Genomic DNA, 230,686 nt, shown 5'->3' on the forward strand with positions numbered 1-230,686 from the left:
CTGGGCCAAGCCTGTAAGCGCCGTTCCGTTGATGGAAACTATGGAAAGCGCATCGCCGTCCATATCCGTGTCATTGGTTAGCGGTGTCAGTGCAATCGTATTGTCTTCTGCAACTGTGTAAATATCTGCAACTGCTGTTGGATTATGATTCACGGTTGGTGTAACTGAACTAGAATTATTTCCGGAAACAGGATCATTTTCCAAACCAGAAACAGCTGCTGTATTTGTATAAGAGCCTCCAGCATTAACGGTTGCTACCACTGTAAGGGTCGCACTCGCTCCACTGGCAAGATTTCCTATATTCCATTCTGGCGCTGACCAGCTTCCTGATGAAACTGACGCACTTACAAAAGTATATCCTGACGGAAGATTATCTGTAACTTTTACTCCTGTTGCCGCACTAGGACCAGCATTAGAAGCAGTAATCGTAAAAGTGACATTGCTTCCAACATTTGGAGACATATTGTTTATCGATTTTACAACTGAAAGATTGCTCTGCACTAAAGGCGTAGCAGTAGCCGAATTATTTCCGGCAGTATTGTCAGGATTATTTCCAATAATGCTAGCTGTGTTGGCATAAGATCCTGTCGCATTTACTGTAGCAGTAACCGCTAAAGATGCGCTTGCTCCATTTGCAAGAGATCCTATCGTCCAGTTTGGCGCTGACCAAGTTCCTGCAGAGGGTACAGCACTTACAAAAGTGTATCCTGAAGGAAGCGCATCATTCACTGTTACGCCTGTAGCTTTATATGGACCGTTATTCTTGGCTGTAATAGTAAACACAATATTACTTCCAACACTTGCTGCGGCATTATCTGCCACTTTCGCAATTTGAAGATCGGCAGGGCAAAGTGCAGCATCAAAACTTCTCGTTGTTACTGATGTACCTCCACATGAAGCTGTAACAGAATACTGAACCGAAACAGTACCTTCGCCTGTAAAACTCAAAGTATTTCCAGATAAAGTTCCCGGACCGTTGAGAATAGTCAAAGTTCCGCCTGCTGGAGTTGGATTTAATAGAACCGGATCATCTACACAATATTTTGAATCTGGTCCGCTGCCCGTGGAAACAGGCTGAATTGTAGGATTAGATTCTGCACCGCAGATTTGCACGTTTGCTGTTGCGAAAGTATAGCTTGTTTCATTTGTTGTATTATTTGTTCCATCTCCCATACTTCCGCTGATGCGATGACCTACATAACCAAACTTTGTTTCGCAGCTCTTTACCAGCATTGAAGTGTGTCCTCCAGTTTCAACTGCCAGAATACTATCCGAACCTGTTAAACCTCCGGGACTTGCGGGATTATTAATTGTTCCAGACCCAAGTCCAAGAAGCGAACCATTGCTGTTGCCAAAAGCAAATATCTTATTGTTTGCTGTAAGAACATTCACCGCCGCATATTGCGCATCATGTTCTTGAGGACTAAACCATTTAATGTCATTCATGACAGGTCCCGACGTCGAGTTGTATCTAGGCTGAATCCATGATAGCCTTTGCGAAACTGTCCAATCTCCTAATTGGCCGTTAGCATTTGCACCTAAAGCGTACAAATTGCCGTCTGTAGCTAAAATATAATGTGACCTTGCCGTACCGCTACCTGTCGATCCAATCATTTTTGGCGTAATTCCGCTAGGAAGCGTCATTGGTGCCGCATAATTTTGATTAGCGGCAGCCGTGTTGTTTCCTAAAAATACACTAACGCCCCAAACATAAATCGTACCGTCAGATTTTAATGCCATAAGCCCGTCGTTATTACCTCTACATGCCACAACGTTCGTTAAATAAGGATTTCCAGACTCTGAGGTTCTTACTTTATACCAGCTTGTTGCATTTCCTGCTGCGCCATTTCCTCGTACCGCTGCAGTTTGGGAAATTACCCAAACATCGCCGCTGCAGGTAGTGATTGCAAGTGTCCTATAGGTTGCAAACATCATTTTTACATCTCCTGGGTTTACTCCTGCAGGCAGACCATTTGCATTTCCGCCTATTGTAAGCTTTTGAAAAGTAGCATTGCCAGTTAGGGATGCATCTAATACCATCCCAACTTTAGACCAGGCATACAAGCCATCTGTCGCTAAAAGTATACCTTGAACATTATTAGAAGAAGAGCTTCCTAGTGCTACTTTTAAAGGTACTGCTCCCACCGATAAGGCCGGAAAATTGGTCCTGTTTATTGTTAGCGGAGATAAAACATTTGTTCCTGTATTGGAAATGGTTTCTCCCCAAGTTTGAAATGATCCATCAGAGGTTCTTACCACTGTGGTATGCCAGCTTGAAACAAAGTTGTCGTACTCAATTGTTGCCGCATTATTATTTGATGCAGCACCAAAATTAGACAGATCAGTATTTGAACATCCAGCAACTGGAGTGGCACATTGTGCATTCGATAAGTGGCTGAATATAAAAAATATAAAAAACAAAGCAATTGCTTTTCGTAAATTCAAGCCGCCATTTAAATTAAAGTAGTTTTTTATCATACTTATCGGTTTGTTATTTTATTATTTGAGGAAGATTATAAGTCTGCGCCTGATTGTTGAAATCATAAAAATCAAACATCAGATACGTTTCCCTATCAGCTGTTCCTGTTATTTTGTATTTCAACAATTGGGTGGTATTGCTTAGAATGATTTCCTTCTCTAAAGGTTCAGCTTTCATTGATACTCCAATTCCAGCAATGGACAAGCCTGGCGCTGGCAATTTAGCGGCTGTATTTTCTTTAACAGAAATTTTTACAGGAACTGCAACAATCAGATCTGAATAGCTTTTTCCTCTCACTACCTTCTCAGAAAATGAAATCTTTGAAAAGTCAAAAGCCATTTTAACAGACTCAGCCTTTATGCGAAAGTTCTTAGGCAGCGCGGCATGGTTGCACTCCCCTTCATGCTTTATGGTTTCACGAAAAGTAATATCATATTCTCCAGGTTCGGAAAATGCATAGGCATTAATTTCGCTGCCTCTCAAAGTGAGGTAAATATTTTTCTTGGCATTAGTGATCGTCCAAGCTGCAGATTCATCAATGTCTCCGAAATCAATTTTTTCACCAAAAGAAATTGTCTTGTAGAATTGCTGATGAGAATTGCTGTAATTGTTTTGAGCCGCCGACCTATTCGTGTAAAACAAACAGCAGATCAGCAGGCAGATTAACATTTTTTCTTTTTTGAAAGATGTCAGGTAATTAGTCATGATCGTAAAAAGTTTAGTTAATTAAGCTATTCGCTAATTGGTCGCGAAAATACCATTAAGAACAAGCGTTAAAAACCCGTATGCTTTCATTATAGCGCAAAAACGAAAGCTTTTTTTTCTCACATTTTAAATAACAAACTAAAAAACAGACATTTAAAAAAGACACATTAACAGCAATTCTTTCAAAGAGGAGAAAAGGATATAACTGAATATTCGTACTCTTACTACTGGGATAAAGTTTGCATTAAATGCAAATCGGCTTCTTTGAGATGCCAATTCTCCCGAAAAAACACCATTCGCGCATATTTTAACCTCAAGAAAGAATATTGTATGGAAAGGATTTTGAGAATAATTACAGTATTACTACTTGCTTTCTCTGCCGTTTTATTTTGTAATATTGCATAGCCAAAAATACAGGCTATCTTATCCCAAGCCACTATCAGCTTTTTACCCTTTAATTAATTATATGCACGTTAGATCATTTTTACTATTTCTTTGCGTTTTTATTTTTAGCATCTGCGGTTACTCCCAAAATTCAGAGTACGATAAAGTTTTTGACGAAACCTCTAGAGTTCTCTTAAGCTCTGATCCTAAAAAGGCCCTGAACAATACTGCTTATTTATATAAAATTGCCCAAAATAATACTGAGCGCATTAAAGCCAACATTTTAAGGGCCACTCTTTTGCGCCAATACGGCTTGCGTAATGAAGCTGTTTCAGTACTCAAACAAGCCGACAGCATTGCGAACGCTGATTTGAATTATACCCAATTGGCTAGAATCAATGGCTTTCTATCTACTCTTCATCGAGAATATGAGATTTACAGCTTAGGAAAAGTGTACCTTAACAAAGCGGTTCAGGCAAGCAAAAAGATTAAAGACAAGGCTGAGATGTATAAATTTCTTGGAAATCTTTCACAGGAAATCGCTTATTATGAAATGAATTCTTCGCGCTATCCGAAAGCGATCAAACAGCTGAAAAATGGAAATATGCTCTTTAAAAAAGCCGGACCTTCCATTGACTTAAATTTCCAAACTGCAGTAAACGATGAACTTATCGCTAAAAATTATCTTTCTTTAAAGAATGCCGATTCAGCACTCTTTTATTATAATAGGGCAAAAAGCGGACTTGAAGCATCGCAGTCTTCCGAAAGTCCTCTTAAAGGTTTTATTTTAAATGGATTGGGAAATGTGTATGTTGAAAATGCCAATTTTCAGCAGGCCCTTTTGTACTACAGCAAAGCGGAACGCATTGCAGATCAGTCGAATTTTTTCACCTTGAAACAGGAAGTGTATAACTCTTTGATGGATTTTTACAAAAAAAATAACAATAAGAAATACATCGCCTATAATGAATTGAATCTGAAACTTCATAAGGATGAAGAACAGAGCAGGAAAGCCATTGCAGATGATCTGATCAAAACCCTTCATAAAAATCAAATCAAAAGCCAGACCCAGTACAAAAAAAGCACGATAATCATAACCGCTGCTTTTATTTTAATTGTTCTGCTTACGATTGCTTTTTTCAGCTACAGAAGAAAACAGGACTTCAAAAATTTTGCAAGCAGTATCACCAAAAGTAAAACGGCTAAAAAAGAGAGTACAAAAGAATATATGTCTGAGGCGACCGAAAACAGCATTCTTAACAGTTTGAAAGAATCTGAGACATCACATTTTTACCTCAACAGTGAAATTTCTTTAACTACACTAGCCGCAGAACTTGGCATTAATCACCGCTATCTGTCCTATGTTATCAACAAAAATACTGAAAAAGATTTTGCAGGATACATCAATGAATTAAGAATCAATTACATAGTAGAACGTTTACGTAACGATCCAAACTTTTTGAAATACAAAATCAGCTATCTTGCTGAGCTCTGCGGTTTTTCATCACACAGCAGGTTTACCACTACATTCAAAAAAATCACAGGACACTCACCCGTTGATTTTATAAAAGATCTGGAAAATGGGACTAATGCCTGATTTCGCATTCCCAAATAAAAAAACCGGCCTAAAAAGCTGGCGCAAACCCGCACATTTGAGAACAGGAAATACAGTGAAATAAAGCTACGGGAAACTTAGGTTCGAAACTTATACAGTTTGCCAACACCTTTTCAAATGATTATTGAAAAAAAAAAAAGGACTCAACTTTTCAGCCCCGATTACTTCGCCAGTTCACTTCGCTCGTGTACAGTGGAAATCCTTTTGTGCCGGTGTTCGGCACAAAAAATTGGAACACATAGCGGGAAAAGCCCATACAAAAAAACTAACATTTCATTGCGTATTGGAAATCGCATTTGTCTGCGATCTATTCTACAGCTAAAACATAACTAACTAACTAACTAACTAACTAACTAACTAACTAACTAACTAACTAACTAACTAACTAACTAACTTTTAAATAGTCTATCCATTTAAACAAATTCGCTAACCGAATCAATTTTAGCATCGCCGGCCAAAATCGCAATTAAAAAATCTTTAGAAAGAAAGAAATATCTCACTATAGAAGGTTCAAATCTCTATTAAAAAGCACTGGTTCGAATCCCGTTAGGGCTACTAAAAAAAGCTTCAGATTCCTCTGAAGCTTCTTTTCTTAATTCAGCTGCAATTGGCCTAGCAGATATACCTTCTTTTTCCTAAACTTGAAACACCCAAATAACATTTTAGGCTGCCGCCATAAAAATCAAAATACAGATAGTCCTTTATATCAGGCTCCGCAGAAAAATCCAAAACGCATCACCTCTTCTTCTTCACCACCAGATGCTTCAGAGCGGGATCATTCAAAAGCCTGTCCATCTCTGTGCAGATGATCTCCTGCACATCCCTTTTGATCTGCGCGAAGTTCTGCTGGATCATGCCGTTATCGAGTTTTCTTACAGACGGTATTTCCCTGTATCCTTCCTCCTCTTTGCGCAAAGCTTCATGGTCGTTTACGATTGAAGAATGAAAAGCCTTCAATTCAATCTTGCAGTCCGGATTGTCGGCCACCATCCCCACAAATTCTCCCGAACTCAATGACGAAATCTTAGAAGGCGGAACTGCCAAATCCAGCTGTCTGGAATGGCTGACTGACGTATCGGAACTGTTTATTGACAAGCTCTCCCTATGCTGCATGATCCTGCCGAACCGCTCTGAAAGCTGTTTGGCGGTGTCCCCCGTAACCTGCCCCGAGATGATGTTTCCGGTGATATTCAGGATCACATCGGCCTGTTCGCGCCCATAGTCTTTCCGGAGCTGGCTGAAGTCCTGCACGCCGAGGCAGGTGCTCACCTTGTTGCTTCTGGCCGTAGCTATCAGGCTGTCCATATTGTTGAGATAAATGGTGGGGAACTCATCAAATATGAGGCTCGATTTGAGCTTGCCTTTCTTGTTTACGAGCTTGATCAGGCGGTTGACATACAGCGATAGGACCGCTCCGTAAATCTGCAGCTTCTGCGGATTGTTTCCCATGCAGACGATTTTGGGCTCCTCTGGATTATTAATATCCAAAGTGAAATCATTTCCCGAAAGCACATAGTACAGCTGGGGCGAAGAGAGCCTTGCCATGGCAATCTTTGCCGAGGCGATCTGCCCCTCCAACTGGTCCATCGCACCGTTGAGATAGGCATTGACAAAAGGGTTGATGAGCACCTCGATTTCCTTGTCGGTCCGAAGAATCGTAAAGAGGCTGTCGTAATCGGTCTGCATGAGTTCGATCACGTGCGGCAGGGTGCAGAACTGCCCGCCGCTGTATCTTCTGAGATACCAGATCACGGCAGAAAGGAAATTGATGGGCGACTCCACAAAAAAGTCGCCCTGGCGCTTGATCCATTCGCGGTTGAGTCCCATCAGGATCGTCCTGGCGGACTCCGAAGCGTCGGTGATATCCTCCATGCTCTGCGGGTCCAATGGATTGCAGCGGTGCATGATATTGTCGAAATTGATGAAATAGCACTTGGGCATAACCTTATAAACATGCCTGTATTTTTCAAAGGTATTGTAGACGATCTTGGAAAGGTCATCGTACTTGAAATCATATACAAACATGCTGAAGCCTTTAGCGATGTGCTGGGTGATGACATGGCGGATGACAAAATAGGATTTCCCGGATCCGGGCGTGCCCAGAACCATCAGCCCGCGGAACGGATTGATGATGTTGATCCAGCTGGAGCGCAGCTTGCTTTTCAGAAAATATCTTGCGGGAAGGTTGACAGAATATTCATTCTCCAAAAGCCTTTCCTCCTGCGGAAAGGTCTCGTTCTCGCTGTTGAATACATCCCCTAAAGCCAGTCTGTTTCTGATGAGTCTGGAAAGCAGCGTGCCTCCCGAAAGCACGAGCAGAAATCCCAAAGCCGTAACCGCCATATAGCCCGCCGCGGCCATAACCTTATCAGTAAAAACCAGCGGCAAAAGCCCGCTTGAAAAATACAACACTAATCCAGAAAACATCTTATAAAAAGCAGTCTTAAAGACAAGTTTTTCATTCTTTTTTCCTCTGGCTCCCAAAAGCGAGATCAAAAGAAAACCGAGCGCGGCAAGCTTGGAAATATAAAAATTATCAAACAGACCCGTGCGGCAGACCGATGCCAGAATCTTATCTCCGAAGCCTGCTGTAAGATTCCATAATTTAAATGCTCCATAACAGTAATAGTAGCAGTGCCCGATCAGCAGGATGATGCTGATGAGCCTTGTCATGTCTATTATTTTTCTCAGCGCCTGTTCATTTTCTCCCGTCTGCATGGCTGCACTATTTTAATATGATTGATTTCTTTTTCAGTTCAGATCCGAGCCGCCCCTTTTCTTTTTTCTTCGGGGTTTGCGTTTCAATGCCGCTGGAACATTTTCAGGCTGCCATTCGGGTCTGAAAAGCCCGTCAAGCGTCTTAACGGCAATGCCTTCTAAAGCCTTTTCATAAGCCTTCTCAGAAGCCGTCTGACTCTGTTCCTCATGTCTATCATGTCCCTTCTCAAGCCCCCTGTCAGTTGCTCCGTTCTCTCTTAAAAGGGCACCTTCCCCGCACCTTTCCAAAATCCCTTTGGCGCTATAATTTTTTCCCAAAGCGCTTCCGTTCAGCACGCATCTGGTGACATGATCGACATAAGTGATGCCGTAGAGCTGCCCCTTATCGCTCTTTCGCAGCACAGCATCTATCCCCTGTTTCTGAAGCGCGGCAGCCAGTTTTTTCATATTCCTATTCCGGCTTAAAAAAACAGCATCAACCGCGGTGCGGATCCGCTTCTTTTCAAATGCCTGCCCGCCACTGTTCAGCGCATAGCGCTGCTCCAGAAAAGCAAGGGTGGGCTTCATTGCAAAATCGCTCGCCTTTATAGGAACTCCGGCTGCTTTGCCTCCCTTGTCCAGTATGTGGTACACCAGTCCGCCAGACTTAAAAATCCTTGAGTCCCCGCTTCCCCTATCCGCCGTAATATTGTATAGCTGCAGCACCGCATTGAGCTCCGCCAGAGAAGTGTATTTATAATTCAAAAGCACTGAGTTCAGCACTGCTGACATGGCTTTTTTGGACTCCGTCCTGCCATAACAAACCTTGCCTGCCGCAACGGGCTTTAGAAGTGCCATGCCCTGGTTTTTCCTGCCTTCCGCCCTGACCAGATTGAACTGTTTTTCAATTTCTTTTCTGGCTTTCTCCGACTGGTTCTTTCCGATGTTCTGCATGTCGATCCGCGAGCCGTCCCCCCTGACTTTTATCGAGACCAGATGGATGTGCGGATGCCCTGCATCATCATGGCGGTAGACCAGATAGGGCTGCTCTGCAAAACCAATTTTTTCCATATAGGCATCGGCTATCTTCATAAGCTTTTCGGCGGAATAATTCTCAGAGGGATGGAAGTTCAGCGAGATGTGCACGCTGTTGCGTCTGACGTTGCCGTTCAGGGCATTCTGATGCAGAAGCCTATTGAGTTTCATAGCAGGATTCAAGTCCTTTACAGGAGCCGGATAATTGCCTTCCCCGATGCACTGGGCGGCGCCTTCCTTCACCTTGTTTTCATTGTACCGGAATATGCTCTGCACCGAATGTCCGGTCTTTATGACTGCAACCATCTGCGGGCCATTTTTTCGGTCATTCTTGCAATGGACTCGGTCTTGGCCAATAGCCTTTCACGCTGCGATTCTGTCTCTGAAATCCACTGCCTGAATTCAGCATTATGCTGCATTGCATGGAGCCTTCTGACGCTCTGGTTGAAGTTGTTTCCAAGGGCGGCGAGCTCCTTTCGAAGGCGGATGAACTCGAGCATGAATTCATCCAGCGAAGCATCCCGGTGCTTTACCGTCACAGGCCTGCTGAGAAGGCAGCTTCTGAGGTATTCGCTCATCTGCCTGCATGCGGTTGTCTTGAACCTTCTCTCTAATCCTTCATATTCGGCGGCGGTAAAGCGCACCGCCGCAATGCGCGTTCTGTTTAAAATCTCTTTTCCCATCTTGTTTCCCTTTCATTTCTTCAAACAATCCTCTTTCCATGTTCACTGCCGCGAGTTCCGAGCAACAGGCAGCCAGATTCGTTTGTTTAACAAACGGACATCTGGCAGACTGCAGGAACGTGGCAGTCTTTAGGCTTTCAAAAAAGGAAAACCTAAAAAAAGCCCTTTTTACAGGATCCTGACAGCAAAAGTAGAAAAGGCTATGCAATACATCCCATCCCATCCATATTTTGAACGGGGTGTTTTTACATCTTCTGCCTATCTTTGGAGCAGCAGATTATTAATTTAAAAACTAGGAATTATGCTGACAGAAAATGAAACTGCCCAGCTTTTGGATACTATAATGAGTATTCCTGGCATGAACGAACAGGTGAAGATTGATCTGAAGATTTCACGAAAAAATGTGCTGCTTCTAAGCCATGTAATTGAACGCGGACTGCTGGAAAGCGACGGCAGCCCTTCGGTGCTTTTGCGGCGCACTGCAGAAGAAAACATCAGCGAACTCAGACAGCTTTCTGCAGACTGTTTAAGCAGGGCCGGCCTTACCGAATTCAATGAAAAACTAAGCGCTCTTGGAACAGAAGAAAAACGTTAGAAGAAGAAATAAACAGCCTTTAGCAGGAACCTGCCAAAGGCTGTTTAAGTAGTATAGTGCCATCAATATTTTCCTTTCGAAAACACTCTCCTATTAAATTTTTTTTGACCCTGTATTTTCAGTCCTGCAGGCAATCCCTGCAAAAAATTAGCACAAAAAAAACTCCCTTAAAAAAGGGAGTCCTTAGGCGGCCGGCGGTTGCCTGAAAAGTATAAGGTAATTAACCAAATCATTTGGGACAGAACCTCCAGACGAACCCCGCCGGTCCTCTGTTTTTCTGACTGATTTTATAGTGCCATTACCAGTATAAAGCAAATTTACAGCAATATAAATAGTTATGCCTTACAGGATCTTCCGTCAATTTTACAGTATTCCAAGCCTGTATGGCGAATACAACAGCAAAAAGAATTATAAAAAAAAAAAAGCGCCTACAAGGCGCCTTCATCCAAAAAAGAGTAGTACTTCTCCTCTGTAACGATCAGATGGTCCAGAAGCCTGATCTCCAGCAACTCGCCAGCGGTCTTGATCTTTCTGGTAATCGCTTTGTCTGCCTCTGAAGGAGCGGTCTTTCCTGAGGGATGGTTATGGGAGATAATGATGGCCGCCGCATTGGCTTTAAGCGCAGAGGCAAACAGCAGCCTGATATCCACTACAGTCCCTGCGATGCCTCCCGAGGATGCCTGGTAAAGGCCAAGCACCCTGTTGGACTGGTTGAGCAGCAGGACTTTGAACTGCTCGATGAATTCTATCTTGTCGGGATCCCAGCAGTCCATCAGGATTGCATAGGCGGATTTGGAGGAAGTGATTTTAGGCCTGTCGGTGCTCTTCACTTTTGTTCTATATATCAGGTCTATTTCCGATACGGTTTTCCAGCTGCTGTTTTCTGTTGCTTTCATGGCTTTTACTATTTAAGATTAATAACAGCACCTGCACCGGGCAGAGGAAAGCGAGCGCAGAAAGCAACGCAATAAAGCAGGACGGATGTCCTGCATTTATGGGGGAATTTTTTGCGGCGAACCTGCCTCCTGTGCCCGACCTTTGTGATGGAATTAAACTCAAAGGGCTTCGTGCCGAAAGCGGCTTATGCTGAAAAAATCTGCTGACACTAGCAGGTATTGAACCAATGAAGAGCATAAAAAGCAAGACTAAAAAAAAGTGGAAAAGCAATGGGCTGGCCTTCAAGACAGTGGAGCGAAAGAAAGCAGGAATCCAATCTCATAAAGGCATAAACGCCAAAAACCGCCTTGCCTCATGTGGCGTTTTTATCTAATTTTGCAGCATGAATTACGAAGACATCAGACGCCATTTTGAAAGCAGCCCGCCGCCCAAGGAAGTGAAATGGACCGAATGGGCATACATCTCCGATACGCAGCTTTTCCTGAAGAGCTGCTATATAGGAATCAGGAACTTCAACGGCCCTGCTGACCGCTGTCCGGCATGGTGGCACTTAAAAGAATTTTACATTCTAATGAAAAAAATATCTCCCCCGGCGGCCTCCGCAGAAGAAAACATATTGGAGGGAAGCGCACTAGAGGAAAATGCCCACAGACAGAACGCTGGGGAAACTTCGCATGCCTAAGCCGCTTACCGTCAAGAATGAGTACTGCCGCCTAAAAACGGACTCGATAATAGCCTGCTTACTGCATCTGGAGTATAGCTTTTCTATTTTAAAAATATAATTTGTGATTGTAAATTTCAAAATACAATTAACACGCAACAGACAAATCAAAAAGAAATAAGAAACAGGGCGTGCATTTTCTGCAAGATGATACTTTTTATATTCTTCTATAAGTTCCGGATCATCAATCAGATCGCAGGCATAACATATCCTTTTAACTGCATATCTTCCTTGCTTAAAGTTTGCATTCTATTTTTTTTCCTTTATAAACCAAAACTTTTTTAGTGCCATCTGGCAGCACAACGCTAAAAGTTCTTTCAGATAACATCCCTTTATACTGTCCTCTTCTATTGGAAAGCGTTAATTTTTTCAGCTTATCATTATATGTAAAATCAATTTCTGTATAGGCACCTTTTTCATAATTGTAATTATCAAATTCATCTTCATAAAGGGTAAAGAAACCATCCTTTCCCGGATATACTTTTATTTGAAGATTGTCCCATTTTTTTTCCTTAGCAAACTGCACTTGAGGTCCAATTGGAATAACAGCGCCTTCCTTAACAAACAGCGGTATCATATCCAGCTTTGTTTTTCTGGTAATTTCCTGACCGCCCTGCAGTTTTTCATTTGTCCAGAAATCGTACCAGCCGCTTCCAGCAGGAAGATAAACGATTCTTGATTTTTCTGCTGTAAAATCTATGCTCTGCTTTTGATTCTGGCTTTCTTTTATTTTTTCCGGTGTATATTGGGCCTGAACCACCGGCGCAACCAAAATAGATTTTCCAAACATAAATTCATCTTTAACATCCCAAGTTTTGCTATCAGAGGCAAAATCCATAAACAATGCTCTCATAAAACTGGAATCTTTATGGGTTACTTCCCATGATGCCGAATAAATGTAAGGCAACAGGGAATAACGCAGATTTATAAATTTCTCGATCGCATCATATATCGGTTCCCCTTTCTTTCCAAAATTATAGATCTCACGAGGTATATCTGTACCATGAGAACGCATCATCGGATTAAAAGCTCCAAACTGCAGCCAACGAACATAAAGCTCGCGAAACAAAGGGCTATCCGCTCCTGAAACTTCTCCTTTTTGGTTGTAAGCACCAGCAAAAAAACCTCCAATATCTGAATTCCAATGTGGCATGCCTGTAAGGGTAAAATTAAGTCCCGCCGGAATCTGTGCACGTAGGTTTTCCCAACTAGACTCTACGTCTCCTGTCCATGTATTGGCACCATAACGCTGCTGGCCAGCGAAAGCAGATCTTGTTAGAATGAAAACCCGCTTATCTGAAGTCTCTTTTCGCTGATGATCGTAAACCCCGCCCACAGCCATAAGGGGATAAGCATTTCGCACTTTTCTGAAAGTCCCCAAATATGTTTTGGTATCATAATCTTCCGGCTTTACCCAAAGATGATCTGGTTCTGTGGAATCCATCCACCAGCCGTCAATTCCTGTTGCAAAAAGGCCTTCACTTGCATATTTCCAATAAATGTCTCTTGCCTTTGGGTTGTAGGCGTCATAAACGCGCACTCCTGAAGGATAATCTTTTTTTGGAGGAAAAATTTCGCTGCCCGATTCTGGCCAAGTTAGGAAATCAAACAGCATTCCGTTACTATTCAGCTCATTATAAGGCTTTGTTTTGGGTCCAAATGAAGACCAGATCGAAATAATCATATGGGCATTCAGACCGTGAATTTCATCCACCATCTTTTGAGGCTCAGAAAATTCAGGATTAAGAAACTCCATCGCATTCCACAGATAATTATTCCCCCAATACTGCCAGTCTTGAATTATTCCGTCCAAAGGCACTCCCAGTTCACGGTATTTTTTTACTACACCTACTAATTCATTCTGGCTCTTATAGCGTTCTTTGCTCTGCCAGAAACCATAGGTCCAAAGGGGGAACATGGGCACTGTTCCGGTTAGCTTTCTCATTTGCGAGATTACTCCATCGGCATTTTTACCATACATAAAATAGTAATCTACCCCATCACCCACAAGAGATTCAAAAGATGTCCCATTGGCATTGTCTTTAAATTCTGTCGGAGCATAATTATCCCAAAAAAGGCCATACCCTTTTACCGACTGAAAAAAAGTCACAGCATCTTCTGTATTTCCCTGTTCCAAACGATAATTTTGATTTCTTTGGTTTAAATCTCCCCTCTGATGCTGTCCTAAACCATATATAGGTTCTTCTTTCTCCAAATCAAATGCTTGATATACGGTATAAGAATCGGTATCGGTATCTTTTACAGGTCTAAATTTTGTTCCCTCTTTTTTCTCACGAAGCAAGATCTGGCCTGAACTTGCAAATGAGATTTCTCCACTTGGAAACTGCACCGTAACATTCAGACTTTCGGATTTTAAAACCAATTGGCTGTTTTGGCTTTTTACTGTGAAAGGAGTTGCCGACGGTTTCATGTTTACCGAAAGGCTTTCTTTGGAATAGACTCCCGCTGTTGGATATTTTACAACTCTTACAATGGAAGGAGTGTAAAACTGAATTTCTATTGTATTTCCATCTGCTTGCGTCTTGATTCCCAGATTGTTTTTCTCATATTTCTGGCCGTAGCCGGCCGCACAGAAAAACAGCGGGCAAATTAATAGATAAATAAATTTCATTTGGTTTAAGTTATTTTAATTAGTAAGATTATGCTAAAATACATTCGTTCTTTATTGCTTGAATTCTGGATAAATCATAATCAGTCCTAGAGATTTTAGTTGGTTAGCAGGACACCTCCATTACAAGGAACTTTGATGGGCACTCCAATCTTTGATCTGTATTTAAAATCCATAATTTTTCCATTTAATAATTCATCATCCTGATAATATCTAAGAGTGGTGCCCTCCGAGATCATGGGCAGCTTTAATTTTAGTTCCAAAGGTTCTTTCTGCGCATTAACTCCAGCCATATACCATTTTTTCCCTTTTCTTCTGGCCAGCACAACATATTTGCCTGGATATCCTTCCAGAAAGCGAACTTCATCCCAGACCGTCGGCACTTCCTTCATAAATTTTATGGCCCAGTCTGGAGCGTCGTGCAGATTATTGGGTGCTAAAGCAAAATGCTGCACGCCGCTCTGAAAAAGCACTGAAGTGGCTAAAGCAAATACATCCGAAGTCATTCTTTTTGAGCCTTTATTTGGAATGTTATCGCTATTGTAGAATTTGTTCAAAGCGCTTCCGCCAAAATCCATGCTTCCCACCGCATTTCTGATAAAAGTATGCGTTGCCGCATTTACAGCTTCATTATCACAGCTCTGCTGTCCGAAATGCAGATTCTCGCTTGCCAGAACCGCTTCACTGGAGGCATAGTTCGGATACATGCGCTCCCAGCCTCGAGGCAGGGTGCAGCCGTGGAAAATAACCATTATCCCAAATTCATTGGCATCCGTCAGAATATCTTCATACAGTTTCATGGTCACCTGCTTGTCTCCTCCGAAAAAATCCACTTTAATGCCTTTGATTCCGATGCTTTTCATCCAAGCCATCTCTTTTCTTCTGATGGCCGCATTATCCATTAGTCCTCTCGGGCCTTGCGGAGCATCATTCCAGTACCCGTTTGAATTGTACCATAAATAAAGCCCAACGCCTTTTTTTGCGCCGTATGCCGCTAGTTCTGCTATTTTATCACGGCCAATCTGCACATCCCAAAGCGCATCGATTAAAATGGTTTCATATCCCATCGCCGCGCTGAAATCGATGTACTCCTTCTGCACGGGAAACGTTGTGTTACTATCCATTTTGATGATCCAGCTCCAAGTGCCTTTTGTGTACTGGTATTCTTTGGAAGCTTCATATTTTGGCTTAACCAAGTCAAAAGGAATCGTAGTCTCCACTATCGGAGCAAGCGTTTCTCCAATTGTAATGGTGCGCCATGGCGTTTCTCCCGGAAGCGGAATTCCTGGAGATGTCGTTCCGTTTCCGTTGTTTTCTCCCGGCATCGGAAATCCGATTGAATATAATCCGTTCTCATGTCCGATCAGCCTGCTGGCGCAGTAGCCGCCGTCCACCCCTGTTTCAGAAATCAGCACCCATCCGCTGCTATTTACCTTAAACAGGCATGGAAACGTGTATCCGTTTCCCCAGCCGTTTTTTCCCACTGCATCATCGAGGGCGTATGAAGTCTCATAACTGGGAGCTGTTCTCGCATATCCTGTCATGGGATTGCTTTGCGGGCACAGAAATGTCGCGGTTCCCTTAGGCATCAGAAATCCCGAAGCCTCTTCCTGGACCACGCAGGAAAACGTTTCCTTCTGCGGATACACTTTATATTTGAATGCCAGATTATTATTGCTTACCCTAAAGATTACATCCAAAGCCGGTCTGCCCTCTTTTGTGAACGAAAAAACAGCCTCGTTGGCCGTGTAATGAACATTGCTTTTTTTAATGTTGCGCAGCTGATAGGATTCGTCAATTTTATTTTGGACGCTATTTGCTTGCAAAGCCAGTCCGGAGCTGAAATCTCCCGCATTTGTCTTTAGGCCTAATGGGGATTTTTCTATAAACGTTTTTTCGTTGTAGGTTACGCTATACTGGGGCATTCCGTTATCTGCAGAAACCGATACCGCAAGCTTTCCGTCCGGACTTTTTACCACTGATTGGGCGTTTAGTTTAAAGAAACTTACAAGCAATAAACATATGCTAAATTTTATATTCATAATTATAGAGGTTGGTTAGTCAGTTTATTTTTGATTTCAAGATGATTCTGAACATCTGCTTCTTGTTCATAATCCCTAATTAGGGCTGTTCGGTGCTCCAGCTCTGTAACTTCACAGATGCTAATGTACTCTTTACTTTGAATGCTCAAAAGCAATAATACATTTCCGCCAGCCATAAAATACATTCTGCTCCCCTTTACAGCAACCAAAAACACAATGATACATAAGAGCCTGTCAAATAACACATTTACGCCCCCTGTCCTTTTACATTAAAAGATATTTTTACACCCCAGCATTATCAGCTGCCAATACAACTTGAATGAGCCTCATGCAGTCACCAAAAAATGCAGATTGCCATTTGACTTTTACAGCTTGCCATCGTTTGAAACCCATTTGAAATTTAGCTCGACTGGATATGATAACTTCTAGATCGGGAAAAGCATAAATCACAAAACTGCTAATTATCATATAAACTATTCTTAACCAAAAAACATGAAAAAAAACACAATCGCTTTAGGTCTTTCCGCCGGATTGCTCTTGGCATCGTGCGCTGTTAAAAACTACACCAAAACAAATGACAGTGTGTTTATAGACTTGAAACCAAACGCAGAAAACCAATTAGGCACACTGCGTCTGCAGGTTTTAGGCAATGATCTGATACATGTTGCTGCGTCAGCCAAAGAATCTGTTAAAGATTCGAGCCTGATTATTGTTCCCGGCCAGCAAACTGTTCCCTTCCAGATCAGTCAATTAAAAGACTCCATTAAACTCGCAACCAAGACTTTAAATGTAATGGTTTCGGCAAAAGATGGAGGGATTAAGTTTAAAGATAAAAACGGCAAAATGCTGCTGGCTGAAAAAGCAGGCGGCGGGAGGACTTTTCTTCCTGTAGAGGCTGACCAGACAAAAGGCTATACGGTGCGGCAGATATTTGAATCGCCTAAAGATGAAGCGTTTTATGGGCTGGGACAGCATCAGTCGGATGAATTCAATTACAAAGATAAAAGCGAAGAGCTTTTCCAATACAATACCAAGGTATCGGTTCCTTTTATTGTATCAAATAAAAATTATGGCCTTTTATGGGACAGCTATTCCTTAAGCCGATTTGGAGACAGCCGTCCTTATGAGCAGCTAAACAAGGTTTTCAAATTATATGGAAAAAATGGCGAGCCAGGCTTCTTAACGGGAACCTACATCACGCCAGAGAAGAAAAATGCACCGCTCATCCGTCAAGAGCAGTCTATTTTTTTTGAAGACGTTAAAAGCATTAAAAATCTGCCAGCAGATCTGCCTTTAAAGAATGCTGCTGTTGCTTATGAAGGGGAAATCGAAGCGCCGCAAGACGGAGAATATAAATTTACTTTATATTATTCCGGATATGTAAAAGTCTATCTAGACAATCAATTAGTGGTTCCTGAGCGATGGAGAACAGCTTGGAATCCTAACAGCTACAAATTCTCTATGAATCTGAAAGCAGACAAGCGCACTGCTTTAAGAATAGAATGGAAACCGGACGGTTCAACATCCTATTGCGGATTAAGGGTAAGAACGCCTCAATTGGCTGAGGAAAAAAACAGCCAGGTCTGGTGGAGCGAAATGAACAAAAAAATCGATTACTACTTTATTCATGGCAATTCCATGGACAGCATAATTAAGGGATATAGAACCTTGACGGGAAAATCCCAAATTATGCCCAAATGGGCAATGGGCTATTGGCAGAGCCGCGAGCGATACAAAACCCAAGATGAAATCTTAAGCAATTTAAAAGAATTCAGAACGCGCCAGATTCCAATTGATAATATAGTTTTAGACTGGAATTATTGGGAAGATGATGCATGGGGAAGCCACAAATTTGATCCTAAGCGTTTTCCTGATCCAAAAGCCATGACAGACTCCATCCATTCGATGAATGCCAAAATGATGATCTCCGTCTGGCCTAAATTTTATAAAACTACAGACCACTTTAAAGAATTCGACCAAAATGGATGGATGTATCAGCAGGCCATTAAAGACAATGTACACGACTGGGTTGGCCCAGGTTATGTAGGCTCATTTTATGACGCTTATGCAAGCGGTGCGCGTAAATTGTTTTGGAAGCAGATTTATAAAAATTTGTATCCTATAGGAGTTGATGCATGGTGGATGGATGCTAGTGAACCTAACGTATTGGACTGCACCGATATGGAATATCGCAAAAAATTGCAGGGGCCAACCGCTTTAGGGTCTGCGACGGAATATTTCAACACTTATGCCTTAATGAACGCCGAAGCAATATATGACGGACAAAGGGCTGTAGATCCTAATAAACGTGTATTTCTTTTAACTAGATCAGGTTTCGCTGGACTGCAGCGTTACTCAACAGCAACCTGGAGCGGCGATATTGCAACGAGATGGGAAGATTTGAAAGCGCAGATTTCGGCAGGTCTTAATTTTGCTGCAAGCGGTATTCCGTACTGGACGATGGATATTGGAGGCTTTTGCGTTGAAGACCGCTATGTGGGCGCACAGCAGCAATATGACAAAAGTGGAAATGAAAATTCCGACAGCAAAGAATGGCGCGAATTAAACACACGCTGGCATCAGTTTGGGGTGTTTGCTCCTTTATACCGTTCCCATGGGCAATTTCCTTATCGCGAACCTTGGAACATCGCTCCAGAAGGCCATCCTGCCTACGAATCAATTGTATTTTATGACCGTCTGCGTTACAGACTAATGCCATACATCTATACTATGGCCGGTATGACGCATTTTAACGATTATACCATTATGCGCCCTTTGGTGATGGATTTTCAAAACGATAAAAATGTCGTTAACATCAGCAACCAATTCATGTTTGGGCCATCTTTTATGGTGTGCCCTGTTTACCAATATGGAGCCAGAAAAAGAGAAGTGTATCTTCCTGCTGGCAAAAACTGGTACGATTTTTATACGGGCAAACATCTGTCAGGAGGACAGACTCTACAGGCTGACGCTCCTTATGGACGCATTCCCCTCTTTATTCCTGAAGGTGCTATAGTTCCCGTAGGCCCTGAAATCCAATACACCGATCAGAAACCTGCTGATAATATGGTGCTGTATGTTTATAAAGGCCGCGACGGAAGCTTTACTTTGTATGAAGATGAAGGTATTAACTATAATTATGAAAAAGGACATTATGCCACGATAAGCTTCAATTATGATCAAAAAAACGAAACTTTAACCATTGGCGAGCGCAAAGGAGATTTTAAAGGCATGCTAAAAGACCGAAAATTTAAAATCATCGCTGTCGATCCATCTAGTCCAAAAGCATTCCTTTCTAATGCTTCCGGAAAAGAAATCCAATATAACGGAACGCTTCAAGCCATTAAAATTTAATTATTCTAAAACAATCACGTTGAACACCTGCATTAAGACAACTTAATGCAGGTCTCGATGCAAGTGAGAAAAATATAGATCCATGAAATTAAAAAAATATATCATTTATTTATTGCTGCTGTCTTCAGCAGGCATAATGGCACAAAAGCCCCCAATTTTCTTTCCTAAAGAAAATCTGATGGCAATGGGAATTTATTATTACCCAGAACATTGGAATAAAAAAGACTGGGAAAGAGATATCAGCAACATTTCTAAGATTGGTTTTGAGTTTATCCATATAGCGGAATTCGCTTGGATAGAGATGGAACCCGAAGAAGGAAACTACCAATTTGAATGGCTTGATGAAGTGATAAATCTTGCAGGAAAATACAAATTAAAGGTTATACTAGGCACCCCTACAGCAATTTCGCCTGTCTGGATGGGCATTAAATATCCTGAAATCTATCTGATGGACAGCCATTACCAAAGGGCTGAGCATGGCACAAGAGCACAGCAGTCTTTGAGCAATCCCGTATGGAGAAATTTTTCCAAAAACATCATTAGTAAATTGGCGGCACGCTACGGCCATAATCCAAATGTAATGGGATGGCAGCTCGACAACGAACCGGAAGCCAAAGAAGACTATAGCCCGTCCTCACAAGATGCTTTCCGCAATTGGTTGGAAAGTAAATACCGCACCATAAGCGCTTTGAATACTGCATGGGGAACTGCCTTTTGGAGCCAGACTTACAGCAGTTTTGGTCAGATTAAAATTCCAAATGCAAATCTTGTTGGATGGTGGGGAATCAATCCGCATGCCTTGCTGGACTTTAAACGATATACTGCCGATACGCAGGCCGATTTTTTAGATTTTCAGGCAGACATTATCAGGCCTTTAATTGCTAAAAATCAATTTGTAACAACAAATTATACTGCTACTACTCCATCAGCAGATCCAAGAAGAACAAAAAAACTCGATTTTAATGCTTTTACCAGCTATCCGAATAAAGGAGTTCCTAATATAGGAGAAAAGGGTTTTCGTCTTGGCGATCCAGAGGAACTTTCCTTTGCGCTGAGTTTTTTCAAAACTAAAGACTACATTTCTGGCATAATGGAACTCCAGCCTGGTTTTGTCAACTGGGGAAATGTTAATCCTTTGCTTCAGCCTGGAGCGGTGCGCATGTGGCTTTATCATTGTATGGCTGAAGGAATGTCCTTTGCGTGCTCCTATCGTTACCGCCAAATAAATTATGGCGCTGAACAATACCACAGCGGGATTACCAAACTTGATGGAACCACCCTATCGCAGGGAGGAAAAGATTACCAGCAGACCATGCAGGAAATGAAATCATTGAGAAAAGCTTATAATCCCAAAGCGGTAATGCCTAAAGAAATACAGGCTCGAAAAACTGCCTTATTATGGAATTATGACAATTTATGGAGCATGGGACGCCAAGGGCAGACAAGCCAATGGAATACCCTAGCTTTTTTCCAGAAATATTTGGAAATCGCAAAATCATGCGGCGCGCCGGCAGAAATAATCTACGAAAACGAGCCATTAGATTCTTATAAGGTGGTGATTGCCCCTGCTTATGAGCTGGCAGACGAGAAACTTATCAATAAATGGACAGAGTATGTAAAACAAGGCGGGCATTTAATCTTAACGGTGCGCACCGCTGTTAAGGACAAAAACGGACATTTATTCCAAGGATGGGGAAATCCGATATACGGCCTAATAGATGCCAAAATTGAAGATTTTGACCATCTTCTGCCCTATGCAAAAGGCACAATTCAAGGTTTCGGAAAGGAGTATTACTGGAATAACTGGGCAGATCTAGTAAAAGCCAATAAACCTGAAAATGTGCTTGCTAAATACACTAATCAATTTTACGCAGGTACAGCATCTGCAGTAACCAACAAAATAGGAAAAGGAACTGTTACTTATATTGGCACTGATACAGACGATGCCCAACTTGAAAAAGACGTTCTGCAGCATGTATACAAGCAGGCCGGAATTGCTGTTGAACAATATCCTAAAGGTGTTTACATTAATTGGCGTGACGGTTTTTGGATCGCGGTAAATTATTCTTCAGAAGATTATCAGATAGAAAAAATATCCGGTATAGCAAATATAATAATTGGCGGCAAAACTTTGCCTCCAGGCGGTGTAACAGTTTGGCAGCAATAATTTTTTTAAACAATTACAGCCTTTGAACATCCCTGCAACTCTTGCTGCAGATTTAATGCTAACTATAAATTTAAACCAACCAAAATGAAAAAAAAATTAATCACTTTGCTTTTTACGCTGAGTTTATGCGCAAATGCTAATGTAAAAATACCGCTGCTTTTTAGCGACGGAATGGTCTTACAGCGCAATAAACCCATTTCTGTTTGGGGCTGGGCCGATTCAGGAGAAAAAATTGAAGTCGCTTTTAATAAACAGATCCAAAGAACTAAAGCAGACAAAAACGGAAAATGGCTTTTATACTTAAAGCCTGAAAAGGCAGGCGGTCCTTTTAAAATGGCGATTAAAGGAAAGAACAGCATTACCATTGAGAATGTTCTGGTCGGAGAAGTCTGGATCTGCAGCGGACAGTCTAATATGGAATGGACCGTTGGCCAAGCTCAGAATGCTGATTATGAAATCAGTCAAGCAGATAATCCTTGGATACGACAATTTTTAGTGGACAAAGATTTAAATTCGACACCTAAAGAGGAGCTCAAAGCTGGCAGCTGGAAAGAAAGCAGCAAAAAAAATACGGGCTCCTTTACAGCAGTGGGCTATTTTTTTGCAAAAAAAGTGTACAATGAATTAAAAATCCCAATCGGAATAATAAATGCTTCTTGGGGAGGTACGTGCTCAGAAACCTGGACCAGCAGAGAAGCTTTTGAAAAAAGCCCTGAGTTCAGCAGCATGATTGCCAATCTTCCAAAAGGCACAATGGATTCATTTCTAAAAAATAAACTCGATGCGCTTACAGTAAAAATTGAAGCTCTTCAAAAATCTAAAATAACTTCAAATTCTGAAAGCCAGTACAAAACAGCAAGCTTTGACGATAGCGCATGGCCAGAAATACATACCCCACAATTGTGGAACCAGCAATTAGGCAGTTTAGACGGCACGGTTTGGATGCGCAAGTCTTTTATAATTTCAAAAGAAGATGCCAGTAAAGAAGCTTTACTGGAGCTAGGCAAAATAGATGATGAAGATCTTTCTTATGTAAATGGAATTGAAGTGGGGAAAAATACCCAATGGGACAAAAAAAGAATATACAAAATACCTGCTGGAACGCTTAAAGAAGGCATTAACACGGTTGCAGTGCGAGTAACGGATTACAGCGGAGGGGGCGGCATTTTTGGCGATGATGCTGATCTAAAATTAACTGTAGGCACGACAATTGTGCCACTTGCAGGAAAATGGAAATTTCAGGTTACAGAAATCAAAACAGACCTTTCTCCAAACAGCTATCCCTCTCTTCTTTACAATGCCATGATCAATCCTTTGGTTCCCTATTCTTTTCAGGGTGTGCTTTGGTATCAGGGCGAGGCAAATGCTACACGTGCCGAACAATATAAAAAAGCTTTTCCGTTACTAATCAATGACTGGAGAACAAAATGGAATCAAGGTGATTTTCCTTTCTTTTTTGTACAGCTGTCTTCTTTTAATGAGTTTGGAGGAAACAGCAGTGTTGGCAGTTATTGGGCAGAATTAAGAGAAGCGCAAGCTTTCACCCTTAACAATGTTGCCAATACTGGCATGAGTGTTACTGCAGATATCGGAGATCCAAAAGATATTCATCCAAAAAACAAACAGGACGTTGGATATAGACTGGCTGCCATCGCTTTAAATAAAGTGTATGGCAAAGGAAATGTTTTCAGCGGACCAGCATACAAATCTATGGAAACAAAAGCCGATCAGGTACTCTTAACATTTGACAATGCCGAAAGCGGATTAACGGTTCATGATAAATACCAGTATATAAAAGGATTTGAAATTGCAGGATCCGATCATGTTTTTCATTACGCCAAAGCCCAAATAAAAGGCAGTCAGCTTTTGGTGTGGAGCGATCAGGTAAAAAATCCGCAAGCTGTCCGCTACGGCTGGGCTGACGATGCTAGCGACTGTAATTTGTACAATGCAGAAAATTTCCCTGCTATTCCTTTTCGAACAGATGACTGGAATACCATCTCAAAAGGCATTAAATACAGCTTTGAAAAATAAATATCTTTAATAAGCCAAGTGTATTGCATATTTCAAATTTCACTATCGATTCTAAAAGAAAATAAAATCGATAGTGATTGAAATAATGGCTGTGATTTTACATAAAAACAGTCCTTTTGATACTGCAGCTGCAGATAAATGATTAATTTAGACCGAATGAAAAAACATAAAGCCCTCTTATTATTTCTTGCTGTTTTTGGAATAATTTCGTTCCAGAGCATTCTTGCGCAGTCCAATTATATTTTTCATCAGTTGAAAACCAGCGAAGGGTTTTCGAGCACCAATGTCAAGACATTTCTAAGGGACAGTTACGGTTTTTTATGGATTGGCACTGAAACTGGACTTAATCGATATGATGGTTACGAATTCAAAGTTTACACCACCAACTCCAAAAAGCCCAATAGCTTAATTTCCAACGATATTTTAGGTCTTCAAGAAGATGGCTTGGGCAATATATGGGTCAATTTCGGGCATGATAATGCGATATATAACAGAGATAAGGACTGCTTTATTACAGACATCGCTTTTCTTTTAAACAAGCTGCACATTCATGCAGATAGCAACTGTAAAATTTATGTGGACAAAAAAAAGAATTTATGGGTTTTCAATAAAAAAAATATTTCTTTTTACGACATAAAAAAAAGGCATACTTCCATCTTTACCGGCGTAAGCATTGAAGACCCTTTTTATATTAGCGTAACAGATAATGGCGAGTCCGTATATTGCATTGAAAATTCTCAAAAATGCTGGCAGTTAAACAGTACTACAGGGCATATAAAAAACATTAAACTCCCAGTTTCAAGCAGAAGAAATGGAACTGATGAATGGCATATCGCTTTTCTGGACAGCAACAACGGTTTATGGGTCTATTTCAGCAATAACCCCAATGAAGTTTCTTATCAGGATCATCAAACTAAGAAATGGAGCTCTATAACATTAAAATCCAGTGTAGACAGCGACATTAATTTCGTTAGCAGCATTATCGAAAATAAGCCAGGCGAAATATGGATTGGAACAGACCATAAAGGGCTTTTTATTTTTGACAAATCAAAAAACAGCATAACAAACTGTGTTCAAAACCCAAACAAAGACAATTCTCTGCCATCCAACAATATAACCTGCATGTATCGCGACAACGATAGGACCATCTGGATTGGACACAGCAAAAAAGGGCTCTCTTTTTTTAATGAAAGCTTTAAAAATTTCATCAATTTCAAACACCCGGAATGCTCTGATATTAGCACCATAATGGAGGATCACAACGAAGATCTCTGGATTGCAACAGATGGGAAAGGACTTTTTAAAAAAGATAAAAAATCAGGAAATACTTCTCGAATTCCATTTCCCAAAGCAGCTATCACCTGTTTATTGGAAGATCGCAAAAACCGCATTTGGATCGGCACTTATCAAAATGGGCTGTTTTGCTGGCAAAATGGCGCCATAACCCAATATACCACAAAAAACAGCAAACTAAGCAACAACAATGTCTGGAACTTAAAACAGGACCGTTACGGAAATATCTGGATAGGGTCTATGGGAGGAAAAATACAGCAGCTTCCGTCAGATGCCACTAGTTTTGATTCTGTGATTTCTGTATTTGAAGATCAAGTCTTTGCACTCGATATGTTTTACGATTCAGGCGATGAGCTTCTGCTGGGCACAGGTTACGGGCTTTTCAATATTGATATTACCAATAATAAGAAAGTCGTATCGTATGGCAATAAAAAAGGAACGCAAAAATTCAAGCACTTTCAGATTTCTGCGGTCTACAAAGACAAACGCAATATTTTATGGATTGCCCATAATGATGGACTGAATATCTGGGATCCGAAAAAAGATACCATTTATTACTTCAACAAATCAAATGGCCTTTGCGACAATTCTGTCAGCGGCATATTGGAAGATAACCGCAATAACATCTGGGTTACCACCCCTAATGGACTTTCCATTTTAACTGTAAGTTATGATGCAAATGATAATTTATCCATAAGCAGCAAAAACTATTCGGTTAGGGATGGGCTGATGGATAATTATTTTAACAAACACTCTATACTGCAATTAAGAAACGGTGATATTTTGCTTGGCAATCTGGACGGATACACCATAATCAACCCTAACAAACTGCTAAAAGAAAACAAGCCGGTTTCAAAAATTATTTTTACAGGGCTAACTCTTGGAAATCAGACTATAGAGGTGGATTCTGTCTATAATGGACATAAATTGCTGCAGCATTCAACAGAATTGCTTTCCAAGCTTACTTTAAGGCACGATGACAGGCTTATCACTCTTAAGTTTACGAGCACGGATTTATTAAATGCCGAGAAGGTCAAGTATTTTTACAAGATTGAAGGGTTTAATTCGGAATGGATTCCTATTCAAGACAATAAAATTGCAATTTCTGCCTTACCAGCCGGCAATTACAAGCTTTTGGTAAAAGCGTACGATAATGCTTCGGGTTGGAACGATAATATCAAAATATTGGCATTGAGCGTACTGCCTCCTTTTTATTTAACTATCTGGGCGTATCTTTTTTATGGGCTAACGATAGCAGCCCTAATATGGTATACCGTGCGCAGATCAAAAATCCGCCATCATTTAAAATTGGAAGAACAGCGCGAGAAAATGAATCGTGAGAAGGAATGGCAGATTAACGAAATGAAGCTGAACTTTTTCACCAACATAAGCCATGATCTGAGAACTCCCCTAACCCTTATCATAACGCCTCTGCAAGTGCTCTTGAATGATTCTATGGATGAGGTTATGCGAAAGAAAATAAATGTCATCCATAAAAATGCACAGCAGCTTCTTTCCTTAATTAATTCGCTGCTGGATTTTCGCAAATTAGATGCAGGAATCGTCAGCTTAAACTTAAAGGCATCAGAGTTTGTAAGTTTCGCCGAGGATATCTGCAGTTCGTTTAACGTGTATGCCGCTGAACGCAATATCCAATTATCTTTTGAAAGCGAACTAGACAGCCTGCTTATGGAATTTGACAAGGATAAGATACAAAAAACACTTGCCAATCTGCTTTCGAATGCTTTTAAATATACTGCCGATGGAGGAAAAATTCAGGTACAAATTAGCCGCAACGATACTCAAGTCTGCGTCAAAGTTCTGGACACTGGTCCGGGAATCAACGATAAGGATAAACCGCTCGTATTTGAGAGATTTTATCAAGGAGGACAGAGCCAGAATGAAACAGGCAGCGGTCTTGGACTGCATATTGCAAATGAATACATACAGCTTCATGGTGGCACTATAACTATTGAAGATAATGTTCCGCATGGCTGTGCATTTACCTTTAAAATCCCAATTAGAGAAAGTTCTGAAAAGAATTTGATGCTTAGTCCTGCTACGATTGATATTCCAAACATTGAAGAGGAAAAAACAGAAAGTCCTACTGAACAAGTGGTTCTTTTTGTAGATGACAATAAAGACCTGTGCGAATTTATAGAAGACAACCTAAAAGATGACTTTACGGTGCTGACGGCCCATAATGGACAAGAGGCTATTGAACTGCTGCAAAAAAACAATATTACGGTTATTGTAAGTGATGTAATGATGCCTATAATGGATGGCATTGAGCTTTGCAAATTGGTCAAAACCAATATCTACTGGTCACATATTCCTGTAATTCTCCTAACAGCTCGCACTGCTGAGGAATATCATATTGACGGGCTAAAATATGGAGCGGACGATTATATCACCAAACCATTTAATATCCATATTCTCAAACTTCGAATTAATAAATTTATCGAATGGACCAAAAAGAGCCATGCCGCATTTAAACAAAAAATAGACGTTAATCCGCAGGAGATTACCATTACCTCTCTAGATGAAATTTTTATCGAAAAAGCGATAAAAGCGGTCGAACAGCATATTAGCGATACTGAATTTTCTGTAGAGAATCTAGGAGACACTTTAGGCTTGAGCCGAGGGCATCTGTATAAAAAACTAATGTTTATAACAGGCAAAGGCCCTGCCGAATTCATCCGTACAATCCGATTGAAAAGAGGACGACAGCTTTTGGATAAAAGCCAGCTGCAGGTTTCGCAAATAGCCTACGAAGTTGGATTTAATTCGCCGAAAAGATTCTCAAAATATTTCCGTGAAGAATTTGGTTTATCTCCTTCTGAATATCTAAAACTTCACAAAAAACTATAAAAACAACGCAATAAAAAAGCAGCCTTTAATATCATCATTAAGGCTGTTTTTTTTATTTTCTCAGTCTATATTCGTTTTATTTAAAAATGCTTCAAAAAACTACTATAAACTGCTTAAAAGAATATTTATTTAAAAATATGCTGCGAGAAAAGATACAGATTGTTCGCCCATTCTGTATCATCGTGCGCATTGCCATCTACATGCCATACATGAGGCACTTGATTTGCTTTTAGGCAGCCATGAATGCGCTGGCTCACATTGAAAAGCCAGTCTTTACTGCCGCAAGAAACCCACAATACTTTAAGATCTTTTCTTGCCGCTTTTACCTCTGGCACAAGCTTAAGAGTCGAAAGTCCTCCTACTTCATTTGTATTGGGTGCTGATGAAAAACCTCCAATAAAAGCAAAAGTATCGATATGGGAAAGGCCAATGTTTAGAGATTGCCCGCCTCCCATAGACAAACCTGCTAAAGCTCGCTGCTCTCGATTTCGGTATACAGCATAATTTGATTCAATATACGGAATGATATCCTTCAGCAGATCTTTCTCAAAAGATACTCCATAACTTTTATATCCCATTTCTTTCTCCTTCTCTTGGTCAGGAGTCGGATTTTCAACAGTGACACTTGAGTTGCAGTTGGGAAAAACCACCAGCATTGGCTTGATTTTTCCGTCACGGATTAAATTATCTATAACATCCTGGGCGCGAATCCAATCCGTCCATTGCCCTTTATCTGAATTAAGGCCATGCAGCAGATAAAGCACCGGGTATTTTTTATCAGCTGCATAACCTGCAGGGGTGTAAACTGCCATTTCGCGGCGCGTGCCCAATGTTTTGGAATTGTACTGGACCACAGTAAGTTTTCCCAAAGCCAATTCCGCGTGCTTGTCCCTAAATCCTTGTGGCGGATCTTCAAATGCCGGTTTGTCTTCGGCATTGAATACTATGGGCTGCAGGTTTAATTTTTTATCTGCAGCATTCTCTGTTTGGGAGTGTCCTATAGACCAGCAGAACAAGGCCAGCATCGCAATTAAAAATGGTTTGTTTTTCATTATTTATCTTCTTTATAATAGTTATTTATAATGTGCCAAGCTTTTTTCTTTTCTCCATTTTCAGAGATCAATCCTTTCCTATTATATCCCTTCTGATACACAGGGTGCATTCTTCCCAATGATCTGTAATCATACAATAGCCATGGGCAGACACCTCTTAAATTTGGAATAGTGTTAAACATTTCAATCTGATTTTTATAAACCTGCTCCTGATATTCTTCAGACCAGTAGGCAGCTTGATCTGCAGGAACATTCCTAGTTCCATATAATGCTTCTGCTCCAAATTCAGAAATAAACACAGGTTTATTAGAAAAATCTATTTTCCACTTCACCTCTGAAGGTTTTCCTTGCCAAGGAATATACCAGCCAATATACTCATTAAGAGCAACTAAATCAGAATAATTATAAAGCGGATCCCAGATATGAAATGAATTATTGGCATAACCTTGCGTGTTTATAACATGCGTAACCAATCTTGTAGAATCGATCCCTTTGCATTCTTTTGTTAAATCAATAAGCGCTTTATCTCTATTTGGAGTGCCAGGATATGTTTCGTTCGAAAGGCTCCAGACCACAACTGCACATCGGTTTTTATCTCTTGCAATCATTTCTTGCAGCATATCCTGCATTTTGTGAGGAACCAAACTATCGGAAAACTTAACATTCTGATAGATTGGAAGTTCGCTCCACACCATCAAACCCATTTTTTCAGCTTCTTTAATCATATCCTCATTATGCGGATAGTGGGCCAATCTTACTAAATTGCATCCTAGCTCTTTGGCTGAATTCAGCAATAGCCTATCATCTTCCGATGAAAATGCTCTCGCTTTTTTCATCGGATTTTCTTCATGAATGTTTATGGCCTTAATGAAAATAGGCTTTTTATTAAGCAAAATTTCACTCCCTTTGGTTTCAATGCTCCTAAAGCCAATTTCATCAGCAATGGAATCGGTGTTGCATTCCACAATTACAAGGTATCGTTTAGGATTTTGAGGAGACCATAGCTTGAACTTGGACGAAAATTCAAGCTTTGCATAACCGTTGCTATTGGTCTTTGTCTGATAAACAATATTTAATTCTGGCATTTTAACTATAATTTTTTGGGTCAAATTCTCGCCGTTTAATCGAATCCATCCCAGCACATTGCTCAGACTGCCTTTTTCTAGCTGGATGGAATAATCCTCAATGTATGTTTTTGGGGTTTCAATAATTTTGACCTCGCGAGTAATTCCTCCATAATTCAGCCAGTCATATCCTAAACCGGGAATTCCGTTCTCTAAACGCCTATTGTCTGCTTTTACAATAATGGTATTATCTCCATCCTTTACTTTGTCTGTAATTTCAAATTGGAACGGAGTGAAGCCTCCCTCGTGGCTTCCCAGTTTTTCTTCATTAAAATACACATCGGCGCTATAATTTACTGCTCCAAAGTACAGAAACTGTCTTGAATTTTTCTTTTTAAGAGTAACCGTTTTTTTGTACCAGACAGCACCTTCATAAAAAGCAAGCTCGCATAATTGCGAATTGAAGTCCCCCGGAACATTCAATTCTGGCGCACCGTCAAATGAATATTCAAAAAAATCTGTTTTCTTCTGCGGTTTTGGCTCTATCCAAACTTTCTTCCAGTCGCCAGCAGCTCCCGGATCAGACAGCACTTTCCATTTCCCATTCAAACTTGTTGAGTTTCTAGATGCGCCATTGGCCATTGCTGTTTGGGCATTTGTCGTGCTGGCTAAAAAAACTGCCAATAAAACGTTTATTATCTGAGCTTTGCAGATTTTTTGCAGTCGATCCATTTTCTATTCCATTTTACCGGGTTTATATGTGAAACTGTCAAAATCCGCAAAGGCCTTGGTATTCTTATTTTGGGATGAGGCATACAGTCCAACATATACGCCAGTAAAACCTCCATTTGTCTCAGAGCTTAGATACCAAACATTGATTTTATCCAAAAACTTAAATTCCTTTCCATCCAAAGAATAATAGAAGCTGTAAAAATCCTTATTGCCTTCCACTTTCAAATAAATTGTATCGGCAGGAATTTCCTCTTCGGATGCGGTATGATTCAGTATGCCCATTTTATAACGCAATACTAGTTTGTTTTTGCCTTTTTCTGTTTTTTTCAAAGAAAGGTCGTAATGCGCCTGACTCGAATAGAAAATGGTCATTCCAGCTTCATCTCCACTTTTTGCATTATTCAATGACATCACGGTCGAAGCTGAAAAATCAATGTGTTCCTGTCTGCGTCCTGCAAAGGTTGGCGAATCATTATCGTCTAAAGATACCGAAGTGGCTTTTAATCGCAATGCCCCTTTCTTTTCGGTAAGCGAGTATTGCTGCATGAAAGGATTTCTGAGATAATTCCAATCGACACCGAGCTTCATTTCATCAAAACTCGTAGAAAAATCATGAGGTTTTACAGCCTGTAATGGTAAAGTAGGCACATTCATATCTATATTTACTGTGCCATTGCCATTTATTACGGGCCAAGCATCTGCATCCCATCTTACAGGAGCCAAAAAGGTTTCTCTACCTAAAACATGGTGCAGCAGACTTTGCGGACGGAAAGCCAGAAAGACAATCCACCAAGAACCATTATGCGCCTGAATAAAATCGCCATGCCCAGTCCCTTGAATCGGATTGCTTTGAGCGATTTCATTGATATGGGTCAAAATCGGGTTGGCAGGATTGGACTCGTAAGGTCCGTAAATGTTCCTGCTTCGCGCTATGGTTATTTTATGGCCGTATTCTGTGCCTCCTTCTGAAATAAGCAGATAATACCAGCCGTCTTTTTTATAAATGTGCGGCGCTTCAGGATAACGTCCTCCTGTTCCATTCCACACCGTTTGTCCTTTGGTGAGTTTTTTTCCTGTTTTAATATCAATTTCGCAAATGGTAATGCCATTCTGATTCGATACAAAATAAGATTTGTCCCCTTCGAAATATAAAGAAGGGTCTATACCGCCTTGATCGACAAAAACGGGTTCTGACCATTCTCCTGAAGGATTATCGGTATGCACATAAAAATTTCCTCCGCCCGATACATTGGTCGTGACCATATAAAAACGCCCTTCATGATAACGGATTGTTGGAGCATAAATCCCAGCTGAAGGAGCGCATTTATCTAATTTTAACTGGGAAGGGCGCGTAAGGCAATGTCCAATTTTGGTCCAATTGATTAAATCTTTACTGTGAAAAACGGGAACTCCTGGAAAGTATTCAAAACTGGAAGTGACCAAATAGTAATCGTCTCCTACCCTGCAAACGCTCGGATCTGGATGAAATCCAGAAATGACTGGATTTTTGTATCCTTGCGCATTCAAAAAATGGCAGAATCCAAACATACTGATTAAAAGTATAATTATTCTTTTCATAATTGTAAATTATTGCAATGCTTTATTTTAAATTAAAATCTGCCACACCTCTAATATCAGTAGCCGAAGCTCCAATCATTATTCTGAATTTGCCTGGTTCTGCAATCCATTCTTTTTTAGTGTCGTCGTAATAAGAAAGATCTTTTTTTGTTAAAGTAAAACGCACTGTTTTTTCTTCTCCCGGCTCAAGCGAAATTTTTTCAAATCCTTTTAATTCTTTAGTAGGACGAGGCAGGCTCGATGTTTCGTCATTAACATAAAGCTGCACAACTTCTTTTCCTGCCACTTTTCCTGTGTTTTTTATGGAAACTGTCACCTCTAAAGAGTCGGCAGCTGTAATCGTTTTTGATGAAACAGCCGGCTTTCCGTACTGGAATGTGGTGTAGCTCAATCCATATCCGAAAGGGAAAAGCACAGGGATTTTTTTAGTATCGTACCAGCGGTATCCTACTAAGATGTCTTCTTTATAATAGACATTTTTTCCGTCACCTGGATAACAAAGCTGGTCAAAAGCATGCGCCCCGACGTCTTCCAATTTTTTAGGAAATGAAATCGGAAGTTTTCCTGACGGATTTGCTTCACCCGAAATAATATCGGCCAAAGCATTTCCTGCTTCAGAGCCAAGATACCATCCTTGCACAACGGCTTTTGTTTTGTTAAGCCAAGGCATTAAAACCGCATTCCCGCTTAATAGAACAACCGCAACATTATGATTCACTTTCTGTATTTCTTCAATCAGCTTGTCTTGACCGAACGGCAGGCTCAATGATTTACGGTCTCCGCTTTCACAATCTTGAAAATAATTTTTATTCAGCCCTCCAACAAAAAGCACTATATCAGCCTGGCGGGCAGTTTCAATTGCTGCGTTTTGCAAAGAATCAAGATTTAATTTAGAGGGTTCTTCGGCGCCATAAAGTGGTCTTCCCGAAGCGTATCCCATGCTGTAAACAATATTATTTTCGCCGTATTTATTCTTTAATCCCTGTAAAGGAGAAATTTCATAAGCCGCTTTCAATGACGTAGAACCTCCGCCAACAATCAGGCTTTTCACGGCATTTTCACCTATCACAGCAATTTTTTTATATCTGCCTTGTGGAATAGGCAAAAACTGTTTCTCATTTTTAAGCAGTACAATTCCTTCCTGTGCTATTTTTCGGGCTGCATCGCTATGCTCTGGCGAAACAAAACGGCCATAAGGACGATTGGCGCTCATAGTGGTCCGGAAAATCATTCGGAGAATTCGGCTTGCTTTATCGTCAAGTTTTGACATTTCGTATTTGCCTGATTTAATTCCCTTTAAAAAAGGATCGGCTAAATAATAGCTCGAAAAAGGAAAATGCCCTTGCGTGGTCAATCCGTTTGTATAAGTGCCCATTTCAATATCAAGTCCGCCATTGACCGCTTCATCCGTATTGTGGACACCTCCCCAATCGCTAACCACTACACCATCAAATTTCCAGTCGTTTTTTAAGATTTGGTTGAGCAAGATGTCGTTATGGCAGCAGTGCACTCCCCATATTTTATTGTATGCTCCCATGATAGACCATACGTTTCCTTCCTGAACTGCCGCTTTGAAGGCTGGAAGATAAATCTCATGCAAGGCGCGATCGCTTACATTGACATTAATTTCACCACGAGCAATTTCCTGATTGTTCAGGGCGAAATGTTTCACGCATGCCGCCACTCCATTAGACTGTACGCCTTGCACGTATGGAACTACCAATCGAGAAGCCAAAAAAGGATCTTCGCCCATATATTCAAAATTTCGTCCATTGAGCGGCGTACGGTAAATATTGACGCCAGGCCCCAATAGCATGGTTTTGTTTCGGTATCGAGCTTCTTCTCCTATGGATGTCCCGTAAAGCTGCGCAATCATTGGATTGAATGTTGCCGCAAGACACGTTAAGGCAGGAAAAGCAGTGCAGGAATCATTGGTCCATTGTGCCGAGTTCCATTCATCCCACAATTTTTCATCGCTCACTCCATGCGATCCGTCTGATGACCATACATCTGGTATGCCCAGACGCGGAACTCCCTTAGAGCTGAACTTTGACTGCGCATGGCAGAGCGCCACTTTTTCTTCTACCGTCATTCGCGATAAGGCATCCTTTACACGAACTTCTATTGGCTGGCTTTCATCTAAATAAAGAGCAGATTGCGTCCATCCAAAAAATGGTGAGAGGAAAAAATATAGTAATAGTAAAACAGTGATATATCTTTTTTTCATTATAGTATACTTTCTAATTATTTATGAAATCACGAACAATCCTTCCCTTAATTGAAATAAGCAGAGCATCATTCCATGATATTTCAATTACTTTTCTGGGTTAATTATAATCGCAAAACCGCCTCCAGAAGCCATCTGCACTTTCAGCTTAGCGGCATTTGTAACTTTAATTATTTCGCGCTTATAATCTGTAGGATCTTTTTCGGCATTCAAACCGTCTTTAAAAACTTCTGCTGTAAAGCTTCCTTTTTCAAGGAAAGATAAATCGATTTCTATTTCTCTAGCCGACCAATTGGTTAATCCGCCTACAAACCATGTATTGCCTTTTTTTCTGGCAATGGCCGCATATTGGCCCACTTTTCCATCCAGCGCAACAGTTTCATCAAAAGTGGTTGGAATTTGAGATATAAATGTGGTGCTTTCCTGCTCTTTCATATAAGCTGTTGGACTATCTGCCATCATTTGCAGCGGCGCTTCATAAAGAACATACATTCCCAACTGATGGCTTCTTGTGCCTTGGCTCATGGGCAGCGAATTGCTTGGACGAAAATCTGCTTTTGTAGCATTGCGCATTGCTCCCGGCGTATAATCCATAGGGCCGGCCAGCATTCTTATAAAAGGTATGCTTGCTTCATAATGCGGCATGTCATCATGTGGTGTCCATTTGGCATTTTCCAATCCTTTAACGCCTTCAAAATTCACAATATTAGGGTAGGTTCTTTGAATGCCCGTTGGCTTATACATTCCGTGATAGTCAATAAGAAGTTTGTAAGAAGCCGCTTTATTGGCAATATTATATAGAGAGTTAACCATTTTTTGATCGTCGCGGTCTATGAAATCTATTTTAAAGCCTTTCACTCCCATATTCGAATACTTCGCAAATGCATCGTCTAAAACCTGATTTATCGCATACCATGAAGCCCAAAGAATGATTCCAACATTTTTTTTCTTACCATATTCGATAAGCTCTTTAATGTCCATAGCTGGCGAAATCTTCAAGATATCGGTTTCTTCACTCCATCCCTCATCTATCACCACATATTCAATATTGTTTTTAGAGGCAAAATCAATATAATATTTATAAGTCTGCGTATTGATTCCTGCCTTAAAATCTACTTTCGATATATTCCAATCATTCCACCAGTCCCAAGCAACTTTACCGGGCTTTATCCAGCTCATATCGGAAATTTGTGAAGGCGAAGAAAGTTTTTGAACCATATCATTATTCAAAAGCTCAGTGTCGTTTTCGCTTATTATGACTGCCCTCCAAGGAAAACTTCTGCTGCCATTTGTTTCTGCAATGTAGTTTTCTCTCTCAGAGACCATGTAGTTCATTTTATTATAGCCCCCTAAACGCTCTTTTTTTGGATAACGGGCAAATATTCCCTTCAGGCCATATTGCGCCTCATTATTGCGTGTTAAGAACATCCCAGGATAATCTTGGAGTTCAGCCTCAATAATAGCCGCTTTTTTTCCATTCCCTAAATCAACAAGAAGCGGAGAAATAGCCAATGAATCTTTGACGAATTTAGAAAGCGGAATTTCATCATAAAGCGCTTCAAAAGCAGAAGTGTACATGTCTTTTTCTCTTAAATCGCGAACATAGGGCACAAAAGCTTTATGGTCTTGGCTGAAGTTAAAACTGGCTTCTTCAGATAGTATTGTAATTTTTTTATTCTTATTTGTAAAAAAACGATATGCAACACCATCATTATAGGCTCTTAATATCAGACCAAAATTCCCTTTAAAATTTACAATCAGCTGATTGTATTGGTCGACAACCGTTTTCTTTTTATAAACAGGCGTTTCAAAAATGGTGTTGGAAGCCGAATTTTTAGTGCTTGCAATTTTGGCATTGTTTCCTAAAACCTCTCCGCTGCCCAAGGTTAGTGAAATAGCAGAAGGAGCAACGACTTCTGTATTGTTATGTTTTACAGACCATCGGATTTTGGTGCCGTTTTCTAATTCCATCTCAATCTTTCCGTCGGGAGATTTGAGGTGAAGCACTTGCGCCGATCCGCTTGCTGTTAAAAATATAAAAATAATTGCCTGTAATAAAATCCTGTTCATTTGATGTGTGGTTATTCTAGTTAGTAAATACATGTTTTGGTACGCTTTGAAAAAACTAAAAAAACGTTCGGCTAAGCGTTATCTCTTTTGGAAAACTATTTTTGACATCTCGCTGCACTAATTCATATTGGCAATTTGAATTATAGCTTCGAAGTTTTTTCAACGGGCAAATTTGACAAGAAAAAATAGCTAACTACGGTACGCTTTGTATTAAAAAAGGGCAATAATTGTTGTAATCATCAATATTTTAGACCATATAAAGATGAATTGATTGGATTTCCAAAAAGATCTGCTTCCGCAAATAGACAGTGGCTGAGAAATTAAATATAGGTTCTTGCCCATTGGGTGTAATTGTTCCAAATTTAATTTTAACACATAGAAACATAGATTCAGAAAAGCTTAAAAAAAACGTTTCACTAGTTTAAATGCACATAGTAGCTATGTGAAAGAAATAAATTTCTCTTTTGGAGACTTTAAAAAACATAAAATCTATGTTCCTATGTGTTTAAAATTTTTATACCAACGGGTTAGGTTCTTTTAATTGATCAAGCCTTTTGCTTTAAGCCATCTGCCGCATGCCAGACTCCAATCTGACTCTGTGCCGCCAGATTTGCCAAGTCCGTAGCCATGCCCTCCTTTTTCATAGATATGGAGTTCGCAAGGAATTTTATTTTTCTTTAGCGCTAAAGCATATTCTATACTGTTTTCTACCGGTACAGCATCATCATTCATTGAATGCACTAAAAATGCTGTCGGAGTTTCACTATTGACTTGCAATTCGTTTGAAAAATTATTAACCTGCTCCGCTGATGGTTTTTCACCCAAAAGATTAATTCTCGATCCCATATGTGTGATACCTTCACGCATTGATATTACAGGATATATCAGCAATGAAAAATCTGGACGCGCACTAGTCGCATCTGCATCATCATATACTTTTGCATTAAAATGCGTAGAAAGAGTAGAAGCCAAATGCCCACCGGCTGAAAAACCCATAATGCCAATTTTTTTTGGATCTATTCCCCATTCTTTGGCCCTGCTTCTAACCAAACGGATAGCACGCTGTCCGTCTTGCATAGGACCAACCGATTTATCAGTCATTATTGCAGCATCTGGCAATCTGTATTTTAGTACAAAAGCCGTAATGCCAAGACTATTGAGCCATTGCGCAACCTGTTTTCCCTCATGTCCGATAGCCATTCCAGAATAACCTCCGCCAGGGCAGATAACAACGGCTGTCCCTGTTGCTTTTTCTGCAGGACCAGGATACACATCTAATCTCGGATTCGTAACACGCTGCATCCAGCTATCGTCTGAATTGGTTTCTTTATAATCGGCATTAGCGATTGCGCCTGGCGCTTTCTTATCCCAAAGATTAATGGTTTTACTTTGTCCAAATGTTTTACCTGCTGCCATAAGCATAATAAGCAATGCGATTCTAATTCCTTTTGTTTTCAAAATGCTTTTCATTTTAATTGTCAATATTCTAACTATTTTATTACCCCTGTAAATCCTCCTCTTGGCAGGCACTCAATTTTTAATACGGTGCCTTTTTTTACCTTTATTATCTCAGAAGAAAAAGATTTATCGTCTTTACCGTCTTTTATAAGTTCAAAACTATAAGTTCCTTTCCCAAGGAAATCAAATGTTACAGTTAAAGTCTGAGCCTGATCTTTACCATTTAAGCCTCCAATATACCATTTATCTGCCTTTTTACGGGCGATAATAACTTTTTCTCCGGGATAGCCGTCAATTAATTGAGTATCGTCCCAACTCACCGGCACTTTTTTCAGAAACTCTTTGGCTGGTTCAGGCAACGATCTGTAAGCTGATGGCCTATCGGCAAAATGCTGCAGACCAGACTCAAAAACGACTGCCAAAGCCAGTTCATGACCATAAGAAGTTATATGCGGATGCTGAGAATTGGAAAAAGTAACGGGAGTGTAATCCATCGAGCCTACTACATTTCGAGTAAAAGGGAGCGTGGTATTGTGTACAGCCGCTTTATCTGTAAGTTCAGCCGTATTGTTGTACCATTCTGCTCCATAAACTGCCTCGGTGGACATCAGATTCGGATAGGTTCTTGCCCAGCCTCGAGGAACAGTGGCTCCATGAAAATTTACCATCAGATGATATTTAGCGGCATCCTCTAAAATAGCGATATAATACTGCATCATTTCTTGCTGATCGCCTGCAAAAAAGTCGACTTTAATGCCATACACTCCAATCTTATTTAGCCACGAAAATTCTTTAGCTCTTTTTTCAGCTGTTTGCAAACGATCGTTTGGTGTAGGTTCCATCCAGCTTGTACCAGAATTGTACCATATCATAGGTTTTATAGATTTGCTTTTGGCATAGTTTACCGCATCGATAATACTGCCTCCATTTGCCATTACATCCCATTCCCAGTCAATAAGCACGTATGGCCAGTTCATTTCAACAGCCAAATCGATATAATCCTTCACAATCTGATAATCCTTAGATCCTCGGTTGTTGGCCCAGTAGATCCAAGAAACGGCACCAGGCTTAATCCATTGGATATCTTTCACGCGGCTAGGCACACTTACATCTGTAATAAGAGTAGAAGCCACGATATCAGAAAGTTTTCCAATTACTACGGTATGCCATTGGGAATGCCATGGCTGTTCTGATTGCGCAGCAGAAGGATATGTGATTTGATATTCATCAGCATTTGAAGTGTTCGTTAATCTGGCAGCGCAGTTCTCCTTGCTGATATCAGCTTCAGAAATCAGTGCCCAAACTGGTTGGTCTTGAAGTTTATACAATACTGGAAATCCATATTGCTGTGCCTTATCTGTTGCTGATTCGCCTGTGCTATAAGGAAAAAATCTTTCGTAAGACGGATCGTATGGCTGCATCCATCGGTCCGCTTTTTTCGGCAGGCTGTATGTCGTAGCTTCTCCAGTAATGCTAAGTTTAGAATCGGAAGCATCAGGAAATACATAACGAAAGGCTACTCCGTTGTTATAAACCCTGAATATGATATCTAAAGTCTGATTGTCTGTGTTTTTAAAATGAAATGTTTTTTCGATCGCTGTATTTTCGCAATGCTTGCGCTTGCCACAAATCATCTCGTAGGTATCTTTCACCGAAACAGATTCAGATTGCCCAACAAACAATAGATTCCCCACAAACTGCTGATCCTCTCGTGTGATGCCTAATTTTGATTCCCGCACTACTTCAGAAAGGGTCATTTCGCTTTGGTATAAAACTTTATAAGAAACACCATCAGGCTTGTTTTTATCTGGCAGGTTTAAAATAACCTGCATGCGTCCATCAGGAGAATTGATCTTTTGGGCGTCTATACAGAATGAACATAAAAAAAGGATTAAAAAAAGGCTTTGCCTTGCTGCTGATATCATATTCTTTTAATTATTGAAATGGAACAAAACTTAATTTAAACACATAGAAACATAGATTTTTATTGCTTCTGTTTAAGATTATAGAAAAAGCAAGCTTTAACACATAGTTCTATGTGTATTATTCTAAGTGAAACACCTTTATAGATCTCCTAAAAGCTATGCTTCTATGTGTTAAAAAAGTTTCGTCCAACGGGTTTAATTTGATGTAATAGTAATAGTCTGCGGTTGTAATCCATCTCCAGAAACCGTTACTTTGATTTCTCCTTTCTCGTGCGTGCTTCTAACAATTGCCAGAGCCCTTCCGTGCCAAGCTTTTCGAGTAGGAGATTGATACGGTTCAAAATCCTTTAGATTGGCATTATCGACTGCTTGGATAGTTCCAGGCCCTTGAATTTTAAAAGTAAGGCGTCTATCTGCATTAGGATTCAAAACTCCTTCCCGATCCCTTAGTTCAACTGCAATATAGGACAGATCTTGTCCGTCGGCTTTGATCTCTTTTCGGTCGGCTGCCAACTTAATCTGCACTGCCTCGCCTGCTGTTTTCAGCGTAACGGATTCCTCTTCTTTTTCATTTGCTACACCAACCGCTCTTAAGGTGCCTGATGCATAAGGCACGGTAAAAACAGCTTTAAATTCTTGCTGCTCGCCCGTCTGCTTCTCTCCTAAAAGCTGGCCATTAAGATACAGTCTAACCTTTGGATATTTGGAATACACTTCGACCTCAACATTTTTCCCAGTATATTCAGGCCATGTCCAACTTTCCCATGTAGGATATACCGACCACCAGGTCTGCTTGATTTCCAGAGGTTCAGGTGCCGGCTCACTAACTGCCATATAGAGTTTTTCTTTTTCATTATAAAGCATACTTCTGTAGTGTGCTATAGGTTTTCTCCATCCAATCAAATCTATATCTCCGCAGTAAGCGCCATGCCATGGAAAAAAATCATTTTCCCAATGTTCTCCAGGCACTTCTCCAGAATAATAGCTGCGTCCTATTCCAGATTCTCCCAGATAATCCATGGCTGTCCATACAAAGTCTCCAATGATGTACTTGTTTTTCTGCACTAATTCCCAGTTTTTAAAAGCATCTTTAGGATACGATTCTGTTTGGACTATAATTCTAGAGGGCACTCTTATATGGTCTTGCGGCGCTTTGTCTAAGCTGTAGTTATATCCCGCAACATCGTGCTGAGCCATCAAAGGATCAAATATGTCCCAATTTTTACCGCCATTAACAATAGCCGATGTTATCGGACGGCTTGTATCGATTTTCTTTATTTCTTCAGAAAGCATTTTGGCCGTATTCACTGCATCAGGATCTTCCCTTTCTGGTATTTCATTTCCAATGCTCCACATAAAAATACTCGGATGATTGCGGTCGCGGAGCACCATGGCCTGCAAATCGCGTTTCCACCAGGCATTGAAATAGTTTGAATAGTCATATTTATTTTTCCCAATCTTCCAGCAGTCAAAAGATTCGTCCATAACCAGCAGACCTAATCTGTCGCAAGCGTCTAAAAAGGCTTCTGAAGGTGGATTATGCGATGTTCTTACAGCATTGAATCCGCTGGCTTTTAAAAGCTCCACTTTGCGCTGTTCTGCACGGTCAAAAGCAGCGGCACCCAGAGAACCGTTGTCGTGATGCACGCACCCTCCGTTGAGCTTAATTGTTTTTCCGTTGAGCTGAAATCCATTCTCAACTGTAAATTTAAGAGAGCGGATTCCAAAATCGACAATACTCTCATCAAGGATTTTCTTCTGTTTTGAAACCTTTATTAAAGCTTTATATAAAAAAGGCTGCTGCGGGCTCCAAAGTGCCGGATTGCTAACTTTTATAAGCTGAGTCACGACTTTTTCGCTCTTTGGAGAAAGCGCCACTTTTGTTTCCTGACGCCCCGCGGTATTGGAATTCGGATTTTGGATTAATGCTGTAACGGTAATTTCCTGTAACGATTCGGTTTCATTGATCAGTTTTGTTTCCACACGAACCGTTGCTTTTTTGGCAGAAATCTCGAAAGTACTGATTCCTGTTCCCCATTGCGCTATATGGACTGGATTGGTCTGAATTAGCCAGACATGTCTGTAGATTCCCGATCCGCTATACCAGCGGCTATTCATCTGCTTAGAATTGTCTACACGCACCGCAATCACATTCTGTCCTCCATATTTGAGATACTGAGAAAGATCGTAGCTAAAAGAGGAATATCCGTACGGATAAACCCCAAGCGACTTGCCATTAATAAACACTTCGGAATTCATATAAACCCCTTCAAAATAAATCGCTGTTTTTTGGGTCTTCCAATTCTCTGGCACTGTAAAAGTCTTTCGGTACCAAGCGACTCCTGCGGGAAAATATCCTCCTCCTGCTCCAGTAGGATTCTTTGGATGAACTTTACCTTCAATGCTCCAATCATGAGGCAGATCAAGCTTTCGCCAATCTTTATCATTGAAATTATCGGATGACGCTTTAGTTTCCTCTCCTAAAAAAAATCTCCAATCATCGTCAAAAAGCTGTTTTCTCTTTACGTTTTCCTGTGCATGCAGAGATAAAAAATTTAGAAGCAGCAGGCATAAAAACAGCATGCTTTTCTTTAAATAGTGTATGTGATGCAGAATTGAATTATTCATTTTTGTTATTTGATTTTATGCTGTTCTAAAATAATGCAGCTAAGACGCTACTGCTTTTGGATATATTCTAAAGTAAATCCAAACTCATACGGTCTGCTGCCAGAATTGGTATATTTTTCCATTGTTTTTGCCCCCCAGGAATCATTGCCTCCAACACCATGTATATTTAGATCAATATTTAGGTTTATAAAATCGCGTCTGGCCAGCTGATAGTCATGTCTGGCATTTTCCAAATCTTCTTCTGCATAAGGCCAAGCGCGGAAATTCAGCGGCTGCAATCCCGTTACTTTAATACTGTTTCCGTTTGGAGATTCAAGAGAAAACCAGCGCACATCACTGCGGTTTGCATTATCTTGCGGAGCTGGATACGGAACAATAAAATGTTTCAGATCTTTGTGATATGCTCCTAAAAAAGAAGCTGTTTTTCGGTCTGGATAATTCTCATAAGGGCCTCGGCCATACCAATCTACAGCATTATAATTTTTGGGAATGCGCAGTCTCATTCCAAATTTAGGAATTTGTCCGATAGTATCGTTTAATGGCCTATAAAAAGCTTTTGTGCCTAATTTTCCATCTCCGTTGAGCTGATATTCCAGCATATAATTGGCTCCAATACGGGGAAAATCGACATCAAACTTTACTGTCGCTAAGGTATCTTGTCTGGTTACAGAAACCTTTTTAACCACTCTGTCGGCTGCCGCGTTTTTCCATTTTGAGAACTCTTTTGCATAACCGCTCTGCTTCTGGTTATCGTTTGGCGTTTTCCAGAAATAAGGTTCCAAAGGCCCCACTAACAGCTCCTGATCTTTAATCTTCCAGCTTGTCAAATCACCATTGGTTTTATCGAAAACAAAATTCATAGCATCCGTTTTAAGTTCAATAGCAGCAGGTGTTTCCATTACTTTAACAGTCTTTGCTCCAGAAACGTTGTTTTTCCACTGGTAAGGTTTAATGACAAACTGCTCGCGGGCGATGCAATAGCCTGTTTCTGCCCAAAGTGCGGCGTCTTTTAGCCTTACATAAATATTGAGGCAGATTTCAGAACAGGTTTTCTGTTCGTTCTGAAGATGTGGAAGATCAATAAGAGCAGAAGCGCCTGGCAAAACAGAACCTACGTTCAGAATACCTCTTTGCAAAGATTTTCCTTCGCAGACATATTCATATTCGATATCGAAATTTTGAAGCGGCAGAAAATCAAAACGATTGGTGGCTTTAATGCTTGTTTTCTTTTCATCCTGCATCTGGAAAACGAGAGGCTGATAGACTTTCTGCACCTCATAATAATGCGGATACGGTTTTCGATCAGAAGAAACCAGTCCTCTCATGACAAAATTGCCATCGTTGGGCTTGTCTCCAAAATCTCCGCCATACGCCCAAAATTCACTGTCTTTTAATGTATAATCGTCAGGATGCTGGGTAAGCTTAAACGGAGAACCATCTTTAGCTTTTGGCAGTCCGTGCTCGTCCCATTCCCAGATTGCAGCTCCGCATAGGCTTGGATCTGCATAAATTACATCCCAGTATTCCTGCAGATTGCCTCCAGAATTTCCCATAACATGCGCATACTCGCGCATAATTACGGGTTTGTCTGTGATCCTCTCGCCCAATTTCTTAAAATCCTCGGGATGCAGATAGCTGTCATCATAAAGATCTGATATTTCTCTGTGGGTATCCGAGAAAACCAGACGCGTCTTATCAAGTTTGCGAATGGTATCTGCCATTGCCTTCATATTTTCTCCTTTCCCGCCTTCATTCCCCAATGACCAGAAGATAACGCACGCATGATTTTTGTCTCTTTCAACAAGCGATACTGCACGTTCTATATGAGAAGTTTTCCATAGAGGATCTTCACCCAGCTCTTTATTCCCGAGACCGAAAGCATGGGACTCCTGATTCGCCTCGTCCATTACATAAAAACCGTATTTATCGCAAAGCTCATAAAACAGCGGATCATCGGGATAATGGCTTGTGCGTATCATATTGATATTGGCCTGCTTCATGAGCTCCATGTCTTTCACCATGAGCTGGCGGCTGATATATTTTCCGGTACGCGGATGCATTTCATGACGGTTAATGCCTTTCAATTTCACTGCTTTTCCATTGATGTAAAATACGTCCCCGCGCACTTCAATGCTGCGAACGCCAAAATAGCATTCGGCTCTGTCTACAATCTCATTTTTTTTATTTTTAAGCTCTAGCACAAGCTTGTACAAATCGGGAGTTTCTGCTGACCACAGTTTCGGATTCTCTAGTATGCCGCTAATCGCAAAGGTTCTTTTATCTGATGATGAAACAAATGCTTTTGCCTGAAACTGTTTTTCTATATAATCTCCTGATTTTGAATACCCGCTTATGGCTGCTTCAACTTTCAAACCTGAAACATGCTCCTTATGCCTATTATCCAAACGGACATCGATGGCAACTTCTGCCTTTGAAAAGCTTTTATCCGGAACTGCTTTTACAAAATAATCTCCTATAAAAATTTTAGGTCTTGCAATCAGATCCACATCTCGAAATATCCCGCCCAATCGCCAGATATCCTGATCTTCCATATAACTGCCGTCGCAGTATTTGTAAACCTCTACGGCCAGTTTATTTTCCCCTTTCTCTATATAGGGAGTAATATCGAACTCGGCAGGCGACATAGAGTTTTCGCTAAAACCAACTTTATGTCCGTTTACCCACAGATACATTGCCGACTGGACTCCACCAAAATTAATAAACACCTGTTTATTAAACCAATTATCTGGAACAACGAAACTTGTTGTATAACTCCCTACCGGATTCCTTTCTTTATAAGCTGTAAAATCTTTATCGGGCTCAGCGCTTACTCTTGGAATATCTTTTTTGAAGGGATAGGCGACATTAGTATAAATTGGCGTTCCAAATCCCTGCAATTCCCAACTCCCAGGCACCAGAATAGCATTCCATTTATCTGTAGAAAAATCTTTGGCATAAAATCCAATCGGTCTAGACTGGGGATCAGCAGACCAGTTAAATTTCCACATCCCATTTAGGGACTTAAGCATTGGATTATTTTTTTTCTTCTCGGCAAGAAAACCATAAGCATGGGGTTTTTCCTTATTGATACCATTAACCGCTGGATTCTCCCAGTCATTTACCAGCTGGGCATCTGCAATATTAACCGCAAGAAACACGGCAATGAGAAAGATTTTTTTTATCATGTCAATGGGTTTGAACAATTTTGTATGTTCCTAATTATTAATAACTTTTGGCAGCGCCTTAATACTGTATCTTAAAAACTACCGCTATAGCATTCGGTATAACTTTTGGTTTGGCAATTGCCAGCGAATCATTATTCTGTTTCCATGATATTTTTTCATTGCTTCCCAGCACTTTAATGCTTTTTATTTTTCTGTTTTCTTTTGCTTTGCCAAGAGATTTTACGATTATATCTTCTGAAGGCGCTCCCATAACCGAAACATAAAGCAGATTGCCTTTCTGGTTGAAACGAATGTCTTTCTCAGTTAAGCTGGCCTTACCTTCATTAAAGCCTGCATCTTTTATTGGATTGCTTGTCTCAGCAATCGGCCCTTCTCCAAAAACTTTCCAAGGGCGGGTATCAAAAATACTTTCTTTGTTTACATCCATCCATTTGGCTATCTCTTCAAGAATTGCAATTTCTTTATCATCAATAGAACCATCACCTCGCACTGGAATATTTAACAGCAAGTTTCCATTTTTACTGACAATATCAATAAGCATCTGAACAACCGTTTTGGCTGATTTATATCCGTTGTTGTCATAAATTGCCCTGCTGTAATGCCAGTCGCCAATACAGGTGCAGGTCTGCCAAGCTTCGTTTTGAATCTGGTCGGGCACTCCTCTTTCCACATCCCAAACCATGCATTTTTTCTGTTCTGGAGTCAGCACTTTTCCAAATAAAACTGCTTCCAGCTTGTTATCATGGGCCGCCATGTTGGTATTGTAGTAATGGGCCGCTATTTTCAGGCCTGCATCGCTTACCGGATAAAGCGGAAGTCCCGTATCATCAAAATAAAGAAGTTCTGGTTTATAGGTATTGATTAAATCCATAGTGCGGTTATAAAAGTTTTCGCAATATTCTACAGAAGGAATAGAAGCTCCATTATCCCAGTTCCATTGCCCCCACAAAGAGGTTATGCTTTGCTCGCTTCCAGCGCTTAGCGGATGGTTTTGCGCATATAAAGCCTGAGGATCTAACCCTTCCCACCAAGTGCCAATTCCGTCTTTCTTGGTAAGTTTTCCATCGTAAGGAATTCCAGCATAAGGCCCTTTTTTGTCTGAACGCTGCGAAGTTTCAAACCAAGTCCAAGCATGAGCCGCATGAACGCTTAATCCAAATGGCAATCCCTGTTTTTTAGCCGCCGCAGCCCAGCCTGAAATAATATCTTTTTTAGGACCGACTTTTGTAGAATTCCACGCTTGGTATTTGCTGTTCCATAAATCCAAATTATCATGATGGTTGGCCATAGCAAAAAAATACTGTGCTCCAACTCGTTTATAAAGCGCTACAATTTTTTCGGGATCCCAGTTTTCAGCCTTCCAATCTTTAATAACCTCCTTAAACCCTGCTTTGGATGGGTGTCCATAATGCTCTACATGCCACTTGTACTGCGCTCCGCCTTCATCATACATAAATCGGCCATACCAATCTCCCTGCTCCGGCTGGCATTGCGGTCCCCAATGTGCCCAAATTCCAAACTTAGCATTACGAAACCATTCGGGAGTTTTATACTGTTGGAGAGATTCCCAAGTTGGTTTAAATTTTCCCGAAGCGACTTTTTCAGTGTTTTCTGTAACCGGTGATTGGTATTTTTGCTGTGCCTGTAAAAAACTGGCGCATAGGATACATAAAGCTGTAAATAATTGGTTTCTTTTATTCTTTTTATACATTTTGATTTTTATTTTTTGTTAGCCCTGAACTAACGTGTTTTTAAATTTTTCTTTTCGGCTTTTATTGCAAAAGATTATTGGCTTTCTAATTTACGGCAGATTCTGCTGATACAGGTACATAATCTCTATATGAAAGTCCTAACAGAGATTATTCTACTGTTAGGACTTCTGTCAATTTAATTTATCTGGCTTTTTTAATCATTTTAAATGATTGGAGAAGATTGCCTCCAGTTCCTTCCACTTTTACAATATAGAATCCCGACTGAAGCGTATTTCCCATTGACAGCTGGCTTTGGTCTTTGACTTGGGCAGACTCAACATTTTTTCCGTTAATATCAAAAATTCGCACGTTTATTGGTTCCTTATAATCATTTATTTCAATTTTAAAGCTGCTTGTAAATGGATTTGGAGAACAGATTACAGTAATTTTTTGATCTTGCAGGTTTTCTGCATTAGCACTTAACCTCAAAGTTGCGCTCGATACCGCAGTAAGAGACCATTGCTGGTTATTGCTTGAGCTGAGACTCCACTGGCTTAAATCGGCTCCGTTAGTTGCATTTCCTAAACCATCCAAGTACAATCCGGTCGCTTTATTTTTAAACTTTAAATAGCCCGAACCAGCGTCTTCCTGTATCCATTTCTGCGCTTCACTTCCGCTGTAGTTCCATTGTCCTGCGATTGATGGATTTGCTGTTCTACTCATTCCGTCTATATACAATCCAGTAGCTCTGTTTTTAATCATAACTTCGCTGCCGTTATACTCTAAAGACCATTGCTGAGCACTGCTTCCGCTGTAGTTCCATTGTCCTGCGTTACTTCCATTTGTGGTTCTGCTCATTCCGTCTATCAGCATTCCGGTGCTTCTATTGGAAATGGTATAATAAGATGCGGTTTCAGCAAGATCGTCACCATAAACAAGTCCTCTTCCAACAGTACTCATATATACGCGTCCGTAAATATTCATGTCTCCCATTACGAAGTTTCCATTTCCAGTACCTCCATATTCATGCGCATCATCGTTAACGCGAGTCCAATTGCTGCCTTGGTCTACTGAACGGAAAACTCCCGTAACTCCGCTTACAGTACCCCAGATGTAAATAGTTGGATAAGAAGCGCCAGCCTTCGCTTTACCGATTCCTACTGCTGAAGCATTGCTTACAGCTGTTGAAGGTGTGGTAAAACTAGTTCCTCCATCAACTGACCTTATTAGTCCTCCAGAATTCTTGGCAATCCATAAGTGCCCAGCATACCCAGGAACTGTTCTAATCAGGCTAGATCCCCAAGCTCCAACATTAGAAACCGTATTGAAAGAAGCTCCTCCATCTGTACTTGCTTTTAAATCTCCGTTACTTCCGTTGTAAGCATAAAACTTGTTGTTCGTAACAGCATCAGATACCGGAATTGTATTGAAATTAATTCCTGTTACAGTCGTCCAGCTAGCTCCATTATTGGTAGAACGGTACATAGCACTGGAAGATTCTGGAACATGTAGAATAGTTGCACCGTCATACGAAAGTGCAACCGTTCCGCGTGATCCTGCTAAGTTTGCGGTTGTCTTTGTCCAATCAGTTCCTTGATTGTTGGAATAGTACATATATTCTCCAAGTCTTACAATTTTATTGGTATTTCCTGATGCATAGGCCAATCCAGATGTGGTTCCCATTGCAGGCTTATATTGCGGCGCATATACCGAAACATCAGTATGTTTAAATCCATCATAATCTCCAATGACACTCATTAAAGGTCCGCCTGGAATGCTTATTAAACCTAGTGGAACGCTCTCTTCAAGGCCAATAGCATCAAACTTCCATGAGGTTTTTGATGCATTAAGATCATCACAGGTAAAAATGCCGTTTCCAGATATTACACTGGCCTTATTGGTATTAAACGGATTAAACTTGATATCGCCAGTCCAGTGAATGGATGCTGAAGATCCTGAAATCCAAGTACAGCCATTGTCTAAGACATTGATTCCTGAATTTCCAACCAGATCTCTCCATGATGAACCGCCATCTGTACTTAAAAAGAAACGGTCTGCATAAATTATACTGCCCTGTGCATTAGTGTACTGCGCCATATAAGTATTCATCGAGGAGGCAATCAGACGCTGCGAATTGGAAGGGTCAACATCGATTCCGCCAAAAGGCCCCGAAAAGCCTGATGGCGTAATATTGGTTAGAGCCCCTGCACTGGAAAGCTTCCAAATCTGTCCTGAAGAAGGGTTCCAAGGCCCTTCCTTATCAGCATAAGTGATTAATAAAGCCCTGTTGGAATCTAGCACTGCTCGCTGTGGCATATAATTTACTGTGGCTCCCGAAACGGCATTCCAAGTATTTCCAGCATCTGTACTTTTATAAAGATTGGAAGCTCCAGTTCTGGAAACGCCAGCATAAATAGTCTGGGTGATGCCTCCAGAAACCGATGCAGAATCAAAAATTACAAAACAGATTCCGTTATCATTTGCTGTTGTTGTCACCGGAAATGACGATACCTTAGTCCAAGTCGAACCGCCATTGGTGCTTTTAAACAATCCATCGCGTCTGCTTCCGCAGAAAAGCACATTGGAATTGTTGGGATCTACAGCCAATCGCTCGCCATTAGATCTTCCCATACCGTTTCCATGCGCCTTAAATTGTGAGGTAACTATAGTTTCAGTAAAATTAGCGCCTCTGTCGGTTGATTTTAAAATGGCTGTTTTCTGACCATTAAAATAATCGGTTCCCACCAGCATATATACCACATTATTATTCTGAGGATCGATAGCCAGCGATTCCACTCCCTGATACCCCAACTGGTCTACACTGGTCCAGTCCAACAAAGGTATCCATCTGCTGCTGGATGAATCCCATCGATAGGCTCCCCCCACATCTGTGCGGGCGTATTTTAAATTGGCATCTGTTTTACTTGGAATAATGCCGGTAACAAAACCTGCTCCTCCAATCTGAACATTTTTCCAAACGCTCTGGGCTTGGGAAGCAAAAACTGATAAAATCATTGCATATAATAAGTAAGCTTTTTTCATCTTGATTTGTTTTTAAAAGTTTAAAATATTATCATCCTTACAATCTATTCTCACCCGAACCAATGCTTTTAATTCTTAGCGTTTTAGTACTGATAAGAACTGCCGCACGAGAAATGCGTCATTATACTGCATAATGTAAAAGCAAAAAATTCCTTTTTTCCAGAAATGGCCAATAAATGCCTAATCCTAAAAAACTTTGAAAGAGGGCTATCTTAAAATTTTAGTTAGCCCCTGCTTTAATAGCATCTATCGTGCGTTGATCTTTTACATTAAAATTACTCCTGTCTACAGCTGCTCCTATATCCCACCAAAAAGGTTTAATGCCACGCGCTAATGCTTCTTTGGTTGTAAAGCTTATCCAATAGTCCAGCGAGGCGTTATGCATAGCCAAATCTTTGGGAAGATAAGCAGGATCGCTGCGTCTGTAAGCGCCATATTCCCCCATTATAACCGGTATCCCTTTATCAATAAATTTAGTTTTCATCTTGTTGTAATCAGCAATTATCTCGTCCTCTTCTCCGTATGTAGCATTACGCTCAGGTTCAATGGTCGAATGATGGCCTTTACCCCAGTAGTAAATCAATTTACCCCAGCTCTCATCTTTATTACCGATACAAAACTGTGATGGCGTGTAGTTATGCACCTCAACCATGAGGCGATTTGGCACCTCATCTGTAGGAAGCGTGTTCATCAGATCAAATGTCAATCCAGAATTTGTTTGAGGGCCTTGAACAATGAGAACGCGGTGACTGTTTCTTCCGCCTGTAGAGCGAACAGCTTTAACAAACGTTTGGTGGTATGATGCTAATACTGCCATCTCCTCTGCATTCTTAGCATCAGGTTCGTTAGCGCTGGCGAACATCAGGTGCTCGTCAAAATCACGCATTGCGGTAGCGATTTGTTCCCATAATGCTTTTTGTTTAGCATTTACAGCCTCCTGCTTTGCTTTAGTAATGTTTTTTTCCAGCCATCCACCGTCCCAGTGAATATTAAGCATAACATATATATCGTTACTCACACAATACCCTACGACCTCTTTTACCCTTTTGATCCAATTCTGATCAATATGTGCGGTAGCTTCGTTGTCAAGATGAAAATTCCAGGCACAGGGTATGCGAATAGCGGAGAAACCTAATTGCTTTACAGCTTTTACATATTCCTCTGTGATCACTGGACTACCCCAACCTGTTTCACCACCCGGTGCTTCGAATGTATTCCCAATGTTCCATCCCAGTTTAAATTTGGCAGCCAATTCAACCGCTGTGCTCATCCCTGCAGCATCAGCTGGCTTTGGAGATAAATTATAACTTGGATACAAATTGCCAGTTTGTGTAACTGTTATGCGTCTTGCCTGTCCGTTATCTGCTGTAACAGTCAGCACAGCCGAACGGCTGACTCCGCTGTTATTCGCAGAGGCAGTGAATGTGGTCTTATCCGTCCCTTGAACCCCGCTTAATTTGCTCAACTGCAGCCAAGACGAGGCTGAATTTGTTATGGCCCATTTACTGTTTGCTTCAATTGCAATTGGTTCAGATGTGCCTCCCTCAGGCATAAAAGAAACCGATTCTGCCGAAACTGTCAAATACGGCTCTTCATCTGGATTTTTTGAACAGCTAAATGAAGATGCGCTGATCATAAAGAGCAGCAGCATCTGATATAAGAATTTCTGTTTCATTCAAATTGTTTTAAAGTTTATGATCTGAACTGCAGAAATTATCTCTGTAACTGAATTTCCACAGTTTAGAATCTTTTGTTTTACTAATTCGTGCTAGCTTTATCAAGGATCTTTACTACCCTGATATTATCAACTGCTGCTCGGAAATCTCCAGGCGCCGGAGTGGAGGCATCGTTAATAATAAAAAAGTTGATGCCGCCTGTACCAGAACTGCCAACCAATTGGGTTAAGCTTGCTGCTGAATCGCCTGTTCCTTCTTTATTGTCCTTTTTAGTGCGGAACTCTGTTAAAGGAATCGTTACAGTAGTCCATTTACCTTCTGTAGTAACACCTTTGCCTCCAGTAGTTTTCCAAGGTTCGTATCTCGCCAAATAGGTCCAATTATAATCTTTTACAATAAAAATTGAACTGCCTTTCCAATTTCCTGCAACATTAATTTCGAATTTTAACGCAAACTGACTAAGGTCTAATGCTAAATCATTAGGCTGAATCCAATGCTGGGCCTGCTCAATGTTAATGCATCTTCCGTTTTCCCACCAAGAGCCATTTCCTGCACTCAACGCGCCTGGATTTAAAATAGGATATACGCCTCTACTGTTTGGAAAATCTGGATCATTGTCGCTGGTTGAAGTTCCCCAAGACATGCTGCCTATAGTATCGAAATTGCAAATCATGCCTGTACTGAGATCATTCACATTAAATAATGTCGCAATTTCACCTGATGCTGTAGTAATTTTTAAAGGCCCGCTACTTGCAGCATCTGGCATTACAAAACTGACTGAAGTTCCGTCATCTGAACCTGTAAATTCCTGCACGGACACGCCAGCAAAAATCAGCTCGCGGATCTGAAACAAATTTGTTCCATATACAACCACCTCTTCTCCCGGCAGCGCATTTTCATTTGAAATACGGTCTAGCGCTGGTGGTCCCGCCACTATATCAATATCAAAAACCACTTTTCCTTTTGGCGTAACAAGCTCAATGGTGTTTAAATCATTTTCCGCAACTGATGGAAATGGAATCACTGCCGGCACTTGTACCACTGCGTAGTTATCGGCAAACAACCCCCCGTTAAAATCGACCGCAATACCGTTGAAGGCAATCTTTACCGCATCTTTTAAATGAGATCCTTTTAAGACAACCCACTGTCCCGGAACCAGTTTATTCACCAATGTGTCATTGGGAGCTGCAGCATAATTGCGCACCTCCGTGATAACCGGTCCAGAACCCGAATCTTCATCATTATTGCAGGACGCCAACAAGGCTGCAAAAAACATCATGCCTGCAAAAAGCAAGCGATTAAAACTATTATCTAATATTTTTATCATAACTGTCATTATTTATAGTATGGAACTGACGGTTCATTTAACTTAGGGTTCACCACAACTTCTGTTGTCGGAAGCTGCAGGGTAAAAGTAGCAGAGGTTGCAGGCGATATCGTTCCAATAGGATCGTTTGGCGTTGCAGTTTTCGAATCCTTATCATAATCAAACAGTACTCTCTGCTGGCTGCTTAAAAGTTGCACTGCTTTTTGGGGATTATAATACGAGAGTCTTACCAAATCATACCAATATTGTCCCTCGCAGGCAAATTCTACTCGTCTTTCGTTAAGAATAATATCTTCATTAATCGAGGTAAGAGGATCCACACCTGCGCGTGTTCTCACTTTATTAAAATATAGCAGCGCATCAGCATCACTTGTTGAAACATCATTCCCAAGCACCGCTTCTGCATACACCAGATATACATCTGCAAGTCTCAAAAGGGCATTATGCTCAATAGATCCTAAGTACGACATCGCAGGTGAATTATTGTCGGCTTCATTCCCAATGATATGCTTTTTCATTCCAGGAGAGGTTGCCGTATAACCGCCTCCCGCAGCATTAAGCTCAGGATAATGATCTCCTGGAAGCATAAAACTTGCTTTTCTGCGGACAGAATCCTGCTCTGTATAAGCTAAATACAGATCATAGCTCACGCCTGGAGATCCCCATGCTCCTCCTTTTTGAGGATTAATGTCATTGCTTGGCGAGTAAGTAAGTAAATGGTTGCCGTGCATCCATTCTGTAGTAGCAGACCATTGCAGTGCAAAAAGCGATTCCTGATTGTCGTTAAACTTGGTTTTAAAAAGATCTGCATAACTAGGAAGCAGAGTTAATCCGCTATTTGCGATAACATCTTTGGCATACTTTTTAGCCTGATTCAAATATTCTTGATTGCGGCTTCCTCCAGTCTGGCCTACACCTGCTCTAGTCAGGTAGACCTTGCTTAACATTCCTTTAGCTGACCATGATGTAACTCGGCCTGGCTGATCGGTTTTAGGCAGGTTTTCTGCTGCAAAAGTTAGATCTTCGATTACAAATCTATACACATCCTCTATTTTGTTTTTATTGACTAGAGGGGATTTTATCAGTTTGGTATTATCTTCTATAATTGGCACTTCACCCCAAAGCATGGCCAAATGGTAATAAGCCATTGCACGTATGAATCTTGCTTCGGCTATCGCCGCATTTTTATCTGTGGCCGATACTGATAAAGGTGTTTTCTCATTAATAGCGTTAATAGTCGTATTGCAATGTGCCACTATAATGTAAAGTGCTGCCCAGCCCGTTGTTAAACGTCCGTTGGATCCTGAAAGAGTAAAAGTATTAAGCTGTACCAGATCTGAACCCTGATATTGAAGAATAAGATTCCCACTCAATATGTCTCCTAAAGGCAGGTATGCCGTATTATTCCATTGTGCCCAGATTTTGCCGCCGTATAATGCCGCTGTGGCTAAACGAAGCTCTTCTTTGGTCTGGTAAAAATTTTCTGTGCTTATCTCTGATTGCGATGGACGATCAAGAAAATCGTCTTGGCACCCAACAAGCACTGCTGAAGCCAGCAGGCTTAGAATGATATTTTTATAAATAGCCTTCATAATGTTCTGTTTCATTTTTAGTTAGTTAATCCCAGATTAAGTCCAAATGTAAAAGTTCGGGATTGCGGATAGAAACCATTATCAATTCCCGCCTGCAAAGGATTCCATGAACCTACCTCAGGATCCATTCCCGTATAGCTGGTAATTAAAAAAGGATTGCTGACATTCACATAAAGTCTTAGCGAACTTATATGTATTTTTTTCATCATCTCACTTGGAAAAGAATAGCCTAAAGTCATGTTTCTGCATCTTATAAAAGAGCCATTCTCTACATATCGATCAGAAAAACGGTTGTTTCTGTTGCTGTCATTGTTTTTTAGTCCTACAATTGAAGTCTCAGGATTGGTCACATACACATTATTGACATCTGAAGCTGAACCGTTAGGATCAATTAAGGCTAATACAGCGTGATCTTTTAAAGACTTCAAATAGCCGTTATTGGTAAGCGGGTTGTCTCCATTGATTCTCATTCCATTCACAACCTCACTGCCTTGATTGGCGGTAAAGAAAATATTCAGATCAAAACCTTTGTACGTAAAAGTATTTCCAAGTCCAAACTGAAAATCCGGAACAGGCGAACCTAAAAATGTCTGGTCTTTTTCGGTGATTACGCCATCTCCGTTAAGATCCTTAAATTTAAGATCTCCATACCATACTCCGCCAGAATTGGGAGTAATTGGCAGCACTGTTCCATCTGTATTGGTTGGCAGTGCATGATTTTTAAAATCGTCTGCTGTAGCAAATACACCGTCCACTTTATAACCGTAGAATGCTCCTATTGAACCGCCTACTATAGTTCTAGACACAACATCTCCTCCATAGTATCCTGGAAGGAAAGCTCCATCAGTATTTAATTTCATTACCTTATTTTTATTATGAGATAAAGTAAAATCGGTAGTCCATGTAAAATCTCCACGTTCCATGTTTTTTGAACTCAAATGAAGATCTATACCTCTGTTGCGAACCTGTCCAATATTTACATAAGGAGCATTGATGGCTCCGGGAGAATACCCCACAATAGTTCCCGAATATAGCGGAAGAGGAATCTGCATAAGCAATCCATCAGTCATACGGTTATAAACATCGACAGATAAATTAAGTTTCCATCCAAACAGCGCAGCATCAAGACCTATATTCCCATATTTTGTTTTTTCCCATTCAACCCCTGGATTTGCTATATTGGTAGTCATTTGCGCGTTGCCTGAAAGACCTGTAGATACCGACTCTAAAGTTGACAGATAGGCATTGTTTCTGACATTCTGATTGTTGGTAAGGCCATATCCTGTCCTTAACTTTAATTCATTGACTATTTTAGAGCCTTTTAAGAATTTCTCATTGTTTAATTTCCATGCAAATGCTCCAGAATATGTGGTTACCCAGCGGTTGTCAGGAGCAAATTTTGAAGAGCCGTCAGCACGGATATTTGCGGTAAAGAGGTATTTGTCATCATAGATGAAATTCAAACGTCCGAAGTACGATTCCAGTGCGCTGTCTCCTTTTGTACCGCCATTGGTAGCAGTAGTGATATCTCCGCTTCCGATATTGGTTACATTATTAGAAATGAAATTTCTTCTTCCTGCAGAAACATTTTCAAACTGTGTCAGCTGCGCTTCATGTCCTAAAAGGGCATTGATATTATATTTTTTATTAAAAACCTTTGAGTAAGTGAAAAAACTTCTAAATGTGGTAAAATAGTCTTGATTGTAAGAATAAAAAGCTTCATTGGTCAATTTTTCAGCCAGTCCAAATTTATAGGTTGGGCTAAACCTGTCTTCTGTTTTATACAGAAAATTGCCTGAGATCTCATTACGGAAAGAAAAGTCTTTTGAAAAAGCGATATCTAAATAAAGATTTCCAAAAAACTGATTTCTCTTCGGATTATTTTTATTGATAAGTGCCAATGCATAAGGATTCACACGTTTTGCAATCCATCCTTCGCTGCTTTCTTCCCCTGCAAAACTTCCGTCGGCATTTCTTACGGGAATGTCCGGTGTCTGGCTAAGAGCTTCCTGAATAACGTTGGATCCAGTAGAATTCACATTTTCGTCAATATGAGTCAGCTGCAGGCTTGTTCCTATCTTAAGCCAATTTGTTGTTTTATTATCCAAGTTCAATCGCACTGATGCTCTAGTAAATTCAGACCCCAAGGCTATTCCTTCCTGATTAAAATATGAACCTGATAGCAAATACTGTGTTTTTTCTGAACCTCCGCTTAAAGTAAGGACATGATTTGTGACAGGAGCTTTGCGAAACAATTCTTCCTGCCAATTGGTTCCCTCCCCTAAATAATTCGGATTAGCAAACTCTGGTCTTTCGTCAAAACCCCATACCTCTGCCCTTTGATTAATAAATGTGGCATATTCCCTTAAATTCATAGTCGGATACTGCTTGATTAGCTCTTGAAATCCCGTTGAAACCTCATAAGTAATTTTAGTAGCACCTTCCTTACCTCTTTTTGTAGTAATCACAATTACGCCATTTGTAGCTTGTGAACCATAAATTGCGGTTGCCGAAGCATCTTTCAAGACATCCACCGATTCAATGTCTGAAGGATTTATGGTCGCCAATGGATTTGTGCCGTTCCCGCCATCAAAACTTTGGCCAATGATAACCCCGTCTATTACATACAAAGGTGAGCTGCTACCAAACGAAGACATGCCTCGTATCTGTATGTTTACACCTCCTCCAGGCTGTCCTGAGGTCTGCTGCACAACTACACCGGCAACTTTTCCCTGGAGCGCCTGGTCAAAAGTAACAGGCTGTGTCCTGCGGAGTTCGTCTCCACTGACAGAGGATATGGCTCCTGTAAGATCTTTCCGCTTGGCTTTTCCGTATCCGATTACCACTACTTCGTTTAGCGCTTTTAAATCCTCTTTCAATTTGATTGTGAGCTGCTCATCGGTAATTTTCACCTCCTCCTTGACAAAACCCAGATAGCTAAATACAACAGTTTCACCTATTCTTGCTGTAATGGCAAAACCTCCATCGGCATCTGTTGCTGTTTTCTGATTTGTTCCTTTAAGCTGGACATTCACCCCAAAAAGAGGTTGCCCATCTGTTTCTGATGTGACAGTTCCCTTAATTTTTTTCTGGTCAGAATTTTGGGCTGATGCCAATCCGGCATACAATAGCATCGCTATTATGATGCCTGCATTAAAAAGACTGCAGTTGCGCTTTTTAATGCATCGCATTTTTTTTTCATTCATAATTTGGTTGGTTAGGTATTAGTTAATAAGCTGGTTTGCCTCTTTAGAAAAATCCTTAGAGACAGGGAACAAATTAACAATAAAGACTAGCCAAACTATGGTTCTATTTGTATCAGAAAAAGGGTCTAATTGTAATCATTGCAGAACTTATGATAAAAAAAAGCTGCTATTTATTTTATTAAAATATTTTATATCTTAATTTTTTATGATATTATCAATACAGAATACTAAATCAATGATACCCGAGGAAAGCAGCTCATGCAAAAGAATTCGTAATATGCCCGTTATAAGACATAAGACTGGGTTTAACAGATAAAACGTCAGCAATTCCAAAAACGCAATCTTTAAAAAACTAAACTGCCATTTCAATAATTTTTTTATCTTTGTTGCTAAGATATTTAGCAAATGAGAGAAATTAACATGTCGGATTTATTGTTAAGGTTTCAGGCTGCGAGCAGAAAATATTCTGATGCATCTGCATTCATGCATGCTGCGATCGCACAAAAAGCGGGGCTTTCGGGAACCGACCACAAATACTTAGGGCTTATTCTTCCTTACGAATCTATAACCGCGGGAGAAATTTCAAAACTTACGGGTTTAAGCACAGGTGCCGTAACGGGATTAATAGACCGATTGGAAAAAATGAAGCTTGTGGAAAGGCATTTCACCAAAGAAGACCGAAGAAAAGTCATCATTGTTCCAAATGTCGAAAACAGCATGAAACTTCTCAAGCCGTTTTTTGATGAACTCCAGCAGAAAACTATGGCATTGCTTGCCACTTTTTCAGAAGAGCAGATCAAAACTATAGAAAGCTATTTTATTAAAGCGGCAGCCATAATGGAAGAAACAAAAGATAATTTAAACAAAAAATAACATGGAAGGTCTTACTGCAAATTACCTGACTAGAGCTGAAATATGGCTCTGCATTACCACGCTTATCTACTTTTTAATGAATGGCGCACAGATTTTCGAAACTCTGGTTTTTGTGCCTAAATGGACCGAATCGGCGCCTGAAAATTTTAAGCTTCTGCTTGATGGAAAAGGCTCAAGCCTGAAAGTTTTCTGGATTATATTTCATTCTCTGCATGAAATCGCCTTTATCCTTGCCATTATTTTCTGCTGGAAAATTGACCCTGTCAGAAACTGGCTTTTAGTTTTATTTGCTGCACATTTTGCAGTTAGAGCATGGACGCTCTCCTATTTTGCGCCAAACATCATTGATTTTCAAAAAATAGCAGAAAACCCTTCACTTGCAAAAGATCTTGCAGAGCGAACTTCCCTTTGGCAGACGCTCAATTATATCAGGGTCATTATATTTCTTGTCATTTCCTGCGCATTAATTCCCTTGTGCATTAAATTATTCAGTCTAAGAGCATAACAAAAGGCAGTGTAGATTTACACTGCCTTTTGTTTTATGACTATTTCGGTTCCTTTTTTATCACTGCACTGGTATTTTATAAAAAGCGCAGTTTAGAAAACACTCATGCTTCTAATGCCGCTTATTTTTTGTTTTTGCTTATCGCAAAGGCTGAAAATACATCATTTGTCGCACATAATGCTTCAAATTTATTATTGAGAATTCTTCGCTAAAAGTACATTTACAGCCTTTAATTTTCTGTCCATGCCATCTAAAATGATTTTTTGGCATTGAATATAAACTGCACAGAAAAACAGCATTAGAAAGAAACCTTATTTAATCTCAATAATAAAATTAAAACCACAATGATGAAAAAGCAAATTAAACGATATGCATTTTTACTGCTGATTGTTTATGGAACCAATTACGGACAGACAAAAAAATATCTTGACCCAACCAAACCGATAGAAGAGAGAATTTCCCTTTTGATGAAAGAAATGACATTGGAAGAAAAGGTTGGCCAAATGAATCAGTATAACGGTTCATGGGATGTTACTGGACCTAAACCAGAATCCGGCTCTAATGAAGAAAAATATAATAACTTAAAAAAAGGATGGGTAGGCTCTATGCTAACCGTTCGAGGCGTAAAAGAAGTAAGAGCCGTGCAAAAAATTGCTGTTGAAGAAACCCGTCTTGGAATACCGCTTCTTTTTGGTTTTGATGTCATACACGGCTACAAAACCTTAAGCCCTATTCCGTTGGCGGAAGCTGCCAGCTGGGATTTGGAAGCCATTAAAAATTCGGCTAGCGTAGCCGCTTTGGAAGCTTCTGCATCTGGATTAAATTGGACTTTTGCACCTAATGTAGATATCTCAAATGATGCTAGATGGGGAAGAGTTATGGAAGGCGCCGGTGAAGATCCTTATTTGGGAAGTAAAATTGCCAAAGCAAGAGTTAAAGGTTTTCAAGGCGAGCGTTTTGACCATACTAAAATCATTGCCTGTGCAAAACATTTTGCCGGTTATGGTTTTGTAGAAGCAGGCCGAGATTACAACAGCGTAGATATGAGCAATTCTAAATTGTACAATACGGTGCTGCCTCCTTTTAAAGCGGCAAGCGATGCAGGAATCCGCACTTTTATGAATTCATTTAATACCTTAAACGGAATTCCCGCGACTGGAAATGTTTTTTTACAGAGAGATATTCTAAAAGGCGAATGGGGATTTAAAGGATTCGTGGTTTCTGATTGGGCTTCAATAGCCGAAATGATTACTCACGGCTACGCAGCAGATGGTGCGGATGCGGCTAAAAAAGCGGCTCTCGCAGGTTCTGATATGGATATGGAATCGAATATATATGTTACAGAACTGGCTAAACTGGTAAAAAAGGGATCGGTAAAAGAAAGCGTGATTGATGATGCCGTGCGCAGAATCCTTCGCGTGAAATTTGAACTAGGTCTTTTTGACGACCCATATAAATATTGTGATGAAGCTCGCGAAAAATCAAATATAGGCAGCAAGGCAAACAACGACGATGTTCTGGATATGGCCAAAAAATCGATTGTGCTATTAAAAAACGATAAAAATATTCTGCCTTTAAAAAAGTCAGGCGCTAAAATTGCTTTAATCGGCGCTTTGGCCAATGATAAAAATAGTCCTCTGGGCAGCTGGAGAATTGCCGCAGATGATAATACTGCGGTATCGGTTCTGGAAGGAATGCAGCAATATAAAAACAGCGCATTAGTTTATGAAAAAGGGACTGATGTTGCTACCAACAAACAATCCTTTTTAGACGAAGTAAAAGTCAATACCACTGACTTTTCTGGATTTGAAGCGGCAAAAAAAGCGGCGAAAGAGGCCGAAATTGTGGTAATGGTACTAGGCGAAATAGGTTTTCAAAGCGGTGAAGCGCGCAGCAGAACAGAATTAGGGCTGCCAGGCAATCAGCAGCAACTATTGGAGGAAATTTATAAAGTAAACCCAAATATTGTTTTAGTCTTAAACAACGGACGTCCTTTGTCTATACCTTGGGCGGCAGAACATATTCCTGCTATTGTTGAAGCTTGGCAACTAGGAACACAATCTGGAAATGCGATTGCGCAGGTTTTGTACGGAGACTATAATCCGAGTGGCAAGCTGCCAATGTCTTTTCCAAGAAAAGTAGGCCAATGCCCTATCTATTACAATCTGTACAATACGGGAAGACCTACAGACAAAGACAATAATGTTTTCTGGTCGCACTATTCTGATGTCGAAAAAACTCCTTTATACCCATTCGGTTACGGATTAAGCTATACTTCTTTTGACTATAAAAACCTGAAGATTTCAAAAGCTTCTTTCCAAAAAGGAGAAAAAATAGAAGTTTCTGTTGATGTGACCAATACAGGTAATTTTGATGGGAAAGAAATCGTCCAGCTTTATATAAATGATCCTGTTGCCAGCATTGCAAGACCTGTAAAAGAATTAAAAGGTTTTGAGCTTGTCGAATTAAAAAAGGGAGAAACCAAAACAGTTCAATTCACATTGACAAATAATGAACTTGGATTCTACGACAACAACGGTAAATTTTTAGTTGAATCTGGCCAATTTAATATTATGGTGGGCTGGAATTCTAATAATGGCCTTAACAGTAAATTTGAGCTAAAATAAAATCACAAAAATAAAGCCCAAAAGGATTATTCTGTCTTAACAAGAATCGAATATCTTTTATTTTTTTATATCCTGAGTACGATAATTCCTTAATAAGGTTCATAATCGTACTCAGGATTTTGGCAATAAGACAGATTTGAATAAAAAAAAATAAGTGTTCAAATTAGTTTTATTAATATTGTTACCCATATCCTGAAAAATCCACTTAAATAAACCGGATAATGCATACTGTTACATCTAAATGAAAAAGACAACTTATATCCTTTTATTCTTTTTAAGCATTGCAAACCCGCTGTTTTCGCAAGGCAAATTTGACAGCTACCAGTTTAGGAGCATACAAGAAACTGCATCAAAACGAGCTGTTTCTTCTATCATTCAGGATAAAAATGATTTTATATGGATTGGTACAAGTGGTGCTGGTCTGTATAGATACGATGGCGTAAATTATTTCGGATATAAATACGATAACAAACCCGGCTCGGTAAACAGCAACTTTATTTATTCGACGTTTATCGATTCCAAAAATAATCTTTGGGTGGGCACCGATCAGGGTTTATGCTTATATAACAGAGATTTGGACAACTTTACCCGAATCAATATTGAAGATGCCATAACACAGGGATACACGCAGCCTATTACGATAAAAACAATTATTGAAGACAATAATGGCAATCTATACTTAGGCGCTTACGGTTTTGGATTATTCAAACTTAACATAAAAACTCTAAAAGCTTCTCTGGTGCATTCAAAAGTGCTGGACAAGCCCAATTTTCTGATAAAATCTTCGGTTAAAAACAAACAGGGAATTATTTATTTAGGAACCAGTTACGGACTTTTAGAAATTGACACCAATGGAAAAGCCAAACAGGTTTATAAAGACAAATTTAAACGAGAACCTCTAACTAACGACATTGAAAGTCTTGTTATAGATAAATTTGGATACCTATGGATGGGCACAACCGAAAACGGACTCATAAAAATCAAGCCTGAAACAGATAATTATCAGTTTGAAAACTATGCCATTACCAAAAATAAGATCCTATCAATCGTACAAAGCAGTTTGGGTTACATTGTCTGCGGCACTGAAAATGACGGATTACTGGTTGTGAACTATAAGGGAGAAGTGCTGAAAAAATACCTGCACAGCAAGTACAATAGTGCCAGCTTAAAATCCAATTCGGTTTGGTCCTTGTACGAGGACAGAGAAAAAAGATTGTGGCTAGGATATTTCAATAAGGGACTTGGCGTTTTTGACAAGCCAAATAATAAATTCAATTCTCTTGAATCGCTTGCTAACAATGAAAATTCCCTACAGACAAGTTATGTCACTTCGGTTGCAAAAGACAAAAAAGGAAACCTGCTTATCAGTAACGAAGGAGGCGGACTTGACATATATAACCTTGCCAATAAAAGCTTTATTCATGTAAATAAAACAAATCAAAGTTACTACTCTGGTTTAGATGCTGTCGATATTCAAGTCATTTTTATAGACAGCAGGCAAAACATCTGGCTTGGAAGCTGGGACCGCGGCATCTACTTTTTAAAAAACGGAACTTCCAGATTTGTCAACTATAATACAGCAAATACACCTGGATTAAAATCAAATCGAATTTTTAGTTTTTCAGAAGATTCAAAAGGCAGAATCTGGATCGGAACTTTTATAAAAGGACTGCATTATTTTGATAATAAAAACAACACATTTGTGCATTGCGATTCTGAGCCATTTGTTAAAAACGGTTTAGATAATGCTTTTATCCGTAAAGTTTTTGTGGATTCTGATAATGTTTTGTGGGTCGGCACTATCTTAGGATTATATCAGATCAATATAAAGGACGAGTCTGGATTTAAAGTAACAAAAATGCGAGATGCCATGTTTGGCGGCATTAATAAAAACAATAGCATTCAGATTATTTTATCTATTTATGAATCTAATGATAAAACAATTTGGATAGGAACAGATACTCAAGGGCTGTTTAGCTACAATAAAAAAAACAAGACATTCTCCAATTATGATGATTTTCCTGGATTTGACGAAAAATCAATTCGTGCTATAATTTCAGACAATAATGGCGCTTTATGGCTAAGCGGCGGATCTGGGCTTACAAAACTTGATCTTAAAAACCGAAAAAGCACCAACTTTAATAAAGATGATGGTCTTATTGATAACGATTTTAACAACAATGCTGTTTATAAAGACGGGAACGGAGAACTTTATTTTGGAGGTTATGAAGGAGTAAATTATTTTAATCCAAACGAAATTAAAAAAGCTGAAAAAGCCCCACGCCTTTATTTCAGTGATTTTAAATTATTCAATAAATCAGTAAAGCCAAATGAAGAGGGCTCGCCATTAAGCAAAGTAATTTCGCAGACTAAAGAAATTACACTTAATTACACGCAGTCTGTTTTTACAATCGAATATGTGGGAATCAATTATAATTATTCTAAGAAAAACCAATACGCCTATTATCTCGAAGGTTTTGAAAAAGACTGGAACTATGTAGGAAATAACAGAACAGCAACCTATACCAATCTGGCGCCGGGAAACTATACCTTTAAAGTAAAATCGGCCAACGCGGACGGCACTTGGAGCGGCAATCAATTAGAACTGAAAATAAAAGTGCTTCCTCCGTGGTGGAAAACCATTTGGGCTTATTTAATCTATTCTTCTATTTTAATTTTCCTGATCCTGTATCTTAACAAGATCTATCAAAACCGTTTCAAAGCGAAACAGGCTATCATTCTGGAAAAGGAAAAGAACATTCAATTGGAGAAATTAAACAATAAAAAACTGCAGTTTTTCACCAATATCTCACATGAATTCAGAACTCCTTTAACACTGATTATCAACCCACTAGAAGACATTTTAAAAAGTAAAAAAATATCTCCAGAGATATACAACAAACTAAAAATAGTGCACAAAAGCTCTGATAGGCTCTCTAGACTAATTAATGAGCTTATGGACTTTAATAAATTAGAGTTTAATAAAATTTCGCTTCAAGCCAAGAAAGTTGAAGTTGTATCGTTTACAGAAGCCGTTATAGGCTACTTTTATGAAGAAGCTTCTGCTCGAAACATTGCTGTTAATTTTGAATCGCCTGTAGACGAGCTCGAAGATTGGCTGGATCCCAAAATGCTGGAAAAAATACTGTTTAATATTATTTCGAATGCATTTAAATTTACGCCTGATAATGGTTCGATTCATATTTCCATAAACACATCAGAGACCGAAAATGAATTGATTATCGACGGAAATAAAGTGCCATCATTTTCAATAACCATTGCAGATACAGGTTCGGGAATACGAAAAAAAGATTTAAACAAAATTTTTGACCGTTTTTACCAAGTCAATAATCTCAATAAGGAATACTACGGAAGCACAGGCATTGGCTTGGAGGTTGTAAAGGAATTTGTCGAACTTCATAAAGGAAAAATTGAAGTTGAAAGCCAACTTGGGCAAGGCACAAGCTTTAAAATAACTTTTCCACTAGGAAGCTCGCTATATAAAGGAAGTGAGATTATTGATCAGAAATATAAAATAGAGCACAAAAACGAACTTTTATCTGAACCTGTTCAAAATGAAATAGAATATAATTCTGAGACAGAAACTCAAAAAGCATATACCATTTTAATTGTAGAAGACAATACAGAACTGAGAAACTATTTAAAAGAGGAACTTAGCAAGTCATACAAAGTAATTACAGCAGAAAACGGCCAAAAAGGTTACGATCTTGCTGTACAGAAATTGCCTGATTTAATCATAACCGATGTCATTATGCCAGTCATGGACGGACTTGAACTGTGCAAGAAAATAAAAGGCGATTTAAAAACAAGCCATATTCCTTTATTGATGCTTTCCGCCAAAGCAATGGTGAAAGACCGACTGGAAGGCATCGATTCTGGCGCTGACATGTATTTAAGCAAACCATTTGAACTGGATATTCTAAAATCGAGTCTGGCGCAGCTTATCACTAGCAGACAGATTATGTTTAAGAAATTTTACAGTGGCATCACTAAACAAGGAAAAGAAAAAACAACGTCGCTTGATAATGATTTCATTCAGAAAATTCTACATTTCATTAATGAGAACATCAGCGAACCTGAATTAACTGTCGAACTCCTTTCTTCTAAAATCTTTTTAAGCAGAAGCCAGCTCTATCGAAAAATAAAAACCTTAACAGGTGTTTCTGTCAATGAATTTATCCGAAATGTACGATTAGAAAAAGCAAAACAGCTGATTGAACAAGGCAATAATAATATCAACGAAATAAGCTTCAAAGTTGGTTTTACTTCTCCCTCCTATTTTGCCAAATGCTATAAAATCAAATATGGCCATTTGCCCACTCAGGAAAAAAGAACGAAAGAATAGCAAAATATCCATATTAAACATCAAATGGCAGAGAGCTTCGGTTTAAACCGAAGCTTTTTTTTTGTCAGTGATTTTTTTCAAAATCTAAGCTTTTAATTTTCAACTGAAAATCAGTATATAAAAATTAAACCCTTAATATTTTAAACAAACAATATTTTTTAGGTAAAAAAATTAGCAATATCTCAGCACAGGTAATAATGCATTTAGGGTGTTATTTTACCCATTATAGGGGTTTAGACGTTTTTTTTGCATCATCTGTTGCAGAATATGCATCATCTGTTCTACAATGCAACTCCTCTAGAATCTACTTTCGTTAAGAAATATTTAAGAAAAAGTTCTGCTGTCCAAACTTCTAATAATTATCTGGCAAAAGATCCAATTTTTAAAATGTTTTCTTAAAACTTAACGAATTACTAATTATTTCAATTTAAACTAAACAACCAAACTTTATGCAGAAAAAAACATTGAAAAGACTATTGTGCTTAATAGTATGCTTGTGGGGAAATTTTTTCTTCGCTCAAACTGTTAAAGGTAAAGTAACATCGGGAGGAAACAGTCTTCCAGGCGTTAGTGTAATAGTACAGGGAACCAAAAATGGAACAGTCACGGATTTTGACGGTACATTCGTATTGAATAATATTGAACCAAAAGCAATGCTGCTTTTCACTTATATAGGATACAAAAATTTAATCCTTGAAGCTAAACCGAATATGCAGGTGGTGATGGTGAGCGACCTCGAAAAACTAAACGAAGTGGTGGTTATCGGATACGGGACATCAAAAAGAAAAGACATAAATGGTGCAGTATCTTCTATTAAAGCTTCTGAAATTCAGGATAAGCCTTTTATTTCCATTGATCAGGCTCTTGTGGGTAAAGCCGCAGGTGTGAATGTTACGCAGAACTCCGGTACTCCAGGTGGGGGAATCTCGGTTCAGATTCGAGGAATTACCTCTATTAACGGGAATGAGCCTTTATATGTGATCGACGGAACACCTGTTTTTGCAGACAAGAACAATGATTCCTTTTCGTTTAGCGCTCTAGGCGGAGGAAACGGACAGACTAAAAATTCTGCTTTGTCTGGATTGAATATTTCAGATATAGAAACAATCGATATCTTAAAAGACGCTTCTGCAACAGCGATATATGGATCAAGCGGTGCAAATGGAGTGGTTTTGATTACTACTAAAAAAGGAAAAAAGGGAAAATCTAAATTTACATACGAAACCTACTTAGGGACACAACAAATAAACAATACGGTTGATGTTTTAAACCTGCCCCAATATGCGGCTTATCAGGCAAAAATCTACAAGTTAAATGGTGAGCCTGTTCCTTATCAGTATCAAAAACCTAATTTGCTTGGAAATGGTACAAATTGGCAAGATGAACTTTTCAGAACGGCAACCATGTACAATCACCAGCTTTCTTTCTCTGGAGAAAAAGATGGAACACGCTTTTACACTTCTTTAAATTATTTTGATCAGGAAGGTATTGTTTTAAACTCAGATTTCAACAGATTAGCAATGCGTTTAAATGTAGATTCTAATATAAAATCTTGGCTTAAAATTGGTAACAATCTGTCGATAAGCAAATCATCTCAGCAAGTGGTAAGAAATGATGACAGAGGAGGATTGGTTATGAATGCCTTAAGACAGTCTCCTGAGTTACCAGTTAGAGCTGCAGATGGTTCTTATGCGGGACCAACATCTGGTTTGGGATCATCGGCAAATGAAGCCACTAACCCGATTGCCTTATCTGAATACAATAATGCCACTACAGAAAGATTCAAAATCAATGGAAATCTATTTGCTGATTTTACTATTTTAAAAGGATTGGTTTTCCGATCAGAATTAGGATACGATTTGAATTTCTCAAAAAACAGCACTTTTGTGCCTAAATATACTTTAGGAAACGTAACTGAACTTTTAAATAAATCGTTCAAACAGCAAGATCAGAGCTATTACTGGAATATCAAAAACTATTTGACATATAACAAAACGCTAAACGAGAAACATAATTTTACTTTTTTACTAGGCCAGGAAGCACAGGAAAGCTATTATGAATATTTAAGCGGTTACAGAACAGGCGATTTCCTAAATAAAGATTTCACCAATCTTAATATCGGTGATATTGCCACTGCCCTAAACGGAAACGGTTCTGGACGCTGGTCTATGACATCGTATATTTCAAGATTAAATTACAGTTTTTCTGACCGATACTCTTTTTCTGCTTCCTTAAGAGCAGATGCTTCGTCTAACTTTGGACCAAACCACAAATGGGGATATTTTCCTTCATTTTCAGGAGGATGGACAGTGAGCAACGAAAAATTCTTTGAGCCTTTGTCAAAAAGCATCAATTATCTGAAATTAAAAGCTGGATACGGTCTTGTAGGAAATCAAAACATTCCGGCAAACAGATACCAAACTATTTTATCGCTACTAGCATCGCCATTTGGTGGGGTTTCGCCAACGATCGATAATTTAGGAAATCCAGACATAAAATGGGAATCTCTTAAATCTTTCAATACTGGTTTTGAACTGGCAATGCTTAACAACAGAGTAAAATTAGATTTTGATTATTACATTAAAAATTCTTCAGATTTCTTGACCAAACAAATCAACGATGAATCCAATCAAAGTGCGCTTAATTATTATTTGAATACAGGTGAAATTGTAACCAAAGGGATTGAGCTCACTTTAAATACAAGAAATATCGTTACAGAAAATTTTAACTGGGATACAACGATCATTTTTTCAAAATACAATAATGAATTGACTCGTTTTCAAGGTCAGGGCAAATCATTGTTGGGAAAAGTGCAGTTTGATTTATACAATGTTACCAGAACTACCGAAGGACAGCCAGTAGGACAATTTTATGGCTATGTAACAGATGGCTTGTTTAAAAATGCCGCAGAACTGGCAGCTGGACCAATTCAAGAAGCAGGAACAGGCGTGGGAGACATTCGATTTAAAGATCTTAATGGTGACGGAAAAATAGACAGTAAAGACCAGACAGCCATAGGAGATGCCATTCCTGATTTTACCTACGCTATTACGAATAACCTGAGATACAAAAACTTCAATTTTTCGGTTTCTTTAACAGGAAGCCAAGGCAACAAGATCTACAACTTTACGCGCCATTATATTGATGGCATTTATCCTGGTTTTGGAGACCGATTTGGAAACGTAAGCACACAGGCCATGCAGGCTTTTGAACCTGGAGTGAATGAAAATACCGATGTTCCTAGAATTACGCTTAATGATCCAAATGGCAATGGAAGAATTTCGAACAGATTTGTTGAAGACGGTTCTTATTTAAGAATCCAGAATGTTTCTTTAAGCTACGATCTGACAAATAAGATTTTCGACAATTCCATTATATCTAAAGTAAGATTGTATGCAAACGTTCAAAACTTGTACACGTTTACAAAATATACCGGATTTGATCCAGCTCTTGGAAACCTAGACCAGAATATAACACTGAGCGGTATAGACTTAGGGCGTTATCCTGTGCCAAGAATAACTTCTATAGGGGTAAATTTAGAATTCTAAGCTTTATAAAAACACATCCAACTTAATGACTTGCAGTTATTAACATAAAAATATAGTTATGAAAAAACTTTTTAAACTTTTTTTGATGGGAATGCTTATACCATTGCTGTCTTTATTTTCCTGCTCAGATGAGTTTTTGAATGCACCATCTGAAAATCAATTAACGCCAAGCGATCTGCCTGAAGGCGTTACCGCTTTTGACGGAATCGCCGAGAGCTTGTACTTTAAGCCTTGGTTTGCCTTTAACGACAAATTCCTTATTGCCGTAGGAGATATGTACGCTGGAAACGCTTTTACCTTTGATGGTGCTTATGCACAGTTTAAAGATGCTCAGGTAACATCTCAAAATCCGATTCTTACAGAAGGATATGTAGCCTTGTTTTCGGTTATCGACCAGTCTAATAACTTAATGAGTCTGGTTGAAGCCAGAAAAAACGAACTTCCTGAGGCTTCTTATAAAAATGCTATTGCCATATCAAGATTCATGAGGGCTAATGCCTATTTCTATTTGGTTAGAACTTTCGGAGCCGTGCCTATCATTAATAAAGCGGGATCGGCAGCACAGCCAAAAAGAAATCTTGTTGAAGATGTTTACAAATTCATCAAGCAGGATTTAGAATACGCGGCAGAAAATTTACCGGAAAAAGGATTAAAGAAAGGTTACGTGACTAAATATGCCGCAATGGGAATTTTAGCCAAAGTGCATCTGACTTTAAATGAATATGCTGAATGTGCTGCTTTAACCCAGAAAATTATCGGAAATCAGTATACTTTAATTCAAGAATACGGAAATCTGTTTAGCAGTCCAGAAAATAATAACAGTGCAGAAAGCATGTTTGCTCTTCAATGGAAAGCTATTGCTACAGAATGGGGAACGCAAAACACCAATCAGGCGTATATTGTTCCAGGAGGCACAGGAATTACAGGCGGTGGTGACGGATGGGGAGTTTACCTTCCTTCTATTTCTCTGCAAAATGGATTTGAGCCAAAAGATATCAGAAAGAAAAGCACGATCATGACGGATGGCGATTTTTACCCTGAATTATTAAAAAGTCAAGGCGGTTTTACCTATAAAAAAATATACTCTTCTACGGCGGCTAATTTTAGAAAATATATAGTAGGATCTGCTGCAGAAAGAAACGATGTGTTCTTTATGAGAACTTCTCAAAACACGATTATTTTAAGATATTCCGATATTTTATTGATGAATTCTGAGGCAATTATGGCTGGAGCACCTTCCACTACTTCAGCAGCGGCTTTAAGTTCTTTTAACGAAGTAAGAAAAAGAGCAGGATTGCCAATTAAAACAGTACTTACAAGAGATGAGCTTTTTAATGAAAGAAGAATTGAATTTGCTTTGGAAGGCCAATATTTCTTCGATTTAAAACGCCGCGGTCTGGCTGAAGCAACTGCGATTATCTCGCAACAGGAAGTAGGCTTTTATTCTGATGATGCCAGAACAGAACTGGTTTCAAGAAAAATAACGCCTGGCAGCAATTATTTTGAACTTCCATTGCCTCAGTCTGCCATAGATACCAATCCATCATTATTAGAAGCTCCGGTTCCTTTTAACTTTAATAACTAAACTATGATCAATACAATAAAATATAGCATTCTACTACTTTTTGCGCTGGTTTCTTTTACAGCCTGCCAGAATGATGATGCAACTAGCGCAAACATAGATGCAATGGTTGCCGAACCGGGAGATTTACTAAATCAGGCCTTTCCAAACAATAAAGTAAGAGTTGAAGGAGAAGGTTTAACGGGACTAAAAAAGATTACACTCGATAATACTATTAATATTGCTTTTAATCCTAATTACAATTCAGACAAATCGTTTATTTTCACTATTCCTTTTGATGAAAAACTAGGAAGCAGATTTGGAGTACAGCCTATTACCTTTACAACGGCGTCGGGTTCTGTGACTAAAAACATCGAGATTTTACAGCCTGTTCCAACAATTACCAAAACCACTCCTGCCGTTGCAACTCCAGGATTTCCGTTAGAAATTGAAGGCACTTGGTTTTATAATATTTCCTCAATTACCCTAGCAGGAAAAGCGGTAAGTTATACAGTAAAATCGTCTTCTTCAATTATTATCGGTTTACCTGCAAATGCAGTTTCTGGATCAGAACTTGCCATTACTACACCTGGAGGAACAGCAAAAAAGACAATTGATTTTGCAACAATTATTCTAGTATCTGATTTTGACGGAAATGGTCTTAGAAAAGATTGGACATCTTATGGCGATGTAGAAAGCTTTAATACTAGTACTTCTGGCGGGCCAACAGGAAATTACACCACACTGGTTTGGGCCGGTTCTATTGCCAATGGCTACAACGGCAGCAGTGGCGGCGGAGGAGCTAGTTTCTTAAGCGCTTCTAATACAGACGCCACAAAAGCTTATATTGATATTGACGTAAGTGCAAATGTTGTGGGTGCACAATTTGCAATCCAGTTAAATACTATTGACGGAGTAAATTATGGCTATAATTTTAAAATTACAGATGTAAACTGGACTACAAAAACTATATCAATTGCTGATTTTAAAGACAATTACGGTTTTGGATCAAATACAGCTGCAAATTTAAATCCATCTAAAATCAACGAAATTAAAGTTGGAATTGCTCAGGGTGATACCCCTAACCCTAGCGCCATTAAATTTGACAATATAAAAATACGTTACCAATAATCTGAAATTTAATTTAAAGAGGCTGTGACCTAAAAACAGCCTCTTATATTAAATCGAAAAAACAATCATAAACAAGAATATTCTTTTCAAAAAGAATGTCCATAATACAAACAGTATGAAAAGTAAATTTTTATTAATGCTGGCCAGCCTCGTCTTTTTTTTAAATGCATGCTCGAAAGACGATAACGAAACTGTTGAAACTCTAGAAACGCCAGTTGCCAATGCTCCAAAAGATGTAAATGATCATGGTTTTAAAGCAAAGTGGAATTATGTTTCCTATTCTAAAAGTTATCTTTTAGATGTTTCTACCGACGAAAATTTCACCTCTATTCTGCCAAATTATAATGCAAAAACTGTAACTGACTTAAACGAAGTCGTAGTAGGTTTAACTGGAGGAACGCAATATTATTACAGAGTGAGAGCTAAAAACGAAACTCAGATTTCAGATTATTCAAATGTAATTAGTGTTGTTACAACAGGCTCAAGCGGTATTCCTGAAGATCCCACTTTTTTAAAGGTAAAAGTAAATAAACTAGCCAATCCGTTTTTTGTTGGTATGGCGATAAAGGCTTCACAATTGATAAACGGAAGTCCTTATGATGTTATTTTGAAAAATGAATTCAGCAGCATTTCTGCTGAATACGAAATGAAAATGGATCAGATCTCAACTGCAAGCGGTGTTTACAACTGGACTGTAGCCGATAAAATTGTGGCTTACGGAAATGCCAATAACATCAATGTGCACGGCCATGCTTTGGTTTGGCATAATGCAGTGCCGCAGTGGCTAAAAGATTTTTCTGGCACAAATGCCGAATTTGCTGCAGAAGTAAAAAAATACATTACAGATGTAGTAACACATTATGCAGGCAAAGTTAAATCTTGGGATGTGGTTAACGAAGCTGTAGATGACAGTGGTGCCATGAGAAATACTATTTTCTTGCAGCGAATGGGGCCTAATTATGTGAAAGACTGTTTTCAATGGGCTAGAAATGCCGCAATTGCTGCTGGTGATGCTTCTTTATTATTATTCTATAATGATTACGCTACCTCAACTAATACAGCAAAACAAGACAAGGTTTTTAGTTTACTGGATGATCTAAAAGCTGCTAAAGTTGTTGACGGTGTAGGTTTTCAAATGCACAATACCTATTTAAGCCCAACTAAAGCACAAATAGAAGCAGATCTTAACAAAGCAGTAGCAAAAGGCTTAAAAATTCATGTTTCGGAATTGGATATACAAGTAAACCAGTTTAATGATATTTCGACTTTTACAAATGAAAGAAGATTGGCTCAAAAAGCAAAATATAAAGAGATGGTGCAACTCTATAATGCTCTTCCAGCGGCAAATAAATACGCTTTGACAATTTGGGGAATGAGAGATAATGAATCATGGATTCCGTTCAGCACTGAACTGAATCACCCTGGCAATGACTGGCCTTTATTGTACGATTCTAATTTTGCGGTTAAAAGCTCGCACACCGGATTTTTAGAAGGTTTAGATTAAAGCAAAACAAATTTGAATTAGATCGGCAGACATCTGCCAAAAAAAACACCACTCCGTTATGAGTGGTGTTTTTTATTAGCAACAATATGAAAAACGGCAGAGTTATTATAGCGCTCTTTTATAGGCCGAAACTTGATCTACCCACATGATTGCAGTTGTAAACAAATTTATTTTATCAGGATTTATAAAACTGGAGTCATTTGACCCGATATTCATATTTAAAACAATATTATGCTTTTTGAAATTATTCAAATTTAGTTTTGATACGCTGCTGTTTGCGTAAATTGCAACAATAGTGTCATCAATTTTTATTGTTATGGTTATCACATTATCTTTCATTCTTATAAAACATTCATATAAATGCCATCCATTGTTTCCATCAATATTAAAACTTCCAGGATATTGCCTTTCTGCCAGATTTCCCAATTGATTTACCCCTACAGCTGTCCCGTAAAAAAGATTAGAGGCAAATCGGGAAGCATTTGGAGCAAAAGAATAGCCTTCCATAATATCAATTTCGCCATGTGTAGGCCATCCATTTTCTTGAACTGTCCAGAAGGCCGGCCATGCGCCATATGTTTGCGTAAATGACTTATAATTGGCCCCATCCATTGCCAACAATTTTATCGTGGCAGACAATCTGTATTCGGTATTATTTTCAGGCGTGTACTCATAAAGCGACTTCACAAGTCCTGACTGGTATTTGGTTGCGCTGAGCTTAGTTGTTTTAATTTCTAGGCATCCTTTTCCGTCTCTAGATTGCACTGAAGGCACCGAACTTTTGTAATCGCAATATTTAGAATTATAGTCGGTACGTTGCACTTTTGTCCACTTTGAAAGCGAAATATCTGTCTCAAAAGTGTCTTCAAATTGTTTTATCCAATCAGATCCTGCGGTTTTATTAGTCTTCGTGTTTACATTTATCTCATCCTGTTTTTTCTCTGTGCCTGAATTTTCAAAACAAGAAGAAAATCCAACAGCACATGTTAGCATTAAGGCAACCTGACTTAATTTTTTCATGAAATGTTCTTTAGTTATTATTTAGTTTCTATTAAGGACTAAAAGTAACTTTATATAAAAAAACAGAATGCCACATTTGAGGCAGTTAATGCCATATATGTTGTATTTTCACTGTTGTGTGAGATACAGCTTGCAATAAGAATAATTTTACTCCAAATGATATCCGATTACATTCTTATTTAAAGTTGGCACTATCAATAGCTTTTTTTCTGCGATATATTCAATATCTGCGGCAGCAATCTTTTCTTTTCCCAAATCAATAATGAGTTTTTTATTTTCTTTTGAATCAATGCAAAACACTTGTCCCTGCCATGCTCCAGACACTATTAACCCGTTACCCATCACTGGAGATACCTAAATTATCAATTCCATTAAAAAACTTCATAAGCCTTACCTGTCGATTTATTAACCACAAAAGCAGTTCGGCTTTTAATATTCAACACTAAAACTTCATCTTTTCTGGATAATAATCCAAGAAAGGGATTACTTTTGTGCCACAAAACCTAAATCATATAAAAATATCCATAGAGCTAACAATCTTTTTAAATCCTCCATAATATTTGTAAAATTGCATTTTAGTTTAATGGCTTGAGCAACTTGAGTTTTATAATTTTTGCATCAATCCCCAACAGGACATCTAAACCAAATTTGCAAAGCCATGGAAAGACAGACACTACATATAGAAAGCCAATTTCTTCAAATCATCCAAAAATGATGTTGTAATTTGTCCCGTCGAGGTCACAAAGCCAAATGGCGCCAATTGAAGACAATTGGCGCCATTTTTTTATTTAACCCTTATCAATAAATGAGTTTGACTCGTTTTTGCTTTATTTTCTTCATAAATAAACAAACTTCAGAAAAACATTATTTATATGAAAAACAAGATAAATTTAAATTTTAGCGTTCGATAACTTAACAGGATTCGAACACCAAGAACAGAGCTGAAATTAAGTTTTACATTTTCAAAATTTGATAATTTCCTGTCTTCCCTTATCAATCTTTTTCAAGAAAAAAAGCCAGCAGTCTAAAACACGCTGCCGGCTTTAAAAATAATCATAATTTTAAAAAAATCTTTTCTCTCTTCTTACATCTTTTCAATACTAGGAGGGATCAATTTATACATCACGGGCGTTACAATTCGTGATAATATTGTAGAACTGATTAAACCGCCAATTAACACAATTGCCAATGGTGCGATCAAAGGATTTGAGTTTAATGCAATCGGAATTAAACCACAAATTGCAGTAATTGAAGTCAGTACTACAGGCAGAAAACGCGTTTCTCCTGCAATTGAAATAGCTTCATCGATCGAATGTCCTTCCTGCCTTAACTGATTGGTGAAATCTACCAGCAGCAAAGAATTCTTTACCTGAATTCCCGAAAGACCTATAAAACCGATTATAGCAACCAAAGACATAGGGCTTCCATTAAGAAGCAACAATAAAACACCGCCTAAAATCCCCAGCGGTATGATAGATAATACAATAATAATTCCTTTAAAAGTTTTAAACTGCAGCAGTAAAACTGCAACAAACAAAAAGGTACTCAAAATAATTACTGCCAAAAAGTTACCACCCAGCGCATCGCCTTCCGATTCTTTCTCACCCGATAATTTGTAATAATATCCTTTTGGCATTTTCAATTGATCCAGTTTTGGAACAATGTGCGTCAATAAATCATTGGCATAATACCCTTTTGCTGATAAAGCGCTTACTTTTGAAAAGCGTGATTTATTAAAATGATTAATTGCAGTTGGAGAAGTTTCAAACGAAATTTCAGCAATCTGGTTCAGTGCAATCGGTATGCCCTGAAGGTTATTTACATACAGGTTTTTCAAAGCATCAAGGTTCGAAAATTTATCTCGGGGCAATGTCAGTGTAACATTTCTGGCATCTCCCCTATCATCTATATAATCGCCGACCGTTAATCCTGCTACCGAAAGACGGATTACCTTATCTACATCGCTTGTCAGTACTCCCAATGTTCTGGCTTTTTCTTTATTGATTTTAACTTTAAGATCTGTTTTATACGTATTCAGTTCATTGTTAATATACACCGTGCCTTCTTGATTTCTAAGAATAGTTTCTACCTGTGAAGAAAGCTTACGTAACACTTCCTGATCTTCACCAAATAATCTTACGACAATATTAGCTTCTAAAGGTGTTCCTTGTTCAAAATCTTTTACCTCCACTTTTGCATAAGGCATCGTTTTAAATTTATTTCGAAGTTCTTCAATCAAAGCTGTTTTCTCTGATGGTTTAGCTTCATCTTCGAGCTGGACAAAAATCTGTGCAAAATCTGGTTTTCTATCCTGCGGATGCACATTATAATAAATCTGCGGATTTCCTTTACCAACATTTGAAGTGTAATACACAATTTCTTTATGATTTTTAAGCTCTGCTTCTACAATTTTGGTCACACGGTCACTTTCTGTAATATTGGCCTGTAGCGGCATTTTTATATTGATAAGGAACATTGGTTTTTCTGAAGTTGGGAATAATTTAAAACCCGTTACTTTAAACAATCCAAAAGCTGTGATGCTCAAAACTATAGAAATAGCAATAGTAGTTCTCGGATATTTTAAGGCTTTAGGCATAATATCACGGTACGCTCTGGTCAGGAATTTTTGCAGATACTGTAGAAAAATATTCCCTCCCGCATGATCGTGCGTTTTTAAAAATCGGCTTCCTAAAAACGGCACCAAAGTCAAAGCGACAATCATCGATGCTAGTACACTGGTAATAACTGCCATTGGAAGACTTCTGATAAATTCTCCCGAGACATCCGGCAGGAAAGTCAGCGGTAGAAACGCAATAATAAGTGTTGCTGTACAGCCTACTACGGCAATTCCAATTTGTTTGGTTCCTTTAAGAACTGCATCCATTTTAGAATGTCCTTCTCGCAGCCATCGCTCTATGTTTTCGACTACCACAATACTGTCATCCACCAATAATCCCAACGCTACTACCAGACCTACGATACTTAACTGATTTAAAGAAAAGCCAAAAGCATTCATTGCAATTAATCCTAATGCGAGGGATAATGGAATAGAAATCATCACAATTCCCGAAGCTCTTAAGCCTAATGGAAGCAACGTAACGATTACCAAAACAATGGCAAGGGTAAAATCAAAACCTAAATGTCCCAAACGCTGCGATACCATATTCGCCTGATCGAAGTTTTTTACTAATTTGATGTTTGACGGTAATTCTTTAGAAAATTCATCAACAATTGGCAGGAATTCTTTCTGCACATCTGTAATGTTTACATTATCTTTCATACCAGCTGTAACCAGTACACATCGGTGTCCGTTAATGCGGGTAATATGATCGACAACCTGCGACTTGTAGCCTACTTCGGCTACATCTTTCATATAGATTATTTTACCGTTAGCATTGTAGATTACTGTATTGGATACATCGTCCGCATTTTTAAATTTACCACTGGTTTTTACATTAAATACTTTACTGCCTAAATCAATGCTTCCTCCTGGAATATCGGCCGCTTCGCTCTGCAGGCTTGCCATGACTACATTTAACGGAATTTTTAATTGGGCCAACTTTTCCAGCTGTAAATCAATACGAATTTCCTGCTCGGGAATTCCAGCATATTTTACATCTTTCAGATTGGTAATTTTCTCAATTTTAGATTTAAGTTTATCCGCTTCATCACGAAGTTTTTTGTCTGATGCATTTTCTGAAACCAACGCTATCTGAAGGATTTTCACATCAGAAGAAGCAATTTTTTCGGTTTTTATCTGATAAATATCTTTTGGAAGTTCGCTGTTTTTAAGAGCATTCATTTCCGTAGAAATCTCCTGATATTTATTATCAACATCTACTCCGTATTTAAATTTTACCTGAAAAGCTGCAACACCGTCTTCTACTGTGGTTAATATTTTTTCGATGTTTTCGAGTCCGTAAATTTTATTCTCGATTGGTTTTACAACCTGCTCCTCCATATCCTTTGGACTTGTCCCGGGATAGATTACCGTAATTAAATATTGCGGTGGATGCGTTGAAGGATCTTCCGCTCTAGGCATGGTAAACAGCGTAAGATACCCCACCACAGCAATCAGCAGAAATATAATCAGCGTAAACTGATAATTTTTAACAGCAAAGTTTGTTATTTTCATGATACTGATTATTTAATGATCTTGATAGTTGATTGTTCGTTGAGATAAGCACTGTTGGAGATCACAATCTGATCTGTTTTCTGAAGACCTTCTTTTATGAATACTTTATTGTTCTCAAATTTATTAATGGTCACCGGTTGGCGTTTTACTTTGTTGTTTTCCACAATAAAAACAAACGCTTTGTTTCCGTCAGCTTCAATAAGCGAATTGTACGGAATGATGATGAAATCTTCTGATTGTTCTGCCTTTATTTCGGCTTTTCCAAACATTCCCACCGCTGGTTTACTTTTTTTAAGGCTCATTTTTAATTCGACTTGAAAGGAGCCCAATGCCGCATCTGCCGCCTGCGATTTTCTAAAAATAAAGGCATCGAATTTTTCATCAGGATAACCGTCAAGCGTTACAGTGGCTTTCTGCCCTACTTTTACCGCGGCCCATTCTTTGTCTGTCAATCCCACTTTTAGCAGATAATTATTGTTTTGGCTGGTTTCATTTATAGCCAGAATTGGCGATCCTGCGCCAACTACTTCTCCTTCGTTTGCTATTTTTTTCGAAACAAAACCATCTGCAGCAGCATAAATTTTAGAATAACGTGCATTAAAAGCCACTGCATCTTTCTGCTTTTTAGCAATGTCAAGACCCGTTTTGGTATTCTGAAGCTGTTCTAATGTATACACACTGTCTTTGTACAAATTACTAGCTCGTTTATAATCACGCTCGTACTTTTTTAGATTTAAATCTGTTTGGTTCAATCCTGCATTAATCTCTGTTTCGTCTAATGATGCCAGAAGCTGGCCTTTCTTAAAAAACTGGCCTTCTTCAACATAAATACGACTGATGATCCCTCCTATTTTAAATCCGTAATTGGCCTGATTTTCTGTTGTTACTAAACCTGATGCGCTTATGGTATTGTTAAGAGCAAAAGATTCGACCGGAGCTGTTTTAATAGGGATAACATCTGTGCTTTCAAAGGGCGAATTTTCCTTTTTTTCTTCTTTACAGGCGTAAAAAAGCGTTAAAGCAAGCAATAAACCCAACCCTTTTTTGGAGACTGCGATATGTTTTTTTAGATATTTGTGAATCGTTAATTTCATGTTTTTTGTTTTTAGTTAAAAGTAAAAGTGGCGTTGGCTCTTTCTAATTCTGCAAAAGCAATCCAGGAGTTATAAAGCGAAATATTAGTGTTAAGCTGCGCATTCACCCATTGGTTCTGTGCATCAAGCAGTTCTATATAAATCGCCTGACCTTCTTTATACAACTTAGTAATGTCGTCATTGTACTTTTTGGCCGACTGTTTTTGATTTTTATCAGCATAAAATTGCTCTAAAGCCGATTTTAGATTGTTCTGTGAAACCTGAAACTGAAGCAGTAACTGCTGTTTTACATTATCAGTTTGTGAAATGATTTTTTTACTGTCTTCTTCAACTTGTTTCAGCTTCCATTTGTTTTTGTTTCCCGAAAAAATATTCCACTCCAGCCCCACTCCGGCAAAATAATAGCGTGAGTTTTTATCTGCTTCAAAATCAAAATCCTGAATTCCGAAATCGGCAAAGCCATTTACTTTTGGCAGCCAGTATGAGCTGGTCAACTTGCTTACATTCTCGTTTATTTCTTTTGCCTGAGTGAGCTTTTGTAACTCTTCTCTATTTTGGGTATTTTCTGAAAGTACTTCTATTGGGGGTACTTCACTCTCATCAGTTTCTATTGCGGCATCAAGTTTTTGATTCAATAAAAAATTAAAATACGATCTGGCATTATTGCTGGTTTGTCTGGCGGTTTCTAAATTGGCCTGAATGCGGATTACCTCATTATCGCTTCGTAAAACGGCAGTCCGGTTTATTTTTTCATTTCTAAATAAAGCCTGATTTACCCTTTGATTTTCTTTTACCAAAGCCAGGGCATCTTCATAAATCTTAATTCCTTCAACCGACTGCAGGTATTTGTAATAGGCAATTTTAATTTCCTTTACTAACTCTCTTTGGTAGATTTCGAGTTCTATTTTTTGAAGCGTCGTCTGCTGGGTTTTTATTCTTTTGTTATAAATAATTTCAAAATTCAGAAGCGGCATCGTGGTATGAATTTTAGCATCATAAAAATTATCCGGATTTATCAAGACCGACTGATTTTCTAACATTGGAAAAGCGTTAGAATTGGTAATCTGATTTAAAGTACTATATACCGGATTCAGCATATCTCCAATCGGAATATCGATTGTCCTTCCGCCTTCTGCCTTGGTGTAACTTCCGTTTAGGGAAACTGTTGGATAAAATAAAGCTCGTGCTTCTTTTAAGGCATACATGCTTTTATTAATGTCAAAATTATGCTGTCTGATTACTTCGTTATTTTTTAAACCGGTCTGTATATAAGTTTCCAGCTTGTTCTGTGCATACCCTAAATATCCTAGACAGAGTATTGCAAAAGTTAGTTTAATTTTCATTTATTGTACGTTGTTTATTATTTGAACGTTGTTCATTTTTTTAGGCAAAAAAATTTTTAAAGCTTTTCTATCATTTTTAAATATTCATTATATCCGTCATACAAAATGGTATCGGGATTCGTAAAATTTACATTTTTAATTCTCTGGTGAATTTCCAGACAGCACATACCATGTACCAAACTCCAAACCATAAATGCCAACGGCTCTACACTATGGCCTTTAAAATAACCTTTGTTAATACATTCTTCAATAGTTTTTTTAACTAATCCAAATGCTGTACATCCTTCGTCCCAATCTTCATTCTCGGAGTCTTTCAGGAATTCTATTGGAGCTTTTAGATTAAACATCAAATCATACATTTCAGAATTTTCGATGGCAAATTTGATATAGGAAAATCCCAATTTCTTTAATCTTTCCTTCGGATCTTCTATAGTATATAACTCCATAAAATAACTATCTAATTCCTGAAAACCTATTGTATGAAGATCATGGAGAATATCATTTTTATCTTTAAAATAAACATAAACAGTACCTACACTGTAGTTAATTTCTTCAGCAATGTTTCTTATGGTAGTATGTTCAATTCCTTTTTCAACAAAAAGCTTTTTAGCACCTTTTAATATCAGGGCTTTTAAAGCTTCTTTTTCTTTTGCTTTTCTATCAATTGTACTCATACTTATTTTATTCAAGGCTTACTAAGGACAAAGATATAAAATAAAATGAACGCTGTTCATTTTTTATTCAGTTAAATATTTTTATACAAATTAAGATTGCAATCTGGCCGTAATACCTTTATGATTCAATAACTTGTAAGCTAACTTTGGTAAAAATCTATTTAACAGATAAATCGCTTTTGTATCGCCAACACGAATAGTGTACGTATTGTTTTTTAATCCTTTTATTAAAGCATCAATTAGCACATCTGGTGTTATCGATTTACCTTCCATTCCCTCAGACATATTTGTTTTTACCAACGGCGGCAATAATTCAAATATTTTTATTCTGCTTCCAATTATCTGTAAATGATCTCGTAATGCTTCTGTATAAAAACGTACCGCAGCTTTTGATGCTGAATAAGTTGGTACAAGATTAGACGGCGTGTAACTCAATATCGATGATGTATTGATAATAGCTGCTTCTTTTCTGCTTTTAAGCATATCCAGAAAAAGATCATTTAAGAGAATAACTCCTAAGTAGTTAGTATTAATTTCTATGGCAGCTTTTTCAAAATGTTTTGAATTACTGAAACCTAAATTATCCTGGCCATTCATAATTCCGGCATTGTTATAAAGTATATCGATACCACCCATTTCATTAATTTGATTGTACAAAGCAACCGCGGCTTCCTGGCTGGACGCATCACTTTTAATGGTCGTAATGGATGGATACATTTTTTTGGCAAGATCTAATTTTTTCTGATCTCTTCCTGTAATAATTACTTTAGCGCCTTCTGTAATGAATTGTTTTGCAGCCTCTAATCCGATTCCGGCAGAGCCACCTGTAATCAAAATTGTCTTACCTTTTAATTCCATAATTTTTCTATTTAGTTTATTATCCCTATATTTGCTTGCAAAATGCAAGTGCAAATATAAATATATTTACTTGCAAAAAGCAAGTGATTTTAAATTTATTTTATGAAAACTCAAAAAAAGAGATCAGACTGCCCAGTAAGTTTTTCACTTGAAGCCTTTGGTGACAAGTGGTCGCTGTTGATTGTGAGAGATTTAATGCTTAAAAAAAAATGTACCTATGGCGAATTGGCAAAATCTGATGAGAAGATCGCAACTAACATTTTGGCTGCTCGACTGCTTTCATTAGAAGAAAACGGAATTATTCAGAAACTGGAGCATCCCGACAGTAAAGCCAAAGTACTATATCAATTGACACAGAAAGGAATGGATTTAATTCCAATAATTGTTGAAATTAATCTTTGGGCAGAAAAGTATACCGACATTCCTGAAAAAAGAAAGGAATTGCTGGCACAAATGAATGCTGATAAGGAAGGATTTATTAAAAATGCTTTTAAAGAACTTGAATCAAATCGATAGTATATATTACATAGCTACTACTTTTTTTGCCACAATAAATTTGGGCTGGAATGTGCATGACAAAACACGCCCTCGCAGGTGTAGAACTGCCTCCAATTTTGTTACACAAGCTAAGGCGGTTTTAATAAAAGAGGTTAGCGATTTGTTTTTTGAAGCTGCATTTTCCTTCAATCCCCAACGGGACATCTAAACCAAATTCATTAAGCCACTGGGAGACAAGTGACTACATATAATAAGCCAATTTCTTCAAATCATCCAAAAAAAATGTTGAAATTTGTCCCGTCGGGGTCACTCAGCCAGATGGCGCCAATTGAAGACAATTGGCGCCATTTTTTCATTTACACTAATAAATACGGTGGCTTTGAGTCATTTTTGCTTTTATTTTCTTTCTCTAAAATAATAGAAAAATTGCTTCAGCGTGTATATTTAGATGAAAAATAATACAAATAGTTAATTTATCATTCGATAACTTAACAGGATTCGAACCCCCAGAATATTATAGAAATTGACTCTATATAATCTCCAAATTGCTTTCAATTACTATTTAATGACAAATAATGAAATCTGATTTCAAAACGTATTTAAGTATATTATTGCTATATTTGCTTAAGAGCCTGCCAGCGATGCCATTCCGATTAAAAAAGCTGGCCGAACAGTCAAAACCAATATGTCATTTACTCCAGATGTCCAATATACTCAAAAACCATATAGCCAAATTTGCACAGGTATCAGACAATGACTTTGAGCAAATCAAAAAATTCTTCGACATAAAACAAACGTGTAAAAAAGAGAACCTGCTAAAGGAGGGACAGATCTGCCGTCATCATTATTTTGTTTTGGACGGCCTGCTTAGAAAGTTTTATATTAACGAGAAAGGTACCGAACAAACCACGGAATTTGCCATAGAAACATGGTGGCTTACCGATAACTTTGCCTACGAGAACCAGCTCGCGACAGAATTTTATATTCAGGCAGTAGAGAAATCAACATTGCTTTACATCACTTTGGAGAAGCAGCAGAAGCTGCTGGAAGAGTTTCCGGTAATGGAGCGCTATTTCCGTTTTGTCTACCAGAGGGCTTATGCAGCCGCACAGAAACGCATCAAATTTCTTTTCTCGTTCTCTAAGGAAGAGTTTTATTTCCAGGCAGTCAGAAACCACCCCGAATTCATCCAGCGTGTTCCCCAATACCTCATCGCTTCCTATCTAGGATTCACGCCCGAATACTTGAGCGAAATACGCAAAAGGCTTCTTTCTTAAACCAGTTTAAGTTTTTTCCTTTCCCTATTATTGAATTTTGCATTGAACAATTTTAAAAGAATAATACAATGCAAAAACGACTTAACATTAAGCAGGCCGCTCCGGATGCACTAAAAGCGATGATAGGACTTGAAAGCTACCTTTCAAAAATTTCCATATCCAAGACAGCCAAAGAACTCATAAAGATACGTGCCTCGCAGATCAACGGCTGTGCCTACTGCATCAACATCCACACTCAGGACGCCGTTAAAAACGGCGAGTCAAACCAGCGCATTTTTCTCTTGAGTGCTTGGAGAGAAGCTGGGGACATTTTTACAGAAGAGGAAAAAGTGGTGCTCGCGGTAACTGAAGAGATAACATTAATTCATGAGAACGGATTAACGGATGAAACCTATACAAAGGCCTTACAGTATTTCAGTGAAAGCCAGATAGCAGATATAATAACGGCCGTCATAACAATCAATCTTTGGAACAGGGTTGTTCTCAGTACCCATCTCCGAATAGGAGAAAGTCTTGCATAACTTGCAAAAAACTAGTTTAATTACGATGCATCCAAAAGTTTAGAATTATAATTAAATTTGAAGACAATAAGCCCGATTTGTTTCGGGCTTATTGCTTTTACGAAAAAACTCATTTAAAAGCACCAATTAGGATAGAAATGCTCCAGTGGAACAACAATCAAATAATTCATACAGCCAAAGAAAGACAATCCTGCCTTAACTTAAACAATCTTTTAAAATCCTGCATAAATTTTGTAAATTTATATATCAGTTTAATGCGATGGATCAATTGAGTTTTTACAATTTTTGCATCAATCCTACTCAGGACATCCGAACCAATTTTTTAACGCCAATGAAAGACAGACATTACATATAGAAAGCCAATCTCTTCAAATCATCCAAAAATGATGTTGAAATTTGTCCTGTCCCCGTCCCCCAACAGGACAAAATAAACCACTTACTAAAGCCACATAAACAACTGATTATCTTTACATTAATTACAAAATATAAAAAAGTAAAAAATGGAATTTAATCAAAATCATACTGGAAAAATCACACCTGAAAAAGCACTAAAAATGTTAACTGACGAAGGAATGGATGTTACTCTTGCACAAACAGCCGAAATATTGTCATTTCTTAGGTTAATAGCTGGAATTAGCGTTAAAAAAATCTTAGAAGATCCGGAAACTAATAAAATTACAAAAGAAGAAGAAGCTTTACATGAAAATCTCGAAAATAAAAACAAGAAAATAAAGCTAAAGAGTCCATATAAAAAGATAACCTATTGTAAAACCTGCAATTTTTTGAATAATAATTTCTAAAAAATCTAAAAATCATTTAATCCTAAAAAAAATAAAAAACGCCTTACCTCTATTTGGGTAAAGCGTTAAAAAAATTGCTAAAGAAAAAACTTTATTCTAAAGAAATTCTGCCTGCTGCGTCCCTTTTCTTCTGGTCAATTACCTTCGCATATATCTGCGTTGTCTTAACGTTCTTATGACCAAGCATTTTAGATATGGTAAAAATATCAGTTCCAGCCGTCAGCTGTAATGTAGCATAAGTATGCCTGAAACAGTGAAAGGTAATATGCTTATTGATGCCTGACAATGCCACCCATACAGGAAGCGTACGGTCAACATCCCATTTGTTCAAATCTTTAAATACCTTCTCATTTTCTCTCCGTCTCTTGCCAAGCAATTCGAAAGCTTCATCGGAGATCGGTATGGACGCAGTGCCTTCCGTTTTCTTTTGCCTGAAAATAATATAGTGCCCGTCATTCTCAACATGTTGCAATTCTAACCAGGTCAGCTTGGCAATATCGGAATACCTCACGCCTGTAAGAACAGAAAACATAGAAATTCTTCTTACAATCAATTTCGGGCAGGGAGTTTCAAACAGCCTTCGGGTTTCCTCGAGAGTCAAAAAATTACGTTGGGATTCCATTTCCTTTATTGATCCTATCTTTGCATTGATATCTGTTTTAAGCTTATCCTCTCTATAGGCTGCTTTTAGAGTAGTTTTAATCTTGTTATAATAAGAGAGAGCAGTGTTACGCGACAGCTGCTTCTTATTCTTCCTTAAACTTTTAGCTTTCAAAAGATAATCTCTGTAATCTTCAATTAGAGTAACTGTGACCTCTTTAAATGATAAATCCCTCCCTTTTAAAAAAGTCTCAAAATGAACAATAGCACAGGCCCAGATTGATAAATTGTTACCAACCTTTTTATTCCCTAAATTTTTATAATACTGCAGAAAAGATTCATTTCCGACTGCCTGAATTACCAGCTGCTCTTTTTCAAATGCGGAATAAATTTCACTTTTGTTGATTTCATTCTGTCTACGCGCGCGAATAAGCTCCGCCGTATGTAGACTTTCTGTATTGGCTATTTTCTGGTACTGGTCAGCTGGTTTTTGATATACGTAGATTTTTAAAAACTCGCGTCTGGTATAATCGTTAATTGCCGAATTCCATACGGGAGGATAAAAATCTAAATAAAGAGACATCCTCCCCTGAGAAATAGCTTTTTTTCTAAGTGTTACGATACTTTTACTCATGGCTCTCAATGTTAAATAATTCATCTAAATCTCTCTTGGCAATATAGACAAACTTGCCATAATTAAATTTCAAAATCCCTTTTCTCTTCAGTATACCATATAAAGCAGAAGGGGAAACCTTAAATTTTATATGCGCTTCGGACATTGTATAGCAGTTTTTAATTCCTGGAAATTTTCTTGCTGCTTCTTTGTCTGTACTGCTTTGATGCAGATTTTCTTTAAACTGAGCGATATCTGACTGCTCGATAAAAGTTCTAGAACCAAACTTACCGGTCTTAAGTTCTTTTCTAGATATGGCTCTGTAAAGTGTTCTTCTGCTTATTCCTATAAAAATGCTGGCCTCATCAATGCTGAGAAAGTCAAGCTCTCCAAGTCTTTGAATTTCGGCATTATTAACCGATTCCCTTTGCAGTCTTGCTGCCTCTTTTTTATTATCTCTGCTCCTTTTTTTGTAGCTCTTACTCCCGCAGACAGGGGAGCAGAATCTTGTTTTGATTGTTTTTGCCGTAAATTCATTATTGCAGAATTGGCAGACTTTGGTAATCCTAATGTTTGAACTCATAATTTTAAAATTTAGGTTTCCTACATTACTTAAAAGCTCTTTTAACTGTCGCAATCATCTCCCAAACGCATTAATATATTCTTTAGAAATATCTTTGGACAGATAACTAACGATGTGGTTGTTTTAAATATTTTTGCTAACTTCTTTACCCGAAATTAACACTTTATAAAACCTTTAAAAAGGACCTAAGTGTGTCATAATTAATCCCTTTTTGTCACAAAGTTTGTACCTCGAAACCCGAGGTACAAATGAGGTACAAATTTTAACAAAACAACACTTAAATATTCCAAAAAACAATTGAATAAAAAAATATCTAAAATGTTAATTACCAACATTTTAGCTATTTTGTTTGTTTTTATTTTGCGTTTCTTTGCTCCTTCTATTTGCCGATGCAGAAATTAGCAAAAATATTCCCCAATAGTTCATCATTAGAAACCTGACCGGTAATCAACCCGAATTGATATAAAGCTTCGCGAATATCTAGTGCCATAAGATCGCTTGAGAGACCTGATTCTAAACCGAATTTCACTTTCTGAATTTCATCTAAAGCTTTTAATAGAGAATCGTAGTGTCTTGTATTGGTTACAATCGTTTCATTATTACGGAGCGCCCCTGTATTTACAAAAGACAATAATTCATTTTTTAAATCCTCTACTCCTATTTTCTCTTTCGCCGAAATCAATAACAGTTTTGCATTTAAATTTTCTAACTGATTGGTAATATTCGATACTTCATCAGCAGATAAAATATCTTTTTTATTCACCACAATAATTAGCGGTTTTAGCGGATATTTATTCTTAATTTGTTCAATTTCATTTACAAATTCTGAACTTGAAGTTTGGAATTTCAATCCGTCAAATAAATAAATTACAACCTGAGCTTGATCGATTTTTTCGAAGGTTTTCTTTATTCCAATACTTTCTACAACATCTTTTGTGTCACGAATTCCTGCAGTGTCAATAAATCTAAATCCGATACCGCCAATTACCAATTCATCTTCAATCGTATCGCGCGTAGTTCCAGCAATGTCAGAAACGATTGCACGCTCTTCGTTTAATAAAGCATTTAATAAAGTTGATTTTCCAACATTTGGTTCGCCAACAATCGCGACTGGAATTCCGTTTTTAATTACATTTCCAACTGCAAACGAATCTATCAAACGTTTTAAAACAAATTCAATTCTATTTAATAATTCATGAAATTGCGTTCGGTCTGCAAATTCTACATCTTCTTCAGCAAAATCTAATTCCAATTCAATTAAAGAAGCAAAATTCAAAAGTTCTTCTCTCAGTTTTGCAATTTCATTACTGAATCCGCCGCGCATTTGCTGCATTGCAATTTGATGAGAAGCTTCATTATCTGACGAAATCAGGTCTGCAACTGCTTCTGCCTGAGATAAATCTAATTTTCCGTTTAAGAAAGCTCTCAATGTAAATTCACCTGCATCTGCCATTCTACAGCCATTTCGAAGCAATAACTGAATGATCTGCTGTTGGATATAAGTCGATCCGTGACAAGAAATTTCAATTGTGTCTTCACCCGTGTAAGAGTTTGGACCTTTAAAAACAGAAACCAGCACTTCGTCTAGTGTTTTGCTTCCGTCTACAATATGTCCCAAGTGAAGCGTATGCGTTTTCTGCTTGGTCAAATCTTTGTTTTTAATAGATTTAAAAACCGAATTGCCAATGGTAATGGCATCGGCACCAGAAATACGAATTATGGCAATAGCTCCAGCTCCCGAAGGCGTAGCCAAAGCAACTATAGAATCTTGATTTATCATGCTGCAAAGGTATAAAAAAACGCTCAATTTCTTTTCTGTGTTAATACAGCTGCATGCAAGCAAGAAAATCTTCAAACTAATTAAGATTAATAAATTATTAATTGTTAAAATACTGATAAATATCAGGTTGTTTTCTTTGCAGAATGAGTAAATTTGAGAGACAAACCTTAATCTTACGTACTATGAAAAAGATATTATTCCCAACCGATTTCTCTGATGCTGCTACCAATGCATTTGTCCATGCTTTAGAATTTGCTAAAGTGGTAAACGCCGAATTAATCTTACTTCATACATTCGAGATTCCTGTTTACGACAGCCAATTCTTTCCAGAGAATTATGCTTCTATATACAGTTCAATCGAACTAGCAAAATTTGAAATGTTTAAGGATGAAATTCCGAAACTAAGAACTATTGCAGCAGAACGTAATCTAGAAGATATTGTGATCAAACATCGCCTAATGGATGGTGACCTTATTTATAATCTAAAAAACGCAGTTGAAGAAGATAACATCGATTTTGTCATCATGGGTACAAACAGCGTTTCTGATTGGACGAAATTCTTCACGGGATCTAATACTGAATCTGTGATTTCAGGGGTTGAAGTACCCGTTTTATGTATTCCTATTGATGCTAAATACAAAAAGGTCAAAACAATAGGTTTTACCACACGTTACAGAGAGAAAGACAAAAAAGAACTGAAAAAAGTCTTGAAGATTGCAAAAAAGACTGACGCCAAGGTTAAAAGTTTATATGTAAAGACATCGAATTCTGATGTTACCGAAGAAACACGAAAAGAATTTGAAAAAGAATTCGCTGGAGAAAATGTTGAATTTTTAGTTCTGCCAAGTGATGATGTAAAAGAAACCATCCTTGATTTTGTGCTGTATAAAGACATTGATATTCTAACGACTATAACGCACAAACGCTCTTTCTTTGAGAGCCTTTTCGATTCTAGCTTTTCAAAAAAAATAGCCAAAGAAGTTCCTATTCCAATTTTGGTTATGCACGAAGATTAATAACAATGTTGATGATTTTATGACTTAAAAGCTATATTTGTATTCAAGCAAAATAATAGAATGAAAGCATATCCAGACAACGTTGCAAAATACACAGAACTCTATAATAAGACCAACAAAAAATACAACAGCATAAGCCTATTGAGGCTATTAAGTATTGCTCTTTTCTTGTTTTTTATGTTTTACTACATCAAAACAGATCAAATACTTTATGTCATTCTAGCTGTTTTATCTTTTGCTGGTTTTATTGTTTTAATGAGAATACATTCGCGATTGTCATTTCAAAAATTATTGGCAGAAACATTGCTAAAAATCAATCAGAATGAAATTGCTTTCTTAAAAAGAGAAAAAACACCTTTTGAAAATGGAGCCGAGTTTATCGATTTCCATCATCCATACGCTTACGATCTAGATATTTTTGGAGATCATTCTTTATTTCAAAACCTAAACCGAACAGCTTCCTTTATCGGAAAAAAAACACTTGCTGAATTGTTGCTAAATACCCTTCCTCAGAGAGAAATTCTAGAAAATCAAGAAGCTGTAAAGGAATTAAAAAGCAAAATCGATTGGAGGCAAGAATTTCAGGCTTTGGCAATCATAGGCGAAGATTCCAAACAATCTTATGAAGCGATAAAACACTGGAATTCTTTAAAAAACAATTCACTTCCGAAAGTTTTAATTGCATTGTCAATTATTCTTCCTGTAACGTTTTTTGGATTCTTGACAGCTTATTTCATTACGTCTAAAACGATTTTACTTTCATATTTAACATATGTTTTTATCGCTAATTTGATAGTTTTAGGAAGATCTCTGAAAAGAATTCAATCGGAAATAGCAAAAGCAGACAACATCGATAAAATCGTAAAGCAATACAGTTTATTGATTGAAAAAATTGAAAAAGAGTCTTTCCAGTCCAAAAAGCTACTTCATTTACAGGAACAGTTGAATTTTAAAAATGCAAAAGCGAGCCAGCATTTAAAACAGCTTTCTGAGTTGTTTTCGAGAATGGACACCATAAGCAATTTTGTGACAGCTATTTTATTCAACGGAACATTCTTATTCAATTTGCATGTTTTAAAAGCATTATTAAAATGGAAAGAAGATTATGCTTCAGAAATGAATCATTGGATTGCCATAATTGGTGAAATCGAAGCTTTAAACAGTTTAGCCAATCTCGCTTACAATAATGAAGATTTTGTGTTTCCTGAAATCAATTCAGAATATAAAATCGAATTTACAAATCTAAGCCACCCGTTACTCAATCCAGCAACAAGAATTGGAAATGACACTCAATTTTTTCCACAATCTTTTGTGATTTTGACCGGGTCTAATATGTCTGGAAAAAGTACGTTTTTGAGAAGTTTAGGCATCAATATGGTGCTTACCGGAATTGGCTCAGTTGTTTGTGCGTCTAAAGCTAAAGTACATCCACTTCCAGTATTGGTTTCAATGCGATTATCTGACTCTTTATCGGATAGTGAGTCTTATTTCTTTGCTGAAATTAAACGTTTAAAACAGATTATGGATGCACTTGAAAATCAGCCTGCATTTGTTTTATTGGACGAGATTTTAAGAGGTACAAACTCCGACGATAAAAGAAATGGAACAATTGAAGTAGTGAAAAAGATAATTTCTAAAAAAGCCATCGGAGCCATTGCAACTCACGACATTGAAGTTTGTCTGACTACAAATGACTATCCCGAAATTTTAACCAATCAATGTTTTGAAGTTGAAATTCGAAACAACGATTTATATTTCGATTATAAACTACGAAACGGAATCTGCAAAAACAAAAGCGCAACTTTCCTAATGCAGAAAATGGGAGTTATTTAATTGTAAATGGTGAATTGTTAATTCTTATTTTCTTTAGGGAACAAAATCATTTACCATTCACCATTAACAATTAATTTTCTTCGTACATCTCCATCCACAAACGAGTTTCTTCCAAATCCAATTCTTTTTCTATTTTGCGGAAGATTTCTTCGTTTACAGAACCTGATTTATGCATTGATTCTAATTTTGCTCGTTCTACATTCAGCAAATCGATTTGAATTTTAGTGAAATCATTAAAAATTTCACCCCCAAGAAGTTTTCCGTTTCCAAAGAAGTTAGCAGGAAGTTCAGTCTTTTGAAGTCGGTTGAACTTTACCTCATATTTACTTTTAATGTTATGCAACAGTTCGTCATTCAGCAACGAGAAATTATCTTCTATATGGGCAATAGTTTCTGAAACAATTACATTTCGAACATTATATTCTTCTGCAAGTATCGAATAACGCTCAATTTTCAGCTTTTTAATCAACCATGGAAGCGTAAGACCTTGTATTACTAAAGTCGACAGAATAACACAAAAAACTAAGTATATAATTAAATTTCGAAGCGGAAATGCTTCTGTTTTATTCAACATTAGCGGAAGCGCCAACGCAGCAGCCATAGAAACGACTCCGCGCATTCCAGACCACCCAAAAATGATCATGTTTCTATAATCAAAGGCTTCTTTTTCACGAATCCTTTTACTAATCATTCTCGGAATCATCGTTGCAGGAACAACCCATAAGAAACGCACCAAAATCACTACGACACTTATAACAGCGCCCCAGATAAATAAAGAATTGCCAGAATAATTGCTAATTCCCGCAATAATCTGTCTCAATTGAAGTCCGATTAAAATAAAAATCAAGCCGTTCAGAATATTATTTAAGACATCCCAAATGGTATTGGTCATAATTCGGCTTTCGTGAGAAAAGATTGTTCCTGATCTCGCCGCCAGAAAAAGACCTGTTGTTACTACAGCCAAAACTCCTGAGCCTTCAAAATGCTCCGCAAGCAGATACGAAGCAAATGGCGTTAATAATGTCAATGTCACCTCAATAATATCATCGCAAACAAATCTTTTATGAATATAAAACATAATATAACCAACAGTCAGACCTATAGCTATACCGAGAGCCGACATTAAAACAAAATTTAATCCCGCTTGCCATAGAACAAAATTTCCTGCTGTAATTGCCGTAAGGGCATACTTATAGGCTACAAGACCACTAGCATCGTTCACCAAACTTTCTCCTTCTAAAATTGCTATTAATCTCGGATTAAGCCCCAAACCTTTTGTAATGGCTGTTGCCGAAACTGCATCAGGAGGCGAAACAATAGCGCCAAGCAAAAAAGCTAACGGCCAAGACATATCATCAATAAGCCAGTGCGCAAATACAGCAACTAAACCTGTAGTAAAAAAGACCAAACCAACAGCAGCAAAAGTTATAGGCCGAATCGATTGCTTAAAGTCGGACCAACTGGTGTGCCACGCGGCGTGATACAAAAGCGGCGGTAAGAATATAATAAATACAATTTCTGGACTCAAAGCAATTACGGGAAGTCCAGGAAAAATACTAATCACAACACCGCACAAAACCAAAACAATTGGTATCGGAAAATTATATCTTTTACTAACAAGACTAAGAAAAGCTACACCGAAAAGCAGCATGATGATTACGGTAATATTCTCCATTTATTCGCGGTATTTATTGATTTTTGGTTTATGGAATTTGGGCACTAAATTAAGATTTTATAACAACTAAATTAGATTAAGATTAAAAAAATAGAACTTCAATTTTATTGACTTATATCAAACTTTTTACTTTTAAACCGCTTTAGATTTGCTTTCTATTATTTCAACAAAAAAATATGATAAGTACAGAATTAAATCCGTTAGTGCAATTTGGATCTACTTAAAAATCCACTTAAATCTGTAAAATCTGCGTGAAACTTTTCGACGCATTCTAAATAAAAAAAAACCGAATCTTAAATTAAGATTCGGCTTTTGATTTTTATGATTCACAACTGCTGCAAGAAACCAGACTTGTAACCAATTCTTTAGAAACACTTTGGCTTCTTTGGTAATACAAACTTTTGATTCCTAATTGCCAAGCTTCAATCATTAAGCGATTTACCTCTTTAATTGGAAGTTCGGCTGGAATATTAAGATTTAAACTCTGCCCTTGATCAACAAATTTCTGGCGAATTGCCGCTTGCTGTACAATCTCCAACTGGCTTATTTCTTTGAATGTTTTAAATACATCTTTTTCGGTCTGAGAAAGCTGTGAAATATGCTGCACACTTCCACCATTTAGCATAATTCCTCTCCATATTTCCTCATTATCCAAACCTTTTTCTTCAAGCAATTTTTTCAGGTATTTATTTTTACGCATGAAATTCCCTTTGCTCAATCCCGCTTTGTAATAGTTGCTGCTGAAAGGCTCAATACCTGGTGAAGTCTGTCCTAAAATTGCCGAAGAAGAGGTTGTCGGCGCAATTGCCATTGTAGTGGTATTACGTCTTCCGTAGCCTTTTAACAATTCTGGTTCACCATAAATTCTAGCCAATTCCTGCGTCGCTTTATCGGCTTTATCACTTATATGTTTGAAAATTTCAGTGGTTTTCATTTTAGCTTCCAAACCTTCAAACGGAATCATGTTTTTCTGCAAATAAGAATGCCATCCTAAAACGCCTAAACCAAGCGCACGGTGTCTTTTAGCAAATTTATTAGCTGCAGCAAGATAATAATTGCCTTCTGTTTTTTCGATAAATTCTTGTAAAACGGCATCTAAGAAAAAGATCGCTAGTTTAACCGCTTCAGTATCTTTCCATTCTTCATACAATTCTAAATTCATTGAAGAAAGACAACAAATAAATGATTCGTCATGAGTTGACGGAAGCATAATCTCACTGCATAAATTACTTGCGTTGATTCTAAGATTTTGATCTTTATAAACTTGTGGCTTATTTTTATTTACGTTGTCACTAAAGAAAATATACGGCAATCCTTTTTGCTGACGGCTTTCTAATACTTTCGCCCAAATTTGTCTTTTTTCTGCATCTCCATCAATCATTTCCTGCATCCAATAATCTGGCACGCAGATTCCGGTAAACAAATTTTGAATTGGATTTCCAATGCTTTTAATTTTCAAAAACTCCTCGATATCTGGATGATCGACATCTAAATAAGCAGCAAACGCACCACGACGAACTCCACCTTGAGAAATCGTATCCATAGCCGTGTCAAAAAGTTTCATAAAACTTACGGCTCCACTACTCTTTCCGTTATCTGTTACAGCACTTCCGCGTTCGCGTAGTTCACCAAAATAACCAGAAGTTCCGCCTCCAATTTTAGTCTGCATAATTACTTCACCCAATTTATGTGTAATGCCTTCAATTTTATCTGGCACGTGCACATTAAAACAAGAAATCGGCAAACCTCTTTCTGTTCCCATATTGGCCCAAACTGGCGAACTAATACTCATCCAGCCTCTTTCGATCATTTCCATGAAAGATTCTTTCAACTCAGGTTTGTACAGTCTTCTAGCCGCAGCTGTACAAATTCTATCAATTGCTCCTTCTACAGTTTCTCCTTTTAAAAGATAACCACGGTTTAAAATCTGTTCACTTTCAGAATTTTTCCACCACATTTTACTGTCGTTTTGTGGTTCAAAATTATTTGCTGGGTTTGTGTCTATTGTATTCATATATAATGGGCTTGTATTAGAAAAGATCGTTTGCTGTGATGCTCTTATCGTGTTTTGTATATTCTACAGGACGTTTCGCAAAGAAATCATCTAGACTGTTTGCAAAAACCTCTTCTTCAAACCAGGTCATTTTTGAATATTCTTCTGGAGAAACATTAAAAATAGTTTCGATATTGATTTGTTTCAAGCTCTCGTCAATTCTAAATTTCATGAAGTTTACCAAATCTTCTTTGTTTATGGTCTCAACAGCACCATTCTCGAAAATCCAGTCTAAAATATCAGCTTCAACGCCAATTGATTCTTTAACTGTTTCTCTTACCAATTCCAGAGTTTCTGCATCAAAATATTCTGGGAATTCTTCACGGATTTTATTGATGATATAAATTCCTCCATTGGCATGAATCTGCTCATCGATTGAAGTCCAAGCAATAATATTGCTCACGTTTTTCATATATCCTTTGAATCTGGTAAATGACAACAAAATGGCAAACTGACTGAATAATGAAACGTTTTCAATTAAAATACTGAACAGAATCAAAGAAACCATATATTTTCTGTTGTCGTGAGATTTAGTGTCTTTCAGCACATTTGAAAGATAATCCACACGTCTGCGTATTACAGGAACATCCAATAATTTTTCGAATTCGTCATTATAGCCTAAAACTTCCAGCAAACGGGAATACGCTTCTGAATGTCTAAACTCACATTCTGCAAAAGTAGTTCCTAAACCGTTGAATTCTGGTTTTGGAAAATGCTCATATATATTACCCCAAAAACTTTTTACAGCTACCTCAATCTGCGCGATTGCCAACAAACTATTTTTGATTGCTGTTTTTTCAGCCAGATTCAAATGCGCATGAAAGTCTTGCGTATCGGCAGTAAAATCTACTTCAGTGTGTACCCAGTAAGCTTTATTAATCGCTTCGGTAAATTGCAGAACCTCAGGATATTCAAAAGGTTTATAATTGATTCTTTTATCGAAAATTGACATAATATATAGAGTTTTAAGTGACTATTTTGAGATAGGAATGCGAGCGCTCAAGTTGGGGAGTGGTATTAGCGTGATTTCTATAATTACAAATTTAGCCCACAGTTATTCTTTTGTCTAGTTTTAGATGTTAAAAATCTGTCCAATTATCAACAGTTTTAAAACTTCAAAAATTTGTGATTTTATAAATTTTATCAACATGAAAATCTTAATCTGTAATTCGCAATGAACTAGCATTTTCCCTAAAATTAAGGTGGGGTTATCAACATCAAAAATTGAGTTTTTCGGGGTTGGAAACCAAAACAGTTATCAACATTCTCATTTTGGAAATAGAAATTTGAAAGACAATTCCAATTGAAAAAAACGCTATTTATTAATAATTATTCTAAATAACTCTTATTCGGCAAAAAACACAATTATCTTTATTACAAATACTTATCGCTAAAACAGGCTATAAAAAAGGTAATCATACACAGAATGTTGCCTAAAAATATCAGAACGGCAATAAATATGATTGCGTTTACGCTTTAAAGAAAAAAGATTGCAAAAACCTACTTTTACTTTTACGATCCTTGAGTATTAATAAAACTCAATCGTAAATCTTTTTTACTGTAAATTATTCTTGCATTAAGAATATTAATTTTTACATTTGCTTTTATTTTTATTTATTCTAAATAGAGTGAAAATATTCTCAAAAATAAATTGATCTTGTACAATTCAATAACTATAAATTATCCAAATATGAAAAAGAGCCTTTTTGTTTCTTTTGCATTTGCTGCTTCATTGTTTGTAAGTGCCCAGCAAAAAAACTCGCTTTTAGACGCAGCTTTCTGGAAAACTTCACCAACTGTTGAAACGGTTCAGGCAGAAATCGCTAAAGGAAATAATCCAGCTGAAGCCAATGCCAATGCATTTGATGTTACGACATTAGCGATTAATAACGATGCTCCTTTTGCAACTATCAAATTCTTAGTTGAACAGCCTGGAAACTCAGTCACAAAATTAACTCACGACAATCGTATTTATCTGCATTGGGCTGCTTATAGAGGCAATGCCGAATTGGTACAATATTTAATAGACAAAGGTTCTGATGTAAATTTTGAAGATAGCCACGGAACAGCTCCTGCTGATTTTGCTGCTTCAAACGGACAATCAAATCCGGCTCTGTATGATTCTTTTTTTAAAGCTGGACTTAATCCGACGAAAAAATATGCTAATGGTGCAAACCTTTTGCTTTTAGCTATTGCTTCTGACAAAGATTTAAAAGCAGCAGAATATTTTTCTACTAAAGGAATGTCTTTAAAAGATGTTGATAATGATGGAAACACAGCTTTCTCGTATGCCGCGAGATCTGGAAATATTGCTCTTTTGAAAAAACTTTTAGAAAAAGGAATTAAACCAACAGACACCGCTCTTTTATTTGCTGCACAAGGAAGCCGAAGAGAGACAAATACTCTTGAAACTTATAAATATTTGGTTGAAGAAGTAAAAATTAAGGCTATAGCTCAAAACAAAGCAGGACAAAACGTATTGCATATTTTGGCTGGAAAACCAAATCAGACAGAGATTATTCAATATTTCTTAGCAAAAGGAGTTGACCTAAACAAAGCCGACAAAGAAGGAAATACTGCGCTAATGGCTGCTGCATCGGCAAGAGAAACGGGAATTTTAGAACTTTTCCTTCCAAAAGTTAAAAACATCAATGCTCAGAATCTAAAAGGAGAATCGGCTTTGACTTTTGCTGTTAGAAACGGATCTCCAGAAGCTGTAAATTTACTTTTGGCTAAAGGTGCCGATGTAAATGTAAAAGACAAAGACGGAAACAATTTAGGCGTTTACCTAGTACAATCTTATCGTCCGGCAGGAAGAGAAAAAGCTGCAACAGATCCTTTTGATGCAAAAGCAAAACTACTTCAAGATAAAGGTTTGGACTTAGCAGCTCCTCAAAAAGATGGAAACACTTTATATCATTTAGCCATTACTAAAAATGATGTTTTGCTTCTTAAAAAAATTACCGATTTAAAAGTAGATATCAATGCTAAAAATAAAGATGGTTTAACGGCTTTGCACAGAGCGGCGATGACTTCTAAAGATGATGCTATTTTAAAATATTTAGTTTCTGCAGGAGCTAAAAAAGACATCAGCACAGAATTTGACGAAACGGCTTACGCTTTGGCTAAAGAAAACGAAGTACTTACCAAAAATAATATCTCTGTTGAGTTTTTAAAATAACTTTTAGATCGTTATGAGTTTTGAGTTAAAAATTATGAGTTAAAAATGAAGCTCATAAATAATTCAAAGCGCAATACTCATAACCTATAATTCATAATTCATAACTTATTTTCATGAAATCAATATTAAAAATTGCTCTTACAAGCGCTTTTATCTTTTTAGTTTCTTTCCAATCTCAGGCACAATCTAGCAAATACAAGGTTATGCTTCAAATGAATAACTATATGGGAGAAGGCGCTTATATTGTCGTTTCTTTAGTCAATTCCGCTGGTGAATACGAAAAAACGCTTTATGTAATGGGCGATGACAAAAAATGGTACAAATCATTAAAAGAATGGAATAAATTCCATTCTAAAAAAAACGAAGACATAAGTGCTAAAACAGGTGCTTCTGTGACTGGCGGAGATCGCAGTGTAACGACAATCGAAATAGAAAATTCTAAAATCAATAAAGGGTATAAATTGCGTTTTGAATCGGCTGTAGAAGATCAGAAATACTACGTAAGCGATCTTGAAGTGCCGCTTACAACAGAAGGTCTTGCTGAAAAAACAGATGGTAAAGGCTACATTAAATATGTAAGATTAAACAAAATATAATCTTAAGCACATTATTTTTTAACCTTATAATGAGCACAAATTTTATTTTTGTGCTTAGAATTAAAATCTGAGCTTTGTCATTGTTGTAAACTTTGTCAAAGCTTTAAACGTTTTTATAATAGAATACACTCCATGACTCTTTCTTTCTGGCGTTACGCACACTTGGCTCTAGCCTTATTTTCTTCTATTTTTTTGCTTTTGGCTTCGGTAACCGGAATTATTCTAGCGGTTGATGCAGTTCAGGAAAAAACACTACCGTATAAAGCTGAAAATTTTAACGAAATAACTCTGGGCGAAACGTTGCCAATTCTAAAGAAAGCATATCCAGAAATCACAGAATTGAGCGTAGATTATAATCAGTTTGTAACGCTTCAAGCTATTGATGCAGACGGAAACGACATTAAAGCATACATTGATCCTAAAACAGGAAAAGCATTAGGAACTCCTGCAAAGAAATCCGAATTTATAAACTGGATAACGGGTTTGCATCGTTCGCTATTTCTTCATGAAGCAGGTCGTTTTTTTGTGGGTGTAATCTCTTTTTGCTTATTGCTAATATCCATTTCAGGTTTTGTGCTGGTTTTAAAAAGACAGCGTGGCATTCGAAATTTCTTTTCTAAAATAATAAAAGAATATTTCGCTCAATATTATCATGTACTTTTAGGAAGATTGGCTTTAATTCCGATTTTAATTATTGCACTAACGGGAACTTATTTATCGTTGGAAAGATTCAACTTTTTTATGGGCGAAGAAAAAGCAAAACCTGTAAAAACAGAACTTTCAGAAAAAGCAAAAACAGTTTCAATTTTCAATACCACTTTATTGTCTGATGTAAAGAAAATAGAATTTCCTTTTACAGATGATCCTGAAGAATATTATATCATTGAATTGAAAGACCGAGAAGTCGAAGTAAATCAGGTTACAGGAACTGTAATTTCTGAAAAACGTTCGCCAATGACGGCACAATTTGCGGCATTAAGTCTTGATCTTCACACAGGAAGAATTAACGGAATTTGGGCTGTTATTTTGGCAATTGCCTGCATCAATATTTTATTCTTTATTTATTCAGGTTTTGCTATTACTTTAAAAAGAAGGTCAAGCCGAATTAAAAATAAATATAAAGCTGAAGAAAGTACTTTTATTATTTTGGTAGGCTCAGAAAACGGAAGCACTTTCCGATTTGCCAATGCCATTCAGAAACAATTAATTGATCATGGCCAAAAGGTTTTTGTAAGCGAATTGAATAAATTTTCAGTTTATCCGAAAGCAGAACATATTATCGTTTTTACTTCAACTCACGGTTTGGGAGATGCGCCTTCAAACGGAACGCAATTCAAAACATTACTAGAAAAACAAAATCAAGAGCAGCATATTAACTTTTCTGTGGTTGGTTTTGGTTCAAAATCATATCCCGATTTTTGCCAATTTGCTATCGAGATAGATCAACTTTTAGGTAAACAAAAGTGGGCAGACCGCTATTTAGATCTGAAAACTGTAAATGATAAATCTGCTGTTGAATTTGTAGAATGGGTAAAATTGTGGAGCGAAAAAACGGGAATTCCGTTGGCGACAACTCCGTCATTATATAACCACGTTCCAAAAGGTTTACAAAAATTTATGGTTTTGGATAAAACACCAATTTCTGAAACCGAACATACTTTTATTCTGACTTTAAAATCTAATGCCAGAACTAAATTTAGCTCAGGCGATTTACTGGCAATTTATCCTGCCAATGATTCTAGAGAACGCCTCTACTCTATCGGAAATCATTCTGGCAATATTCAGCTAGTTGTAAAATTGCATCCAAACGGATTGGGTTCTGGATTTTTGAATGCTTTAGAACCTGGAAATGTAATTAAAGCTCAGATTGTTAAAAATCCTGCTTTTCATCTTCCAAAAAAAGCTCCAAAAGTGGCTTTTATTTCTAACGGAACTGGAATTGCTCCTTTCTTAGGAATGATTGAACAGAATAAAGCAAAACAAGAGCTTCATCTCTACAGCGGATTCAGAATGGAAACGCCAACACTAATGGCTTATAAAAAGTTTTCTGCGATCATGATACAGAAAGAACATCTGGAAAATTTCCATGTTGCATTATCTCGCGAAGCAGAGCATATTTATGTAATGGATTTGATTAAAAGAGATGCTAATTTCTTCGTGAATGTATTGAAAAAAGATGGTGTCATTATGATTTGCGGTTCTCTTGCAATGCAAAAAGATGTAGAAAATGTTCTAAGCGAATTATGTTTATCAAAAGGATTAAAAACGCTTTCTGAATACAAAGCTAACAAACAATTTTTGACGGACTGTTATTGATTGTTGATTTTAGATTGTTGATTTTAGATTTTAGATTTTAGATTTTAGATTCTTGATTTCTAATTTCTAATTTTTAATTTTTAATTTTTAAGTCTAAAACAAATCCCAGAGGGATGACATATTTATAGATTTAATTTTATCTGAATACAGCTAAAGCCCCAGAGGGCGACATACATAATCTACAGATATCGCTCCTCAGGAGCTTTATTCATAGGTGTCAAATCTATTTCTATAAATATTATGCTCCTCCGGAGCCTTTTTAAAATGCTATAAAAAGATTTTCATGCATAAATTATTATCATATAAAATTTCATTATTTTTTTTAATCGCTTACTGTGTATCTACACATTCTCAAGTATTACGAAAAAGGACAACGCTTTTGATGGGCGGACGCTTTGATATTTCTATTGTAGATAAAGATTCGCTTTCTGCGGAAAAAAATATAGATGAAGTTATTGCAGAAATCACTAGAATTGAATATTTAATCTCCGATTGGAAACCAACTTCTCAGGTTTCTGAAGTCAATCAGAATGCTGGAATAAAACCTGTAAAAGTGGATCGCGAAGTATTTGAATTGACTAAAAGAGCCATCAAACTTTCTGAAATCACAAATGGCGGTTTTGACATTAGTTTTGCGGCAATGGACAGAATCTGGAAATTTGACGGTTCGATAACCGAAATGCCTTCGGCGGACGCCATAAAAAAATCGGTTGAAAAAGTGGGCTATAAAAACATTATCTTAGACAGTACAGAATCGACCATTTTCTTGAAATTGAAAGGAATGAAAATTGGTTTTGGCGCTTTGGGCGAAGGTTATGCAACCGATAAATGCCGTGCGATGATGATTGCAAAAGGCGTTCAAGCCGGAATTATAAATGGTTCTGGAGATATGAGCACTTGGGGAAAACAACCCAATGGAAAAGACTGGAAAATCGGAATTACAAATCCGTTTAAACCTGAAAAGATTTTGGCCGCAATTCCGCTTAAAGAAGGTGCTGTCACAACCTCGGGCAGTTATGAGAAGTTTGTTGTTTTTAACGGAAAACGTTATTCGCATATTATAAATCCCGCAACGGGTTATCCTGCCACTGGGTTATGCAGTGTAACTGTCTTTGGCCCAAATGCAGAAACCGCTAACGGATTAAGCACTTCGATCATGGTTTTAGGTCAAAAAGAAGGTTTGCTTCTACTTCAGAAATTTCCAGATTACAGCTGTGTTCTGATTACGGATAAAGGAAAAATAGTTAAGTCTAAAAACTTTCCTTATGAGTTATGAATTACTTCCAGCTAAAGCTGGAGGCAATTCATAAATAAGCTTTTACTCTTAGCTCCCGATAGCTATTGGCATTACGAGATTATTTTGACTACATTAGCAATAGAACGCTTTGCGTAAACAGTCTGCGAAAAATTCCTCACTTGATTTTTTTACAATTAGAATTTTGAAGCAAATTCTTTTGCAAAATCTTCTAATTTAATTTTACCTGTTGCATTTCCGTCATTATTTAGAAAATCGGCTGCTATGGTTTCGTTTCTCAATCCAGTTCCCATTTCGGTATATAAACCTGCCATTTCTTCTGGAACTCCTGCTTGAGTCATTCCGCCAAAATATTGTTCGTCTGTAAATTCAATCCACGGAAGTTCTGGTTTTCCAATAGCCGTTCCAAATGCTTTTACAATTTCTGAAGGCGTTTTTACATCGCTTATAATGTAACGGATGTTTTTACCTTCTGTTATTTCCTGTAATTCTTCGGCCGCTGCGTTGGCAATATCTTCTGGATGAACTAACGGAATACGGTTTGACGCTGGGAAATTTGCTCCCATAATTCCTGCTCCTTTTATCATCGGAATATCATTAAAGAAATTAAAGTAGAAATATCCGGCTCTTAAAAAGGTAATTGAAGTTTCTAATTTTTCGTAAATCTTCTCAATATTATATAAACCTGCAATTGGTCCGTTTCCTGTTGGCAAATCGGCTCCAATACTGCTCAACATAACTACTCTTTTAATATTGGATGTCTGAATTGCTTTCGCGAAAGCGGCACCAGCATCGGTAGTATTCTTTACAATATTTACTCCGCCCATATTTGGCGGTGTCATGGCAAAAAGAGCATCAGCACCGGCAAAAATTTCAGAAAGAAAATCGGCATCGCTAACTGAACCAATTGCGGCTTTTGCGCCTAAATCTTCAATAGCAGATTTTCTATCTGCATTACTGCTTATAACGGTTACATCGTGACCTGATTGTACTAATTGTGCCGTTAATGGCTTTCCTATGTTTCCTAATGAACCTGAGATTATAATTTTCATCTTTAAATGTTTTTTTATTTAACAAGACAAAGGTATCTTTGTACTTACTTTTATACAAGTACTTACCCTAAAGTATGCATTATGACAGCAATTAAAGAATCGTCTACAATTCAGGAAAACAAGCAGTATGCCTTAGAAAAATGTCCAGTAACTTTTGTTATGGAGAAAATTGGAGGCTACTGGAAGCCTATTATTTTATATCATTTATCGACTGGAGATAAACGATATAGCGAATTGAAAAGAGCAATTCCGGCAGTGACAGAAAAAATGCTCATTCAGCATTTAAAACAGCTAGAAGCAGACGGATTGGTTATTCGCGAGGCAAAACCTGTTGTTCCTCCGTTTGTAACTTATAGATTAAGCAATGCAGGAACTGGTTTGCTCCCTGTTATTGACGCCATGGCTTCATGGGCTTTTAAAATGAAAGACGGAGTCTATAACATTTAATAGACACCGTCTTTTCAAAAAACAAAAACTAATTAACTTAACTTTTTAAATATGAAATTGATCAGGCATCAATTTCACTAGTCGACTTAATTTATTTGTATTGAATATTACTTAGTTTTAATTCTGTTTAATAAAAACCAAAGCTTCTTCGTAATTGGCAATTTGTATAAGAGCATTGTAAATGTATTTTGACACCAATGCTCCACCATCTGAATTAATCAGTTCAATATCATCATCTGGCGTGTGGTATTGCGGATGTCCGCCTGTATGAAACCCAACTGCCGAAATAGATTCTTTGTAGAAAGAAACATGATCTGAACCGCCTACATCTCCTGCGTGAATAACAGGATTTAACCCTGAGTTTTCCTGCAGTTTTTTCATTAATTCAACTCCATTCGGAAAAGTTCCTGCCCCTCCCATATAAAGTTCTTTTTTATCATTCAATCTTCCGACCATATCCATATTAAGCATTAATTTTACAGCTTCTTTTGGAACGGGAAGATGATTTACAAAATATTTGGAACCAAGCAATCCTTCTTCTTCTCCGCTAAACGAAATAAAAATGATGCTTCGTTTAGGTTTTACTTTTTGCTTTGAAATTTCTTCTAAGATGCAAAGCAAAGCCGAAACTCCAGACGCATTATCATCGGCACCGTTATGAATAGCAAAAGCTTCTTTCTTTTTACTACCAGAACCTTGTCCGCCCCAACCCCAGTGATCGTAATGCGCACCGATTACGATGTATTCGTTTTTCAAAGCAGCATCTGAACCTTCAATATAGCCTACAACGTTTTGCGTTGCTACGCTATCCGATTTCATTTTATTGATGCCTTCTTTGACAAATACTTTAAAAGGCTGATAATAACTATCATTGAATTGCCGTAAACCATATTTCTTAAAATACTTTTTGATATATGCAGCGGCTTCATTATTTCCTTGAGTTCCCACAAAACGACCTTCCAATTTATCAGATGAAAGATATTTGTCATGTTTGTAAAAGGTTTTAGACATATCATTACTTTGAGCATTCAAATGGATGCTGCAATACAAAGTGATTATAAAAAGGCATTTTAGAGCTTTCATATTTTATTACTAACTAAATTTAAAGGCTAAGTTCAAAAGAGGTATGTTTAATATATTTTCGATCATAAGTATACAAAACGTGTATTCTCTTGTCTGCGGTCTGGATTATGGCTGGATAGCTGAACTCTCCTTTTTCTTGTTTTTCTAGATCAAATAGTTTAGTCCAGTTTAAGCCGTCTTTCGAATATTCAACATCAAGAATATTTCGTCCGTTAAACCAGTCTTTTCCCATCGGAAGTGGGTTATTTACTAGTAAAAACAGATTTTTATTCACTGTTAAGGCATCAATACCAGAATTTGAATTGATGACATTTATGGTATTAGTCCTAATCCAGCTTTTGCCATTATCTCCCGACCAGCTAGAAACCACTTTATTATGCTTGCTTCGAGATAGCATCTGAATATCGGTAGCACTGTGAATTAAAAATGTTGGCTGAATAACATCAAAGTTTTGATTGTTTTCTACAGGTATTTTTTTCCAAGAATCTGTTGCTTCCGTGTATTCTTCCACATGCACGCGCCATTGGTCTGTGTTGACGCTTTCTGTGCTGCTTCCGCATAAAATTACGCCTGGAGCAGTTTCGATAGGTTTGTTTCGGATTGGACCTAAAATTCCGTCTGGAAGATATTTTGGTTCTCCCCATGTTGTTCCATTATCTTTTGAAACCTTCATAGCACCAAACCATTCCCTCGGATTTTTTCCAATTTTATAGAACAAATACAAATTCTGGCTTTTGCTTTTAAATAAAACTGGATTCCAACATGGCAGCGTATCTCCGTTTTTAATTAATGGCTGAATCAGTTCTTTAGGCGCAGACCATTTTTTGTCTTTATAAGCCGAGATGTAAATTCCGACATCTTTTGCTCCTTCATATTTTCCACCAAACCAAGCGGCTAAAATTTCGTTGGGCTTATATTCCACCAAAGTTGAGGCATGGCTATTGGTTGTAACAGGCGGATCTGCAATATAACTGCTTTCGATATTTACAGCCTTTAATTGTGCCTTTGTTCCATTAGAAAAAAGAAATAAAGCAAACAATGCTGCAACAGTATATTTTGTCTTTAAAATCATTTTATTTTAAAATTATTAAACACATAGAAACATAGATTTTTTGTTTTTACGAAAAGAATAAAGAAAGAAACTAGTTTCTAACACATAGCTATGTGAAAGAAATATTTTTCTCTTTGCTTTTCTTTTTAGACACAGAACCTATGTTTCTATGTGTTAAAATTAAACTTGCTCACTTTCACACAAAGGAAATTGCTAATTATGAATTAAAGTTGGGGCAAAAATTCACAGAGCTTCATAAAAAACAAAAGGAGAGTTACCTCTCCTTCTGCTCAAGTAACAAATCGATTGATCTTTTACTTTACCAAATTAATTATTTTGTGTCCCACCAAAGTCTTGTTCCACCTGAATCTGGACCTCCTAATTTAGAAACTCCATCTTCTACAGCAGCTTTGTTTGATGAGTACTCATTTGTAGTGTAAATAATTCTTTTCATCAAAGATTTACCAACTCCAGCATCTGGATTATCAGTGTTTAAAACTGGATAGATTACTTTAGCGTCGCTTCTTCTTAAATCTGCCCAAGCCTCCCAAGATTCTGGGAAAATGGCTAAGTATTTCTGAACTGCAATTTGAGTTCTCTGATTAGCAGTAGATGCAGACCAAGCAACTGGCAATTTCACAGGAACGTCTTGCAAATCTAAAGTTGGGTACAATGTCAAAATGTTTGGCAATGTTGGTAATGTAGAACCATTGATGTAAGCATTAACAGTTGTAGGATCAGTGATTCCCCATTGTGCAAGAGATAATCTAATACCTGTTTCATACAAAGTCTTAGCATCTCCGCCCATGTTCCATCCATTTAAAGCTCCTTCTGCTCTACTTAAGTAGTTTTCAGAAGCCATAAAGATTTCAATATTTTTAGTTTCGCTAAGTGTATTAGCTGCACCATTTCCTAAAACATCATTGTTAAATTTAGAGAACTCAGTAGTTCCAAATTGATCTTCTAGGCCTCCAACTGGATTTCCTCTATAAGCACCTGTAGAAACTGGGGCAAACCATTTTGATAAACGTGGATCGTTGTAACCTACTAAGATACTTTCCATAGAAGCTGTCATTACATAACCCCAGCTATTTACGATCATGTTTAAGTTGTTTGGCGTAATGTTACTTGCTTTAAAGAATGCGCTCTGATCGTTAGTCTGCATAACTCCAGCAGCTACTGCCGCTTCAGCTTGAGTTTTTGCAGTTGCAGGTTCTTTATCAGAAATTCTTAAAGCCAAACGTAATCTCATACTGTTTCCAAAGATTCTCCATTTGTCAACACTTCCTGCATAAACTCTATCATTTGGGGCAAGAGAAGCAACTGAAGTTGCAGAAGTAGAAGTTAGTGTTGCGTTAGCTTCGTCCAATAATTTAAAGAAATCTGCATAGATAAATTCTACACTGTCGTAAGGAACTTTTTCTTTTCCGTTTCCTGCTTCAGTGTAAGGAATTGGTCCGTAAGCATCAACCATTTGGTTGTACATGAAAACTTTCCAGATTTTTAATACTGCAGTCGCTTCTGCATTTCCTTCAGATGCTTTAAAAGCATTTGCTAAAGCTGGAGCCGCAACGGTGTAAAATCTTGTCCATCCTCTACCTTCGTATCCGTTTACGAAAGCATTTCTTTCTGTTCCGTACCCACAGTTTAAGTAGTGGATGAATGTTGACGATAAAATACCTGTCGCGATACCCCAAGTACCTTGATCATCTACACCTGGAGACGAATAAGACCCATTGTGGATACCTGCATAAAGTGCAGATGCAAATGCTGGCCCTGCCAACGTTGGATCTAATTGACTTTCTGTAAGCGAATTAGGATCTGTATTTATTTCGTCGAAATCTTTTGTACAACTAGCAAAAGTAGACAGCATCGCTATAGCAAGTCCTAGTGTTTTTATTTTAAAACTATATTTCATGATATCTCTTTTTTAATTAAAATCCGAATTTAACATTAACTCCATAATCTCTCGTTGAAGGAATGTTGAAAGATTCTATCCCTTGTAGGTTTCCTGTACCTGCTCCTGCTTCTGGATCAAAGTACTTCGCTTTGTTTAAGAAGAAGAACAAGTTTCTACCTACTAATGAGAAATCGATGCTTGTAAATCCTGAGTTACCTAATAAACGTTTTGGCATTGAGTAACCAAAAACAAGTTCTCTTAATCTGATGTTTGTAGCATCATAAACAAATGGTTCTGCAATTGGAGTTCTTTGACCGATTGCTGTCCAGTATTGCTCAGCATTGATGCTTGTTGTGTTTGGAGAGTAAGTTCCGTTTCCGTTATCTACCACACCATCCACAATGATTCCGCCATTTCTTCCTGCTAAAGTAATATCGCTTACCCCTAAACCAGCTTGTCTAGCTTGAGTGTATGAAATCACTTCACCGCCAATTCTGAAATCAACTAAGAAGCTTAAAGAAAAATCTTTGTATTTAAAGTTGTTTTTGAAACCTGCAGTCCAATCTGGATTAAAGTTACCAGCACGAACATCAAAACCATTTGTCGCTAAAGGAATACCAGCACTGTTTACAAGAATTTGTCCAGCATCATTTCTTTGGAAACCTTTGATGTATAAATCACCATACTCACCACCTTGAACCACTTTACTTCTCACTAAACGCCCTTCACCAAGAACTAACTCATCTCTTCCTTCAAAGATAGATTTTACTTTTGACTTATAAGAAGCGTAGTTAGCTGTAACATCCCATGTAAAGTTTTCTGTTTGAACTGGCGTAGCAGTAAGCGTGAACTCGATACCTTTATTCTCGATATCTCCACCGTTTACGATTGCTCTAGAATATCCAGAAGACTCAGGAGTGTTGATATAGAAAATTTGGTTGTTCGTTAACGTTTTAAAGTATGTGAAATCTAAACCTAAACGGTTGTTGAAAAATCTAACATCGGCACCAAACTCAGAAGAAGAAGAAATCTCTGGTTTTAAGTTTGGATTTGCTTTTGTGCTTTGTCCGTATAACATACCACCGTTTCCTCCGATGTATGAATATCTTTGTTGTGTTTGATAAGGATCTGTATCGTTACCCACTTCTGCATAAGAAGCTCTTAATTTTGCAAAACTAATTACTTCTGGCAATGTAAACATATCAGAAAGAACAGCTGAAAGTCCGAAAGATGGGTAGAAATAATCTGTTGGCAATGTAGAAGACCAGTCATTTCTAGCTGTTAAATCTAAGAATAAGTAGTTTCTGAAACCAATTTGACCAAATCCGTAAATAGAATTAATTCTTTTTTCTGAAGCTGTAGAAGTAGATTGAACTGTCTGAACGTTTGATAATGCGAAGAAGTTTCTTTTACTTAAAACTCCTCCAGAAGTTAAAGCTGAACTATTTTGCTGCAATGAACTCGCACCAGCATTAAGGCCAACAGAGAAATCTCCGAATTTTTCATTGTAAGAAAGCAAAGCATCTACGTTTAATTCGCTTACTGTTTCATAAGATTCGCTATAAGAACCTAAGTTGCTGTTGAAAGCTGCAGTTGCGTATCTGTTTCTTACGTTTTTGTTTGTCATTTGGTCTAAACCAGCTCTACCTTGTAAGCTTAATGTTTTGGTAAACTCATATTTAAGAGAAGCTAAACCAATAAATCTATTTCTTTTATCTGTACGGGCATCATCTCTTAAAGCAGACCAGAATGGGTTCCCTCCAGGAGCTCCAGTTTCGTCAAGGAAATAGTTCACTTGTCTTTGTCCTGCAGCATCAAAATATTCGAAATCTTTATAATCGTTGTAAGCGATACTACGAGGCAATAAATAAGCAGATGTTCCGATAGACTCTTCTCCTGTTCTCAATAAGTTATCGATATCCTGAACAATGTAGTTTGTTTTTACATCCAAAGATAATTTATCAGAAATCTTGCTCGTCAATCTTAAGTTAAGATTGTGTCTGTCCATTTGGTTTCCTCCAACAATACCTTCAGCACGTGTGTTAGTATAAGAGAAATAACCTTGCGCTTTTTCGTTACCAGCAGTAACTGTCAAAGTGTTTGCCAAGTTATAACCTGTTTTGTAGAAATCAATAACGTTGTTTGGCTGTGGAGAATAGCTTTGTGTAGCTGGTCCAGCATAGTTTGGATTACGAACCAATTGCCAAGCAGATACCTGACGCCCGTCTAAAGGTGCTCCCCAGCTTGAGCTTGAGTTAGAAACATAATTTCCGTTTGTTCCTTGACCGTACTCATTTTGTAAATTCATCAAATTATAAGCTGAAGAAGCCATAAAGTTAGATGATAACGAAACTGAAGTTTTTCCAGATTTACCAGATTTAGTAGTAATAACGATTACACCATTTGATGCTCTAGAACCGTAAAGAGCCGCTGCAGATGGTCCTTTAAGAACAGTCATCGAAGCAATATCTTCTGGGTTAATGTTAGAAATACCATCTGGCTGTGTAGTTCCTCCTGTATCAATATCAGGGTTAGTTGTGGTTGTTCCGTTACTAATTGGCACACCATCTACTACATAAAGAGGCTGGTTGTTTCCGTTAAGAGATCTGTTACCTCTTAAAGTAATTCTAGAAGAAGAACCAACACCGTTTGAAGTTGTAGAGAAGTTAAGACCTGCCACTTTACCCGAAAGTGAGTTGGCAACGTTTAATGATCTTGCTTCTGATAACTCATCTACAGAAACGTTTTGTGCAGAATACGTAATAGCTTTTTTCTCTCTCTTAATACCAAGAGCTGTAACCACTACCTCTCCCAACTGCTGCGTATCTGGGCCAAGAGTTACGTTAATGGTAGATTGTGATCCCACAGCAACTTCCTTTGTAGCAGAGCCTACATAAGTAAAAACTAAAACTGCTGATTGATTAGGAACACTAATGCTGTACTTACCATCAAAATCTGATGAAGCACTTGTTTTAGTTCCTTTAACAATAATATTTGCTCCAGGAATCGGAATCCCGCTTTGAGCATCTGTTATCGTTCCTTTTACTGTTGTCTGCGCTTGAAGGTTCTGGAACCCAAAAAGGCATATGACCAACAGTAATTTTAGTACGTTTTTAATCATATTAGTTGTTTTTTTAGAGTTAATAACATGTTAAACTTAAGAATACATTTTGTTAACAAAATATAATTTCGACAAATGACAATTTTGAAAAGGTGTTGGTAAATCTTTGGTGTTTTATTGAAAGAAAACGTTTTCATTTGTAATCCTACTCTGCCTTATAAAAAAAGGCAAAAACACTATTATCGAATAGATTTTAGCCTTTTATAATTGTATTCATTTTTTTAAAGCAAAAACGCCGAAAAATCTTCGGCGTTTTTAGGTTTTTAGTTCAAAACCTTGAATTTAGTTTTAAGCAAATCGGTCGAATTTCCGCCGACCATCACTTCGAAATCTCCGGGCTCTACAACACGCTTCATTTCTCTGTTCCAAAGAGATAGCTCGTCTGGTGTAAGTGTAAATTCAACATTTTTTGTTTCACCTTTTTTGATGTTCAATCTTTTGAAACCTTTTAAGGTTTTTTCAGGTGTAGTAGTACTGCTGTAAACATCATTAATATACAACTGAACGACTTCGTCTCCATCTCTGTCTCCAATGTTTTTAACATCAACAGAAACTTTTACTTCTCCGTTTGGTTTAATTTCAGTAGTATTCAATTTTAAATTAGAATATTCAAACTTCGTATAACTTAATCCGTAACCGAATGAATATAACGGATGCTCGCTTTCCGCTACATATTTATGTATCGCAGATGGCTTTTGATTGTAATATATTGGTAACTGCCCAACTGATTTTGGAACTGTAATTGGCAATCTTCCTCCTGGATTATAATCTCCAAATAATACATCAGTAACTGCTCTACCTCCTAATTCACCTGGGAACCATCCTTCTAAGACTGCAGGAATATTTTCAGCAATCCAATTTGTAGAAAGCGGACGACCGTTTAATAGTACACAAACTACAGGAGTTCCTGTTTTGTGAATCTCTTCAATCAATTGCTGTTGAATTCCGAATAAGTCTAAAGAAGCCACATCTCTGTTTTCTTCAACCAATTCATTAGATTCTCCTAAAACCACAATAGCAACATCTGCTTTTTTAGCGGCTTCAATTGCTGGCTGTAAGTTTACTTTTTCTAAATTCCAACGGAAATGAGCTCTGGCTCCCCAGCCCCCTTCCCACATTTCAATGCGTACTTTATATTTTTTGCCTTTCTCGATAATTTTTGGAGTTGTAACCATGCTTGTCGCTCCTTTTGTCCAGTTGTCGATTACCAATTGGTCATCGATATACATTCTGATTCCATCATCAGAACTTAAACCTAACCATCCGTCAAGAGCTTGATCTGATTTTAAGAATCCTGTCCATCTGATAGAAAAATCATCCACATTCACACCATCTCCAGGCGCCCAAGGCCAGTCAAACTCTAACTGACTGTCGATGCGAGTCAGCGCTGGGGTTCCTTCGAGATTTCTGTTATTGAAATATTCACCTTTTAATCCGTTTTGAGATTCGTCTGGAGTAAATAAATATTTAGATGGAATAATCTGTCCTTTTACAATCAACGGAACTCCTTCCTCATAAACTACATTTGCCGTTTTTCCAACCAATTCCTTCACACCTTCATAAACCGTCATTCCGACACTGTTTTTAGGAGCATAACCTCCCAATCTTGAAGCATTTGCATTTGGTCCGATAACTGCAATGTTTTTTAAGTTTTTGCTTAAAGGCAATGTGTTGTTATCATTTTTCAATAAAACAATAGATTTCTGAGCCGCTTCTAAAGCAACAGCTTGATTTTCTGGAGTATGAAAACGCTCTTTAATCAGATTTTTATCTGTGTACGGATTTTCAAATAATCCCAATAAGAATTTCAAACGTAAAACTGCTCCCGCTGCACGGTCGATATTTTCCATTGTCAATTTCTTTTCATTTACCAATTCGATAACAGTATTCTGCCAGAATTCATTTGAAAAATCATAGAATTGCATATCAACACCAGCTGAAACCGCTTCTCTAATAGCATCTTTTGGAGAATCAGCCACTTTATGAGTCGTCTGAATATATTTAATAGCTCCCAAATCTGAAACTACAAGTCCTTTAAAACCCCATTCGTTTCTCAAAACATCCGTCAATAACCAATGATTGGCTGCGCAAGGAATTCCGTCTAACTCAGAATACGCACACATCGTTCCTAAAGCACCGCCTTTTCTGAATGCTTTTTCAAAAGATGGCAAATGATCTTCTCTTGCAGATCGTTCTCCAACCAAAATCGGAGAAGAATTTCCTCCAGCCTGCGGAATACCGTGAACGGCAAAATGTTTTGGTTCAGCAATAATAGAACGATCTGATTTTAAGTCTTCTCCCTGCATTCCTTTAATAAACGCCAAACCAATTTCGCTATTTAAATAAGCATCTTCACCAAAAGTTTCGGCAACTCTACCCCAACGTGGCTCGCGTCCTAAATCTAAGTTCGGTCCAAAACCAAAATGAACACCATGCGCTCTGGCTTCCATACCAATAACTTTACCCACTTTGTCCATTGTGGCAACATCCCAAGTTGCGCCAAGACCAATATTCATAGGGAAAGCAGTACTTCCTTCGTCTAAATATCCGTGAAGCATTTCACACATAATCAGCGCCGGAATTCCCCAACGGTTTCCTTTGATTACATTAGTCTGCAAATCATTAATCATTTTCGCTGAACGCGGATAAAGATCATGAATTGCTCCAATTCCTAATTTCCCGATTTTTTCAGCAGATTTAGATTTAGCAAAATCTTCTTTATCTTTAAAAAAATCTCCTCTATACATGTCCATCTGACGCACTTTTTCTTCAAGCGTCATACGGCTTAACAAGTCTTTTACTCTGTCTTCAACAGGCGCTTTCGCATCCTGGTACAGATACTTTTTCTGGGCATGGGTTTGGTTAAAAAAACCAACAGCCATTACAAAAATAATGGCCGTTTTCTTCATTCTTAATTGTAACATAGTTGTGTTGTGTTTAGTTTTGAATCACTTTAAGCTTTGTTCCATTCACAAAATCATCGTGCGAAATAAAAAAGCTATTAAGTGTTTTTCCGTTTAGCTCAATCGAATTGATTTTCCCTCCATTATTGATTTGTCTTTCAATTACAATGCTATCTTTTTTATAATATCTTGGATCTAATTTAATTGTCACTCTATGAAACATTGGCGCTGTAATGGTGTAAATTGGATCTCCTGGAGAAATTGGATAAATTCCCATCATCGAATAAACCAACCAAGCCGACATAGTTCCCGTATCGTCATTTCCTGGTAATCCTTTTGGTTCATTTTTGAAATATTCTCGAACCAATTTTTTTACCATTTCCTGAGCTTTATATTCTTCGCCTTTCACATAATTAAATAAATACGGATTGGCAATATCTGGCTCATTGGCCATATCAAATTGTTTGGTGTCGAAAATTTTCTGCAATTGTGCTGAAAATGCCTGATCTCCACCCATTAGTTTTTTCAAACCAATAATATCATGAGGAACCATAAAATTATATTGCCACGCATTTCCTTCAATAAAACCAACATTTTCTTCAAAATTAGCTCCTGAATTTGGGTCAAAAGGTTCGTACCATTTTCCGTCGGGCGTTCTTGGACGAAGCAGATTTAAGTTTTTATCAAATAATTTTCTATAAGATAATGAACGTTCTTTAAAACGTTTTACATTGTCTTTGTCTCCAAATTCGTTGGCCATAAGCGAAATAGAATAATCTGAAATATTATATTCTTGAGTCGTCGAAACAGGACCTTTATTGTCGGTTGTCAAATAGCCTTTTTTGATATAATCTTTCAATCCTGGACGAAGCGGATTATTTTCAACATTATCTGCGCCTTTCAACATCGCATAATAGGCTTTATTAACATCATAATCACGAATTCCTCTCATGTAAGTATCTGTAATTACAACACTTGCAGGGTCTCCAACCATGGTAAAAGTTTCAGTCGAATTCAGTTCCCATTTGGGTAACCAGCCGTTTTCATCAAACATAGTCAACATACTTTTTATCATATCCGATTGCTGTTTTGGATAAACCAAAGACATCAACGGATGCACATTTCGGTACGTATCCCATAAAGAAAATACGGTATAACGGGTGTCATCGGTTTTAGCAATTTTAGTTCTTTTGATTACGGGATATTGCCCGTTAATATCGTTTAAAGTATTTGGATGAATTAAAGTGTGATACAAAGCTGTGTAGAAAATCGTGTTATCCTCTTTTGTACCACCTTCAACCAAAATTTTAGACAATTCTTCGTTCCATTCGTTGTAGGTTTCTTTGTAAATTGCGTCAAAAGATCTGTTACCCACTTCTTTTGCTAAGTTTTCACGGGCATTTTCGATACTTACATACGAAATTCCAATCTTCACTTCAACCGTTTCTTGTTTGTCGAATTTATACGTAAAATAACTTCCAATACTATCACCTACTACAGTTTTAATAGTGTTTTCCATTATTCTCGCTTTTCCGTTGTAACCCATCCATTGCGCTTCAACGCCGTTGTATTTTGCAGGTTTTTTCCAAACTCCAAATTTATCAGCAGGTTTAGAAAATTGAGCCACAAAATAAACTGGATAAGCATCTTCTGGACTGTTGTAACAAAATGAACCAACTGAACGCATTCCTTCAATTTCTGTAGAAGAAACCACTTTTATCATCGCGCCTTCTTCATTGGTTAATCCCAATCCAAGATTTAGTAAAATATTAGATTGCCCTTTCGGGAAAGTGAATCTGCTAATCCCAACTCGTTTAGAAGCTGTGAATTCGCCTTTTACTTTGTACTTGTCAATGTTTACACTGTAATACGCAGCTTTGGCAACTTCATTAGAATAAGTTGACCCATATTTCAAATGATCGATTTCTACATTTCCAGTTGTCGGCATCAACAAAATAACGCCTAATTCCGGACAGCCTACTCCACTTAAATTTACCTGACTAAAACCTGTCAAAAAAGTATTCTCATTTACATACGGATTCGAAAGCCACTGACTGTCTTTTTCCATTGGAGTGTTTTTTACTCCAGCCACATTAAATGGACTAATGCTTGCCATTCCGCGTGGTGCAATTGGTCCTGGAAAAGCAGCGCCATAATTGGAGGTCCCAATAAACGGATTAACAAAATCGGCAGGTTCCTGCGCAAAAATCGTTATGCTAAAAAACAGCATGTAGAAAAAACATGCTGTTTGAAATTTATTTGTATTTAAAACCATAGGTTTCATTTTTATCTATTGATCGCTTCGATTTTTAAAGTCCAAGCTTCTTTCGCTGGAAGATTATTTCTTAAGCTTTCCGGAATTATTACTTTAAATCCGTTTCCTTCTTTTGTCCATTTTAAAGAAGTTTTAGAACCTAACATCGTAATTTTTGTTCCTTTTTTCGGACTAATAGCTTTTACAGTAACTTCAGCAGGAATTTTGTCTTCTCCTTCTTTAGCTAAATAAAATGCAAATACATTTCCTGCTTTATTTTGTGTGAAACAGATGTTTTCTTCTTTGTAAGGCTCGATTGGCTTTGTGTTGTAAATCGCTGTACTGTTTACTTTCATCCAATCTCCGTAAGCTTGCAATAAATCGTACGCCCCTTTATCCCATTCTCCTTCTGGACTTGGAGCAACATTTAATAATAAGTTTCCGCCTTTCGCCACAATATCAATCAATAGGTGAATTCCTTGTCTTCCTGTCATGTAAGTAGCTCCTGGAGAATAAGACCATCCACCGCCAGCTGGAATACAAGATTCCCAAGGATAAGGCAATGTTTTAGCAGGAACTCGTCCTTCTGGAGTTAAGTAGTTTTGGTTTTTACCGTGAACCGCTCTGTCAACAACAATTAATCCTGGCTGTTTCTGACGCGCTTTTACAACCAATTCATCCATTTTCGGATCCTGATCTACAACTCTGTGTTTGATGAAACCGTTTTTAGATTCATTTTCCGTAAACTTCTCATCATAGTTTTCTTTGATGTTCACTTGATCTCTTTTTCTAACCCATCCACCATCTAACCATAAAATATCAACTTTACCGTAATTAGAAAGAATTTCTAAGATTTGGTTGTGCGTGAAATCAACATATTTCTGCCATTTTTCTGGGTATAAAGACGGATCGTAATTTACGTTTCTGTCGAAAGGAGGAAAATATGGATCCCAATAGTTTTCGTTATGCCAGTCTGGTTTAGAGAAATAAGCTCCTGTTGAAATACCTTCTCCTCTAAAAGAGTTAAAAATTTCTTTTAAAACATCTGCTTTTGGGTTGGTATGAAAAGGAACATCTTTGCTAGTAATCTTGTAATCAGAATATTTAGTATCGTACATATTGAAACCGTCATGGTGTTTTGTAGTGAAAACCATGTATTTCATTCCCGCATATTTAGCTGCTTTAGCCCATTTTGCAGGATCAAATTTTACAGGATTAAAAGTCTTTCTTAACCCTTCGTAATCTTTGATATAATCATTATAATTAGATGGATTACTTCCTTTTTTACGTTCACACCATCCATAATCTTCAGGGCAGATAGACCAAGATTCTACAATACCCCACTGGCTGTAAGTTCCCCAGTGCATTAGCAAACCAAATTTTTTGCCTTGCCATTCGTCTAAGTTCTTTAAAACTAACGGATCTGTTTCTGGTACGTATCTTTCATCTTCATAAATCGCCTGCGCGAATATCTGAGCTGAAAATAAAAGGGCGATTATGAATATTCCTTTTTTCATCTTTAATCTAATTTATAATTTATTATTCTTTGTTTTTCTGGTTTAATAGGTAATCTTAACTCGTTGGTTGAAATTATTTTCAACACATAGAAACATAGTTTAACTAAACTTAAAAAAGGCGTTTCACTAGTTAAAATGCACATAGTTTAGCTATGTGTGGAAACTTGTTTCTTCCATTTTCTTTTTTTCAGCACAAAAAACTATGCTTCTATGTGTTAAAATGTTTTTATTTTTTAATTACACCCAACGGGTTAATCTTAATTTAATTTTTCAAGTATCGGTTGATCTGTAAAAGTTAATTCTGTTTGAGCATTTTCATTAAGCTGCTCGAATACAACAAACTTATTCTCGCCCGCTTTCAACCAACAGCCAGGCACGTAAAGTGTTTGTTGTGGGCCTACTTTCCAATAACGTCCAAGATTGTGTCCGTTAACAAATACAATTCCTTTTCCCCAATTGGTCATGTCAAGAAAAGTATCAGCTGGTTTATCTATGCTAACTGTAGCCTCATATAAAACTGGTCGTCCAGATTTTATCGTTTCATTTTTAAGAACTGGCACTTCATTCATCGGCATTTTATACATCTCCCATCCACCAATAATTTCATATTCATTAATGAATACTGGAGAAATAATACCTTTAGTATTATGCACTATTTCGGCTCCGTAATTAATACGTCCCATATTTTCAACCAGAATTTCTAAAATACCGTTAAAAGGAATAGAAATCGTCAACTCGTAATTTTTGAAAACTCTATTCAATTCACCCACCTTAACTCCATTTACATAAACGGTAGCAAAGTCTCTCAATCCCTCAATTTTCAATTTGCCAGAAGAAATTGGCTGCGTAAATCTTTTACGATATAGAACATATCCGTGTCCTTGACCTAATTTTTCAAATGTTAATGGCTGCTCATTTACGACTGGTTTTTCTTTTTTGATCCAACTCAAAACATCCATACTCGATTTAACAGGCTGATTAGGATATTTTTTAACTGGTATTTTATCTGGAATCGGTGCTAATTTTGTTTTAGAATACTTTTGCATTACGTCACGAATAGCCATAAATTTTGGTGTCGTCCAACCTGCTTCGCTAATAGGCGCATCATAATCGTAGCTTGTAATATCTGGCTGAATATCACTTTCTTCATTATAATTTGCTCCAGAGGTAAATCCAAAATTAGTACCGCCATGCGCCATATAATAATTAAAAGAAACACCTGCATCGAGATACTTTTTAGTTTGACTTGCAATCTCCTCTGATCCAATTTTAACAAAAGGTTCTGCCCAATGATCCAACCAGCCAGGATAAAACTCTGCCACCATATAAGGCCCTTGACCTTTATGGTATTTATCGACTTGTTTCTTTAAATTCTCTATATTTGATTCTCCATTTGCAGTTGGCAACACCCCTTCAACCATACCGCCTTCAAACAACCAACTACCATCAGAAGTAAAAAAAGGCTCTGGAAACCCAGTTTCTTTAAGTATATTGTAAATGGCTGTTTTGTATGCTTTATGATCTTCAGCACTAATATCGGTTCTTTGAGAAACATAAGAACCAAATTCATTTTCAGCCTGAACCATAATAATTGGCCCTCCCTGGTTAGCAAAATTTCCTTTTACCACCGCATACAAATGTTCCAGATACGATTTACAAGCGTCTAAAAATGCTTTGTTGTTGGTACGAATTACCAAATCTGGATTGTTTTGCAGCCACCAAGGATAACCTCCAAATTCCCATTCACCACAAGCATAAGGACCTGGTCTAAGAATCACATACAGCCCCTCACTTTTAGCAATACGTAAAAACTCTGCCAAATCTTTATTTCCTGTTTTAAAGTCCCATACACCAGGCTCAATTTCGTGATAATTCCAAAATACATAAGTTGCCACAGTATTCAATCCCATAGCTTTAAGCATCTGCAATCGATGTCTCCAATACTCTTTAGGAATACGCTCATAATGCATTTCTCCTGAATGTATTTTTACAATTTTCCCATCTTTCTGAAATTCTCCATTAGATATAGAAAATCCTTTAGTTTGAGCCTTAGTAAAAAAAGGCATCAAGCAAATCAATACTACTCCAAGCTTAAATAATATCTTATTCATTTTTTAAAATATTTAATTCACCAAAATCTCATCCACAAACAACCAAGAACTTTCTCCTTTCGGACTTTTCTTTAAGTTACCTCCGATTACTTTCACAAAACGTGCATTTTGTTTTTGGAAATTAATTTTGAAATCTTTCAATTCCGGAACCGGATTTGCCGCATACGGACGTGTTATTTTTCCAACTTGCGTATATTTAATTCCATCAGTAGAAATCAACACTTTAATTTGAATTGGGAAATTAACTCCAGCTCCTTGACTTTCTAAAGCTCCAACTGATACTTGCTCGATGCTTTCTATTTTTTCTAAGTCTATTACCAATTCCATATCATTTACCAGCCAAGCTTGCCATTGCCCGTCGTGGAAATTTTTGCTTCCGCGAATGGTGTTTACCATAGTATTGGCATCTCCTTTATAATTCTCATTATAAGGCGTTAAGTATTTCACTTTTTTTGCAAACCCTTTATGGAAAACAATAGTATCTGTAAATGTTTTTCCAACTGGTTTTTCATCTTGAAATAAAGAAGCTTTTAAAACTGTTGTTTCTTTGATTTCAATTGGACTTGTATATCTTATTGCATGATGTTCAATGCTTTGATTTCCTAAAACATATCTAATGTCTGGATTAGGAAACTCATTCTTCATCTCTACTTTGATTTGTTTGTTAGCCAAATCAGCTGTAGATGAAGCCGTTACCAAATAAGCACTTTTCGCATAATTCAATCCCTGATAATCGTAACGTTTAAACATTGAAAACAATCTTGATGTAAAATCATTCCAATTGCGTTTTTCTTTCGGACTCCATAATGTTTCTGATAAAGCGGCCAATCTTGGGAAAATCATATACTCAGAATCTTTTGGTCCCGTAATATATTCTGCCCATAAATTGGCTTGACCTCCTAAAACATGAGCAGCTTCCTGAGGCGTCATTGTATTAACTACAGGATCAAATTTGTACACTTCACTTAACGGATTGTAAGCATCAAAAGCTAGAGGTTCTTCGTTTTGTGGTCCTTGATAAAAGTTGAAATAACAAGGTGTTTCTGGTGTCATAATCACATCGTGGCCTTGATCTGCTGCTTCAATTCCGCCTTTCATTCCTCTCCAGCTCATTACTGTTGCATCTGGAGCTAACCCACCTTCTAAAATTTCATCCCAACCGATAACTTTTTTACCTTTTGAGTTGATATATTTTTCCATGCGTTTTACAAAGTAGCTTTGCAATTCGTCAACACTTTTTAAACGCTCATCTTTAATTCTTTTTTGGCAGTAAGGACATTTTGTCCAATTGGTTTTAGTAGCTTCATCGCCTCCAATATGAATGTATTTTGAAGGGAAAATCGTGATTACTTCATCAATTACATTTTGCAAAAACTCAAACGTAGTTTCTTTTCCAGCACAATAAATGTCGGTAATGGGCCAAACCCCACCTGACGGAACACCAATTCTCTGATTAAAACATGCCAATTCAGGATACGCCGCAATAGCACTGCTTACGTGTGCCGGCATTTCGATTTCCGGAATTACTTCAATTCCTTTTGTTGCGGCATATTTTACAATTTCTTTTAATTCTTCCTGCGTAAAAAATCCGCCGTAAGTTCCTTTTTCGTCAGGATTTGTAGTCAATCGGGCATTCCAGCTTCTGTTTTCCTGATCTACTCTCCAAGCACCAACTTCTGTTAGTTTTGGATATTTTTTGATTTCAATTCTCCAGCCTTGATCATCCACTAAATGCATGTGCAAAACATTCATCTTATGCGCTGCCAAACGATCGATTGTCGCTAGAACATAATTTTTATCAAAGAAATGACGTGAAAAATCTAGCATTAAACCTCTCCATTTAAAACGAGGTTCGTCATTAATGGTCAAACTTGGAATCTGCCATTTTGCAGAAGTAATCGCAAATTTGCTTTCGATAGCTTCTGGAAGTAATTGTCTGATGCTTTCTAAAGCGTATAAAAAACCATTATTCCCTTTTGCAGAAATAACAATATTAGTCGGATTTACATCTAAAACGTAAGCTTCATTCTTTAAGTTCGGGTCTGTTTTCAGCAAAACATAATTACTTGCTGGAGCTTTTGCAGTTACTTCTGGTTTCCATCCTGCTGCAGTTTCAAATCTTGAAGCCAAAGCATTAGCAGCATCTTTTTGAAAATCTCCGTTAACGACAAACTTTGTGTCTTTTGTGAATTCAAAAACACCTGTTTTGATAAGAGTTTGAGTCGGTTTCGGAATGATACGAATATCACTTTCTGTGTACACTTTCTGAGCATTAACAGATAGTACTGAAATGATTAAGGTTAATAGGACTAGTAATTTTTTCATTCTTTGTTTTTTGGTTTCTTTAATTGTTTGTTCAAACATTTAAAGATTTAGTTTTTTAGGTTTAGTTTGTCATCCTGAGGAACGAAGGATCACACTAGGAATTCCTCAAAGTAATTCGCCAATCTTTGGGGAGCTACTTGTGTGATCCTTCGTTCCTCAGGATGACAAAACAGTGTCGAAAAACTTTGTCAAAGTTTGAAACTTTGACAAAGTTCTAAACGTTATAATTATTTATCCCAAGACATTTTAAATTTCGCGTCTTCCATTCTGTGGCCTTTCACGTCATCAGAAACGGCGTAATTAAAACCAGATCTTAGACTGTAGCCTGCATATTCGCCGTTTTTATTCAAAGCAATAAAACCAACTTGCAAGTATTCCATATCCTTGTGATTTTTATGTTTGTTGTAAATACGTTCTGTAATTTCTTTACAAGCATCAAAAGGCGATTTTCCCTGACGCATTAATTCAACCACCATGGCGCTTCCAGCAGTTCTGATTACGGCTTCTCCTAAACCTGTTGCCGCAGCGGCTCCCACTTCGTTATCCAAAAAAAGACCCGCGCCGATTATTGGGGAGTCACCGACGCGTCCGTGCATTTTCCAAGCTGCTCCACTTGTCGTACAGCCGCCAGAAAGATTGCCCTCTTGGTCTAACATTAGCATGCTTATGGTATCGTGATTTTCTATATTAATAACTGGCTTGTATTTAGAATCTTCCAGCCATTTTTTCCAATCTCTTTCTGATTCTGGAGTTAATAAATTTTCTTCTTTAAAACCTTCAGACAAAGCAAACTGCAATGCACCTTGCCCTGCTAACATTACGTGAGGTGTATTTTGTAAAACTCTTTTTGCAACAGAAATTGGGTGTTTGATTCCTTGCAGAAAACAAACCGAACCACAATTGCTATTGTGATCCATGATACAGGCGTCAAGAGTCACTTTTCCTTCTCGATCCGGATATCCGCCATAACCAACACTACGTACATTCGGATCGGCTTCAGGTATTTTCATTCCAGCTTCGATGGCGTCCAAAGCCGATTTTCCTTCTTTTAAATTTTTCCAAGATTCTTTATTGGCAGGCAGACCATGGTTCCATGTCGAAATAATAATTGGTTTTGTCTGTTTTTTTTCTTTTTCTTCTGTTTCTGGTTCATTTTCATGATTCGCAGCAAATCCGCTTACGCCCAAAACAGAACTTATGGCTAATGTGCCTAAAGTGGTTTTCTTGATAAAATCTCTTCTATTTGACATGTCTTTTGGTTTAAATTCAACTTTTCAGAAACAAAATGTTCTTGATGTTGCTAAATTAATCAGTAATAATTTTTAATCCCACAAAAATCGACTACAAGGTTGATTTTACGGCTGCAATTGTTTTTAAATTACTATCTGATAAGGCGTTTCCGTCAAAAAACGAAACTCCGGTTGCACCGTTTTTCTTAGCTAGCAAAATCGCTTCTTTTAATTCTGCATCCGATTTTAATCCCGGAATATAAATTCCTGTATTTACTTTCGTCGGTTTTCCTTCTAAATCGGCTACACCTTGTTTGGTTGCGTAACCTACCCAATCAATTTCTTCATCGTAAAAACTATGGTAAATCATTGGGTATACTTCGTCAATATTCCATTTATCCCAACGCTGGCGCACCATATGATCTGCCATTTCTGGATAAGGAAATACTGCCGCTGTTAATTTTTTATTGTGTTTATGAGCGATTTTATACGCATCATCAACCACTGCTTTTACAGCATTTAATCTGAAGTTTTTCCACTCCATGTCAATTGAAGTATTGTGGCTGTTTTTTGGATTTTTATGATGTTCTTTTTCGAATTTAGAAACACATGCATCACAATAACAGAAATCAAATTGTGGTAGTTCTACATCCTGAACTAAGTTGTATTTTGGCAATAAACTGATTGGCAAGAAAATATCTGGGAAACGAATGTAATCTAAATGTACACTTTCGATTCCTTCTACTTTTGCTAAACCTTCAACTAAACCTAAAACGTGATTTCTAGATTCTTCTTTAGTTGGGCAAAGCCATTGGTAATAATCGACATACGGACGGTTATCAAAACAAGACTTTCCTTCTTTACTAACTTGATACCAATCTGGATGCTGTAAGGCAACTGAATCGTTTGGGCGATTCATTGCCATAATCCAGGCATGAACTTTTAGTCCTTCTTTTTTTGCAAGCGGAACTAATCTTGCTAATAGTTTCGGATCGGTTTGCGTGTTAATTAAAACTTCGTCAATTCCACCGTCTTTGTATTTTTTGAATTCTTTCGAATAATCTGCATCCGATTTTTTAGCGTCGGCAGTGGTCCAAACACCAAAAGTGAATTTACCGTTTTCTTGATCTTTATTTTCTTTTTGTCTGCAAGAGAATAAACTCAGCGAAAGCGCTAATACTAAAACTTTTGATAGTTTTTGCAGCTTATTCGTTCGTAATAATTTTACCATCTTCTTTAATTATTAAGGTTTTGTTTGAAAAAGGACTCTTTACCAAGATATTAAATCCTGATGAATGATTTTCTAAAACTGGTTTTAAAACTTTTCCATCAACAACTATATTTTTTTTACTGATACTTTGCAGTGATTTTGCCCAAGATTTATTTTTATCGAAATATCTCTTTTGAGCGCGATACAACGTATAAAGTTCCCATTTTACTTTTTCTTCCTGTGGAATTGTAAATTTATCGTCACTTTCTTTTGAAGAGAAGTATACATAAGCCCATTTTTCGGGCTCATGCATATTTATTACTCCCATAGGCGACCAAACCCAATTGTATTCTGGGAGAAACTTTCCTTCTGAATCTTTTTTGCGTTCATATTTTCCATCAACAACTGAATGCTGCCAATTCACTCTAGAAAAATTGACTTTCCAGAATTTATCTTTCGGAACAATATTATCGAAATAGGATGTTTTATAAACTGACCACGGAATGGCAATTTCTAATGTCCAGCCTTTATCTATGTCTGAAGCATTATTTAAAGTTCCGTCAACCTTTACAGCCGATTTTAAACCGTCGATATTCCAATCGTTTAGAACAGTATTTTTTTCTCTATAAGGTTTATTGATAAATAAATCCCAAGCGGTGTTTAACGCATTAATTTCTAATTCATAATAATTATGAGTATCATTATCTGGATCGATAAAAACTTCAAAATCATTATTGTAGAAAATAATAGTATCCCTCTGTCTTAGATTTGCCCAAACGTGAGGTTCTTCTATTTTAGCGAGAATATAGTAGTAATTATCGTCCCAGAGCATTTTAACCTGAGTTTTATATTTTGGAGTCTCAACACCTTCTATGTCGACAAAAGGTGTTGTCCAAGATGCTTTTTCCCAAGCTTTTTCTGCTTCATCACCATCAATAACAATTTCTTTTGATGTTTTATAGGCAATATAACTTTTCGGTGTAACCTCTTTTTCAGATTGCGCATAACTCATCAATCCAACAAAAAAAACGGCAAGGGACAATAATTTACTTCTACTATGCATCTTTATATTATAAACTATTATTTTTTGTAAATTCAATTACTTCACTCAGTTTTCCGAAAGCGATAGCCACATGAGTATCTGCCGCACCGTAATAAACTGCTAATTTATCTTCTTCGATATCGTGTAAAGCAGCACATGGGAAAACTACGTTTGGCACATCTCCAACCATTTCATACGCTTCTGCAGGTCCTAAAAGATAAGGTTGCGTTCTGTATTTTACCTGATCTGGCGAATCAACATCTAAAAGTGCTGAACCCATTGCATAACGGAAACCGTTGCAAGTATTGATAACTCCGTGGTAAATCATTAACCAACCTTCGTCAGTTAAAATCGGAATTGGTCCTGCTCCTACTTTTGTACACTGCCAAGCACTTTGCTCAAATGGACTTGGTTTCATCACCAATCTGTGTTCACCCCAATATTTCATATCTGGACTATAGCTGATCCAAATGTCTCCAAATGGCGTATGTCCGTTATCACTTGGACGGCTTAACATCGCGTATTTTCCGTTGATTTTTTGTGGAAACAAAACTCCGTTTCTGTTGAATGGCAAAAAGGCATTTTCGCATTGGAAAAATTCTTTAAAATCGAATGTATAACCAATACCAATTGTTGGTCCGTTGTAACCATTACACCAAGTAATCCAATAACGGTCTTCGATCCAAACTACACGAGGATCGTATTTATAAGCAGATTCGATCATTTCTGTATTTCCAGATTTCATCTCAATTGGTTCGTGATTGATGTCCCAATTGATTCCATCTTTACTGAAACCAGCAAAAATGTTCATTTGAACCGCTTTGTTATCACATCTAAAAACCCCAGCATATCCGTCTCCAAAAGGTACAACTGCACTATTGAATATACTGTTTGATGAAGGAATCGAATATCTGTTGATAATTGGATTCTCAGAATATCTCCACATTACATCTTTACTGTTTTCGGGTCTGTCTTGCCAAGGAATAGTACTCATTTTTTGTTTTTTTTTATTTATTAGTTTTTTGTTTTTTATTCGTCTTTTTTGTCATCCTGACGAAGGAAGGATCACACTAGAAGCTCCGCAATCTTTGTCGAGTTACGTGTGTGATCCTTCCTTCGTCAGGATGACAAACTGTATGTTTAAAACTTTGTCAAAGTTTTGAACTTTGACAAAGTTGCTGTACATAGCAGCACGTCCAATCTTGCGTTGCTGTAGCTGAAACTACAGGCTATGTTCAAAGCTATCTTTGAGAAACTATTTTCTTTCTACACTCTTTTCAAAGTCAAAAAATCTATGTTTCTATGTGTTTAAATTTTTAAAATCTTGTTTCTTTAATCTTGCATCTACAAAGTCTCTACTCTTCAATCTTCCTAACTCGATCCAGCCAAGTAAACTTCAATACCGTAGTCGTCACTAAGAATACCGCTAAAGCCACTAACGCTTTCGGATAATCTCTGATGATAAAGTAAATCGGAAGCAGAATCATGCTTGACTGCCAGATAATACCAATTACACAATTCATCATATCTAAATAGAAATCATTATTTTTTTGGAAAGATTGATCTTCCGCTTTTAATTGTTTGTAAACTGGATTCCAGAATCCCCACGGTCTTACATTGCTGTAGAAAGATTTTAGGACTTCCATATCGGTTGGTTTGCTTAGATAAGTTCCTAAAAGACAGCCTAAAATTGACATTCCGAAAATTAATGGGAACAAGTAAATCGATGGTACTTGCGAAAGATCATGCAAGAATGTTCCAGCTGTTAAATTTGCTTTATTTTGATCTAAAATAAACTGAAGAGAAGCTGCAATTAATCCGCCGACCATTCCCCAGAAATAACCCCATCCGTTAAAACGCCACCAAATCCATTTTAGGAAGTTGGCTGCAACGTAACCGCCGTACAAAGCACTTGTAATCCAAAGTGTTAATGAGTTGATAGAATCTGCAAAGAATCCCATGAAAACTCCAAGTCCAACCACTAAGAAAGAAGAAATCTGACTTACTTTGATATAATGTTTATTTGAAGCAACTGGTTTGAAGTATTTTTTATAAATATCGTTTACAATATAAGCTGGTCCTGCATTTACGAAAGCCGAGAATCCAGACATGAACGCTGCCAATAATCCTGCTAAAAGAATTCCTTTAATTCCAACTGGGATATAAAGATTTACCACTTTTGGCATCAACAATTCTAAATCTGCTCCTGTTAGGTTAACATTTGCATTTAATTCTGGCGCTAAATTTACTAAAGCGATTACCACGATTCCCGTGATTAATAAATATCTAGGAATGAATAAAATCAAGTTGGTAAAACCACTCATATAAGCCGCTTCTTTTACCGATTTTGTAGAAAGAACACGCTGTAAATCGTAACTTGGAGTTGGTCCAGCCACACTCGCAAAGAAACCTTTGAATAAAGTCATTCCGATGAAAGCACCGAACATTTTATAACCTTCTGTATCAATTAATCTGTTGAATGTTTCGAATTTATCGCTCCACTGTGTTTCAAATTCCCATCCGAAGAAAACATTCTTCCATTCTGGCGTAATAACCGAATTGATCTGAATATCAGTATAATTAATGAATGCATAACCAGCGATTAAAACTCCAGCAACAATCATAATTAAATATTGCACAACCTCTGTTGCAACAACAGAAAACATTCCGCCTTTAACCGTATAAATTGTCGTTAAGAAAATGATTAACAATGCATAAGCCTGCTCAGACGTTAAGAAAACTCCACCATTCATGTGAACAGTTAAATCCCAAGGAAGAATGATCGTTACAAATTTTCCTATTCCGACGAAGAAATAAGCAATGAAGCCGATTGTAGAAATGATTGCAAAAATCGCTACAATAATATGGGAAGCTTTTCCTGCTTTGTCGCTTCCAAAACGAGTTAAAATCCATTCAGAGCCCGTCATTACTTTTGATCGTCTAATCCAAATAGCAAGGAACATCATGACAAAAATCTGATTCCATATTGGCCAAAGCCACATAAACATGAAACTTTTTACACCATATAAAAACAAAACTCCAATCATCCAGGAAGTACCTGAAACATCAAACATTCCTGAGCCATTGCTCAATCCTAAAAAATACCATTTGATTGATTTCCCGCCAAGGAAATAATCGTCAAGACCTTTTGATGCTTTTCTTGAAATCCAGATTCCAATACCGACCGAGAGTACGATATAGATTAAAATGATTGATACGTCTATTATGTTCATTAAATTATTTATTTTGAATTAGTTAGTTTAGACCCCAGTTTTGGTTTGGCTGTGCTCCCATTACAAAATGAAGCACACCGCCATTTAATATTTCTTGGTGAGAAATGGCTGTTTTATTAAATGCTTTTCCGTTTAAAGTAGCCGATTGGATGTAGAAATTTTTGTCTGAAACATTCTCTGCTTCGATTACAAAAGTTTTTCCGTTTGGAAGATTTAAAGTTGATTTTTCGAAAATCGGACTTCCAATTTCATATTCGCCAGAAGCTGGATTCATTGGATATAATCCCATTGAACTAAATACATACCAAGCCGACATTTGGCCGCAGTCTTCGTTTCCGCTTAGACCATTAGCTGTTGTATTATATTGAGTATCCAAAATATGACGCACCCAATATTGTGTTCTCCAAGGCTGTCCCGCGTGGTTAAACATATAAGCAATATGATGGCTTGGTTCGTTTCCGTGCGCGTATTGTCCGATCAAACCAGAAATATCGGCCGAAACATTATTTCCTGTAATTTCAGAACTCTCCGTGAATAATTGTTCTAAGCGTTTTGTGAAAGTGGCATTTCCTCCGTGAAGCTTAATAAAATCATCCACATTATGAGGCACAAACCAGCTGTGCTGCCAAGCATTTCCTTCAGTGTAATCGGTATGTTCTCTGTGGTTGGAATGTTTTGGGTCGAAAGGTTCGTTCCAAGATTTTCCATCTTCCGATTTTCCTCTCATGAAACCAGATTTCGCATCAAATAAATATTCGTAAGCTTTTGAACGTTTTGAGAAAAACTCATAATCAGCAGTTTTGCCTAATGCTTTCGCCATTTGAGCTACACACCAATCATCGTAAGCATATTCTAAAGTAATCGTAACTGATTCGTCTAATAAGTTGTACGGAATGTATCCGTATTTTTTATAAAAATTCAATCCGCGTTCATCTTGCATCATCGTTGCTTTCATCGCCTCAAAAGCTTTTTCAGCATCAAAACCTTTAATGCCTTTTAAATAAGCATCTGCAATAACTGGAATCGAATGATATCCTGTCATTGTGTTGGTTTCATTAGCATATAAGGTCCAAACCGGAAGTATTTTTTTAGTTCCATAATACGCTAACATCGAGTTAATCAAATCTGAAACTTTCGTTGGTTCTAATATCGTCAACAATGGATTTTCCGCTCTAAATGTGTCCCAAAGTGATAATGTAGAATATGCTGTATAATCTTTCGCTGTAATAATTTTATCATCTTCTCTTCTAAACTGACCGTTTTTATCGCTGTACGTTACAGGTGCAACTTGTGCATGATATAAAGCGGTGTAGAAAATAGTTTTCAAAGAATCAACAGGAGTTTCAACTGTAATTTTGCTTAAAGCTTTGTTCCAATCTGAAGCTGCATCCGATTTTGCTTTTTCAAAGCTATGGCCTTCAGCATCTAAATTACCTTTTGCATTTTCAACACTTACAGAAGAAAGTGCCACTTTTATGCCTAATTCTTTAGAGTTTTTAGAATCGAAGAACAACTGTAAAGCGGTATTTTCGCCTTCAGCGTTTTGACCAGAAACTACTTTTCTATCAGCAGTGATAATAGATTCTGTAATAGGTTTCGAAAATTTGGCGACAAAAAACACCTTTTGATTTTTTGCCCAGCCTGTACTGTAGCGATAACCACTGATAGTATTGGCATCTTCAATTTTAACAGAAGTTTTTACCGCTTTATCCCAGTTAATGGCAAAACCTAAATCGACAACAACAGATTGTGTGTCGTTATTATTATAGGTATATTTATGGTATGCGGTTCTTTGCGTAGAAGTTAGTTCTACATTGATTTTAGGATCTTCAAGAAAAACCTGGTAATAACCCGGTACTGCTTTTTCGTGTACATGATTGTATTTTGATTTATACGGAAGGAAATCGCGTGAAGCGGCTTTGGCGGTTAAATCTAATTTTTTGTTTGTCGGCATAAATAAAATATCTGCCAAATCACCGATTCCTGTTCCGCTTAAGTGTAAATGACTAAATCCAGAAACTATTGAGTCAGAATAATGATAGCCTGAACACCAGTCCCAGCTAGAAATTCCATTATCTGGACTCACTTGCAGCATCCCAAAAGGAACTGTCGCACCTGGATATGTGTGTCCGTGGCCTCCAGTACCTATAAAAGGATCTACATAATTTGCTGCAAAACTTTTGTGATGCGTATTTTTATCTACATTTATTTTGCAACTTGCAGTAAAAATTACCGTTAAAGAAAGCAGAGTAATTTTCCTCATATCAAAACAATATTAATTTAACTTTAAATTTAGATAAATTCAATTTTTACCAAAATATTTTTAGACGGACGACATTTAAACAGCCCTAAACATCAAAAAATAGTAACAAACGACATTTTTTTCTACGATTATGATTTTCAACTCCAACAAACCTTATAGTTTACCTATACGCTATCATGTTTACTTTTGGCTGACGTATTTTGTGTTTAACACATTCCGATGGGGAAGTTATTTTAACGATTATGTTTATTCTTTAAAAACTACTTTGCTTGGTTTTCCTATTCACATGGCATTGTGTTATTTGAATATTTTGGTTTTGATGCCTCATTTGGTTTACAAAAAAAAATACTTCCTATATATAGTAACTGTATTGTCGGCAATTTTTGTGATGGTCGTCCTAAAATTTAATCTAACATATTTACTGATCACACACGATGTCTGGCCTGAAGGTCCGCAAACCATTAACACGCTAACGCTCAATTATACTATCGATATGATGATGGGCGAATTGTATGTAATGACTTTTGTGACAGCAATTAAAATCACTTTGGATTTCTTAAAAGAACAAAGACGTGTAACCGATCTTGAGAAATCACAGTTGGAAACCGAATTATTGTTTTTGAAATCACAGATTTCTCCACACTTTTTCTTCAATACCTTAAATAATATTTATTCTCTTTCGGTAGAAAAATCAAATAAAACGCCTAAAATAGTTTTAAAACTTTCTGAGCTAATGCGCTATATGCTTTATGAAACAAAAGGCAAAAAGCAGACTTTAGAAAATGAGATTATGTGCATTCAGAATTATCTGGATTTGGAAAGAATTAGAAACGGAGAACGTTTAGAAGTTGATATGTCCATTTCGGGAGATATACACGACAAAGAAATCTCTCCCGTTTTACTTTTGACTTTCGTCGAAAATGCCTTCAAACATGGAGTAAACAAAAACACTGGCAACGTTCTCATTGATATCAGGTTTAAGGTAAAAGGCGATTTTTTATATTTCAGTGTTTCAAACCCAATGCCCGAATTTACCGTACATAAAGATAATTTTAACAAGGCAAGTGGCATAGGTATCGAAAACGTAAAAAAAAGACTTGAATTAGGATATAATAAAAATGACTATAAGCTTTCATTTAAAAATAAAAAGAATATTTTTGTCGTTAAACTAGTTATAAAAGTCACTTAAGCCCCAGCTTTTATCGGTTTAGAAAACTATACCTACAAAAAACCAAATATCGGCCTAAAATACTATTTAGAAATGAAAATAAAGTGTTTAATTATCGATGATGAGCCATTGGCAATAAACGTTATTAAAAATTATATTGAACAGATTGAGGATTTAGAATTAGTAAACACTTTCAGTAATTCTATTGAAGGATTAAATTTCTTAAAAAACAATACTATAGATGTAATTTTTCTGGACATAAATATGCCTGTTTTAGACGGTATTAATTTCATTAAAAGTCTAGAAAACCCTCCTTTGCTTATTATCACAAGTGCCTACGACCAATTTGCAATTGAAACTTATGAGCTTGATGTTTTGGACTATTTGGTTAAACCAATTGAATTTCCACGTTTGATGAAAGCGGTAAACAAAATCAACAAACGCCTTAACAATACCAGTAAAATTCCGCAAGAAAACAGCAAAGAGAATCCTTTTATTTTTGTGAAAATCGACAAGAAAAAAATGAAGAAGATTTTCTTGAACGAAATATTAGTTATCGAAAGCCTAAAAGATTACTTAAAAATAAGCACTACTTCAGGAAAGTTTATCATACACAGCACTTTATCAGATTTTACAAGTTTACTTCCCGAAAGAGATTTTATAAGAATACACAGATCATACACCATTGCCATTGATAAAATTGACGCTGTAGAAGGAAACAGCATCGAAATTGAAGGGTTAAGATATGTTATAGGAAGATCTTACATAGACGAAGTAAAACAAAAAATCCTAAACTCTTCTATCTAAAGGTTTAACTGCAAAGCACACAAAGATTTTACGCAAAGTTCGCAAAGTTTTTTTTTCTTAATTTAAAAGAGAAAATAAAAAAGTTCGCAAAGCTTAATGATTAAGCTTTGCGAACTTTTTTATTCTCAAAATATATACACTTGAATAAATATCTTAGCGAACTTTGCGTATTCTTTGCGCTCTTTGCGGTAAAAAAAACTTCGCGGTAAAAAAACGAAAATGCGGCCAACCACGACCGCATTTTCTCTCAATTATAGGTAACTAACCAAAATAAACCATGAAATAGTCTATTATCTTCATTGCTGCAAAAAGCACTTAGAAATGATAACGTTTAAACGCCTCAATAGCCGAATAATCTGCTAATCCTAAGCTGTGGTATTTTTCTGCAGTCAATCTGTTTCTGTCTTCAACTCGCACCCAAAACTCTCTGCTGTCATCACCTTGAAACATAACGCCATCTTTTTGAGACTGGTGATAAAAAATAGCATGTCGTTTCTTTAAAACCTGATCAGGACTCATTGGTACTGCCATGTCAATTTGGTATGATTCCCATTCATGCCAAGCTCCTCTATAAAGCCAAACCCAGCAATCGTTCATAAAGTCTTTGTGTTTTAATCTTTTCAAAGCTTCAAACAAACTGTCTAAACACACTTTATGAGTTCCGTGCGGATCTGCTAAATCTCCTGCGGCATAAATTTGATGCGGTTTTATTCTTTCTATAATATCACACATAATATCGATATCTGCATCTGAAAGATTATTCTTTTTAACCGTTCCCGTTTCGTAAAACGGAAGATCTAAAAAGTGTACATTCGAATCTGGCAAACCTAAATAGCGAGTTGCTCCGAAAGATTCACTTCTTCTAATTAATCCTTTTAATTTTCTTACTTCTAATGAATCAATCTCATTTCCAGTTCTATTCTGAAGAAATTCGATTATTTTATCAGACATTCTAGAATCTGGATGCAATGCTTTCGAAATTTCAGCAAATTTCAACGCTTCTTCATTAGAAACGGCAATATTTCCAGAGGTTTGATATGCGACATGAACTTCATGTCCCTGCTCTATCAAACGGTCAAAAGTTCCTCCCATCGAAATCACATCGTCATCAGGATGCGGACTGAAAATGATTACTCTTTTCTTTTCTGGCACAGAACGTTCTGGTCTATACGTATCATCAGCATTTGGTTTCCCGCCTGGCCATCCCGTAATCGTTTGCTGCATTTTATTAAACATCTTAATGTTCAAATCGTATGCAGTTCCTTCTTCCGTTAAAAGACTTGACATCCCATTGTCGTTATAATCTTTATCGGTCAGTTTCAAAAACGGCTTTTTAGTCAACTCACTTAACCAAGCCACCGCTTTTAGTTTTAATTCATCTGTCCAAACACAAGACTTTACTAGCCAAGGCGTTTTAACTCTTGTCAATTCAGACGAAGCTTCTGTATCTAGAACAAATGTTGTGTTGTGATGCTCTTGTAAATACGTAGCCGGTACTTGCGAAGAAATTTCTCCTTCGATTGTTTTTTTTATAATTCCTGCTTTACTAATTCCCCAACCCAGTAAAACAATTCGTTTTGCATTTCTTACGGTTCCAATTCCCATTGTAATGGCTTTTCTAGGAACATTATCTATTCCTAAAAAAGAAGCGGCCGCATCAACTCTTGTGATATGATCTAATGTAATGCTTCTGGTTCCTGAGTTTACGTGAGAACCAGGTTCATTAAACCCAATATGTCCCGTTCTTCCTATTCCTAAAAGCTGAAAATCTAATCCTCCGTAAGAAATAATTTTCATCTCATAATCAATACAATATTGCTGCAATTCCTCGGCACTCACCTGCCCGTCTGGAATATTGATGTTTTCTGGATGAATATTGACATGATTAAATAGATGTTCATGCATAAAATGATAATAACTCTGAATATCATTTTTATCCATAGGATAATATTCGTCCAAATTGAAGGTCACGACACCAGCAAAACTAAGTCCTTCCTCTTTGTGCATTCTAACCAGTTCTTCGTAAACTTTGATAGGAGAAGATCCAGTAGCCAAACCTAAAACGCAAGGTTCGTTCAGCTCACTTTTTCTCTGAATTAAATTAGCAATTTCACGAGCAACCAATAAAGAAGCTTCCTGAGACGATTCGAAAATAACGTTATGAATTTTCTCAAAACGAGTTTCTTCAAATTTTCCTGCTTCTCTAAAACCTATATCTTCTTTAATCATGCTCGCGTTTGCTGTTTTAATTAACACAAGATAAAAGTAGAATTAAATTATCCTCTCGTAGTAAAAATTCGACTAATAGCGGCTAAACTTCGTCAGAAAACAAAATAAGGCAGGTTCAAAAAAGCAACTCTTTTTTTATAAGCTTCGGATAAGCTTAATATTTATAAAAAATCATCAACGACTACAAAATCAAAGCTCCAATAGAACGATATACTTTTCTTCAATCTTATTGTATGTCGCTCCACTAGAGCTTTTTTAATTTGCTTTATCGCAATTCTATAAATATTTCAATTGATCTTTTAAAACAAAAAAAGATTTTTATTCCACAACACCAATTTCAGCGATCGAAACTGTTTGCGATTTTCCTACCGCAGCTGTAGCGACAAATTTCAAAAATCTTGCTTTAACCGCAGCAAAACTTTTAACTTGTTCAATTGGATTATGTTTGATATTCGAAAATTCTCCTTCTGATTGTTTGTCCCAATAAAAACTGTCTACACTTGTGTACAATTCATAATTTGAAATCAAATTTAAATTGTTACCAACCTGTTGCGGCGTATAAGTAAAACCTTTAATACTAATCAATTCTCCCATATCTATAACAACAGTTTGCGGCAGCTTGTTTTCATCATTTCCAAATCCCCAATCTGTGTCTGGATTTCCATCAATTATTCGTTCTACAGATTTGCTGTCACCACTCGAAACCGAAGTTACTTTCCATTTTTCTTTAGAAACTCCATATTTTGCCGACTTTATGCCACTGTTTATTTTCTCTTTCGTATTTCTTGAAATAGCTTTAATTTCTACTTCCTTATTATATATGAATGGCGCTTTATACAAAGTACTTTTTTCAGTAGGCACTTTTCCATCCAAAGTGTAATAGATCGCATTTCCTTCTTCCGATTTAATAGTAACCAAACCATTTTTATCTCTAAAAATCTGCGGTTCTTTTACAAAAGTCGGTGCATTGTAAGCCTCAACTGTACTGATTACAAATCCCGCTTTAGCATCTAAAACATTGACCCTAAGTGCTGAAGCCGTAACTCGATTCAAACGCAAAATTCTTTTGTAACCAATTGTAGTTTCGTTAGCAATAGTTTCCCATTTTCCGTCCACTTTTGCTTCAATAGAAAATGCTTTTACACGCTGACCCAATTTAATATATTCTTGGAGTAAAACTCTATTGATTGTCGTTGGTTTTTTAAAAGTAAATTCAACTGTGGCCTGTTTTACTTTATCGTCTGTTGCCCAGTAGGTATTTTTATTTCCGTCGATAACATTTTGCGGACCAAAATTAGGATCGTTTCCACGAATGTTTGAAGCCTGAACCTGAGTTCCTGCCAATAATTCTGTTTTGAAATCGGCTTTGATTGTAGCAACGAGTTCTTTTAATCTTGCTTCATCATTTTCATGAACCAAACCACGTCTATCCACTGGAAGATTTAACAACAAAGTCGCATTTCGTCCAATCGATTCGTAATAAATATCTACCATTTCGTCAAGCGAACGCACTTTATCATTCTCTACTGAATGATAAAACCATCCTGGTCTGATAGAAACATCGGCTTCTCCCGGAACCCATTTTTCGCCATCTTCGTGACCAGACATAAACTCTGTATAATGTACTTTTCCTGCCAATTCATCTTTCTGACGAAGTAACGACCAATTGGTTTTTCCTGCACGTCCTTCTTCGTTTCCAATCCATCTTGCTTCAGACGGTCCAACTCCCCAAACTAAAGTTTTTGGTGCGATATCGTAAATTAATTTGTACGTTTCATCCCAATTATAATACGTAAGTGTATTGATTTTTCTAGTTTCGTTTGCGCCCCCATAATAGCCATCGCCACCATTTGCGCCATCAAACCACATTTCGAAAACATCTCCGTAATTGGTCAATAATTCTTTCAACTGATTTCTGAAATAGGTAATATATTCAGGTTTTCCGTATTGTGGATGATTTCTATCCCAAGGCGAGAGATATAATCCTAGTTTTAAATCGTATTCTTTGCAAGCAGCAGCCAGTTCTTTTACTAAATCACCTTTTCCGTTTTCCCAAGGCGAGTTCTTTACAGAACGCTCTGTATAAGATGAAGGCCAAAGGCAAAATCCATCGTGATGTTTGGCAACCAAAATAATCCCTTTCATTCCAGCCTCTTTCACCACGCGCGCCCACTGACGCACATCTAATTGTGACGGATTAAAAAGTTCTGGCGATTCATCTCCATAACCCCATTCTTTATTGGTAAATGTATTTAATGAGAAATGTACAAAAGCGTAAAATTCCATTTCCTGCCAATCGATTTGTTTTTGCGTCGGAACTGGTCCAAAAGGCTTTGGCGCATTGGCAAATTCCTGACTTGAAGCATTAGAAATTACACCAAAAAGACATAAGGAAAGGAATATTTTTTTCATTGCTGATTTGCTTTAAAATAGTCTATACAGCATAAATGTAGTATAAATTGAAATCCATCGTTTAGAATTTCGACCAACAGCAATTTTTAAACCGTTTTGGTTCTAATTTTAGAAATTGAAATTAAAATAACAGACAAAACCGCAAAAGCAATTAGAACAAAAACCCCATTTGTAAGCGCAGTTTGTAATCCTAATTTTGTTACATCAATAAAAGGATAAGGATAAAAGTTGGATATAAAACCATGAAATACGGTATAAATCATGTAAATAATAGGGTATAAAAGCCAAAACCAAATGGTTTTAAATGATATTTTTTCTGGGCTAACGAAAAAAAGCCAATAAAAGAAAAATAAAATGGGAACAACAACATGAAAGATTTCACTAACTATACTATGGTGCCCTTGTAAATCAACAATGGAGCGCAGAAGGAGATTAAACACGATTCCAACAATCAAAATATAAACTGTGATTGCAGTAATGGTTGTACATTTTCGAAAAAAAGCATTCATAGCGTTTTTTCCGCCAAACAGCAGCATGGCAGTGCAAATGAAAACTATACAATTTGTTGTAATGGTAAAGAAACTAAAAAAGCGGACTGCAGCGCTAAAAAAGGTAAATCCATCACCTTGTAACAATAAATAAAACTGCATGGGCAAGGCGTACAATTCGAGGGCAAAAATAATACCCAGCAAAATTTCCCCTTTAATTGTTGTGGTATTTTCTTTTTCCATATTATTCAAAGTCAGCTTACTAAGGTAAGCAATTTTATTCTAAAGATTTACATGACCCTTTTTTGTTTTTCGCTTTCCAAAATAGTTTTTTCAAGTCTTGACAGTTGTGTTTTTTCTTGTTTGGCACTCATAATCCAATGAATCATCACTTTCTTGTATGAAGGAGCTTGTTTCTCAAAAAACTCCCATGCAATTTTGTTGCTTTTAAATTCCTCCTCATATGATTCCAAAAGTGGAACGGGTTCTTTTTCGTGAGAATAGATTTTGGATTTATTTTCAGTTCTAAAACTAAAAGCTTTCAAACCTGCATCAGTCATCAAACCCGCTTTAGTCAGATCTTCCATTTTTTGGATATTAATCGCACTCCAAATACTGGAGGATTTTCTCGGGGTAAAACGAATTGTATAACTATCCTTGTCAATAGATTTGCGAACACCATCAATCCAGCCAAAACAAAGCGCCTGATCTACAGATTCCGACCAAGTCATAGAAGGTTTTCCACTTGTCACTTTATAAAAACCAACCAAAAGCTCTTTTTCTTTCTGATGGTTTTTCTCAAGCCATTTTCTAAATTCTGATTTATTTGGAAAGAAGATTGGTGTCATTTTATTTTTTTATAAATGTATAAAGAATCTCGTAATCCCGATAGCTATAGAGAGTTAGGACGCAAAGTTTAATAAAAAAAATAAACCATATAGTTATGTAAGCTATTTTAAATTTTGACTTAATTGACTTATATAACTTTATGGTTTAAAATTCTTTGCGCCTCCGCTCCCGATAGCTATCGGGATGCGAGTTTAATTCACTTTAACTTTGATGGTTGAAGCCTCTAATCCAGCAGTTTTTGCTTTCAACTGAATATTCTCCTTCTTCCCATTAGATTGAATAATCACAACACATTTCCCATTAAACAATTTACAAGAATTCGCTTTAAACGACTCTAAATTGGCCTGATAACCATTATCAACTCCAACCAATTTTCCTCCGCCTGTTACTTCAAAATTGATTAAATCCATAGCATTTGGAACCAGATTTCCATCTTTATCTAACATTGAAACAGTTACATAAACCAAATCGTAAGTATCATTTTTAATTGAATTTTTTTCTGCTTTTAAATCAATTTTAGAAGCTTCTCCAGCAGTGTGGATTTCTTTTTCTAAAACTACCTTTCCGTTCTTTCTAGAAACGGCCTTTAATGTCCCAGGCTCAAACTTCACTTTCCATGAAATATGCAGATCATCATTTTGTTTTGATTTTTTGCCAAGCGATTTTCCATTTAAAAATAATTCTACTTCATCGGCATTATTGTAATACACCCAAACGTTGATTTCCTGATCTTTTGTCCAGTTCCAATGCGGTAAAATATGCAGAACGGTTTTGTTCGACCATTCGCTTTGGTACATATAATACACATCTTTTGGAAGTCCGGCTAAATCTACAATTCCGAAGTAAGAACTTCTCGCAGGATATGGATATGGATCTGGTTCGCCAATGTAATCAAACCCCGTCCAAATAAACGTTCCCGCCATAAAATCCTGACTTTTAATCGTCTTCCAGTTTTCTTCGTGCGTTGCGCCCCAATATGATTTCACCTGATCGTACGCCGAAACCGTCCAATCTGCATTTCCATCAAATGGAGCACCATGTTTGGTAGGCCAAGCTTTTATAAAATCCGATTGGTCGTAATGCCCTCGAGTTTCTAGAGCCGAAACACTTTCTGAAGCCAAGATTTTTTGTCCTTTAAATTTCGTTGGGAAATCTTTGTAATCTTCATGTTTGTAATTGAAACCTAAAAGATCTAAAGCTCCAGATTGATAAATAAAGTTTTTCTCAATTACATTCTCTGTCAAAGCCGAAGTTACAGGACGGGTTGTGTCCAATGATTTTACGATTTTAGCCAATTCTCTAGTAATTGCAATTCCAGTCGAATCAAATTGTTCTCTGATTTCGTTCCCAATACTCCACATCATAACCGACGGATGATTACGGTCTCTTTTGATAAAATCTTCCAAATCTTGTTTATGCCAAGCATCCCAATCTTTATGGTAATCGTTCGTTACTTTTTTCTTTTTCCAAACGTCAAAAGCTTCATCCTGAACAATAAATCCCATTTCGTCGCATAATTGCATCATTTCCAAAGAATGCGGATTATGAGACATTCTAATGGCATTAGCTCCCATTTCTTTCATCAAAGTCAGTTTTCTTCTAACGGCATGAATATTCTCTACAGCCCCCAAAGCACCGTTATCATGGTGCAGACAAACTCCTAATATTTTGGTTGGAACTCCATTTAATGAAAATCCTTTTTCTGAGTCGAAATTAAAAAATCTAAATCCAAGCGGCGTCTCATAATTGTCAACCAGCTTCGATTTTTCGTAGATTTTTGTAATGACTTTATACAAATACGGATTTTCTGGACTCCATAATTTTGGCTGTTTTACTTCTAGATTATGTATCTTTTTTTCTGATGTTTTAGCTCCGATTTTTTCTGTTGAAGTAAAATTAGCAACTTCTTTATTTTCTGCATTCACAATCGAAGTAACCAATTTAAATTCTTTTGTAGCAACATTATCATTATCAATGGTAACTTCTAAATGTATTTTTGATTTTTCGGCTGAAACTTCTGGAGTAGTTACAAAAGTTCCCCACTTCCCTACATGCAGTTTTTCACTCGCAACTAAACGCACATTTCTATAAATTCCAGAACCTGTATACCATCTTGAGTTTGGTTGAGCATCATTATCAACTTTGACAGCTATAGTATTGGCTTGTCCATAATTTAAATACGGAGACAAATCATAGCCAAAAGAAATATATCCATTTGGGCGAACTCCCAATGATTTACCATTTATGAATACTTCACTATTCTTAAAAACACCGTCAAATTCAATAGAAATCGTTTTGCTTTTCCAACTCGCCGGAATAGTAAAAGTTTTACGATACCAACCTTTTCCTGCCGGCAAAAAACCTTGTGCTTGTTTGGTTTTAGCTTCCTTGTCAAAAGTGCCTTCAATACTCCAATCGTGCGGTAATTGAAGCGTTCTCCAATCGGAAGTATTGAAATTTGCATTTATGGCTTCTGGATAATCCCCTAATTTGAAGTTCCAGTTTTTGTTGAAGTCTTCGATAATTCTGGCTTGTTTTTGTCCAAAAATGGATACCGAAAACAATAAGGCAATTGTAATTTTTTGAAATATGTTTTTATGTTTTATCATAAATATGTTTTTTATTCTAATCGTATTTTTCATCGTTTTGTCATTTCGACCGAAGGGAGAAATCACACTAGAAACTCCGTACAGTTATTTCCAATCTTTGTAGAATCCCGAGTGTGATTTCTCGTTCCTCGAAATGACAAACTGGATGGACAAGTGGAGTTTAGACGCACTGTAGTGCGTCTCTACAATAAAAACCTTTGCGTCTTTGCGCCTTCGTGGCAAATAACCAGTTATTGAAACTCAAAATTATCCAACATCAATCCTTTCAAATCATCTCCTTCTAAAGTAATTTTATAAGTTCCCGCATTGATATAACCTCCTGATGTTGTATTCAAAATCTTCCATTTTTCAGGCGAAGGGAAAAATTCAATAGTATCATTTCGCATTAAAATTCCGTAGGCATCTTCCATTTTGAATTTCACTTTCATCGGCACTTCATTCCGATTCATAAAACGGAAACGCATTAAATAGATTCCTGCCACGCCAGGTTTTACTTCAAACTCGATGCTATTATTGGTCTTTTTTGTGAATTCGACATAATCAGCTTTTTTGAAATTTCCTTTTTCGATTCCGTCTCCGGTCGTTTTTGTCTTTTCAGCTTCGATGATTACGACAGGTCTTGAATCGTCTTTCTCGCCCATATCGTAAGTTGGAACGACCACAATGGTAGAGATTGTTTCTCCATTATAAAAAAGAACCTTCTCGCCTTTATTTACTTTTTTAGTAAAAACATCAAATGAAATTCCGTTGCTGTTTTTCGCTTTTTCTTCAATTTTTGTATAATCCGAAAGCCCGTTTAATGTTTGCGATTTATCGTCAACTAAAACATAAATCGTCGATTCTTCTTTTGCAGTAAATGAACCTTTATTTTTTGAATTAACTGAAAACTGTAAATAATCCGCGCCAAAAACTTCTGCAGGCAATTCGGTAAAACTCACTTCTGAATCAGCATATTGCTTCGAATTAATATCTAACCAAGACGCAATTTTAAAATCTTTAGCATCTAAACTCACATTTTGAATATTGCTTGGAGATTCTGTAACAGGTTTAACAGGTTTAACATTTTTATCTTTCGTAGCAATAGCAATCGCAGAAATTATCACTTGTGAAGCTTTTACATTTGGAAACGAAATCACAATTTTTCCGTTAACGCTTTTTACAACGAATGTTTTCTTCAAGGCATTGTCGTGTCCAACTTCTGCCCAAATATCAAAATCTTTTAAAACTACATTATTGTTGATTGCTACATCAAACAAACGCCAGCCTTTGCAGCCCATTCCGCCACCAGTTCCGTACCACGGCTCTGTAAAGTATAATTCTACTAAATATTCTCCGTCAGGCGCAGGAAATTCGTAACGCAGTTTATCAACTCCGTATCTAAAACTTTGAAATAATTCCTGATCTTTTGTTCCATTTATTGGGTCAAAAGTTTTTCTTTGGCTTGCAAAAAAGTCTGGCAATTTTTCAAAATTATCGGTCCATGATAGCGAACCCCAGGTATTTTGTCCGCTTTTGTGTCTATCTGCTGACCAAACATTTCCAGAACTATCTCTCAATTCAGAGCCGCCACAGTTTACTCGGTAAAGATAATTGTAACTTTTATTGGGTTTTAAAATATCATTTTTATCAGCAACCAGAGATTCTAAATTTGGCGCTTTAGGCAGATTATTCAAAACAATATAATCTTTTGCAACAGCTTTTCCGTTTACATATCCAACCGCATATAAAACATTGTACTGAACATTGACATTATTAAATTGAAAATGCTGTCCAATCCCTGGATTTTTAAGTTTTCCAAGTGAAACTTTATTCACATCGTTGAACAATTCTACTTCGTCGCAATTCGAGTAAATATCGATTCCGTTTTTGATTCCCGGTTTTTCCCAACGGCTTGGCCAAGTATGCGAAACGATATAAACCATCGGATTCGTTTTGTTGGAAACATAATTCGCTCGATACATGTAAAACGCATCCAAAGGCTCGCCCCAAATCGTAAAAAGCCCTTTGTAATTTACGGGTCCAACTTTATCAATATCTCTAAAACCTTCTCCGTTTTGTACACGTCCCGGATTTTCGTGCGAAGCAAAAAGCCAGTTGAACTGACCAGCAATTTTATCTCGAACTGATTCAGCTTCTCGCACTTTGATTTCCATTAGCTGAGAAAAACGGTTTTCGCTTAAAATTCCTTTTTGGTCGAATTCGCCTTCTGTATGCAAATCGGCAGAACGCCATGCTCCGTATTCACCATTTAGCAATTGAGTGGTCATTTCCAAATGATATTTTAGAGGATCTCCGCCATACGTTCCTGACCAATTTTGAACGACATTCCAATCGGTTCCTTCTCCACCGTTACAAGTGGTTACAATTCTTTGTGAAGCTGATAACGGATCCATTTCACGAATTATCTGTGTGCATTCTTCCGCAAATTCCTTTGGAATTGTACTTTCGTTCTGTAATCCCCACATTACGACAGATGGACTATTTCTGCGTTCTTTAATCCATTCTCGCAATAAGGTTTTAAAGTTTTCTTTAAACTCAGGCGTATCGTACCAAATATGTGCTGAAAACTGACTCCAGAATAAGATTCCGTTTTCGTCTAATTCTTTTTGATATAATAAATTATGAGGCTGGTGTGCTTCTCTAAAAGCATTAAATCCGCCCGCTTTGATTTGTTCGATTCTGGAATGAATCATTTCATCTGAAAACGAATGGCTTTTTCCAATCAAATGTTCATATTCGCAAACTCCGTTTATAAAAACAGGCTCGTCATTAATGAAAAAACGATTGTCTTTTCCATCACGACTTACTGGCCAGCTCACCCAACGGATTCCATAAGAAGTTGTCAACTGATCGATTATCTTTCCGTTTTCATAAACCGAAGTAACCAATTTATACAAATACGGACTGAATGGTGACCATAATTTCGGATTCTGAATCTCAGGAAGTGTCTGTGCTATTTCTTTTGTTTCTCCCGAAATGATTTTGTTATCGCTTTTTGCAATAGCAACTTTCTTTCCCGAAGCATCCAAAAGAATATTTTCGATAGTCAAATTTCGGCCTGAAGTACTGTAATTCTTGACTTCTGTAGTTGTATGAAGAATTGCTTTTTGTTTTGAAACCGATTTATCATTCCAAATATGAATGCCAAAAGGCTCAATTCTAACATTGTTTGTAATGACCAAAGTGACTGGCCTAAAAATTCCCATTGGCTGAGAACCTTCTGAAAATCCCCATTCACCCGAACAGCCTCCGCAAACCCAAGGCAAATCGGCAATAAAGGAAGGATGCGATGCTTTTACCAGAATCTGATTTTCTTTTTCTAAAGAAACAGCTTTGGTAATATCAAGCGTAAAAGTGGTTCGCCCACCTTTGTGCTCGCCCACTTTTTTGCCGTTTACCCAAACTGTTCCGTAAGAACTAACGCCTTCAAAAAACAAAAAAAGTCTTTTTCCAGCAGCAGTTTTGTCGAGTTTTAATGTTTTTTTGTACCAAGCAGTACCGTGCAAATTTCCATGTTTTGTTCTTCTGAAACCATAATACTGATCCCAATTGTGAGGCACACTAACCTTTTGCCAATTGGAACCAGTTTTTGGATTTTCTACAAAATCTTCTTCTTTCAGCGGAAGATTATCCAGTATTACGGTCTCCCAAGATGAATTCAGCGAAATTTCTTTACGAAACTTCCCCGAATCTTTGCTCTGACTCCAAACAGAGCAAAAACTTGAGAAAAAACAAAAAATAAAAAAAACTATTTTATTCATATTTTCTAAACCATATAAGATATATAAGGTAATTTAAGTTTTTATTTCTACGAAGTTGTCTCGCTTTTTTTGTCATTCGACATGAGGAGAAATCTCCGCAAGTAGCTCCGCATAGGAAATTTCGACAAACTGTTGTCGAGCTTCTTGCAGAGATCCCTCGTTTCTCGGGATGACAAGTTGTGCTTATACTTCCTGAATAAACCTGATAGGTTTTAAAAACCTGTTAGGTTTAACATTGTCTTTAATAAAACAACCAGTCAATAGCTGCTTTTTCTCCTGCATCGATATAGCCTACATCACGTGGTGTTATGGTTTGATCTGCGTCGATAAAACCTAAAATCAATACCTTTCCTTTTCCTAAATCTAATTTATTCTCGCCTGGCTGGAAAGTATACGTATGAATATTTACTCTTGGAAGCTCTTTTAAATTCATGGCACTTGCTAGAATAACTTCGGCTTGGCCATGAGCATTTCCTGCAGCATCAGTTTCCAAACTCGGCGGTAATAAAAATCTCTTTTGATCTGAATTGAAATAGCCCACCACTAATTTAACAGCTTTTGTATTTCTAAACTTCAAATGCGTTCCTTTTTCGTTTTGCTCATTTTCTACAAACGAACATCCTCTTAAATTTTGAAGCTCTGGAGCAATTTTCGTTAATTCAGAAATATCTGTTCCATATACTTTTGTTCCTGTTTTTACTAAATAACTTCCCGGTTTTTCGTCGATAAAAGTTACATCAGCAGTTTTCCAAGGTTTTCCTTCTTTGGTTTCAATTTTACCATCTTTTGATGCTTTTAGCTTTTCTAAATTTCTCTTGAAATTAGCCAATTCTCGTTCGTAGTGCGGTAATAATTCAGCCCACGTTTTGTTGTTTCCGTCGTCTCCTCCAATTGGGATTCGGCGTTGAGCAGTCTGCATACTGTTGGCATAGTAATACGTATCTTTTGTCAAGTTTACCAGTAATTCATAGTACTCGATGCTTTTTTCTAAATGAGGCAAAGCTTTATCTAAATCCGCAATATCGTTGGAATAACTGTATCTTAAAACCAATAATGCCGCTTTTACTTTTTCTGAGAAGAAATCGGCAAACGCTTTATAAGCATGAATATCATTTTTAAGACGTGCAAATTCTTCTTTGTCTTTCGTAACACTTGCTTCGGCTTTATCAATGGCTTCAACAGCCAGTCTTCCGTGCTCTGTAATTTCAGCAATAATCTGCGTTGGTAGTTCGCCAGAATGCGGTTCTTTGTTCCATTCTTTTTTAGCATATTCCAAAAGCAATTCTCCCGCAGGCCCGCAAGATTCGTGGAATCCAGGATACACTCTCCATTTTGACGGATTCACCAATTGGCTTTCGAACATTCCTAGCAATAAAGTCTGTCTGTTTCCTTCTGTGATTCCGAAACGTCTAAGTGTTTTTGGAGCAATTTCTCCTGTTTCTTCATAAGCTTTTAAAATGTTATTGGCAGCTTCTTGACTTGTTCCGAATTTCTTCGCTAAGTCTTTATCCCAAAACTGAATTTCTTCGTTTCTATCTCTTTTGCTGTCCCAAGCATATCTTGCCCAAGCTTTATACCAAATCCAGTCGCGATCCATTTCTAATAAACGTTCGCCTGATTTTGTTTTATCTGCTGAATAAGGCCAGTCCCAATAGGATGCCTGTGGATATAAATGCAGTGCATTTGCTCCATGAATGTTGTGCATGGCTTTTACCGTTTTCTGAATGAAGTCGGGCGAACCGTATCTGAAAGGTTCCAAATTGGCTAAAATGTGAACATTCTCAATATGGATCGATTTTAGAGCGCTCAATTGTTTGTGCGTTTCTCCCCAAGGTCCGCCTGGAGTGTAAGTCGTTAAAGATTCACCCGTATATTTACTTTCAGTATAGAGATTCTTGTATAATGGCAGCGATTTTTCCATTACCAAAGGTCCGTCTGTATCATGAGAGCGTAAAATAATCGGAGGTTCTTCTGTTTTTCCTAATGCCTGCAAACCATCGCGAACACCTGGAATAATCGTTTTGGTAAACCATTCTACGTCGTCATCAACCGTATTGATTGCTTCCCCCAAACAAACCATTAAACCCACATTTGGATATTTTTCGATAAAAGCGGCAATAGATTTTCTGGTGTAATCTGACAATAATGGCGTAATAGGTCTAGAACGATCTTGTGTTTTAATATTGTAATGCTCTGCAAATGGTTTAGAAACAAGAATGTTATAGAACATCTGAATGACCCAAATTCCACGTTTGTTGGCTTCAACCGTCAAGAATTTATAGATTTCTTCGTTCTTTTTGAAATCTTCATCGCTCACTTCAACCGCAAACGGATATTCTTTCAATTTTACTAATGAAGCAAATGGATGTCCATTCCATAAATACAAAGAATTCATGCGGTTTTCTACCAGCATATCTAAATATTTAATCCAAAGCGCTTTATCATAAAACCAAGGAAAAGTTTCTGGTGTATACGGATATTCGTAAACATCGCGACCTGGAAGATAAACGGGTTTCTGCATTCCGATACAAGCGCCACGTAAAACCATTTCCGGACTGTCTTCAATATTGATTTCTGACGGAAGCTGACCTGAATTTTTGATTCTGTCTGCCAATTCTAATGCGCCATATAATGTTCCGCTTGCATCTGTTCCTTCAACATAAATTACATTGTTCTGAGTACGAATCTGAAAACCTTCTTTCTTCGATAATTTGCTATCGTCGATTTTAGCACTTTTGGCATTCTGTTTCCAGAAATCGGTTCCTTTTTCTCCTATTACAATTACATTATCTTTTGATTTTTTGAATTTAGCAGAAGACGTTACGCTGAAACCTTTTGACGTAAGCGTTTCTGATAATTTCTCTGCTCCAAATTTTGCTCTAGGCGAATTGGCATCACTAACAATTGTGATGTTTTGTGCTGTCGCGAAAGAAACGTAAAGACATAAAAAAAGTAATTGTAAATATTTCATGGTATGCTGTTTTTGGGTATTCATTCTAAAATAATCTGCTAGATCTGCGTGAAAAAATTATCTCTCGCACATTCAGCAGATTTGGCAGATTTTATATTGATTCTTTTGCCACTCCCGATAGCTATCGGGATAAAAGATTTCCACAGATTAAAAAATCATTTTAATCATTTTATCTGTGGCTAAAAAAAATTAATTCTGAAAAATCTTCTTCAAATAAGCCACATTTGCTCCGTAATTGGCTTTTACATTGTGTACTTGTGTCACGTCGCGAGAACGCTCTACAATCAGCCATCCGCTCCATTTCATTTCGTCCAAAGTTTGTTTGATTTTTGGCATATCGATCGCAGGATCGTTTTCTAACCAAAATTGATCGGTATTGGAAGCGTGAATCTGCGCTAAATATTTCTTTCCTAAAATCTTTAATTCTGAAGAAATATCTCTTTTATTGTCTAAAGCATTTGCAAAGTTGAAAGAGCTTTTAATGTATTTTGAACCGATTTCGTCTAAAAGTTTTTTCTCGTCTGTCGCGCTCAAAGAAGTTTCAATTGCGATAACTCCTCCTATTTTCCCCACTTCTTTTCCTGCCCATTGCAGTCTTTTAATCACTTCTGGACGTAGTTCTGGATTTTTAACCAAATCGGTTTGTGTTCCTAACGGAAGATAGGCCACTTTTACTTTCATGTTTTTCATTGCCTGAATACAATCTGTTATCATTGGAGTAATTTCTCTTGTTGCAAATGATTGTGCATAAAATCCAGACATCGCTATCGAACTGATTCCAACTCCAGTTTCTTTTGATTTATCTAAGAATTTTTGTCTTTCTACAGGATCGCCTAGTTTGCTGTCAAAAGTCGGGCGATTTCCTAAACCTCCCATATCCAGTTCGATTCCGTCCGCTTTTATTTCAGAAGCCAAACCAAAAGCGCCTAGTTTTTGTCTTTTTAAAATCATCCAGTCGCAAACCGCCACTTTATATTTCTGCTTTTTATTCGAAAACTGAGCCGTTGCACAGCTGTTGAATGTTGATGCTACAAGAACAAGTATTGCAACAATTAAGTTTTTATTTAGCTTCATGTTAATTGGTTTTACCATTAAGATATTAAGGAAATTAAGCTTAAATACTTTTATTATTTCTGCATTAGAAGATTAAGAAAGTTAAGCTTAATGTTCTTTAAAAATATATTAAACACAGCAACTTAACTTTCTTAATCTCTTAATGGTTCAATTCATTTATTCTTCTTCCGCTTTTACCGCTGTCACCACTTTTCCTTCTTCGCCTGGCCAGATTCCGTTTTTAATTGGAAGCGCCACTAATTTACTCGGATCAACTTTTACGTACTTCAGCTTTTCTCTTCTCCAAGTATAAACGATATGCACCATTCCGTCTGAACTCTGAATGATCGATGGATAAGAGTATTGGCTGATTTTTGAATCTTCTAAAACCAAAGCTGCGTTCCAGTGAATTCCATCTTTTGAAACCGAAACGTTTAAAGGCGTTCGTGGCCCTTTAGCTTCTTTTCCTGGAGGAAGAACGTGGTTGTAAACTAGTAAATGTCTTCCGTCTTTTAAAGTTACAGCATCAGTTCCTGAGTTGTTATTTGGTAGTCCGATTAACTCAACATTTGACCAAGTTTTTCCGTTGTCTTTTGAGAAAGTGCTAAAAATAGCTCTGTTTCTAGTTCTTCCGATAGCCTGAATGCTTCCGTCTTTATGAAATAAAATACTTGGCTGAATGGCATTGATTTTTTGTTTTCCTCTTGAAAGCGTATCGCCCATTACCCAAGTTTTTCCGAAATCTGGAGTAGATTCCATACGAAGTCTCCAGCCATCACCTTCGATACTTGACGGACACAATAAAGTTCCGTTGCTTAATAAAACGGGTTTATTTTTGATTGGCCCTAAGAAACCATCAGGCATTTTTTGCGCCTCAGACCAAGTTTTTCCGCCATCAGATGAAGTTCTGATTACACCCCACCATTCTGATGGTTTTGGACCTATTTTGTAGAATAACATTAAATCGCCACCCGGAATTTGATATAACACCGGATTCCAAGTTGGTAATCTTGGTCCGTCTTTCATGACGCCATCGGCAACTTTTATGCCCTCGTTCCAAGTATCGCTTCCTTTTGGTTTGATGGCAACATAAATGCAGACATCAGGATTTCTTTCGTGAGTTCCTCCAAACCAAGAAGCAACTAAATCACCATTTGTAGCTTCGACGATTGTAATCGCATGACAAGACGGATAAGGCGCTTTATCGTAAACAAACTGATCTACTAAAATTCCTTCTTTCCAAGTCTTTTTCTCTAAAGCCGATTTACAACTTCCTAAAAGGAAAAGTCCAAACAAGACAAATGCTAATTTTGTTACCTTCATTATCAATTTAAATTATGAATTATTTTTTCTGGCTATAAATATATACCTAGCATTTTTTTAGGTAAAAATATTTAATAAGTGTAAAAATAACACTGAAAAATTAACAATGTATCCTGTACTGTCCCGAATTATTAAAAATGCCGCTTATTTAACGTTAATCGCAAAATTTCCTGACGAAAGTGTAACTGCTATCTGATTTTTTTCTATAGAATAAGTATAAGAAGTTTTATCCAGCTTTTGTTTATTAATAGAAACAGCCGGAGCTTCGCTTGTAGGAAGATAAATAATTGCAGAAGTATTGGCTGGAATAGCAATATTCCAAACCAGACCTTTTTTATCTTTTTTCCAGTCACTTTTAATTGTTCCGTAAACCGATTCGTAAGAAGCATTTACATAAGTCAATCCCGCATTGAAATCTGGTTTCATGATGATTTGCTTGAAACCAGGAGTTTCAGGATTGCTTTTGATTCCTGCCATATTTTCGTAATACCAAATCAATAAATCACCCAAAAGCATCACGTGGTTTTGCGAATTCATAGCCGGATCTGCCGTGTTTCCGTTCCAAAGTTCCCAAATCGTAGTTGCACCATTTTCGACCATATAACCCCAACTTGGATAGGTTTTGTTGGATGCCAATTTGAAAGCTAAATCGCCACGACCGAAATTAGTCAACGTTCTCATTAAAAACTGTGTTCCGATAACGCCTGTGCTGACATGACCGTTTTTGGTTACTTCCACTTCGTACACCAGATTTTCAAAAACTTTTTGCTCTAATTCCTTCGGAACCATTCCGAAAGTCAAAGGCAGTAAATTAGCCGTTACTGTATTATTAGCATAATTATTTTTTGATGCATTGAAATATTTGGCATTAAATGCTTTTTTAATTCTTGAAGCTAATTCATCATAATGTTTGATATCATTTTGAGCATTGGCAATCACAGCAAACTTTCTCATGATATTTAAAAGCTGATAATAAAACGCGCTTGAAATCAATTCTCCATCAGTTAAACGAGAAGGATCTTTTGAACGGATTAATTCTAAAGATTCAGGCGGAACACACCAATCGCCGTATTTATCTTTGGTCATAATATCATCGACCAAATAATTTTCTTCCATGTAATCCATCCATTTTTTCATCGACGGATATTGTTTTTCTACTACTTTTTTGTCTCCAAACTGCTGATACAGCATATCGGCAACTGTGATATAAGTTCCTGGCCAGGTTACATTATCACCATAATAGCGCCAAAAAGCTGGTGCTACATCTGGCAATCCTCCATCCTGAGTTTGCGAATATTTTATATCATCTAACCATTTTGCGTATAAAGTCTGATTATCAAATAAAAAACTTTCGCCGTAAGCTCCTGTTGTTCTGTCTCCCAACCAAGGCTGACGCTCATTTCTCTGCGGGCAATCGATTGGCATTCCTTTATAATTCCCGCTGATTCCCCACCAAGCATTCTTAAAAATCTGATTCATTATCGGATTTGAAGAATCGAAAGTTCCTATTGTTGCAATATCATCATAAACCACTTTCCCAATAAAATTTTCTAAAGCGGGTTTGCTTTTAAATCCTGAAATCTCTACAAATCTGAATCCGTGAAAAACAAATCGAGGTTCCCAAACTTCTTCCCCTCCGCCTTTTAAAGTATAAATATCAGTTGTTTTGGCATCACGAAGATTGGCAATGTACAACGAACCATCTGGTTGTAAAGATTCAGCAAACTTCATCGTGATTCTATCTCCCGCATTTCCTTTCACTTTCAATTGCAGCCAGCCCACCATATTTTGTCCCATATCCAAGATATAAGTACCTTTTGGCGTTTGTTTTATTGAAATCGGTTTTACTTCACGCTTCACTTTCATATTAGCCGACATCTGTCCTTCATAGAATCCGCCTGGTTCCTGAACGTATTCTGCCGAAAGCCATTTTTTATCATCAAAATTAATCGTATTCCAGCCTTTCATTTCTTTGCCGGCATCGTATTCTTCTCCGTCGTATTCGTTGTTGGATAGGATTGGTCCATCAGTTGTAATTTTCCAAGTATCATCTGTGCGAATCACATCTTTGCTCCCATCCGTATATTCTACAAATAACTGCAAAGCCATTTTCGGATAACCAAAAGTTTTGATTTTATACGGTTTATAATCCTGACGCATGGTAAAAAAACGTCCGTTTCCTAAAATCGTTCCTAACGCATTTTTTCCTTCCTGTAACTGCGAAGTCACATCAAAAACATTGTATTTTACATTCTTCGTATAATCCGTAGGAACTGGTGCTAAAACCTGATCTCCAATTTTATTTCCGTTAATGTATAGCTCATACAAGCCCATTCCCATGATATAGACCTTGGCATTTTTGACTTTCTTTTTTAAGTCGATCTCTTTTCGTAAATATCTAGCAGATAATCTCGAATACTGGGAAATACTATCTCCCTTTGAAGTTTTTTCATAACCAATCCATCGAGTCGATTTCCAGTCGGCATAAGTCAAAATCCCGATACTGAAATGAGCATTTTCTTTGGATTGAATTTCACCTTTATTGGTAAAAACCGTTACTTTCCAGTAAACGTCTTGTCGGTCTTTTAGTTTTTTTCCGTTGTAAATTACGTTTATAGAGGCATCACTTTGCACTTTCCCGCTATCCCATAAATCACCATTTCCAGCATTCAATTTCTCTAAACTTGAAGAAGCAATAATTTGATACGCCGTTTGTTTTACATCATTAATATCTGCTTTTATTTTCCAGCTTAATCTTGGCTGTAAAACATCAATTCCTTCTGGATTGGTCAGCATTTCGCATTTTAAGTCACTTACAATTATTTTGTTTTGGGCTTTCACCGAAATGGTAAAAAGCAAAATGATTAGTGTAAGATGTAAAAAAAACTTTTTCATGATTGTATTTTTAAGCTTTTGGCTTTAGATTTTTTTGTCTCTCGCAGATTTTGCAGATTTAGGAGATTTTTTAAATAGCAAAATAGTAATCTGCTCAATCTGCAAAATCTGCGAGAGTAAATTTTATGTTCATTTTGTCATTTCGACGAAGGAGAAATCGCACCAGAATTTCTACAATCCATGTCTCCAATCTTTGTCGATTTGCGTGTGCGATTTCTCCTTGCGTCGAAATGACAAACTAACCGTTAACATTGAAGTTTTACTCAGAAACAACTCGCTCCAATTTCTCAGAAACTGCAATTTCCTTCCCGTTTTTAAAGATTCTAAATCCTTTTCCTTTTTTATATTTTTCTCCTGTTTTATCCCAAAGAATGGTAATAATATTGCCGTGATACAAAACATTATCCAGACAAAACCAATCCCATTTTTCTTGCGGAATCAAAGGATTTACTTCAATCTTTTCATCTTCTCTTGGGCGTAAACCAACCAATCCTGTAATCATTAAATCGTTGAAAGTCGAATGATTATAATAACGGCTTCTTTCTCTATCGCCCATTAACCAATACCCCGTAGTCTCATCTAAATATTCTCCAATATAAGGTTTTCCTCTGTAATACTGCGATTGTACGTACAATTCCATTTGTTTGAAATAATCCGTTTTACCAACAAAATCCTGATTATAATTATTGAGAACATTCGCCAAAGCTGTTAACGTCTGTGAACTTGCAAAAGGCCAGATGGCACCATCCCACTCACAAGTTCCTGTTCCATGAGTCCTAAAACGCGGACTTCTTCGTTCTGCGGTTGTCAAACCAAACGGAGCCGAAAATCCTTTTTCGTCTTTAATTTGTTCCCAAGCTTTTTCAAAACCTTTTCCTTTTTCAGGAAGATTAAAATACCACGGAATAAATCCTATGGCCTCGCGAACTTGCGACAGCGTATCTTTTTGTGTTAAAGTTTCAAAGAATTCACTTTTAGGATTCCACAATTTTGTTTCTACTAACTGCTGTAGTTCATCAGCTTTAGCTTTGAATTTTGCTTCTGTTTCTTTATCGCCTTTCATAGCAGCCATTTTAGAAATCGATACTGCATTGCCATACATATAACTGTTAATCGTTGGTCTTGCATTTTGAACTTTTCGTCCGCCGCTTAAAGACTCTTCCATTCCGTCTTTTACGTCATGCTGCCAAAACAAACCATCCTTGCGCTGACGGTCTTTTTCCCAAACCGCATAGTCTGTAACCATATCAGGGTACAAATCCAATAAGAATTTTTCATCTTTATTTACTAAATAACGATTGTATAAAGCGTCGGCTGTCCAACTGCTGAATTTATATAATTTATTCATTGGTTTTCCATCATTTCCTCGGTACCAAATTTTCACATCCTGCTCGATGTATTTTGGATCATGAACCCATCTGAATTCGTTGATATGATGTCCCAAAGCACAAGCAATCAAATTGTATTTATCGGCGTATGAACGGTCTACCAAAAACTCTGTAATCCCGAAACCTAGTGGTGTTTTTTTAATGTGTTTTCGAGCCGTCCACCATCGATAATAATAAATTTCCTCAAAATTCTGCTGCGGACATTCAAACAACGGAATATTCTTTTCCATCCAAGCCCAAGCACTGTCATTCGGAATGGCAAATTTTAAATTTTCATCTTCCATCGTGTTAAAATAATCAACATAATGTTTGAAGTTTTTTTCTTTTAAAATAGCCGATTTTCCTAATTGTGAAGATCCTGCACCAGATTTGCAACCGCTGTTTATACAAGCGATTAATATTGAAAGTGTTATTATTTTATATTTGAAATGTTGTAACATTAGTTTTTCTTTTATTTTTTTACTCAATCTTGTCATTTCGACGAAAGAGAAATCTTCGTTAGCAGCTCAACAAAGTTTGTCGATTTTGATTGTAGAGTTTCTTGAGAAGATTTCTCCTTCGTCGAAATGACAAACTGTATGTAAACCCGACAGGTTTCGGAAACCTGTCGGGTTTGATATGTTATTTTAATTCCCCGTAAAAACATACGTCTGCCCAGCTTTCATATTCACATCGTAAATATTGTAATTTGGCAGTTTTACTTTCTCCAGTTTTGCTTCGTTCGAAATAATCGGTTTCTTCACTTCTACATCATAAAACAACGGATTTGTATTTTTCCCTTTTGCTTTTTTAAGCGAAGAACCTTTTAAAGTATTTTCCACTTTCAATCGGCAGTTTCCTCCAATTTTTGAATAGATTTTCAACTCCGAAACTTTATTGTTCTTCCAAGTCATATCGATTACAAAACCGCCTCTTGCTACTAAACCTTTTATGCTTCCGTCTTTCCAAACCGTTGGCAAAGCAGGCAGTAAATGAATCGCATCTTCCTGACTCTGCATCAGCATTTCGGCAAAACCAGCAGTGCAACCAAAATTTCCATCAATTTGGAAAGGCTGATGCGCATCTAACATATTCGGATACGTTCCGCCACCTTTTCTTTGATCTGCTGTTACCAAATGTAATTGATCCTGAATCAATTTATAAGCGTGATTTCCGTCTAACAATCTTGCCCATAGATTCACTTTCCATCCCATTGACCAGCCCGTAGATTCGTCTGTTCTGTAAATCAGGGATTGTTTTGCTGCTTCAAATAATTCAGGTGTTTTTATTGGCGAAATCTGATTACTTGGGTATAATCCGTATAAATGCGAAACGTGTCTGTGATTGTCTTTCGGATTGTCCCAATCGTCCTGCCATTCTTGTAACTGACTATGTTTTCCAATTTTCATTGGAGGCATTTTAGCCAAAGCTTCGCTCACTTTTTTCACATAAGATGCATCCGGCGAAACCAATGCAGAAGCTTCCATAACATGTGTAAACAAATCAAAAATCAACTGATTGTCCATTGTGGTTCCTGATGCGATTGTTGCTTTTCCGGTTCCTCCTGTGTGTGTGTTTTCAGGAGAACTTGACGGAACAACCACCAAATATCCAGTATTCGGATCCACAATCATGAAATCTAAAAAGAAATCGGCGGCTCCTTTCATGATTGGATAAATTTCTGCTAAATATTTTTTATCACCTGTATATAAATATCTTTCCCATAAATCCTGACAAACCCAAGCGCCACCCGTCGGCCACATTCCCGAAGCCGCTGAATCTACCGGAGCAGTTACACGCCAGATATCAGTGTTATGATGCAAAACCCATCCGCTTGCATTGTACATCATACGGGCTGTTTCTGCGCCTGTTACGCTTAATTCTTTTGCCATTTGAAGAAACGGTTCGTGCATTTCCTGCAAATTGGTTACTTGTGCCGGCCAGTAATTCATTTCGGCATTGATGTTGGTCGTATATTTACTGTCCCAAGGCGGTGTTACCATATCGTTCCAAATTCCTTGCAAATTGGCTGGCTGTCCGCCGGGCTGTGAACTCGAAATTAAAAGATAACGTCCGAATTGGAAATACAAAGAGGCTAACTGCGGATCGAATTGTTTCGAAAAATCTCGGATTCTTTCGTTTGTAGGCTCCTTAGTCAATTCATTCGAACCTAAATCTAAAGAAACTCTGTTGAAGAATTTTTGGTAATACTCAACGTGAGCTTTCTTTATGGTTTCAAAATCTTTTGTTTCCGCATTCGCTAGATAGTCTTTACTTTTCGCAATTTCATCTCCAGAAATGTCCTGATAGTTTTTAAAATTGGTTGCAATTGAAATGTACAAAGTTACTTCATCGGCTTTGTTGATGCTTAACACTCCATTGCTTGCGTCAATTTCTCCTCCTTTGTTTTTAGCAGTAAGTCTTCCTTGAAATTTTACCTTTCCTTTTACATTTTCAAAGTTAGTTCCCGTTCCAGAAAGTATAATCTGATTTCCTTCTGTCGAAGTTACCGTTTTATCAATCGGACTGTTCATGAAAACGTTACAAGTAATCTGTCCTGGTTTGCTCGCAGAAAGCTTCACCACAATGACGTGATCTGAAAATGCGGTTAGAATTTCTCTTGTAAATTCAACTCCGTTTACTTTGTATTTTACTTTTGCCGTAGCATTGCTGATGTCTAAGTCACGATAATAATCGGTATATTTTTGATGTCCGTTGAATGAAATATAAACGCTTCCAAAAGTCTGATACGGCATGCCGTCATTGGTTTGCGACATGATATCTTTGGTAGCCAAATCCTGCGCTTCATCAAATTTTCCTTCGAAAATCAACTGTCTCACTTTTGGTAAAGCCTCAATTGATTTTTTATGCGCATTACTGTTTGGAGAACCCGCCCAAATCGTTTCTTCGTTCAATTGCAAACGTTCCACTGCTGGATCACCAAAAACCATTGCGCCTAAACGTCCGTTGCCCAAAGGCAAAGCTTCGTTCCAAATAGACGCAGGTTTATCGTACCATAATTTTAGGTCGTTTTGAGCTGTTGCAGTTATGGAAAAAATTCCAAGACAGATTGCTGTTATTTTAAGTTTTAACTTCATAGTATATTTTTTTTAGCGCCACGAATTACACGAATTGCACTAATTTCTTTTTTAATTTTTATTTCAATTTCTCTAATTTGTTTTAGCCACAGATTAAAAAGATTTTTTTATCTCCATAATCTGCTAAATCTGCGAGAGTAATTTTTCCCGCAGATTTAGCAGATTCAGCAGATTTTCTAATCAGTGAAAATCCTTTAATCTGTGGCAAAAAAATAATTCGTGCCAATTAGTGTAATTCGTGGCTATCTATTTTTTATTCTCGTAAACTTTCAGATTTTTTTCTCCGAATATTTCATATAATTTGTTGATGTCTTTCAGAGCATTTTTAGGCAGTTTTTCGCCTTTATCTCCAAAAACCAGCAACTTTTCTTTTGGTTCAATCACACAAGTTGATTCGTCAATTTCGCCTTTATCGTTTTTCACTTTATTCAAATCTAGATCTAAATATTTCGCCATAAAAGGATACAAAGCCATACGTTTCGAAATTCCGAAATCATGTCCTTCTTTGGCAAAATGGGCATTCTCTACTAAATCTTTCTTTCCGTACAATTCATACGTTCTTTGGATAAAAGGAAATTCCAATTCTGGAACCGCCAATGTCCAATCTTTTCCATCCGAAACAATCAATTGCGGTTTTGGCGCCATCATTGCTGAAATTTCGGCGTTATTAGTTCCGTTTCCGCATAAGTGAATGCCGCGTCCGCTTTCGCATGGACAACCGCCTGAAAAGTGTGATGAAACCATTACAACCGGAGCCGAAACTTTCACTCTATCATCAATCGCTGCCAAAAACATCGTGTGCGAACCTCCGCCAGAGCCTCCAGTAACACCAACTCTTGACATATCCGCATTTTTAACCGTTGCTAAATAATCCAGAAAACGAATTCCAGTCAAAACCTGAACGGTAGATGCGATGCTGTTTCTGTGCGTTTCTTCAGGAAACTGCAATAACGATTCTCCCCACGCAAATAAGTCGTAAGCTACAACAATGGCACCCATTTTTGCCATAATCGCACATCTGTACTGCTCATCTTTTCTATATCTTCCGTCACCAAAATGTCCGTCAGGAGTTAGAATAACCGCTGCTTTTTTGTTTAACGGATACGGTTTGTAAATCGATCCTGTAGCATAAACCCCAGGCAGGATTTCCAAAGCAATATTTTCGACACTATAGTCTTTGTAGATTCTTTTTGGAGTTAAAAGTGGTTTAGATTTTGGCATTGGGGGAGCCTTTTCTAATCCAAATGAGGTTATCATACAAGCTTTTAACTCCGTTTTGCGTTTTTCCCATTCTTCTTTAGTTGAATAAAGACTTTCTAAATAAAATAAGCGTTCTTTTCCTTTATCTACTGAAACTTTATGGTTTTCATATTTACGAATGATGTAGGTTCCGTCTGGCTGTTTGAAATACATCAATTCAAACGGTGCTAAAATATTGGTCAGCGAAAGCGGCAGGTTTCCCGGTTCAATTCTCCAATCGGCATAGTCGAGTTCTTTTCCCTTTAATAAACCTCTGTCATCGTTGATGGTTACGTTAAAAACCGTCTCTATTTTTTTAAGCGTTTCTGATACCGGTTTTCTAAAATTAGTATCAGAAGTACTTTGCGCATGAGCAAATGTCAAAGCAAAAATGGAAACTATTAAGATGTATTTTATTTTTTTCATTTTGATATAATTCAACACATTTTTTGAATTGCCTCCTGCTTTAGCTGGAGGAAAACAAATTGATTTCTAAATTATCTTTAGCCTAACTTATTCATTTGGCTAAAGCCCTTTCACTTGTCTTATTTTGAACCTCCAGCTAAAGCTGGAGGCAATTGATTCTCTTTTTTTTGAGCTTAATTACAATTCATAATTCATAACTCATAACTCATAATTACAATTGACATTCTATTGTATAAACTCCTGAACCTAATTCTAAAATCTGTTTTTTATCTTTTTCATTAAAACTTGCTCTAGCCCTTTTATCATTAATTTTTATTTCAGAACTTTTAGAAACAGGAAGTTTTATCGTAGCTGCCGTATTCACAGGAATTCTAACATTCAAAATAAATTTGCCGTCTTTTTTCTCCCAAGAAGAAGCAATTTTTCCGTAAACCGATTGATATTCAGCTTTCGCAAAAGTCATATCACCAACCACTTCTGGCTGAATAAAAAAGTGTTTGAAACCCGGTTTGTCAGGATCCGATTTGATTCCGGCTAAACTTTGGTAAAACCATTCTTCGATTTGTCCTAACATAAAGTGATTCCACGAATTTCCTTTTCTCGGATCCCATTGTTCGGTTAAAGTGGTCAAGCCAAATTTAATCTGAAAACCATAACCCGGCGCATCGTAATGATTGTGCATTCTGAACATGGTTTCGTTTTCGCCGTTCTGTGCTAGAGTTTGGAATAAGTAACGATTTCCAACATCTCCCGTTGTCAGACGATCTCCTTTTTCTTTGATATCGGCTAAAAGATTCTGCATAACTGCCTCTTTATACTGCGGTTCTACAATGTCCATAAAAATTGGAACAGCATTGCTAAACTGACTATTGGTTCCGTATTGTTTAGTTTCTTCGTTGAAAAACTCCTTATTGAAAGCTGTTTTAATCTCCGAAGCCAATGCATTGTATTTTTCAAAATCTTCGGTTTTGCCTAATAATTTAGCTGCTTTGGCCGTCAAATAAGCTCCGTAATAATAATGCGAAGTCGCCGAAAGGGCAATAGGACTATTTTTTGAATATCCAGCTGCATGTGTTCCGTAATCGTACCAATCGCCTAATCCGTGAGAAACGATGTTGTTTGTCGCTTTGGTTCCTAAATAATCCACATACTTCTTCATTACAGGAAAATATTTCTCTAATAGTGAAACATCTCCATAATATTCATAGTACATCCAAGGCAAAATCACGCCTGTTACGCCCCATTCTGGAGAATCGGTAAAATCGCCACCGAAAATCACATATTCTGGAACAATCGTCGGAATTAAACCGTTATCACGTTGTGAATCAGAAATGTTCTGCATCGTTGCAGGAAAGAAAGTCTGCAAATTATAATTGAACATCAAACCTGGGCCATTCAATTGAATTTCTTCCAGCCAGCCTAACTTTTCACGTTGCGGACAATCGGTAAAAACGCTTTGAAAATTACTTTTTATCGAGTTATTGATCAGTTCGTGTGTTTTGTTGAAAATTTCATTCGAACAGGCAAAACTTCCCGCTTCTCCAGCCGAATTGTAAATGAAATTTGATTTTAAATCAACCAAAGTTGGAAGTTCCTTATTCTTATCTTCTTTATAATTAATGTTTTCAATCTGAACATACTGATATCCATAATAACTGAATTTTGGCGTCCATTCTTCTATTCCATCACCTTTTAAAGTATAGTCGTAATAATAGGGTTTTCCAGATCTTCCTTGCGCGATTGTACCTTCTTCATTTAATCCTTCTGCAACCCAAACACGAATCGACTGTCCTCTTTTTCCCTTTACTTTAATCGTTGGAAATCCAGAAAGATTCTGTCCCATATCAAAAACATAGAAATTCGGTTTGAGCTCTTTTACCGTTTTAACTTCGTATTGTTTTTGAATTGTAACTGGCGGAGCAGTTTGTGGTCTTAAAACTCCTTTTGGGGCCTCTTGAACGACAACTTTTTTCCAATCTCTATCTTTGAAACCTTTATTTCCCCAGCCTTTTTGTTCTAGGTTAGCATTGTAATCTTCTCCCCCAAAAATACTGTTGTAGGTAATCGGACTTTTACTGTATTTCCAAGTTCCATCTGATTTTACAATTTCTTCCGAGCCATCATTGTATTTGATTTTCATTTTGAAGAATAAAGTCGGCGGACCAAAACTCACGAAGAATTTGGTATATCTTTCGGCAAGCGTATTGTACATTCCGTTTCCTAACAAAACGCCAATTACGTTATCACCTTTTTGAAAATCTTTTGCGCTTAATTCGTAAACGTTGTAATTAACCGTTTTATCATAATCAGTCCAAAGTGGCGCAAATTGACTGTTGCCCACTTTTTTTCCGTTGATAGTCAATTCGTAATGTCCTAAACCTGAAATATAAACAACTGCTTCTTTGACTGCTTTTTCTACTTCAAAAGGTTTACGCAACATAATACTTCTACGCGCCAAAGAATCGGAAGCATTGATAAACGAATTCTTTTTTTCTCTATTGAAAGTGGCCGTATGATAGGTTCTTCCTTCCGGCAAATGACTGTCTGCTTTTGTAATCGCACCGATCCAAGTTGGATTTAAATCTGATTCTAACGGAGCAGTTCTAAAAGAAGCATTCTTACTCCATTTTGAAACTTTACCTTCCTGATTCCAGACTTTCACTTTCCAAAAATATTTGGTTTCGCTTTTTAATGGCTTTCCGTTATAAACAATATGCAGGTTTTTATCGGTATTTACTCTTCCTGTGTTCCAAATATCTCCATCGTCATTATTTAGTTTTTCTTCAGAAGAGGCAACTAAAATCAAATAGGCAATTTGCGATGCATTGGATTCTTTTGAAACCAACTGCCAACCCAATCTCGGCTTATTCTCCACAACTGCTAATGGATTCTCTGCCATTTCTGTTATTAGGCGTACAGGTAGAATTTGTCCTTTAGAAACTATAGTTACTAAAAGACAAACAGATAATAATATGCTTTTAAAAAACTTCACTTTGTATATTTTTTTTTCGCCACGAATTCACGAATTTTCTCTAATTATTCTTTGCGTTTTATTTCTCTAATTTAAACCGAAAGTTTAATTCGATTAATTCATCACAAAAACTACGTATAGATTATAAAAATAATTCGTGAATTCGTGGCGATTTCAACTTTTTACAACTTTTTAGTAATCAACGATTCGATATTGAATACTGCTTCTTGGATCAATTTTCCAGTTTGAGGAAGGTCATCGTAATCGTCTGTGTCTGGCTCTGTGTCCGGATTTGGATTATGTCTCTGCTCTCCCGTGCGGAACATAATTCGTTCAAAACCATCTGTTGGCGCATAAAATATCTTTGTTGATTCTTTTCCATCGTTTACTTTTATAGTGTACTGACGGTTTTTAGCATCCAATTTAACTGTGATTGTATATGCTTTGTTTGCTTCGTATTTTGTAACCGAACTCAAACGCGCACCATTTTTTACCTTTAATTCTCCATCCGAATCAAAAATCAATCTTACTGAAGGCAAACCTTGTTTGTTTTGAAATTCAATTTGTAATAAACCATGATTATTTTGTTCTGGTTTTACGGTGAAAACAGCTTCCATTTTTGAAGCAAAAGGAATCATTCTTTCAGCACGTGAGTAATCAAAATAATCCTGATCTCTTAACGTCAGCCATTTTTTACCATCAGCTTTCTTTTCGATTTTGGTTGATGCCCAAGAAAGATCGTAAGTATTCCATAACTTCAATTCTTGTCCGTCAGGAAGAGTATTGAAAACGTCATTCACATTTTCTGTCACAACTGAAGTTACTGGAACTGGAATCGATGCCACCCAAATATCTTCTTTGTTCATACTGTACCCAACCCAGATTTTTCCGTCTGGCGGAGTTCCATTTTTCTCTGTGATTCCACGAACGTATTGAGGGCCTGCCGATTTGTAGTTTCCGCCGTAACGCATTGGACTTACTTCTCCGTGAACTAACAATAAATCTTTATAATTCAGTCCATCATCACTAGTTGAAATCGCCAAAGGCCAACGATATTCTGATGGATTGTAAAGGGTTGCATAACGATTATCAGACGTTTTTTGTCCCCAGATTTTAGCATTGCTGTTTACAAATCCTGGCGCACGCAATGGCATATAATCCCACGATTTTCCGCCGTCTCTACTGATTGAAGTTAAAGCATGTTTCCATAAACCCACCACATTTCCGTTTGGCAAATGGTAATAACTAAATGCTTTGTAAGGTTTCTGCAACGGAATCAGTTCATCGTCGCGATCGGCTTCTTCCACCCACTGCTGTAAAACTAGTGGTTCAGATAAAATTTCTTCGCAGGCTTTTTTCAAACCTTTGTCTTTTGATACGGTATAAAAAGGGAATTTTGATTTCGATTTATCCCAAGTTTTATTGTATCTGATGAAATAGATTTCGCCAAAACTTCCGTCTTTCTTGATTTCACGAATTACACGACCAATTCCTTTTCCGTCGTTTGGATCATCTTTTTCATCCATTGCAATTCCGTAATAAGCCAAAGCAAAAAGTCGTTTGTCTTTTGAGGTATAAAAACCCATTCTTTGGTGCATAATCGCATCCAGATTTTTCGCAACGCCTTCTACACCTTCTTTTTTCCAACCGTCAGGAATTCTATAAATTGGGAAAATCACTTCTGGTTTTGTCCATGTTACACCGTCTTTAGATGTCATCAATAAAGTTTGGCTTGGCGGAATATGTTCCCCAGAAGGATCACTTAAATAGTGCAGATAAAAAGTATTATTCCAATACGCCATCATTGGCTGGTGGTTGTATGTCCATCCGAAACCATCTGCTTTTTCTGGATGTTCACGACTTGCACGCATGATTTGCGTAGCATGAACTCCAACCGCAGGACTTAACTGCCCGTGATGGTAATCAATGTTCGAAAGTGTTTTTCCAACATAACGTACTGTGTCGTTTTGAGCGTTTACTGCCGTACACGCCAAAAGAACTGTAGCTGTAATGATGTTGGTTTTTATGTTTTGGAAAGTAACCATTGTAATTTATATTTTTTATCTGCTTGATCTGCAAAATCTGCGAGAGTAAATTTTGTCTCCCGCAGATTTTGCAGATTTAGCTGATTTTTATTTTCTATCAATTAATGCTTTTAAAACGTCTGCAGAGATTGTTGTAATCGTTCCGTGTTTGTGACCTTCTGGAAGACTTATTTTAGATGAAACATCTTCAAAATGAACAAAATCTGTTGTGCTTAACGCTTTATAATTTTTTGAACCGTAATTGTCATAATACAACAACCAATTTTTACCGACTTTTACCACCGTTGGCCCTTCTGATAAATATTCTGTCAAAGGTTCAGAACTTTTTTGAAAAGGCCCTAAAGGCGATTTTCCGAAAGCTACTTTTATGTTTCGCATGGGTCTTGTGTTATCTTTTAAAACCAAAACATAATCTTTCTTTCCTTTTTTGACAATCACACAATCAATTACGCTAAAACCTGGGTCGTAATACAATTTTGTATCTGAAAACGTTTTGAAATCCTTAGTCGTTACGTAATACATTCTGTGGTTGTTTTTCTCGTCCTCCACCCCTTTTTCAAATCGGAACGGAATTGTCGATGCCCAAATAATGATATATTCCTTTTTTACATCATCATAAAAAATCTCTGGTGCCCAAACGTTTACTACTTCGGGTTCATTTTTCATTACCGGAATATATTTTTGTTCTGACCAATGAATTAAGTCCTTCGAACTTGCGTAGCCAAAACCATTTCCACCTTTCCAATCGGTTGTCCAAACCATGTGATAGGTTCCATCGACTCCTTTTGTAATTGATGGATCACGCATGATTTTACTTGCTCCTATCTCTGGTTTTAAAAATGACCCTTCTAGTCCTTTCCAGTTGTAACCGTCTTCGCTGTATGCGAGATACAAGCCTTCTGTTGCGGGTTCCCTAAACGACGTAAAAAGATAGAGTTCTTTCTCTTTCTGTGCGTAAGATATCGCAAAAAGCGAAAGGGTTAGTATGATGAATATTTTTTTCATATTGTGTTCCGTTTACAATTTTGTCAAAGTTTCGAACTTTGACAAAGTTGACTCAACAATTTTATTATTCTGTAATTGCTTTTTTATCTAGAGAAGCTCCTTTTTTAATCTTTGTTGTTACGTTGTTAAACACATTACTTTTCAAGAAAATATTTTTGCTGTCTTTTCCATCAGCTTCGATAAAAATATCGGTTGGATTAAATGGAAAATTATTGTTAATCAACGCATTCGAAACATTATCTAATTTAATAACCGGAACGCCTTTTATTGCTGTTGAAGAACCAATGTTGTCTAAAATCACATTTTTAGAATCGGATATTTTGAAAGAAGAACCAACTGTTGCGTTTATTTTTACATCATGAAATTCAACATCTGTTGTTGTACTCACGGTAAAACCTTCTTTTCCGTCCATATTGATGTTCGAGAAAGTAATGTTTTGAATTGGCATTTCAGTAATTCCCAAAATCTGTCCAGCTTTGTTTACGTTTGAAGCCGTGATGTTACTCATATGAATGTTTCTGAAAATCGGTGTTTTCTCGGTTATAGGCTCAACTGTGGTACCTTTATCATAGAAAAGACTTAATACAATTGCTTCTTCTTTGATATTTTTCATAACAATATTATCCACACGAATATCTTCTACAACTCCACCTCTCCCACGAGCCGATTTGATACGGATTCCGCGATCAGTTCCGTCAAAAACACAGTTTGAAATCGTGATTTTTTTGATTCCGCCTGACATTTCGCTTCCAATAACCACTCCGCCGTGACCGCTTAACATCGTGCAGTTTGTGATCGTTACATTTTCTGTTGCTTTTCCATATTTACGTCCGTCGCCGTCTCTTCCTGATTTAATAGTAATACAATCATCTCCAACACTGATATGACAATCAGAAATGTGAACATTGGTACAAGAAGAAGGATTGATTCCGTCTGTATTTGGTGAATGCGGATTAAAAATTGAAATTCCAGTTACTCTGACATTATCACAAAACTCTGGGTTAATCGTCCAGAAAGGCGAATTTTTGAAAGTAACACCTTCAATCAAAATGTTTTTGCAGTTATATGCTTGAAAAAAAGAAGGTCTGAAAAATTTCTTATCAACCGTTCTTTTGTAGTATGGTTCTGTGTAAAGGCCTTTGTTTTGCTCTTCCCACATGGTTTGGTATTTTGTTGGAGGAAGCGGTTCTTTTGCCGTTTCAATTCGGTATACTTCATTCCACCAAGCTTTACCTTGTCCGTCGATTACACCTCTTCCTGTGATGGTGATATTTTCTACGTCTTTGGCATAAAACAAAGGTTGGAAACTTTTCATTACAATTCCTTCGTAACGCATTTCTACGTAAGGCAGAAAATCATCGAAGTTCTCTGAAAACTTTAAAAGTGCTCCAGAATCTAAGTGAATCGTGATGTTGCTTTTTAGTGTCAAAGCTCCGGTTAAATATTCTCCAGCTGGGAAAAAGATAGTTCCACCACCGCTTTTAGATGCTTTTTCAATTGCATTCTGAATCGCTTGGGTGCATTTTATTCCTTTGTTGTTTCCGCCTTCCTTTAGGATGTTGTACCAGCCGTCGTTTGCGAAAGTGGTGTTTAATCCGGTTATGAAGCAGAGTATTATTAGTATGTTTTTCATAGTTGTGTTTTTTTTGTTCTCTCGCAGATTTAGCAGATTGTTCAGATTTTTTTTTCTGCCACAGATTAAATGGATTTTTTTTATCTGCTTTATCTGCAAAATCTGCGAGAGTATTATATTCTCATTCTTTGTCACCCTTAGCGAAGTCGAAGTGCGTATACTATATCAAACTTTATGTCCAATCTTTGCGGTCCTTCGACTTCGCTCGGGAGGACAAAACTTTGCGTTTAAATAGATTTCAAAATCAAAACCCAGTCATTGCCATCTTCTTTTTTACCTTCTGGTTGAAAGTTTTGACTTCCTTCTTTGTTATCAAATATTCCGATTTTCATTTTCTTGCCGCTTCTTGGATTGTACCAAATTGCTTCGAATTTATCACCGGCAATTTTTCCAAGTTTTACTTCTATTATTCTACCGTTGTATGTGTAAAGCAAAGCATATTTCTCACTTCTTATCGCTGGAATATAATCGTATTTTTCTCCCTGATTCACCACTAAAGAAACGTCTGGAGTTCCTTCTAAAAATGGAAATTCTTCCATTAATTTCTTGATGTAAACCATTTGTTTTGCTCCTGGCGCATTGATGGCTGATGTCCATAATTCTTTATTTCCATAGGCGGGTTTATCGCCCTTTCTGAACATCTGCATTACGGCGTTGTGCCCGTAGGTATAACCTGCTCCGCCTGATAAAACCGACCAATATCCGTAACGGCGTACGTCATTTGCTGTCCATTTTGGCTGTAAAGTATCGTGTAAACCATGTGGAATTCCTTCGTAAGATGGTTCTCCGTCAAGTGTAGGTTTTGCTGGTTTTAATTCAAAATCTCTAAGAACAAATTTGTAATTGTCTTCTTTGAAATTCGTTTTTACAGAATCCTGATCGTATCTTCTATGTCCAGATTGGAACATATTGAAATCCAACCATTTTGCATTATGAAAATTCTCTGAAGAATCGGTTCTTCCAAACGGGTGGAAAGTCACTAACTGGTTTGGATTATTGGTTTTTAAAGTATTTCCGATGGCATTCCAAATATCCTGAAATTCGTTTCCGTGTGTGTCTCCACCGTTTAACCAAATTATGTTGGTTCTGTTTTTATATCGATTAGCCAAGAATTGAGCATATTCTGTTGCTTGTTCTTTGCTTACTTTATTTCCTTTTGAAACGTTGGTTCCCCAAACTGGAACCATTGCTAAGTAAATTCCGTTTTTCTGAGCCACGTCTAAAGTATAATCTACATGATCCCAGTAATCGTATTGCTTCGCATCTTTGAAATCATTTCCAGCCGTAATCAACGGTTTTGAAACGTCTTCGTTGATTAAAGCCGAAGCGCCATAAACGTTAATGGCATTGATGTTATGCAAAACCATGACCTGAACTACATTAAATCCTTTGTCTTTTCTGTCTTTAAAATATTTCTCAATTCCTGCTCTATCCAATTTTCCAAATGCCAACCAGCCTGTGTCGCCTAGCCAGAAAAATGGTTTTTCGTTTTCGGTAACAAAATAATGCTGATTTTTAGATACTTTGATTTCAGGCAGAGATGCTTTTGTTTTAGCAGATTGCGAAAATCCGCTTTGTGCTGTAAACACAAAGCTTATACAAAGGGCGCATAAAGATTTAATTTTCAGATTCATTTTATGTTGTTTTAATTTTTTTTATAGCCACGAATTCACGAATTACTTTTATTCACTTTGTGTTTTTCTTTCACGCAGATTTCGCAGATTTTAGCTGATTTGCGCAGATTAAATTTTTACAATCTTTTGAATCTGCTTTGATCTTTTTAAATCTGCGTGAAAATTTTTTACTCTCGCAGATTGGCAAATTAAGCAGATTTATTTAAAAATAATCCGTGAATTCGTGGCGAAGAAACTTTTACTTTCTTACTACAAAAAGCACTTTTTCTTTTATTTCGGCTTGCGGAATTGTGACTTGCTTTCCTCCGCTGACGTTTGCTTTTTTGGTTATATTTCCTGTTGATGAATTGATTGCAAATACTTCAAATGTTCCTTTTTCGTTTGATAAATCGATTGTAATATCTTGGCCGTTTTTCTGATAAAAAAGATAGCTTTTTCCTTTGTTTTCCAGTTTCCAAAGATTGTCTGAAAAGGTATTTCCGTCAACTAATGTCATTTCGCTTAAAGCGGCATAAAACTGAGGCAATTCAATTTTTGGGATATTTGGCAATGAAGCTCCCGCCATTAAAGCCGGCCATCCGAATCTTGAAGAGCCATCTGTTGAATATAAAATGACTTTTTCTGGATATTTTTCTCGGTATTCACGAACGGCACGATACACTTGGCTATCTGTTTCTTTTCCGGTTTTTAATTTTCTAGCGTGCTGTCTTGGCGCTAAATTTACACCTCCTTGCGGTGCATAAGCCGAACCGTCTTCTTTGTAATACCAATAACGAATGTCGATTACATCAACTGTTTTTACTCTTTTAGCATCCTTTAAAATAGCGTCTTGAACGTCTTTTGTTGCGCTTAAACCAATTAAGCCTTTTTTACCCGTTTCGTCTTTCCATTTTTGAGCTTGGTCTAACCAAAATTCCATAAAATGAAGTGGACCTGTATATTCGGCGCTTGTTAACTGAATTACGTTGCTGTTTTCCTGAAAGTTTTCGAATGATTTTCTAATGAAACCTTCGTGTAATTTTCTTCTTTGAACATTCGTAATATCGTAAAACTGCTCCGCCATGAAAATACGTTTGTCTCCTGCGTAAGGCGGTGGTTCTGGAAAACCTGTGCTGTTGATATTATTAGCAGAACGCCAAGGTGAACTTGCCCAGTGCGCTCCTGCTTCTAAAATATTGTGCTGAAAATATTGCTGATTGATTAACAATTGTCCGTTTGGTTCTGCAAACGTTGCAAACTGTGCTAAACGGCTCCAGTACCAATCATTGAATTTTGTTAAATCGTATTTACTCAAATGATCCCAAGCGAAATCTTGTCCGCTTCTGGCGAAAGGCTGTTCGTAAAACGGAGGCCAAACATCATCATCAACTCTGCGAACGCGTTCGTGATCGTCCATTCTTCTGTCATACCATAACCCATAATTATGTTCTAAAGCAACGATATTATTTTTAGTCAAATAATCTACTGTTTCCTGTACTTTGTCCGTCAATCCGTTTCCTGTTCTTCCTGGAACAAAACGAGTGATATGTGGTGTAGATTTGTTTACGAAATCATCACTTAAATCCCCTCTCCACCATGCAACGTTGGTTTGTTTTCCTGCAATTACTTTTCCTTCAAAAGTTAGCCAACCATTTTCTGTTGTCACTTTAGAAGTTGATTTTTCTGTTTTATTTGGAGCAACTTTTAAATCATTTGCATTTTTTAAACCTTTGCTCTCTGTGTTTATCGGATTTGCTTTTGAAGCTTCTGCAATCCATTCTTGCAAACTTTTTGCTGTTGTTGCTGAGTTTTTAGTCAGTTCTTGTGCTACTTCAATTGTTGGACTTGATGAAGGCTCAGAACCTAAATCATAAATAAAAGGTTGTACCGGAAGTTTTCCTAATCTGGCTTCTAACTGCGCATAAAATAAACTCCTTGGGCTGATATGTCCGTTTACATCTTTCCAATGTCCATTTCCTCCAAATTGTCCCCAAACTCCAAAAGCCCAATTTTGCGCTGTTGGCGGACTGTAACATTCTACTTTTGATGCCGAAGACTCCCAGATTACAGAATTTGCTGCTGTCCATCCAGCTCCTCTTCCGCCTTGTTCTCTGTTGTTGTAGCTTAATGCTTTTCCGTCAATATTGGCAATGTCAAATAAAACTCCCGTTGCCCAGCTTCCGATTGCTCCGCTGTTATTAAATGGAAGATGCGATTCACACTGAACAAACGCATTTGGACCTGTTGTTCCAAATCCGCCTACAGCGAAATCATGATATCCAAATTCTGAATAACAGCGTTGGAACAATGTCTGCTGACCTTCAGTATAAAAAGTATGTCTTCTAAATGAAGCAATTTCCGAAATAGGCTCTGTCGCAATACAATCTTCAACCGTAATTTGCTGACTTGTTTTTAAAACCGTAACAGCTCCGCCTGCAAAGTGTTTGAAATTCACTTGTTTCACCCAAGCATTTCTAGTGTTTTCAATACTTATTGCCTGCCAACGGTGTTCTTCGTCTTTTAAATTTGAAGCATTGTAAGTTGATTTTATTAAGATATTTTCAATTCCACTATTTTCAATTCTTCCCGACCATGAATAAACGGTTACTTTTGAAACTCCGAAAACATCATCCAAAGACATGGTAATTGGTGCGTTTACCGTTACTTCGTTTCCGTTTATTTTAGTTACGACACGATTCCAAGTTGTTGTCCAATCTCCTTTTTTCCAGCCAATCCAAGAAGTTTCTCCGCCGAAATCCTGCATGTTTACTTCTTTAATGAAATTATCCGTTAAAGGTTTACTGATTTCGATTTCGTCACCAACTTTTAATTTTGCTGTGTTTTTTAATTGGATTTTCTGAGCTCCAAGCGGTGTGTAAGCATTTGCAAATTCAAATGAATCTTTATACACTTTATCGTTTACCCCTAAAATTCTAATTAAGGCTTCTCTTTCTAATCCCGTTCCTAAAAGTACAGTTCCGTTTTCGTTATTACCGCTTCCTCTTAAAACAACTCCTGATTTTCTGATGTATAATGTTCCGCTGATTTTGAAAGTTCCTTTATCTAACAAAACCGCTCCGCGAAAACCTGATTTATCTGGTTTTAGAGAACTCACATAATCAATTGCATTTTGGATTTTCTGAGTTGCATCTTCTTCTTGCTGGGAAACAAAAATTTTGTTATCCAGATTCGGAATTGCAAATTCTGAGTTTTTATATCCTGCAAAAGAAAAGTCTGGAATTTGATTTCCTTGATTATCTGTTGTGAAAGAAAGTTTTCCTTCTTTGTTTTTAACGATGTCTGGGAAAGTGTTTTGGGCTGTGATGTTTCCGCTAATGAAAAGAGTGATACACATTAATGAAAATGCGTTTTTATAAGAAGAAACTATATTTTGTAATTGATTGAAATTCACTTTTTCTTATTTTAAATTTCAGAGTTTAGATTTTATATTCTTAAAATTAACCTTTTAAAGAACAATAAATTTATAAAATCCTATTTTCTCCAATCTTGTCATTTCGACGAAGGAGAAATCTTCGTTGCTATATCGCAAAAGATTGATATACTTTGTGGAGTTTCTTGCGAAGATTTCTCCATCGTCGAAATGACAAACTAAGCGGATATTGCATTTAAGAGACCTAACAGGTTTTAAAAACCTGTTAGGTCTTTCTAATTTTTCTATTGCAATAAAGATTTTAATTTCGCCAAAGTATCCGTATTATTTTCGATTTTCGTCCAATCTGTTTTGCTGGTTGGATCGATTCCGTTAAAATACTTTTCGATATTGGTATATCCGTCTCCATTTGCATCTTTATTAGCATCTGAAGCATCATTCGGATTTAAACCGTATTTTTTCTCCCATGCATCTGGAATTCCGTCATTGTCTGAATCTTTATACGCTTTTCCTTTGTAAGTTGGATATCCGCCAACTTGGTCAGGATGTGTTATAATTCCTTTTTTATAAGAGTCAGCTGGTAATCTTCTTTTGATATATTCTTTTCCGATGTTATTTTCTAAACCGTCTTTCACTTCGATTTTTCCTGTACGAACTTGTTTGATAACACGTTCATCGACAGCATCTCTTTTTGGTATTGTGGCTCCAACATTCGCTAAAACATATTCGTATGCTTCTTCAGCTCCCATAATTTTGAATGCTGGCATTGAAAAAGGTTTTGGCTGTTTGATTGCTGCTAAAAATGCTGCCGTTTCTGCTTCTGGAAGATTTTCCAACTGCACGCCGCCATTCCAGTTGTCTGCTGTAACTTCAGGTGAACCTACAATGAAGTTTCCTGAAACATAAGCTCTTCCGTATTGTTTTGGTTCAATATAACCAGATTCTGGTTTTACAATTCTATATGCAATAGGCTCGTTCTGCGGTGTAATTGGCCCAGGTTTAAAATAGTTGTTGATGATGTTCAACATCGAACGATAATCACCGCCATCTAAGGTACGGTTCCACCAATTGAATACTACGTTATTCACAAAATTAAAGTCGCCATACATTCCGATAGAAGCATTCCTAGAAATGTTGTCAGCCCATAAGTTGCGCATAAAAGTACTATTTAATCCGCCAATTGTACTTCCGAAAGCATGATTGTACGTATCTAAACCTTCTGATGAAATGGTGTTTTGAATCGTGATATTACAAGCTGGCAGTTTTTCCAATTTTGATTTTGCATTAGCTGCAAATTGATGTCTGTATAAAGAAATATTTTCGTCAAGCCCCCAGCTTACTGAACAATGGTCAACGATAATATTTCCCATCGGATTTCCGCCTAATGCATCGTCTCTTCTGGTAACTTCTGTAGCGCCACGTCTAAAACGCATGTGTCTGATGATAACATCATGTGTATCGATTTCTAGAGTTTCCCCTGCAATACAGATTCCGTCACCAGGAGCCGTTTGCCCAGCAATCGTTACATATGGCGCACGCATGCTGATTCTTTTTTTCAACTGAATTATTCCTGAAACATTGAATACGATTGTTCTTGCTCCAACTGCTTCGCAAGCTTCACGGAAAGTTCCTTTTCCGCTGTCTTCTAAACTCGTTACCACAAATATTTTTCCGCCACGTCCGCCTTGTGTGTATGCGCCACCGCCTTCTGCACCTGGGAAAGCAGGAATATCTGCCTGAACAAAATCTTTTGGATATGAAGCCCAAGGTAAATAAGGTTTTCCTTGCTTTGCTTCTTCTTTGATTATATGCAGATTAGCATTCCAGATTTCGCTCAGTCTTTTTTCTTCATCAGCTAAAATAGCATCGGCTTTTGCTTGAACATCTTTTGGAATTACGGGATATTGGGCATATGCCGACGAAACAAGCGAGCAAAATGAAAAAGCCATTAAGGTTCTCTTTAAAGTGCGGTTGGGAAAAATATTTTGCATTGTATTGTGTGGTCTAGTTAATAGTTTTTGGTGTAAAGTGTCAGAGATTATTCTTTTGCAGTAGAATCTTTTGCTTTATTCTTTTCTCTTTCTTCAATACGTTTGTGCCAATCAGCACTTTCTTTGTTTAAATCGTAACCTTGTTTTGATAAATAATTGTTGATTCTTCCTTTGTACTTACCAAACCAGCCGTGTTTTTCTTTAGAAGAACCTGCGTCCATTGCATGTTCTCTGGCTTCTACTAAAGCTTTGTAGATATAATCTTTTTGTTCTGCTGTTAAGTTTGGAAGCATGTCATTGTAACCCGCTACTGTGATTGGAAGAACACCATACGTCATTCCGTCTTTAACCTCAGTAATTTTTTCTTCTGATAATTCTTTACCTAATTTTTTGATATAAGATTTGTGCAGTTTGGCAATTGACTCGTCAGCTTTTGCTTTCAGTTTATCAATTTTCTTGTTTTGATCTTCTTTAGCTAAAGAGGTGTCTTCTTTTACTTTTTTGATTTCAGCGTCCCTTCCGTCCTGAATTTCACTTAAATCTCTGAATTGTTGTGCAATAATGTTTGAAACCGCTTTTTCTTTAGCTTCGTTTTTCAAATCTAATTTGGTAACGATTTTCGCAGCTCTTTCGTTGGTAACCTTTACATATTCAGGATCTAAATGCTGTTGCGCATTTAAAGTTGAAAATGCAAAAACCAGCGATAACAAGCCTGCGTTTATTTTATTTAGTGCCATTGTCTTTGTTTTTTTAAACACATAGAAGCATAGATTTTCTTTTATTTCCTTTTTTATATTAAAATTCTATGTTTCTATGTGTTAAACAATTATTTCAGTTTTTCTTATTTTAAATCTAATAAAGGTCTAACTAATGTTTCTTTGTTATTAGCCAAATCTTTCCAGTCTACTTTTATCGCAGGATTTACACCGTTGATATAATCTTCGATATTAGTGTATCCGTCTCCGTTTAAATCTCCTTGCGCATCAGATGGGTCGTTCGGGTTTAAACCGTATTTTTTCTCCCATGCATCAGGCATTCCGTCTTTGTCTGTATCTACATACGGTTTCCCTTTGTATTCTGGATAGCCGCCCACTTGCGAAATATCAGTGATAATTCCTTTTTTATAAGAATCCATCGGTAGACGTCTGTGTTCAAATTGGTAGAAAGTTTTTTTCTCTAATCCTTTTGCATATTCAGGAACTCCAGTTTTTACAGTTCTTACAATTCTTTCATCTACTTTATCTCTTATTGGAAGAGTCGCTCCAACATTTTTAAGAACAAATTCATAAGCATCTTCAGCAGTCATAAATTTGTTGAACCATGGCATTGGGAAGGGTTTATTCACTTTCATTTTGGCGAAGTATTCTTTTGCCTCGTCATACGTCATCAACTCACCTTTTTTATTTTCTAGCTGAATTCCGCCGTCCCAGTTATCTTTAGTAACTTTTTCGTTTCCATTAATAACGTTTCCATTTACATAAGCTCTACCAAAAACCATATAAGGCAATTTGCTTCTTCCTGATTCTGGTTTTAAGATTCTGTAGCTGATTGGCTGTGTCAAATCGGTTACAGGACCTGGTTTGTAGAAGTTGTTAATGATGTTGTAATTTGCAGTATAATCTCCACCGTCTGTTGATCTGTTATACCAGTTGAAAACGACATTATTTACAAAATTGAAAATTCCGTTCCATCCAATAGAAGGGTTTCTTCCTGCATTGTTGGCCCACATATTTCTCATGAAAGAACAGTTTTCTCCTCCTAAAGTACTTCCAAAAGCATGATTGTAAGTATCCAAAGCTTCTCCGAATAAACTATTTTGGATAGTAATATTTACCGTTCCCACTTTAATATCTGGATAACCTGGCCCTGGATTGTACATATGTCTGTAAATTGACATGTTTTCATCTAATCCCCAAGTTGCGGAAACGTGATCGATCATGATATTTCCGACAGGATTTCCACCAATTGCATCATCACGGCGTCCTACGAAAGTTTCTCCACGACGGAATCGTACGTGTCTGATAATTACGTCATGCGTATCAATCCAAGTTGACTCTCCAGCTATACAAATACCATCACCAGGAGCTGTCTGTCCTGCAATTGTAATGTATGGCGCACGAATAATCAACGGACTTTTTAATCTGATAATTCCAGCAACATTAAATACCACAATTCTTGCACCTCCCTGTTCGCAAGCTTCGCGCAAAGTTCCAGACCCACGATCTTCCAAACTTGTAACGGTGTATACTTTTCCGCCACGGCCTCCAAATGTGTACATTCCGCCACCTTCGGCACCTGGGAAAGCTGGAATTTCAGCTTGAGGTAAATCAGTTGGTCTTGCTGCCCACGGAATATAAGGTTTCCCATGTTTTGCTTCTTCTTCAATAACTACTAAAGCTTTTGCCCAAGCTTCATCAGAAAGTCTTTGCGCTTCTTCTTTAATTGCTTTTTCCTGAGCTTGAACTTCTGGACTTATCTTCGGATATTGAGCAAAACATTTTGCGCTTCCTAAAAAAAGCAGAGATGCGATAAATAATGCGGAATTTTTCATGTTAATTTCTAGTTGTGGTAATTCTTTTTAAACAAATCACCTGTATTTTTTTGACAAATACAGGTGAAAAGCTTGATATGTAATTTCTGTTTTTTTTTAAATTTAATCTTGGTAGTTGTATGTTCCAGCAGCTCCATTGCCGTCTTTCCATCCGATGGTTTGTGTCAGCCATGGGTTGCTCACCAATGCACTTTGATTAAGTCCCATTACATAATAATTTGATTTCCAAGAAATAGGAGTGGCTACACCACTAACGTTATCCATAGGTGTTGGAGGAGAACGCAATTCGAAATTATTAGTATAGAACGTAGCTAAAGCATTAATTTGAGTTTGGAAGTTTGCAGCATCTGGATCTACAGAAATAGAAGCACGAGCAGAAGCTAATGGATCTGTACCTGCTGGACTAGTTCCGTTTTTGTAGTGTAAATAATTACCAATACGCTGCGTGCCATTTATAACTGGAATACCAAGTTTAGCATTAGTTTGGTCGTTAATTGCAGCATCGTCGCTGTAAAGCATCCATCTTTGAGTATCCCAAAAACGTTTTCCTTCGTAAGCTAACTCCACTCTGCGCTCATATAAACAAGCTTCAAGAGCTGCATATTTGTCTCCTAATGTTCCAATTCCGTAATTATCTGTTGCAGGAATTCCCACACGTTTACGAATTCTACCTAAATAACTAACTGCATTTCCGATATCCCCTCTTGCAGCATAACATTCTGCAATATTCAATATTAACTCTGCAAAACGATATTCGATAATATCTGTTCCAGAAAGTTGGAAGTTAGATGCATTACTAACTGTAGGACTTGACATTTTACGAATAAAAGCTGGGCTTGGCACATCATTACCCATACTGAAGGCTACACCTGTAGTAGCATTCGTTGACCAGCGGTATGCCCAAACAGTAGGCGCCGCAGCTGTAGATAAGCTATTATTGTAAGGCCAGTAGCTTCCTGAGAAAGCAAATGTTCTGTAAAAACGTGGATCACGATCTTTAAAAAATAAGAATGGATCATAATTATTCGCTGCAGTTGGTCTTTTTCCGCTTGCCATAGGAAATAAATCAATCATACTTTTTGGAGCTTTAACACCTGCTCCTGCTTGTCCACCTTGGCTAGCCAAACGGATTGATCTTTCCCAAGAGTTATTAGACTGCAAAGACGTAGTAACCGTAGTGCTGCTTGCTAAAAGCTTTACAACAATAGCCTCTGAAATAAATGCATTATCATTAACATAAAACATTCTTTCCCAATCTCTTGCTGTCGAACCGTATAAGCTATTTCCTGCTGCAGACAATTCTGTTTCAGCTGCCAATCCAGCTGCTAAAGCTGCATCCCAACGTTCTGTTGACGAATCCCAATTTTTATTGAATAATGGACTAGCGTAAGTTAATAAAACACGTGATTTTTGAGCCATTGCTGCTCCTTTTGTAAAACGACCATAGTCACTCGCAGGCCATGTACGTGGCAATAAAGCTGCAGCTTGATCTAAATCTGCTACAATTTGATTCACTACTTCTGTAACTGTTGCTCTTGGTATTTTGATAGATGGATCATCTTTAGAAGGCGTCTGAACTGTTGTTACGATTGGAACACCACCATAAGTACGCATTAAATCAAAATATTGAATTCCACGTAAGTAATACATTTGCCCTTTAATCTGATCACGGAATGTCTGACTTAAGTTGGCTCCGTCTACATCAATTCTCTCCAACATTACATTAATATCTCTAATTCTGTTGTAAGGATCATTAGAAGGATTTTCTACTAATGTTTTTCCGAAATAGCCTGATCCATCAGATGCATTCTCCAAAGTGATATTTGGATTAATCATTGCAGAAATTCCACCAATCTCTTCTGTATAAGTGGTTTGAGTAGTGGTAAAAGATCCAACTACTACTGCTGTAGGCGTTTTATAACCATCATAAAAATCGTAATATAAATTGTTTACGTACCAGTTGACACGTTCTTCACTTTGAAAAAACTCTGCATCGTAATACTTATATTGTTTTTTGTCTTCTAAAAAGTCATCACTGCATGAAACTCCTAATACCATTAAAAGTATCATTGTAATATATGTAGAAAATTTTGCTTTCATAATTGTTTTTTAATTAAAATTAGAATGATACATTCAAATTAATTGACCAAGTTCTAAGAGTTGGATATCTAGAAGCTGAATCATCATACATATTTCTATAATGATCTGGATAAGGGTTATACAAATCCCAAAGGTTATTACCTGTTATACCTAAAGTAGCTTTTTGAATATTTATCTGTTTCATTGCTTCTCTTGGAAGTTCAAATCCTACAGTCAAATTTCTAACTACACATCTAAAGGTATCCAATTGCCAAAAATCAGATGGAGCAAAAATATAATCTTGTTGTGCCATGTTCGGATATTTACCATTAGGGTTATCAGTAGCATCATACATATCTGTCCAGAAAGATTCGTGTGCCCAGTCATTATGAGCAGATGAAGTCCCTTGTTTTACTAAATCGATAGCTCTGTAACCGCCCCAAGAAGTTTGAATTTGAGTTTTGAAATAAACTGTTTTATACTTGAATCCTAAGTTAGTTGTAAAACCGTAAACTCTGCTATTGTTTGCCAATTTAACATAATCTTCGTTTCTCATAATTCTTCCGTCAGCACCTGCTTGAGTTCCGGTTGTAGCATTATAGACACCTGCTGTATCTTCATAAGCCAACATACCTTTGCGCATTGCGGTAACGTTATTGATTCCCATATACGTTGGAACACCTCCAACCGCTGTTGCTCTTTCTGTCAAATAGTTCCAATAGTTTGTAACATCCTCGTCTGTTCTTAAAATACCATCACCTGTTGAAGTTCCTTTCCAAGTTTTAAATCCATATGTTGGAAAATAGGTAGAAGAACCAACCTCTGTTATATTAGTATTTGCATCTGTTCTTGCTAAATCTGGGTATTTTTTAACTTCGTTATTTGAAAATCCAAAGTTCACTCCAACACTATAGCTGAAATTATCTTTTATCTTATCATTCCAGTTTAAACTAAATTCAGATCCCCAAGCATCGATAGCTGCATAATTAACCTCTGCAAAACCACCTCCCACAGTAATCGGAGTTCCAGCTTCTCCAGCCAATCCAATCAACATATCTGTAGATTTATCATAGTAAAAATCTGCTGAAACTGCCAATCTGTTTTTCAAGAAAGATACGTCTATACCAAAGTTATTTTTGATAGTAGTGTCCCAATGTACGTTCTCATTTGGATTTGGACGTGGCGTGATTCCACCTCCTAAAAGACCACCATTCGATCCAAATTGAACTCCTTTATCTGGCAATGGCTCATAAAATTGTAACCATCTCCAATAGTCAATATTATCCTTACCAGTTTTTCCAATTGAATAACGCAATTTCAAGTTATTTATCCAAGAAACATTATCAGTAAACCAATCTTCTTTAGACACAACCCAACCTAATTGCGCGCCTGGGAAGAATCCCCAGTAATTTTGAGGAGCAAATTTTGTAGAAGCATCACTTCTAAAGATAAATTCAACAAGATATTTGTCTTTAAAACTATAGTTCAAACGCCCTAAGTAAGACTGAGTACCTGACTCCACCTTTACAGCTTGTGAGTTAGTACTAATAGGACCAGCAGTCGTACTATTGCCTAAAAAGTCTTTTGAAGTTCCTTCATAAGCTAAACGAACATTTTTGTTCCATGCTTCTGATTGCTCATATCCAAACATAGCTGATACATTATGATTTCCAAATGTTCTTGCGTATGTTGCAAAAAAGTTAGCTTGAATTAATTTATCCAAATCTGTAGTATAATAAACTCTTGATCCGCGAATATTCGTTTCAACAGCATATATAGAATTAGGATTTTCTAAGTGATTATCAGCTAATTGATAATTTGTTATTCTAGCTAAATCATAAGGCAATTGATATTGCTCTGTGTAATTGCTAGATTGGCTTCTTGCAAAGCTTCCTTTTAAACTTAAACCTTTTAAGAATGGTACTTTATATTCTAAAGATAAATTTACATTATATGAAAACTGCTCTTCTATCTGTTTTCCAGCATCTAAGCCAGCAAAATAGTTCCATCCTGCAATAGTTGTATTAGAGTTCGCACTTCCTAAGTTACGATCTGTACGTGGAAACGGAGACATCCAATAGGTTTTACCATTTACGGTAGTATCCCACGGAATATATTTTGGCATGTGCAATAAATAAGCATAATCTGCTTGTTCACCTCCTGCTGCCGAACCAAAACTGCTATCATTTAAGTTTGCTGAAGCTTTAGAGAACGATTTATTAACGTCTGTTGTAATAGCCGAAACTGAAGCAGAAAACTCTAAATCCTGAGAGATTTTAATATTCGTTCCTGTTCTAAAATTCCATTTTTTATAATCTTGCTCTCCTAAGTTAGCACCTTGATCAAAGTAGGTAACACCTGCAAAGTAAGTTGCTTTTTCAGTACCACCACTTGCAGAGATTGACTGTCTTTGCTGAATTGCAGGTTTCCATGCCTTTTTAAGCCAATCATAATCTAAACCTTTCATTTGCTCAAGCTCTGCTGCAGAAAAGTATTTTGATTTATCAGCTTCCAAATTAGAATTTAAGAAACGGTTTTTCCAAATTCCATGCTCATACGCATCCATTGTTTTGCTATGGCTTACAGCATCGTTGATCGCATATTGGCTATAGTAAGTAAATTTTGTTTTTCCTGATTTTCCTCTCTTTGTCTTTACTATAACCGCTCCTTGTGAGGCTCTTGATCCGTAAATAGCTGCAGAACCATCCTTTAAAACTGTTATACTTTCAATTTCTGAAGGGTCCAATTGATTAAAGGTATCTAAAGTAGGTTTTCCGTTCTGTGGATCAACCTGTACCATATCGTCAATAACGATTAATGGAATATTTGAGTTACCATCTTTTGAAAATCCAAAAGTTTGACGTATCTGAAGAGATGCAGCATCGCCTGGACGAGTAGATCCTCCTGATACGCTTACACCAGGAGTCAAACCTCTTAATGACTCTGATAAATTTGACACAGGTAAATCCTGAAAATCGTCTGGTTTTAAAGTTGCAATAGCTCCCGTAATATTATTTTTTTTCTGTGTACCGTATGCAACAACAACAATATCATCCAGTACATTAGAATCTTCAGATAATTTTGCGTCTACTATTGCACGGCCGTTAACTGGAATTTCTAATTTTTTCATTCCAATAAATGAAAATACCAAAGTAGCACCTGGTTTTACTTTAATCTGATACTTACCATTAAAATCTGTTGTAACTGTATTCTTTGTAGATTTCTCTGTTACGTTTACTCCTGGAAGAAGCCCTGATACATTATCTGTAACAGCTCCAGTTACTGTAACTTGATTACTTTGAGCATAACTCAATACACTCATCAGTGTAAACAAAAGAAAACTACATCTTTTTATAAGTGCTTGTTTCATAAATGTTTTTTTGGTTAGGTTATTAATGTTAGTTAGTCATGTTTAATGTGCCCCAGCTATTAATAAAATTTTTATTAACGGAATCTTAAATTAATTTTATTAAATGTCTAAAACACATTTATTTTAGTATTCCAAAAATATGATGATGACACATTATTACCGTCCTGCTCTATCCTGTTTTAATCATGTTATTTCAAAAAAAATAACTCAAAAAAAACAATATTAATAAAAAACGAATGGAAAAAATAGACGAACCAAAATAATTAAGACAATTGTTTGCTTAAAATAAAATATACAAACACATTTTGAATAAAAAACAATAAGATTGTTATCAAAAATAAACATATAGTATATATTCTTCAAAACTCAACATGATAACATCTGATAAATAACAGCTTATAAAATACGATTTTTTACGAAAACGATAGAGAAAAATACTCAAAGTATATTTTTTTTACTTTAAAAAACTTACAAAATAAGCCACAGGACACTTGCACCCAACTCCAAAAAAAACATTAATATTTTTTAATAAAAGACTATTTTTTTAAACGTAAATTCTGACCAACAAAATGTAAACGACTAATTTCTGCTCTTTCATTTTAAAATAAAAATAGAAAAAGCCCGCCAAATCCTATATTTAGCGAGCTTACTTTATTTTATTGAAAAATTATTTTACTTATTCGGATTCCAACTGTTTAAAACTGAATCTCTACTGTATTTTTGAATATCTTCTTTTTTTAGCTGATGAGACCATGACACTCGTTGCGAAATACTTTTTGCACTCGCACCTTTACTTCCATATTCAGCATAATAAGCTGTTTTATCTTTATCAGGAAATCGCGAATCAATCCAAGCATTCCAGCCTTCGGGAATAATGTGAGAACCTAAATCTGTATTAATGAAAACAGTTTGCGCATAAGGTCTCCAAGGTCTTCCTAAAAACACTTTATCTACTGATTTGTCTTTTGCAGTTAATTTACAATCTACAAAAACAAAACCGTAAGCTTGTCCTTTGGGCGTTGAAGCAGCTGTGATATAAGAATTTATTAAACTTTCGATAGTACATTTATAAAAGTAAGCAGTTGCGGCTCCAAAAATAAAATCGGTTGTTCCGTTAATAAAACAGTTTTCAAAATAAGTTCTGGTATTTCCTTCTGATAAATAAAGCGTATCCTGATTCCCCAAAAGATTGCAGTTTTTCACTATAACTCTATCACTTTTAATGTGTAGTGCAACCGCCTGTCCTACTCTACCGGCAGTATTTTCGACAGTAAGATTTTCAAGAGTGCAGTCATTTCCTTTAATTAAAAAAGAATAGGAAGTTGATGTTCCAAATTCTTTTTTACCTGATGGATCTGGTTCACGAAGTGGTTTTCCAGAATAATCATCAAATGAAATTATGGTTTTATTTCTGTCTGTTCCCTTTAAGGTTATGAATGTTTTAGAAACCGGAATTTCCAATTTCTCCACATATTTTCCGGGCCTTATAGTTATTATAACTCGTTTTTCTGAATTGTCTTTTACATTATTTATCGCTTCTTGAATCGTTTTGAAATCTCCTGAGCCATCTTGGGCAACGGTTAATGCTAACTTGTTATCGAGCGTTTGAGCTAATAGGGAAATTTTTGTTATTAAAAATAAGGTTAGGATGTATTTCATGTGTTTTTGTTTTTTCCAGTCTATTTTGTCATTTCGACGAAGGAGAAATAACAAACTTTATGGTTACTGCAAAAAATCTTTGTCAAAGTTTAAAACTTTGACAAAGATGATTGTATTTCAATAAATTAAAAATCCGTTTAAATCCGCGTTTTGTCACGGGCAATCCGTTTCATCTGCGTACAAAACTTAATGCGACATCCAAACCGTCATTTCTCCCTGTCCTTTGTTTCCCCACGCAAAATACGGTATCAATTTTACAGTTACCGATTTTCCGCCTTTTGTTGAAATAGGTTTATAAAGCGTTTTATTCCAAGAATTATCAGAGGCAATTTTCGAAGTCGCTTCAATGGTAACTAATTTTCTGTTTTTCAATTCCGTAAAATCAGTTTTAAAATCAGAATTCAAATTTAAAATCACATCGTTTACGCTTGAATTTGCTGGCAATTGATTTGATTCTAAACAATACACTAAAGGTCCTCTTTTTACTGCAACCTGATTTTTAACTTCTTCTACTAAAGGATTGGCTTCCATTAATTCCACTGGCATTGGAAGATTCAATTCAATAACATCTCCTTTTTTCCATTTTTGATTTAATTGCAGATAAGTTCCAGAGACGATTTTATCCGTAATTTTTGAATTATTTACCGAAACTTCCGCATTCTGACTCCAACCTGGAATTCTTAAAAAGAAATTCTGTAAATGTTTCGGAGCTTTTACAATTTTCAAAGTTACTTTTCCGTCCCAAGGATAATTAGTCTGCTGTTCAATTTCTAAAGTTTCTCCATTTAATGTCTTTGTATTCAAAGTATTGCTTCCATACAAATTCACATACAAACCATCTTTTGAAAGATTATAAGCGTAGTTTCCAACTTCGGCAACGGTTCTGGTTACGTTTGGCGCACAGCAGTTGGATAAAGCGATATACCCTTCACGAACATTTCCCCATCTTTGGTGAAACGGCAGATCGTTAGAAACATTCAACGGATTGTTGTATAAGAATTTATCTCCTTCTAAATTCATTCCCGAAAGTACACTGTTGTAAAGTGCCAATTCTACAATATCAGCATATTTAGCATCTCCTGTAATTTGAAGCATTCTCCAGTTCCATAAAACGTTTCCAATATTCGCACAAGTTTCTGTGTGAGCCGTTGCATTTGGCAATTGAAAAGGTCTTCCGTAAGCCTGATGAATTTTCTGAACGACAGATGGATCATAAGAAGTTCCGTCTGGAGAAACACCATCATATAAAGAGCCGCAGCCTCCTGTGATGTACATTTTACGATAAGTTACATCATCCCAAATTGATTCTAGATTGTTTAATAATTTCTTTTCTCCTGTTTCTGCGTACAAATCAGCAACTCCTGCATACAGATAATTCGCTCTCACCGCGTGACCCATTGCCGTAGTCTGCTGTCTAAACGGTACTCTATCCTGATTATCATCAGTTCCGTCGCTTGTAGTTCCGCGAATGTCAATCAGATTATTAGCTAATTCTAAATATTTCGGATCTTTTACCGTTCTGTACATTTCGACGATTCCCATATAATGGGATGGACAGATCGCATTTCGCGCTAATTCTGGCGAAGCTTTTTTATAAAAATCGTACAAGAAATCGGCAACACCTTTGGCAATATTCAAGAAATTTGTTTTTCCCGTAGCGCGATAATGAATACAGGCTGCAGTCATTAGATGCCCCATATTGTATTTCTCAAAACCTAGTTGTTTTTTCACTTCTTCTGGCCCTAAAGTTCCCCAGCGTTCGTCAATTAAAACTGGAGTATGGATATAACCGTCTTTGCGCTGTACTTTCGCGAAAAGCGCAATAGCCTTATCCATTTCGGCATCGAGTTTTTTATCTTTTGTAACAGCATAAGTCGCTGCCATTCCTTCAAAAATCTTATAGAAATCACCATCATGAAACGAAGGTCCTTTGAAAGTTCCTTTGCTTAATCCTGCTGCAATCTCAAAGTTTTTATAGGCATGAGATGTTTCACTATGATACAAATCCCACATGTACGGCAAGGTATTTTTGGTTTCTACATCAAATTGTTCTTTCCAAAAACCGTTTGTCCATCTTACATCTTGTAAGCCTACGCTTTGTAATTTCGAATACGGACTTTGTGAGTTCGCAACCAAACCTTTGTCCTGAGCAAAAATTACGGTTGAAAGAAACAAACTTGAGATAATGATATTCTTTTTCATTTTGATATTAATTTTATCTGCTAGATCTGCCAAATCTGCGGGAGATTAATTTTTCCCGCAGATTTAGCAGATTGTGCTGATTTATTTTTCTTTTTTAATCTATTATAATCTTCTATTCTGCAGTCTATTTTTTCACGCAGATTCAACAGATTTTAGCAGATTATTTTTTGATTTTTCTTTATAAATAAAATCTGCGCAGATCTGCCTAAATCAGCTAAATCTGCGTGAAATCTCTTTACTTAACAAAGAAATTAATGGTTCTGCTCATAGAATCTCCGTCTGCATCTTTTACCGTTACTACGAAAGAAGCGAAACCTTTATCTGAAGCTGTAAACTGAATTTCTTTTCCTTTTAAACTTACTTTTCCGTTTTTAACATCAGAAAAAGTGTAAACAGGTTTATTTTCAAAACCTTTGAAATAATCTCCTGCATTTAAAACCTTTTTATCTTTTAAATTGATAAAATAATGAGGCTGAGCCAGCCAGTCTAAATAATTATCTAATTGAGTAAATCCGTCTTTGTCATTATCTTGATTGGCATCTGAGAAATCTCCAGCTTTCGAATTTTCGTTTAACCCAAAAGCTTTTTCCCACCAATTTGGCAAACCGTCATGATCGGTATCCCAGTCTGCTGGACGAGTTTCTGACGCAAAATTTGGCCATCGACCTGCATCTTGTTCGTTATCGATCATTCCTCCTAAACCGCTTTTACTGCCCTTGTAAGTGAAAGTTCCTTTTAAAGTTTCATCAATGATTCTATTATCGTGTTTGTCAAAAAATGGCTGATTCGCCCCAACATCTGAAAGCACATTTTTATAAGCTCCTTTAGCAGATTGTGTATTTACATGAGAAGGGAAAAATGGCTTGTCTACGAAAGTCTCATATTCCACTTTTTCTTTATTGGTTACAGTAGATTTTCTCCCTTTCTCCTGAGATTTTTCGTCAAAATAACCTGGCATCACATTTCCATCAAAATAATAACGCTGCATACCTTTCCCTACGCCTTCGTGCTGTGCATTTAACGCCACAAAAATTCCTGTCGAAGCACCTGGCTTATAATAATTATTGACAAAATTCACCTCGTTTGCACCGCCGTCAGTTGTTCTTTTTCCCCAGTTGTAAACTACGTTATTAGTGATATCTAATCTTCCTGTATAAAATCCATCACCGCTTAAACCACCGCCAATACTCCAGTTTCGTCCGTAATTATGAGCCAGTAAATTGTGATGAAAACTACCAATATCACCGCCAATTGTAGCAGCATAACCATGCATTTTTCCTGCTTCATATTTATCATGGCCAGCCACGTTTAAAGCTTCCGAAATTAAAGTTCTTTGCAATGTAATATGATGCGCGCCACGCGAACTAAACGATTCATCGATCGTCCAGCTGATTGAGCAATGATCAATAATACTATAATCGGCACCCGTTAATCCCATTCCGTCAAAAGTCGTTCCGCCACCAATTCTTACCTTTAAAAATCGGATTACACCATCATTTCCTGTTAATCCGATTGGCGCCCTGCTAATTGTAATTCCTTCTCCAGGAGCGGTTTGTCCTGCAATGGTAATATAAGGCTGATTTACAACCAATCTTGAAGCCAGTTTTATATTCCCCGAAACATTAAAAACAATCGTTCTAGGTCCAATTTCCTGATTGATGGCATCGCGTAAACTTCCCGGTCCATCATCATTTAAATTGGTTACTTCTACTACTTTTCCGCCTCGTCCTCCAACGGCATAACGCCCATAACCTTCAGCTCCCAGAAAAGCCAATTGGGCTGGTTTAAACGACCAGACATTTCCTAAAGTAACCTCTCCATTGTTATCTACTTCATCCACTCTCCAGTAATACGTTGTGCCGCTGTATAAATCAGAAACCGTAAAAGACTTTTCAGTCAGTTTTCCCTTAAATTCTTTTGAAGCTTCTGTTGCATTTTCTACCGCATTCTTATCGGTTCCAAAATAAACTTTATGAGCCACTACATTTTTTGGAGCATCCCATTTTAAAAGTAAACTTTTGGTTACTTCAACATGTTCATCTCTATTTTTTGGTTCTGGAGTACGCGCCTGATTCATTAAGTTTGGCGTATCCAATTCAAAACCATTGATTACGATCTGTTTTACGATATCAGGGTTTGAGGTCGGGTCAATTTCAAAACGGACGATTACATCTTTACCTTTTTCAGTATTAAAAGTGATATACGCCATCGAAGCATCAACTTTAGCATTAGCCCTTTGACTTGCATTTACCGTTTCCTCTAGTTTTCCGTTTACGAAGATTTTTATCGGAGAAAATGTTTTTCCCGTAATGACATCAAAAGCGTTATGAAACGTCAAAAGTGTATGTTTTCCAGCTTTCAATCCGCTGATTTTTAATTCTAAATTTTCGGCTGTAACCAAACCGTCGCTTCCTAGTTTATTGTAAAATGGAGCGTTCATTCCGACTTTGTACCATTTTGAAGTGAAGTTTCCTTTTAGTTTAAATGACACATTGTTAAATGATTTTTCGGCTTCTTTTCCTTCGTTAATCACCCAAGAATCATAACTCGGATCATGTACTTCTTCTAATCTTCTTTGAAAAAAGTCAAAATCGACTTTTATAATTTGTTTATCAGTATTTTGAACTGATTGTGCTTGTCCGTTTGTGGTTAAAAGTATGGACAAAAGAGCACCACTTATTAATTTCTTAATCATTTTTGTTAGTAATAGTTAGTTTAATTTCGTTTTCTCTGCTTCAGATTTTCCAAGCAGATTTATAATGTCTTTTTTTCTTTCTTCTGGAATAACTTTTAAAACCTTCAATTCTCCATTTAGGAGTTCGGCTTCAATCGTAGTAGTTTGTTTGGCATGTAATTTAAAATGAACGTTCCACTCTTTTGGCCATGCCGGAAAAAGGTAAATTTTCCCGTCTGCTTCCTGCAAAAGCATTTCCTGCATACCAATCATTCCCGAACCTCCCCAGTTATGATCAGGAACCCAGTCAAAGCCCGGACCCCAAAATGCTGGAAAACGTCTTTCTGAGTTTGCCATTTTCATGGTATTGTATTTTGCCGCTTCCTCTGTTAATCCCAAACGAGCTGAGAAAATATTATCTTGTTTCCAACCAATGTGACTTCTAAATTTTAAAGCATCAGCATCGTATTTCCAAGTATTCAAAGCTGTTTCCAAATCTGGTTTTCCGATGCCGTAAATTCCCCACGGATAAACGGGATATAATTGCGGAACTTCAGAGTTATTGACTCTTTCCCAAGATTTTGCAGGAACTAAAACTTTATGGTTTTCAATTTGCCCAAAATTCAAAGGCGGAATTCTAGTTTGAAATGCTTTTAAATATTCTGAGGCTTCTTTTGACAATTGATTTCCAGAAAGGTTTAAAAGGCTTTCTGTAATAACCTGCAAAGCCGAAATGGTACTATTAGCATTATTCGCCATTTTATACGTTTCTGCTCCTGAACCTGGAAAAAGAATTAATTTTCCGTTTCCATCCAAGGCTTTTCTTCCTCTTTGTTTTGCTAAATATTGATAATGTTCATCAAAAAAACGAAGACAACTGGTTATAAATGAATTGTATTTCTGAATATCTTCTCCAGCATATTCTTTCTGCTGTAACATCATTTGGCAGAATTCTAAAACCGTATCCCATTCATATTCGAGCCACGCATTATATTCCATTCCGGGATCGTAATCTACAGGACGTTTCCATTCGTATTCGGCAGGATTTGGAAGACCGAAATTTTCCAATTGTTCTGTGAATGATGCCCCGTTGTGTTTCCAATACACTTTAGATCGAAATTCAGCATTTTTTTGAAGGCTCAGGTAATAGTCCAATTGTGATTTCATCATATCAAAATCACCGCTTTTTACCATGGGGAAATAAACCAAACGCTGGTTTTGAGCCGTCATGGTTCCTCCTCCCCAATTTCTGAAATCGGGTGTAAAATTCAGATCTTTATTGGTAAAAACAGGGTCAACTGTAAAAAGTCCACCGTTAAATTTTGTTGGATATTTTCCATACGCATTGCACCCAAGCATATATCGGAACAACTGATAATTCTGTCCGATTTGATGTACCGAATCTTTAACAAACGATTGATTTTTTTGAGTAAAAATAAAACTGCGATTCCAGAAATCATTCCACCATTTTATCGTGTTTTTTTCGGCTTGTTTCGAGGTGTTTTTGTTAGCAGAAATCAAACTTTTCAACCCATTATTCCAAGTAGAAAAATCAGATTGATTTGTGTTTAAATATATTTCTAACGAATGCTTTTTTGCAGGTTTTATACTTGATAAATTAAAACCTTTGAAATCGGTAGATTGATATTTTCCGAAATACGTTCCGTCTGGCTTCAGATTATTCCCTGTCATAAATCCGCCGAAAGTCAGATTCGCAATCGGGTTCAGCATTTGGTCTTTAACCGATTCCATTTTTTGTTGTTTTACTACTACATCAAAAACCGTATTTTCCCTGTTTCTGTGGTAAAATTTGATTCCGTTATTTTCAAATAAAATAGAATCTTTGTACGTAATAAGTTCTCCTTGAGGTGCCCATTTATAAGAATTGGCATTGTTTTCTTTTCCTTTTGGATAACGATTTTGATAACGCCAGCTTTCATAAGAAGCCGTCATTTTCAAGGGATTTTTACTTTCTAAATCAACATGAATAATCGGTTTAAAAACATCTACCCAAAGTTTGATTTTAGTATTATTTTGTCCAACTAAAACATATCCATCTTTCAGTTTCAATTCCTGACGAAAACCATCTTTTCCTTCAAACGGATTCGGACTTAACGTCACTTTTACTCTTCCTAATTTCAATAAAGTATTATGTTCGTCGAAAGTTCCGCTTCTTGAAAAATAGAAATACAAATCGCCTTTTTCCACCCAAACATTCATACCAATATCCCCACCTCCCAAAGGCATCGATTCTGATGAATTGTTGCTTTGCGTTGTCCAGATTTGATTGTAATTATCAAGCGTAGGAATTTGAGCTTTGAGGCAAAGCGTGGTGAAGAAAAGTATGTATTTTATATATTTCATTTTTTCGTTTTCCTGCAGGGTTTTCAAAACCTTGTAGCTATTTATTTTTTATTTTTCTCTCGCAGATTTTGCAGATTGAGCAGATTTATTTTTATCTCCAAAATCTGCCAAATCTGTGAGAGTTATAAATTAAGTTGCCTTAAAAATCATCATGCTTGGTCCAAATCTTTGCGGAGCTACTTGCGAAGATTTCTCCTTCGTCGAAATGACAAATTAGACGCCAAAACTCAAAACTCATAACTCATAACTCAAAACTCATAATTACCATTCGTCTGTTCTAAACGAAGAAACCGGCAAACCTCCAGCACTAAACAATTCCGCTTTAGCGAAGTCTTTCCATAAATAACGAATTGCAACTGGATTTTTTACTTTATCTGAAGTCAGAACCACTGATTTTCTTCTAACCGCAGTTTTAGCCGGATAAAAAACTTTGTCTTCTCCTGCAATTTCGAAACCTAAAACTTCTTTATCATACGATGTTATTCCGTTGGCAACATCATCAAAAGAAACGGTTACAGCACCATCCTTAATTTCCATTGATTTGTATTTCGGACTTTCGAATTCAAAACCTTCAATTCCGTATGTTCTTGCCAGAGCCTGAAAAGCCAAACGGTTTCCTCCTTTTTCTTTATCCATTGGATGAATGTTGTTTTCTTCTCCAACGTCCATTAAAACCGCCATTGCCGAATTCGGAATTTCCTTCGAAGCTTTAAACTGCGCTTCTCTCAAATAAGCCGAATTGTATTTTCCCTGATAATCTTTTGGATGAAATGAAGCATAATTGAATGGCGCAATCTGAGCGAAATAAAACGGAAAATCTCCCTGTTTCCATAAGGCTCTCCAACTGCCCACCATTTTCTTCATTAAAGCGGTGTATTCAGAAGCTCTTTCGTAATTTGATTCTCCCTGATACCAAATACAGCCTTTGATTCCGTAACCGATTACAGGTGAAAGCATTCCGTTAAACAAAGTCGTAGGAACACGATTTGGATCTTTTGTTAATTCTTCTTTTGTAGTCGGAATTTTAGCACTTGCAAAATCTTTCAGCATTTCTTTGTTCATCCATGCTTCCATGCTTGAACCTCCGTACGAGACGTGAATCAATCCGACAGGAACATTTAAAACTTCCTGTAAAAGCGATCCGAAATACCAAGCCGTTGCACTAAAATTGGATGTTGATTTTGGAGAAGCTTCTTCCCATTTTCCTTCGAAATCATCTTTAGGTTCTAAAACCGTCGCACGCGGAATTGTAATTAAACGAATATTTTTATTGTTTGACCTTACAATAATTTCATTGCCGTTTTTAACAGGCTGTCCCTGAAATCCTTTTAATGGCATTTCCATATTCGACTGTCCTGAACAAAGCCAAACTTCTCCCAACAAAACATTTTTGATGGTTACTTTTTCACTTCCTTCTGAAACTTCAATAGTGTAAGGTCCGCCAAAAGAGGAAGTTTGTAATTCTGTTTTCCATTTTCCAGAAGCATCTGCTTTTGTTTTGTAGGTTTTAGAATCCCATGAAGTTTTGATTACGACAGTAGCGTTCTTTTCTGCCCAGCCCCAAATTGGTGCGTTGGATTTTTGCTGTAACATCATATTGTCGGTGAATAAGGCCGGCAGTTTGATTTTGGCATTGATTTGAAAACTTACTAAAACCGTTAATAATGCAATAATTGATTTTTTCATATTCTATTTTTTTTCGCCACGAATTCACGAATTTTTTATAAAATGAGATTAATAAAAAATTCGTGAATTCGTAGCTAATATTTATTTCTCCTGTAAAATTGTAACCAGTCCGAATAATCCTGCTTTCAACAATGGATTTCCTTCTAATCGAAATGGCGCTGTTGTCCACGTCAATCTTTCTTCTTTTGGCAATTTTTGATCGCCGATTAATCTATTTGCCCAAGTATTTGTGACTTTAATTTCTATTGAATTTTTTCCTTTTTGTAAAGCTTTTGAAATATCTGTTTTGAAAGGGAAAGTCCAAAGCGTTCCACAGTCCTTTCCATTAATGGAAATCTCTGCCATATTAGAAATTTCACCTAAATCAAGCCAGATTTTATTGGTATCTTTTCCTTTCCAAACAAATTCTTTTTTATAAATCACAGTACCAGAATAATATTTAATCTGATCATTTCCCGAAGTACTCCAATCAAAAAGTTTATTAGTTTTTACAACTTCTTTTGGACCTTTGAATTCTGGATCAAACTGCAATTCCCAATTTTCATCTAAAACCTGAACTTTTTCAAATTCAGCTATTTTTCCTTTTGCTAAAACTTCTTTTGTTCCTTCTTTAAAAATCACAAAACCAGATTCGTTGGCTTCTAAAGTTATTGAAACAATTGTTCTTCCGTTTTCTATTTTCCAATTGGCTAAAGCCGAAGTTTCATCTGTAACTGGATTGTACCATTGTGGAACTTTTCCTGAAATTCTGAAAGACGCCTCAAAAGAACGTTTCTCCGCTTTTTGATTGGAAATGAAATAAATATCTTCAGTATTCGATTTACGATGTGTCCACGCTAATGTTTCTGAATCGGCTCTGTTTAAACTTGGAAAATAAACATCCTGCGTGATTCCAATTGCTGCAAAATCATTTCCTAAATACGGTAATTTGACAACCGTTCCTTTTCCGATTTTCCATGAAGATGAATTGGCGTTATTCCAAATTTCATCAATTATATTCTGCCATTTCTTTTGATCCGCTTCTAAATGAATTCCAGGTTGAAGATTCGGTTTTTCATCCACAAAAATAGTTGCTCCGTCTTTTAGCAATTGCAGGATTTTTTCGGCAGAAGCTAAAGACAACATTTTGTTGGGTGCCATTTTATGACTTCCGGGAAAAAATAAAGCTCCGTATTCAATTCCGCCTTCAAATGAAATTTTTCCGTTAACAACTTTCGCACGATTGATCAAAACATCAGCATTGAAAGAATCGTATTGATAACCGTTTAGCGGATTAATCCATTGTGATAAATCAGTGATATTTTTAGAATAGGTCACTTCTTTTGGCATTTTTGCCGTTGGCTGACCTTCATTTTCTAAACGGGTTTTCTCACTTTCTAACCTTTCTTTTCCAAACACATTCGGAATAAAAGGAACTAAACGATCTGGAACAAAAGAACGAGAAGGGAAATCTTCGCCGATAAAAACTGCCAAATCAATCACAGGTTTTCCTTTTTGCAATTGAAACTGTACTCTTTGGCAATAATCAAACCAAGCTTTTCCAGGTTTCCACCAAGTTTGGTCTCTTTGGAAAAAAGTTCCGATATCGTCTAAAGTCATTCCCGGTTTTCTATCGGTCCACGGATTATGCACAAAAACGTGATAGAATAAACGATTGATTCCTAGAGCATAATTACGGTCAGCTGTTGTTTTTAAATTTCCTGGATGTTCGTCCCAATCCATTCGCAAAGCCGTAAAAGATTCTGCCTGAATAATATCTTTTCCATAAATATGTCCCCCTGAAATGGCATCGACCATATCAAAAGGTTTGTCATGTGTTGGGCTTTTCAGCCAAAATTCACCACCCGGATAATCAACATATTTATAATGCAGCAAAGCGTCGCTCATCATGGTTGGCGCAACATTTTCTGAACTTAACTTAACGTTATATTCTTTTGCAATTTGAGCGACAGTTCCGTAGAAATTATCAGCAACTAAATCGGCAATTGTCTTTCTAACATCATATAAAACTTTCTCTGAAAAATCGGCACTTTCTACTGGAATTCCAGCCATTACTGGCAAATAATCCACAATATCGTAGCCACGTCTCTTTTTAAATTCCGCCTGAAAAACCGAAGACCAGTTTTGGCTTCCACATTCCCAGCTGTCAAAATGAAGGATTTCCAGCACTTTTGAAGCCAGTTCCGGGCCAGCAGAACGAACGGCTTCTCCAAACCAATGATCCAATTGAAAACGAATTAATTCCGGATTAAATTTGTCTACTTCCAATCCTTTTCCTGCTCCGCCAGTAGCATTTTCATGCCCAGTAGAAGTATGTCCCATTCGGATGATTTTCCATTTTCCTATCGGTGCTTTCCAATTAAGATTTCCATCTGCATCAACAAAATTGGAAATATTGATGATTTCTGATTTTTTGAATGCATCAGAATTTGGAATTTCTTTTTCAGTTGTCTGTGGGGTCAAACGCCAGATGACTCCTGACTTTCCTTCGTAATTATTAATCAGCGATTGATTCGAAAGTGTAATTTTACTTACTTTCAGGTTTTGCTTCCACTTCGCAAAATCCAAATCTTCTGCTCCAGGTTCTGTTCCTTTTGGATCGTACACAAATCGGAAATATTTTGCTCTAACAGGCGCAATAGTATGTGTATTTGGGAAATCCATATCCTGCCAGCCGTGGCGCGGTGCAATGAGTCTTTCGTGGAATCTAAAATTAACTCCATCATTACTTACTTCTACAATCAGTCGCTGTGCCTGAAAATCTCTTCCTTTGGTTTCGATTACAATTGATTTACAAGTAAATGGCTGCGCAAATTCATACTGAATCCAACCTGCATCTGCAAACTTGAAGTTTTCATCTTTTTTAGGATCAGCCAAAAACGAAGCATCGGTGTTATTGGATGTCGTTACTTTTGGCAGTTGCATCTGCGAAGTAATTTGGTATTCTTTTATCGGAATCGCAAAAGTTGCAATGTCTTTATAATATTCTTTGTAGTGTGCTGGAATTGGCAATTTTGACGCAACTTTTTTTCCACCTAAAATTTCAGTTGTTGACCATACTACTTTCTGCATCGACATTTCTGGTGTAATCCACGGCCCACCTGCAACCGCAAATCCGTCTGCTCCGTGAAAAGCCAGTTTCAAACCTAAACGATCGGCTTCTTTAAAAGCCCAATGAATCATATCCCAAAATTCAGGTGTCAACTGTAAAACTGGTGGATCTATCAAAGGCGGATTCGCTGGGCCTTTGATGGTCATTAAATAAGCGCCTGCAATTCCAGCTTGTTTCATCGCTTCTAAATCGGCTGTAATTCCCGCTTTAGAATACGCCGATTTCATCCAATACCAATACACCCAAGGTCTTGAGGATTCTAATGTTGGCTGAAAAGTGGTTTCTTTTTTATGGACTTCCTGTGCAGAGACGATACTTGCGAGAAGCAGGATAAAAAAGAGATGTTTTTTTTGAAACATTTTATTGTTTTTTTTTGATAATCTGCTTTATCTGCCAAATCTGCGAGAGCAAATTTTTCCCGCAGATTTAACAAATTTGGCAGATTTTTTACTTTTTTTTTCGTCTTTTTTGTCATTTCGACGTAAGGAGAAATCTTCGCAAGAAACTCCACAAAGATTGGATTCTCGTTACGGAGCTACTCGTGGAGATTTCTCCTCACGTCGAAATGACAAACTATATTTTTAATTAATTTTACAAATCTGGCTAATCTGCAAAATCTGCGGGAAAAATTTACTCTCGCAGATTTAGCTGATTTTGCAGATTTCTTTTAATTATTAATTCTTAATTTTTAATTATCAATTGACTAATATTTAAACTTCTTCAAGCTACTTTCCAATTCATTCTTCCATCCGCTGAAAGGCGTCAAATAAAAACTGTATTCATAATTTCCAGATTTAATCTGATATTGCTCTAAAGGCTGTGCTATAATTGTCCAACTATCGTTTCCTCCCACTCCCATTTGAATTAAATCGATGTTTACGGTCAAAAATCCTGGATCTTTCAAATCGTACGTATGTCCCGATGCGCTTAGGTTTTCCTGTGTGTAAGGCCATGCACTCATACTTAAAACTTTGGTATCGTTTACTACTAAAAATCCGCTGTTTTTCTGCGGAGTACTTAATGCCATCCACCTTACATCGCATCGGTTTCCGTTTTCTTGCGGTTTTGGATAATGTTCGATAAAATCATTAATTGGAAGTGAATATTTCCCCACAAACGAACCAAAACTTCTGTCGCTGTAATTTTCTAGTTCACCTTTTCCGTACCATGAAATCTGGTCGAAGTTTCTTTTAACTCCCATTTGCATTCCAATTTTTGGAATGTTTGGCAGTTTGTCTGAGGCTTTTAAACTGTAATCTACTTTTATAACTCCATTCTCATTGATTTTATAAGCAACTTGCACTTTCGCACTGTCTTTTATAATTTCATATTCACTTGTAATTACAGTACCATCAATTCCAATTCCCATTGTTGTACTTAAAACTTTTGGTTTTGCTTTATACCATTGTTTTAATAATTTTTGAGACTTCCATCCTCTTTTATCATTATCAGTTAAAGGTCTAACAAAATTTGGCAGTAAAGGGGCTAAAACCTGTTCTTCCCCTTTATAAACATACGAAGTCAAAGCTCCATTTTCTTTGCTGATTTTTACTTCAAAAGATTTTCCTTTAACTTGGAAATCGAAATCTGTTTCAGTTGTTTTATAAGCTGCATCTTTTTCATTTCTAAAATCAATTGAAGTTTCTTTCTTTTTCAACACAAACTGATCTTCCGCTACAGTGTAACCTTTTGAAGCCCAAAGCTCGTCTTTTGAAAGCTGAAATTCTATATTTAAAATATATTCGGCATCAGCTTTCATTTTTGGAAGATAAGAACTGATATCTAAAGTTGTCGATTGTCCTGCTTCTATTTTAAATGGTTTTAAAATCTGAGTTTTAATTACATTTCCGTTTTCCAACACTTTTAAAACAGGAATATATCCTTCCAAAGATTTAACAGCCTGACGATTTTTAATTTCTAATTGATTTCCGTTTAAAGTTGAAATCGCTGGCTGGTACACCCATTTATTCTCAAAAATCGAGCCTTTTGGTTTTCCGTAAGAATCTACAATTCCCTTGGTATTGAAATTTCCATCATGGTATTTTTCGCCAAAATCTCCTCCGTGAGCAAAATAATTCTGACCTGATCTCGAATCAAATTTCACGATTCCCTGATCTTTAAATTCCCAAATACAACCTCCTATAACTCTAGGAAGCGAACGGAATTCATCCCATAATTCTTTTAAATTTCCAACTGAATTTCCCATCGCATGCGAATATTCAACGAAAATAATCGGTCTTGTATCTTTCTTTTGATCGACTAAAAATTTAGGTGTGAAAACGCCCGGATAAAAACGGCTGACCATATCGACATAAGAATCATCCTGCGGATTTTCGAATCGATACGCGTGATCGATTGTTTTTGGATAACGTGAATCAAGCGGATCGATATAACCGTCTAATTTTGCATTTCCTTGCGCTGGTTCGTAATGCACTGGACGGGTAATGTCGAAATCGTGAACCCAGCCTGACATTGCAGCATGATTTGGGCCTTTTCCTCCTTCGTTACCTAAACTCCACATTACAACAGAGGGATGGTTTTTATCTCTTTCGACCATTCGAATCATTCTTTCCATATAAGCATTTGTCCAAAGCGGATCATTGCTTAATTTACCACCAATTCCGTGCGTTTCTTGGTTTGCTTCGTCCATCACCATGATTCCATATTGATCGCATAATTCGTAGAAATAAGGATCGTTTGGATAATGACTTGTTCGTATAAAGTTGAAATTGAACTTTTTAATCGTGGTAATATCCTGTTTGATGTCTTCTCTCGTTACGGCTTTTCCTCGTGTTGGATGATGATCGTGACGGTTTACGCCATACACATAAGTCTCTTTTCCGTTGATGAGCATTTTTCCATTCTCTTTTGAAAATTCAATCGAACGGAAACCCACTTTACAGCTTTTTGCTTCTGTGACATTGCCATTTTTATCTTTTATGGAAATGACCATTGTGTATAAATTTGGTTCTTCTGAACTCCATTTTTTAGGATTTTTGATCGTTTCCTGAAAGAATCCAAAACGAACATTATCCAGACGCGGATAACTTTCGTTAATTAAATCGATTACAGGTCTTTGAAGCGGTTCTTTGAACATGGCCGTATTATTGGCATCGTACAACTGAACATGCATCGTATAATCTTTGATTTTTGCTCCAGTCAAATTCTCCACTTTCGGACGCAATTTGAAAATTGCATCTTTGTATTCTTTGTCTAATTTGGTTTGGACAAAGAAATCCTGAATACGGAGTTTTGGCTCAGCCATAATAAAAACTTCACGCTGGATGCCGCTCATACGCCAGTGATCCTGATCTTCTAAATAAGAACCATCTGTCCAACGAATTACACGAACAGAAACTACATTTTCGCCTGCTTTTAAGTAAGGCGTAATATCAAATTCTGATGGTAGAAAACTGTCTTCTCCGTATCCTAAAAACTCTCCATTTAACCAAACTTCAAAACCTGAACTTACGGCTCCGAAATGTAAAGTCACAGTCATGTCTTTCCAGTTTTCCGGAACTGTAAAGCTTCTTTGATACGAACCCACTCCATTATAATCTTTAGGAATATAAGGCGGATTTATAGGTCTAAAAGGATACACGGCACTTTTGTAAATTGGATTATCATATCCTTTCATTTCCCAGTTGGAAGGCACTTCGATTTTATCCCATCCTGAAACAGTATTTTTATAGAAATCTTTAGAAGCTTCTTTTAGGTTTACAGCATATTTAAAATCCCAGTCACCATTTAGCATTTGGATTCGGCTTTTGGTTCTGTCACCTTTTAATGCATCTTCTACACTTGCGTAAGAATAAGCAGTTGCTCTTGCTGGTTGTCTATTGATATTTGTTATCGTTGGGTCTTCCCAAGGAGCAAACTGGTATTTTTTGTGAAGTTCTGGAACTCCTGCAGGTTCTCCTGTAACGGATTGGGCCTTTATGTTAATTGTGAAAAGTAAAATGTAAAATGCATACGTCAAAAATCGTAATCTGAGAAATGGATTATTATAATTTAATTTTGATGTAAACATTGGTTTTATATTGTATTTCATTATTATTGTTTCAAATGTCCCTAAGGGACATAAATACATATTAATTCGTTTTTTTCTATCGACGAGAGCCTCCTAACGGAGTCGTTTCAGTGGGGAGTATTAAGATATTTCATAACTCATAACTCATAACTACTTCTTCTTTTTCTCCGGCGGTGCCACAAAATTCAATTTGCTTTTCCCTAAATCTTTAGACGTTGCAATGGCGATTCCTCTTTGTTCTGCTTTATTAACAGCACAGTAAAAATGATAGACAACGCCATCATGCTTTACCACAAATGATTTATGCGCAAACAAATCATCGTAAGGTTCAGATGATTTAACTAAATCTTCGCCTTTCCAGTCGGTCCAGTTTACTAAGTCGTTTGAAACGGCAAAACGATTAAATGCACCTTGATTCCAACCCGTCCAAAAAGCTCCGAAATAAAACATCACCCAAGTATCATTAATACGCTGGATATAAGCATCTCCAGAAATTCCTTTATGATGGTTGATTAAAGGTTTATCGCCATAACGCTTCCATGTTTTCATGTCGTTTGACACTGCCATCGCAATACGTTCTGCACCTTTAGCTGGATTGATACTATCTCCACGGGCATTGTAATACATGATAAAATTATGTCCTGTAACTTTGTCTTTATCACGAATTACACTGTTTTTGTACATTGTACTATTATCCCACCATTTGGCGTCTTTGTCTTTTGGCGTTAAAACCGGATTTTCTAATCTTTGAAATTCATGCGGCTTTGTCGGTGCTTCTTTCGTGTAGGCCATTCCGATAGATAAAACACCTGCTTCATAACCTTTGCTGTCTCCACCAAAATAACTCATCCAATATTTGTCATCGTATTTTTCCCATTCGTAGCTTCCGCCCCAAGTTAGGTCTTGCAAAGCAATATATCCAGCTTTTTGGTTGACATCCCAATGTTTTTCGTTTTCTGAGAACGACATTACTTTTCCAAGATGTTTCCAATCTAAAAGATTATCACTTTCTGCTAACCAGGTTTCGTAACCTCTTCCGTCGTAAATTAAATACGTCATGTACCATTTCCCGTCTTTTTTAAATACACTCGGGCAATCCATTTTGTATGAGTTGTCGGTAGGAACCATCACCAGACCGTATTTATAAGGCGTTTTGATTTCTTCGTAAATCTCCTGCATTACGCTTTCGGTAATTTCTCTTTTCTTGTATTTGGTAGCACAGCTTGTTATCGCAAGCGCTGAAATGGTTAGAATTAGATATTTAATTTTCATTTTTATATGTTTTTGCCACGAAGGCACTAAGGCTCTAAGTTTTTTTTGTTTTGGAACGATTTAATCTCGCAAAGTTTCTATTTTCTATTTTCTAAAATCTTGCCTCTTGCATCTTTCTTCTTCCACACTCTCTTCTATTTCTTCAATTCCTTCAAACGAGACTCCATGACATCTCTATTCAATTTTACTTTTACCATTCCTGTTGGATGAAATCTTCTTTTCAGGTCGATTGCATTATACACTATGGTGTAAACGTCATTTCCTTCTGGGATTAAACATAATGGAGTTCTCATAATATCCCACCATTTATCTACTTTGGTTTCGATTGGCAAATAATGTGCTTCTGCCCAATTAACACCGTCAGCTGATAATGAATACGCAATCATGTTTGGTAAATGATGTCCCCAACCGTCTGGTCCTCCGTCGAAAATTGCGATGTACAGACCGTTTGGCAATTGACTCACGATTGGATTTTCAACAAAAAGCGGATGCATAGTCTTGATTGGTTCCAAACCTTTGTTCATTCTTAACCAAGGGCCTTCTAAAGTTTTGGATTCGGCTAAAGCCACAAACCAGCCTTTTCCTGATTTCTTCGGATAATCTGCCCATGAATTGAACGGATATGCACCGCTGTAAAATCCGAAATATTTATCTCCTACTTGATATGGAAAAAATGAAGCTACTCCCTGGCGTCCTTCCCAAGGCTGAGAATCTAATCCCGGTTCCATAATAATTCCCATATCTTTATAAGGTCCGCCGATTCCGTTGATCCCTTCTACCATTGACTCGCATCGCCAAATTCTTCCAAAGGAATGATTCGGTTCTATTGTTTTACTTACGGTATAAGCCAAATAATAGCCATACCATTTGTTTGCTTTTTCATTAAAAACCGGCATATAAGACCAAATGGCTGCTCGACGGTCATTCATTGGGTTATCATCTTCTGTAATGGCATAAACACCGCTTGCTTGGTAGATTGTAGATTCTCTTTTCCAATGAATCGCATCTTTACTTGTCCAATGTCCAATTTTGGTTTTTACACGGTCATAATAATAATCTACGCCTTTTTCACCAGCTCTTTCAGTTGGAAACATATGATACGTATCTCCTACTTTTACAACACGTCCACCTTCAAAACCGCCCTGAATTCCTTCTGTTCCAGACATTCCTTCATCAATAACGGGTTTGTTTTCTCCGCCAATAATTTCGAAAAGCGGTTTTTCATCTGAAAATCCTTCTACAATAAATGTTGGATTCCAAAGTTTTCCGTCTGGTAATTTTGCGTCTCTGGCGTTCAATTTTTGGTCGATTTTCAAAACTCCCAAAACAGCAAATAAACCCTTTTGATTGGATAAAATGGTATGGGTTCCTTTTGTATAAGGAATCGCATAAACACTTAGCGGTGGTAAACCTGTAATGGTAACTCCGTTTTCAAGAATTTCATTATTATTTCCAATTTGATTCACTTGAAGATATTCCGCGTTTTTATCTTGAAAAATGCCAATCAAAACCGTTACTGGCTCTTTGAATTTTAATTGTAATGGAGCATTAGTTCCGTTTTTATAAGCTTCTAAAGGAAGTTCCACCCCAGTCAGACCTTGCAATTCTGGAGCTAAACGAACGATATTGTGTTTGCTTCCAGAAAAAACATGCGCATATTGTGTGGTTTTGAAAGTTTTGTAATTGGATTTTACAATTTCAAATGATGCTGGTTTCCATGCGGTGGTTTGCGCTATGGATTGAATGCAGACAGCCAATAGCATTAGAAAAACAGTTTTTAATTTGATGTTGTATTTTTTATTTTTTGAAAACATTGGTTTTTACTTTTTGGCTTTTATTCTTTTAATGTATTTCCCAAATCTTTGTAGAGTTTCTTGCGAAGATTTCTCCTTCGTCGAAATGACAAAACTAGCGTGATAATCTTTGTGGTTACGAGTATGATTTGCTTCGCCTATTCGCTATCGCTCGGGTCTCCTTCGTCGGAATGACAAACTGGAAATTATAAACAATTGGTCCATTACTAATTACTAATCATTCATAATTCATAACTCACAAAGCCTTATAACTCACTTTATACTCCACATTCGGTTTTACAATCAATTGATATTTATTTTTTGCTAATTCTGTAATGGTTCCAGAATTTGTTTTTGGTTTTGTTCCACTTTCAAAAATCAATTTTCCTTCTCCTTCGTCTGCTTTTACTTTGATTTCTTTGGTACTGCAATACACAGAAACTTCTCCGTTTGGTGTTGGCACTTTTCCTTCCATCCATTTTAAACCGCCAAGATTTGGTTTGATTTCATATTCCGAATAACCCGGAGCAGTTGGTTTTACACCCAAATAATATTTGCCTAACAAGTAAATCGGACTTGCACCCCAAGCGTGGCAAAGACTTTTTCCGTAAGGGCGACCGTACATCGTTAAATGTTCTCTTCCTTTTTTGTTCGGATTGTATTCTTCCCAGAAAGAGGTTGCACCTTCATTCAGCATTCCGCCCCAATAATCTTTTATTTCTTTTAAAACGTAATCCTGTTCGCCCATTGCGCACAAGGCTTCCAACTCATAAAAACGCATGTACGGAGTCGTGATTTGAAGAACATTTTTATTCAACAACACTTTATTTTTTACGCTTTGTTTTTGTTCTTCATTAAAATAATTGAAGAAAATACCAAACATATTAGCGTATCTGGTTACGATGTTTTGCATTTTTCCATCGATACGCTGGTGTTTCATTACGTTTTCTTTTTTATCCCAAAAGACATCAAATAATTTAGTTTTTAAATCAGTTCCTAATTTCTGATATTGTTTTTGGTCTTCAGTTTTACCAGCTATCTCAGCACTTACCGCCATGGCTTCAAGGCTTCTTGCTAAAAGCATCTGCTCAAAACTAACTTCTCCTGTTTTTGGCAATCCGTCTGCCCAATCAATAAAAACCCAGTCTCCATCTAATGGTTCAAGGAATCCGTTTTTATTTCTTCTTTCTAAACAGAAATCCATCAATGATTTCATCCTTGGATAAAAAGTTTTGATGAATTTCGTATCGCCCGTATGCAAGTAGTAATCGTACACTCCAACAAACCAATACAGGGAATAATCCATTATAATGTTTACGTGAGCCGTTACAGGATCTTTTCCGCGAAGAGCTAGAAGCGTTCTTTCTACAGAAGCCGAATCAAAGAACAAATAATAATTCATTAAATAACTTTGATAAGCATCGCCAGACCAAACCCAGCGGTCGCGTTTGATTCCGTCGATAAAAAATTCACGAGAAGTTAAATGCATCGTGTAAGCCGAAACATCCCAAATTTTATTCAATTGCTCATCTGAAGATCTGAATGCACCACGATAATTTAATGGCAGATATTCATAAAGCATCGAAATTGAATCGTATTTTATACCTGCATCTGCTTGTACCTGAACATAACGGAATGCTTTCGATCCATCATGCGTATAAGTTTCTGATTGTTTTCCGTCAAAAGATAAATGATCTAACGTTTCACATTTGGCAGAATCTAAAGCCTCTTCGCGAGATTCTCCATAATACAATGCTATTTTTCCTTTTCCTTTTAAACCGTGAATTTTAATATAACCAAAAGTCTCTTTTCCAAAATCTACTAATTGACCAGTTCCGATTTTTTCTGTTTTTTTAGCGCTTAAAGGTTTCGTTGTTAATTTGAATTCAGAAGGTTTATTTTCTGGCGAATTAAAATTCCAAGAACCAACAGAAACCCAAGGCGTACCAGATTGCTGTGCTTTTCCGGTTTCATCAATCCAAAGTTTATCTTCGTTGGTTACTTTCCATGAAGCATCAGATTTAACATATTTGCCATTAATATAAATTGCTGGCAATACCTCCTGATTATACACTTTAAAAGAAATTTTGTGTTTTCCCGCAGGAACTGAAATTGATTTAGGTTGTCCATAAATTTGAACGCCATCTAAAAGCAATTGAAAAGGCCCTTCTGAGTAAATTTTCACTTCGTCTGGTTGCGGAATATCTACTTCTGTCTGAAAAGTGACCAAAGCATAAGGACTGTAATATTGCCAAAGCGGAGGAAATACGGCTTCGCGTTCTGTGCGTCTTACCTGCATTTTATTGCTTAACCAAACTTCAAAATCTCCTGGATACCAGATCCATGTCGCTTCTTTTGACTTTTCCTGTGCAGATGATAGCGAGCAAGAAAAAAGGGCAACAAAAAGAAGTAAAGTCTTAAAAATGGAAAAGCGGTTTAGCATAGTTAGTGTATTTTGGGACTAAAGATAAGTGTTATCTTTACATTTGACAACCTGCACTATCCTGCTATTTCATAAAAAACAGTACTTTTTGATAATTTTTTAAGGGAAAAATTATGAGTTATCACTTTTTTAGTATTAAAAAAAAATGATCTTGAGATTTTTATGGGACGCGGATGAGACGGATTCGCTATCGCGAAGACGCGGACGAAAGACGGATTTATTTTTTAAACACATAGAAACATAGAATTACTTTGTCTGCAAAAGGCGTTTCACTTGCATACATACACATAGCTATGTGTTAATGACTAGTCATTTTCTATTCTCTTTTTTCAACAGCTAAATAAAAATCTATGTTTCTATGTGTTTAAATAAAATCTATGCTGATAGTTTATCATTTTCATCTTCCAAAATATAATTAGAAGGCGTTTTGCCCAAATGCTTTTTAAACATATAAATAAAAGCGCTGGTGTTTTCGTAACCCAAATTGAAAGCGATTTCTTTTATAGATTGTTTTTCGCTAAGTCGTTTTATGGCTTCTAATAATTTTAAGCGAGTGCGCCATTCGCTGAAGTTCATTCCGAGTTCTTTGATGAATAAGCGAGACAAAGTTCTACTACTCATAAACGAAAGTTCGGCATAATAATCAATCGTGTTTTTGCTGGCAATATCTTCCATTATCAGCTCGACTACTTTTTGCAATCTTTCGTGATTGGTTGTGGGCAGAAAAGTGGCGCTTGGTTCTATTAAAGCCAGTTCATCCAGAAAGACCGATATGATTCTGTGTTGTGGAGCCGTTAAATTTCCATCTACTCCAAAAGAAATGATTTTGAAAACCAATTGTTTTAAAAACATCGGAATATCAAATGAAAAACTTTTTTCAGGCAATCCTGCCATTGCAGACGGATCGATAAAAACGCTATAATAATTAACGTCTTTCTGAAAAGTAACCTGATGCTCTACTCCGCCCGGAAGCCACAAACCCTGCAACGGATTTACCACCCAAATATGATTGCCCACAACAACATTCATTACGCCACGGGTTGCATAAATCAGCTGACCTCTTGGATGTGAGTGTGAAACACACATTTCGTTAGTCACCATTTCGGTGTAGCCAATAACAGGAATTGATGGATCTACTCTGTATCCATGTTCCTGTGCCATTCGATATGTCCGAATTTGATTATTCATTGTCCAAATATAGCAATTTTGACATTTTAATTTGTTTCAATTTTGTAAAAAATTAATACAGCTGTAATTTTTAAAAATACCATTAACCTAAAAAACACTCATGGAAACCGTTAAAGTACAACCAGAAGTAATAAAAAAAACAACGTATTCGATACTTTTTATAATCAGCTTTTCGCATTTAATTAATGACCTTTTACAAGCTGTTGTTCCGTCTATTTATCCGCTTATTAAAGATAATTTCGGATTGAGTTTTACGCAGATCGGAATCATCACTTTTACCTATCAAATCGTAGCTTCGATCCTTCAGCCTTTTGTGGGAATGTATACCGATAAAAATTCTAAACCCTATTCATTAATTGTCGGAATGTGTTTTACAATGACTGGATTATTTTTAGTCTCAATTGCTACTAATTTTGGTTTCTTACTCTTATCAGTAAGTTTAATCGGAATCGGATCTTCGATTTTTCATCCAGAATCATCACGTGTAGCGCATTTGGCTTCGGGTGGCAAAAAAGGATTGGCGCAGTCTATTTTCCAGTTAGGCGGAAATGCAGGAAGCGCTATCGGACCGTTATTAGCGGCTTTTATTATCATTCCACACGGGCAATCTTATGTGGCTTGGTTTTGTATTATTGCTTTGGTTGGAATTTTTGCTTTGTATAAAATTGCGATTTGGTACACGGCACATTTATCTGAAAGAAATGCGAACAAAGCAGCGCTGAAAATTGAAACGCACCACTTATCTAAAAACCGTGTAATTGCTTCGTTAATCATTTTATTGGTTTTAATTTTTTCTAAATACTTCTACATGAGCAGTATTACGAGTTATTACACTTTCTTTTTGATTGATAAATTCCACATCTCGATTCAGCAATCACAAGTATATCTATTCTTGTTTTCTGGAGCTGTTGCTGCCGGAACTTTAATCGGTGGTCCAATTGGTGACCGATATGGCCGAAAATACGTAATCTGGGTTTCTATTCTCGGAGTTGCTCCGTTTACTTTAATGCTGCCTTATGTTTCTCTTTTCTGGGTTGGAACTTTATCTGTAATCATCGGATTGATTCTTTCTTCGGCTTTCTCTGCAATCTTAGTTTATGCAACTGAATTAATGCCTGGAAAAGTCGGACTTGTAGCGGGTCTTTTCTTCGGATTTGCCTTCGGAATGGGCGGATTGGGTTCTGCTGTTTTAGGAAAAATCGCCGATGCAACGAGTATAGAATATGTATTTAAGATTTGCGCATTCTTGCCTTTGATTGGGGTTATTACTGGGTTTTTGCCTAATATCGAAGGCAAAAAGAAGGCTGAGTAATTTTTTTTAAACACATAGAAACATAGATTTTGAATTGTCTTTAGAAGGCATTACATTTTATAATAAAACACATAGTTTTCTAGATTGAAAAGCTATGTGTTTTTTATTTATTATCGTTTGCAAACATAGTCCGTGGTTTCAACCACTGGAACGCAAAGCATATAACATTACATTTATCAAAATACGTTTCCCGTGGTTAAAACCACGGGTTATGTTTAAAATATGAATTTATTAATTCCCATTAAAAACCAAATACAAAACCAAAATCGTCAATCCCAGCAAACCGAACAAAAGCTTTACCTTTTTACTAGTTTTAGGAATATCCGTTTCATCTGAAACATTCACTTCAGGATTTCTATCGGTTAAAGAAATGATGACCGCACTAATCATTAAAACAGCAAAAATGTAAAAGGAAATCAATAAAAAGTGAGGCCAAACTGGGTATTTATCCGCTGGAAAAATCCATAAATATAAAACCCCGACAAATAAACTAAAAGCAGAACCCCAAGAAAGTGTTGCATTTACGGCTTTTTTGGTCGTGCGTTTCCAGAAAACACTCAAAAGGAAAACAACAGATAATGAAGGAGCTAAGAAACCTAAAACCGCCTGAAAAATGTTGAATAAATTCTGCCCTTTGATATTATCAATCGCAACGGCAATCAAGATCGCAAAAACACATCCTGCAGCAATCGTTAAACGGCCAATTTTAATCTGATCCTGAATCGTCGCCGTCGGGTTGATTTTCTTCACATAAATATCATTCGTAAAAACGGTGCTCAAAGCATTTAACGAAGAACCAATTGTTCCTACCAAAACGGCAATCATAACACAGATTACCAAACCATTCATTCCGCTTGGAAAAAGATTTGTAACCATGGTCATATAAGCTAAGTCTGAATTACTTCCTAATTCTGGATATAAGGCATAACACAAAATTCCTGGTAAAATAAATAATGGAAGCGCCATAACTTTTAACCATCCAATAAAGTTGACGCCCAATTGTCCCTGTTCTAAGTTTTTAGCTCCTAAAACACTCTGCACCATCGATTGATCGGTACAGAAAAAAGCAACTGCTGCTACAGGATAACCCAATAAAATAGCTGGCCACGGATAATGCGCATCATTAGAAGGGCGAACTAAATTCCAAAAGTTTGAAGGAGTTTTAGCTATTAAAACATCGATTCCGCCTAACTTTTGCAAACCTAAAAAAGAAAGCGTTAATGAAACTACAATCAACAAAATCATCTGAAAAACATTTACTTTAGCAATTGCTTTCAATCCTCCTGCAAAAGTGAAAATTCCGGAGAAAATCACTAAAACGGTAACACTCTGCCACATCGGAATTCCTAAAATCTGACGCACTAAAACACCTCCGCTGAATAATCCTAATGATAGCCAGCTTACCAATATTTTGACTAAAGCATACCAAGCCAAAATATTCTGCGTACTGTCGCCGTAGCGTTTCCCCATATATTCGGGCATTGTGCTTACTTTACTCGCAATATAACGTGGTGCAAAAACCATTGCCAAAAGCAGTAAAAACACAAAAGCATACCATTCGAAATTTCCGGCTACAATTCCCGTAGCGTAACCAATACTCGCAAAAGCCAATAATGACGACGGCCCAACGTTGGTTCCCCACATATTAAACCCAATGCTGTACCAGTTTAAAGAATTTCCGGCAAGAAAAAGCGTTTCGTTTTTCTTTCTCTGCTTCATACTTACCACATATCCAATGACTAATAAAGCCACTAAATAACCCGCAACAATTACAAAATCGAGTGTGGTTAATTTATCGTAGATACTGTTCATAGTCCGTATTCGTTAAGAATATCGGCAATTTTAACCGGCATTCCAGTTTGCAGAGATTTGTCCATTGCTTGTAATAAAGCAACGGTTCCAATTCCTTCTTCCATGTTTGGATACGCTTCGAAATCTTGCTCAATGCTGTCTACAAAATATTCTAAGTAATTTTGATATTCTCCGCCGTGATGACTTTGTCCTTCAAAACGGAAATAATATTTAATCGTGCTGTCGCCCCAAGTAATTACTTTTTCTTCGCCTGTTTTGTCTGTAATCGCATAACGCAATTCGTGATAATCCGCCTGACTTGCTCCTTCTGTTGCTCTCAAAATCGTGCTCATTCCGCTGTCGCGTTGCGCTGGCTGAGTCGGGGAAGTATACACACCACTTACACGTGCAATTCTGCCGTCTGTCGCTTTGAAGATAAAATGCATAGTATCTTCATTTTTTAATCCGGCTGATTGTCCGTTGGCACTGATCATTCCGTAACCCATTACTTCCTGGATATTTGGCAAATACCATCTGATGAAATCTACAGGATGACTCAAACCTCCGTACAGCCATTTAAAGGATTGCAAAAGCGACCATTCTTTCTTTAAAAACCATCTGTGGTCGGCATGGTATTGTGCTTCAATCGTAATTAAATCTCCAATTAAACCTGCTTCGTAATCAGCTCTTTGTCTTTTGGCTGGTTCGAAGAAACGAGAACTTTGTCCGATAAAAACTTTCTTTCCTGTTGATTTGCTTAATTCTAAAAGCTCTCTGGCATCCGAAAGATCATCAATAAACGGTTTTGTACAAACGACATGTTTTCCGTGAAGTAAAGCTTGTTTTACATGCTGTGCGTGAAGATGATCTGGCGTATAAATCGCTATAATATCAATTGATGCATCGTTTAACAAATCATCGTAGTTCGTGGTGTACGAGTGAAAATCGAATTCTTTTGCACGTTGTTTACACAATTCTTCGTTTCGGTCGCATATTTTAACGAGTTCTAGTTTGGAACTTTCTATTGCAGCCGACATTGTGCTTCGTCCTTCTCCAAGTCCCAGAATGGCTATTTTTAACATTGGTTGTGGTTATTTTAGATTGTTGATTTTAGATTTTAGATTGTTTTCGAAATCTTCTTTGAGGTTAGTTTTATTTTTCACGCAGATTACGCAGATCTAGCAGATTTTCTTTTTTCTTGATCCTCTACTACGATCTTTCTTCTTGCTTCTTTCCTCTTTTATTTCTTCTCTTCGACATTCACTTTGTTTAAGAAAATCCAGGTATCGTCTGGTTTTGCGCCTTCAATTCCCGATTGGTATTTTTTCATTAAAGCATTCCATTGATCTACTTTCGGATTATTTTCAGTTGTTTTTGGATTTAGTTTATCCAAGCTTTCCCCTTTCGGAATACTGATTACCAAGATTAATTGTCTGTCTTTTTTGAAAACTTGCAATTGCTGAAAATCGGCATTACAGAAACCTTTGGCAACTTCTGGCCATTTCTCGAATTGCGTTTTGTGATACTCTACATATTCTTTTTGCAGTTTTTCATCGGCAGGAAGATTTGCTGTTAAAACCACATTTTCCCAATCTGATGCTGGTTTTGAATCTTTACATCTTTCGAAGTTCTGGAAATCGTAAACCAAATCTTCATAGATTTTAATTTGTAAAGATGGAAAAGCACCCGCCAGTTTACGTTTTGTTCTTTCTGGCTGATTCATTTTTCCGTAAATCACCAAATGATTTTTCCATTGGTACAATTCCTGACCAACGATTCTAAATCCAACCAAAGTCGATTTGATTTTTTCGATATCAAAATCAGAGCCTATCAACTCGATGGCATAAGGTTTTGGCATTTCCTGCAAGCCCCATTTTTCGTCGATAACAACTTCTTTTTCTAGGTCTTTATATGGCGCTCTAATTCCAGCAGCATCTTTAATTTTTGAACTTACATACGGATCGTTGTGTTCCCAAATATTTCCTTTTGGACCATTATGATTTTTAAGGATTTTCTTTTCGGCAATCCAGTTATTTTTAATGGTAAAGCCTTCACTTCCTTCATCAGTATACAGATACAGCCATAAAAACGGGTCGTGTGCATACGGACTGTTGTACACTTTATCAATGTAGTTTTCTTCTATTCGGCTATTTGGCTGAGCAGAAAGCGTGTAAATTCCCGAAACATCATGCAAATGTTTGGCATAATGATGAATTTTATTTCCTATAATTTTATTGTTTTGCATCACATTAGGTGTGTGCGTCCAACCCCAACCCATTGCGATTCCAGAATACGATACATCCGAAATTTCGTTGTGTTCAATCGTAATATTTCGAACAAAACCAGCACTGATTCCAAGAGTTCCCCAATCTTCATTGGTAACGTTTGTGATTAAATTATCAGAAATCACTTCATCCGAACACATTTCTCTTTCATCTTTTATGATTAAAGGCAAATGCGCTTCAAAAGCTTCTTCAGAGAAAATTCCAACATTAATGGCACTTCCACCAATGTCTTTAAATAAATTTCCTTTTACAGTATTGTGATTTGTTCCTTTATTTAAATCTAAACCAGTCGAAGCCAAATGCTCAAAACGGCATGATTCAAACTGAATATTATTAGCATAATTTACTTCAACCGCAGCACGAGGTCTTCCCACCCAAGCCTGATTCTCTAAATTGGCCTGATTTGGAGTTCCTGGCTGTTTCAATTTATAAGCATCCAGCAAATACAAACCTGACTGCAATGGCACGTGACCTTGTTGCGATGGACGAAGCCAGTTGCTGTATTGAAACGAAATTCCTTTAAATTGAAAATGATGTACAGGAGAATCGATTGTTCCTTTTACTTCCAATAAATTTTCTAAAACTGGAGCTGTAACGGTAACCGAATTCATTTCTTCGCCAGCTCTTGGAATATAATAGATTTTAGCATTTCTCTTATCCAAATACCATTCTCCAGGCTCGTTTAAAAGCGAAAAAGCATTGTTTAAGAAATAGGCTGAATTTCCGTTGTTTTTAGAAATCCACGGTGCTGGCCAAGGATGCTCGCTTTGAATACGGCTTTCTGGTTCTTCAAACGAAAGTTTAGCACTGTCTTTTTGAACTTCTATATTTTTGATACGCAAATTAGCATTCGACCACCATTGCACAATAAACATTTCCATTCCTGGTTCGAACTTGACCGATTTATCTTTAAACGGAATCCAACAGGTTTGTTCTTCGTGATTCCACGATAAAATACGTTCCATAGACGTTCCAGCTGTATTTTTGGCTCTTACGGCTTTTTTTCCGTTTACCCACAATTGTCTATAATCAATCATGCTTCCCGCTTTTTTAGGAGCATCAGCCACCCAAACTGATCCTTTTTTAAGTCCGTTGATAACGGTTGTAGATTTTGTCCAGTTTTTGATTTCGATTCCGCCATTTATAATAGGTCTTGCATTTGCATCGGCTACAATTGTTGTCGGACTTTCCGCCGTTCCCGAATCTTCAGGACGCACAAATAAAGGTTCGTTTAAATAATACGTTCCGTTCATTACTATGATTCGGATTCCGTCTTTTATAGATGGATCTTTTAATCGGCGTAGTTCTCTGGCTTTTCGCATCGCCATGTGAACTGTTGCCAGCGGACTTGATTTTGTTCCGATGTTCGAATCTTTTCCTGATGGTGAAACCCAAATTTCAGCTCCACTTGCCGAAAGCGAGAATACCATCAAAAAAACAATTAGTAATTTGTTGAAAGGAATTAAACGCATTATTTATAGTATTGATTTTTTTCTTGAGCTAAAATTACGAGGCATTTATTTAAAGCGCTATAATTTTTACAAATAAATGTACTTTTAACACTTTTACCAAATAACAGGGACAATTTAAAAGAATATAAAATTACAGGCATCCTGTACCCTCCTGCAATACTGGGTTTAAAACATTCTTTTTAAAAACCTGACTTTTCATTATCTTCTGATTTCACAATCAAAAAAAGTTAAATTCATAATAATTCTGTGATAAAGTGCCTAAAAATAGCTTTTGATAATATTTTTTTAATAAATTTGTGTAATCGATTACATTTAAATATTATCATTTATAAGAACTTAAATTTTCATATAAATAAAATAAACACCAAAAAATTTACTAACAATGAAAACCAACCGACTAAAATTTGCTTCTCTTGTACTTGCATTAATGATGTGTCTGAGTTCTAAAAATGGGATTGCCCAGAGCGTTTCGAATAGCACTTACCAAAACATTGAGTTTAAAATGTCTAAAGTTAACGAACCCGTTATTCCGAATTACAGTGTAAATTTAAAAGACTTTGGAGCTGTAAACGGTGGTTATGTTTTAAACACAAAAGCTTTTGCTGATGCGATTGATGCACTTTCTAAAAAAGGCGGAGGAAAATTAATTATTCCACCTGGAATTTGGCTGACTGGTCCAATCATTCTAAAAAGCAATATCGAATTGCATGCTGAAACTGGTGCGTTGATTAAATTTTCTACTGATAAATCTTTATATCCTATTATAGAAACAAGCTTTGAAGGTTTAAACACTTGGCGATGCATATCTCCTATTTACGGAAAAAACTTAGAGAATATCGCTTTTACTGGAAATGGCGTTTGGGATGGTTCTGGCGAAGCTTGGCGACAAGTTAAAAAGAGCAAACTGACAGATGAGCAATGGAAAAAATTTGTCGCTTCTGGCGGAGTTTTAAATGAAAAGAAAGACAGCTGGTATCCTTCTGAACAATATTTAAAAGGTGCTAAAGGAGCAGATCAGAACATTCGTCTTGACTTGAAAACGAAAGAAGATTTTGAAGCGATTCATGATTTTCTCCGTCCGGTTTTGGTCAGCATTCAAAATAGTAAACGAGTAATGTTTGACGGGCCTGTTTTCCAAAATTCTCCAGCTTGGAATATTCATCCTTTATTAATTGAAGATTTAATTGTTCGAAACATAACCGTTCGTAATCCGTGGTTTTCTCAAAATGGTGATGGTCTCGATGTTGAATCTTGTAAAAATGTAGTAATTGAAAATTCAAGTTTTGATGTCGGTGATGATGCGATTTGTATTAAATCTGGAAAAGACAAAGACGGACGTGACAGAGGCGTTCCTTGCGAAAATATCATTGTAAAAAATAATATTGTTTATCACGGTCACGGCGGTGTTACGGTTGGAAGTGAAATGTCTGGCGGGGTAAAAAATCTGCATGTTTCAAACTGTACTTTTATGGGAACTGATGTTGGTCTACGTTTCAAGAGTACTCGCGGGCGTGGCGGTGTTGTAGAAAATATCTACATCTCAGACGTTTTTATGACTGATATTCCGTCACAAGCGATTTCATTTGATTTGTATTATGGCGGGAAATCTATTGCTGAAACTTTAGCCGAAGGCGGAAATACCGTTAGCACAAAAGCAATTCCTGTAAACGAAGAAACACCTCAGTTTAAAAATATTGTGATCAAAAATATTACGATTAAAGGTGCTCAGCAAGCGGTATTTTTACAAGGTCTTCCTGAAATGAATTTAGAAAATATTGAAATCACAAACTTGATTGCTAAAGCACAAAAAGGATTTTCTATTATTGACGCTAACGGAATTAAAATCAGCAACGCACAATTGGATATCGAAGCCAAAAACGCTTTCGAAATTTATAATACTAAAAACCTTTCGCTGAAAAATATCGAGTTTAATCCTTCTTCTTCAAATGCCATTACGATTAATGGTGAAGCAAGTAAGAATATTGATTTGAGTGGTTCTTCAGCTAATTTTTCGAAGACGACAACTATTGACAAAAATGTTCCTAAGAAAGCGGTTAAATTCTAGAATCAATTTTCAAATATAGCCCGTGGTTTCAACCACAGTAACGTAATTTTGTCACGTATTGCATTTCTCACATTGTGTCCCCGAGGTTGAAACCACGGGCTATATTTTAACCGTTTTAATAAGAGGCCAAAGGCCTCAAAGCATCACCATAGGGCAACGCCCTATGATTTTTCATAAACCTGCATTATAAAGCCCTGAAAGGGCGTAAGCAATTACGTGACGATTAATGCTTACGCCCTTTCAGGGCTTTTTTACTTCTTGCTATTTGCTGTCACTGGGCGTTGCCCTGTGTTCATGATATGAGCCTTTAAGGCTCTTATAATCTATGAGCTAACTCATAACAACTCATAGATTATAACTTATAAAACTCCTTCGCATTTTCAAACCAAATCTTATTCTGGTCATCAATCGAAAATTCAGCAATATAATCTTCCAAAGTTTTCACTACTTCATGATAATCAGAAGCTACATTAAGAACCGGCCAGTCTGATCCGTACATTAATTTATCAACTGAAAAATTTTCAAAAATCACATCTAAATACGGTTTTAAATCTTCTGGTTTCCAGTTTTTCCAATCGGCTTCTGTTACCATTCCTGAGATTTTGCACCAAACATTGTCATATTTTGCGATTTCTTCGATTCCTTTTTTCCAAGAATCAATACTTCCTGATTTAATATCTGGTTTCGCAATATGATCAATTACAAACTTTTGGTTTGGAAAATCTTTAACCAAACATATTGCAGCCGGAAGTTGTCTATGAAAAATTAAAATATCGTAAGTATAATTAAATGGTTGTAAAGCTGCGATTCCTCTCCTGAATTCTGCTCCATCCATAAAATCATCCGCTTCGCCTTGAACTACATGTCTAAACCCTTTTAGTTTTTTTTGATCTGAAAAGAATTGCAAACGTCCCTCGATATTTTCATTTCGCAAATCGATCCATCCTACAACTCCTTTTATAAAATCATTTTTAGCAGCTAAATCCAATAAAAAATGGGTTTCTTCTTCCGATTGGCTTGCTTGAACCGCAACACAGCCTTCAAACTCATTTTCTTTTAATAATGGCTCAAGGTCTTTAGGAAGAAAATCTCTTTGAATATTCTGCATCGTTTCATCAATCCAGCTGTCTCGAACGGGGTCAAACTTCCAAAAGTGCTGATGGGAATCTATTCTTTTACTCATAACTTTTTAATTAACATCGCTGATTAATGCACGATCTAAATGTACGTAACCTCCATCCACAAAAACAAATTGTCCTGTAGTATGCGACGATTTTTCTGAAATGATGAAAAGTGCCGTATCTGCAATTTCTTCTGTTTTGGTCATTCTTCCTTCAAACGGAATGCTTTTGTTGATTTTCTTTAAAACCGTTTCACCATCAGGCAATGTTTTAATCCAATCTTCGTAGGCCGGTGTGTAACTTTCTGCAATAATAATTGCATTCGAGCGAATTCCATAATGAATCAAATCGACAGCCCATTCTCTTGTTAATCCCAAAACTCCACCTTTGGCAGCAGCGTAACCAGAAGTTCCGCCTTGCCCTGTTAAAGCGACTTTTGAACCAATATTTAGAATATTTCCTTTGGATTCCTTTAAATATGGAAGCGAATATTTAGCCAATAAAAAGTAACTGACAACATTCAGTTTCAAAGAATTCATAAAATCCTCGTAGCTTGAATCTAGTCCTGCTCCGTCATTTACGCCCACATTATTGATTATAGCGTCAATTCTCCCATATTTAGCTCCAATTACTTTTACAGCATTTTCCATTGCCACAGGATCGGTTACGTCAGTCTGCACAAATAATGAATTAACGCCTCTTTTTTGAAGTTTTTCCACGTATTCGAAACCTCTTGCGTTTCTATCAACCAAAACCGGAATTGCACCTTCATCCGCTAATCTGTTAACGATTGTTTCTCCGATACTGCCTTCTTTTCCAGCCGAACCAGAAACGACAACTATTTTATTTTTTAAGTTTAAATCCATTTTGTGGGTATTTAAAAGTTATCAAGCAAACCTAACAGGTTTTAAAAACCTGTTAGGTTTCTCTCCTAATCTATTTCAATTAACGCTTTGATTACATTATTTTTAGGATCAATCAAGTTCCCGAAATCAGTAATCATTTCATCAAAACTAGTTCTGTGTGTAATGTATTTTTTAGGATCTATTTTTCCTTCTTTCAAACATTTCATCACATATTCGAAATCTTCAATAGTCGCATTTCTGCTGCTCATTAAAGTCGATTCTCTTTTGTGAAAATCAGGATGACTGAAACTTAATTCTCCTTTTTGAAGTCCAACCAAAACAAATCTTCCGCCATGCGAAATATAATTGAAAGCACTGTTCATCACTTTCTGGTTTCCAGTCGCATCAATTACCACATTTGCCATATCGCCATTGGTCAATTCAGCTAATTTTTGAGCCACGTCATCGTTCAACGGATTAATCGTTTCATCAGCATTTAGTTCCGTTTTACAGAAATTTAATCTATAATCGTTAATGTCCATTACAATTACCTTTGCTCCAGCAATTTTAGTAAACTGAATCAAACCAATTCCAATTGGACCTGCTCCCATAACCAAAACCGTATCCGTTGGTTTTACAGCCGCTCGTCTTACTCCGTGTGCTGCAATTGCCAAAGGCTCCACCAAAGCCAATTCATCATAATCTAAACCTTGACCGTGCAGTAAATATTGTTCAGGAATCGAAACATATTCAGCCATTCCGCCATCAATGTGAACGCCGAAAACTTTAATATTTACACAGCAGTTTGTTAATCCGTTTCTGCAGGCAACACATTTTCCACAGTTAAAATATGGAATAAAAGTCACTTTATCACCTGGTTTAAAACCTGGAGCATTTCCTTTTACATATTCTGCAGCCAATTCGTGGCCTAAAATTCTTGGATATTCAAAATAAGGCTGAGTGCCGCCAAAGGCATGAATATCTGTTCCACAGATACCAATTCTTTTAATTTTCAATAAGACTTCACCTTCTTTTGGTTCTGGAATACTGGTTTCTTTTAATAGAAATTCCTGCGGTTTTTCGCAAACAATGTATTTCATTTTATACTTTCTTTAATTTTATTTTGATAAGCAATTGCTTTCCATCTACTTGTTCCTAAATGGCAATTCTTTCATTTAGAAATTCAAAATTCTTCAAAAAAGAACAAAGCAAAACTAATAAATGTAAAAATTACAATTACAAAAATACCTTTTAAAAATTAATATCCGAGATATATTTTATTTTCAACCTATTAATATAACTAAACTTTAAACTTTTATAACATATTTTAAATGGTTTGTAAAAATTATATCAATAATTATCACTTTATGCAAAAAAGATTTCTTAAAAAGAAAGGATTTCTTGCCCATTAAAATCTAATTCCTACTTTTGTAATTGTAATTTTTACATTTATTAATTCAATCGATTACATTATCCAAAACTTTTAGATAAAATGATAAAATTAAAAGGCATAACTTGGAACCATACAAGAGGTCTGCTTCCGATGGTTGCGACATCGCAGCGTTTTACTGAACTACATCCTAAAGTTGAAATTTCTTGGGAAAAAAGAAGCCTACAAGAATTTGCCGATGCTTCAATCGAAGACCTAGCCAAAAGGTTTGATTTATTGGTAATTGATCATCCTTGGACAGGTTTTGGAGCGCAGACCAAAGCGATTCTTCCGTTATCTCATTATTTATCTCCAGCATATATTAAAGATCTAGAAATTAATACCGTTGGAAAATCATACGGAAGTTATGTTTTTCACGATAAATTATGGGCGTTGCCAATTGATGCAGCGACTCCTGTTGCCTCTGCACGATTAGACCTTTTGAAAAAAAATAATTTAGAAGTTCCAAAAACTTACGACGATTTATTGGCTTTAGCTAAAAAAGGTTTAGTGGCTTTTGCTGGAATACCAGTTGACGTATTGATGAGTTTTTATATGTTTTGCTGTAGTTTGGGTGAAGCTCCTTTTCTTTCTGAAGAAAAAGTGATTTCTGAAGCTACTGGAATCAAAGCGCTTCAAATGTTTAGAGAGTTGGCTCAATTGATTGATCCTGCTAACTTTAATCGTAACCCAATTCAAGTTTACGAAGCTATGGCCAATTCAGACGAAATTGCGTATTGCCCATTTGCTTATGGCTATTCTAACTATTCCCGCATTGGCTACAGCCAAAACCTTTTACATTTTTATGATTTAGTTCGTTTGAATGATAATCCAATGATTTCTTCTCTAGGAGGAACTGGTTTGGCTGTTTCTTCATTTAGCGAACATAGTGAAACTGCCATAAAATATGCTGAATTTACTTGTTCGTCACAAGTACAGCAGAATATTTATACGGATAACGGCGGTCAACCGGGACATTTGCAAGCTTGGAAAAGCGAGAGAATTAATGGTGTAACGCATGATTATTTCAAAAATACACTTCCTGCGTTAGAGCGTGCTTTCCTTCGTCCAAGATATTACGGACATATGTATTTCCAAGATCATGCAGGAGATGTGGTTCGCAATTATTTGATGAATGGCGGAGACGAATTAAAAGTATTGGAAGAAATGAATTCGCTTTACGCGGAATCTCAAAAAATACAAACCGTATGAGGCCTTTAGAAGGATTAATTGTTCTGGAATTCTGCCAGTTTTTGGCAGGACCTTCGGCTGGATTAAAACTGGCTGATTTGGGCGCACGCGTTATCAAAATTGAGCGGCCAATAAAAGGCGAAGCATGCAGGCAATTGAGCATCAAAGATTTATTTGTAGACGACAGCAGTTTGCTTTTTCATACGATTAATAGAAATAAAGAATCTTTTGCAGCCGATTTAAAAAATCCTGACGATTTGGTTTTGATTAAAAAACTAATCGAAAAGGCTGATATTATGACTCATAATTTCAGACCCGGAGTTATGGAGAAAATCGGTTTAGATTTTGAAAATACTTTAGCTATAAATCCGCAGATTATTTACGGAACCATTACAGGTTACGGAAATGAAGGTCCGTGGGCCAAAAAACCGGGACAAGATTTATTATTGCAATCGCTTTCTGGATTAAGCTGGCTGAGCGGACGCAAAAGTCAAGGTCCAGTTCCGTTCGGATTGGCTGTAGCCGATTTAATGTGCGGCAATCATTTTGTGCAAGGTATTCTGGCTGCACTTTTAAAAAGAGCCAAAACTAAAAAAGGAGTTTTGGTAGAAGTCAGTTTATTAGAATCTATTCTCGATGTACAATTTGAAGCGATAACTTCTTTCTTAAATGATGGCGGTCAATTGCCTGAACGTGGCAATATAAAAGGAAGCGCGCATGCTTTTTTAAGCGCGCCTTACGGAGTTTACCAAACGCAAGACGGCTATTTATCTCTTGCAATGGGCGATTTAATTTTCATTGGAAAAACGTTAGGATTAGACTTAAACTCTTTTGCGGATAAACATCTTTGGTTTGAAAAAAGAGACGAAATCAGAACCATTTTAAGTGAGAGAATTCAAACCCAAACTTCTGATTATTGGATTGAAATCCTGCAAAAAGAAGGCATTTGGTGCGGAAAAGTTTTCAATTACGAAGAATTAGACAATCAGCCTTTTGTAAATGAATTACAGCTAAAACAAACCGTGAAAAATTCGGATGGCGAAACTTTAGTTACCACGAGAAGTCCGATTCAATTAGACGGCGAAATTTTATTAAGCGAAAAAGCAGCACCAAAAGTAGGTCAGGATAATTTGAGCATACAAAAAGAGTTTATTCGAGTTAAATAAAACTCAACAGCTTAAATTAAAATCTTTCTAATCTGCTTTAATCTGTGTAAATCTGCGTGAAAAAATCTATGCGCAAAAAGTATTTCACGCAGATTTAAAAAGATTTGAGCAGATAAAATTAGATTTTTAATTGTTGAGTAAAAACGATTAAACAAATAACCAATTAAACGGTTAAACGAATAAAAAAATGAAACCATTAGAAGATTATTTAATTATAGATTTCAGTCAGTTTCTTTCAGGGCCTTCAGCAAGTTTGCGTTTGGCTGATTTGGGAGCACGCGTGATAAAAATCGAAAAACCAGAAACGGGAGACATCTGCCGTACTCTATATACTTCTGATTTGATTATGAACGGCGAATCTTCGGTTTTTCATACCATCAACAGAAACAAAGAATCTTTTGCGATTGATTTTAAACAGCCTGAGGAACTTCAAAAATTAAAAAAAATATTAGCAAAAGCCGATGTGGTGATGCATAATTTCAGACCTGGAGTTATGGAACGCATCGGATTAAGTTATGAGGAAGTTAAAAATATTAATCCGAATGTAATCTACGGTTCAATTTCGGGTTTTGGAGAACATCCTGATCTGAAAGATTTACCGGGCCAAGATTTGCTTTTACAATCTTTAACGGCTTTAACCTGGTTAAGCGGCAATCAGGAAGATGGTCCAGTTCCAATGGGATTATCAATTGTAGATATGCTTGCCGGAGCACATTTAGCACAAGGAATTTTAGCGGCTTTATACAGAAAAGCAACTCATAATATGGGAGCGCAAGTTCAAGTGAGTATGCTGGAATCAGCTTTTGATTTTCAGTTTGAAACGATAACCACTTTCTTTAATGACGGCGGTGAACTGCCTGTTAGAACTAAAATCAACAATGCGCACGCTTATTTGGGTGCGCCATACGGAATCTACAAAACCAAAAACGGTTATTTAGCATTAGCTATGGGCTCGATTCCAATTTTGGCTTCATTACTAAAATGTGATGCTTTATTAGCTTTCCCTGAAAATAAATTTACGCTTAGGGACGAAATCAAAAATATACTTGCCGATCATTTGCAAACTCAGGAAACACAGTTCTGGCTAGACATTTTAGAACCCGCAGACATTTGGTGCGCAGGAGTTTTGAACTATCAACAGCTGTTTGCTGAAGATGGATTTAAAGTTTTGAATTTTACGCAACAAGTCGAAATGCTTGATGGATATACGTATGAAACAACACGCTGTCCGATAAAAATTGACGGGGAATATTTGACTTCTGGAAAAGGTTCGCCAAAACTAGGTCAGGACAATGAGAAAATTATTAAAGAATTTATAGACTGCTGATGGAAAAAATTAGAATCGCCGTTCGAAAATTCGATCCCTTCGAAAGTACTCTTCAAAAATTATGGGATGCTTTCTGCCTTCAAAATAATATCAAAATGGAAGCAGAAATGATTCCGCTGGAACTTCATGATTTATATGAAACTACCATTTCAGAAAAAGGTCTAAAAGAAGGAAAATGGGATATTGCCCATATTAATACCGATTGGATTTTTGATGCTGTAAACGAAAATGCGGTTCTAAATTTATTTTCACTAATTGGAGAAAATCCGCCAGAAAATTATCCTTTTGGCTGGCATAAATCGCTATTGCATTTGCAAAAATTAAGTAACGGCATTTACGGACTTCCATTTCACGACGGACCGGAATGTCTGATTTACAGAAAAGATTTATTCGAAAACGAAACCGAAAAAGAGAATTTTAAAAACCAATTTGGCTACGAACTTTCTACGCCAAAAACTTGGCAGGAATTCGCAGAAATAGCCACATTTTTTAATCGTCCCGAACAAAATTTATACGGTGCTGTTTTTGCCAATTATCCAGATGGACATAATATGGTTTTTGATTTTTGTCTGCAATTATGGACACGCGGCGGGTCTTTATTAAACAAAAAAAATCAGATTGACATTCATAATGAAGCAGCGATAAAAGCATTGGAGTTTTATCGAAAAATGGTCAATGACAAGAATGCTGTTCATCCAAAATCGAGAGAATTTGGTTCGGTTGAAGCGGGCTTGGCTTTCGCCCAAGGGCAAGCGGCAATGGCCATCAACTGGTTTGGATTTGCCTCTATGGCGGAAGTAATCGAAGAATCCAAAGTAAAAGGAAAAATCGATATAACTTCCCTCCCATCTGATCCTGGTTACAAAACAGCCTCTTTGAATGTATATTGGCTGTACACCATTGGTTCTGGAAGCAAACACCAAAAATTGGCATACGTTTTTTTACGTTTTGCCACAACACCAGAAAGCGACAAATTATTGACAACAGAAGGCGGAATTGGATGCCGAAAATCGACTTGGAAAGATGAAGAAATTAATACTTTAATTCCTTTTTATCACAAACTGGAAATGCTTCATGAAAATGCACTGACACTTCCACAAACGCCAATTTGGCCCAAAGTAGCTGAACTTATTGACGGTGCGGTTTTAAAAGCGATTGAAACCGATATTTCTTCTGAAATACTTTTAAAAGAAACTCAGGAAAAAATTAGCAAATTAAGTCAAGGAACAACATTACACAGCTCTGTCAGAAATTAAACTTGACAGATTCAATTTCAAAATATAGAACAAATGAATATTCCCTATAAACCTTTACTTCCTCAAACAGAACAGCCCATTGTAATTATTGGAGCGAGTGGTATTGTAAAAGACGCGCATCTTCCTGCTTATGAAATGGCTAGTTTTAAAGTTTTTGGCATCACCAATAGGACCATTTCAAAAGCTTATGATTTGCAAAAAGAATTCAAAATCGATCATGTTTTTGAAACTGTTGCAGACGCTGTAAAAAATGCGCCATCAAACGCTGTTTATGATATTACGGTACTACCAGATCAATATATTGAAATTTTAGAACAATTGCCTGACGGAGCAGCAGTTTTGATTCAGAAACCCATGGGAAATGATTTAGCTCAGGCACGTGAAATCGTGGAAGTCTGCGAAAGAAAAAATCTCGTAGCAGCGATTAACTTTCAATTGCGTTTTGCTTCTTTTGTAAGTGCAGCCAGATACTTGATTGATCAGGGCATTATTGGCGAATTATACGATTTAGAATTCAAAGTAACTGTAAATACGCCTTGGGAGTTATTTCCTTTAATTAAAGAACATCCAAGATTGGAGATTCTTTTCCACAGTGTACATTATATTGACTGCATTCGTTCTTTCTTAGGAAATCCGAAAAGCGTTATGGCAAAAACAGCCAAACATCCACTAAAAAAATTATCATCAAGCCGATCTACAATCATTTTGGATTATGGCGAAGATAAACATGTTGTAATCAATACGAATCATGATCATCACTTTGGTCCAAAACATGAAGAAAGCTACATCAAATGGGAAGGAACAAAAGGTGCTGTAAAAGCAAAAATGGGCTTGTTGATGAACTATCCTGATGGTCTTCCAGATATTTTTGAGTATGCTTTGCCCAAAAAAGATAACGAAAATGAATACGAATGGACAGAAGTAAAACTGGAAGGCTCGTGGTTTCCTGAAGCCTTTATAGGTGCGATGTCTAACCTAATGCGTTACAAAGAAGGCTCTGACAAGATATTATCTGCAAGTGTTCAAGATGTTTTAGGGACGATGAAAGTTGTAGAAGCTTGTTATGAAAGTAATAAAAACGGCGGAATTTCTTTTGATGAAGTGTAATTAAAACACTATATTTCAAAACCAAAAAACAAAATTTAAGTCCTCTTCAAAACAAACCTGATTTTGAAATCTATTTGAAAGAGCTGACAAACAAAAAGAATAAATTATGTATTTCAAATCAACTTTTTTCGAAGATTATCAGATCGACGACAAACGAGTAACTTTAGGCAGAACCATCACAGAAACTGACTTTGTAGTTCACGCAGGACACACTGGAGATTTCTTTCCGCACCATATGGACGAAGAATGGTGTAAAACACAGCCTTTCGGACAAAGAATCGCCCACGGAACCATGGTTTTTGCCATCGGAATTGGATTAACGGCTTCTGAAATCAATCCTGAAGCTTTTTCAAGAGGATATGATAAAATGCGTTTTGTAAAACCCGTTCATATTGGAGATACGATTCACTCCGAAGTTACCATTTCTGAAAAAGGTGAAGCCAAAAATCCAGAAATGGGAGCTGTCACAGAACACGTAGAAATCATTAACCAAAGAGGAGAAGTGGTTTTGGTTTGTGATCACCTTTTATTTGTGAAAAGAAAATCTTAAACATTAGCTTTAAAAACAATCTCGCAAAGTCGCAAAGACGCAGAGTTAAAAGTAAAACTATTTAAAACTTTGCGATTCTGCGACTTTGCGAGAACCACTAAAAAACAACTTAAACTATCACACTAATGCAAATTACAAACCAAGCCGGCGATCAACATGAAGTGCCAACAGAAGGCGGAAATCAAAAACAATATCTGCTTCCTTTTATTCTCGTTACATGCCTATTTTTTCTTTGGGGAATGGCCCATAATCTTGATTCTGTATTAATTCCACACTTAAAGAAAGCGTGCGAATTAAATAACCGTCAATCTACTTTAATTGATACTTCTGTATTCTTTGCCTATTTTATTATGGCAATTCCTGCGGGAATGCTGATTAAGAGATTTGGATACAAAAACAGTATTATAACTGGATTATTAGTATTTGCCTTTGGAGCATTTTTATTTGTTCCCGCTGCTAATACCAGAACTTATGAATTATTTTTATTTGCTCTATTTGTAATTGGCTGTGGTTTAACTATTTTAGAAACAAGCGCGAATCCATACGCTGCTATTTTAGGGCCAGCAGAGTCATCTTCTAAAAGATTGAATTTAGCAGCTTCTTTCAACGGACTGGCTGCCATGGTTGCTCCTATTGTTGGCTCCTTATTTATTCTTTCAGGAACCAATCATACAAAAGAACAAATGGATGCAATGCCAGAGGCAGAAAAAGCAGCTTACTTATTGGGTGAAGCGGCTTCTGTAAAAATGCCCTATATCGTATTAGGAAGTATTTTAGTTTTAGTTGCGGTTATATTCTATTTTGTGCAATTGCCTTCAATGAAAGCTACTCATGCCGAAGCTGAAATCAAACCTGGATTTTTCTCTGTTTTAAAATTCAGACATTTAAGCTGGGGAGTTATTGCTCAATTCTTTTATGTTGGTGCGCAAGTTTGCATTACTAGTTTTTTTATCCGTATTGCACAGCAAGGAGCAGGATTGGACGAAAAAACAGCAGGGTATTATTTAGGTGTTTACGGTTTTCTTTTTATGGCAGGACGTTTTATTGGGACTTTCTTTTTGCGTTTTGTAAAAGATTATGTTTTATTGTCAATTTACTGCGTAATAAGTGTTTTACTTTGCTTAGTAGCGATTTACGGTTCTGGAATTGTAGTAATTTATGCTCTTGGAGGAATCGGGTTCTTTATGTCTATTATGTTCCCTACTATTTTTTCTTTAGGCATTAAAGGCCTAAAATCAAATACAGAAACAGGTTCTTCGTGGCTGGTAATGTCAATTGTTGGAGGTGCTATTATTCCATACGGAATGGGAACTTTAATCGATATGAATCATGATGATATTCAGTCAGGATATATTATCCCATTAGTTTGTTTCTTGATTATTCTTTCTTTTGGGTCGTTTGGCCACAAAGTGAATACGGTTTCAGAATAGTTTTTTAAACCGTAAATTACACAACAGATTTAACCAGTAATAATCCTTAATCTGTGACAGAAAAAATAAAATTCATGAATACTTTGTCTGGCTTACCATCGCTTAAGTATTAGCTATTAAAGAAAAAAACGCCTCCAATCGGAAGCGTTTTCTTTTTTGTGTTATGTCTAAGAATTAATGTTTTTTACCATTACCGTGACCATTTCCTCCTTTATTATTTCCTTTCTCATTTCCGTAATGGTTTCCGTTGTTGCCTTTAGGTTTTTCTCCTCTATTTTTTTGAGGCTTTCCGTGATACCCTTTCGGATAGTTGGCTCTATGTTTAGCATGATACTTATAAGGTGCATCTCCTTTATAATCGGTCAAAACTACTTTGTAACCAGAATACAAATCATAGTTTCTATATCGTGATGGCAAGCTTCTTTCACGAATCCATCTTCCGCTGTTGTCGTAAATGAATACGCTTTGATTTATATCATAATACACATCAATGTCTGGCAAATAATAATATCTGCTGCTGTCATATCCTTGCGGTCCCCAATTTGGAGGAGTACCAATATTTACATTAACTGATACCTGTGCCTGAGCGAAAAAAACACTCATAAAAAGCACAGAGGCAAATACTAACTTTTTCATGTTCTTAAAATTTAAATGTTAATTTAGTAGATATTAATCGAAATTAATGCCAAAATTTAAGATTCGAGCATTCAATTATATAAATGTACTAAACAAATCGACGAATAGTGTTTTTTAGACGATGTATTTTATCTCTTTCTTATTCTGTTGGTCGATATAAAAAGATTAATAGCTGAAAAAAAGATAGAAATATTGATAAAAGAAAAACGCCGCATTTCTGAGGCGTTTTATTGTCATGTTTTGTAGTGATTATACTGAACTAGTATGATCTATGTGGAACGGCTACTAACTCTCAATATCTTCATTTGAATGATTCAAAAGTAAAATAATAGCTTCAATTTGAAATATATTTTAGACCAAAGGCTTAATTAAAACGATAAACGTACAATTTTAACAAATAAGTCTATCTCCAGCCACCACCTAAAGCTCTATACAGATTAATAACAGCTTGTAATTTTTGCAAATTATCGGCTACTCCACTTAATTGTGCCGCTAAAAGATTTTGCTGTGATGTCAATACATCCGTATAATTCGTTGACGAACTATATTCTAAAAGCTCTTGTGTAAAATCTACTGCTTTTTCTAAAGCTGCAATTTGTTTTGCTCTCGAATCTTCTTTTTCAACAGCCATTTCATACGAATACAATGCATTTGAAACTTCCTGACCTGCCACTAAAAGACTTTGCTGGAAATTATTGTAGGCTT

General features: G+C 37.0%; 133 protein-coding genes (1 of these 133 running past the window's edge). 37 read left to right on the forward strand and 96 right to left on the reverse strand.

Translation table 11 applies throughout. The features are described from left to right. Both BLP44_RS18035 and BLP44_RS18040 read right to left on the reverse strand, forming a co-directional pair. A partial coding sequence (locus BLP44_RS18035; RefSeq protein ID WP_091134932.1) for an Ig-like domain-containing protein occupies positions 1–2,478 on the reverse strand: 2,478 nt, incomplete at its 3' end. A gap of 13 nt (positions 2,479–2,491) precedes the next feature. After that, positions 2,492–3,184 carry a hypothetical protein gene (locus BLP44_RS18040; protein WP_091134934.1) on the reverse strand — a complete coding sequence of 231 codons (693 nt, stop codon included), beginning with the start codon at positions 3,182–3,184 and terminating at the stop codon, positions 2,492–2,494. Between the two features lie 466 nt (positions 3,185–3,650). Here BLP44_RS18040 and BLP44_RS18045 point away from each other — a divergent pair, with 466 nt between their 5' ends. Then, positions 3,651–5,165 (forward strand): helix-turn-helix domain-containing protein, encoded by a 1,515-nt coding sequence (locus tag BLP44_RS18045; RefSeq protein WP_091134936.1) that lies wholly within the window; start codon positions 3,651–3,653, stop codon positions 5,163–5,165. Positions 5,166–5,918: 753 nt separating this feature from the next. Here the strand turns inward: BLP44_RS18045 and mobC are convergent. From mobC to BLP44_RS18060, 3 genes are read right to left on the reverse strand one after another with little or no spacing between them, the layout of a single operon-like run. Further along, complete coding sequence (mobC, locus tag BLP44_RS18050) at positions 5,919–7,901, reverse strand: conjugal transfer protein MobC (protein ID WP_091134937.1); 1,983 nt, start codon at positions 7,899–7,901, stop codon at positions 5,919–5,921. A 33-nt stretch (positions 7,902–7,934) separates the two neighbouring features. After that, positions 7,935–9,221, reverse strand: a complete 1,287-nt coding sequence (locus BLP44_RS18055; RefSeq protein ID WP_091134939.1) for a relaxase/mobilization nuclease domain-containing protein — start codon at positions 9,219–9,221, stop codon at positions 7,935–7,937. Beyond that, positions 9,206–9,598 carry a plasmid mobilization protein gene (locus tag BLP44_RS18060; protein ID WP_091134941.1) on the reverse strand — a complete coding sequence of 131 codons (393 nt, stop codon included), beginning with the start codon at positions 9,596–9,598 and terminating at the stop codon, positions 9,206–9,208. Before BLP44_RS18060 ends, BLP44_RS18055 begins: the two co-directional genes overlap by 16 nt. A gap of 301 nt (positions 9,599–9,899) precedes the next feature. Between BLP44_RS18060 and BLP44_RS18065 the strand changes: the two genes are divergently transcribed. Next, positions 9,900–10,193, forward strand: a complete 294-nt coding sequence (locus BLP44_RS18065) for a hypothetical protein (protein WP_091134943.1) — start codon at positions 9,900–9,902, stop codon at positions 10,191–10,193. A 428-nt stretch (positions 10,194–10,621) separates the two neighbouring features. Here the strand turns inward: BLP44_RS18065 and BLP44_RS18070 are convergent, their stop codons facing one another. Beyond that, positions 10,622–11,089, reverse strand: coding sequence for a JAB domain-containing protein (locus BLP44_RS18070; protein WP_091134945.1), 468 nt, complete (start codon positions 11,087–11,089; stop codon positions 10,622–10,624). Between the two features lie 383 nt (positions 11,090–11,472). On the opposite strand from BLP44_RS18070, the gene BLP44_RS18075 reads away from it, so the two are divergent. Further along, a complete protein-coding gene (locus tag BLP44_RS18075; protein ID WP_091134947.1) occupies positions 11,473–11,772 on the forward strand; it encodes a DUF6965 family protein in 300 nt (99 codons plus the stop codon). 274 nt (positions 11,773–12,046) lie between these two features. On the opposite strand, the gene BLP44_RS18080 is transcribed toward BLP44_RS18075, so the two are convergent. From BLP44_RS18080 to BLP44_RS18090, 3 genes are all read right to left on the reverse strand, one after another. Then, on the reverse strand, positions 12,047–14,443 hold the full coding sequence (locus BLP44_RS18080) for a glycoside hydrolase family 31 protein (protein WP_091134949.1): 2,397 nt from the start codon (positions 14,441–14,443) through the stop codon (positions 12,047–12,049). A gap of 95 nt (positions 14,444–14,538) precedes the next feature. Continuing rightward, positions 14,539–16,419, reverse strand: coding sequence for a glycoside hydrolase family 97 protein (locus tag BLP44_RS18085; protein WP_244511807.1), 1,881 nt, complete (start codon positions 16,417–16,419; stop codon positions 14,539–14,541). 65 nt (positions 16,420–16,484) lie between these two features. After that, positions 16,485–16,667 carry a hypothetical protein gene (locus BLP44_RS18090; RefSeq protein ID WP_139159221.1) on the reverse strand — a complete coding sequence of 61 codons (183 nt, stop codon included), beginning with the start codon at positions 16,665–16,667 and terminating at the stop codon, positions 16,485–16,487. Positions 16,668–16,974: 307 nt separating this feature from the next. Between BLP44_RS18090 and BLP44_RS18100 the strand changes: the two genes are divergently transcribed. From BLP44_RS18100 to BLP44_RS18115, 4 genes are all read left to right on the forward strand, one after another. Next, complete coding sequence (locus BLP44_RS18100) at positions 16,975–19,836, forward strand: glycoside hydrolase family 31 protein (RefSeq protein WP_091134957.1); 2,862 nt, start codon at positions 16,975–16,977, stop codon at positions 19,834–19,836. An 82-nt stretch (positions 19,837–19,918) separates the two neighbouring features. After that, positions 19,919–22,003, forward strand: a complete 2,085-nt coding sequence (locus BLP44_RS18105; protein ID WP_091134959.1) for a beta-galactosidase — start codon at positions 19,919–19,921, stop codon at positions 22,001–22,003. An 84-nt stretch (positions 22,004–22,087) separates the two neighbouring features. Beyond that, a complete protein-coding gene (locus BLP44_RS18110; RefSeq protein ID WP_091134961.1) occupies positions 22,088–24,037 on the forward strand; it encodes a sialate O-acetylesterase in 1,950 nt (649 codons plus the stop codon). Positions 24,038–24,193: 156 nt separating this feature from the next. Then, entirely contained in the window at positions 24,194–28,201 is a 4,008-nt protein-coding gene (locus tag BLP44_RS18115; protein WP_091135283.1) for a hybrid sensor histidine kinase/response regulator, read from the forward strand. A gap of 125 nt (positions 28,202–28,326) precedes the next feature. Here the strand turns inward: BLP44_RS18115 and BLP44_RS18120 are convergent, their stop codons facing one another. The 15 genes from BLP44_RS18120 to BLP44_RS18190 all read right to left on the reverse strand — a co-directional run bounded on the left by BLP44_RS18120 (position 28,327) and on the right by BLP44_RS18190 (position 58,654). Further along, the gene (locus BLP44_RS18120; RefSeq protein ID WP_211516893.1) at positions 28,327–29,226 is read right to left on the reverse strand and encodes an alpha/beta hydrolase; all 900 of its coding nucleotides are present in this window, start codon (positions 29,224–29,226) and stop codon (positions 28,327–28,329) included. A gap of 26 nt (positions 29,227–29,252) precedes the next feature. Beyond that, a complete protein-coding gene (locus tag BLP44_RS18125; protein ID WP_244511808.1) occupies positions 29,253–31,049 on the reverse strand; it encodes a glycoside hydrolase family 2 protein in 1,797 nt (598 codons plus the stop codon). A 3-nt stretch (positions 31,050–31,052) separates the two neighbouring features. Continuing rightward, a complete protein-coding gene (locus BLP44_RS18130; RefSeq protein WP_091134963.1) occupies positions 31,053–32,627 on the reverse strand; it encodes a glycoside hydrolase family 43 protein in 1,575 nt (524 codons plus the stop codon). A 22-nt stretch (positions 32,628–32,649) separates the two neighbouring features. Beyond that, positions 32,650–34,854, reverse strand: coding sequence for a glycoside hydrolase family 3 C-terminal domain-containing protein (locus tag BLP44_RS18135; RefSeq protein WP_091134965.1), 2,205 nt, complete (start codon positions 34,852–34,854; stop codon positions 32,650–32,652). A gap of 87 nt (positions 34,855–34,941) precedes the next feature. Beyond that, a complete protein-coding gene (locus tag BLP44_RS18140) occupies positions 34,942–36,924 on the reverse strand; it encodes a glycoside hydrolase family 97 protein (RefSeq protein WP_091134967.1) in 1,983 nt (660 codons plus the stop codon). Positions 36,925–37,461: 537 nt separating this feature from the next. Further along, complete coding sequence (locus BLP44_RS18145) at positions 37,462–38,382, reverse strand: alpha/beta hydrolase (protein WP_244511809.1); 921 nt, start codon at positions 38,380–38,382, stop codon at positions 37,462–37,464. Between the two features lie 32 nt (positions 38,383–38,414). Continuing rightward, entirely contained in the window at positions 38,415–40,307 is a 1,893-nt protein-coding gene (locus BLP44_RS18150; RefSeq protein WP_091134971.1) for a glycoside hydrolase family 97 protein, read from the reverse strand. A gap of 195 nt (positions 40,308–40,502) precedes the next feature. After that, positions 40,503–42,935 (reverse strand): glycoside hydrolase family 2 TIM barrel-domain containing protein, encoded by a 2,433-nt coding sequence (locus tag BLP44_RS18155; RefSeq protein ID WP_091134973.1) that lies wholly within the window; start codon positions 42,933–42,935, stop codon positions 40,503–40,505. Between the two features lie 47 nt (positions 42,936–42,982). Continuing rightward, complete coding sequence (locus BLP44_RS18160; RefSeq protein WP_091134975.1) at positions 42,983–46,120, reverse strand: glycoside hydrolase family 2 TIM barrel-domain containing protein; 3,138 nt, start codon at positions 46,118–46,120, stop codon at positions 42,983–42,985. 58 nt (positions 46,121–46,178) lie between these two features. Next, entirely contained in the window at positions 46,179–47,831 is a 1,653-nt protein-coding gene (locus BLP44_RS18165) for an alpha-L-fucosidase (RefSeq protein ID WP_091134977.1), read from the reverse strand. Positions 47,832–48,012: 181 nt separating this feature from the next. Then, positions 48,013–50,853, reverse strand: a complete 2,841-nt coding sequence (locus BLP44_RS18170) for an RICIN domain-containing protein (RefSeq protein WP_091134979.1) — start codon at positions 50,851–50,853, stop codon at positions 48,013–48,015. A 220-nt stretch (positions 50,854–51,073) separates the two neighbouring features. After that, positions 51,074–52,528 carry a cellulase family glycosylhydrolase gene (locus tag BLP44_RS18175; RefSeq protein WP_091134981.1) on the reverse strand — a complete coding sequence of 485 codons (1,455 nt, stop codon included), beginning with the start codon at positions 52,526–52,528 and terminating at the stop codon, positions 51,074–51,076. Positions 52,529–52,611: 83 nt separating this feature from the next. Continuing rightward, complete coding sequence (locus tag BLP44_RS18180) at positions 52,612–53,856, reverse strand: glycan-binding surface protein (RefSeq protein ID WP_139159222.1); 1,245 nt, start codon at positions 53,854–53,856, stop codon at positions 52,612–52,614. 8 nt (positions 53,857–53,864) lie between these two features. Continuing rightward, positions 53,865–55,463 carry a RagB/SusD family nutrient uptake outer membrane protein gene (locus tag BLP44_RS18185; RefSeq protein WP_244511810.1) on the reverse strand — a complete coding sequence of 533 codons (1,599 nt, stop codon included), beginning with the start codon at positions 55,461–55,463 and terminating at the stop codon, positions 53,865–53,867. 2 nt (positions 55,464–55,465) lie between these two features. Beyond that, entirely contained in the window at positions 55,466–58,654 is a 3,189-nt protein-coding gene (locus tag BLP44_RS18190) for a SusC/RagA family TonB-linked outer membrane protein (protein ID WP_091134985.1), read from the reverse strand. Positions 58,655–59,059: 405 nt separating this feature from the next. Between BLP44_RS18190 and BLP44_RS18195 the strand changes: the two genes are divergently transcribed. The 8 genes from BLP44_RS18195 to BLP44_RS18230 all read left to right on the forward strand — a co-directional run bounded on the left by BLP44_RS18195 (position 59,060) and on the right by BLP44_RS18230 (position 74,769). After that, positions 59,060–59,527, forward strand: a complete 468-nt coding sequence (locus BLP44_RS18195; RefSeq protein WP_091134987.1) for a MarR family winged helix-turn-helix transcriptional regulator — start codon at positions 59,060–59,062, stop codon at positions 59,525–59,527. A 1-nt stretch (position 59,528) separates the two neighbouring features. After that, a complete protein-coding gene (locus BLP44_RS18200; protein WP_091134989.1) occupies positions 59,529–60,032 on the forward strand; it encodes a transposase in 504 nt (167 codons plus the stop codon). A gap of 347 nt (positions 60,033–60,379) precedes the next feature. After that, complete coding sequence (bglX, locus tag BLP44_RS18205; RefSeq protein ID WP_091135291.1) at positions 60,380–62,659, forward strand: beta-glucosidase BglX; 2,280 nt, start codon at positions 60,380–60,382, stop codon at positions 62,657–62,659. 241 nt (positions 62,660–62,900) lie between these two features. Then, complete coding sequence (locus BLP44_RS18210; RefSeq protein ID WP_091134991.1) at positions 62,901–67,025, forward strand: hybrid sensor histidine kinase/response regulator transcription factor; 4,125 nt, start codon at positions 62,901–62,903, stop codon at positions 67,023–67,025. Positions 67,026–67,474: 449 nt separating this feature from the next. Then, a complete protein-coding gene (locus BLP44_RS18215) occupies positions 67,475–70,573 on the forward strand; it encodes a SusC/RagA family TonB-linked outer membrane protein (RefSeq protein ID WP_091134993.1) in 3,099 nt (1,032 codons plus the stop codon). 58 nt (positions 70,574–70,631) lie between these two features. Then, positions 70,632–72,158, forward strand: a complete 1,527-nt coding sequence (locus tag BLP44_RS18220) for a RagB/SusD family nutrient uptake outer membrane protein (RefSeq protein WP_091134995.1) — start codon at positions 70,632–70,634, stop codon at positions 72,156–72,158. Between the two features lie 3 nt (positions 72,159–72,161). After that, positions 72,162–73,265, forward strand: a complete 1,104-nt coding sequence (locus tag BLP44_RS18225) for a CIA30 family protein (RefSeq protein WP_091134998.1) — start codon at positions 72,162–72,164, stop codon at positions 73,263–73,265. Between the two features lie 115 nt (positions 73,266–73,380). Then, a complete protein-coding gene (locus BLP44_RS18230; RefSeq protein WP_091135000.1) occupies positions 73,381–74,769 on the forward strand; it encodes an endo-1,4-beta-xylanase in 1,389 nt (462 codons plus the stop codon). Between the two features lie 105 nt (positions 74,770–74,874). Here the strand turns inward: BLP44_RS18230 and BLP44_RS18235 are convergent, their stop codons facing one another. From BLP44_RS18235 to BLP44_RS18265, 7 genes are all read right to left on the reverse strand, one after another. Then, complete coding sequence (locus BLP44_RS18235) at positions 74,875–75,789, reverse strand: glycoside hydrolase family 16 protein (RefSeq protein ID WP_091135002.1); 915 nt, start codon at positions 75,787–75,789, stop codon at positions 74,875–74,877. A 147-nt stretch (positions 75,790–75,936) separates the two neighbouring features. Beyond that, positions 75,937–76,131, reverse strand: coding sequence for a hypothetical protein (locus BLP44_RS18240; protein WP_091135004.1), 195 nt, complete (start codon positions 76,129–76,131; stop codon positions 75,937–75,939). A 742-nt stretch (positions 76,132–76,873) separates the two neighbouring features. Further along, positions 76,874–79,924 (reverse strand): efflux RND transporter permease subunit, encoded by a 3,051-nt coding sequence (locus BLP44_RS18245; RefSeq protein WP_091135006.1) that lies wholly within the window; start codon positions 79,922–79,924, stop codon positions 76,874–76,876. Positions 79,925–79,932: 8 nt separating this feature from the next. After that, a complete protein-coding gene (locus BLP44_RS18250; RefSeq protein ID WP_091135008.1) occupies positions 79,933–81,018 on the reverse strand; it encodes an efflux RND transporter periplasmic adaptor subunit in 1,086 nt (361 codons plus the stop codon). An 11-nt stretch (positions 81,019–81,029) separates the two neighbouring features. Next, on the reverse strand, positions 81,030–82,361 hold the full coding sequence (locus BLP44_RS18255; protein WP_091135009.1) for a TolC family protein: 1,332 nt from the start codon (positions 82,359–82,361) through the stop codon (positions 81,030–81,032). 56 nt (positions 82,362–82,417) lie between these two features. Continuing rightward, positions 82,418–83,035, reverse strand: coding sequence for a TetR/AcrR family transcriptional regulator (locus tag BLP44_RS18260; RefSeq protein WP_091135011.1), 618 nt, complete (start codon positions 83,033–83,035; stop codon positions 82,418–82,420). 90 nt (positions 83,036–83,125) lie between these two features. Continuing rightward, positions 83,126–83,893 (reverse strand): SDR family oxidoreductase, encoded by a 768-nt coding sequence (locus BLP44_RS18265; RefSeq protein WP_035645078.1) that lies wholly within the window; start codon positions 83,891–83,893, stop codon positions 83,126–83,128. Positions 83,894–83,995: 102 nt separating this feature from the next. On the opposite strand from BLP44_RS18265, the gene BLP44_RS18270 reads away from it, so the two are divergent. The 4 genes from BLP44_RS18270 to BLP44_RS18285 all read left to right on the forward strand — a co-directional run bounded on the left by BLP44_RS18270 (position 83,996) and on the right by BLP44_RS18285 (position 86,989). Next, entirely contained in the window at positions 83,996–84,409 is a 414-nt protein-coding gene (locus BLP44_RS18270) for a winged helix-turn-helix transcriptional regulator (RefSeq protein ID WP_035644141.1), read from the forward strand. Between the two features lie 683 nt (positions 84,410–85,092). Further along, the gene (locus BLP44_RS18275; RefSeq protein ID WP_026729722.1) at positions 85,093–85,668 is read left to right on the forward strand and encodes a Crp/Fnr family transcriptional regulator; all 576 of its coding nucleotides are present in this window, start codon (positions 85,093–85,095) and stop codon (positions 85,666–85,668) included. Positions 85,669–85,736: 68 nt separating this feature from the next. Then, positions 85,737–86,189, forward strand: a complete 453-nt coding sequence (locus tag BLP44_RS18280; protein WP_066034741.1) for a carboxymuconolactone decarboxylase family protein — start codon at positions 85,737–85,739, stop codon at positions 86,187–86,189. Between the two features lie 500 nt (positions 86,190–86,689). Then, positions 86,690–86,989, forward strand: coding sequence for a hypothetical protein (locus BLP44_RS18285; protein WP_091135013.1), 300 nt, complete (start codon positions 86,690–86,692; stop codon positions 86,987–86,989). A gap of 91 nt (positions 86,990–87,080) precedes the next feature. Here the strand turns inward: BLP44_RS18285 and BLP44_RS18290 are convergent, their stop codons facing one another. The 3 genes from BLP44_RS18290 to mnmE form a co-directional block, all read right to left on the reverse strand. Further along, complete coding sequence (locus BLP44_RS18290) at positions 87,081–88,223, reverse strand: site-specific integrase (protein ID WP_091135293.1); 1,143 nt, start codon at positions 88,221–88,223, stop codon at positions 87,081–87,083. After that, positions 88,216–88,785 (reverse strand): helix-turn-helix domain-containing protein, encoded by a 570-nt coding sequence (locus BLP44_RS18295; RefSeq protein WP_091135015.1) that lies wholly within the window; start codon positions 88,783–88,785, stop codon positions 88,216–88,218. Before BLP44_RS18295 ends, BLP44_RS18290 begins: the two co-directional genes overlap by 8 nt. A 379-nt stretch (positions 88,786–89,164) precedes the next feature. Continuing rightward, on the reverse strand, positions 89,165–90,565 hold the full coding sequence (mnmE, locus tag BLP44_RS18300; RefSeq protein ID WP_091135017.1) for a tRNA uridine-5-carboxymethylaminomethyl(34) synthesis GTPase MnmE: 1,401 nt from the start codon (positions 90,563–90,565) through the stop codon (positions 89,165–89,167). 182 nt (positions 90,566–90,747) lie between these two features. Between mnmE and BLP44_RS18305 the strand changes: the two genes are divergently transcribed. Next, positions 90,748–91,581 (forward strand): universal stress protein, encoded by an 834-nt coding sequence (locus BLP44_RS18305; RefSeq protein ID WP_008467395.1) that lies wholly within the window; start codon positions 90,748–90,750, stop codon positions 91,579–91,581. Positions 91,582–91,641: 60 nt separating this feature from the next. After that, positions 91,642–93,414, forward strand: coding sequence for a MutS-related protein (locus BLP44_RS18310; RefSeq protein WP_091135018.1), 1,773 nt, complete (start codon positions 91,642–91,644; stop codon positions 93,412–93,414). Between the two features lie 70 nt (positions 93,415–93,484). On the opposite strand, the gene BLP44_RS18315 is transcribed toward BLP44_RS18310, so the two are convergent. The 3 genes from BLP44_RS18315 to BLP44_RS18325 all read right to left on the reverse strand — a co-directional run bounded on the left by BLP44_RS18315 (position 93,485) and on the right by BLP44_RS18325 (position 98,094). Next, positions 93,485–95,089, reverse strand: coding sequence for a Na+/H+ antiporter (locus tag BLP44_RS18315; protein ID WP_091135020.1), 1,605 nt, complete (start codon positions 95,087–95,089; stop codon positions 93,485–93,487). 319 nt (positions 95,090–95,408) lie between these two features. Continuing rightward, positions 95,409–97,103, reverse strand: a complete 1,695-nt coding sequence (locus tag BLP44_RS18320; RefSeq protein WP_091135021.1) for a ribonucleoside-diphosphate reductase subunit alpha — start codon at positions 97,101–97,103, stop codon at positions 95,409–95,411. Positions 97,104–97,119: 16 nt separating this feature from the next. Beyond that, a complete protein-coding gene (locus BLP44_RS18325; RefSeq protein ID WP_091135023.1) occupies positions 97,120–98,094 on the reverse strand; it encodes a ribonucleotide-diphosphate reductase subunit beta in 975 nt (324 codons plus the stop codon). 738 nt (positions 98,095–98,832) lie between these two features. Between BLP44_RS18325 and BLP44_RS18330 the strand changes: the two genes are divergently transcribed. The 4 genes from BLP44_RS18330 to BLP44_RS18345 all read left to right on the forward strand — a co-directional run bounded on the left by BLP44_RS18330 (position 98,833) and on the right by BLP44_RS18345 (position 104,511). Continuing rightward, the gene (locus BLP44_RS18330) at positions 98,833–100,323 is read left to right on the forward strand and encodes an ankyrin repeat domain-containing protein (protein ID WP_091135025.1); all 1,491 of its coding nucleotides are present in this window, start codon (positions 98,833–98,835) and stop codon (positions 100,321–100,323) included. A gap of 113 nt (positions 100,324–100,436) precedes the next feature. Beyond that, complete coding sequence (locus BLP44_RS18335) at positions 100,437–100,919, forward strand: DUF2271 domain-containing protein (RefSeq protein ID WP_066034362.1); 483 nt, start codon at positions 100,437–100,439, stop codon at positions 100,917–100,919. Positions 100,920–101,051: 132 nt separating this feature from the next. Further along, the gene (locus tag BLP44_RS18340; RefSeq protein WP_091135026.1) at positions 101,052–103,235 is read left to right on the forward strand and encodes a PepSY domain-containing protein; all 2,184 of its coding nucleotides are present in this window, start codon (positions 101,052–101,054) and stop codon (positions 103,233–103,235) included. Between the two features lie 283 nt (positions 103,236–103,518). Continuing rightward, entirely contained in the window at positions 103,519–104,511 is a 993-nt protein-coding gene (locus BLP44_RS18345) for an FAD:protein FMN transferase (RefSeq protein WP_091135028.1), read from the forward strand. Between the two features lie 155 nt (positions 104,512–104,666). Here the strand turns inward: BLP44_RS18345 and BLP44_RS18350 are convergent, their stop codons facing one another. Continuing rightward, positions 104,667–105,542 (reverse strand): NmrA family NAD(P)-binding protein, encoded by an 876-nt coding sequence (locus tag BLP44_RS18350; RefSeq protein WP_091135030.1) that lies wholly within the window; start codon positions 105,540–105,542, stop codon positions 104,667–104,669. An 81-nt stretch (positions 105,543–105,623) separates the two neighbouring features. Between BLP44_RS18350 and BLP44_RS18355 the strand changes: the two genes are divergently transcribed. Beyond that, positions 105,624–105,989 carry a winged helix-turn-helix transcriptional regulator gene (locus tag BLP44_RS18355; RefSeq protein ID WP_008467415.1) on the forward strand — a complete coding sequence of 122 codons (366 nt, stop codon included), beginning with the start codon at positions 105,624–105,626 and terminating at the stop codon, positions 105,987–105,989. A 117-nt stretch (positions 105,990–106,106) separates the two neighbouring features. Here BLP44_RS18355 and BLP44_RS18360 read toward each other — a convergent pair whose 3' ends face one another. From BLP44_RS18360 to BLP44_RS18430, 15 genes are all read right to left on the reverse strand, one after another. After that, positions 106,107–107,072 carry a M20/M25/M40 family metallo-hydrolase gene (locus tag BLP44_RS18360; protein ID WP_244511811.1) on the reverse strand — a complete coding sequence of 322 codons (966 nt, stop codon included), beginning with the start codon at positions 107,070–107,072 and terminating at the stop codon, positions 106,107–106,109. 19 nt (positions 107,073–107,091) lie between these two features. After that, positions 107,092–108,144: a sialidase family protein gene (locus tag BLP44_RS18365; protein ID WP_091135034.1), complete on the reverse strand. Its 1,053-nt coding sequence runs from the start codon at positions 108,142–108,144 to the stop codon at positions 107,092–107,094. Positions 108,145–108,454: 310 nt separating this feature from the next. Then, positions 108,455–110,041 (reverse strand): SusD/RagB family nutrient-binding outer membrane lipoprotein, encoded by a 1,587-nt coding sequence (locus BLP44_RS18370; protein WP_091135036.1) that lies wholly within the window; start codon positions 110,039–110,041, stop codon positions 108,455–108,457. Positions 110,042–110,057: 16 nt separating this feature from the next. Next, entirely contained in the window at positions 110,058–113,144 is a 3,087-nt protein-coding gene (locus tag BLP44_RS18375) for a SusC/RagA family TonB-linked outer membrane protein (RefSeq protein WP_066034355.1), read from the reverse strand. 263 nt (positions 113,145–113,407) lie between these two features. After that, on the reverse strand, positions 113,408–116,068 hold the full coding sequence (locus BLP44_RS18380) for a glycoside hydrolase family 3 protein (RefSeq protein ID WP_091135038.1): 2,661 nt from the start codon (positions 116,066–116,068) through the stop codon (positions 113,408–113,410). Between the two features lie 13 nt (positions 116,069–116,081). Beyond that, positions 116,082–118,322: a GH92 family glycosyl hydrolase gene (locus BLP44_RS18385; protein ID WP_091135296.1), complete on the reverse strand. Its 2,241-nt coding sequence runs from the start codon at positions 118,320–118,322 to the stop codon at positions 116,082–116,084. 11 nt (positions 118,323–118,333) lie between these two features. Beyond that, positions 118,334–119,818 carry an alpha-L-fucosidase gene (locus BLP44_RS18390; protein ID WP_091135040.1) on the reverse strand — a complete coding sequence of 495 codons (1,485 nt, stop codon included), beginning with the start codon at positions 119,816–119,818 and terminating at the stop codon, positions 118,334–118,336. Between the two features lie 257 nt (positions 119,819–120,075). Then, positions 120,076–121,929, reverse strand: coding sequence for a glycoside hydrolase family 35 protein (locus BLP44_RS18395; RefSeq protein ID WP_091135042.1), 1,854 nt, complete (start codon positions 121,927–121,929; stop codon positions 120,076–120,078). A 12-nt stretch (positions 121,930–121,941) separates the two neighbouring features. Beyond that, on the reverse strand, positions 121,942–124,254 hold the full coding sequence (locus BLP44_RS18400) for a beta-N-acetylhexosaminidase (protein WP_091135298.1): 2,313 nt from the start codon (positions 124,252–124,254) through the stop codon (positions 121,942–121,944). 227 nt (positions 124,255–124,481) lie between these two features. Next, the gene (locus BLP44_RS18405) at positions 124,482–125,504 is read right to left on the reverse strand and encodes a glycosylasparaginase (protein ID WP_091135044.1); all 1,023 of its coding nucleotides are present in this window, start codon (positions 125,502–125,504) and stop codon (positions 124,482–124,484) included. A 91-nt stretch (positions 125,505–125,595) separates the two neighbouring features. Further along, positions 125,596–126,714 (reverse strand): putative glycoside hydrolase, encoded by a 1,119-nt coding sequence (locus BLP44_RS18410; protein WP_091135047.1) that lies wholly within the window; start codon positions 126,712–126,714, stop codon positions 125,596–125,598. Beyond that, positions 126,689–127,756, reverse strand: coding sequence for a carbohydrate-binding family 9-like protein (locus BLP44_RS18415; protein WP_091135049.1), 1,068 nt, complete (start codon positions 127,754–127,756; stop codon positions 126,689–126,691). The genes BLP44_RS18410 and BLP44_RS18415 overlap by 26 nt, the downstream gene beginning before the upstream one ends. A gap of 7 nt (positions 127,757–127,763) precedes the next feature. Then, a complete protein-coding gene (locus tag BLP44_RS18420) occupies positions 127,764–128,729 on the reverse strand; it encodes a glycoside hydrolase family 130 protein (RefSeq protein WP_091135050.1) in 966 nt (321 codons plus the stop codon). A gap of 361 nt (positions 128,730–129,090) precedes the next feature. Continuing rightward, positions 129,091–130,968 carry a sodium:solute symporter family protein gene (locus BLP44_RS18425; protein WP_091135052.1) on the reverse strand — a complete coding sequence of 626 codons (1,878 nt, stop codon included), beginning with the start codon at positions 130,966–130,968 and terminating at the stop codon, positions 129,091–129,093. A gap of 22 nt (positions 130,969–130,990) precedes the next feature. Further along, positions 130,991–133,231 (reverse strand): GH92 family glycosyl hydrolase, encoded by a 2,241-nt coding sequence (locus BLP44_RS18430; protein WP_091135054.1) that lies wholly within the window; start codon positions 133,229–133,231, stop codon positions 130,991–130,993. A 130-nt stretch (positions 133,232–133,361) separates the two neighbouring features. Here BLP44_RS18430 and BLP44_RS18435 point away from each other — a divergent pair, with 130 nt between their 5' ends. Next, positions 133,362–134,420 (forward strand): sensor histidine kinase, encoded by a 1,059-nt coding sequence (locus tag BLP44_RS18435; protein WP_008467436.1) that lies wholly within the window; start codon positions 133,362–133,364, stop codon positions 134,418–134,420. Between the two features lie 72 nt (positions 134,421–134,492). Further along, entirely contained in the window at positions 134,493–135,206 is a 714-nt protein-coding gene (locus BLP44_RS18440) for a LytR/AlgR family response regulator transcription factor (RefSeq protein WP_008467437.1), read from the forward strand. A gap of 315 nt (positions 135,207–135,521) precedes the next feature. Here BLP44_RS18440 and nagB read toward each other — a convergent pair whose 3' ends face one another. From nagB to BLP44_RS18620, 35 genes are all read right to left on the reverse strand, one after another. Next, positions 135,522–137,435: a glucosamine-6-phosphate deaminase gene (gene nagB / locus BLP44_RS18445; protein ID WP_008467438.1), complete on the reverse strand. Its 1,914-nt coding sequence runs from the start codon at positions 137,433–137,435 to the stop codon at positions 135,522–135,524. A 318-nt stretch (positions 137,436–137,753) separates the two neighbouring features. Continuing rightward, complete coding sequence (locus BLP44_RS18450) at positions 137,754–139,847, reverse strand: alpha-L-fucosidase (protein ID WP_091135055.1); 2,094 nt, start codon at positions 139,845–139,847, stop codon at positions 137,754–137,756. Between the two features lie 86 nt (positions 139,848–139,933). Then, positions 139,934–140,578: a Pr6Pr family membrane protein gene (locus BLP44_RS18455; RefSeq protein ID WP_091135058.1), complete on the reverse strand. Its 645-nt coding sequence runs from the start codon at positions 140,576–140,578 to the stop codon at positions 139,934–139,936. A 47-nt stretch (positions 140,579–140,625) separates the two neighbouring features. After that, positions 140,626–141,183, reverse strand: coding sequence for a YdeI/OmpD-associated family protein (locus BLP44_RS18460; protein WP_008467441.1), 558 nt, complete (start codon positions 141,181–141,183; stop codon positions 140,626–140,628). Positions 141,184–141,375: 192 nt separating this feature from the next. Continuing rightward, positions 141,376–143,793, reverse strand: a complete 2,418-nt coding sequence (locus tag BLP44_RS18465; RefSeq protein ID WP_091135060.1) for a glycoside hydrolase family 2 TIM barrel-domain containing protein — start codon at positions 143,791–143,793, stop codon at positions 141,376–141,378. Between the two features lie 230 nt (positions 143,794–144,023). Then, positions 144,024–147,554 (reverse strand): malectin domain-containing carbohydrate-binding protein, encoded by a 3,531-nt coding sequence (locus tag BLP44_RS18470; RefSeq protein ID WP_091135061.1) that lies wholly within the window; start codon positions 147,552–147,554, stop codon positions 144,024–144,026. A 241-nt stretch (positions 147,555–147,795) separates the two neighbouring features. Beyond that, a complete protein-coding gene (locus BLP44_RS18475) occupies positions 147,796–150,525 on the reverse strand; it encodes an alpha-d-galacturonidase (protein ID WP_091135300.1) in 2,730 nt (909 codons plus the stop codon). Between the two features lie 189 nt (positions 150,526–150,714). Beyond that, positions 150,715–151,599 (reverse strand): sugar phosphate isomerase/epimerase family protein, encoded by an 885-nt coding sequence (locus tag BLP44_RS18480; RefSeq protein WP_091135302.1) that lies wholly within the window; start codon positions 151,597–151,599, stop codon positions 150,715–150,717. Between the two features lie 156 nt (positions 151,600–151,755). After that, on the reverse strand, positions 151,756–152,901 hold the full coding sequence (locus BLP44_RS18485; protein ID WP_091135063.1) for a sialidase family protein: 1,146 nt from the start codon (positions 152,899–152,901) through the stop codon (positions 151,756–151,758). A 144-nt stretch (positions 152,902–153,045) separates the two neighbouring features. Beyond that, entirely contained in the window at positions 153,046–155,796 is a 2,751-nt protein-coding gene (locus tag BLP44_RS18490; RefSeq protein ID WP_091135066.1) for a glycoside hydrolase family 78 protein, read from the reverse strand. Positions 155,797–156,055: 259 nt separating this feature from the next. Further along, complete coding sequence (locus tag BLP44_RS18495; RefSeq protein ID WP_091135304.1) at positions 156,056–157,624, reverse strand: MGH1-like glycoside hydrolase domain-containing protein; 1,569 nt, start codon at positions 157,622–157,624, stop codon at positions 156,056–156,058. A gap of 186 nt (positions 157,625–157,810) precedes the next feature. Beyond that, complete coding sequence (locus BLP44_RS18500) at positions 157,811–160,261, reverse strand: glycoside hydrolase family 95 protein (protein WP_091135067.1); 2,451 nt, start codon at positions 160,259–160,261, stop codon at positions 157,811–157,813. 246 nt (positions 160,262–160,507) lie between these two features. After that, positions 160,508–161,926 (reverse strand): acetylxylan esterase, encoded by a 1,419-nt coding sequence (locus BLP44_RS18505; protein ID WP_091135069.1) that lies wholly within the window; start codon positions 161,924–161,926, stop codon positions 160,508–160,510. Between the two features lie 211 nt (positions 161,927–162,137). Then, positions 162,138–164,918, reverse strand: a complete 2,781-nt coding sequence (locus tag BLP44_RS18510; RefSeq protein WP_091135071.1) for a glycoside hydrolase family 78 protein — start codon at positions 164,916–164,918, stop codon at positions 162,138–162,140. 161 nt (positions 164,919–165,079) lie between these two features. Further along, entirely contained in the window at positions 165,080–166,942 is a 1,863-nt protein-coding gene (locus BLP44_RS18515; protein WP_091135073.1) for a sialidase/neuraminidase family protein, read from the reverse strand. Between the two features lie 87 nt (positions 166,943–167,029). Then, positions 167,030–167,947, reverse strand: a complete 918-nt coding sequence (locus BLP44_RS18520; protein ID WP_091135075.1) for a glycoside hydrolase family 43 protein — start codon at positions 167,945–167,947, stop codon at positions 167,030–167,032. A 64-nt stretch (positions 167,948–168,011) separates the two neighbouring features. Further along, complete coding sequence (locus tag BLP44_RS18525) at positions 168,012–169,580, reverse strand: glycoside hydrolase family 28 protein (RefSeq protein WP_091135077.1); 1,569 nt, start codon at positions 169,578–169,580, stop codon at positions 168,012–168,014. A 227-nt stretch (positions 169,581–169,807) separates the two neighbouring features. Continuing rightward, complete coding sequence (locus BLP44_RS18530; protein ID WP_091135079.1) at positions 169,808–171,214, reverse strand: glycoside hydrolase family 140 protein; 1,407 nt, start codon at positions 171,212–171,214, stop codon at positions 169,808–169,810. 238 nt (positions 171,215–171,452) lie between these two features. After that, on the reverse strand, positions 171,453–174,605 hold the full coding sequence (locus tag BLP44_RS18535) for a DUF6298 domain-containing protein (RefSeq protein WP_244511813.1): 3,153 nt from the start codon (positions 174,603–174,605) through the stop codon (positions 171,453–171,455). 263 nt (positions 174,606–174,868) lie between these two features. Next, the gene (locus tag BLP44_RS18540; protein WP_091135083.1) at positions 174,869–176,575 is read right to left on the reverse strand and encodes a polysaccharide lyase; all 1,707 of its coding nucleotides are present in this window, start codon (positions 176,573–176,575) and stop codon (positions 174,869–174,871) included. Between the two features lie 47 nt (positions 176,576–176,622). Then, on the reverse strand, positions 176,623–177,312 hold the full coding sequence (locus BLP44_RS18545; RefSeq protein ID WP_091135084.1) for a DUF3826 domain-containing protein: 690 nt from the start codon (positions 177,310–177,312) through the stop codon (positions 176,623–176,625). Positions 177,313–177,416: 104 nt separating this feature from the next. Continuing rightward, the gene (locus BLP44_RS18550; protein ID WP_091135086.1) at positions 177,417–179,126 is read right to left on the reverse strand and encodes a polysaccharide lyase; all 1,710 of its coding nucleotides are present in this window, start codon (positions 179,124–179,126) and stop codon (positions 177,417–177,419) included. 102 nt (positions 179,127–179,228) lie between these two features. After that, positions 179,229–181,226, reverse strand: a complete 1,998-nt coding sequence (locus BLP44_RS18555; RefSeq protein ID WP_091135088.1) for a RagB/SusD family nutrient uptake outer membrane protein — start codon at positions 181,224–181,226, stop codon at positions 179,229–179,231. A 19-nt stretch (positions 181,227–181,245) separates the two neighbouring features. Next, positions 181,246–184,575, reverse strand: a complete 3,330-nt coding sequence (locus BLP44_RS18560; protein ID WP_091135089.1) for a SusC/RagA family TonB-linked outer membrane protein — start codon at positions 184,573–184,575, stop codon at positions 181,246–181,248. Positions 184,576–185,247: 672 nt separating this feature from the next. Continuing rightward, positions 185,248–186,234: a pectinesterase family protein gene (locus BLP44_RS18565; RefSeq protein WP_091135306.1), complete on the reverse strand. Its 987-nt coding sequence runs from the start codon at positions 186,232–186,234 to the stop codon at positions 185,248–185,250. A gap of 186 nt (positions 186,235–186,420) precedes the next feature. Continuing rightward, positions 186,421–188,436, reverse strand: coding sequence for an aceric acid hydrolase (locus BLP44_RS18570; RefSeq protein ID WP_091135308.1), 2,016 nt, complete (start codon positions 188,434–188,436; stop codon positions 186,421–186,423). Between the two features lie 235 nt (positions 188,437–188,671). Continuing rightward, the gene (locus BLP44_RS18575; protein WP_091135091.1) at positions 188,672–191,131 is read right to left on the reverse strand and encodes a pectate lyase family protein; all 2,460 of its coding nucleotides are present in this window, start codon (positions 191,129–191,131) and stop codon (positions 188,672–188,674) included. Between the two features lie 15 nt (positions 191,132–191,146). Further along, entirely contained in the window at positions 191,147–193,474 is a 2,328-nt protein-coding gene (locus BLP44_RS18580) for a DUF5703 domain-containing protein (RefSeq protein WP_091135092.1), read from the reverse strand. 261 nt (positions 193,475–193,735) lie between these two features. Further along, complete coding sequence (locus BLP44_RS18585) at positions 193,736–195,160, reverse strand: sialate O-acetylesterase (protein WP_091135094.1); 1,425 nt, start codon at positions 195,158–195,160, stop codon at positions 193,736–193,738. Positions 195,161–195,241: 81 nt separating this feature from the next. Further along, positions 195,242–198,631, reverse strand: coding sequence for a glycosyl hydrolase (locus BLP44_RS18590; RefSeq protein WP_091135095.1), 3,390 nt, complete (start codon positions 198,629–198,631; stop codon positions 195,242–195,244). Between the two features lie 344 nt (positions 198,632–198,975). Then, entirely contained in the window at positions 198,976–202,323 is a 3,348-nt protein-coding gene (locus BLP44_RS18600) for a glycoside hydrolase family 2 TIM barrel-domain containing protein (RefSeq protein WP_244511814.1), read from the reverse strand. A gap of 129 nt (positions 202,324–202,452) precedes the next feature. Then, positions 202,453–203,574: a glycoside hydrolase family protein gene (locus tag BLP44_RS18605; RefSeq protein WP_091135102.1), complete on the reverse strand. Its 1,122-nt coding sequence runs from the start codon at positions 203,572–203,574 to the stop codon at positions 202,453–202,455. A 134-nt stretch (positions 203,575–203,708) separates the two neighbouring features. Continuing rightward, the gene (locus BLP44_RS18610) at positions 203,709–205,388 is read right to left on the reverse strand and encodes a glycoside hydrolase family protein (RefSeq protein ID WP_091135103.1); all 1,680 of its coding nucleotides are present in this window, start codon (positions 205,386–205,388) and stop codon (positions 203,709–203,711) included. Between the two features lie 235 nt (positions 205,389–205,623). Beyond that, positions 205,624–207,810, reverse strand: a complete 2,187-nt coding sequence (locus tag BLP44_RS18615; RefSeq protein ID WP_091135105.1) for an alpha-L-rhamnosidase-related protein — start codon at positions 207,808–207,810, stop codon at positions 205,624–205,626. A 375-nt stretch (positions 207,811–208,185) separates the two neighbouring features. After that, the gene (locus BLP44_RS18620) at positions 208,186–208,971 is read right to left on the reverse strand and encodes an AraC family transcriptional regulator (RefSeq protein WP_091135106.1); all 786 of its coding nucleotides are present in this window, start codon (positions 208,969–208,971) and stop codon (positions 208,186–208,188) included. 127 nt (positions 208,972–209,098) lie between these two features. Here BLP44_RS18620 and BLP44_RS18625 point away from each other — a divergent pair, with 127 nt between their 5' ends. After that, positions 209,099–210,310, forward strand: coding sequence for an MFS transporter (locus BLP44_RS18625; protein ID WP_091135108.1), 1,212 nt, complete (start codon positions 209,099–209,101; stop codon positions 210,308–210,310). Between the two features lie 231 nt (positions 210,311–210,541). Here BLP44_RS18625 and BLP44_RS18630 read toward each other — a convergent pair whose 3' ends face one another. The 3 genes from BLP44_RS18630 to BLP44_RS18640 form a co-directional block, all read right to left on the reverse strand. Then, positions 210,542–212,122, reverse strand: a complete 1,581-nt coding sequence (locus BLP44_RS18630) for a sodium:solute symporter (protein ID WP_091135110.1) — start codon at positions 212,120–212,122, stop codon at positions 210,542–210,544. Then, the gene (locus BLP44_RS18635; RefSeq protein ID WP_091135112.1) at positions 212,119–213,183 is read right to left on the reverse strand and encodes a Gfo/Idh/MocA family protein; all 1,065 of its coding nucleotides are present in this window, start codon (positions 213,181–213,183) and stop codon (positions 212,119–212,121) included. Before BLP44_RS18635 ends, BLP44_RS18630 begins: the two co-directional genes overlap by 4 nt. A gap of 158 nt (positions 213,184–213,341) precedes the next feature. Next, positions 213,342–215,858 carry a right-handed parallel beta-helix repeat-containing protein gene (locus tag BLP44_RS18640; RefSeq protein WP_091135113.1) on the reverse strand — a complete coding sequence of 839 codons (2,517 nt, stop codon included), beginning with the start codon at positions 215,856–215,858 and terminating at the stop codon, positions 213,342–213,344. A 427-nt stretch (positions 215,859–216,285) separates the two neighbouring features. Here BLP44_RS18640 and BLP44_RS18645 point away from each other — a divergent pair, with 427 nt between their 5' ends. Then, positions 216,286–217,923, forward strand: a complete 1,638-nt coding sequence (locus tag BLP44_RS18645; protein ID WP_394363690.1) for a glycoside hydrolase family 28 protein — start codon at positions 216,286–216,288, stop codon at positions 217,921–217,923. A gap of 352 nt (positions 217,924–218,275) precedes the next feature. On the opposite strand, the gene BLP44_RS18650 is transcribed toward BLP44_RS18645, so the two are convergent. The 3 genes from BLP44_RS18650 to BLP44_RS18660 form a co-directional block, all read right to left on the reverse strand. Next, on the reverse strand, positions 218,276–219,106 hold the full coding sequence (locus tag BLP44_RS18650; protein ID WP_091135116.1) for an amidohydrolase family protein: 831 nt from the start codon (positions 219,104–219,106) through the stop codon (positions 218,276–218,278). 6 nt (positions 219,107–219,112) lie between these two features. Next, positions 219,113–219,910 (reverse strand): SDR family oxidoreductase, encoded by a 798-nt coding sequence (locus BLP44_RS18655; protein WP_091135117.1) that lies wholly within the window; start codon positions 219,908–219,910, stop codon positions 219,113–219,115. Positions 219,911–219,975: 65 nt separating this feature from the next. After that, on the reverse strand, positions 219,976–220,989 hold the full coding sequence (locus tag BLP44_RS18660) for a zinc-binding alcohol dehydrogenase family protein (RefSeq protein WP_091135119.1): 1,014 nt from the start codon (positions 220,987–220,989) through the stop codon (positions 219,976–219,978). Between the two features lie 392 nt (positions 220,990–221,381). On the opposite strand from BLP44_RS18660, the gene BLP44_RS18665 reads away from it, so the two are divergent. From BLP44_RS18665 to fucP, 7 genes are all read left to right on the forward strand, one after another. Further along, on the forward strand, positions 221,382–222,530 hold the full coding sequence (locus BLP44_RS18665; RefSeq protein ID WP_091135121.1) for an ABC transporter substrate-binding protein: 1,149 nt from the start codon (positions 221,382–221,384) through the stop codon (positions 222,528–222,530). Next, a complete protein-coding gene (locus BLP44_RS18670; protein WP_091135123.1) occupies positions 222,527–223,675 on the forward strand; it encodes a CaiB/BaiF CoA transferase family protein in 1,149 nt (382 codons plus the stop codon). The genes BLP44_RS18665 and BLP44_RS18670 overlap by 4 nt, the downstream gene beginning before the upstream one ends. Before the next feature lie 187 nt (positions 223,676–223,862). Further along, positions 223,863–225,002, forward strand: coding sequence for a CaiB/BaiF CoA transferase family protein (locus BLP44_RS18675; protein WP_091135124.1), 1,140 nt, complete (start codon positions 223,863–223,865; stop codon positions 225,000–225,002). After that, complete coding sequence (locus BLP44_RS18680) at positions 225,002–226,258, forward strand: ABC transporter substrate-binding protein (protein ID WP_091135127.1); 1,257 nt, start codon at positions 225,002–225,004, stop codon at positions 226,256–226,258. Before BLP44_RS18675 ends, BLP44_RS18680 begins: the two co-directional genes overlap by 1 nt. A gap of 33 nt (positions 226,259–226,291) precedes the next feature. Continuing rightward, positions 226,292–227,365, forward strand: coding sequence for a Gfo/Idh/MocA family protein (locus BLP44_RS18685; protein WP_091135129.1), 1,074 nt, complete (start codon positions 226,292–226,294; stop codon positions 227,363–227,365). Positions 227,366–227,471: 106 nt separating this feature from the next. Beyond that, on the forward strand, positions 227,472–227,915 hold the full coding sequence (locus BLP44_RS18690; RefSeq protein ID WP_066034300.1) for a MaoC/PaaZ C-terminal domain-containing protein: 444 nt from the start codon (positions 227,472–227,474) through the stop codon (positions 227,913–227,915). Positions 227,916–228,040: 125 nt separating this feature from the next. After that, positions 228,041–229,345, forward strand: a complete 1,305-nt coding sequence (fucP, locus tag BLP44_RS18695; RefSeq protein WP_091135131.1) for an L-fucose:H+ symporter permease — start codon at positions 228,041–228,043, stop codon at positions 229,343–229,345. 174 nt (positions 229,346–229,519) lie between these two features. On the opposite strand, the gene BLP44_RS18700 is transcribed toward fucP, so the two are convergent. Together BLP44_RS18700 and BLP44_RS18705 are read right to left on the reverse strand one after the other, a co-directional pair. Beyond that, positions 229,520–229,981, reverse strand: coding sequence for a hypothetical protein (locus BLP44_RS18700; protein WP_066034299.1), 462 nt, complete (start codon positions 229,979–229,981; stop codon positions 229,520–229,522). Between the two features lie 403 nt (positions 229,982–230,384). Then, positions 230,385–230,686: the final stretch of an efflux transporter outer membrane subunit gene (locus BLP44_RS18705; protein WP_091135132.1), read on the reverse strand. It continues 1,105 nt past the right edge of the window; only the last 302 of its 1,407 coding nucleotides appear in the window; its start codon lies off the right edge, out of view; it ends in the stop codon at positions 230,385–230,387.

The sequence above is a fragment of the Flavobacterium anhuiense genome (assembly GCF_900101855.1).
GTDB lineage: Bacteria > Bacteroidota > Bacteroidia > Flavobacteriales > Flavobacteriaceae > Flavobacterium > Flavobacterium anhuiense.

Coding starts and splice junctions, on each gene's coding strand:
- BLP44_RS18040 (WP_091134934.1), bottom strand. CDS start 3,184: ATGACTAATTACCTGACATCTTTCAAAAAAGAAAAAATGTTAATCTGC.
- BLP44_RS18045 (WP_091134936.1), top strand. CDS start 3,651: ATGCACGTTAGATCATTTTTACTATTTCTTTGCGTTTTTATTTTTAGC.
- mobC (WP_091134937.1), bottom strand. CDS start 7,901: ATGCAGACGGGAGAAAATGAACAGGCGCTGAGAAAAATAATAGACATG.
- BLP44_RS18055 (WP_091134939.1), bottom strand. CDS start 9,221: ATGGTTGCAGTCATAAAGACCGGACATTCGGTGCAGAGCATATTCCGG.
- BLP44_RS18060 (WP_091134941.1), bottom strand. CDS start 9,598: ATGGGAAAAGAGATTTTAAACAGAACGCGCATTGCGGCGGTGCGCTTT.
- BLP44_RS18065 (WP_091134943.1), top strand. CDS start 9,900: ATGCTGACAGAAAATGAAACTGCCCAGCTTTTGGATACTATAATGAGT.
- BLP44_RS18070 (WP_091134945.1), bottom strand. CDS start 11,089: ATGAAAGCAACAGAAAACAGCAGCTGGAAAACCGTATCGGAAATAGAC.
- BLP44_RS18075 (WP_091134947.1), top strand. CDS start 11,473: ATGAATTACGAAGACATCAGACGCCATTTTGAAAGCAGCCCGCCGCCC.
- BLP44_RS18080 (WP_091134949.1), bottom strand. CDS start 14,443: ATGAAATTTATTTATCTATTAATTTGCCCGCTGTTTTTCTGTGCGGCC.
- BLP44_RS18090 (WP_139159221.1), bottom strand. CDS start 16,667: ATGTATTTTATGGCTGGCGGAAATGTATTATTGCTTTTGAGCATTCAA.
- BLP44_RS18100 (WP_091134957.1), top strand. CDS start 16,975: ATGAAAAAAAACACAATCGCTTTAGGTCTTTCCGCCGGATTGCTCTTG.
- BLP44_RS18105 (WP_091134959.1), top strand. CDS start 19,919: ATGAAATTAAAAAAATATATCATTTATTTATTGCTGCTGTCTTCAGCA.
- BLP44_RS18110 (WP_091134961.1), top strand. CDS start 22,088: ATGAAAAAAAAATTAATCACTTTGCTTTTTACGCTGAGTTTATGCGCA.
- BLP44_RS18115 (WP_091135283.1), top strand. CDS start 24,194: ATGAAAAAACATAAAGCCCTCTTATTATTTCTTGCTGTTTTTGGAATA.
- BLP44_RS18120 (WP_211516893.1), bottom strand. CDS start 29,226: ATGCTGGCCTTGTTCTGCTGGTCTATAGGACACTCCCAAACAGAGAAT.
- BLP44_RS18125 (WP_244511808.1), bottom strand. CDS start 31,049: ATGGATCGACTGCAAAAAATCTGCAAAGCTCAGATAATAAACGTTTTA.
- BLP44_RS18130 (WP_091134963.1), bottom strand. CDS start 32,627: ATGAAAAGAATAATTATACTTTTAATCAGTATGTTTGGATTCTGCCAT.
- BLP44_RS18135 (WP_091134965.1), bottom strand. CDS start 34,854: ATGAAAAAAAGATATATCACTGTTTTACTATTACTATATTTTTTCCTC.
- BLP44_RS18140 (WP_091134967.1), bottom strand. CDS start 36,924: ATGAACAGGATTTTATTACAGGCAATTATTTTTATATTTTTAACAGCA.
- BLP44_RS18150 (WP_091134971.1), bottom strand. CDS start 40,307: ATGATATCAGCAGCAAGGCAAAGCCTTTTTTTAATCCTTTTTTTATGT.
- BLP44_RS18155 (WP_091134973.1), bottom strand. CDS start 42,935: ATGAATAATTCAATTCTGCATCACATACACTATTTAAAGAAAAGCATG.
- BLP44_RS18160 (WP_091134975.1), bottom strand. CDS start 46,120: ATGATAAAAAAAATCTTTCTCATTGCCGTGTTTCTTGCGGTTAATATT.
- BLP44_RS18165 (WP_091134977.1), bottom strand. CDS start 47,831: ATGTATAAAAAGAATAAAAGAAACCAATTATTTACAGCTTTATGTATC.
- BLP44_RS18170 (WP_091134979.1), bottom strand. CDS start 50,853: ATGAAAAAAGCTTACTTATTATATGCAATGATTTTATCAGTTTTTGCT.
- BLP44_RS18175 (WP_091134981.1), bottom strand. CDS start 52,528: ATGAAACAGAAATTCTTATATCAGATGCTGCTGCTCTTTATGATCAGC.
- BLP44_RS18180 (WP_139159222.1), bottom strand. CDS start 53,856: ATGATAAAAATATTAGATAATAGTTTTAATCGCTTGCTTTTTGCAGGC.
- BLP44_RS18185 (WP_244511810.1), bottom strand. CDS start 55,463: ATGAAACAGAACATTATGAAGGCTATTTATAAAAATATCATTCTAAGC.
- BLP44_RS18190 (WP_091134985.1), bottom strand. CDS start 58,654: ATGAATGAAAAAAAAATGCGATGCATTAAAAAGCGCAACTGCAGTCTT.
- BLP44_RS18195 (WP_091134987.1), top strand. CDS start 59,060: ATGAGAGAAATTAACATGTCGGATTTATTGTTAAGGTTTCAGGCTGCG.
- BLP44_RS18200 (WP_091134989.1), top strand. CDS start 59,529: ATGGAAGGTCTTACTGCAAATTACCTGACTAGAGCTGAAATATGGCTC.
- bglX (WP_091135291.1), top strand. CDS start 60,380: ATGAAAAAGCAAATTAAACGATATGCATTTTTACTGCTGATTGTTTAT.
- BLP44_RS18210 (WP_091134991.1), top strand. CDS start 62,901: ATGAAAAAGACAACTTATATCCTTTTATTCTTTTTAAGCATTGCAAAC.
- BLP44_RS18215 (WP_091134993.1), top strand. CDS start 67,475: ATGCAGAAAAAAACATTGAAAAGACTATTGTGCTTAATAGTATGCTTG.
- BLP44_RS18220 (WP_091134995.1), top strand. CDS start 70,632: ATGAAAAAACTTTTTAAACTTTTTTTGATGGGAATGCTTATACCATTG.
- BLP44_RS18225 (WP_091134998.1), top strand. CDS start 72,162: ATGATCAATACAATAAAATATAGCATTCTACTACTTTTTGCGCTGGTT.
- BLP44_RS18230 (WP_091135000.1), top strand. CDS start 73,381: ATGAAAAGTAAATTTTTATTAATGCTGGCCAGCCTCGTCTTTTTTTTA.
- BLP44_RS18235 (WP_091135002.1), bottom strand. CDS start 75,789: ATGAAAAAATTAAGTCAGGTTGCCTTAATGCTAACATGTGCTGTTGGA.
- BLP44_RS18240 (WP_091135004.1), bottom strand. CDS start 76,131: ATGGGTAACGGGTTAATAGTGTCTGGAGCATGGCAGGGACAAGTGTTT.
- BLP44_RS18245 (WP_091135006.1), bottom strand. CDS start 79,924: ATGAAAATAACAAACTTTGCTGTTAAAAATTATCAGTTTACGCTGATT.
- BLP44_RS18250 (WP_091135008.1), bottom strand. CDS start 81,018: ATGAAATTAACGATTCACAAATATCTAAAAAAACATATCGCAGTCTCC.
- BLP44_RS18255 (WP_091135009.1), bottom strand. CDS start 82,361: ATGAAAATTAAACTAACTTTTGCAATACTCTGTCTAGGATATTTAGGG.
- BLP44_RS18260 (WP_091135011.1), bottom strand. CDS start 83,035: ATGAGTACAATTGATAGAAAAGCAAAAGAAAAAGAAGCTTTAAAAGCC.
- BLP44_RS18265 (WP_035645078.1), bottom strand. CDS start 83,893: ATGGAATTAAAAGGTAAGACAATTTTGATTACAGGTGGCTCTGCCGGA.
- BLP44_RS18270 (WP_035644141.1), top strand. CDS start 83,996: ATGAAAACTCAAAAAAAGAGATCAGACTGCCCAGTAAGTTTTTCACTT.
- BLP44_RS18275 (WP_026729722.1), top strand. CDS start 85,093: ATGTCCAATATACTCAAAAACCATATAGCCAAATTTGCACAGGTATCA.
- BLP44_RS18280 (WP_066034741.1), top strand. CDS start 85,737: ATGCAAAAACGACTTAACATTAAGCAGGCCGCTCCGGATGCACTAAAA.
- BLP44_RS18285 (WP_091135013.1), top strand. CDS start 86,690: ATGGAATTTAATCAAAATCATACTGGAAAAATCACACCTGAAAAAGCA.
- BLP44_RS18290 (WP_091135293.1), bottom strand. CDS start 88,223: ATGAGTAAAAGTATCGTAACACTTAGAAAAAAAGCTATTTCTCAGGGG.
- BLP44_RS18295 (WP_091135015.1), bottom strand. CDS start 88,785: ATGAGTTCAAACATTAGGATTACCAAAGTCTGCCAATTCTGCAATAAT.
- mnmE (WP_091135017.1), bottom strand. CDS start 90,565: ATGATAAATCAAGATTCTATAGTTGCTTTGGCTACGCCTTCGGGAGCT.
- BLP44_RS18305 (WP_008467395.1), top strand. CDS start 90,748: ATGAAAAAGATATTATTCCCAACCGATTTCTCTGATGCTGCTACCAAT.
- BLP44_RS18310 (WP_091135018.1), top strand. CDS start 91,642: ATGAAAGCATATCCAGACAACGTTGCAAAATACACAGAACTCTATAAT.
- BLP44_RS18315 (WP_091135020.1), bottom strand. CDS start 95,089: ATGGAGAATATTACCGTAATCATCATGCTGCTTTTCGGTGTAGCTTTT.
- BLP44_RS18320 (WP_091135021.1), bottom strand. CDS start 97,103: ATGAATACAATAGACACAAACCCAGCAAATAATTTTGAACCACAAAAC.
- BLP44_RS18325 (WP_091135023.1), bottom strand. CDS start 98,094: ATGTCAATTTTCGATAAAAGAATCAATTATAAACCTTTTGAATATCCT.
- BLP44_RS18330 (WP_091135025.1), top strand. CDS start 98,833: ATGAAAAAGAGCCTTTTTGTTTCTTTTGCATTTGCTGCTTCATTGTTT.
- BLP44_RS18335 (WP_066034362.1), top strand. CDS start 100,437: ATGAAATCAATATTAAAAATTGCTCTTACAAGCGCTTTTATCTTTTTA.
- BLP44_RS18340 (WP_091135026.1), top strand. CDS start 101,052: ATGACTCTTTCTTTCTGGCGTTACGCACACTTGGCTCTAGCCTTATTT.
- BLP44_RS18345 (WP_091135028.1), top strand. CDS start 103,519: ATGCATAAATTATTATCATATAAAATTTCATTATTTTTTTTAATCGCT.
- BLP44_RS18350 (WP_091135030.1), bottom strand. CDS start 105,542: ATGAAAATTATAATCTCAGGTTCATTAGGAAACATAGGAAAGCCATTA.
- BLP44_RS18355 (WP_008467415.1), top strand. CDS start 105,624: ATGACAGCAATTAAAGAATCGTCTACAATTCAGGAAAACAAGCAGTAT.
- BLP44_RS18360 (WP_244511811.1), bottom strand. CDS start 107,072: ATGAAAGCTCTAAAATGCCTTTTTATAATCACTTTGTATTGCAGCATC.
- BLP44_RS18365 (WP_091135034.1), bottom strand. CDS start 108,144: ATGATTTTAAAGACAAAATATACTGTTGCAGCATTGTTTGCTTTATTT.
- BLP44_RS18370 (WP_091135036.1), bottom strand. CDS start 110,041: ATGAAATATAGTTTTAAAATAAAAACACTAGGACTTGCTATAGCGATG.
- BLP44_RS18375 (WP_066034355.1), bottom strand. CDS start 113,144: ATGATTAAAAACGTACTAAAATTACTGTTGGTCATATGCCTTTTTGGG.
- BLP44_RS18380 (WP_091135038.1), bottom strand. CDS start 116,068: ATGTTACAATTAAGAATGAAGAAAACGGCCATTATTTTTGTAATGGCT.
- BLP44_RS18385 (WP_091135296.1), bottom strand. CDS start 118,322: ATGGTTTTAAATACAAATAAATTTCAAACAGCATGTTTTTTCTACATG.
- BLP44_RS18390 (WP_091135040.1), bottom strand. CDS start 119,818: ATGAAAAAAGGAATATTCATAATCGCCCTTTTATTTTCAGCTCAGATA.
- BLP44_RS18395 (WP_091135042.1), bottom strand. CDS start 121,929: ATGAATAAGATATTATTTAAGCTTGGAGTAGTATTGATTTGCTTGATG.
- BLP44_RS18400 (WP_091135298.1), bottom strand. CDS start 124,254: ATGAAAAAATTACTAGTCCTATTAACCTTAATCATTTCAGTACTATCT.
- BLP44_RS18405 (WP_091135044.1), bottom strand. CDS start 125,504: ATGTCAAATAGAAGAGATTTTATCAAGAAAACCACTTTAGGCACATTA.
- BLP44_RS18410 (WP_091135047.1), bottom strand. CDS start 126,714: ATGGTAAAATTATTACGAACGAATAAGCTGCAAAAACTATCAAAAGTT.
- BLP44_RS18415 (WP_091135049.1), bottom strand. CDS start 127,756: ATGCATAGTAGAAGTAAATTATTGTCCCTTGCCGTTTTTTTTGTTGGA.
- BLP44_RS18420 (WP_091135050.1), bottom strand. CDS start 128,729: ATGAGTACTATTCCTTGGCAAGACAGACCCGAAAACAGTAAAGATGTA.
- BLP44_RS18425 (WP_091135052.1), bottom strand. CDS start 130,968: ATGAACATAATAGACGTATCAATCATTTTAATCTATATCGTACTCTCG.
- BLP44_RS18430 (WP_091135054.1), bottom strand. CDS start 133,231: ATGAGGAAAATTACTCTGCTTTCTTTAACGGTAATTTTTACTGCAAGT.
- BLP44_RS18435 (WP_008467436.1), top strand. CDS start 133,362: ATGATTTTCAACTCCAACAAACCTTATAGTTTACCTATACGCTATCAT.
- BLP44_RS18440 (WP_008467437.1), top strand. CDS start 134,493: ATGAAAATAAAGTGTTTAATTATCGATGATGAGCCATTGGCAATAAAC.
- nagB (WP_008467438.1), bottom strand. CDS start 137,435: ATGATTAAAGAAGATATAGGTTTTAGAGAAGCAGGAAAATTTGAAGAA.
- BLP44_RS18450 (WP_091135055.1), bottom strand. CDS start 139,847: ATGAAAAAAATATTCCTTTCCTTATGTCTTTTTGGTGTAATTTCTAAT.
- BLP44_RS18455 (WP_091135058.1), bottom strand. CDS start 140,578: ATGGAAAAAGAAAATACCACAACAATTAAAGGGGAAATTTTGCTGGGT.
- BLP44_RS18460 (WP_008467441.1), bottom strand. CDS start 141,183: ATGACACCAATCTTCTTTCCAAATAAATCAGAATTTAGAAAATGGCTT.
- BLP44_RS18465 (WP_091135060.1), bottom strand. CDS start 143,793: ATGATAAAACATAAAAACATATTTCAAAAAATTACAATTGCCTTATTG.
- BLP44_RS18470 (WP_091135061.1), bottom strand. CDS start 147,554: ATGAATAAAATAGTTTTTTTTATTTTTTGTTTTTTCTCAAGTTTTTGC.
- BLP44_RS18475 (WP_091135300.1), bottom strand. CDS start 150,525: ATGAAATATTTACAATTACTTTTTTTATGTCTTTACGTTTCTTTCGCG.
- BLP44_RS18480 (WP_091135302.1), bottom strand. CDS start 151,599: ATGAAGCTAAATAAAAACTTAATTGTTGCAATACTTGTTCTTGTAGCA.
- BLP44_RS18485 (WP_091135063.1), bottom strand. CDS start 152,901: ATGAAGGTAACAAAATTAGCATTTGTCTTGTTTGGACTTTTCCTTTTA.
- BLP44_RS18490 (WP_091135066.1), bottom strand. CDS start 155,796: ATGAAAAAGTTTTTTTTACATCTTACACTAATCATTTTGCTTTTTACC.
- BLP44_RS18495 (WP_091135304.1), bottom strand. CDS start 157,624: ATGTTACAACATTTCAAATATAAAATAATAACACTTTCAATATTAATC.
- BLP44_RS18500 (WP_091135067.1), bottom strand. CDS start 160,261: ATGAAGTTAAAACTTAAAATAACAGCAATCTGTCTTGGAATTTTTTCC.
- BLP44_RS18505 (WP_091135069.1), bottom strand. CDS start 161,926: ATGAAAAAAATAAAATACATCTTAATAGTTTCCATTTTTGCTTTGACA.
- BLP44_RS18515 (WP_091135073.1), bottom strand. CDS start 166,942: ATGGTTACTTTCCAAAACATAAAAACCAACATCATTACAGCTACAGTT.
- BLP44_RS18520 (WP_091135075.1), bottom strand. CDS start 167,947: ATGAAAAAAATATTCATCATACTAACCCTTTCGCTTTTTGCGATATCT.
- BLP44_RS18525 (WP_091135077.1), bottom strand. CDS start 169,580: ATGAAAAACATACTAATAATACTCTGCTTCATAACCGGATTAAACACC.
- BLP44_RS18530 (WP_091135079.1), bottom strand. CDS start 171,214: ATGAATCTGAAAATTAAATCTTTATGCGCCCTTTGTATAAGCTTTGTG.
- BLP44_RS18540 (WP_091135083.1), bottom strand. CDS start 176,575: ATGCAAAATATTTTTCCCAACCGCACTTTAAAGAGAACCTTAATGGCT.
- BLP44_RS18545 (WP_091135084.1), bottom strand. CDS start 177,312: ATGGCACTAAATAAAATAAACGCAGGCTTGTTATCGCTGGTTTTTGCA.
- BLP44_RS18550 (WP_091135086.1), bottom strand. CDS start 179,126: ATGAAAAATTCCGCATTATTTATCGCATCTCTGCTTTTTTTAGGAAGC.
- BLP44_RS18555 (WP_091135088.1), bottom strand. CDS start 181,226: ATGAAAGCAAAATTTTCTACATATATTACAATGATACTTTTAATGGTA.
- BLP44_RS18560 (WP_091135089.1), bottom strand. CDS start 184,575: ATGAAACAAGCACTTATAAAAAGATGTAGTTTTCTTTTGTTTACACTG.
- BLP44_RS18565 (WP_091135306.1), bottom strand. CDS start 186,234: ATGAAATACATCCTAACCTTATTTTTAATAACAAAAATTTCCCTATTA.
- BLP44_RS18570 (WP_091135308.1), bottom strand. CDS start 188,436: ATGAAAAAGAATATCATTATCTCAAGTTTGTTTCTTTCAACCGTAATT.
- BLP44_RS18575 (WP_091135091.1), bottom strand. CDS start 191,131: ATGATTAAGAAATTAATAAGTGGTGCTCTTTTGTCCATACTTTTAACC.
- BLP44_RS18580 (WP_091135092.1), bottom strand. CDS start 193,474: ATGAAATATATAAAATACATACTTTTCTTCACCACGCTTTGCCTCAAA.
- BLP44_RS18585 (WP_091135094.1), bottom strand. CDS start 195,160: ATGAAAAAATCAATTATTGCATTATTAACGGTTTTAGTAAGTTTTCAA.
- BLP44_RS18590 (WP_091135095.1), bottom strand. CDS start 198,631: ATGTTTCAAAAAAAACATCTCTTTTTTATCCTGCTTCTCGCAAGTATC.
- BLP44_RS18600 (WP_244511814.1), bottom strand. CDS start 202,323: ATGAAATACAATATAAAACCAATGTTTACATCAAAATTAAATTATAAT.
- BLP44_RS18605 (WP_091135102.1), bottom strand. CDS start 203,574: ATGAAAATTAAATATCTAATTCTAACCATTTCAGCGCTTGCGATAACA.
- BLP44_RS18610 (WP_091135103.1), bottom strand. CDS start 205,388: ATGTTTTCAAAAAATAAAAAATACAACATCAAATTAAAAACTGTTTTT.
- BLP44_RS18615 (WP_091135105.1), bottom strand. CDS start 207,810: ATGCTAAACCGCTTTTCCATTTTTAAGACTTTACTTCTTTTTGTTGCC.
- BLP44_RS18620 (WP_091135106.1), bottom strand. CDS start 208,971: ATGGCACAGGAACATGGATACAGAGTAGATCCATCAATTCCTGTTATT.
- BLP44_RS18625 (WP_091135108.1), top strand. CDS start 209,099: ATGGAAACCGTTAAAGTACAACCAGAAGTAATAAAAAAAACAACGTAT.
- BLP44_RS18630 (WP_091135110.1), bottom strand. CDS start 212,122: ATGAACAGTATCTACGATAAATTAACCACACTCGATTTTGTAATTGTT.
- BLP44_RS18635 (WP_091135112.1), bottom strand. CDS start 213,183: ATGTTAAAAATAGCCATTCTGGGACTTGGAGAAGGACGAAGCACAATG.
- BLP44_RS18640 (WP_091135113.1), bottom strand. CDS start 215,858: ATGCGTTTAATTCCTTTCAACAAATTACTAATTGTTTTTTTGATGGTA.
- BLP44_RS18645 (WP_394363690.1), top strand. CDS start 216,286: ATGATGTGTCTGAGTTCTAAAAATGGGATTGCCCAGAGCGTTTCGAAT.
- BLP44_RS18650 (WP_091135116.1), bottom strand. CDS start 219,106: ATGAGTAAAAGAATAGATTCCCATCAGCACTTTTGGAAGTTTGACCCC.
- BLP44_RS18655 (WP_091135117.1), bottom strand. CDS start 219,910: ATGGATTTAAACTTAAAAAATAAAATAGTTGTCGTTTCTGGTTCGGCT.
- BLP44_RS18660 (WP_091135119.1), bottom strand. CDS start 220,989: ATGAAATACATTGTTTGCGAAAAACCGCAGGAATTTCTATTAAAAGAA.
- BLP44_RS18665 (WP_091135121.1), top strand. CDS start 221,382: ATGATAAAATTAAAAGGCATAACTTGGAACCATACAAGAGGTCTGCTT.
- BLP44_RS18670 (WP_091135123.1), top strand. CDS start 222,527: ATGAGGCCTTTAGAAGGATTAATTGTTCTGGAATTCTGCCAGTTTTTG.
- BLP44_RS18675 (WP_091135124.1), top strand. CDS start 223,863: ATGAAACCATTAGAAGATTATTTAATTATAGATTTCAGTCAGTTTCTT.
- BLP44_RS18680 (WP_091135127.1), top strand. CDS start 225,002: ATGGAAAAAATTAGAATCGCCGTTCGAAAATTCGATCCCTTCGAAAGT.
- BLP44_RS18685 (WP_091135129.1), top strand. CDS start 226,292: ATGAATATTCCCTATAAACCTTTACTTCCTCAAACAGAACAGCCCATT.
- BLP44_RS18690 (WP_066034300.1), top strand. CDS start 227,472: ATGTATTTCAAATCAACTTTTTTCGAAGATTATCAGATCGACGACAAA.
- fucP (WP_091135131.1), top strand. CDS start 228,041: ATGCAAATTACAAACCAAGCCGGCGATCAACATGAAGTGCCAACAGAA.
- BLP44_RS18700 (WP_066034299.1), bottom strand. CDS start 229,981: ATGAAAAAGTTAGTATTTGCCTCTGTGCTTTTTATGAGTGTTTTTTTC.